Source organism: Micromonospora sp. WMMD882 (assembly GCF_027497255.1).
Classification (GTDB): domain Bacteria; phylum Actinomycetota; class Actinomycetes; order Mycobacteriales; family Micromonosporaceae; genus Micromonospora.
Genome location: NZ_CP114903.1, coordinates 3,162,523 through 3,393,208 on the forward strand (window position 1 = coordinate 3,162,523; position 230,686 = coordinate 3,393,208).

General features: G+C 73.0%; 183 protein-coding genes, 1 tRNA gene, 1 other RNA gene and 5 pseudogenes (1 of these 190 cut by a window edge). 69 read left to right on the forward strand and 121 right to left on the reverse strand.

From position 1 onward, the window contains the following. Positions 1-115: 115 nt before the first annotated feature. Complete coding sequence (locus tag O7606_RS13015) at positions 116-346, forward strand: hypothetical protein (protein ID WP_281599382.1); 231 nt, start codon at positions 116-118, stop codon at positions 344-346. A gap of 12 nt (positions 347-358) precedes the next feature. Next, positions 359-730 carry a hypothetical protein gene (locus O7606_RS13020; RefSeq protein ID WP_281599383.1) on the forward strand — a complete coding sequence of 124 codons (372 nt, stop codon included), beginning with the start codon at positions 359-361 and terminating at the stop codon, positions 728-730. On the opposite strand, the gene O7606_RS13025 is transcribed toward O7606_RS13020, so the two are convergent. Together O7606_RS13025 and O7606_RS13030 are read right to left on the reverse strand one after the other, a co-directional pair. After that, complete coding sequence (locus O7606_RS13025; protein WP_281599384.1) at positions 708-3,509, reverse strand: hypothetical protein; 2,802 nt, start codon at positions 3,507-3,509, stop codon at positions 708-710. The two genes, O7606_RS13020 and O7606_RS13025, sit on opposite strands and share 23 nt — an antisense overlap. Before the next feature lie 820 nt (positions 3,510-4,329). Beyond that, the gene (locus O7606_RS13030; RefSeq protein WP_281599385.1) at positions 4,330-4,617 is read right to left on the reverse strand and encodes an adhesin; all 288 of its coding nucleotides are present in this window, start codon (positions 4,615-4,617) and stop codon (positions 4,330-4,332) included. A 349-nt stretch (positions 4,618-4,966) separates the two neighbouring features. Between O7606_RS13030 and O7606_RS13035 the strand changes: the two genes are divergently transcribed. After that, the gene (locus tag O7606_RS13035) at positions 4,967-5,692 is read left to right on the forward strand and encodes an aquaporin (RefSeq protein WP_281599386.1); all 726 of its coding nucleotides are present in this window, start codon (positions 4,967-4,969) and stop codon (positions 5,690-5,692) included. Between the two features lie 104 nt (positions 5,693-5,796). Further along, positions 5,797-7,413 (forward strand): D-alanyl-D-alanine carboxypeptidase/D-alanyl-D-alanine-endopeptidase, encoded by a 1,617-nt coding sequence (gene dacB / locus O7606_RS13040; RefSeq protein ID WP_281599387.1) that lies wholly within the window; start codon positions 5,797-5,799, stop codon positions 7,411-7,413. Between the two features lie 52 nt (positions 7,414-7,465). Here dacB and O7606_RS13045 read toward each other — a convergent pair whose 3' ends face one another. The 3 genes from O7606_RS13045 to O7606_RS13055 form a co-directional block, all read right to left on the reverse strand. Then, a complete protein-coding gene (locus O7606_RS13045; protein WP_281599388.1) occupies positions 7,466-7,846 on the reverse strand; it encodes a hypothetical protein in 381 nt (126 codons plus the stop codon). 94 nt (positions 7,847-7,940) lie between these two features. Beyond that, positions 7,941-8,867 (reverse strand): hypothetical protein, encoded by a 927-nt coding sequence (locus O7606_RS13050; protein ID WP_281599389.1) that lies wholly within the window; start codon positions 8,865-8,867, stop codon positions 7,941-7,943. 240 nt (positions 8,868-9,107) lie between these two features. After that, positions 9,108-9,701 (reverse strand): pentapeptide repeat-containing protein, encoded by a 594-nt coding sequence (locus O7606_RS13055; protein ID WP_281599391.1) that lies wholly within the window; start codon positions 9,699-9,701, stop codon positions 9,108-9,110. Between the two features lie 65 nt (positions 9,702-9,766). On the opposite strand from O7606_RS13055, the gene O7606_RS13060 reads away from it, so the two are divergent. Together O7606_RS13060 and O7606_RS13065 are read left to right on the forward strand one after the other, a co-directional pair. Then, positions 9,767-10,999: a serine hydrolase domain-containing protein gene (locus O7606_RS13060; protein ID WP_281599393.1), complete on the forward strand. Its 1,233-nt coding sequence runs from the start codon at positions 9,767-9,769 to the stop codon at positions 10,997-10,999. A 107-nt stretch (positions 11,000-11,106) separates the two neighbouring features. Further along, positions 11,107-11,748, forward strand: coding sequence for an NAD(P)H-binding protein (locus O7606_RS13065; RefSeq protein WP_281599394.1), 642 nt, complete (start codon positions 11,107-11,109; stop codon positions 11,746-11,748). Positions 11,749-12,514: 766 nt separating this feature from the next. Here the strand turns inward: O7606_RS13065 and O7606_RS13070 are convergent. The 4 genes from O7606_RS13070 to O7606_RS13085 form a co-directional block, all read right to left on the reverse strand. After that, complete coding sequence (locus tag O7606_RS13070) at positions 12,515-12,979, reverse strand: PPOX class F420-dependent oxidoreductase (protein WP_281599395.1); 465 nt, start codon at positions 12,977-12,979, stop codon at positions 12,515-12,517. Positions 12,980-13,028: 49 nt separating this feature from the next. Next, entirely contained in the window at positions 13,029-13,664 is a 636-nt protein-coding gene (locus tag O7606_RS13075; RefSeq protein ID WP_281599396.1) for a hypothetical protein, read from the reverse strand. 142 nt (positions 13,665-13,806) lie between these two features. Next, on the reverse strand, positions 13,807-14,172 hold the full coding sequence (locus O7606_RS13080; protein WP_281599397.1) for a hypothetical protein: 366 nt from the start codon (positions 14,170-14,172) through the stop codon (positions 13,807-13,809). Between the two features lie 83 nt (positions 14,173-14,255). Continuing rightward, positions 14,256-15,680, reverse strand: a complete 1,425-nt coding sequence (locus O7606_RS13085) for a DUF234 domain-containing protein (RefSeq protein WP_281599398.1) — start codon at positions 15,678-15,680, stop codon at positions 14,256-14,258. 149 nt (positions 15,681-15,829) lie between these two features. Between O7606_RS13085 and O7606_RS13090 the strand changes: the two genes are divergently transcribed. The 5 genes from O7606_RS13090 to O7606_RS13110 all read left to right on the forward strand — a co-directional run bounded on the left by O7606_RS13090 (position 15,830) and on the right by O7606_RS13110 (position 18,396). Next, complete coding sequence (locus tag O7606_RS13090; RefSeq protein WP_281599399.1) at positions 15,830-16,231, forward strand: YbaB/EbfC family nucleoid-associated protein; 402 nt, start codon at positions 15,830-15,832, stop codon at positions 16,229-16,231. Then, a complete protein-coding gene (locus O7606_RS13095) occupies positions 16,228-16,539 on the forward strand; it encodes a type VII secretion target (protein ID WP_281599400.1) in 312 nt (103 codons plus the stop codon). The genes O7606_RS13090 and O7606_RS13095 overlap by 4 nt, the downstream gene beginning before the upstream one ends. Positions 16,540-16,570: 31 nt before the next feature. Continuing rightward, the gene (locus tag O7606_RS13100) at positions 16,571-17,758 is read left to right on the forward strand and encodes a DUF6883 domain-containing protein (RefSeq protein WP_281599401.1); all 1,188 of its coding nucleotides are present in this window, start codon (positions 16,571-16,573) and stop codon (positions 17,756-17,758) included. A gap of 3 nt (positions 17,759-17,761) precedes the next feature. Next, positions 17,762-17,953 (forward strand): DUF4926 domain-containing protein, encoded by a 192-nt coding sequence (locus O7606_RS13105; RefSeq protein ID WP_281599402.1) that lies wholly within the window; start codon positions 17,762-17,764, stop codon positions 17,951-17,953. A gap of 206 nt (positions 17,954-18,159) precedes the next feature. After that, positions 18,160-18,396 carry a winged helix-turn-helix domain-containing protein gene (locus O7606_RS13110; RefSeq protein ID WP_281599404.1) on the forward strand — a complete coding sequence of 79 codons (237 nt, stop codon included), beginning with the start codon at positions 18,160-18,162 and terminating at the stop codon, positions 18,394-18,396. Positions 18,397-18,643: 247 nt separating this feature from the next. Here O7606_RS13110 and O7606_RS13115 read toward each other — a convergent pair whose 3' ends face one another. From O7606_RS13115 to O7606_RS13125, 3 genes are read right to left on the reverse strand one after another with little or no spacing between them, the layout of a single operon-like run. Beyond that, positions 18,644-18,817 (reverse strand): hypothetical protein, encoded by a 174-nt coding sequence (locus tag O7606_RS13115; RefSeq protein WP_281599405.1) that lies wholly within the window; start codon positions 18,815-18,817, stop codon positions 18,644-18,646. A 42-nt stretch (positions 18,818-18,859) separates the two neighbouring features. Then, the gene (locus O7606_RS13120) at positions 18,860-19,627 is read right to left on the reverse strand and encodes a response regulator transcription factor (protein ID WP_281599649.1); all 768 of its coding nucleotides are present in this window, start codon (positions 19,625-19,627) and stop codon (positions 18,860-18,862) included. Further along, a complete protein-coding gene (locus O7606_RS13125; RefSeq protein ID WP_281599406.1) occupies positions 19,606-20,868 on the reverse strand; it encodes a histidine kinase in 1,263 nt (420 codons plus the stop codon). Before O7606_RS13125 ends, O7606_RS13120 begins: the two co-directional genes overlap by 22 nt. A gap of 133 nt (positions 20,869-21,001) precedes the next feature. Between O7606_RS13125 and O7606_RS13130 the strand changes: the two genes are divergently transcribed. The 4 genes from O7606_RS13130 to O7606_RS13145 all read left to right on the forward strand — a co-directional run bounded on the left by O7606_RS13130 (position 21,002) and on the right by O7606_RS13145 (position 25,038). Beyond that, entirely contained in the window at positions 21,002-21,901 is a 900-nt protein-coding gene (locus tag O7606_RS13130) for an ABC transporter ATP-binding protein (protein WP_281599408.1), read from the forward strand. Positions 21,902-21,906: 5 nt separating this feature from the next. Further along, positions 21,907-22,686 (forward strand): ABC transporter permease, encoded by a 780-nt coding sequence (locus tag O7606_RS13135; RefSeq protein ID WP_281594306.1) that lies wholly within the window; start codon positions 21,907-21,909, stop codon positions 22,684-22,686. A gap of 107 nt (positions 22,687-22,793) precedes the next feature. Beyond that, positions 22,794-23,495 (forward strand): hypothetical protein, encoded by a 702-nt coding sequence (locus tag O7606_RS13140; RefSeq protein WP_281594307.1) that lies wholly within the window; start codon positions 22,794-22,796, stop codon positions 23,493-23,495. A gap of 136 nt (positions 23,496-23,631) precedes the next feature. Continuing rightward, positions 23,632-25,038, forward strand: coding sequence for an amino acid permease (locus O7606_RS13145; protein ID WP_281594308.1), 1,407 nt, complete (start codon positions 23,632-23,634; stop codon positions 25,036-25,038). Between the two features lie 55 nt (positions 25,039-25,093). Here the strand turns inward: O7606_RS13145 and O7606_RS13150 are convergent, their stop codons facing one another. The 3 genes from O7606_RS13150 to O7606_RS13160 form a co-directional block, all read right to left on the reverse strand. Then, on the reverse strand, positions 25,094-26,584 hold the full coding sequence (locus O7606_RS13150; RefSeq protein ID WP_281594309.1) for a serine hydrolase domain-containing protein: 1,491 nt from the start codon (positions 26,582-26,584) through the stop codon (positions 25,094-25,096). Positions 26,585-26,674: 90 nt separating this feature from the next. Beyond that, positions 26,675-27,208, reverse strand: coding sequence for a helix-turn-helix domain-containing protein (locus O7606_RS13155; protein WP_281594310.1), 534 nt, complete (start codon positions 27,206-27,208; stop codon positions 26,675-26,677). A 44-nt stretch (positions 27,209-27,252) separates the two neighbouring features. Then, positions 27,253-28,866, reverse strand: coding sequence for a hypothetical protein (locus O7606_RS13160; protein ID WP_281594311.1), 1,614 nt, complete (start codon positions 28,864-28,866; stop codon positions 27,253-27,255). A gap of 194 nt (positions 28,867-29,060) precedes the next feature. Here O7606_RS13160 and O7606_RS13165 point away from each other — a divergent pair, with 194 nt between their 5' ends. From O7606_RS13165 to O7606_RS13175, 3 genes are all read left to right on the forward strand, one after another. After that, a complete protein-coding gene (locus tag O7606_RS13165; RefSeq protein WP_281594312.1) occupies positions 29,061-29,498 on the forward strand; it encodes a DUF2690 domain-containing protein in 438 nt (145 codons plus the stop codon). Positions 29,499-29,622: 124 nt separating this feature from the next. Beyond that, positions 29,623-30,822 carry an endonuclease gene (locus O7606_RS13170; protein ID WP_281594313.1) on the forward strand — a complete coding sequence of 400 codons (1,200 nt, stop codon included), beginning with the start codon at positions 29,623-29,625 and terminating at the stop codon, positions 30,820-30,822. Between the two features lie 394 nt (positions 30,823-31,216). After that, the gene (locus O7606_RS13175) at positions 31,217-32,071 is read left to right on the forward strand and encodes an aldo/keto reductase (RefSeq protein WP_281594314.1); all 855 of its coding nucleotides are present in this window, start codon (positions 31,217-31,219) and stop codon (positions 32,069-32,071) included. A gap of 65 nt (positions 32,072-32,136) precedes the next feature. Here the strand turns inward: O7606_RS13175 and O7606_RS13180 are convergent, their stop codons facing one another. Next, on the reverse strand, positions 32,137-33,045 hold the full coding sequence (locus tag O7606_RS13180) for a hypothetical protein (RefSeq protein ID WP_281594315.1): 909 nt from the start codon (positions 33,043-33,045) through the stop codon (positions 32,137-32,139). Positions 33,046-33,303: 258 nt separating this feature from the next. Here O7606_RS13180 and O7606_RS13185 point away from each other — a divergent pair, with 258 nt between their 5' ends. Further along, complete coding sequence (locus O7606_RS13185) at positions 33,304-33,825, forward strand: flavoprotein (protein WP_281594316.1); 522 nt, start codon at positions 33,304-33,306, stop codon at positions 33,823-33,825. A gap of 75 nt (positions 33,826-33,900) precedes the next feature. Here the strand turns inward: O7606_RS13185 and O7606_RS13190 are convergent, their stop codons facing one another. Both O7606_RS13190 and O7606_RS13195 read right to left on the reverse strand, forming a co-directional pair. Next, positions 33,901-34,446, reverse strand: a complete 546-nt coding sequence (locus tag O7606_RS13190) for a hypothetical protein (RefSeq protein WP_281594317.1) — start codon at positions 34,444-34,446, stop codon at positions 33,901-33,903. A gap of 89 nt (positions 34,447-34,535) precedes the next feature. Beyond that, positions 34,536-35,861 carry an AAA domain-containing protein gene (locus tag O7606_RS13195; protein ID WP_281594318.1) on the reverse strand — a complete coding sequence of 442 codons (1,326 nt, stop codon included), beginning with the start codon at positions 35,859-35,861 and terminating at the stop codon, positions 34,536-34,538. 266 nt (positions 35,862-36,127) lie between these two features. Between O7606_RS13195 and O7606_RS13200 the strand changes: the two genes are divergently transcribed. Genes O7606_RS13200 through O7606_RS13215 form a run of 4 tightly spaced genes read left to right on the forward strand, consistent with a single transcriptional unit; the run spans position 36,128 to position 41,513 of the window. Then, the gene (locus tag O7606_RS13200) at positions 36,128-36,778 is read left to right on the forward strand and encodes a DUF4433 domain-containing protein (RefSeq protein WP_281594319.1); all 651 of its coding nucleotides are present in this window, start codon (positions 36,128-36,130) and stop codon (positions 36,776-36,778) included. Then, positions 36,775-37,854 carry a macro domain-containing protein gene (locus tag O7606_RS13205; RefSeq protein ID WP_281594320.1) on the forward strand — a complete coding sequence of 360 codons (1,080 nt, stop codon included), beginning with the start codon at positions 36,775-36,777 and terminating at the stop codon, positions 37,852-37,854. The genes O7606_RS13200 and O7606_RS13205 overlap by 4 nt, the downstream gene beginning before the upstream one ends. A 46-nt stretch (positions 37,855-37,900) precedes the next feature. Next, positions 37,901-38,335: a VOC family protein gene (locus tag O7606_RS13210; protein ID WP_281594321.1), complete on the forward strand. Its 435-nt coding sequence runs from the start codon at positions 37,901-37,903 to the stop codon at positions 38,333-38,335. 43 nt (positions 38,336-38,378) lie between these two features. Next, a complete protein-coding gene (locus O7606_RS13215; RefSeq protein WP_281594322.1) occupies positions 38,379-41,513 on the forward strand; it encodes a DUF3427 domain-containing protein in 3,135 nt (1,044 codons plus the stop codon). 91 nt (positions 41,514-41,604) lie between these two features. Here O7606_RS13215 and O7606_RS13220 read toward each other — a convergent pair whose 3' ends face one another. From O7606_RS13220 to O7606_RS13270, 11 genes and pseudogenes are all read right to left on the reverse strand, one after another. After that, positions 41,605-41,826 (reverse strand): hypothetical protein, encoded by a 222-nt coding sequence (locus O7606_RS13220; protein WP_281594323.1) that lies wholly within the window; start codon positions 41,824-41,826, stop codon positions 41,605-41,607. A gap of 61 nt (positions 41,827-41,887) precedes the next feature. Continuing rightward, positions 41,888-45,121: an RHS repeat-associated core domain-containing protein gene (locus O7606_RS13225; RefSeq protein ID WP_281594324.1), complete on the reverse strand. Its 3,234-nt coding sequence runs from the start codon at positions 45,119-45,121 to the stop codon at positions 41,888-41,890. A 430-nt stretch (positions 45,122-45,551) separates the two neighbouring features. Further along, the gene (locus O7606_RS13230) at positions 45,552-46,190 is read right to left on the reverse strand and encodes a hypothetical protein (RefSeq protein ID WP_281594325.1); all 639 of its coding nucleotides are present in this window, start codon (positions 46,188-46,190) and stop codon (positions 45,552-45,554) included. Between the two features lie 137 nt (positions 46,191-46,327). Beyond that, positions 46,328-48,535, reverse strand: coding sequence for an EAL domain-containing protein (locus tag O7606_RS13235; RefSeq protein WP_281594326.1), 2,208 nt, complete (start codon positions 48,533-48,535; stop codon positions 46,328-46,330). A 279-nt stretch (positions 48,536-48,814) separates the two neighbouring features. Continuing rightward, positions 48,815-50,334, reverse strand: a pseudogene (locus tag O7606_RS13240) (hypothetical protein). Between the two features lie 200 nt (positions 50,335-50,534). Continuing rightward, positions 50,535-51,614, reverse strand: a pseudogene (locus O7606_RS13245) (hypothetical protein); the annotation flags it as partial. A 303-nt stretch (positions 51,615-51,917) separates the two neighbouring features. Beyond that, positions 51,918-52,151, reverse strand: a complete 234-nt coding sequence (locus O7606_RS13250; RefSeq protein ID WP_281594327.1) for a zinc-ribbon domain-containing protein — start codon at positions 52,149-52,151, stop codon at positions 51,918-51,920. Between the two features lie 79 nt (positions 52,152-52,230). Next, positions 52,231-53,058, reverse strand: a complete 828-nt coding sequence (locus O7606_RS13255) for an SRPBCC domain-containing protein (protein WP_281594328.1) — start codon at positions 53,056-53,058, stop codon at positions 52,231-52,233. Next, positions 53,051-53,611: a helix-turn-helix domain-containing protein gene (locus O7606_RS13260; protein WP_281594329.1), complete on the reverse strand. Its 561-nt coding sequence runs from the start codon at positions 53,609-53,611 to the stop codon at positions 53,051-53,053. The genes O7606_RS13255 and O7606_RS13260 overlap by 8 nt, the downstream gene beginning before the upstream one ends. A gap of 116 nt (positions 53,612-53,727) precedes the next feature. Then, the gene (locus O7606_RS13265; protein WP_281594330.1) at positions 53,728-55,071 is read right to left on the reverse strand and encodes a class I SAM-dependent methyltransferase; all 1,344 of its coding nucleotides are present in this window, start codon (positions 55,069-55,071) and stop codon (positions 53,728-53,730) included. After that, positions 55,068-56,519 (reverse strand): FAD-binding oxidoreductase, encoded by a 1,452-nt coding sequence (locus O7606_RS13270; RefSeq protein ID WP_281599650.1) that lies wholly within the window; start codon positions 56,517-56,519, stop codon positions 55,068-55,070. Before O7606_RS13270 ends, O7606_RS13265 begins: the two co-directional genes overlap by 4 nt. 138 nt (positions 56,520-56,657) lie before the next feature. Between O7606_RS13270 and O7606_RS13275 the strand changes: the two genes are divergently transcribed. Next, positions 56,658-56,942, forward strand: coding sequence for a DUF427 domain-containing protein (locus O7606_RS13275; protein ID WP_281594331.1), 285 nt, complete (start codon positions 56,658-56,660; stop codon positions 56,940-56,942). A gap of 62 nt (positions 56,943-57,004) precedes the next feature. Here the strand turns inward: O7606_RS13275 and O7606_RS13280 are convergent, their stop codons facing one another. Both O7606_RS13280 and O7606_RS13285 read right to left on the reverse strand, forming a co-directional pair. Next, positions 57,005-58,963 (reverse strand): VWA domain-containing protein, encoded by a 1,959-nt coding sequence (locus O7606_RS13280; RefSeq protein WP_281594332.1) that lies wholly within the window; start codon positions 58,961-58,963, stop codon positions 57,005-57,007. 124 nt (positions 58,964-59,087) lie between these two features. Further along, positions 59,088-60,617, reverse strand: a complete 1,530-nt coding sequence (locus O7606_RS13285; RefSeq protein ID WP_281594333.1) for a sigma 54-interacting transcriptional regulator — start codon at positions 60,615-60,617, stop codon at positions 59,088-59,090. Between the two features lie 99 nt (positions 60,618-60,716). Between O7606_RS13285 and mgrA the strand changes: the two genes are divergently transcribed. Beyond that, on the forward strand, positions 60,717-61,715 hold the full coding sequence (gene mgrA, locus O7606_RS13290) for an L-glyceraldehyde 3-phosphate reductase (protein ID WP_281594334.1): 999 nt from the start codon (positions 60,717-60,719) through the stop codon (positions 61,713-61,715). A gap of 14 nt (positions 61,716-61,729) precedes the next feature. Here the strand turns inward: mgrA and O7606_RS13295 are convergent, their stop codons facing one another. The 18 genes from O7606_RS13295 to O7606_RS13380 form a co-directional block, all read right to left on the reverse strand. Then, positions 61,730-62,722, reverse strand: coding sequence for a hypothetical protein (locus tag O7606_RS13295; protein WP_281594335.1), 993 nt, complete (start codon positions 62,720-62,722; stop codon positions 61,730-61,732). Beyond that, a complete protein-coding gene (locus tag O7606_RS13300) occupies positions 62,707-63,138 on the reverse strand; it encodes a peptidase inhibitor family I36 protein (protein WP_281594336.1) in 432 nt (143 codons plus the stop codon). Before O7606_RS13300 ends, O7606_RS13295 begins: the two co-directional genes overlap by 16 nt. A gap of 173 nt (positions 63,139-63,311) precedes the next feature. Beyond that, positions 63,312-64,925 (reverse strand): right-handed parallel beta-helix repeat-containing protein, encoded by a 1,614-nt coding sequence (locus tag O7606_RS13305; RefSeq protein ID WP_281594337.1) that lies wholly within the window; start codon positions 64,923-64,925, stop codon positions 63,312-63,314. Positions 64,926-64,997: 72 nt separating this feature from the next. Continuing rightward, entirely contained in the window at positions 64,998-67,484 is a 2,487-nt protein-coding gene (locus tag O7606_RS13310) for a hypothetical protein (RefSeq protein WP_281594338.1), read from the reverse strand. Continuing rightward, positions 67,481-68,956, reverse strand: a complete 1,476-nt coding sequence (locus tag O7606_RS13315) for an alkaline phosphatase family protein (protein WP_281594339.1) — start codon at positions 68,954-68,956, stop codon at positions 67,481-67,483. Before O7606_RS13315 ends, O7606_RS13310 begins: the two co-directional genes overlap by 4 nt. After that, positions 68,953-70,563, reverse strand: coding sequence for a glycosyltransferase family 39 protein (locus tag O7606_RS13320; protein WP_281594340.1), 1,611 nt, complete (start codon positions 70,561-70,563; stop codon positions 68,953-68,955). The genes O7606_RS13315 and O7606_RS13320 overlap by 4 nt, the downstream gene beginning before the upstream one ends. Next, complete coding sequence (locus tag O7606_RS13325) at positions 70,560-73,073, reverse strand: glycosyltransferase (protein WP_281594341.1); 2,514 nt, start codon at positions 73,071-73,073, stop codon at positions 70,560-70,562. The genes O7606_RS13320 and O7606_RS13325 overlap by 4 nt, the downstream gene beginning before the upstream one ends. 384 nt (positions 73,074-73,457) lie before the next feature. Continuing rightward, the gene (locus O7606_RS13330) at positions 73,458-74,978 is read right to left on the reverse strand and encodes a hypothetical protein (RefSeq protein WP_281594342.1); all 1,521 of its coding nucleotides are present in this window, start codon (positions 74,976-74,978) and stop codon (positions 73,458-73,460) included. 56 nt (positions 74,979-75,034) lie between these two features. Continuing rightward, a complete protein-coding gene (locus O7606_RS13335; RefSeq protein ID WP_281594343.1) occupies positions 75,035-75,928 on the reverse strand; it encodes a sulfotransferase domain-containing protein in 894 nt (297 codons plus the stop codon). Between the two features lie 98 nt (positions 75,929-76,026). Then, entirely contained in the window at positions 76,027-77,484 is a 1,458-nt protein-coding gene (locus O7606_RS13340) for a polysaccharide biosynthesis C-terminal domain-containing protein (RefSeq protein WP_348651168.1), read from the reverse strand. Positions 77,485-77,645: 161 nt separating this feature from the next. Beyond that, positions 77,646-79,349, reverse strand: coding sequence for an O-antigen ligase family protein (locus O7606_RS13345; RefSeq protein ID WP_281594345.1), 1,704 nt, complete (start codon positions 79,347-79,349; stop codon positions 77,646-77,648). Continuing rightward, positions 79,342-80,283: a glycosyltransferase family A protein gene (locus tag O7606_RS13350; protein ID WP_281594346.1), complete on the reverse strand. Its 942-nt coding sequence runs from the start codon at positions 80,281-80,283 to the stop codon at positions 79,342-79,344. The genes O7606_RS13345 and O7606_RS13350 overlap by 8 nt, the downstream gene beginning before the upstream one ends. Next, positions 80,276-82,117, reverse strand: coding sequence for a Wzz/FepE/Etk N-terminal domain-containing protein (locus O7606_RS13355; protein ID WP_281594347.1), 1,842 nt, complete (start codon positions 82,115-82,117; stop codon positions 80,276-80,278). The genes O7606_RS13350 and O7606_RS13355 overlap by 8 nt, the downstream gene beginning before the upstream one ends. A 221-nt stretch (positions 82,118-82,338) precedes the next feature. Further along, the gene (locus O7606_RS13360; protein ID WP_281594348.1) at positions 82,339-84,252 is read right to left on the reverse strand and encodes a delta-60 repeat domain-containing protein; all 1,914 of its coding nucleotides are present in this window, start codon (positions 84,250-84,252) and stop codon (positions 82,339-82,341) included. Between the two features lie 178 nt (positions 84,253-84,430). After that, on the reverse strand, positions 84,431-85,375 hold the full coding sequence (locus O7606_RS13365; RefSeq protein ID WP_281594349.1) for a glycosyltransferase: 945 nt from the start codon (positions 85,373-85,375) through the stop codon (positions 84,431-84,433). Then, complete coding sequence (locus O7606_RS13370; RefSeq protein WP_281594350.1) at positions 85,372-86,316, reverse strand: phosphatase PAP2 family protein; 945 nt, start codon at positions 86,314-86,316, stop codon at positions 85,372-85,374. Before O7606_RS13370 ends, O7606_RS13365 begins: the two co-directional genes overlap by 4 nt. A 379-nt stretch (positions 86,317-86,695) precedes the next feature. After that, positions 86,696-88,084, reverse strand: coding sequence for a hypothetical protein (locus O7606_RS13375; RefSeq protein WP_281594351.1), 1,389 nt, complete (start codon positions 88,082-88,084; stop codon positions 86,696-86,698). Positions 88,085-88,177: 93 nt separating this feature from the next. Beyond that, positions 88,178-89,593, reverse strand: a complete 1,416-nt coding sequence (locus O7606_RS13380; RefSeq protein WP_281594352.1) for a glycoside hydrolase family 16 protein — start codon at positions 89,591-89,593, stop codon at positions 88,178-88,180. 672 nt (positions 89,594-90,265) lie between these two features. Here O7606_RS13380 and O7606_RS13385 point away from each other — a divergent pair. From O7606_RS13385 to O7606_RS13400, 4 genes are all read left to right on the forward strand, one after another. Next, positions 90,266-90,469, forward strand: a complete 204-nt coding sequence (locus O7606_RS13385) for a hypothetical protein (RefSeq protein WP_281594353.1) — start codon at positions 90,266-90,268, stop codon at positions 90,467-90,469. Positions 90,470-90,681: 212 nt separating this feature from the next. Continuing rightward, complete coding sequence (locus O7606_RS13390) at positions 90,682-91,074, forward strand: helix-turn-helix domain-containing protein (protein WP_281594354.1); 393 nt, start codon at positions 90,682-90,684, stop codon at positions 91,072-91,074. 24 nt (positions 91,075-91,098) lie between these two features. Then, on the forward strand, positions 91,099-91,272 hold the full coding sequence (locus O7606_RS13395; RefSeq protein ID WP_281594355.1) for a hypothetical protein: 174 nt from the start codon (positions 91,099-91,101) through the stop codon (positions 91,270-91,272). A 71-nt stretch (positions 91,273-91,343) separates the two neighbouring features. Beyond that, positions 91,344-91,499 carry a hypothetical protein gene (locus O7606_RS13400; protein ID WP_281594356.1) on the forward strand — a complete coding sequence of 52 codons (156 nt, stop codon included), beginning with the start codon at positions 91,344-91,346 and terminating at the stop codon, positions 91,497-91,499. A gap of 343 nt (positions 91,500-91,842) precedes the next feature. Here the strand turns inward: O7606_RS13400 and O7606_RS13405 are convergent, their stop codons facing one another. The 14 genes from O7606_RS13405 to O7606_RS13470 form a co-directional block, all read right to left on the reverse strand. Continuing rightward, entirely contained in the window at positions 91,843-92,610 is a 768-nt protein-coding gene (locus O7606_RS13405; protein ID WP_281594357.1) for a hypothetical protein, read from the reverse strand. 1 nt (position 92,611) lies between these two features. Next, positions 92,612-94,066 (reverse strand): hypothetical protein, encoded by a 1,455-nt coding sequence (locus O7606_RS13410; protein WP_281594358.1) that lies wholly within the window; start codon positions 94,064-94,066, stop codon positions 92,612-92,614. After that, a complete protein-coding gene (locus O7606_RS13415) occupies positions 94,063-95,292 on the reverse strand; it encodes an OmpA family protein (RefSeq protein WP_281594359.1) in 1,230 nt (409 codons plus the stop codon). Before O7606_RS13415 ends, O7606_RS13410 begins: the two co-directional genes overlap by 4 nt. A gap of 810 nt (positions 95,293-96,102) precedes the next feature. Next, the gene (locus O7606_RS13420; RefSeq protein ID WP_281594360.1) at positions 96,103-96,819 is read right to left on the reverse strand and encodes a DJ-1/PfpI family protein; all 717 of its coding nucleotides are present in this window, start codon (positions 96,817-96,819) and stop codon (positions 96,103-96,105) included. Between the two features lie 160 nt (positions 96,820-96,979). Continuing rightward, positions 96,980-97,483, reverse strand: a complete 504-nt coding sequence (locus O7606_RS13425) for a pyridoxamine 5'-phosphate oxidase family protein (protein ID WP_281594361.1) — start codon at positions 97,481-97,483, stop codon at positions 96,980-96,982. A 49-nt stretch (positions 97,484-97,532) separates the two neighbouring features. Next, positions 97,533-98,642, reverse strand: a complete 1,110-nt coding sequence (locus O7606_RS13430; protein WP_281594362.1) for a histidinol-phosphate transaminase — start codon at positions 98,640-98,642, stop codon at positions 97,533-97,535. Between the two features lie 20 nt (positions 98,643-98,662). Next, the gene (locus tag O7606_RS13435; RefSeq protein ID WP_281594363.1) at positions 98,663-99,478 is read right to left on the reverse strand and encodes an SDR family NAD(P)-dependent oxidoreductase; all 816 of its coding nucleotides are present in this window, start codon (positions 99,476-99,478) and stop codon (positions 98,663-98,665) included. 49 nt (positions 99,479-99,527) lie between these two features. Continuing rightward, entirely contained in the window at positions 99,528-101,228 is a 1,701-nt protein-coding gene (tsrT, locus tag O7606_RS13440; protein ID WP_281594364.1) for a tryptophan 2-C-methyltransferase, read from the reverse strand. A gap of 61 nt (positions 101,229-101,289) precedes the next feature. Then, entirely contained in the window at positions 101,290-102,972 is a 1,683-nt protein-coding gene (locus O7606_RS13445) for a hypothetical protein (RefSeq protein WP_281594365.1), read from the reverse strand. Beyond that, positions 102,969-104,654, reverse strand: coding sequence for a hypothetical protein (locus O7606_RS13450; protein WP_281594366.1), 1,686 nt, complete (start codon positions 104,652-104,654; stop codon positions 102,969-102,971). The genes O7606_RS13445 and O7606_RS13450 overlap by 4 nt, the downstream gene beginning before the upstream one ends. Then, a complete protein-coding gene (locus O7606_RS13455) occupies positions 104,654-105,754 on the reverse strand; it encodes a lantibiotic dehydratase C-terminal domain-containing protein (protein WP_281594367.1) in 1,101 nt (366 codons plus the stop codon). The genes O7606_RS13450 and O7606_RS13455 overlap by 1 nt, the downstream gene beginning before the upstream one ends. Then, complete coding sequence (locus tag O7606_RS13460; RefSeq protein WP_281594368.1) at positions 105,751-106,755, reverse strand: lantibiotic dehydratase C-terminal domain-containing protein; 1,005 nt, start codon at positions 106,753-106,755, stop codon at positions 105,751-105,753. The genes O7606_RS13455 and O7606_RS13460 overlap by 4 nt, the downstream gene beginning before the upstream one ends. Continuing rightward, positions 106,752-110,294, reverse strand: a complete 3,543-nt coding sequence (locus O7606_RS13465) for a hypothetical protein (protein WP_281594369.1) — start codon at positions 110,292-110,294, stop codon at positions 106,752-106,754. The genes O7606_RS13460 and O7606_RS13465 overlap by 4 nt, the downstream gene beginning before the upstream one ends. 190 nt (positions 110,295-110,484) lie before the next feature. Then, positions 110,485-110,670, reverse strand: a complete 186-nt coding sequence (locus O7606_RS13470) for a thiocillin/thiostrepton family thiazolyl peptide (protein ID WP_281594370.1) — start codon at positions 110,668-110,670, stop codon at positions 110,485-110,487. A gap of 468 nt (positions 110,671-111,138) precedes the next feature. On the opposite strand from O7606_RS13470, the gene O7606_RS13475 reads away from it, so the two are divergent. The 14 genes from O7606_RS13475 (at position 111,139) to O7606_RS13540 (ending at position 129,570) form a co-directional block, all read left to right on the forward strand. Further along, complete coding sequence (locus O7606_RS13475; RefSeq protein WP_281599652.1) at positions 111,139-111,696, forward strand: DUF2867 domain-containing protein; 558 nt, start codon at positions 111,139-111,141, stop codon at positions 111,694-111,696. 59 nt (positions 111,697-111,755) lie between these two features. Then, positions 111,756-112,619, forward strand: coding sequence for an SAM-dependent methyltransferase (locus O7606_RS13480; RefSeq protein ID WP_281594371.1), 864 nt, complete (start codon positions 111,756-111,758; stop codon positions 112,617-112,619). Between the two features lie 32 nt (positions 112,620-112,651). Further along, positions 112,652-113,836, forward strand: a complete 1,185-nt coding sequence (locus O7606_RS13485; protein ID WP_281594372.1) for an acyl-CoA dehydrogenase family protein — start codon at positions 112,652-112,654, stop codon at positions 113,834-113,836. A gap of 29 nt (positions 113,837-113,865) precedes the next feature. Next, positions 113,866-114,273 carry an ester cyclase gene (locus O7606_RS13490; protein ID WP_281594373.1) on the forward strand — a complete coding sequence of 136 codons (408 nt, stop codon included), beginning with the start codon at positions 113,866-113,868 and terminating at the stop codon, positions 114,271-114,273. 68 nt (positions 114,274-114,341) lie between these two features. Further along, positions 114,342-115,910 (forward strand): hypothetical protein, encoded by a 1,569-nt coding sequence (locus tag O7606_RS13495; RefSeq protein WP_281594374.1) that lies wholly within the window; start codon positions 114,342-114,344, stop codon positions 115,908-115,910. Next, positions 115,910-117,847: a TOMM precursor leader peptide-binding protein gene (locus O7606_RS13500; protein WP_281594375.1), complete on the forward strand. Its 1,938-nt coding sequence runs from the start codon at positions 115,910-115,912 to the stop codon at positions 117,845-117,847. The genes O7606_RS13495 and O7606_RS13500 overlap by 1 nt, the downstream gene beginning before the upstream one ends. Then, on the forward strand, positions 117,825-119,147 hold the full coding sequence (locus O7606_RS13505; protein WP_281594376.1) for a hypothetical protein: 1,323 nt from the start codon (positions 117,825-117,827) through the stop codon (positions 119,145-119,147). The genes O7606_RS13500 and O7606_RS13505 overlap by 23 nt, the downstream gene beginning before the upstream one ends. Beyond that, entirely contained in the window at positions 119,123-120,421 is a 1,299-nt protein-coding gene (locus O7606_RS13510; RefSeq protein WP_281594377.1) for an AMP-binding protein, read from the forward strand. Before O7606_RS13505 ends, O7606_RS13510 begins: the two co-directional genes overlap by 25 nt. Continuing rightward, a complete protein-coding gene (locus tag O7606_RS13515; protein WP_281594378.1) occupies positions 120,418-121,617 on the forward strand; it encodes a hypothetical protein in 1,200 nt (399 codons plus the stop codon). Before O7606_RS13510 ends, O7606_RS13515 begins: the two co-directional genes overlap by 4 nt. Then, on the forward strand, positions 121,608-124,145 hold the full coding sequence (locus O7606_RS13520; protein ID WP_281594379.1) for a lantibiotic dehydratase: 2,538 nt from the start codon (positions 121,608-121,610) through the stop codon (positions 124,143-124,145). The genes O7606_RS13515 and O7606_RS13520 overlap by 10 nt, the downstream gene beginning before the upstream one ends. Beyond that, positions 124,142-125,362: a YcaO-like family protein gene (locus O7606_RS13525; protein ID WP_281594380.1), complete on the forward strand. Its 1,221-nt coding sequence runs from the start codon at positions 124,142-124,144 to the stop codon at positions 125,360-125,362. Before O7606_RS13520 ends, O7606_RS13525 begins: the two co-directional genes overlap by 4 nt. Positions 125,363-125,367: 5 nt before the next feature. Further along, the gene (locus tag O7606_RS13530) at positions 125,368-126,858 is read left to right on the forward strand and encodes a TfuA-like protein (RefSeq protein WP_281594381.1); all 1,491 of its coding nucleotides are present in this window, start codon (positions 125,368-125,370) and stop codon (positions 126,856-126,858) included. 7 nt (positions 126,859-126,865) lie between these two features. Continuing rightward, positions 126,866-128,704, forward strand: a complete 1,839-nt coding sequence (gene asnB / locus O7606_RS13535; RefSeq protein WP_281594382.1) for an asparagine synthase (glutamine-hydrolyzing) — start codon at positions 126,866-126,868, stop codon at positions 128,702-128,704. A gap of 50 nt (positions 128,705-128,754) precedes the next feature. Beyond that, positions 128,755-129,570, forward strand: coding sequence for an alpha/beta fold hydrolase (locus O7606_RS13540; RefSeq protein ID WP_281594383.1), 816 nt, complete (start codon positions 128,755-128,757; stop codon positions 129,568-129,570). Between the two features lie 11 nt (positions 129,571-129,581). On the opposite strand, the gene nshR is transcribed toward O7606_RS13540, so the two are convergent. The 4 genes from nshR to O7606_RS13560 all read right to left on the reverse strand — a co-directional run bounded on the left by nshR (position 129,582) and on the right by O7606_RS13560 (position 132,772). Next, positions 129,582-130,409: an NshR/TsnR family 23S rRNA methyltransferase gene (gene nshR / locus O7606_RS13545; RefSeq protein WP_281594384.1), complete on the reverse strand. Its 828-nt coding sequence runs from the start codon at positions 130,407-130,409 to the stop codon at positions 129,582-129,584. Positions 130,410-130,491: 82 nt separating this feature from the next. Further along, positions 130,492-131,673 (reverse strand): aminoglycoside phosphotransferase family protein, encoded by a 1,182-nt coding sequence (locus O7606_RS13550; protein ID WP_281594385.1) that lies wholly within the window; start codon positions 131,671-131,673, stop codon positions 130,492-130,494. A 261-nt stretch (positions 131,674-131,934) separates the two neighbouring features. Continuing rightward, positions 131,935-132,010, reverse strand: a tRNA-Ala gene (locus tag O7606_RS13555). Positions 132,011-132,181: 171 nt separating this feature from the next. Continuing rightward, complete coding sequence (locus tag O7606_RS13560) at positions 132,182-132,772, reverse strand: YqgE/AlgH family protein (protein ID WP_281594386.1); 591 nt, start codon at positions 132,770-132,772, stop codon at positions 132,182-132,184. Between the two features lie 180 nt (positions 132,773-132,952). Between O7606_RS13560 and O7606_RS13565 the strand changes: the two genes are divergently transcribed. Continuing rightward, complete coding sequence (locus tag O7606_RS13565; RefSeq protein WP_281594387.1) at positions 132,953-133,756, forward strand: S-methyl-5'-thioadenosine phosphorylase; 804 nt, start codon at positions 132,953-132,955, stop codon at positions 133,754-133,756. A gap of 113 nt (positions 133,757-133,869) precedes the next feature. Further along, positions 133,870-135,558, forward strand: coding sequence for a benzoylformate decarboxylase (gene mdlC, locus O7606_RS13570; RefSeq protein WP_281594388.1), 1,689 nt, complete (start codon positions 133,870-133,872; stop codon positions 135,556-135,558). A 154-nt stretch (positions 135,559-135,712) separates the two neighbouring features. On the opposite strand, the gene O7606_RS13575 is transcribed toward mdlC, so the two are convergent. The 8 genes from O7606_RS13575 to pruA form a co-directional block, all read right to left on the reverse strand. Then, entirely contained in the window at positions 135,713-136,693 is a 981-nt protein-coding gene (locus O7606_RS13575; RefSeq protein WP_281594389.1) for a hypothetical protein, read from the reverse strand. A 153-nt stretch (positions 136,694-136,846) separates the two neighbouring features. After that, positions 136,847-137,222, reverse strand: a transfer-messenger RNA (tmRNA) gene (gene ssrA, locus O7606_RS13580). Positions 137,223-137,315: 93 nt separating this feature from the next. Next, the gene (smpB, locus tag O7606_RS13585; RefSeq protein WP_281594390.1) at positions 137,316-137,795 is read right to left on the reverse strand and encodes an SsrA-binding protein SmpB; all 480 of its coding nucleotides are present in this window, start codon (positions 137,793-137,795) and stop codon (positions 137,316-137,318) included. 144 nt (positions 137,796-137,939) lie between these two features. Next, positions 137,940-138,815 carry a permease-like cell division protein FtsX gene (gene ftsX / locus O7606_RS13590; protein ID WP_281594391.1) on the reverse strand — a complete coding sequence of 292 codons (876 nt, stop codon included), beginning with the start codon at positions 138,813-138,815 and terminating at the stop codon, positions 137,940-137,942. Positions 138,816-138,912: 97 nt separating this feature from the next. Beyond that, complete coding sequence (ftsE, locus tag O7606_RS13595; RefSeq protein WP_281594392.1) at positions 138,913-139,593, reverse strand: cell division ATP-binding protein FtsE; 681 nt, start codon at positions 139,591-139,593, stop codon at positions 138,913-138,915. A 119-nt stretch (positions 139,594-139,712) separates the two neighbouring features. Further along, the gene (gene prfB, locus O7606_RS13600) at positions 139,713-140,834 is read right to left on the reverse strand and encodes a peptide chain release factor 2 (protein WP_281594393.1); all 1,122 of its coding nucleotides are present in this window, start codon (positions 140,832-140,834) and stop codon (positions 139,713-139,715) included. Positions 140,835-141,248: 414 nt separating this feature from the next. Next, the gene (locus O7606_RS13605; protein ID WP_281594394.1) at positions 141,249-141,767 is read right to left on the reverse strand and encodes a PadR family transcriptional regulator; all 519 of its coding nucleotides are present in this window, start codon (positions 141,765-141,767) and stop codon (positions 141,249-141,251) included. Between the two features lie 318 nt (positions 141,768-142,085). Then, positions 142,086-143,714, reverse strand: coding sequence for an L-glutamate gamma-semialdehyde dehydrogenase (pruA, locus tag O7606_RS13610; protein WP_281594395.1), 1,629 nt, complete (start codon positions 143,712-143,714; stop codon positions 142,086-142,088). A gap of 299 nt (positions 143,715-144,013) precedes the next feature. On the opposite strand from pruA, the gene O7606_RS13615 reads away from it, so the two are divergent. After that, on the forward strand, positions 144,014-145,141 hold the full coding sequence (locus O7606_RS13615; RefSeq protein WP_281594396.1) for a hypothetical protein: 1,128 nt from the start codon (positions 144,014-144,016) through the stop codon (positions 145,139-145,141). 147 nt (positions 145,142-145,288) lie between these two features. Here the strand turns inward: O7606_RS13615 and O7606_RS13620 are convergent, their stop codons facing one another. Next, complete coding sequence (locus O7606_RS13620; protein ID WP_281594397.1) at positions 145,289-145,798, reverse strand: hypothetical protein; 510 nt, start codon at positions 145,796-145,798, stop codon at positions 145,289-145,291. A gap of 192 nt (positions 145,799-145,990) precedes the next feature. Here O7606_RS13620 and O7606_RS13625 point away from each other — a divergent pair, with 192 nt between their 5' ends. Together O7606_RS13625 and O7606_RS13630 are read left to right on the forward strand one after the other, a co-directional pair. Further along, the gene (locus tag O7606_RS13625; RefSeq protein ID WP_281594398.1) at positions 145,991-146,221 is read left to right on the forward strand and encodes a helix-turn-helix domain-containing protein; all 231 of its coding nucleotides are present in this window, start codon (positions 145,991-145,993) and stop codon (positions 146,219-146,221) included. 97 nt (positions 146,222-146,318) lie between these two features. Further along, a complete protein-coding gene (locus O7606_RS13630; protein ID WP_281594399.1) occupies positions 146,319-146,918 on the forward strand; it encodes an Rv3235 family protein in 600 nt (199 codons plus the stop codon). Between the two features lie 203 nt (positions 146,919-147,121). Here the strand turns inward: O7606_RS13630 and secA are convergent, their stop codons facing one another. Next, entirely contained in the window at positions 147,122-150,052 is a 2,931-nt protein-coding gene (secA, locus tag O7606_RS13635) for a preprotein translocase subunit SecA (protein ID WP_281594400.1), read from the reverse strand. Between the two features lie 168 nt (positions 150,053-150,220). Here secA and O7606_RS13640 point away from each other — a divergent pair, with 168 nt between their 5' ends. Beyond that, positions 150,221-151,390, forward strand: a complete 1,170-nt coding sequence (locus O7606_RS13640) for a GNAT family N-acetyltransferase (RefSeq protein WP_281594401.1) — start codon at positions 150,221-150,223, stop codon at positions 151,388-151,390. Positions 151,391-151,410: 20 nt separating this feature from the next. Next, positions 151,411-152,601, forward strand: coding sequence for a GNAT family N-acetyltransferase (locus O7606_RS13645; RefSeq protein WP_281594402.1), 1,191 nt, complete (start codon positions 151,411-151,413; stop codon positions 152,599-152,601). A 393-nt stretch (positions 152,602-152,994) separates the two neighbouring features. Here O7606_RS13645 and raiA read toward each other — a convergent pair whose 3' ends face one another. From raiA to mtrA, 5 genes are all read right to left on the reverse strand, one after another. Then, a complete protein-coding gene (raiA, locus tag O7606_RS13650; RefSeq protein WP_281594403.1) occupies positions 152,995-153,624 on the reverse strand; it encodes a ribosome-associated translation inhibitor RaiA in 630 nt (209 codons plus the stop codon). A gap of 244 nt (positions 153,625-153,868) precedes the next feature. Next, entirely contained in the window at positions 153,869-154,534 is a 666-nt protein-coding gene (locus tag O7606_RS13655; protein WP_281599654.1) for a ComF family protein, read from the reverse strand. A 40-nt stretch (positions 154,535-154,574) separates the two neighbouring features. Continuing rightward, positions 154,575-156,392 carry an LpqB family beta-propeller domain-containing protein gene (locus O7606_RS13660; protein ID WP_281594404.1) on the reverse strand — a complete coding sequence of 606 codons (1,818 nt, stop codon included), beginning with the start codon at positions 156,390-156,392 and terminating at the stop codon, positions 154,575-154,577. Continuing rightward, entirely contained in the window at positions 156,389-158,206 is a 1,818-nt protein-coding gene (gene mtrB, locus O7606_RS13665; protein ID WP_281599656.1) for an MtrAB system histidine kinase MtrB, read from the reverse strand. The genes O7606_RS13660 and mtrB overlap by 4 nt, the downstream gene beginning before the upstream one ends. Before the next feature lie 91 nt (positions 158,207-158,297). Beyond that, complete coding sequence (mtrA, locus tag O7606_RS13670) at positions 158,298-158,987, reverse strand: MtrAB system response regulator MtrA (RefSeq protein ID WP_281594405.1); 690 nt, start codon at positions 158,985-158,987, stop codon at positions 158,298-158,300. Positions 158,988-159,150: 163 nt separating this feature from the next. Here mtrA and O7606_RS13675 point away from each other — a divergent pair, with 163 nt between their 5' ends. After that, the gene (locus O7606_RS13675; RefSeq protein WP_281594406.1) at positions 159,151-159,306 is read left to right on the forward strand and encodes a hypothetical protein; all 156 of its coding nucleotides are present in this window, start codon (positions 159,151-159,153) and stop codon (positions 159,304-159,306) included. Positions 159,307-159,508: 202 nt separating this feature from the next. Here the strand turns inward: O7606_RS13675 and ahcY are convergent, their stop codons facing one another. The 13 genes and pseudogenes from ahcY to O7606_RS13740 all read right to left on the reverse strand — a co-directional run bounded on the left by ahcY (position 159,509) and on the right by O7606_RS13740 (position 174,443). Then, positions 159,509-161,008, reverse strand: a complete 1,500-nt coding sequence (gene ahcY / locus O7606_RS13680; protein ID WP_281594407.1) for an adenosylhomocysteinase — start codon at positions 161,006-161,008, stop codon at positions 159,509-159,511. A gap of 319 nt (positions 161,009-161,327) precedes the next feature. Next, positions 161,328-162,566 carry a mannose-6-phosphate isomerase, class I gene (manA, locus tag O7606_RS13685; RefSeq protein WP_281594408.1) on the reverse strand — a complete coding sequence of 413 codons (1,239 nt, stop codon included), beginning with the start codon at positions 162,564-162,566 and terminating at the stop codon, positions 161,328-161,330. Positions 162,567-162,760: 194 nt separating this feature from the next. Then, positions 162,761-163,681: pseudogene (locus O7606_RS13690) on the reverse strand (cation diffusion facilitator family transporter); the annotation flags it as partial. Beyond that, the gene (locus O7606_RS13695; protein WP_281594409.1) at positions 163,678-163,830 is read right to left on the reverse strand and encodes a hypothetical protein; all 153 of its coding nucleotides are present in this window, start codon (positions 163,828-163,830) and stop codon (positions 163,678-163,680) included. The pseudogene O7606_RS13690 and the gene O7606_RS13695, both read right to left, overlap by 4 nt. Continuing rightward, positions 163,827-165,023: an SIS domain-containing protein gene (locus O7606_RS13700; protein WP_281594410.1), complete on the reverse strand. Its 1,197-nt coding sequence runs from the start codon at positions 165,021-165,023 to the stop codon at positions 163,827-163,829. The genes O7606_RS13695 and O7606_RS13700 overlap by 4 nt, the downstream gene beginning before the upstream one ends. Continuing rightward, entirely contained in the window at positions 165,020-165,199 is a 180-nt protein-coding gene (locus tag O7606_RS13705) for a Trm112 family protein (RefSeq protein WP_281594411.1), read from the reverse strand. Before O7606_RS13705 ends, O7606_RS13700 begins: the two co-directional genes overlap by 4 nt. Positions 165,200-165,261: 62 nt before the next feature. Further along, a complete protein-coding gene (locus O7606_RS13710; protein ID WP_281594412.1) occupies positions 165,262-166,647 on the reverse strand; it encodes a phosphomannomutase/phosphoglucomutase in 1,386 nt (461 codons plus the stop codon). Positions 166,648-166,707: 60 nt separating this feature from the next. Next, a complete protein-coding gene (locus O7606_RS13715; RefSeq protein ID WP_281594413.1) occupies positions 166,708-167,883 on the reverse strand; it encodes a hypothetical protein in 1,176 nt (391 codons plus the stop codon). A 337-nt stretch (positions 167,884-168,220) separates the two neighbouring features. Continuing rightward, the gene (locus O7606_RS13720; protein WP_281594414.1) at positions 168,221-168,412 is read right to left on the reverse strand and encodes a hypothetical protein; all 192 of its coding nucleotides are present in this window, start codon (positions 168,410-168,412) and stop codon (positions 168,221-168,223) included. Between the two features lie 343 nt (positions 168,413-168,755). Further along, positions 168,756-169,145 (reverse strand): hypothetical protein, encoded by a 390-nt coding sequence (locus tag O7606_RS13725; RefSeq protein WP_281594415.1) that lies wholly within the window; start codon positions 169,143-169,145, stop codon positions 168,756-168,758. A gap of 53 nt (positions 169,146-169,198) precedes the next feature. Beyond that, on the reverse strand, positions 169,199-173,659 hold the full coding sequence (locus tag O7606_RS13730; RefSeq protein WP_281594416.1) for a toxin glutamine deamidase domain-containing protein: 4,461 nt from the start codon (positions 173,657-173,659) through the stop codon (positions 169,199-169,201). A gap of 18 nt (positions 173,660-173,677) precedes the next feature. Continuing rightward, entirely contained in the window at positions 173,678-174,025 is a 348-nt protein-coding gene (locus tag O7606_RS13735) for a hypothetical protein (protein ID WP_281594417.1), read from the reverse strand. Beyond that, positions 174,018-174,443, reverse strand: a complete 426-nt coding sequence (locus tag O7606_RS13740) for a YbaB/EbfC family nucleoid-associated protein (protein WP_281594418.1) — start codon at positions 174,441-174,443, stop codon at positions 174,018-174,020. The genes O7606_RS13735 and O7606_RS13740 overlap by 8 nt, the downstream gene beginning before the upstream one ends. 78 nt (positions 174,444-174,521) lie before the next feature. Here O7606_RS13740 and O7606_RS13745 point away from each other — a divergent pair, with 78 nt between their 5' ends. After that, positions 174,522-175,751, forward strand: a complete 1,230-nt coding sequence (locus O7606_RS13745; protein ID WP_281594419.1) for an SUKH-3 domain-containing protein — start codon at positions 174,522-174,524, stop codon at positions 175,749-175,751. A gap of 16 nt (positions 175,752-175,767) precedes the next feature. Here the strand turns inward: O7606_RS13745 and O7606_RS13750 are convergent, their stop codons facing one another. Continuing rightward, entirely contained in the window at positions 175,768-177,207 is a 1,440-nt protein-coding gene (locus tag O7606_RS13750; protein WP_281594420.1) for an aldehyde dehydrogenase family protein, read from the reverse strand. A 152-nt stretch (positions 177,208-177,359) separates the two neighbouring features. Here O7606_RS13750 and O7606_RS13755 point away from each other — a divergent pair, with 152 nt between their 5' ends. From O7606_RS13755 to O7606_RS13765, 3 genes are all read left to right on the forward strand, one after another. Then, on the forward strand, positions 177,360-178,796 hold the full coding sequence (locus tag O7606_RS13755; RefSeq protein ID WP_281594421.1) for a gamma-aminobutyraldehyde dehydrogenase: 1,437 nt from the start codon (positions 177,360-177,362) through the stop codon (positions 178,794-178,796). 3 nt (positions 178,797-178,799) lie between these two features. Further along, positions 178,800-180,080, forward strand: coding sequence for a 4-aminobutyrate--2-oxoglutarate transaminase (gabT, locus tag O7606_RS13760; protein WP_281594422.1), 1,281 nt, complete (start codon positions 178,800-178,802; stop codon positions 180,078-180,080). Positions 180,081-180,204: 124 nt separating this feature from the next. After that, positions 180,205-181,782, forward strand: coding sequence for a S8 family peptidase (locus O7606_RS13765; RefSeq protein ID WP_281594423.1), 1,578 nt, complete (start codon positions 180,205-180,207; stop codon positions 181,780-181,782). A gap of 52 nt (positions 181,783-181,834) precedes the next feature. On the opposite strand, the gene O7606_RS13770 is transcribed toward O7606_RS13765, so the two are convergent. The 8 genes from O7606_RS13770 to O7606_RS13805 all read right to left on the reverse strand — a co-directional run bounded on the left by O7606_RS13770 (position 181,835) and on the right by O7606_RS13805 (position 190,034). Beyond that, positions 181,835-182,737: a G5 domain-containing protein gene (locus tag O7606_RS13770; protein WP_281594424.1), complete on the reverse strand. Its 903-nt coding sequence runs from the start codon at positions 182,735-182,737 to the stop codon at positions 181,835-181,837. 276 nt (positions 182,738-183,013) lie between these two features. Further along, complete coding sequence (locus O7606_RS13775) at positions 183,014-183,616, reverse strand: G5 domain-containing protein (RefSeq protein ID WP_281594425.1); 603 nt, start codon at positions 183,614-183,616, stop codon at positions 183,014-183,016. A 140-nt stretch (positions 183,617-183,756) separates the two neighbouring features. Then, positions 183,757-184,773 carry an agmatinase gene (gene speB, locus O7606_RS13780; protein ID WP_281594426.1) on the reverse strand — a complete coding sequence of 339 codons (1,017 nt, stop codon included), beginning with the start codon at positions 184,771-184,773 and terminating at the stop codon, positions 183,757-183,759. Then, entirely contained in the window at positions 184,770-185,972 is a 1,203-nt protein-coding gene (locus O7606_RS13785) for a saccharopine dehydrogenase C-terminal domain-containing protein (protein WP_281594427.1), read from the reverse strand. Before O7606_RS13785 ends, speB begins: the two co-directional genes overlap by 4 nt. 106 nt (positions 185,973-186,078) lie before the next feature. Further along, a complete protein-coding gene (locus tag O7606_RS13790) occupies positions 186,079-186,870 on the reverse strand; it encodes an ABC transporter permease (protein WP_281594428.1) in 792 nt (263 codons plus the stop codon). After that, the gene (locus O7606_RS13795; protein ID WP_281594429.1) at positions 186,871-187,719 is read right to left on the reverse strand and encodes an ABC transporter permease; all 849 of its coding nucleotides are present in this window, start codon (positions 187,717-187,719) and stop codon (positions 186,871-186,873) included. Further along, entirely contained in the window at positions 187,716-188,843 is a 1,128-nt protein-coding gene (locus O7606_RS13800; RefSeq protein WP_281594430.1) for an ABC transporter ATP-binding protein, read from the reverse strand. Before O7606_RS13800 ends, O7606_RS13795 begins: the two co-directional genes overlap by 4 nt. A 6-nt stretch (positions 188,844-188,849) precedes the next feature. Beyond that, positions 188,850-190,034: a spermidine/putrescine ABC transporter substrate-binding protein gene (locus tag O7606_RS13805; RefSeq protein WP_281594431.1), complete on the reverse strand. Its 1,185-nt coding sequence runs from the start codon at positions 190,032-190,034 to the stop codon at positions 188,850-188,852. A gap of 210 nt (positions 190,035-190,244) precedes the next feature. Between O7606_RS13805 and O7606_RS13810 the strand changes: the two genes are divergently transcribed. After that, positions 190,245-190,757, forward strand: coding sequence for an Lrp/AsnC family transcriptional regulator (locus O7606_RS13810; protein ID WP_281594432.1), 513 nt, complete (start codon positions 190,245-190,247; stop codon positions 190,755-190,757). A 259-nt stretch (positions 190,758-191,016) separates the two neighbouring features. On the opposite strand, the gene O7606_RS13815 is transcribed toward O7606_RS13810, so the two are convergent. The 3 genes from O7606_RS13815 to O7606_RS13825 form a co-directional block, all read right to left on the reverse strand. Continuing rightward, positions 191,017-191,421, reverse strand: a complete 405-nt coding sequence (locus tag O7606_RS13815; protein ID WP_281594433.1) for a hypothetical protein — start codon at positions 191,419-191,421, stop codon at positions 191,017-191,019. Between the two features lie 419 nt (positions 191,422-191,840). Further along, complete coding sequence (locus tag O7606_RS13820; RefSeq protein ID WP_281594434.1) at positions 191,841-192,029, reverse strand: DUF397 domain-containing protein; 189 nt, start codon at positions 192,027-192,029, stop codon at positions 191,841-191,843. Beyond that, entirely contained in the window at positions 192,020-192,787 is a 768-nt protein-coding gene (locus O7606_RS13825) for a DUF5753 domain-containing protein (RefSeq protein ID WP_281599658.1), read from the reverse strand. The genes O7606_RS13820 and O7606_RS13825 overlap by 10 nt, the downstream gene beginning before the upstream one ends. Before the next feature lie 249 nt (positions 192,788-193,036). Between O7606_RS13825 and O7606_RS13830 the strand changes: the two genes are divergently transcribed. Further along, the gene (locus tag O7606_RS13830; RefSeq protein ID WP_281594435.1) at positions 193,037-194,383 is read left to right on the forward strand and encodes an aspartate aminotransferase family protein; all 1,347 of its coding nucleotides are present in this window, start codon (positions 193,037-193,039) and stop codon (positions 194,381-194,383) included. Positions 194,384-194,447: 64 nt separating this feature from the next. Here the strand turns inward: O7606_RS13830 and O7606_RS13835 are convergent, their stop codons facing one another. Continuing rightward, a complete protein-coding gene (locus tag O7606_RS13835) occupies positions 194,448-194,825 on the reverse strand; it encodes a DUF3499 domain-containing protein (RefSeq protein WP_281594436.1) in 378 nt (125 codons plus the stop codon). Positions 194,826-195,046: 221 nt separating this feature from the next. Between O7606_RS13835 and O7606_RS13840 the strand changes: the two genes are divergently transcribed. Beyond that, entirely contained in the window at positions 195,047-195,490 is a 444-nt protein-coding gene (locus tag O7606_RS13840) for a metallopeptidase family protein (RefSeq protein WP_281594437.1), read from the forward strand. Positions 195,491-195,533: 43 nt separating this feature from the next. Here the strand turns inward: O7606_RS13840 and O7606_RS13845 are convergent, their stop codons facing one another. The 3 genes from O7606_RS13845 to O7606_RS13855 all read right to left on the reverse strand — a co-directional run bounded on the left by O7606_RS13845 (position 195,534) and on the right by O7606_RS13855 (position 200,518). After that, positions 195,534-195,791, reverse strand: a complete 258-nt coding sequence (locus O7606_RS13845; RefSeq protein WP_088980572.1) for a WhiB family transcriptional regulator — start codon at positions 195,789-195,791, stop codon at positions 195,534-195,536. A gap of 693 nt (positions 195,792-196,484) precedes the next feature. Next, positions 196,485-199,148, reverse strand: coding sequence for a bifunctional FO biosynthesis protein CofGH (locus tag O7606_RS13850; protein ID WP_281594438.1), 2,664 nt, complete (start codon positions 199,146-199,148; stop codon positions 196,485-196,487). Positions 199,149-199,312: 164 nt separating this feature from the next. Continuing rightward, the gene (locus O7606_RS13855) at positions 199,313-200,518 is read right to left on the reverse strand and encodes a hypothetical protein (protein WP_281594439.1); all 1,206 of its coding nucleotides are present in this window, start codon (positions 200,516-200,518) and stop codon (positions 199,313-199,315) included. A gap of 101 nt (positions 200,519-200,619) precedes the next feature. Here O7606_RS13855 and cofD point away from each other — a divergent pair, with 101 nt between their 5' ends. Together cofD and O7606_RS13865 are read left to right on the forward strand one after the other, a co-directional pair. After that, positions 200,620-201,582, forward strand: a complete 963-nt coding sequence (gene cofD / locus O7606_RS13860; RefSeq protein WP_281594440.1) for a 2-phospho-L-lactate transferase — start codon at positions 200,620-200,622, stop codon at positions 201,580-201,582. A gap of 13 nt (positions 201,583-201,595) precedes the next feature. Beyond that, positions 201,596-202,783, forward strand: a complete 1,188-nt coding sequence (locus O7606_RS13865) for a coenzyme F420-0:L-glutamate ligase (protein ID WP_281594441.1) — start codon at positions 201,596-201,598, stop codon at positions 202,781-202,783. Positions 202,784-202,885: 102 nt separating this feature from the next. Here O7606_RS13865 and O7606_RS13870 read toward each other — a convergent pair whose 3' ends face one another. Together O7606_RS13870 and O7606_RS13875 are read right to left on the reverse strand one after the other, a co-directional pair. Next, positions 202,886-203,878 (reverse strand): winged helix-turn-helix domain-containing protein, encoded by a 993-nt coding sequence (locus O7606_RS13870; protein ID WP_281594442.1) that lies wholly within the window; start codon positions 203,876-203,878, stop codon positions 202,886-202,888. A 326-nt stretch (positions 203,879-204,204) separates the two neighbouring features. After that, positions 204,205-205,257, reverse strand: a pseudogene (locus tag O7606_RS13875) (hypothetical protein); the annotation flags it as partial. A 39-nt stretch (positions 205,258-205,296) separates the two neighbouring features. Here O7606_RS13875 and O7606_RS13880 point away from each other — a divergent pair. Then, positions 205,297-205,881 (forward strand): NUDIX domain-containing protein, encoded by a 585-nt coding sequence (locus tag O7606_RS13880; RefSeq protein WP_281594443.1) that lies wholly within the window; start codon positions 205,297-205,299, stop codon positions 205,879-205,881. Here O7606_RS13880 and O7606_RS13885 read toward each other — a convergent pair. Both O7606_RS13885 and O7606_RS13890 read right to left on the reverse strand, forming a co-directional pair. Beyond that, positions 205,850-206,941, reverse strand: a complete 1,092-nt coding sequence (locus tag O7606_RS13885) for a sugar phosphate nucleotidyltransferase (RefSeq protein WP_281594444.1) — start codon at positions 206,939-206,941, stop codon at positions 205,850-205,852. The two genes, O7606_RS13880 and O7606_RS13885, sit on opposite strands and share 32 nt — an antisense overlap. A gap of 186 nt (positions 206,942-207,127) precedes the next feature. Continuing rightward, positions 207,128-208,273, reverse strand: coding sequence for a glycosyltransferase family 1 protein (locus tag O7606_RS13890; RefSeq protein ID WP_281594445.1), 1,146 nt, complete (start codon positions 208,271-208,273; stop codon positions 207,128-207,130). A gap of 26 nt (positions 208,274-208,299) precedes the next feature. Between O7606_RS13890 and O7606_RS13895 the strand changes: the two genes are divergently transcribed. Together O7606_RS13895 and O7606_RS13900 are read left to right on the forward strand one after the other, a co-directional pair. Beyond that, positions 208,300-209,220, forward strand: coding sequence for a TIGR03089 family protein (locus O7606_RS13895; RefSeq protein ID WP_348651105.1), 921 nt, complete (start codon positions 208,300-208,302; stop codon positions 209,218-209,220). A 217-nt stretch (positions 209,221-209,437) separates the two neighbouring features. After that, a pseudogene (locus O7606_RS13900) lies at positions 209,438-209,608 on the forward strand (Scr1 family TA system antitoxin-like transcriptional regulator); the annotation flags it as partial. Positions 209,609-209,726: 118 nt separating this feature from the next. On the opposite strand, the gene O7606_RS13905 reads toward O7606_RS13900, so the two are convergent. Then, positions 209,727-211,763 carry an acetoacetate--CoA ligase gene (locus tag O7606_RS13905; RefSeq protein ID WP_281594447.1) on the reverse strand — a complete coding sequence of 679 codons (2,037 nt, stop codon included), beginning with the start codon at positions 211,761-211,763 and terminating at the stop codon, positions 209,727-209,729. 156 nt (positions 211,764-211,919) lie between these two features. After that, positions 211,920-212,438 carry an acyl-CoA thioesterase gene (locus O7606_RS13910; protein WP_281594448.1) on the reverse strand — a complete coding sequence of 173 codons (519 nt, stop codon included), beginning with the start codon at positions 212,436-212,438 and terminating at the stop codon, positions 211,920-211,922. A gap of 23 nt (positions 212,439-212,461) precedes the next feature. On the opposite strand from O7606_RS13910, the gene O7606_RS13915 reads away from it, so the two are divergent. The 4 genes from O7606_RS13915 to O7606_RS13930 all read left to right on the forward strand — a co-directional run bounded on the left by O7606_RS13915 (position 212,462) and on the right by O7606_RS13930 (position 217,456). Further along, positions 212,462-213,115: a hypothetical protein gene (locus tag O7606_RS13915; protein ID WP_281594449.1), complete on the forward strand. Its 654-nt coding sequence runs from the start codon at positions 212,462-212,464 to the stop codon at positions 213,113-213,115. Between the two features lie 185 nt (positions 213,116-213,300). Then, entirely contained in the window at positions 213,301-214,230 is a 930-nt protein-coding gene (locus tag O7606_RS13920) for a hypothetical protein (RefSeq protein ID WP_281594450.1), read from the forward strand. A gap of 5 nt (positions 214,231-214,235) precedes the next feature. Continuing rightward, positions 214,236-215,168 carry a hypothetical protein gene (locus O7606_RS13925; RefSeq protein WP_281594451.1) on the forward strand — a complete coding sequence of 311 codons (933 nt, stop codon included), beginning with the start codon at positions 214,236-214,238 and terminating at the stop codon, positions 215,166-215,168. A 5-nt stretch (positions 215,169-215,173) separates the two neighbouring features. Further along, positions 215,174-217,456, forward strand: a complete 2,283-nt coding sequence (locus O7606_RS13930) for a hypothetical protein (RefSeq protein ID WP_281594452.1) — start codon at positions 215,174-215,176, stop codon at positions 217,454-217,456. 15 nt (positions 217,457-217,471) lie between these two features. Here O7606_RS13930 and O7606_RS13935 read toward each other — a convergent pair whose 3' ends face one another. The 4 genes from O7606_RS13935 to O7606_RS13950 all read right to left on the reverse strand — a co-directional run bounded on the left by O7606_RS13935 (position 217,472) and on the right by O7606_RS13950 (position 224,350). After that, positions 217,472-218,500: a hypothetical protein gene (locus O7606_RS13935; RefSeq protein ID WP_281594453.1), complete on the reverse strand. Its 1,029-nt coding sequence runs from the start codon at positions 218,498-218,500 to the stop codon at positions 217,472-217,474. A gap of 2 nt (positions 218,501-218,502) precedes the next feature. Next, entirely contained in the window at positions 218,503-222,264 is a 3,762-nt protein-coding gene (gene fxsT, locus O7606_RS13940; RefSeq protein ID WP_281594454.1) for an FxSxx-COOH system tetratricopeptide repeat protein, read from the reverse strand. 63 nt (positions 222,265-222,327) lie between these two features. After that, positions 222,328-222,549: a hypothetical protein gene (locus O7606_RS13945; RefSeq protein WP_281594455.1), complete on the reverse strand. Its 222-nt coding sequence runs from the start codon at positions 222,547-222,549 to the stop codon at positions 222,328-222,330. A 637-nt stretch (positions 222,550-223,186) separates the two neighbouring features. Next, positions 223,187-224,350, reverse strand: coding sequence for an acyl-CoA dehydrogenase family protein (locus tag O7606_RS13950; protein WP_281594456.1), 1,164 nt, complete (start codon positions 224,348-224,350; stop codon positions 223,187-223,189). Positions 224,351-224,594: 244 nt separating this feature from the next. On the opposite strand from O7606_RS13950, the gene O7606_RS13955 reads away from it, so the two are divergent. Then, positions 224,595-226,022 carry a UDP-glucose/GDP-mannose dehydrogenase family protein gene (locus O7606_RS13955; RefSeq protein ID WP_281594457.1) on the forward strand — a complete coding sequence of 476 codons (1,428 nt, stop codon included), beginning with the start codon at positions 224,595-224,597 and terminating at the stop codon, positions 226,020-226,022. Between the two features lie 108 nt (positions 226,023-226,130). Continuing rightward, a protein-coding gene (locus O7606_RS13960; RefSeq protein ID WP_281594458.1) for a permease crosses the window boundary here: on the forward strand, positions 226,131-230,686 show its 5' portion. The gene runs 376 nt beyond the window's last position; the window shows 4,556 of its 4,932 coding nt (coding positions 1-4,556); its start codon is at positions 226,131-226,133; the stop codon falls past the right edge of the window.

Below are 230,686 nucleotides of genomic sequence, written 5' to 3' on the forward strand. Positions count from 1 at the left end.
GGCGGTACCGGCTCAGGCCGGGTCGGTGGCGGCGCCGGAGCGCCCGGGGCGGCCGGCGTCGGACGGGAGCGATACGGTCGGCACCGCGGAACCGTCGACATCGGAGAGGGCGGCAATGGTCGAGGTGGGCGCCGTCGCGTTCGGCTTCGTGCTGGGCTGGTGGCTGGGCTCGCGTACCGGCCGGCTCGCCGCCACCTGGCCGGGGTTGGCGCTGCTGGTCGCGGCCGGCCTGGTGGTGCAGGCCAACACCGGCCCGTCCGGGCTGCCGTGGGCGGCGCTCGGCCTGCTCACCGGCGTCGGCGCGGTCGTGTCGTTCCGCTGGGCGGTCCGGTCCGCCGGATCCTGACGAGGGTGAGGGGTGCTCATGGTCCTGGCGCAGTGGGGAGCGCTGGCGTTCGGTGTGGTGATCGGGTGGTTCACGTACTTCGTGAACCGGCACCGGGCCGAGATACGGCTCGCCGACGTCGCCTCGATCCTGGGCGCGCTGGGCGGGGGCGTGGCGCTCACCCTCTTCCCCGAGCAGACCGACCTGTTCGCCGCGTACGGCCTGGGGCTGGCGATCGGCTTCTTCGGGTACTTCCTCCTGCTGGTCGTGCTGGTGCTGACCCAGCGGGGCTGGACGATGGCGTGGTTCCTGGACGGCCGACGGCCACCGCTGGACGGCCAGCTCGGCAGCGACGGCAGCCGCCCGATGGACGCCCCGGAGATCAACCGGCGGGCCCGGGGCTGACCCCGACCGGCCCGTCGAGCCGCAGGTTCGGCGGGGCGTACGCGACGTAGATCAGCCCGAGCGGGTTACCGGCCGCGAGCAGGGCCAGCCGGGCGGAGCGCACCGCCCGACCGATCGACTCCCGCCGGTTGACGAAGGCGTCCAGGACCAGCCGGCCGAACGTCTCGGCCAGCGACTCGTACGTGACGATCTCGGTGCCGATGACGCCGGAGGCGAGCGCCCGGGTGACGAACGCGTCCACGAAGGACATCGCGTAGCGGGGCTCGACGGCGGCCGTCCGGCAGCCGTTGAGGAACACCAGTGGCCGCCCCTCGGGCCAGTACACGTCGCCGTCGGCGATCTGCAGGTAGCTGATCCCGGACGCCTCCGGCGGACCGACCAGCAGCAGCGGCTCCCCGTCGACGATCGCCCCGTGACAGAAGAAGTAGACGAGCTGGGTCACCGGCTCCGCCGCCCGCAACGCGGCGAGCATGCCCTCCCGGTCGGCGTGCAGTTGCGACTCCGGGCTGCCCAGGCCGCGCACCCAGCTCGGGTGGGGGCCGGCGAACTCCTGCGAGATGCCCACCACGCACCGGGGCCGCCCGCCGCACCGGATGAGGTGCCCGCCGCTACCCACGTCGTGCGGCTTTCCCCGGGCCGGGTGCGCCGACAGGGCCGAACGGGGCAGGCCGAGCTCGTGCCGGAAGCCCCAGAACCCGGCCGGGCAGACCACCGACCGGTCCCCGTACGAGGGACACTCGCCCTGGAAGCACGGCTCCCGGGTGAGGTCGACGCCGGCGCGCAGGGCCGCCCCGGCGGTCGGGCACAGGGTCAACCGCAGCCCTTGGTCGAGCGGGTGGTCGTAGAAGAGGGCGGCGGGGACGACCATCCGCGCGCTCGCCCGGCTGGCCAGCTCCACCACGCCGGGCCGGCGCAGCCGGTCCCGCAGCAGCCGCAGCGGGGACACGCCGGGCTGCGCGGTCGGCCCGGCCAGCTCGCCGGCGATCGCCGTCCACAGCGCGTACCCGGTGCAGGCCAGGTCGATCAGGTCCTCGGTCGGGTCCGGTGGGGTCCGGTCGTACCGGAAGGTGAGCCCCCGCCGGTACTCGTCGTCGCTGCCCCAACTGATCCGGCGCAGCGTGCGGCGGGCGGTGGTGACCAGATCCTGCAACGCCTGCGCGTCGAGCGCGGTGTCCTGTTTGATCTCGCCGCCCGCGCCGAGGAAGCGGAAGCCGTGCGTGCCCGGCCCGTTGTCGTTGACGAAGATGGACAGGTCCAGGTCGGCCAGCCGGGACAGCTCCCGCGGGTCGAGCCGGGTGTCCACCGCGTAGTCCACCACCGCCCCGTGCGGACCGGCCGCCCCGACGACCAGGCTGACCATCCGGGACTGCAACAGCGTCCCCCGGCAGTAGATCCCGCAGCGCAGCCGGTGCCGGCCGGGCCGGTTCGGGGTGCGGATCGGGAAGTACAGCCGGGCCCCGCCGGTCGAGCGCCCGTCCGGTTGCCGGCGTACCACCAGGGCGCCGTCGGCGGCCACCACGAGCTCCCCCACGTCCGCGCCGGGCACCGGGGCGATCTCGGCGGGATAGCCGAAGACGGCGACGGTGAGCGCCGTCCCCGGCCCGGCGCCGGCCGGCATCGTCAGCGGGGCGGGCGCCGACTCGAAGGCGCCGGGCGCGGGCTCCCCCACCTCCAGCCAGAACAGGTACGCCGTCCGCGGCGACAGCGGTTCGAGGACGCCGATCGGGCGGTCCGGCTCCGCCGGCCGAGCCACCCCGGTGCTCACGTACCGGGTCCGGGCCGGCGGCCGGGCGGCCCCGGCGGGACGGCTACGGGGCCCCCGGAAGGCGCCATACGACCGGACCAGCTCCTCACCCTCCCCGAGGGTCCGCATCTGCGGATGCAAGTCGTAGGACCGCGGTGACGGTGCGACGTCATCCGGCCGACCGCCGCCCGGAAGGCTCCCCCAGGGATCGTCCCGGTCGGGAAGGTCGTCGTCAGGGGGGAGGGCGCCGGCGGCCGCTCCGGTTTCCTCGTCCGGGCTCGACCGTATGGGGGGCGTCAGCCGGACCGAGATCGATATGACCGCGTCGTCGATGACCCGGACCAGGTCCGCCACGGGCGCCGAGTCGGCGAGCCGGTCCAGGAGGGGGACGGCCGGATGGGCGGCCAGCAGCTCGGCGGCCACCGTCGGCCAGCGGGTCGCCCTCGTCGACACCGCCCGGTAGGTCGGCCGCCAGAAGGGGTGCAGCAGCCGGTCCCGGTCACGGAGCCGGTCGCGGTCGGTGGGGTCGAGGAAGGGCGCGACCCGGGCCGCGACGGCCGTCGCGTACCAGTCGGCCCCCCGGTAGGCGGCCTCCTCGACCAGGTCCAGAACCCGGCCGGCGGCCCGACCGACGACGGCCGGCGGCAGCTCCGGCAGCAGATACGCCACATCCGGGACGTGGAGCCAGCCGAGCGGAGCGGCCCAGAACGGATGCTCCGGCGGGTACGACGGCACGATCGGCCGGAACGGCGGCGGCTCGCCCGGCCGCGCGCCCAGCAACTCGGTCATCGCCTCCGGGATCACCGGCCAGGGATTGTCCGTGGCGCGGGTGTCCCCGGCGAGCATGGCTGCCAGGCGCACCATGCGGACCGAGTCCGCGCCGGCGCTGTCGAGGCGCGCCAGCCGGGACGCCATCCAGACCAGCAGCGACGCCTCGGGGGCCCCCGGTCGTTCGCCGACCGGCCGCCGGAACCGTCCGGGACGGACAGCTCGACCGGCCAACAGGTCCGCCAGGTCCTCGATCGGTGTGGCCATGGACGAACAATGGCGCAGTCGCGCCGGACGGGCCACTCTGGAGCACAGTCGGCTTTCTTACCCGCCCCACTGGTCGGCTTCAGGCCGCGCGAGCGCCGGGCCCGCCGGTCCGCCGCCCGGGCCCCGCGTGCACCGGGCCGACCGGTCCGCACTGCCCGGGCCGGACTGCCCGCGCGGGGCTGCCCGGCCCGGACTGCGGACTGCCCGCGCGGGGCTGCCCGGCCCGGACTGCGGACTGCCCGCGCGGGGCTGCCCGGCCCGGGGCGCGCCCCACCACCCCGTCCCTGCTTGACCAAACCCAGAGACCCCACGACGGTCGGGCGTGCTGCCAAAAGTCAGACGCGATCACGGAAAGTCAGATGGCCGTTCCCAGCAACATCCCTCCCGAGGCTTTGCTCTGCACCCCTAGCCGCGCCAGTAACGATGCGTGAAGAAACAGCGAGCAGGTATTTGCTATCCGGGAATACATATTCCCTGTTAGACACGCTTGTCGCGTCCGTGGGTGCAGAGCAAAGCGGACGTGAGGCTGTCGGTTGGCGGCAGCGACATCACTATCGGCAACTGCCAGCTTGAATCTGACCCTCGGCTACTCGCCGCAACCATCGGTGGGGTGCGGGTGACGACGCGGTGAGCAAGGTGTCCACGCCGACCGCGATGCCGGAACGGCTGACCCAGCCGGACCGGCCGACACGGCGGACCAGGCCGACATCGGACGACCGGCTGAAATGGCCGACTCAGCCGGCGCAGCACGCCCGCCGGGCCGGTGAGCGTGCCGGCCGGACCCGTAGGCCCGCCCGGCCGTGGACACGCGGCGGCTGCGTCAGGCGGCGGGTTTCTCGGTGAAGCCGAACTGCACGACGCCCTCGTCGTCGACGCTGGCGTCGACCGAGGTGTCGCCCAGCAGCTCGGCGGCGTCGGCGTCGAGGAAGATCCGGGCCCCCTCGGCGGCCACCACCTGGTCGCCCTGGGCGGGCTGCTCCACGAGTTCGACGGTGAGCGAGCCGGCGGTGACGTCGGCCGCGATGCGCAGCCCTCCGGCGTCGGAGACGTCCTGCTGGGCGGCGAGGTCACGGATGACGAGTACGGCGTTGTCGGTCATGGTGAGCACGGCGGAGCTCCTCACTAGATGGGCGGATTGTCGCGCTGGCGACCGGACGTCGAGGATTCGCGGTGATCGGACGTCGAGCCTGCGGACCTGGACTGGGCGGGCCGGCGACCGGCCGGAATCTGCGGACCCGGCCCGTGAGGACACTTCGCCGGGCCTGGCTCGCCGACGGGCTGACGGACGTGGCAGGCGGCCACCGCCCGGGGCCGATCGCGTGGGCCCCTCCCACCACCGTGCCCGCTGCCAGGTGATCCGTCAAATAGAGCACGATCAGCGGAAAGGGCTAAGCTACCATAGCACCATAAAAGCCGATTAAACCTTATAGCGAACCAGGCTCGCATAAGCTGCAGCCATGGGTGACTTCCGCCGGTTCGGCGCCGAGTGCCTCGGCACGCTGCTGTTGGTCTTCTTCGGCGTGGGCAGCGCGGTCGCCGCCCGCGTCCAGGGCGGCGTGGTGGTCGTCGCGCTGGCCTTCGGTTTCGTCATGCTGGCGCTCGTCTACACCATCGGCCCGCTCTCCGGCAGCCACTGCAACCCGGCGGTGACGCTCGGCGTCCTGCTCTCCGGCAAGATCTCGCCGAAAGGCGCGGTCGGGTACTGGATCGCCCAGTTCGTTGGGGCCACCCTCGCCGCCTTCATCCTGTGGGGCCTGACCCGGTGGGGGGACGTGGCCGACGAGACCGGGGTGCTCGGCAGCAACGGTTACGGCGCGCACATCAACCGGGGCGGGACGATGGTGCTGGAAACCGTCCTCACGTTCCTGTTCGTGCTGGTCGTGCTGGTGGTGACCAGCCGCACCGAACACGCCCTGATGGCCGGGCTGGCGATCGGTCTCGCGCTGGCCACCGTCCACCTGATGGGCCTCACTCTGGACGGCACCTCGGTCAACCCGGCGCGGTCCTTCGGCCCGGCGGTCTTCACCGGCGGCACGGCCCTGCGGCAACTCTGGGTTTTCATCGTCTTCCCGCTGCTCGGCGGGGCGCTGGCCGCGCTGGTGGCCCCACTGATCCTGCGGCAGAACAGCCGCTACCGGGGAGAGCCGGAGGAGAACCCCACCGGCCGTCGACGCCGCCGCTGACCGCCCGACGGAACCGCTGCCCCGAACCCGGCCACCCGAAATCCCGGCACAAATCTTCGGTCACGGTGCTGCGCCGAAAACTACCTTCATGACAGCATCGACGGATGCAACGTCGTCACTGTGTCCGGGCGCTCGCGCTGACCGTTCTCGCCACGGCGGTCGTCACCGCCACCACCAGCGGGGCCCCCACCGCCAACGCCGAGTCCCCCACCTCCGCCGAAACCCGGCTCAGCGCCACCATCGACGCCATCCTCGCCGACCCCCGACTCGACGGCGCGCAGGCCGGCGTGGTGATCGCCGACGCCGCCACCGGCGAACCGGTCTACCAGCGCAACGGCGACCGCCGGCTGATCCCGGCCTCCAACACCAAGCTGCTCACCTCGGCCGCCGCCCTGGAGCTGCTCGGCCCCGGACACCGGTTCACCACCGACGTCCTGCGCGACGGCAACCAGCGCGGCGGCGTCCTCACCGGCGACCTCCACCTGCGCGGCGGCGGCGACCCGACGATGCTCGCCGCCGACTACGACGCGCTCGCCGCCTCGGTCGCCCGAGCCGGCATCCGGGTGGTCAGCGGCAACCTGGTCGCCGACGACACCCGCTACGACGCCACCCGGCTCGGCCCGGACTGGGCCTGGGACGACGAGCCGTACTACTACGCCGCCCAGGTCTCCGCGCTGACCGTCGCGCCGGACACCGACTACGACGCCGGGACGGCGATCGTCACCGCCACCCCCGGCAGCGGCGCCGGCGCCCGGCCGGAGATCAGCGTCACCCCGTCGACCGGGTACCTGCGGATCGACAATCGGGCCACCACCGTGGCCACCGGCGGCACCGACGTCAGCTTCGAGCGGCAACACGGCACCAACACCATCGTGGTCACCGGGCAGATCGCCGCCGACGACGACGGCGTCAGCGACTGGGTGACGGTCTGGGAGCCCACCGGGTACGCCGCCGACGTGTTCCGCTCGGCGCTACGCCGGCACGGCGTACGGGTGCTCGGGCGGACCGTGCTCGGCCAGGCCACCCCCGCCGACGCCACGCGGGTGACCCACCACGACTCGATGCCGCTCGCCGAGCTGATGGTCCCGTTCCTGAAACTGTCGAACAACGGTCACGCCGAGGTGCTCACCAAGGAGATCGGCCGGGTGCTCACCGGCGCCGGCACCTGGTCGGCCGGGCTCGCCGCGATCAGCGAGTACGTCGCCGACGCCGGCATGGACACCGGCACGCTGCGTCAACGCGACGGATCCGGGCTGTCCCGGCGCAACCACGTCCCGCCCGCCGAGTTCGTCGACCTGCTGGTCGCCGTCCGCGCCGAGCCGTGGTTCGCCACCTGGTACGCGGCCCTGCCGGTGGCCGGCAACGCCGAGCGGTTCGTCGGCGGCACCCTGCGCAGCCGGATGGTCGGCACCCCGGCGGCGAACAACGTACGCGCCAAGACCGGCAGCCTGACCGGGGTGTCCGGTCTCTCCGGGTACGTCACCGACGCCGACGGCCGGGTGCTGGCCTTCTCGATCGTGCTGAACAACTACCTGGCCTCGTCGGTGAAGAGCCTGGAGGACCAGATCGCGATCACGTTGGCCTCGTACACCGGCAAGGCCACCGCCCGGACGGCGACCGGCGCCGCCGGCCGGGCCGCCGCCCCACCCGCCGCCCCGGCGCCCCCACAGGCCACCCCGGACGGGATCGAATGCTCCTGGCACAAGCCCGTCACCTGCTGAGACGACCGGAAGGGGCCCGCCCTGCGCGTCGGCGTCGGCAACGGGCCCTTCCTCACACCACGGCGGCGGGATCGCCGCGCTCGACGAGCGCGTCGATGTCGACCGGACGCAGGCCGCGCAGCGCCAGCACCCGCCGGCCCCACCGGTGCAGCCGGCACGGGTGCGGACTGGCGTCGTTACGGCAGACCGGGCCGCCGGCCCGTGGACGTGGCGCGTGCACCACCACGGCCCGGACCGCGAACTGCGCGTCCTCCCCGGTGACGTACGGCGGGAGGGGGATGTCCCGCAGCACGTCCCCGGGCGGCTCCGGGGCGGACCGCCGGGCGGCCGGACGACCGGCGCGGTCGGAACTGACGGTACGGGCGGAACTGACGGTACGGACGGTACGGGCGGGACTGACGGTACGGGCGGGACCGACGGTGCCGGTGCTCATCTGCGTGCCTCCCAGGATCGTCGAATCTTCGATACCGGAAGTTACGACCGAGTCGACCCAGGGTGACGGACAAACTGTCCCGCCGTCACGTCGGTCAACCGAGCGCCGCCGCCTGCAGGTCGACGTTGCCGCACCGGGTGTCGAACGCGTGCTCGACAGTCCAGGTCACCAGCACCTTCGCCCCACGGGGCGCACGGAACCGGATGGTGAACTCGGCGGTGCGGTTGGTGTGCGGGTCCTCCATGCGCATCGTGGTCGTCGGGCCGCCGGTGGAGAGCCGGGCCTCCAACCGGCCCCGGGCCATCCAGAGCCCCGCGTAGAGCCGTACCGTGCGCACCTCGCCGTCACCGGCGACGGCCAGCGCGAACCCGTTGCCGACCCCGCAGGTGTAGACCCCGTTCGGGGTGCCGGCGATCGAGCCCACCGGCGCGCCGTCCCGCCACCGGAACAGCTCCGGGTTGGTGTCGTGGCCGCCCCGCCCACCCGGGCCGCCCCGGTCGACGATCTCGCCGGTGCCGCCGCGTTTGCGGACGACCGAGTCCCGGCCGCGCAGCCCCCAGTGGACCCAGTCGCGCCGCCCCACCGCGCTCAGGTCGACCACCGCCGGCGCCTCCGCCCGGGAGACGGTGAGCAGCGGCGACACCGCCGGCGCCGGAGTCACGGTCACGGTCGGGGAAGGAGTCGGCGGGGCCGGTGGCGGGCTCGGCGAGCGGCGGCGGGGTTGCAGCCCCGGCGAGGGCAGCGCCGCGCCCAGGTCCACGACGGTCGGCAGGGCGGTCGGCGCGTGCGGGCGCGGCCCGCGCGCGGACAGCGGTGGGGCGGTCGGCCCCCCGTCGTCCGCCGGTGGCGTCCGGTGGGCCACCAGCCAGGGCGTCAGCACGACCACACCGGCCACGACGGCCAGCGCCGTCACCGCGAGGCGGCGACGCTGCCGGGCCCGGGCGATCCGCCGCAGGGCCACCCGGGTCCGACCCACGCGTTGGCGCGCCGGACGCCCGGACTCGTCGGAACCGACTCGCACCACGGAACCTCCGCTCCCGTCCGGGCCACGCCGGCTCGGGCCACGGCACGCGCGGGGGTCCACGTCGCCCGGCCCGGATGGCGGAACATGAGGGTACCCGTCCACATCGGCCGCCCGTCACCAACTGGCGACCCGGTCGCGGACCGCCCACCCGGGCTGGGCGGACGCGGGACCAGCGGTCCAGGCAGGAGACGGCACAGCAGGCCCGACGGCGACCGGAACCGGCGGGGCCAGCGGCGGTCAGCGGATCTGGAAGCCGAGCGCCCGGGCCAGCGCCAGCGCCTGCTCCGGGTCGATGACCGCGTCCCGGCGCTCGACCAGCGTCGGATCCAGCGCGCTCAGGTCGCTGCCGCGCAGGTCGCAGCGGACCAGCCGGGCCCCGGCGAACTGGCCGCCGGAGAGGTCCGCGCCGGTCAGGGTCGCGCCGGTCAGGTCGGCCCCGGTCAGGTCCACCTCCCGCAGCCGTACGCCGTCCAGCCGCGCGCCACGCAGGTCGGCCCGGGCCAGCGTGACGAAGGACCAGTCCCCGCCGTCGACCCGCAGCGGACGCAGCTCGCACTCGGTGAAGGCGCTGCCCACCAGCTTGCACCCGGTGAACTCGGCGTCGAAGAACACGCACCGGGTGAACACGCACCTGTCGAAGGCCGAGTCGACGTGCCGGGAGGCGTTGAACCGCACCCCGCCGAAGACGCACTCGGTGAACACCGCGCCCCGGGTGGTCGCCTCGGTCAGGTCGACGTCGTGGAACGAGCAGCGTACGAAGTGCCGGTCGACGATCTCCTCGGCGTACCAGTCGTCGCGGCGGAAGGTGGCGTCCTCGGTGAGCTCGGGCACGTGCCCACCGTAGACAAGCCGACCGACACTTTCCGTAGGGCGTACCGGCTAGTAGGTTCGGATGCGTGAACGTGTCGCGGAACATCGACCCGGACGAGATCGGCTTCGACCCGGCCCGGCTGGCCCGGCTCGACACACACTTCGGCCGGTACGTCGACGCCGGGCAACTCGCCGGCTGGCAGATCGTGGTCACCCGCCGGGGGCAGATCGCCCACTCCAGCACGTACGGGCTGCGCGACGTGGAGGCCGGGGCGCCGGTCCAGCCGGACACCCTGTGGCGGATCTACTCCATGACGAAGCCGGTCACCTCGGTCGCCGCCATGATCCTCTGGGAGGAGGGCCGCTTCGAGCTGACCGACGAGATCAGCCGCTGGCTGCCCGAGTTCGCCGACGTGCGGGTCTACTCGAAGGGTTCGAGCCTCAAGCCGTACACGGTGCCGGCTATCGAGCCGATCCGGGTCTGGCACCTGCTCACCCACACCGCCGGCCTGACGTACGGCTTCATGCAGACCTCGGTGGTCGACGGCCTCTACCGCGCCGCCGGCTACGACAACCACTGGCCGGAGGGGGTCGACCTGGCCACCGCCTCGGCGGCCCTGGCCGAGCTGCCGCTGCTCTTCCAGCCCGGCGCCGCCTGGGGGTACTCGGTCGCCACCGACCTGCTCGGCCGGCTCATCGAGGTGATCTCCGGCCAGCAGCTCGACGACTTCCTCGCCGACCGGATCTTCCGCCCGCTGGGCATGACCGACACGCAGTGGTGGGTCGAGGGGGACGACGCCGAGCGGCTCGGCGCGCTCTACGTGCCCGACCCGCGCACCGGCCGCGTCCTGCGCCACGACCAGTTCGGCGACCTCGCCCGACAGAAGCCGTCCCTGCTCGCCGGGGGCAGCGGCCTGATCTCCAGCGCGTACGACTACCACCGCTTCACCCAGATGCTGCTGCGCGGCGGCGAGCTGGACGGCGTACGCCTGCTCGGGCCGCGCACGGTGCGCTTCATGACCCGTAACCACCTGCCCGGCGGGCAGGATCTGGGCGCGCTCTCCGTCGGCGGTTTCGCCGAGACGGTCTTCGAGGGGATCGGCTTCGGCCTCGGATTCGCCGTCGTCCAGGATCCGGTGCCGTCCCGGTTGCCGAGCAGCGTCGGCGAGTACTACTGGGGTGGGGTGGCCAGCACCGCCTTCTGGGTGGACCCGGTCGAGGAGGTCACCACGATGCTGTTCACGCAGCTCATGCCGTCCAGCGTCTACCCGCTGCGGCCACAGCTCCGGCAGCTCGTCTACTCCGCCCTGGTCGACTGAGCTCAGCCGTCCGGCCGCCCCGGGCGGACTGGGCCGTTCCGCCGCCGGCCGACGGGCCAGCTCCCTAGCCTGGGAGACGAAGCACGTCGGGCGGGCGGGAGGCGGCCATGAGCAACATCGTCGTGTTCGGCGCCGGGGGCACCGCGGGCTCCCGGATCACCGCCGAGGCGGTCCGCCGGGGGCACCGGGTCACCGCCGCGGTACGGCGACCGGAGGCGACGTCGTACCTGCCGGCGGGCGTACGCGTGGTCACCGGCGACGTCACCTCGGCACGCAGCGTACGCGAGCTCGCGCCGGAGGCGGACGCCCTGGTGGTCGCGGTCGGCGGTGGTGGGCGGACGCTCTGGCCGGACGCGGCCCGCACCCTGCTGTCGACGCTGCGTGAGCTGCCCCACCCGCCCCGGGTGATCCACCTCGGTGGCGGCGCGACCCTGCTCGCCCCGGACGGTTCCCGACTCCTCGACGCGCCGGACTTCCCCGAGCGCTACCGTGACCCGGCGCTGGGTCAGGCCGAGGCTCTGGAGCTGTACCGCTCCTCGGCCGACGGGGTGCCCTGGACGTACGTGTCGCCGCCTCCGCTGGAGTTCCACCCCGGCGAGCGCACCGGGCGGTACCGCACCGGCGGCGACCACCCGGTCGCCGACGCGCAGGGCCGTTCCGCGCTGTCGTACGAGGATCTGGCCGTGGCGGTGCTCGACGAGATCGAGCAGCCCCGCCACCTGAACACGCGCTTCACCGCTGCCTACTGAACTCTGACGCGGGTCGGCGGGTCGGCGGGTCGGCGGGTCGGCGGGTCGGCGGGTCGGCGGGTCGGCGGGTCGGCGGGTCGGCGGGTCGGCGGGTCGGCGGGTCGGCGGGTCGGCGGGTCGGCGGGTCGGCGGGTCGGCAAGAGTATCGGGCAGACCTCCTGTCGAGCTGCCCCGTCTGTGCTACCGATGATCCCGCCCACCGCTCCGACCCCCGGAAAACCGCCCGTCCGCCCCGTACGACGCGCCGCCCCGTCCGCCCAGTGCAACGCCGCCCGTCCGCCCAGTGCAACGCCGCCCGTCCGCCCAGTGCAACGCCGCCCGTCCGCCCGGTGCAACGCTGCGGCTGACCGCCCAGTGCAATGCCCCGGTCGATCAGCGCTCCGGCCTTCCGCCGCCCTCCTCCGGCCACCAGGTCCGCCCAGCCGGTGTGCCCCAGATCTGGGGCAGCTCGACAGTCTCTCCGGGGCACTACCGGTCCCCCGAGCGGCGTCGCTACCGGGTCCCGTCCACCCCGGCGACACGACCCAGCGCCCGGGCCGACCCAGCGTCCCGGCCGACACGGCGCCCCGGCCGACACGAGACCGGATGACACCGGACCCGGCCGACACGAGACCCGGCCGACCCGAGAACACGGTCCGGCACGGCGCGGAGTCGACATCACAGGCCGACCCAGAGAAGCGACGTCACTGACGAAAAGGGCCGATTCGCCCCGGCGCCACGTCGGACACCGCGCGCCGCCGAGGCGTATGCGCGGACGGCCGGTCAGTCAGTCGGCCAGACGCGGCGGGAAGCCGCCGGTGGCGATCGGCCCCCAGGCGTCGATGGTGACCCGGATCAACGACTTACCCTGCCGGAGCATCGCCTGCCGGTACTCGTCCCAGTCCGGGTGCTCGCCCGAGATGCAGCGGAAGTACTCCACCAGCGGCTCCAGCGCCGCCGGCAGGTCGAGCACCTCCGCGGTGCCGTCGACCTGCACCCACGGGCCATTCCAGTCGTCGGAGAGCACGCAGGCCGAGACTCGCGCGTCCCGCCGGATGTTGCGCGCCTTGGCGCGTTCCGGGTAGGTGGAGATCACCAGTCGGCCGGCGGTGTCGACGCCGCACGACACCGGCGAGGTCTGCGGCCGGCCGTCGGCCCGCGTGGTGATCAGCACCGCCCGGTGTCGTGGGGTGAGGAAGTCGACCAGGCCCGGCCGGTCGACGCGGGTGTTGGTCGCGATGCTGCGTGCCATCGCTCCTTCCTACCAGCGCCGGGCCCCGCCCGCCGGGCAGGACGCCGCATCAGCGGGCGTCGGAGCGCTCCCCCGCCGCCTGGGCGGGCACCCGTGGCCGGACCGTCGGCCGCCACGCCCGGCCGTTGGCGTAGATCACCCGGAACCCGAGGTACGACGCGAGCGGCGCCCAGTGCGCGGAGCCCATCCGACGTTCGGCGGCGTTGTGCTGCTGACCGTTGGCCAGGACGTCGAGCAGCACCGTCTCGAAGGCGGCCGACTCCACCCAGTCGACGTCCCGGGTGAACCCGCAGACCAGGGCCGCCCCGGTGGCCGCCAGGAACTCGCGCAGCACCGCGTCGGGGGCCCGCAGCACCGAACAACTACCGAAGTAGATCCGCTTGCCGTCGCACCGGCCGGCCATCTTCGCCGCCACGTCGGTCAGCTCGACGGAGTGCCAGTCGGTCAGGTGCAGCCGGCTCGGCGTGCCGTGCATGGCGAAGAACCCCACCCGGTAGTCCGCGTACTGCTTCAGCAGCCAACGGTCGAGGAAGAAGTTCAGCTCGTCCGGGGTGGCCGCGTCCTTGTGGATGAACCGGATCCGGCCGAGTCGCTCCAGCAGCTCCAGCGTCGGCAGCACCGAACCCCGCTCGTGCAGGTCACGATGCCACTGGCCTTCCAGGCAGAAGATCCCGCCGCGTGCCATGCCACCTCCCCGTCGGCCCCGGTCCGTGAGGTTACCGCCGATCGCGCCCCGCCGTCCCGGCGCGCCCCGCCCACAGGCGAGGGCGCGGTCGGTGGACCCGGGGCGGCGACCCGGTCGGCGGAGCAGGGCGGCGGGCGGCGGATCAGCTCGCGCGGGGCCAGCGTGGGGCGACGGCGGGTGCGGTCACCGTCCGGCCGGGCGCGCCGGGTCGCGTGAACGGGAACGGGAACGGCACGTGCACGAACGGGTTGCCGTGCCGCTCCAACGCCTCCACCTGACGCGGGGAGAGACCGTGCGTCTCCAGCACCCGCCGGCCCCAGCGGTGCAGCCGGCACGGGTACGCCGCGCCGTCGTTGCGGCACCGGGGCCCGGACGGCCACTCCTCGGCGGCGTGCACCACCACCGCCCGGACGGCGATCCGGACGTCCTCGGGGGTCACCGAGGTGGGCAGCGGCAGATCGCCCAACACCCGGTCGATCGGATCCGTCGACTCCTCGCCAACTCCCACGGTAGGCCTCCCGTCGCTCGGCGGCGGTACGGCCGACGCGCCGCACCGCTCGCCCACTGGTACGGCCCGGAAGCGGCCACAGTTCAATTTCGGTACGCCGACAACAACTCGTCCGGCGACAGCACCCGTGCCCCGTCGACCGTCCCGCCGCTGCGGGACACGGCGACCGGCACGGTCTGCTCGTCCGCGCCCGGGAGCTGGTGGCGGTGCGCCAGCAGCCGCCCGAGGTCGTGCCCGTCGAACGGCCGGTTCTCCTGCCACTTGACCGACCCGACGAACGTGATCCGCCGGGCGACCGGCTCCCGGTCCGCCCCGACCAGGTCGATCTCCGGGTCGTTGGTCCGGGTCCAGTACCCGCCCACCACCGTTGTCTCCGGTGGGAGGAAGCCGTCGGGCAGGCGGCGCAGCGCCTCCCGGATCACCGGCTCGACCGCCCGCCCCCGCCAGGACGTCCAGTTCGCCCTGATCCGGGCCAGCGTCAGATCGCCCCGCCCACGTTCGATCTCCGCCAGGTACGGCCCCAGGAAGGACAGCCAGAACCGCAGGTACGGATCGACGACGCTGTACCGGGTCTCCCGGGACGGTCGGGTCGACAGCGGCGTCGCCGCCTCGACGACCCGCTTGGCGGTCAACGTGCGCAGCGCCCGGGTCAGCGACGCCTGCGGCAGGTCACCGGCGGCCCGCATGATCAGGGAGAACGTGCGTTCGCCCGAGCCGATCGCCCGGAGCACCGCCCCGGGCTGGGCGGCGGACGGGAACTCGGCGGCCAGCGCACGTTCCCCACTGACCAGCAGCGCGGAGGTCGGATCGGTCACCGCTTCGGCGAGGTAGTCGAACAGGCTCGCGCCGGCCGGCCACTCGTCCAGGATCAGCGGCAGCCCACCGGTCACCAGGTGGGCGTCGAACGCCTCGGCGGCCGGCAGGTCCAGCAGGTCCCGGGCGTCGGTCGGGCTCAACGGCGGCACGACCAGCTCGGTGGCGCGTTGGTGGAACGGCCGCCCGTAGTCGTTGAGCGCCTCCATCATCGCCAGGTCCGAGCCCACGCAGATCAGCAGCACCGGTCGCCGGGACAGCTCCCGGTCGAAGACCTTCTGCAGGGTGCCCTCGAAGCCGGGATCGGTGGCGATCAGGTACGGCATCTCGTCCAGCACGACCACGCTCGGGCGATCGATGGGGAGCGCGGTGGCGAGCAGGGTCAACGCGGCGTCCCAGGTGCGCGGCTGCTGCGCGGTGAGCAGCGCCGCGCCGGGCAGCGTCGAGGCCGCCGCCGCCTCGACGAAAAGGGCGAGGTCGGCGGCCACGGCGGGTTGGGCGGAGGCGGTGAAGAAGAGGTACGGCACGCCGGCCCGTTCGACGAACTCCTCGACCAGCCGGGACTTGCCCACCCGACGCCGACCCCGCATCAACAGGGCCCGCCCCGGCCGCCCCGCCCGGCCACCGCGGGCCACCCGCCCCAACAGCCCGTCCAGCAGCCCCAGTTCCCGGCTACGCCCCACGAAGCCGTCCATGACACACTCACCGCCGATACCCTCATAAATGAAACACTCACCGATGAGTGTACCGAACTTGAGCCTCTACCGTCCGCCAACACGGGGTCGCGGGGTGTGACCGCGCTTCGCTACCCTGACCCGGCTGTTGCGGATCGAGGAGGCGACTCGTGTTCGGGCGGGATCTGGACGACGCCGAGGCGTGGGTGGCCGACTGGTCGGCGGCGGTCTCGGCGCGGGCCGAGCAGGCCCGGCAGCTCGCCGCCCGGGTCGCTGACCTGACCGGCGCGGCCACCGGCGGACACGGCCTCATCGAGGTACGCGTCGACAGCACCGGCGCGCTGATCGCCCTGCGCCTGGACGACCGGGTCACCGGCTGGCCCGCCGCCCGGATCGAGCACGAGATCATGGCGACCCTGCGCCGGGCCCAGGCCACGCTCACCGGCCGGGTCACCGAGATCGTCGCGTCGACCGTCGGCGTCGACACCGAGACCGGCCGCGCCGTGCTCACCGGCTACGAGCGGCGCTTTCCTGCCGTACCCGGTGACGGCGACGGGGAGCGGCGACGGTGAGCGACGCTGCCGGCCTGACCGTGCCGCCCGAGGCGTTGACCCGGCACGCCCGCGACCTGGACGCCATCGCGGCCGGCGTGGGGCGGGCCGTCGCGGCCGCCGGCCAGGTCCGGCTGGGCGGCGAGGCGTACGGGCGACTGTGCGCCGGCTTCCCGACGCTCCTCGCGCCGCTGCACACCCGCGCAGAGGAGGCGCTACGCCAGGCGCGCGACGCGCTGGACGACTCCGCCCGATCGGTACGCGCGGCAGACGACCGGTACACGCAGACCGACTCCCACGCGGCCGACCGCTTCGGGTCACCCCGGTGACCGCCTGCCTCAGCCTGACCGGGCTCCACCGTTGACCGTCCCGGAGTCGCTTGTCGCCGCGCGGGTCGACAGCACCACCGCGTGGTCCGGCATCGGCCTCGCCGAGGACGTGGACGCGCTGGTCGCGGCGTTCCGCTCCGGCTCCTGGATCGACGGAACGATCGGCGGGTTCGCCGCCGGCATGGACGCCCTCGCCACCGTGGTCGACCCGCTCGGGCAGCTCGTCTCGTGGGGTGTCGCCTGGCTGGTCGAGCACGTCAAGCCGCTCTCCGACGCGCTGGACCAGCTCGCCGGGGACCCGGACCAGATCACCGCGTACGCCGCCACCTGGACCAACGTCGCCAGCGCGCTGCGCGTCTCGGCCGAGGACCTGACCACGGCGGTCCGCGCCGACCTCGCCGGCTGGCGCTCGGCGGCGGCCGACGCGTACCGGGAACAGGCCGGACGGCAACAGCGGACCCTGACCACCCTCGGCAACGGCGCGGAGGCGCTGGCCACCGTCACCACCGGCACCGGCCTGGTGGTGGCCCTGGTCCGCGAACTCGTAAGAGACCTGATCGCCGATTTCGTCTCGGTGCTGGCCGTACGCCTCTGGGAGTGGCTGGCCATCGCCGGCGGCACCCTGGGCGCGGGCATCCCCTGGGTGGTCGCCCAGGTGTCGTCCCTGGCCGCCCGCTGGGCCGCGAAGATCGCCCGCCTGCTCACCGCCCTGATCACCAGCCTCCGCCGCCTCGCCCCCCTGCTCACCCGCCTCGACGACCTCCTCCACACCCTGCACACCCGCCCACCCCACCCCACCCCCGCCGATCGACCGGGTCCGGTCCCTGAGCCAGCAAGCCAGGAACCTCGGGACGGACCGACCGGGTCGGACATCACCCCGACCCCGGACTTCTCCGCCCCAACCATCGACAGTCGGAAGATCACCCAGTATGCAATGAACCCCGACCACCCGGTGGGAAGGAACAAGTACCGCGTGATCAACGCAGCGACCGGGCTCGGTCCGCAGGACGCCGCGCTCATCGAAGAGCAGATCGCCAGCGGCGTACGGCACGGTGATCCGATCCCGGGAAGGGCCGACGAGTACGGTCGTCGGTGGAGTGTCGACGTCGAGTTGGCCGGACCCACCGGAAACATCACGGTACGGACGGCGTGGATCACCGACGCCGATGGCGTCAACCCTCGTCTGACGACGATTTCGTTCCCGCCGAGGAAGGACTGAGCGTTGAAACTCTTCGATGTCGTCGTCCTGCTGGAGTCCCTGTCGGAGGCGGACGTTCCAGCAGGCAGCACGGGAACCGTGGTCGAGATCTTCGAGGAGCCACGGCCGGCGTACGAGGTCGAGTTCGTAGACGGGGACGGGGAGACGCTGGCCGTGGCGACGGTGCGACCGGAGCAGGTCCAGCGAAGGCCGTGACCACCACGGACGCGGTCTGATCACCCTCGGGCTTCGAGAGGGATTCTGTGCGCCCGCTGGTGGGGTGGAAGGGGTTGGTTCAGCCGGACGAGGCTGGCTGGCTGGACGAAGATGACGCGTCGGGTGACGGCGTCGAACCTCTCGTCCAAGCGGTCGGCGTCACTCACCGTCGGGTCGGCCCGAAATGGCCATGGTGAGACTCTCCCGTGACCGGGTACGTGCCGACCTATCGCGTAATCCTCAACAACATCCGCAAGAGCATCGCGAGCGGCAGCCTGAAGCCTGGCGACAGGCTACCCACTCTCCCCGAGCTGGCAGAGAAGTACGAATGCTCCATCGGGACGGCACGACGAGCCGTCGAAATCCTGCTCGAAACGGAAGAGATCCACGGCCGACAGGGAGTAGGAACTTTCGTCGGTCCACGCCCGGAACGCCATTCGTAAGGGCCAAGCCGACGTAGCTCAGCTCGGCCGGCACAGCTGATGTCGTTGATCGGACTCGACCGGGCAACGCGGGGGATCTCCGGGAGCGTGTCCCATATCTGGGGCAGCTCGACAGGCAACGAACACCCATCCCTCGCCCTCGTCCGACGCGCCGGACGAGCTGGTCCGAGCGCTCAGCACCGGCAGACCTCACGCCGGTGCCCCGGAACGCCACCGACAGTCCACCCCGAGCACCGCCGGCAAGGACTTACAACTCCAGGTCGGCGCGGAGGTCGGCCAGGGAGATCGGTTCGTCACCCGCCTCGATCCGGGCCAGGGCGTCCCGGGCAGCGGCCACGTCCTCGGCGTCCTCCGCGCGCTCGATCGCCTCTGCCACCATCGCCGGCCCGACGTCCGCCATCCGCTGTCCCTTCCGTGCCACAGATGATCGTGCGACCGTAGCCGGCGGTGGCCGGACGGAAACTCAGACGAGTTCGGCGTCGTGGACGAGCAGGGCGACCTGGACGCGGTTGTTCAGCTCCAGCTTGGTCAGCAGTCGCGACACGTACGCCTTGACGGTGGCCACGCTCATGAACAGCTCGGCGGAGATCTCCGCGTTGGTCCGTCCCTGGCCCAGCGCGACGGCTACATCGCGTTCCCGTTGGCTGAGCCCGGCGAGCAGGCGCAGCGCCCGCTCCCGGCGCGGGTCGGGGCGGGCCTCGGCCGGGGTGGACGTGGTGACGTGCGCGATCAGCCGGCGGGTGACCGTCGGTGAGAGGGTGGCCTCACCGGCGGCGACCCGGCGGACCGCCTGCACGATCTCGGCGGGCGGGGTGTCCTTGAGCAGGAAGCCGCCCGCCCCGGCACGCAGCGCCCGGAGCACCTGGTCGTCGGCGTCGAAGGTGGTGAGCACCAGCACCTCCGGCGGGTCGGGGCGGGCCCGCAGGGTCTCGGTGGCGGCCAGCCCGTCCACCCGGGGCATCCGGATGTCCATCAGCACCACGTTCGGCGCGTACGCCTCGACGGCGGCGGGCACCTCGCTGCCGTCGCCGGCCTCGCCGACCACGCGCAGGTCCGGCGCGCCGCCGAGGATCATCGACAGGCCGGCCCGGACCAGCGGGTCGTCGTCCACCACGAGCACCCGCACCGGCGGCGGCGCGGCAGGACCAGGCTCGGACGCGGCGGCCCCGGCAGCCGGCCCAGGCACGCCGTCCCCGGCAGGCAGCCCGGTCACGCCGGCCACGGCAGCCAGGCGGCGAGCCGGAAGTCGCCGGCGGCGTCCCGGCCGTGGGTGAGGCGCCCGCCGGCCAGGTGGACCCGCTCGGCGATGCCGACCAGGCCGGTGCCGGCGCCCGGGATGTCCGGCGCGACGCTCTCCCCCACCGGGCGGCGGTTGCGGATCTCGACGGTCAGGCCGTCGCCGGAGCCGCCGGCCAGGTCGACGGTGACCCCCGCCCCGGGGGCGTGCTTGCGGGCGTTGGTCAGGCCTTCCTGCACGATCCGGTACGCGCTGCGGCCGACCGCCGCCGGCACCGCCTCAGCCGCGCCGACCCGGTTCCGCAGGTCGACCCGGACGCCGGCGGCCCGGGACTCCTCGACCAGCGCCGGCACGTCGGCCAGGGTGGGCTGCGGGCGTTCCGGCGCGGCCGGCGCCCCGTCCTCGGCGGTGTCGGCGCGCAACACCCCGATCACCTCGCGGAGGTCCTGGAGCGCGGCGTGCGCGCTGCCACGGATCACCCCGGCGGCGCGGGCGACCTCGTGCGGGGACGCGTCGGGGCGGAACTCCAGCGCTCCGGCGTGCAGGCTGAGCAGGGAGATCCGGTGGGCGAGCACGTCGTGCATCTCCCGGGCGATCCTGGTGCGCTCGGTCTGCCGGGCCTGGGCGACGCGGAGCTGCTGCTCGGCCTCGGCCCGGTCGGCCCGCTCGCGCAGCGAGACGATCAACTGCCGGCGGGCCCGGACGAACATCCCCCAGGCCAGCACGGCCACGGTGATCACCACACCCCAGGCGGCGGTCTGCCAGTACGACAGGTTCGGGTCGGGCCGCAGGTAGCTGAAGACCTGGTTGGCGGCGAGGCCGCCAGCGGTGATCGCCAGCGCCACGGCGGTCCGCCGGTGCACCACCACCGTGAAGTAGATGATCACCACCGGCACCGCGGTGGCCATCGAGAAGGCGCTCAGCGGCAGGGTGGCCGCCGCCAGCGCCACCGGCCAGCGCCGGCGTAGCCAGAGCAGGGCGGCGACGAGCAGGCCGAGCGCCGCGTCCACCGGGATCATCCACCGGTACGGCAGCGCGGTGGCGAACTCCGGCTCGGGGGAGGCGGCATCCAGCGTGGCCAGCAGCACCCAGCCGAGGGCGATCACGAAGCACAGGACGTCGACCAGCCAGTCCCGGGTGGTGCGGCGGGGATGCCGCCGGGCCGGGTCCGTGGGCCGGGCCAGCCCGCCGGGCAGCAGCCAGGGGTGTTCGGGTACGGCGACGGCGCTGCTCATCCCGCCATGTTACGGAGCGTCATGGGGGTGCCGGTACCGACCAAAGTCGAGATCACCACGTCGACCAAGGTCGGTGCGGGTCGACACTCTCAGCCGCAGCGGATGGCCGGGTGGCCCGGGCAGCCTCGACGGCATGATCACGGTCGAGAACCTCACCAAACGGTACGGCGGGCACACCGCCGTCGAGGACGTGTCGTTCACCTGCCAACCGGGCACGGTGACCGGCTTCCTCGGGCCGAACGGCGCCGGCAAGTCCACCACCATGCGGATGATCTGCGGTCTCACGCCCCCGACGTCCGGCAGCGCCACGGTCGACGGGGTGCCCTACCGGCGGCTGCCCAACCCGGGACGGCGGATCGGGGTGCTGTTGGACGCGTCGGCGCAGCATGCCGGCCGTACCGGACGGGAGACCCTGACCCTCGCGGCCCGGACGATGGGCGTCGACCCGGCCCGGGTGCCGGCCACGCTCGACATGGTCGGGCTGAACGCGGTGGCGGCGAAACGCCGCGTCGGGGCGTACTCGTTGGGGATGCGGCAGCGGCTCGGCCTGGCGCACGCGCTGCTGGGTGACCCACGCATCCTGATCCTCGACGAGCCGGCCAACGGCCTGGACCCGGAGGGGATCTTCTGGATGCGCGGCCTGCTGCGCGACTTCGCCGACCGGGGCGGCACGGTGCTGCTCTCGTCCCACCTGCTGCGGGAGGTGGAGGCGGTGGCCGACCGGCTGGTGGTGATCGGCGGCGGCCGGGTGGTCGCCCAGGGTGACCGGGACGAGCTGCTCGCCGGGGCCGGCACGCTGGTCCGGGCCCGTGATCCGCAGGCGCTGCGCGCCGCCCTGACCACGGCCGGTCTCGACGCCACCAGCAGCACCGACGGGGGGTTGCTGGTGGCGGCCGAGGCCGGCGCGGTCGGGCAGGCCGCCGCCGACGCTCGCGTCGCGCTCGTCGAGTTGCGGCCGGCCGGCAGCGGCGGCCTGGAGCAACTCTTCCTCACCCTCACCGCCGACCAGTCGACCCGAGAGGCCGTCCGATGAGCACGATGACCGCCGAGAAGCCCGGTACGCGTCCCGCCGCCCCGGCCGGGTCCCGCCCGTCGCTGTTCCGGTTGACCGGGGTGGAGCTGCGCAAACTCGTCGACACCCGGGCCGGCCGGTGGTTGCTGGCGGTGATCGTGGCGGCCGCCGCCGCGATCGTGGTCGTGCAGCTCTTCGTGCTGCCCGACGAGGAGCAGACCTTCCGGGTCTTCTTCGAGCCGACCCTGCTGCCGGTGGGTCTGCTGCTGCCGGTGCTGGGCATCCTCTCCGCCACCGGGGAGTGGTCGCAGCGGACCGCGTTGACGACGTTCGCGCTGGTGCCGGCGCGACACCGGGTGGTGCTGGCGAAGCTGGCGGCGGTGGTGCTGGCGGCGCTCGCCTCGGTGGTCGCCAGCGTCGTGGTGGCGGCGGCGGGCACCGTGGTCGCCGGGCTGACCGGCGGGGCCGGCACCTGGTCGGTGCCCGGCATGCTGCTGGCGCACGCCGTGGTGTTGCAGGTGGCGAACGTGCTGATCGGCATCGGCTTCGGGTTGCTGCTGCTTAACACGCCGCTGGCGATCGTGCTGTACTTCGCGCTGCCCACCGTCTGGTCGGTGCTCGGCGAGATGATCCGGGCGCTGCGGGAGCCGGCGCAGTGGCTGGACACGGCGGTGACGATGCTGCCGTTCACCACGCCGGACGCGACCGCCGGCCAGTGGGCCCGGCTCGGGGTGTCGCTGCTGGTGTGGCTGGTCGTGCCGTTGGCCGCCGGGCTGGTCCGGACGCTGCGGCGCGAGGTGTCGTGACCGGCCGTGACCCGGCCCGGCCCCACCGGGCCGGCGGACCCAGTGGGCCCGGCGGAGCCGGTGACTCCGGCGGCTCCGGCCGGAGCGGTGGGTCGGGTGGGACGCGGGTGGTCGGTGGCGACCTGGCCGAGCTGGCCCTGCTCTGGGGTGGGTTTCCGCTGCTCGGCGCGGGGGCCGGCTGGTTGCTGGCCGCCTTCGCGTCGTGGGCCGCCGAGGTGCCGTGGCGTCCGCTGCGGCGGCTGGCCCGCTGGCTGACCGAGCTGCCCGAGGCGTACGCCACGGTCGGCGCGGTCGCCGTGGGCGTGCTCGCCGGGCTGGCGCTGGCCGGCGTCGCCACCTGGGAACGTCTCGTCGTCCGGGTCGACGTCGACCGGGTGAGCCTGCGGCGCGGCGGTCGGACCCGGGAGCTGTCCCGGGAGACGGTCCGGGCCGTCCACCTGGACGGTCGGCAGCTCGTCCTGCTCGGTCCGGACGGCGGGGAGCTGGTCCGGGAGAAGTCCGACCTGAGCGGTCGACGGCTGCGGGCGGCGTTCCAGGCGCACGGGTACCCGTGGACGACCCAGGATCCGCACCGGGCGGACTGGCGGCGCTGGGTGCCGGACCTGCCCGGCCTGCCGACCGGGGCGGACGCGTTACTGCGCGCCCGGCAGGACGCGCTGGAACACCGTCGCCGCCACGACGCGTCCGACCTGCGTCGGGAGCTCGCCCTCCTCGGCCTGGTGGTCCGGGACGAGGCCGACCGCCAGTACGTCCGGGGCCGTACCGCGTACCGGGGCGTCGACCCGACTGATGGTGCCCCCCGCGACTGACCGCGTCGACCGCCTGGTGGCGGCAGGGCGGGAAACGTCTTTTTTCGCGGGGCATTGCCCACCCGGTCGGCAATTCCGTTGGATGGACGGGTATCACCACTCGATCGAGCGGGATGGATTGACGAGGGGGACGACGATGACCTCCGAACGGCGCGCCACGATCGGCCGGGGACTGCTCCGCCGCAAACCGGTGGAGGAGATCACCGAGGAGACCGACGAGGGCCTGGCCCGGTCGCTCGGGCTCTGGCAGCTCACCGCGATCGGGGTGGGCGGCATCATCGGCGCGGGCATCTTCGCGCTGGCCGGGGCGGTCGCCAACGAGACGGCCGGGCCGGCCGTGCTGCTGTCGTTCCTGATCGCGGGGGTGGCCAGCGCGGCGGCGGCGCTGTCGTACGCGGAGTTCGCCGGCATGATCCCGAAGGCCGGCTCGGCCTACACCTACGGGTACGTGGTGCTCGGCGAGGCGGTGGCCTGGTTCATCGGCTGGGACCTGCTGCTGGAGTACACCGCGATCGTGGCGGTGGTGGCGATCGGCATCTCCGGCTACTTCGGTTTCCTCGTCGGCGAGCTGGGGGTGGCGCTGCCGGAGTGGATGCTCGGCGCGCCCGGCAGCGGCGAGGGCCGGGTGGTGGACCTGTTCGCGGTGCTGCTCTGCCTGCTCATCGCGTTCCTGCTGAATCTGGGCATCAAGAGCGCGGCCCGGTTCGAGACGTTCGTGGTCGGGTTGAAGGTCGCCGTGGTGCTGCTGGTGATCGTGGTCGGCTTCTTCCACGTCCGGACGGAGAACTACTCGCCGTTCTTCCCGTTCGGGGTGGGCGGGGCGTTGACCGGCGCGGCCACCGTCTTCTTCGCCGTGTTCGGGTACGACGCGATGAGCACCGCCGCCGAGGAGTCGAAGGACGCCCGCCGGCACATGCCGAAGGCCATCATCTACTCGCTGGCCATCTCGATGGTGCTGTACGTGCTGGCCACGCTGGTGCTGACCGGCATGCAGAACTACACCGAGATCGACGCGGAGAGCGGCTTCTCCTCGGCGTTCGCCTCGGTGGGGCTCTCCGGGCTGGCCAGCGTGATCGCGGTCGGCGCGATCATCGGCATCCTGACGGTGATGTTCACCTTCATGCTCGGGGTGACCCGGGTGTGGTACTCGATGAGCCGCGACGGCCTGCTGCCCGCCTGGTTCGCCAAGCTGCACCCGGTGCGCCGGGTGCCGAGCCGGGTCACCTGGATCGTCGGGGTCGGCTCCGCGCTGATCGCCGGTTTCCTGCCGATCCGGGAGGCCGCCGAGCTGACCAACATCGGCATCCTGCTGGCGTTCGTGGTGGTCTGCGTCGCGGTGATCGTGCTGCGTTACCGCCGCCCGGACGCCCCGCGCACGTTCCGGCTGCCCGGGATGCCCGTCGTCCCCGCCCTCGGGGCGATCTTCTCGCTGTGGCTGATCACCTTCCTGGCGGCCCAGACCTGGCTGCGCTTCGCGGTCTGGTTCCTGATCGGCGCCCTCGTCTACGCCCTCTACGGCTACCGCCGCTCCCGCCTGCGGTGAGCAGGACGGACGCCGTCCGGCACGGTAGACGTCCGGACGGCGTCCGTCCGTCCGATCAGAACGCGACCAGCAGGCCCAGCACGACGAACACGACCTCGACCGTCAGCCCGGCCCAGCGCCGCCAGGGCGGCACGCCGGCCACCAGCGGCAGGCCCGGCCACCGGCGCGCCGCCGCCACCAGCGCCGCCGCGCTCGCCGCGCAGCCGAGCGCCCACACCCAGCCGGGCGCCAGCGTCCACTCCCCCAGCCGGTACGCCAACAGCAGCAGCACCGGCGCGGAGAGGGCCGTGCCGACCAGCGTCAGCCGGTCCGGGCCACGCCGGGCCACGGTGGCCAGCGACCAGCCGCCCATCAGGCTGAGCGCCAGGGCCAGGCCCACCCCGACCCAGCCGGGCAGGCCGACGCCGTCGGTCCCGGCCAGGTCCTCCTCGGGTACGTCGAGCAGCCGCAGCCCGATCGCGTCCACCCGGCGGTCGGTGTTGCCGAGCACCACCACGCCGCGCCCGGCGGCCCGGTCGACGCCGACGTACGCCCGGAAGCCGCCGGTGCCGCCGTTGTGCCAGACGACCTCGCGGTCGCCGTGCCGGGTGGTGAACCAGCCGTACCCGACGCGGTTGCGGTCGTCCTCGGTGAAGCGTGGGGTGGTGGCGTCCGCTCCCGGGGCGGCGCCGGCGAGCAGCGCGGTGACCAGCCGGCCGAGGTCACCGGCGGTGGACCAGAGACCGATACCGGCCGGCGCCCAGCCGGAACCGGTCCACGCGTCGGCCGGTCGACCGGCGGCCCGGCTGCCCTCGGCGTGCCCGGCGGGCAGGGCCGCCCCGTCCAGGTGGAAGCCGGTACGGCTGAGTCCCAGCGGGCCGAGCAGTTCCCGGTCCAGCAGCTCGGGGTAGCTGACGCCGGCCTTGGCGGCGAGCGCCTGCCCGAGCAGGGCCGCCCCGAAGTTGGAGTAGCGCACCTCGCCCCGCCCGTCGCCGGGCTCCGTGTCGGAGGCGGTCCGGACCAGCCAGTCGACGTCCTGCCCGGCGTACGGGTCGGCGGCGGCGAGGTTCGCCCACCACACCTTCGCCAGGCCGGTCGGGAACGGCATCGGCACCCGGGGCAGCCCGGAGCGGTGGCTGGCCAGCTCGGCCAGGGTCACCTCGCCGGCCGGGCCGGTGACCGCCGGCAACGCGTCGCGCAGCCGGTCGTCCGGGCGTACGACACCGTCGGCGACCTGGTCGGCGAGGAGCATGCCGGTGAGCGCCTTGCCGACCGAGCCGATCTCGAAGGCGGTGTCCGCCTCGACGGGCGCGCCGCCCGTGTCCCGCGCGCCGAGCCCGGCGACCCGGACGCGGCCGGGCTCGACCAGGGCCACCGAGAGCCCGCGCAGCCCCTCGGTGTCCCCGGCGGCGTCCCGGACGGCGGCGGCGAGTTCGGCGTCGCCGGTGGTGGCTGCGGGCAGGCGCGGCGGTCGGGGCATCCCGACCAGGCCGATCACGCCGACGACGAGTCCGACGACGGTGGCGGTGGCGGTGGCGGTGGCGGTGGCGGCGCTCAGCTTGCGCACGGCGAACTCCTTCCGGCCGCGCCCGTCCTGCCCGACCCGACGGGCGGGCGGGCGGTGGACCGGGGGGCCGCGGATCGGTGGCGGACGGGGTCAGCGGCGGGCGGCGGTGAGGATGGCGAGCAGGGGGACCACCCGGTCCGGGGGGACGGCCCAGCGACCGCGGGCGGCGCTGCGCAGCCAACCGGCGGCGGTGAGCTGCCGCAGGTGGTGGTGGAGCTGGCCGGTGGTGCCGAGCTCCTCGATCTCGGCCAGCTCGGCGGTGCCGCGCCGGCCGCCGAGGATCTCGCGCAGCAGGCGCAGCCGGACGGGGTGGGCCAGGGCGGTCAGCACGGCGGCGGAGTCGGCCCAGTCACCGGCGAGCACGTCGTCGACGGGCAGGCCGTACTGCCAGTCGTACCGCTCACCGTCGAGGTCGACGGCGCCGGTGTAGAGGACGGCGCCGGGGTGCCCGGCCGGGAGCCGCTGCTTGAGGCCGTTCAGCGCCCAGAACACGTCGTCGGCGTCCGGCGCGGTGGTGGGCGCGGTGGCGGCGGGCACGGTCGCGGCCGGGTCGGCTGTGACCTGCTCACGCAGCTCGGCGACCTGCGCCTCCAGCGCGGCCACCCGGTCCTCCAGTGATGCCATGACCCTGATACTACGAAGATACGTAACTTCGTACAAGTCGGCGATCAGTGGGTGACGCTGACCCGTACGTGCTCCGGGATGTCGAGCCACCAGGTCGCCGCCCGCCGGGCCGGGTCGGGCAGCCCCGGGGCGTCCCGCAGCCGCCGCAGGTACCCCTGCTGGCCGGAGACGCCGAGGCTGTAGACGAGGCCGGTGACGGCGGTGAACGCGGCGGCGTCCCGAGTGCGCCTCCAGGCGTCCACGTGCCGACGCAGCGCCGCGCCCCAGAACCGGCGATCACTGACGCCCCCCAGATGTCCGATAGCGAAGCACGCCGCGGCGCTCAACTCCGACGGCAGACGCGGCGCAGTGACGATGCCCTCGACGACGGGGCGCTGCTCCGCCCCACCGAGCACCCGCAGAGCCGTGACGAGCCGGACGTTCCGCGTCAGCCGCTCGGTCCGCGCCGGGTCGAGCTCGTCCGCGAGCACCCGCGCCAGCGGAACCCCGAACGGGGTCGCGGCGACGAGCATCGTCGCGTACATCCGGGTGTCGCTGAGCGGATCGAAGAGGAGCTCCGCCACCAACCCGACAAACACTGCGAACAGCGCCGGGGCAGGCTCGTCGCCCAGTAGCGCCACGGTGGCCCGAGCAACCCGGGTGGCGGTGGCCGCGTCGGCCGGTGACAGCGGCCGCCCGCCGTGACCGGTCACCGGTGGGCCCGATAGACCCGACAGGCCCGCCCCCGGCCGGGGCGGCAGATGCCCCCGACCCACCCCGGGGAAACGGTAGCCCCGGCGGCTCAGGAGCGAGGCCAGGACTCGGGCGTCGTCAGCGTGCGCCGGATCCGTCAGGAGATCCCGCACCACATCGGCGATCACGTCGAGCTGCTCCGGGGCGAAGTGGACGAAGCGAATCTTCCGCTCACAGGCCAGGAGCGCGCCGCACAGCGCCCGATCGTTGGTGGGGTCGGTCAGTTGCGCCAGGACCACGCGCCCGGCGTCCGGGTGACGACTGGCGTCCAACACGCTGATCGTCTCGATGAAGATCTGGTTCTCCCGGTCCGCGCCCAGACTGGCGAGCGCCGCCACCGCCGCCGGGCCGCAGGAGGGATGGCCGAGCAGGCGGTTCAGCGCCTCGAACCGCTGCCGCCACGACAGGTCGTGCGAGATGATCGTCTCGCGGACGAGACGCTCCATCACTCGGGAACGGTAGGACCGGGGGAACACCATCAGGCCCGGCCGCGCCACCACGAGCCGGGACAGCTCGGTCCACTGTGGTCCGGACATCGACGCGGTGGAGGCGGCCCGTTCCAGCAGGTCCTCCAACCGCTCCTCGCCAGCCGTCGGGTCCGCTCCCACCGGCGGTGGGACGCGCGGGGCGGCGGCCCAGCGCACCGCCTCTCCCCGGCCTGCCGAGTATCTCCACAGGAGATCGACGGTGCTGGTCAGGGTGCCCGGCCGCAGAGCGAGCAGTTCCTCGTAGCGGGCGATCGCCGCCGTGGGCGGCCTGACGACGCCGGTCTCCCACCGGGAGATCCGACTCTCGCTCGCCGCCGTGGGCCAGGACCCGCCCCGGAACGCGGCCGCGAATCGTCCGGCTCGGCTCCAGCTCCGGTCGCCGCCGAGCAACCGGTTGGTACGCAGCAGCCACGCGATCCGGTCGACCGTGTCTCCCACCACACCCCACCCCAGCGTCCGGAGTTCGCGCCGCCCGACCGGAAGCACGAAAGGTAGATCGACACAACCCCCGTTGCGGCACGTTTGTCCCGCTGCGATGGATCTCGCACGACGAGGGTCGATGCGTACCGTCAGTCTGGCGCGCGCGACGAACCGGCCGGTGTCAGATCTCCGCCAGCGTCCGAGGAGTTCCTGTGACCAGACGTTCATTTTCGACCGTGGTGGCGACGGCCCTGTTCGCCATCACCGCCTTCCTCCTGCCGGTCAACCCGGCCGTCGCCGCCACGATCGGCGACGCGCCGGTCGGCGCGCCCGCCGTGCAGGCCGGCTGTTACGGCGACTGGTGCTCCGGCCAGGACCCCGAGGCCATGGGATGCAGCGCCGGCGCCTACACGGTCGCCTCGGCCTGGGCCGGGAGCTACCTGGTGGAGTTGCGCTGGTCCCCGTCCTGCCAGACCAACTGGGCTCGGATCGGCGGCAGCTGGACCGGGCCGCTCTGGGTGGTCCAGAGCACCGGGTACAAGCACAGCTACAGCGGCTCCAACGGTTCCTACCGGTGGACGGCGATGATCTACAGCCCGTCGCTCGCCTGTCGGGCCGAAGCCGGTTCCACGTACACCGCCTGGGTCTGACCACCACAGGCTCTGGCCAGTCAGATCGAACCGGCCGTCCGAGGGGCGCCTCGGACGGCCGGGCGTCGTGGATTCACCGGTGGATCTCCCGCCGTTAACACCGCCACCTATAACATCGCTGAGTATGAATATCCGGAGTATCGTCCGCTCGCGATCCGGGCGGCTGGTCACCGCGTTCACCCTGGTCGTCGTCGTGGCAGCGCCCGTCGTGGCGACCTCGGCGTCGGCCGCGACCACGCTCACCGTCGCCCAGGCGCTCGCCGCCCAGGACGGCCGCGCCGCCACCGTCACCGGCTACGTGATCGGCCAGCCGACGGCGAGCAGCACGGTGCTCACCTCCGGCTTCACCGCCGACACGGCGCTCGCCATCGCCGACTCGGCCACCGAGACCAGCACCGGCCGGATGCTCTACGTCCAGGTCACCGCCGCGTACCGGAGCCAGTTCGGGCTGCTCACCAACCCGGGCCTGCGCGGTAGGGCGGTCACCACGACGGGGGCGCTCACCGCGTACTTCAGCCACGGCGGGCTGAAGAACCCGACCGCGATGAGCCTCGGCGGCGCCACCACGCCGCCCCCCACGTCGAGCCCGACGCCCACGCCGGGCCCGACCGGCACACCCGTCCCCGGTGGCGACTACGACTCGACGTACTACGCCGCCGCGATCGGCAAGACCGGCGCCGCGCTGCGCGGCTCGCTGCACACGATCATCAAGGCGCACACCCGGCTCTCGTACGACCAGGCGTGGGAGGCGCTCAAGGACACCGACCAGGACCCGGCGAACCCGAACAACGTCGTCCTGCTCTACACCGGACGCTCGCAGAGCAAGAGCAGCAACGGCGGCGGCGCGAACGACTGGAACCGTGAGCACGTCTGGGCCAAGTCGCACGGCGACTTCGGCACCGCCACCGGCCCCGGCACCGACGTGCACCACCTGCGCCCGACCGACGTGTCGGTCAACTCCACCCGCGGCAACAAGGACTTCGACCTGGGCGGCAGCCCGATCGCGGAGGCCCCCGGCAACTACACCGACGCCGACTCGTTCGAGCCGCGCGACGCGGTCAAGGGCGACGTCGCGCGCATGCTCATGTACATGACGATCCGGTACGAGGGCAACGACGGCTGGCCGAACCTGGAGCTGAACAACTCGGTCAACAACGGGACCGCCCCGTACCACGGCAAGATGTCGGTGCTGCTCCAATGGCACCGGGCCGACCCGCCGGACAGCTTCGAGCAGCGGCGCAACCAGCGGATCTTCGAACGCTGGCAGGGCAACCGCAACCCGTTCGTCGACCACCCGGAGTGGGCCGCCTCGATCTGGGGCTGACCGCCACCGGACCGCTGCGGCCACGGCCGGTCACCGGCGCTGCCCCGGGCACGCCGGTGACCGCCGTTCGCTGCCCCTGCCCGTGCCCCCGGCCGGGCCGGTGGCGACCCACCTCCGCCGGGCGCGCCCGCGAGCGGCGTCGCCCTGGGCGCGCCGACGGTCAGGCATGCGTTGCCGAGACGCTGTCGAGCTGCCCCATATCCGGGGCAGCTCGACAGGCAACCGGAACCTACCTGCCACCGGGCCGCGGCCACCGCCGGCCGGGCCACGCCGGGCCACGCCGGGACGACCAGCGGCGCGAGGTGGCCGGGAGGGTATGTGGCCGTGGCAGGTGAGCCACTCCGCCGTCGGGGTACGACAGGCCAGGACACCGACGAGGCGCAGAAGGAGTGGCATGGCCACCAACCCGATTCCGGACATCACGCTCAACGACGGCAACACCATCCCGCAGCTCGGCTTCGGGGTGTTCCAGATCGCGCCGCGCGACACCGTCGCCGCCGTACGGGAGGCGCTGGGGGTCGGCTACCGACACATCGACACCGCCCAGATGTACGGCAACGAGGCCGAGGTGGGGCAGGCGATCCGCACCTCCGGGCTGGAACGGGAGGAGGTCTTCGTCACCAGCAAGCTCAGCAACGCCTTCCACCGCCCGGAGGACGCCCGCGGGGCGTTCCAGTCGACGCTCGACGAACTCAAAGTCAACTACATCGACCTGTTCCTGATCCACTGGCCGTTGCCCACCCGCTACGACGGTGACTTCGTCTCCACCTGGAAGGTGTTGGAGGAGTTCAAGGCCGACGGGCGGGCCCGGTCGATCGGGGTGTCGAACTTCCAGGTGCCGCACCTGGAGCGGCTGGCTGCCGAGACGTCGACCGTGCCGGCGGTGAACCAGGTCGAGGCGCACCCGTACCTCGGCAACGAGCAGGTCCGCGCGTACGGGCGGGCGCACGGCATCGTCACCGAGGCGTGGTCGCCGATCGCCCAGGGCAAGGTCCTGCCCGACCCGGTGATCACCGAGATCGCCGAGCGGTCCGGGCGCACCCCGGCCCAGGTGGTGCTCCGCTGGCACATCCAACGCGGCGACATCGTCTTTCCCAAGTCGGTGACGCCGGCCCGGATCGCGGAGAACTTCCAACTCTTCGACTTCAGCCTGGACGAGACCGACATGGACCGCATCACCGCTCTCGACCAGGGCGAATCCGGCCGTCAGGGCGCCCACCCGGACACCTTCGACTACCTTCCCGCCTGAGTCGCGCGTAAGGAAGGGACCCTTCCCGCACGCCTGGCGTGCGGGAAGGGTCCCTTCCTCGCATCTCAGCGGTTGGCGCAGATGGCGTAGGCGGTGTTCGTCCAGCTTCCGGCGAACGCGTCCTCCTCGTACGCGCCGACCGTGATCGCCGTCGGGGCGACCAGCGTGCTGCCGTTGGGGCGGAAGTCGTCGACCACCCCCTCACCGGTCACGCCGTTGAGCTGGTAGCCGGCCCCGACCATCACCTTGTTGACGGGGCAGACCGCGGTGGTGGAGTGGAAGTCGTTCGAGTTGGCAGGACCGACCACGGTGGCCCGGGCCAGCCCCGCCAGCGGGTTCGCGCAGATCCCGTACGCGATGACCAACCAGTTGCCGAAGAAGGTGTCCGCCTCGTACGCGCCCACGGTGACCGCGGTCGGGGCGACGACCGTGCTGCCGTTGGGCACGAAGTCGTCCACCAGCGCCTCACCGGTCGCGCCGACGATCTCGAACCCGGTGCCGGTCAGCACCTTCCCCCGGGGGCAGGCGGCCGTGACGCTGTGGAAGTCGTTCGAGTCGATGGCGCTTGTCGCGCTGACCCGCACCAGCCCGGCGACCGGGTTGGCGCAGACCGCGTAGGCGGTCAGCGTCCAGACGCCGGTGAAGGCGTCCGCTTCGTACGCCCCGACCGTCACGGCGGTGGGGGCGGTGGCCGGGCCGCCGTTGGGCCGGAGGTCGTCCACCACCACCTCGCCGAGCGCCCCGTTGATCTCGTACCCGGTGCCGGTCAGCACCTTGCCCACCGGGCAGGTGGCGGTGACGCTCCGGAAGTCGGTGGAGTTGGCGGGGCTGGTGACGGCGACCCGCACCAGGCCGGGCACGGCCGCCGAGGCCGGGGTGGCCGGCGCGACGACCACCACGCCCGTGACGGCGAGGCCGAGCACGAGGACGAGCCCGCGGGCCCCGAGTCGTCGGGGCCCTGTCTGACGTGACATGTGTTGCTCCTGTTCCGCTGTCCCCGACCGCGACACCGGCGTGCCGCCTTGATCGAGGACTGTCGCTCTGACGCGTTGACGCTAGGTAATCGAGCGAACAGGCATTATCCAAGATCTGACTACCTTCAGTTACCGAGCAGGGGGCGCAAATTCTGGCATATCGGACTCATCTTGCCTTCGGCGGAAACGGCCGGCCGCCGCGTCGGGCTCGACCGACACGACAGGCGGCGGCGCGGACCCGCCCGTACGGTGGGCGGCATGACCAGTCAGCCAGTGCTCCACCTGGTGGTGTCCGCCGCCGGCCCGGCGCAGCACGTCGACGACCTCGTCCGGCTGCTGATGGCGGACGGCTGGACGGTCTGCCTGATCCTCACCCCGACGGCGGCCACCTGGCTCGACCGGGACGCCCTCGCCGCCCGCACCGGCCATCCGGTGCGGGTCGAGCCGCGCCGGCCCGGCGACCCCGAGCCGCACCCGGAGCCCGACGCCGTGGCGGTCGCGCCGGCCACCTTCAACGTCGTCAACAAGTGGGCGACCGGCGTCAACGACAGCGTCGCGCTGGGCCAGCTCAACGAGGCGATCGGTACGGGCGTCCCGGCGCACGCCTTCCCCCGCGTCGGCGACCTCGGCAAGCACCCCGCGTACGCCGGTCACCTGCGACTGCTACGCGACGCCGGCGTCCTCGTCACCGACCTGCCCGACGTGGCCCGCGCCGGCTGGCAGCCGGTCGTCGACGCCCTCCACCCGACCCTGAAACGAATCACCACCCCACCCAAGTGAGCCACACCCCCCACCCCCCACCCTCACCCACCCCGCCTCGTCGATCTAGGGAAGATTGCTGTTGGTGGAGATCAACTAACGACAATCTGCCCTAGATCGACGAGGCGAATCCGGATGGCGGAGCAGGCGGGCGGCGGTGAGGGGCAGAACGTGCAGCACGACGACTAGGGTGCCGGCCAGCGGGGCGACCTGGCCGACGGAGAGGCCCTGGGTCGCCAGCGCCAACGCCGCGCACCCGCCGGTGACCAGCGCGTGGAACGCGAGCCGCAGCGCGACTCTCCAGCCCGACGGGTCCGCGCCGGACGAGTCGGGCCCGTCCGCGCGGGACCGGAGCGCCGGGACCGCCGCCGTGATCGCGACGAGGGCGGCGAACAGGGCCGCCCAGAGGGCGGTCCGGCCGATCCCGGCGCCGCTGGTCACCGAGGGCGCCACCACGGTGCTGACCGCGAAGACGACGAACGCCGGCAGGCCGGTGAAGACGAACGCGGTGAGCGCCGCCCGCACGCTCCGGCCCACCGGGCTGACCTGCGGCTGCACCTGCTGTTCGAGGCCGGCGATCACGTCGGCCGGGGCCCACACCAGGTTCCCGGCCGGACGGGTCTCGGACGTCGGTTGCGACATGCCCGAAGGGTAGCCACCCCGTGCCCATGCCGTGCCCGGCCCGTACCCGTGCCCGTGCCCGTGCCCGGCCCGAGGCCGCGCCGCCGGCGCTACCGGCGCGCGTCCCGCCGGTACGGTTGGAGCGCGGCGAGGATCCCCTGGTTCGCCTCCCAGCCGTCCGGGAACCTGACCGGGACGTCCAGGTGGACCGGCTCGCTCGACGGGTACGCGTCCAGCAGCTCCGCGATGCCGGCCCGGGCCACCACTACGCAGGCGTGCCGGTGCCGGGACGTCAGCACGCACAGCCGCCCCGACTCCAGGTGGAACGCGGTCGCGTCGCGTCGCCCGGAGAGCGGGTGCAGGACGATCGTCACGTCGTACTCGCGGCCCTGGAGGCGGTTGGCGGTGTCGACGGTGACGCCCTCGCCGGCCGCGCCCAACTGCGCGCGGATGGCCGCGACCTGGTCGCGGTGCGCGGCCCCGACGGCGATCCGGGACGCGTCGACAGGCGAGCTCTCACCCGAGGAGTACGCGACCGCGCCGCGTTCCAGCACCCGCCGGGCCAGGGCGGCGCAGGCGGCTGCCGCCTCGGCGTCGGTGCGCAGGGTGTGCCGGGCCGGCAGCTCGTACAGCGCCCAGCCGGTCGACGCGGCCAGCTCCACCGCCGCGTCGACGGCGTCCCCCGGCCCGGGCCCGGTGAACGTCAACGCCCGGTCGTCCGGCCCGGTGCCGGCCCGGAACCCGGTGAACGGGTAGAACGCCCGCGCCACCACCGGAGCCGCCGACGCGGGCAACCGCCACGACACCGGCAGCCGGCGCACCGGCAACTCCGGGTTGTGGCGCAGCAGCACCGCCACCGCCGACTGCATCGGATCCCAGGTCAGGCCGGTCCAGCGGGCCACGTCGACGGTCGAGAACGGGTCGAGCTGCCCGGGGTCCCCCACGAACAGCGCCCGCTCGAACCTACCGGCCACGCGCAGCAGGGCATCGGACCGCATCTGGTACGCCTCGTCCACGATCGCCCACGGCCAGCAGCCCTCGGTCACCGTGGCCCACTTGGCCGCCGTACCGATGATGACGGCCGGACCACCGAGGTCGCCGACCTTCGCCGCGACCCGGACCGTCTCGTGCGCGGTGATCCGCTCCGACGGCCGGTAGTCCCCGGCGGAGAGCCGGCCGATGCGCAGCCCGGGGGCCTTCCGGGCGAGCCTGTCGACCAGGTCGTCCACCTGCTCGTTGGTCTGCGCGACGATGATCAGCGGTTCACCGGCCCCGGCCAGCTCGACGGCGGCCCGGACGACGAGGGTGGACTTGCCGGCCCCGGGCGGCGAGTCGACCACCACGCCCCGGTGCGCGCCGGAGCGCAGGTCGGCCAGCACGGCGGTGACGACCCGCTCCGCCGCCACGGACGGCGGCAGGTCCAACGCGACCCCCATCGACTCCACCTCCAAGGCGATTCCGGCGACCCTATCCGGCCGCCCGCCGATTGGACCCGGCAGACAGCCCGAGTCTCCGTCATCGAATGTCAACCATCCGACACCCACCAGGTGCCTGTAGCGGGCTGTGTCCCTTGTGGCGACTCAACACCCCGACAGGCACCGGATACTGTGACGGGTCCTTCACTTTCGGGAGTCGGGCTGGACGGAGAGATCGGGGCCGCGTAGTGATCATGCACCCAAACCAGCCCGGGCAAGTTTCGATCATGCACTTCACCCATATCGACAACCTGCCGTCGATCCTGGCCACCGGAGCGCTCGTCGCTGACAACCTGGTGGATGGGCACCTGCTGACTGATGTTGGTTCGATCAGCATCAAGGCGAGCCGCCGGAAGCGGGAGGTGCCCTGCGCGCCCGGCGGGGTGGTCGCCGATTACGTGCCGTTCTACTACGCACCGCAGTCGCCCATGATGTACCGCATCGCGTGTGACCATCGGGACGGGAAGGCAGGCTGCTACCCGGGGGGCGACGATCCGCTCGTCTACCTGGTCAGCACCGTTGCCCGGGTACACGCCGCCGGCCTGGGCTGGGTCGCCAGCGACGGCAACTGCGCGGCGGAGCTCACCTGCTTCTCCAATTCGCTCCACGACATGGGCGAGCTGGTCGACTGGGCGTTGATGCGGGAGAAGGTCTGGCGGAACACGGAGGAGGACGGCGACCGGATGCGCCGCCGGATGGCAGAGTTCCTGGTGCATCGGGAGTTCCCGCTCCGCCTGATGGCCGGGTACGTCGTCCGGACGCCGGCTCGGGAGCGGCAGGTGAGGCGGCTCCTGCGGGAAGCTGACATCATCAACCCGGACGTCCGTGTCATACGAGACTGGTACTACGGCTTCCAACGGAGGGAGGTGCGCGCATGATCGTCGTGAGCCGTGGCAACCTGCTCACCGCAGAGGCCGAAGCACTGGTCAACACGGTCAACACGGTGGGCGTGATGGGCAAAGGTATCGCTCTCCAGTTCAAGCGCGCATACCCAGCCAACTACACCGCCTACCGGTCAGCCTGCACGGCGAAAGATGTCGAACTGGGGAAGATGTTCGTTTTTGACTCCGGTCGGATCGGCTCTCGCCGCTACGTGATCAACTTCCCGACCAAGGGCCACTGGCGCGCCAACTCCAGGCTGTCCGACATCCGCGCCGGGCTCGCGGATCTGGTACAGGTGGTACGCGAACGGCAGATCAGGTCGGTCGCGGTACCGGCGCTCGGCTGCGGCAACGGCGGCCTGGCGTGGGAAGAAGTCCGCCCGTTGATCGAGCGCGCCTTCGCCGAGATCCCCGAGGTCACGGTTCTGCTCTTCCCGCCCGAGGGCGCGCCCGACCCGGTGGACATGCCCGTCGCGACCGAAAAGCCGCCGATGACGCCGGGACGTGCTGTCCTGATTCGTGCGATCGAACGCTACCTTGACCGGGCGGAGGCCGTGGAGCCGCGCGGGGGCGTGACCACGCTGGAGATCCAGAAGATCGCGTATTTTCTCCAGATCCTCGGGGAGCCACTACGACTCTCGTTCACGCGGGGCCGTTACGGTCCGTACGCGGACAGCCTCAACCACGTGCTCGATCTGCTGGAAGGCCATTATCTGGTGGGATTCGGCGACCGCTCGGCGAAAACGGACGAGCTTCGGCCCATCCATCTGATCGAGGGGGCGACGGACGCCGTGTCCGCCTGGCTGGACGCGCACGGCACGTCCTCGCACACGACGGACCGTCTGGTCGAACTGGTGGACGGTTTCGCTGCTCCGTACAGCATGGAACTTCTTGCCACCGTCCATTTCGCCGCAGAGGTCCCACCGACCACCAATGAACTCGACGAACTGATCACGCGGGTCCAGGGGTGGAGCGGTCGTAAGTCCAGGCTCTTCACGCCCGACCACATCAAGGCAGCTCACCGGCGGCTGAGCTCCGCCGGACTGCTGCCGAGCCTGGTGCCGTCTTCCTGATGCTCCGAGCGGCCTGGCACCGCCAGGTTGGCGGTACGGTGCGGTGATGGAACAGCGGATCAGTCTGGTCACCCTCGGGGTGGCCGACCTGGCGCGGGCCCGCTCCTTCTACGAGCGGCTCGGCTGGCGCGGCCAGGAGGTCGAGCAGACCGTCTTCTTCCAGGCCGGCGGGCTCGTCGTCGTGCTGTGGGGCCGGGACAGGCTCGCCGAGGACGCCGGCGTCACCGGGTTGGGCGGCGACGGGTTCGGCGGGATCACGTTGGCGCACAACGTCCGTACCCGGGAGGAGGTCGACGCGGTGCTGGCCGTCGCCGCCGACGCCGGGGCCACCATCACCCGGCCGGCCCGGGAGACCTTCTACGGCGGGTACGCCGGCTGCTTCGCCGACCCGGACGGGCACGTCTGGGAGATCGCCCACAACCCCGGCTTCACCCTGGCGCCCGACGGCACGATCACCGTCCCCGACTTCGGTTCGAGCTGACCCGGCGACGCCACGATCCGTCCACACTCGATAGCGTGCGGCGGTGAGCGTACCGGGGCGGGGTGTCTACGAGCATCTGATCACGCGGGAGTTGGCCGAGCGGCTGCGGCACGTCGACCCGGCGCTGGTCGCGCACGGCGCGCTGGAGCCGGCCGACGCGCCGGACGTGCTGGCCCGGCACCTCGCCACGCTCGCCCGACGGGCGCTGCGGGCCGTGCCCGGTGGGGCGGACCAGCTCGTCCGGCAGGTGGAGGTGGCGAACCGGATCGCCGCGGGCATCGCCGCGCTCGCGCCGGCCGCGACCGGCGTCGAGGACGAGATCACCGACGCGCGGCGGCTGCTGCACGCCATCGCGGCCCCGCCGACGTCGCCGGCCGTCGCCGCCGGTTTTCCGGTACGCCCCAGCGCCCCGCTGACCACCGGCACGCTTCTGGTGAACGGGCGCGGCCAGCCGCGGATCGGGCACGAGGTGGTCCGGGAGATGGCCTCCGCCGAGCAGGTGGACCTGCTCTGCGCGTTCGTGAAGTGGCACGGGCTGCGGATCGTCGAGCCGGCGATCCGGGAGTTGATCGCCCGGGGCGGCGCCCTGCGGGTGATCACCACGACCTATCTGGGGGCGACCGAGCAGCGGGCGCTGGACCGGCTTGTCGAGTTGGGGGCGCAGGTGCGGGTCTCGTACGAGACGCGCACCACCCGGTTGCACGCCAAGGCCTGGCTGTTCCGTCGGGGCAACGGCCTGAGCAGCGCGTACGTCGGCTCGTCGAATCTGTCGAAGGCGGCGCTGGTCGACGGGGTGGAGTGGAACGTCCGGGTCGCCGAGCCGGAGCAGCCGCACGTCATCGGGACGTTCGCGGCCACCTTCACCGACTACTGGACGGATCAGGCGTTCGAGTCGTACGACCCGGAGCGGGACGGTGACCGGCTGGGGCGGGCGTTGCGTGGTGAGCGGGCGAGCGGCCCCGGCGGCCCGGACGCCGGCCCGGGCAGCGAGATCGTCGGGCTGGACGTGCGGCCGTACCCGTACCAGGCGCAGGTGTTGGCCGACCTGGACGCCGAGCGGGTGGTGCACGGTCGCTGGCGGAACCTGGTGGTGATGGCGACCGGCACCGGCAAGACGGTGGTGGCCGCGCTGGACTACCGCCGGCTGGCCCGCGACCGGCGGGTGGACTCGCTGCTGTTCGTCGCGCACCAGGAGCAGATCCTGCGGCAGAGCCGGTCGACGTTCCGGCAGGTGCTGGGGGACGGCAGCTTCGGTGAGCTGCTGGTCGGCGGCGAGCGGCCGGGCAGGGGGCAGGGGCGGCACGTCTTCGCGTCGATCCAGTCGCTGCACCGGCGCGACGACCTCCACCCCGAGGCGTACGACATGGTGATCGTGGACGAGTTCCACCACGCGGAGGCGCCGACGTACACGCGGCTGTTGGAGCTGCTGAGGCCGCGGGTGCTGCTGGGGTTGACGGCGACGCCGGACCGGGCCGACGGCGGTGACGTACGGCGGTGGTTCGACGGCCGGGCGGCGGTGGAGCTGCACCTGTGGGAGGCGCTGGAGCGGCAGTTGCTCGCGCCGTTCCAGTATTTCGGCCTGCACGACGACACGGACCTGTCGGCGGTGCGTTGGCGGCGTGGCCAGGGCTACGACCGGGACGAGCTGGCCGGGGTCTACACCGGCAACCACGCCCGTGCCCGGATCATCCTGCACAACGTACGGGAGAAGATCGACGTCGGGCGGATGCGGGCGCTCGGTTTCTGCGTGAGCATCGGGCACGCCGAGTTCATGGCGGAGTGGTTCACCAGCCACAACGTGCCGTCGGCGGCGGTCACCTCGGCGCTGGACGGGCCGGCGCGGCACGCTCTGCTGCGCGACTTCCGGGCCGGGAAGCTGCGGGCGTTGTTCACGGTGGACCTGTTCAACGAGGGCGTCGACCTGCCGATGGTGGACACGATCCTGCTGTTGCGCCCCACCGAGAGCGCGACGGTCTTCCTCCAGCAGCTCGGTCGGGGCCTGCGCCTGGACGACGACAAGGCGTGCCTGACGGTGCTGGACTTCATCGGCGCGCAGCACGCCGACTTCCGGTTCGACAGGCGGTGGCGGGCGTTGACCGGGCTGGGCCGCCGGGCCGTCACCGACGCGGTCCGCGACGATTTCCCGTCGTTGCCGAGCGGCTGCCACATCGAGTTGGACCGGGTGGCGAAGGACGTGGTGCTGCGCAACCTGGAACGGGCGCTGCCCACCTCCCGTACCGGCCTGGTGACGGAGTTGCGGCGGCTGGGGGACGTGTCGCTGGCGGAGTTCCTCCGCGACACCGGCCTGGAGATAGAGGACGTGTACCGGTCGGCGGGCCTGGGCGGCTGGGCGGGGTTGCGGCGGCTGGCCGGGCTGGACGCTCCGGCTCCCGGCCCGGACGACCGGGAGTTGGGGCGGGCGATCGGCCGGCTGCTGCATCTGGACGACCCGGACCGGTTGGACCTGCTGACCCGGATGGCCGACGGGGAGCCGGCGGGCGACGGCACCCCAGAGGACGACGGGACGGCGCGCGAGCGGCTGCGGGCGATGCTGCACGTCTCGTTGTGGCATCGGCTGCCGATGGACCGGACGGCCGAGGGACTGACCCGGCTCCGTGCCGAGCCGGCCCGCCGGGCCGAGCTGCGGCAGGTGGCCGAGGTGCTGCGGGACCGGATCCACCGGGTCACGGCGCCGTCGCCGTCGCCCCGGCTGCCGCTACGGGTGCACGCCCGGTACAGCCGCAACGAGGCGTGCGCGGCGTTCGGCATGCCGAACCCGACGTCGCTGCGGGAGGGGGTGAAGTGGCTGGAGGCCGAGCGGGCCGACCTGTTCTTCGTGACGCTGGTGAAGTCCGAGCGGCACTACTCCCCCACCACGATGTACGCGGACCGGGCGGTCACCGGGACGCTGTTCCAGTGGGAGTCGCAGAGCACCACGTCGACCCGTTCACCCACCGGCCAACGGTACGTGCGCCACGTCGCCCGGGGCTCGACGGTGCACCTGTTCGTCCGGCGGAGCCGGGTGCCCGACGGTGACCTGGGCGCGCCGCCGTACCTGTACGCGGGGCCGATGACGTACCGGGAGCACCACGGGGACCGGCCGATGCGGATCCTGTGGGAGCTGGCGCATCCCCTGCCCGCCGACGTGTACGCCGCCGCCCGCACCATCGCCGCGTGAGCCCTGCGAGCGCCACGATCGGCCGGAGGGGGAGGCGGTCGGCCGTGCGGGTGGCGCCGGGAACCGCTGGCGCCACCCGCACGGTCACGTCCTACCGGCGACGCCGCAGAGCGGTGACCAGCCGGAGAGCCAGCACCACCAGCACCGCCGCGCCGAGACCGAAGCCCAGGAGCTGGGCCGGGCCCAGCTCGCCGGCGTCCCGGCTGCTCTGGACGACCGCGACGATCGCGACGACCGCGACGGTCAGGCCGATCGCGGCGGCGGTCTCACCGCCGGTGGGGTTGCCCACCCATCCGCGCATCCGTTGTCTCATGGTCCTCTCCTACCCGGGGAGCGTCACGGGCACGCCGATCTGAGCGGAATCACGTCGGAGCTCAGCAGAGCAACGACTCGCCGACCCAGAGCGCCGCGTCGATCACCAGTCCCACGGCCAGGGACGTGCCACCGGAGAGCGGGGCGAAGTAGAGCCCCACGGCGGTCGCGGCTCCGGCGGCGAAGAACCCGGCGCTGCACCAACTGAAGTCGTTCCCGGTGGGGTCGACGTAGTTCACCGGGTTGCAGCCGGCGTAGGCGTACCGGTTGCCGTGTTGCGGGTTGCCGAGGAAGCTGAGGTTGTCCTGCTGGGTGAAGCGCCCCTGGACGGGGTTGTACCAGCGCTGTCCGAACTTGGTGAGCGTGCTGGTCTGGTCGTACGTGCCGCCGGCGTAGCGGATCAGGTTGGTGTGCGGCAGGTTGTACTCGTCGCTGGTGAGCAGCTTGCCGTACGGCTCGTAGGTGTACCGGGCCGACACCGTGCCGTCGGCCTTGACGATCGCCACCACCGAGCCGAGCCCGTCGAGCACGTACGCGTGGTCGGTGTTGGCGATCCGCAGCCCCAGCGGGGTGCCGAGACCGTCGCGCTCGGCGTAGACCGGGGTGCCGTTCGGGTTCCACGACTGCAACCAGGGCATGCCGTGCTGGTCCTCGATGCCGTACCGGAGGGTGGTGGTCCCGGCGGCGGTCAGCTCGACCTGGTCGGTGCCGGCGTAGCTGTAGTTCGCCGAGCCGCCGCCACCGGACGTGGAGGTGAGCTGCTTGGCGGCGTTGTAGTTAAGCGTGCCGATGGACGGGGCGCTGGCCTTGGTCTGGTTGCCCCGGCCGTCGTAGGTGTTGTTGCTGGTGGTGACCTGGTTGGCGGTGTTGAAGGTCAGCGTCTGGGTGGTGACGCCGTCGACCTTGACGCTGGTCCGGTTGCCGTTGGTGTCGTACCCGTACTCGTAGGTCTTGCCGTGGTGGTTGGTGGCCTTGGTGAGCCGGTTGCCGTCGTCGTAGCTGAACTGGGTGACGGCGCCGGTGGTCTCGTCCTTCTGCCACTGCCGCAGCCCGGTGTCGTCCTCCTCGTCGGTGGAGCAGCCCTGTCCGGCGACGTACTTCGCGTGGCAGTAGGAGACGTCGAAGACCGTGGCCGGGCTGGCCGAGTTGCGGGTGGCGGTGATCCGGGTGGGCCGGTCCGACCGGTCGTAGACGGTCTTGACCCGCAGCGCGTACGCGCTGTTGCCCTCGTTGGTGGCGAACCAGGTGTTCTCCCGGTTGCCGTCCTTGTCGTACGAGAAGTTGTAGCGGGTGCCGCCGGCGGTGTCCATCCGGACCAACCAGTTACGGGTGTTGTAGTAGTACTTCGTGCTGCCCCGGCCGTCGGTCAGCTCGGTCAGGTTGCCGACCGCGTCGTACCGGTAGTCCAGCGTGCCGCCGGCGTCGGTGCGCTGCCGGGTCCGGTTGAGGTTGTCGTGGACCCAGGTGGTGGTGCCGGTGGCGTCGGTCCGGCTGATCACGTTGCCGGCCCGGCCGTAGGAGAAGGTGACGCCGGCTGTGGGCGCGCAGCCGGAGTAGCTGATGCTGGTGATCCGGTCGTCGTTGCTGTAGTCGTACGTGGTGACGCAGCCGTCGGTGACGGTCTTCAGTCGACCCAGGTTGTCGTAGGTGAAGGTCTTCTCGGCCAGGCCGTTGCCGGTCGGCGGGGTCACCTTGGTCACCTGCTTGTTGCTGTCGTACGTGTAGGTGGTGGGGTTGCCGGTGTTGCCCGGGTCGGTGGAGTTCTTCACCGTGCCGTTGGTGTTGTACTCGACCTCGGCCTCGGCGGCGAGCGCGTCGGCGGTGGCGGTGCGGTTACCGGCCCCGTTGTAGGTGTACGTCGAGCTGTTGCCCTGCGTGTCGATCGACGACGAGGGCTGGAAGTTCGCCGTGGGGTTGGTCGAGGTCGCCGCGTTCGCGTACGCGGCCTCGGCGCTGGCCCCGGTCGGTGACACCGACTTGGTGATCGACTCGCCGGCGTTCGCTCCGAAGGTGTTGGTGATCTCCGCGCCTTCCGGCGACACCGACGACAGGACGTCCTGGTACGGCGTGTACTGCTTGCTGCGGCTGTTGCCGGCCGGGTCGGTGACGCCGGTGACCCGCTTGTCGGCGTTGTGGTCGTAGACGGTGTGCGGCACCGCCGAGACCGGCTGGGAGAGGTCCTGCCGGGCGTCGGCGACCAGGGTCCGCGACGACGTCGGGTAGGCGAAACGGGTGGTGACGCCGTCCCCGGTGAGGTGGTTGAGGACCTGCTTCACCGAGGTCACCCGGTGCTGTCCGTCGTAGGTGATGGTGACGTACGCGTCGTCCTTGGGCCAGATCTTCACCAGGTCACCGTTGGTGTCGTACTCGAAGGTGACCCGGCGGGACGAGGCCGCGCTCTGGATCGCGCTGAGCCGGTTGCCGCTGTCGTACTCGTAGCTGACCTCACGGAGGGTGCCGTACCCGTCGGACTGCCGGTAGCGGACCAGCCGGTCACCGGTGTAGCTGACGGTGGCGGTGCGGGCGCTGGTCACGCCCCGGTCCGAGGTGACCGTGGTCATCTTCCCCGCGCTGTACGCGAAGTCGGTGACGTTGCCGTTGCGGTCCTCGGTCCTGTCGAGCAGGCCGGCGGAGGTGAAGAAGAGCTTCCGGCCGTCGCCGTGTTCGGTGAGCTTCCACCCGGCGCCGTCGTCGGCGAGGGTGGCCTTGAACTCGCCGGGGGACGTGTAGCCGGAGCCGGACGCGGTGAACTTCCCGATCACGCCGTCGGCGGCGGCGTAGGTGACCGAGCCGTCGTCGGCCGGGTACAGCTTCACGTCCACACCGGAGCGGGTACGCCAGCCGGGGCCGTGCGCCCCGACCTCGAGGTCGCTGCCGAGCAGCAGGCTGTTGAAGGACGCCCCGACCGTCAGGTTCTGCGCGACGCCGGGCAGGGTCAGTTCGGTGCTGGTGAGCAGCAGGTTGCCGGAGGCCACGTTGACCTTGGTCGTCAGCCGGTCGGTCAGCGAGAACGAGATCTCGGTGCCGTTGCGTACCGGTCCGGTTCCCTTCGGCACGGACGGCGCGGCCCCGGCTGTCGACGGGCTGGTGACGCGTTTCGGTGAGTCGAAGAGCCACGTCTTCGACCCGGATCGTGGTGAGAACTCGGATTCGACGGCCGGTGACGGCTTGTTCGACGCGACGCCAACCCGGTTGCCGCCCGGCGCGGCCTCCGCCCGGCTGCCGGTCGGCGCGACCAGCGCCGACGCGACGGCCACCGCGACCGCCACCCCCACCACTGCACTACGTTGCCTCATTACTCTCCCTATGCGCACTCCGGTGGACGGTTCCACCGGGTCGATGCCATGCATGAGTCACCGGCCACCACGTCACGGCACGACGGGTGGTCGGTTCGTTCGGAAAGATGGCAGGTGTCCGCCGCGGCACGGCGTTTCACGACCGCTGCCAGTGGTACGGCGCCACGGAGCGGCGCCTCTCCCGGCTCGGGCGGCGTGCTGCCGGCCGGCGGGGCGCAGCGGTCAGGATTCGATGGACGTCACAGCGCGCGATTTCATGAAGAGCCCCCGTGTGATGATTGCCGGACGACAATCTTCACTGAAAACTATCGATCAGCATGATCGATGTCAACGCCTCGACCCGGTGGAACGGATCCCGTAGCACGCCGACGCCCCCGGTTCCCCGCCGTGGCGGGGAACCGGGGGCGTGCCGGGAGAAGCTCCGTCGGTGTCAGACGGCGCTGCGGTCCCGGGCGGGCGCGGCGGCGGCGAACGTCTCGGTCACCGGGGTACGGGCGGCGTGCGCGAAACCCGCCAGGGAGAGCAGGAACAGCAGGCCGGCGCCGAGGTACATGGCCAGCGCGCCCTGCTGGGCCTTCACCCCGAACTCGCTGAAGCCGTACGAGGTGAGCAGCAGGCCGCGCAGCGTCTCACCCTTGAAGACGGTGTCCCGCTGGCCCTTGACCTGGGCGAGCTGCTTCTCCAGCTCCGGCAGGGCCGGGTCGTTCGTCTGCCGCGCCGCCGCCACCTTCCCCTGGAGCTCCCGCTCCGGGCCACCAAGGGAGGCGTACGTGTCGCCGCCGGCGATCGACTTGAGGTGCAGCCCGATGTACTCGTTGGCGTAGCACTCGGCCTGCTTGCCGGTGGTCATCAGTTGGCCGGCGTTCTCGACCAGGCAGTCGGCCTGCTTCTCCTCGTCGCTGAGGTTCTCCGCCGGGGTGAACCGGATGTTCTGCTCGCTCAACTGGTCGCGTACGTAGTCGTTGGCGAAGTTGGCGTTGGCGGTGAGCACGAGGCCGACGGCCAACAGCAGGACGGCCAGCCCGAGGCCACCGATGCTGAAGAGGATGTCGAGGGTCCGGCGCTTCATGTCGTTCTCCCGGGGGTGTGGGGGTTCGTCGACCATTTATCGGTGCGAATCCATGGTCGGTCGACGCCCCCGGCGGCGGGCAGGGCCGGAACTCCCGTACCGGCCCGGGACCTTCGGCCCCCGGCCCGGGACCTCGGTCAGGAGCCGGTGAGGGACGAGCCCAGGTCGGCGAGGCTGCCCGGCCTGCCGTAGAGGTAGCCCTGGCCATGCGCGCAGCCGATCGCGGCCACCGCGTCGTGCTGCCGGTCGGTCTCCACGCCTTCGGCCACCACCCGCAGGTCGAAGGCGTCGGCGAGGGTGCTGACCATGTTCACCGTGGCGTACGCGCGGGCGTCCTCGCCGAGCCGGGCCACGAACGACCTGTCGATCTTCAGCTCGGTGGCCGGGATGCGGTGCAGGTAGCTCAGCGACGAGTAGCCGGTGCCGAAGTCGTCGATGGCGATGCGGATGCCCAGCTCCCGGAGCTGGCGGAGCCGGTCCAGCACCGCCTCGCTCCCCTCGATCAGGGCGGACTCGGTCAGCTCCAGGGTCAACGCGCGCGGAGCCAGACCGGCCGCCGCGGTCGCGCCGGTGACCGTGGCGATCAGGTCGGGCCGGCGCAGGTGCGCGGCGGCGATGTTCACCGCGATGGTCGCCTCCGGCGCGCCGCGTCGCCAGATGGCGGCGGCCCGGCACGCCTCGTGGATCACCCAGCGGTCGATCGGCAGGATCAGGCCGGTCTCCTCGGCCAGTGGCAGGAACCGGCCCGGCGACAGCGTGCCCAGCCGGGGGTGCCGCCAGCGCACCAGCGCCTCCGCGCTGCTCACCTGACCGGTCTCCAGGTCGATGATCGGCTGGAACTGCAACTCCAACTGCCGCTCGTCGACCGCCCGGCGCAGGTCGGCGATCAGCTCGGCCCGGCTCACCGCCGACTCGCGCAGCTCCGGCGTGCAGGTCCGGTACGCGGACTTGCCGGCCGCCTTGGCCGCGTACATCGCGATGTCGGCGTCGCGCAGCAGGTCGCTGTGGGTGGCGTGCTGGGGGCCGTACTCGGCGATGCCGATGCTGGCGGACGGGTGGGTGCCGACGTCCTCCTCGTCGTCGGCGGGTCTGAGCGCGGTCAGCAACCGCTCGGCGAGCCGTTCCGGCGGCACCGGACGGTCGCCGTCGACCAGGACGGCGAACTCGTCGCCGCCGAGCCGGGCCACCGTGCCGTCCCCGTCGACCGCCTCGCACATCTTGTCGGCGATGCTGACCAGCAGGGCGTCCCCGGTGGCGTGCCCGAACCGGTCGTTGACCTGCTTGAACCCGTCCAGGTCGAGCAGCAGCACCGCGACCGGCTCCTCCTGGCGGATGGCCCGGCGCAGCCGGCGGGTGAACATCAGCCGGTTCGGCAGCCCGGTGAGCTGGTCGGCGTAGGCGAGCTGACGCAGCCGGGCGACCAGGCGGAGGTTCTCGTTGGCGGCCAGCCCCTGCCGCAGCGCCAGTACCGCCAGCAGCGCCAACACGCAGAGCATGATCAGCGTCGGGGTCTGCCCGGTGGGTTGGCGGGCCAGCAGCACCGCCACGATCGCGCCACCGACCGGCAGGTACGGCAGCGCCACCCGCCACCATGGCGGCACCGGCGGGACGACCGTCTCGTCCAGGTCGGCGACCTCGGGCGGCGGGTAGCGGGTGGCGAGCCCGACCAGCAGGCAGGTCAGCGGCCAGCCCAGGTCGACCGGGTGCCCGGCGACGTAGCTGTCGTGGGCGAGCAGCCAGACGTAACCGACGTCGGCGGCGGCCCGGACGGTGAGGCTGGCCCCGAGCACGGTCATCGGCCGCCAGCGCGGGCGGGCCGGCCCGGCCACCGCGACCAGGATGGTGAGCTGCACCAGGTCCAGCATCGGATAGACCAGGGCGAGGGTGTGCTCCGGCTCGGTGAGCTGGTCGGCGGCGACGTCCTGGAAGACCGCCACCCAGCCGATCGGCACCAGCGACAGCCCGACGATCACCCCGTCGAGCACCGTGCGGCCCCGGCCGACGGTGCTGTGCGGCGCGGTGGGGCTGAGCAGGAACGCGGTGGTGCCGAGGACGATGCCGGTGATGAAGACCAGACCGACCAGGCGGGTGTGCGGCACGTCGCCGCTGCTGGCCCGGTGCATCGCCCAGAGCGCCCGGGAGACCGCGGACAGCGCCATGGTGGCGGAGAGCAGGCTCCAGAACGGACGCAACGCGGACGGGTGCCGGCGGGCCACGACCGCGCAGGCCACGGCCGCCCAGGCGGCCACGACGATCGCGCCCAGGTCGGCGACGAGGGCCGAGGCGGGCAGCCGGGCGGCGAGCCAGACCGCCTCGACGCCGATCACGGCAAGGACGACGAGCACGCCGACGCGCCCGGGGTGGGATCGGCCGGTCGAAACGACGGCGTCCCGGTTCACCTCCTGCGGCGGCACGGCGATCGCTCCGACTCTCTCTCCTGAGTCCACGCTGGACGGCACGTACCGGTCACGGGTGGCGAACGTGCAAAGCCTAACCAGGCTCCGCGTCCACCGCTACCACTGAGCTGATTCCCTGCTCAGTGGTAGCGGCACGGAGCTGCCTGGTCACCCTTTCCCGAAACAAACCTGTCATGTCGGCCGAACCCGGATCCCCCGGTCGGGGTGTCACGTCCACGCCTCGGCGGCGTCCCCCGTGGACCCGTCGGCGTCGCCGGTGACCCCGTCGGCGGTGGGCGGCGGGCCACCGTGCGTCCACGGGGTCTCCTCCACCGGCGGGAACGCCCCGGCCGGCAGGTACGCCTCCGACAGGGTGGTCCAGCACAGCCGCTCCCCCACCTCCGGCACGCTGCCCGGCGGCGGGGTCAACCCCCGGCCCATCCCGCCGGAGAGCTCCAGCACCACCTCGGTCCGCGCGCCGGCCACCGGGGTCACGAAGACCACCTTCGCCTTCTGGGTGGGCCGGGCCGGCGAGTACACGGTCGCGCCGACCGGCGGCGTCGGCTCGTCGGTGACCACCTGGATCCGGGGACGCAACACCGGCCGTTTCCCGGTGTCGTCCACCCGGGTCGGATCGGCCAGGGTCACGTCCGCCACGAACGCCTCGCCGGTCAGCCGGTGCTCCGCCATCACCAGCGGATCGTCGTAGGCGCGCTGGACGGCGTACGAGGTGAGCGCCCGTTCCAGCCGGTGCAGCTTCTGGGCGGCGGCCACCGCCCCGTCCCGGCGGGGCTGCGGCGCGCCACCGGCGTCGACGTGCTCGGCGAAAGCGGTGAAAGCGTCCCGGTCACCGGCCCAGCGCCCGGCCACCCGCGCCCCCGCCGGCAGACCACGCAGCAACGCCACCCCGCGCCACATCAGCTCCCAGGTCGGCGCGAGCTGGTCGCGCAGCAGACCGGTCAGCTCCGCGTACGCCGCGCGCCGGGCGACCGGGTCGTCACCGGCCGCGGCGTGCGCCTCGATCGCCGGGAACAGGCGGGCGTTGTCGAACTCCGGGTCGGTGGCCGGACCGGCCGGCGGACAACGCGCCGGGTCCTCGGCCAGCAGGGCGGCCTGCGCGCCGGTCAGCCCGACGGCGGGTCGATCCAGCCGAGCAGGGCCGGCAGGTGCAGGTCCTCCACGACGCTCTGGCCGGTCGCCCAGTGCAGGCTGAGCGCCTCGGTCAGGGCCAGCAGCGCCGACGACCCGGGGTGCTCGGCCCGGTCGGCGAAGAAGGTCAGCCAACGACCGAGCACCGGCACCGACGGGTGCACCGGATACTCGCCGTCGGCGCGGCGGAACCGGGTCGACCGGCCGAACAACCGCAGGAACGTCACCCCCGCCGGGTTCGGCACCAGCACCTGCGGCGCGTCCACGTACCGTTGCCGTACGTCCCGGCCCCGGTCCACCGGCACCGACTCGGTCACCTGGCGGTGCGCGTCGATCCAGGGCAGCACGATCCCGGCCAGCTCGGCGGCGAAGGCGAACCGCTGGTCCCGGTTGCGCGGCTGCGGCACCACCAGCAGCGTCGGCGTCTCCTCGGCGACCCCGACCAGCGCCGCGAGCGGGGCGTTGGCCTCGCCGGCCAGCGCCAACGGCACCAGCACCAGCGGCCGATCGGTCAGGTGCACGTGCCGCACCGTGGCGACCGGCGCGGCACGTCCGTCGGCGAACGCGCGGGCCCGGGCGAGGGCGCGCAGCGTACTCATGCCGGCAGGCCGACCCGGCCGCTCCCGGCGGCCCCCGACGCCGCCGCCCCGCCGGCAGCCGTCACCCTGCCGGCCGACCCTGCCCCGCCGGCCGATGCCAGCTCGCCGGCAGACGCGGCCCTGCCGGCCGGGACGGCGGTGGGCGCTCCGGCGCCGGTCGGGGCCGAGGGGGACGCTCCGGCGCCGGTCGGGGCCGGGGTGAGCGTCTCGGCGCGCAGGCGGGCGGCGGCGCGCAGCAGCGCGGCGGCCTCCGCCTGCTCCGGGGCCGGCTCGCGCGCGCCGTCGGCCAGCGCCAGCACGTCGGCCACCGTCGCCACCCCGCCGAGCGCCTCCCGGACCGGGCGGCCCAGCGCGCCGGTCTGGCCACGTGCCTCGTTGCGGCAGAAGAAGGCCAGCTCGCAGGCGGCCAGACAGTCCGGGGCGTAGCGCGCCTCGACGGCGCTCAGCGCCGCGACCAGGGTCGCCGGATCGGCGGTCGGATCGGCGGTGAAGCCCTCGGGCAGACCGGCCACCAGATCGTCGACGCGGGCCATCCGGGCCAGTTGCCGGCGCAGCACCAGCAACTGCCGGCGGACGTCGACCAGACTCGCCACCGGCTGGTTGGCGAAGTCGCGCGGGCAGACCAGCACCACGTCCGCCGAGACCAGCTCCGGGTCGTGCCCGGCGGCGGCGAGCAGCTCACGCAACGCCAGCACGTAGACGGCCGACTGGATCGCGGCGGCGGCCACCTTGGCCGGGTCGGCCCGCCCGTCGATCACCGGGAACGACTTGATCTCGACGACGTGCCAGCGACCGGCGAGCCGGGCGGCCACCAGGTCCGGCTCCAGGCTCACCCGTTGCCCGGCCACCTCCAGACTGAGCAGCGGGTGGTCGAACAGGGCCGGCGGGTCGTCGCGGTCGGCGGCGGCGGCCAGCAGGTCCCGGGAGCGGTCGTGCCGGCCGGTCAGGTCGGCGGCGTTCAGGTCGGTCCAGGTGGCCGGCCGCTCCTGCGGGTCGACGCCGAGCCGCTCGGCGACCAGCCGCCACAGCGCGGCCCCGCCGTCCGCCTTGACCTGGGCCTCGAACGCGTTCCCCCGGCCGATCGCGAACCGGGACTGCCCGAAGCGGGCCGGAAAGCCGATCCGCTCGGCGAGTTTCGGCTTGTCCACCCCGGCGCTGTCCAGCACGGCCCGCCGGGCGCAGCCCGGGTTGCCGGTCAGCGCGGCGATCGTCCGGGCGTTGTGCCGGCGGGCCGGCCCGTCGCCCCGGATGGCGGCCAGTCGCTGCTCGGTGCTCGTCACGACAGGCCACGATAGGCGGTCCGGCCCTGACCTGCCCGCAGCGGCACCCCGACGCCGCTCCCGCCGGCGTCGCCCGGCCGGGCCGGCGGGGGTCCGCCCCGACCGGTCGGGGCGGGACGGGGCCGCCGGCGTCAGCGGCCGGTGGAGCGGTTCCAGGGCGCGCGTGGCAGGCGGGCTCCGGCACGGGGACGCGGACGGCGGCGCAGCCGACGGCCGGGGGCGCAGGGCTGCCGGGGCGTCGGGTGGGTGGGGGTCGGCTCGGTCGGGGCCCGGCCGATCAGCCAGCAGAGGAAGCGGGTCACCTCAACCCACCGGTAGGCGACGTGCCTGCTCCTTGGAGACGCCGTACTCGACGCCGCAGAACGAGCACTGCTGCACGTACCGGGTGCGGATCGGGATCAACGGCACGAAGAACAGACTGAGCCGGGTCGCCCGTCTGGTGATCACCTGGGCGGCGTGGTTGCCGCAGTTACGGCAGACCGCGCTGACCACGCCCGACCGGCTGACCGACGTACGGAGCCCGAAGATGAGGAACATCGCCCCGTACTACCCACCTGCGCCCGTTGTCGAACAGCCGCCCGGGCGTCCCTGTCCCCGCGTTCCGGCGGACGGGATCTCAGCGCCAGATGGGACGCCAGTCGGGGAGCTCGTGGAAGCGGCGCAGCTCGCCGAGGCCGGAGACGATGCCGCCCCAGGCCGCGTACGGCGGGCGCCGCTCGTCGAAGCCGCTCTGCACGAGGGTGAGCCGGGTCCGGCCGGCCGACTCGGCCAGCTCCCAGGTGCTGACCCCGGCGGGCCCCCAGTCGACGGAGAGTTTCCGGTCCTGCTCCAGGTCGAGGATCTTCGCCGGGTCCGGGGCGTCCAGACCGCCCATGGCGTACCGGCCGCCGACCCGGGGCTCGATCCCGATCGGGAACCCGAACCAGGCGCTGGCCTGCTCCGAGTCGATGAGCGAGGTGAACACGGTGGCGGCCGGCGCGTCGATGGTCAGCTCGGCGCTCAGGTCGACGGAGGTGAAGTCGACCCTGGGCAGCGTGGGGCGTCCCTCCAGGTGCGCGGCGAGGTTGGTCACCGCCAGCGCCCACCAGGTCTGGAGCACGCCCCGGACGGCCCCGCTGATCACGTCGGCGAAGTCGAAGTGGGTCTGGGTGAGGGTGAGCAGGGTGGCGTCCGGCCCCTCCTCGTCGAGGGTGATCGTGGTGGTGGTCTCCGCGCCGTCGAGCAGCCAGGTGAACCGCAGGCCGTGGTCGTCGACGTGCAGCAGCCGCTGGTGCGGGGCGTCCCCCTCGGGGGTGCTCGGGCCCCAGAAACCGTACCGGTGGGGCAGCTCGACCTCGGCGTGCTCGGTCAGCCAGGCGCGCAGCTCGGCCGGGTCGGTCAGGGCGTGGTGGACGGCCTTGAGCGGGGCCGGCAGGCAGACCCGCAGCGTCATCGGCTCAGTCATCGTCGTTGTCTCCCTTGGGATAGCAGGCCACGGCGAGCTTGAAGGCGTCTCCCTCGGCGCCCCCGTAGCGGGTGAACAGGTCCTGGAGGGCCCCCTGCAGGTCGCGCAGGAACTCGGCCCGACGGTCGGGTGGCACCCGGATCTCGCCGGAGATGCCGATCGAGGGCAGCTCGGGCGCGCCGCGGTCGAGCGCGGCGACGTCGGCCTGGACCTCCTCCATCAGGTCCAGCAGGCGCCCCAGGCTCAGCTCGTCGCGGGCCCGGCGCAGGCCGAGCCGGCCGACCAGGCGGGGCGAGAGCCAGTACGACCGGGCGACGGCCTGGTAGATGCCCTCGTTGACCCCCCGCACCCGGCGTTCGGCGACCTGCTCGACCAGGCCGGCGCCGACGAGTTGCCTGACGTGGTAGTAGACCCGCTGCGGGGTCTGCTCCAGCCGGGCCGCGACCTCGGTGCAGGTGCGCGGCTCGGCGAGGTGCCGCAGGACCTCGACCCGCTGGGGTTTCAGCAGCGTCTCGGCCTGGGTGAGCTCTTCGAGGTACAGGACGTCTCTCATGGCAAAATCAGTTTTTACGTTCAAAGAGTTTTTGTCAACAGGCCGCGCGACGACCACCCGGGATGACGGGAGCGGGACGGCCACCCGGCCGTCCCGCTCCCGTCGACGCCTCCGGGTCAGGGGGTCCAGTCAGGCCGGTACGGGAAGTCGCCCACCCCGTCCGGGGTGAGCCGGGTGGCGAGCACCTGGTGCAACTGGATGCCGTTGCGCTCGAAGGCCAACCGGGAACCGGCCATGTACAGGCCCCACACCCGGGCGGTGCCCCCGCCGACCTCACCGACGCAGAAATCCCAGTTGGCGACCAGGTTGCGGCACCACGCGGCCAGGGTCAGCGCGTAGTGCCGGCGCAGGTTCTCCTCGTGCTGCACCTCGAACCCGGCGTCGTGGATCTCACCGATCAGCCGGCCCGGCCCGGCCAGCTCGCCGTCCGGGAAGACGTACCTGTCGATGAACGCCCCGGACCGGTGCGGGGCGCGGTTGTCCGCCCGGGTGATGCAGTGGTTGAGCAGCCGCCCGCCGGGGGCGAGCCGGTCCCGCAGCGCGCCGAAGTACGCCGGGTAGTGGCGCACCCCCACGTGCTCGGTCAGCCCGATCGAGGAGACCGCGTCGAACGGCCCGGACGGGGCGTCCCGGTAGTCCAGGTGCCGCACCTCGGCCAGCTCACCCAGGCCCTCCCGCTCAATGGCCGCCTGCGCCCACCGCGCCTGGGCCCTCGACAGGGTCACCCCCACCGCCCGGACGCCGTACTCGCGGGCGGCGTGCCGCACCATGCCGCCCCAACCGCAGCCGACGTCCAGCAGCCGCATCCCCGGCTTCAGCGCCAGCTTGCCGGCGACCAGGTCGTACTTGGTGGCCTGGGCCTGTTCCAGGGAGTCGTCCGGGCCCCGGTAGACCGCGCAGGTGTACGTCATGGACGGGCCCAGCACCCTCTCGTAGAAGGCGTTGGAGACGTCGTAGTGGTGTGAGATGGCGGTGCTGTCGCGCACCCGGGAGTGCCGCAGCCCGGCCATCAGCCGACGCCACCTCGGGACGGCCTCCTGCGGCGGGGGCGGCGGCGGACGCAACCGCTCCCAGCCCAACCCGCGGACCAGCTCCAGCGCCTCCGCCAACGGCGGCACCCGCAGCCGCAGCTCGTCCTTGAGCAGCGCCAACGCCTCGTACGGGTCACCCGGATGCACCCCGGCCAACGCCAGGTCACCGCTGACGTAGGCGCGCGCCATGCCCAGGTCACCAGGCGCGGTGAGCAGGTAGGACAGCCCTCGCGCGGTCCGGACCTCCAGGGTGATGCCGGAGTCGGCCGGGCCGGTGGCGCTGCCGTCGTACCCGGTGATCCGCACCGGTGGGCCCCCGTCGGTGACGGCACGGACCACCTCCGCCACCGACGGCGGTCGACGCCGGCCCCCGGCCGGCGGGCCGGCGGGAGCGACGCCGCCCCCGCGCTCACGGTCGATCAGGCTCATTGTCGCGCCACCGCCTTTTCGTACAGTCCGGTCAGCCGGTGCTCCGGGTCGTAGCGGGCCTTCACGGCGCGGTAGGCGTCCGCGCCGTACAGTCGATCGAACTCCGCGCGGTCGTAGTAGGCGTCGGAGTAGAGGGACTTGTGCCCGCCCGCGGCGGCCACCGCCCGCTCCACCGCCCGGTTCACGTCACCGTCGGACGCGCCGTCGACGATCGGCGCCGTGCCCCAGAACCCGACGTTGACGTAGGTCTCGCCGGGACGCATCGGGTAGAGCGGCCAGACCCGGGCCGAGCCGGGGCCGGACGGCTCCCGCAGCCGCAGCGGGCAGAGCCAGACCGGCGACATCCGCACCTCGCGGGCGAACCAGCGCAGGAACCCGGCCGTGTCGCCCAGCGGGATCTCGACGTCCTGCACGACCCGCTCCCGGGGCGGTCGGCCGCGCCAACGGTCCACCCGGGCGGCCACGCCGTACCGGTGCTCCAGCCGGACCAGGCGGTGATAGACGTCGCTGCGCCGCCAGCGCGCCGGCCAGAGCCGGCGGACCAGCGGATGCTGCGCGCCGAACGCCCGGGAGCACCAGAACCAGTCGGTGTCCCAACGCCACAGGTAGTCGTGGCCGGTCAGCAGGTCACGCTCCCGGCGGGGCAGGGAACGGTAGTAGATGCCCTGGCCGGTGTAGTCGCTGGGCCCGCCCCGGCCGCCGGCCGGTCGGCCGTCGTCGGGGGCGTCGGCCGGGTCGTCGGTGAAGGCGGCGAGGACCAGGTACGACTCGTCCGGGCTGAACATCACGCCGTCCATCGCGTCCACCGGCCGCCCCGCCCAGGCGCCGGTGGCGACCACCTGCCCGATCGCGGCGACCAGCGCGTCCAGGTCGGCGAAGCGGACGTTGCGCAGGGCGACGTGACGACCCACCGGTTGCAGCTCGATGCGCAGCCGGGTGGCGTAACCGAGGCTGCCCAGCGAGTTCGGGAACGCCGCGAACAGGTCGGCGTGCTCGCCCTCCGGGCGGACCGTCAACAGCTCGCCCGCGCCGGTGAGGACGTCCATCTCGACCACCGACTCGTGCGGCAGGCCGTTGCGGAACGACGTGGACTCGATGCCCAGGCCGGTCACCGCGCCGCCCAGCGTGATGGTGCGCAACTGCGGCACCACCAGCGGCATCAGCCCGTACGGCAGGGTCGCCGCGACCAGGTCCTCGTAGGAGCACATGCCCTGCGCCTCGGCGGTGCGGGTGACCGGGTCGACGCCGAGCACCCCGGTCAGGCCGCTGACGTCCAGCCCCGGCGAGGTGACCGGGGCCCGGGGACGGAACAGGTTGGAGGTGCGCTTGGCCAGCCGGACCGGCTCCCCCCGGGGCACCGCCGCGTACGACCGGCGGAGCAGCCCGACCGCCCGGTCGTGGCGGTCGCCCGCCGGTTCGTGCGGTTCCCCCACCCGTTCCACACGCAGCGCACACACGCGATCACTTTACGCCGTCCACGCTGGCACGGAAGCCCCGACGCGGCCCGGTCTCCCGTCGACGGAACGCCCGACGGTCCGGCCGGCGGCAGGCGGCTGCCCCGGCCGACCCGGGCTAGCCTGGACGTCATGCCGAGAGCACTCTGGAACGACCTGGTCATCGCCGAGAGCGACGACACGGTGGTGGTCGAGGGCAACCACTACTTCCCGCGCTCCGCGCTCCGCCAGGACGTGCTGCGCGAGTCGTCCACGCACACCTTCTGCCCGTGGAAGGGCACCGCCTCGTACCACACCCTGGAACACGACGGCCGGACCAGCGCGGACGCGGTCTGGTACTACCCGGACCCGTCGCCGGAGGCCGAGCTGGTCCGCGACCGGGTCGCCTTCTGGAAGGACGTCCGGGTCGAGGAGTGACCGCCGGCCCGCCGGGCACGGCCGGACCGGCGACGGTCAGGCGGCCCGGCGGCCGACTCCGGTCAGGCGGCCCGGCGGCCCTGCCGGGCGCGCAGGTAGTCGGAGACGACGTACTCGCCGAGGTCGTCGGCGTCCGGGGTGAACACCCGCCCCCGGGACCGGCGGGCCACGCCGCCCATGAAGCTGCGCAACCCCTCGTCCTCGCCCAGCATGAAGATGTTCAGCGTCGCCCCGTACCGGGTGAGCCGGTCCACCTCCCGCACGGTCACCTCGACCGTCTCCGGCAGCGGCGGCCAGTGGAACACCGGCCGGCCGCTGTCCGGGTCCAGGTGCGCGGTCGGCTCGCCGTCGGTCACCACCAGCACGATCGGCTCCGCCCCCGGATGGCGGCGCAGATGCCGCCCGGCCAGCTTCAGCGCGTGCTGGAGGTTGGTGCCCTGGACCAGGTCCGGCTCGACCGCGGCCAGCTCCTGCTGGGTCAGCGGCGACGCCGCCGCGGCGAAGCCGACGATCTGCAACGCGTCCTGCGGGAACCGGGTCGCCATCAGGTGGGACAGGGCGAGCGCGGTCTGCTTCATCGCGCCCCACCTGCCGTCGGCGAACATCGAGAAGGACAGGTCGACGCAGAGCGCCACCGCGGCCGACGCCCGCCCCTCGGTCTCGGTCACCTCGAAGTCGTCGGCGGTGAGCCGCACCGGCACGGTCGGCCCGGCCCGACGGACCGCCCGGGTCAGCGTCCGGACCACGTCCAGGGGCTGCTCGTCGCCGTACCGCCAGGGGCGCGACGCCCCGCTCACCTCGCCGGCCGCGCCGGCCGCGCGCAGCTCGTGCTGGCCGCGCGGACCGGCGGTCAGGTCGGCGAACACCTGCCGCAACGCGGTGCCGGCGAGCCGGCGCAACGCCTTCGGGCTCAACGTCAGGCCGTCCGCGTCCCGGGTCACCCAGCCCTGCCGGCGCAGCTCCCGCTCCAGCTCCCGCAGCCGGCGCACGTCGTCGGCGGCGTCCCGGCCCAGGGCGCGGGCCACCGTCTCCACGTCGACGTCGTCCAACGTCGCGCCCGGGTGCTCCTGGCCGAGCTGGTCGAGCAGGTCGTCCAGCTCCGCGATCTCACCCAGGGCGGCGGTCGCCTCGCCGTACCCCAACGGCTGGTCACCGCGTACCCGGTCACCGCGCCCCCAGTTCAGGTCGGGACGCAACGCGCGCAGGTTGGCGTCCAGCGCGGCCAGCTCGCCGGTCAGCCGGTCGCCGAGCGACTGCCGCATCAGCCCGGCCAGCTCCTCCCGCTGCCGGTCGGACAGCGACCGCATCAGCCGTTCCCCCGCCGCCGACCGGCGGGCCAGCACGTCGACCAGCTCGTCGACGTCGCGCGGCTGCTCCGGGAAGAACTCGCCGTGCCGGCGCATGAAGTCGGCGAACGCGTCGGTGGTGTCCTCCGCGCGGGCGTGCCGGGCCAGCAGGTCGTTGAGGTCCCGCATCATCTCGCCGAGCTGCCGCTGCGCCTGCGGATCGCCGACCGCCCGCGCCGCGTCCCGCAGCCCGGCGAACCGCTGCTCCAGCACGTCGCCGCGGAGCCCGTCGAGGATCCGCCGGTACGTCTGCCGCGCCTCGTCGCTGACCCAGTCGTACCCGGTCAGCTCCTGCACCGCCCGCGCCGTCGACCGGGGCAGGTCGTCCAGCACCGCCTCGGCGAACCGGGCGTCGTCGCCGTCGCGGCCACGCAACTCGTCCCGCTCGGCGGCGAGCGCCTGGTCGAGCAGCGCCCGGGCCCGGGTCACCGCGCCGTCCAGGTCACCCCGGCGCAGCGCGTCCCGCCGCAACCGGCGGGCCCGGGCCGCCAGGTCGTCCAGGCCGCGCCGCCCCTGCGGGCCCTGCCGCAGCAGCCGGCGCAACGCGTCGCGCAGGCTTCCGCCCGCCAGCACCTCCGCGCCGACCTGGTCGACGGCGGAGCGCACGTCGTAGGGGGGCGTCAGCGGATCGGGGCCGCCCCGCCACTGCCCGTACCGGAACCGGTTGCCGGTCATGCTCCCACCCGCCTTCCTCGCGGTGGCCCGGCCGCCCGGCCGGGCCGTTCCTCGCTGCCCGCCGCGTCGGCCGCCGGCGGGTCGACCGGCCGCGCCGGCCACCGGCCGCGCCGACCGGGCCGGCTCAGCCCCTGCCGCCGTAGCGGGCGCGGCCGTCCTCGGTGACGTCCTTGCCGAGCCGGCGGCCCAGGTGCAGGCCCTCCAGCACGAACTCGACGCCGGCGGCGGCCTCGTCCGCGGTGGGCGCGTCGCCCATGCCCAGCCGGTCCAGCGCCTTCGCCAGGCCGGGCACCGTGCCCACCTGGCCCAGCAGGTCGGCGGAGCTGACCAACTCGCCGGTCTCGACCGTGCCGCCCTCGGCGACCAGCGTGGTGAAACCGGACAGGTCGAGCCCGCCCAGCCGGGCCCGGAACGCCTCGGCGGTGGCCAGCCGCAGCAGGTGACCGAGGATCTCGCTCTCCTGACCCTCCTGACCGCTCTCGAACTCCACCTTGCCGCGCAGGGTGCTCACCACCGACGCCGCGTCCCCCACCCGCGCCACCGCCGCCCCGGCGGCCCGAGCCCCCGCCTCCGTCCCGACGTCGGTCCGCACGTCGGTCCCGGCCTCGGTCCCGGCGTCGGTCCCGGCCTCGGTCCCGGCGTCGGTTCGCGCGGCGGCGAGCAGACTCGTGCGGCGCAGCGCCGCCGCGGCCACCGTCTCGGCGGCGGCCACCGCGAACCGCGCGGAGACCCCGGAACGCTGGTCGACCTCCGGCGACGCGCGCACCAGCCGGGCGAACCGCGCCAACACCTCCAGCACGTGCTCCGGCACCTCGGCGACCAGGTCCGCCTCCTGCCGGATCAGCGCCAGCTCCAGGTCGAGATCACGCGGATAGTGGGTACGGATCTCCGCGCCGAACCGGTCCTTCAACGGGGTGATGATCCGACCCCGGTTGGTGTAGTCCTCCGGGTTGGCGCTGGCCACCAGGAGCAGGTCCAGCGGCAGCCGCAACTGGTAGCCACGGACCTGGATGTCCCGCTCCTCCAGCACGTTGAGCAGCGCCACCTGGATCCGCTCGGCCAGGTCGGGCAGCTCGTTGACGGCGAAGATGCCCCGGTTGGTGCGCGGCACCAGCCCGAAGTGGATGGTCTCCGGGTCGCCGAGCGTCCGCCCCTCGGCGATCCGGATCGGGTCCACGTCCCCGATCAGGTCGCCGACGCTGGTGTCCGGGGTGGCCAGCTTCTCGCCGTACCGCATGGACCGGTGCAGCCAGCCCACCCGCAGGTCGTCGCCGGCCTCGGCCACCGCCGCCCGGGACGCCGGGGTGAGCGGGCGCATCGGGTGCTCGTTGAGCACCGAGCCCGGCAGCACCGGCGTCCACTCGTCGAGCAGGCCCGCCAGGGCCCGGATCAGCCGGGTCTTGCCCTGGCCGCGCTCGCCGAGCAGCACCATGTCGTGCCCGGCCAGCAGGGCCCGCTCCACCTCGGGCAGCACCGTCTGGTCGTACCCGACGATGCCGGGGAACCGGGGCCGACCGGTCCGCAGCCCGGCCAGGAGGTTGTCGCGGAGCTCCTGCTTGACCGTGCGGTAGTGGTGTCCGGCCGCGCGCAGCTCACCGAGCGTGCCGGGCAGTTCGGCCGGGGGGACTGGGAAAACCTGGGAAGGCGCAGTCACCCGACCAAAGCTATCGCACCCCGGGGCGGGATCCGCAGGACAATTCGTGCGGTCCCGGCCCCGGCGGCGGCCCGGCCGGCAGGAGGCTAGGGTCGCCACATGGCGTATGTGGCGGCAGAGGAACGGTACGAGTCGATCACGTATCGGCGCTGTGGGCGCAGTGGGCTGCTGCTGCCGCCGATCTCGCTCGGCCTGTGGCACAACTTCGGCCACGACCGGCCGTGGGAGCGGCAGCGGGACATCGTCCGGCGGGCCTTCGACCTCGGGGTCACCCACTTCGACCTGGCGAACAACTACGGACCCCCGCCCGGGTCGGCGGAGGAGAACTTCGGCCGGCTGCTCGCCGCCGACCTGGCGCCGTACCGGGACGAGCTGGTCGTCTCCACCAAGGCCGGCTACCGGATGTGGCCCGGCCCGTACGGCGAGTGGGGCTCCCGGAAGTACCTGATCTCCTCGCTGGACCGGTCGCTGCGCCGCCTCGGCCTGGACCACGTCGACGTCTTCTACGCGCACCGGTTCGACCCGGACACGCCGCTGGAGGAGACGATGGGCGCCCTCGACGCCGTCGTCCGCTCGGGCCGGGCCCGGTACGTCGGCGTCTCCAACTACGACTCGGCGCAGACCGCGCGCGCCGCCGAGCTCCTCCGTGACCTGGGTACGCCGTTGCTGGTCAACCAGCCGTCGTACTCGATGTTCAACAGGTGGACCGAGTCCGACGGCCTGCTGGACACGCTGGAGCGGGTCGGGGCCGGCTGTGTCGCGTTCAGCCCGCTGGCCCAGGGCCTGCTCACCGACCGTTACCTGGGCGGGGTGCCGGCGGACTCCCGGGTCCGCACCAGCGACTTCCTCTCCGAGAGCGCCCTGGACGACTCGACCATGTCGACCGTACGGGCGCTGCACCAGGTCGCCGAACGGCGCGGGGCGTCCCTGGCCCAGCTCGCGCTGACCTGGGCGCTGCGGGACCCCAGGATGACCAGCCTGATCATCGGGGCGAGCAGCGTGGGGCAACTGGAGGCGAACCTCGCGGCGGTGGCCCAGCCGGCGCTGTCCGCCGACGAGTTGGCCGAGATCGACCAGATCCTCGTGGACGGCCGGTAGGCCACCGCCCCGGGTCAACCCGGTCCGCCACCGCCGACGACGCCCCGGGCGCGGCGCGTCGCCGCGCTCCGCAGGTGGGCGGCGCGGTCGAGGTCCGCCCGCTGCCCGGCGGGCAGCGCCGTGGCGTGCCGGCGGCCCTCCCGGTCCACCGCGTCGGGCAGACCGGCGGCCAGCGCGCACTCCCCGTCGGCGACGGCTATCCGGATCTCGGCCTGCCTGGCGACGTGCACGTCGACTACCGACGCCCGTTTGCGGTGCGCGTCGGCACGGGCCTCCAACATCGATTCGTACGCGTACCCCCGGCCATTCATGCAATTCTTCCAGGACGTTTCCGTTACCCGCACGGCAGCGCTTTCGGCTATTTGTCGACGCAGGGTGTTGTGGATTTCCTGCGGCACGTAGAAAACGCGGGCCGCGTCGAGGATGTCGCCGTACAGTTCCGTCCTGCTCTCGGCGACGCAGCCGGTGACGCCGATCGTGAACTCGAGCCCACCGGCCAACCGCAGCACGGCCCGTCGTCCGGGGTCGCCGGTGAGCGCCCGGACGTAGTCGTCCCGCCGCGCGGGCGGCAGACCGGGCGGGTAGTCGCCGTCCGGCGCGGGTGGGGAGACGCCGAGACCGTAGCCCCACTGGCGACGGACCGCCAGGTTCGGCTGCCAGGGATCGTCGTCGCCCGCCGTGCCGCCGCCCTCGCCCGGAGTCGGCTGACCGAACCCCCGGGCGGCCATGCAGCGCCTGGTCAGCTCGCGCTCGGCCCGCTGGAGCAGCCGTTCGTCGTCCCAGTAGGGCCCGGCGCGCACGGCCAGGTCCAGCGCCGCGCCGCTGAGCGGCGTCGCCGCGCCCGGGGCCGAGGTGTCGCCGCGCGACCCCGGCGGCGGGCCGGCCGGGCCTGCCGGCCGCGCGTGAACGCAGCCGGCAAGCGCCGTGACCAGCAGGGCGGCCGCGACCCCGACGGCGACGTGTCGCCCGCTCGGTCGCATCCCCGGGTCGCCTACCCGCAGAACCACTTGTTGGAGCTGATGACGTTGTTCCAGTTGCCCCCGCTCGGCCGCTTCCAGTCGGCGAGGTTCGCCGCCCCGGTGTCCCGCTTGATGACCCAGGGGTCGCCCCCGTAGTTGGCGGCCGAGTGGACCACCGCGTCGCAGCTCAGCCCCTCGTTCCAGATGGACGAGGCGCAGTCGTTCCAGGTGCCGGACGGGCAGCCGGACCGCGGGAAGGCGGTCCAGTTCGTGTTCGCCCCGGAGAGCTTCCCCGGCGTGCCCGCGTAGTTGGTGCCGTCCCAGAAGCACAGGTAGCCGCTCTCCTGCGGACAGTCGGCGTGGGCGGCCTGGGCGGCCGGCGCGAGAGCGACGGCTCCGGCCCCGGCGGCCAGGACGACCCCGACCGCGGCCGCAGCCGTCCGACGCCACGATTTCGATGCCATGGACAACCTCCCCGTGAATGGTGAAGCGCGATTTCGCGCATTTCCAGGATTGCCGGCGGGGAGATCGAAGACAATTGGCGGGCCATGTCCGATCGAGGACAGGCTGCGTGCGCCGCCGACGCTTTCCGGGCCGGCGCAGGGGTCCGTCCGGCCGGGCCCCTGCGCCGGTTCGGTCACTGGTAGAGGGTGCCGGTGCCGACGTCCCGGATCGCGCCGGAGAGGTTGCCGGCGAAGTCGTTGCCCGGCCCGACCACCGTCGCCCGGCAGCCGCTGGCGACGATGTGCAGCCCGTACCGTTGGGTCCTGGCGCTCTGGTCGTCGGTGGCGATGTTGCCGGCGACGATGTTGTCCTGGCAGGGGATCCCGCTGGGCGTGGTGATCCGGATGCCGTCCCGGCCGGACGTGTCGTCGGAGCTGTTGGTGATGTGGTTGTTCATGATCTGGTTGGCCTCTCCCCCGTCGACGCTGACGCCGTCCTGACCGGCCTGGTCGATGCGGTTGCCGGTGAGCACGTTGCGGTCGGAGGTCTTGTTCGGCTGGTCGGCGCCGCTGGAGGAGCGGTTGACCTGGATGCCGTGCCCGCCGACGTGGCTGATCCGGCAGCCGGTGACCGTGGTCCGGCTCGCCGCCAGCAACTCGATCCCGTCGCTGGCCACACCGGTGACCACGCAGTCCCGCACGGTGTTGCCGGTGGAGCTCCACCCCTGGTTCTTGCCGTCGAAGACGATGCCGCGGCCCCGGGCGGCGTTCACCCGGACCCGTTCCACCAGCACGTCGACGCCGTCGTCGAAGTCCAGGGCGTCGCTGGTGGAGCGGGTCGGGCCGCCGGCCGAGACGGTCAGGTCCCGGATCGTCATCCGTACCGCCCCCTTGGTGTTGAACGGCTCGGTGTCGGCGCTGGCGCTGCTGGAGTTGCGGATGACCGTCAGGTCCATGCCGGCCCCGACGAACTCGACGTCCGCCACCTCCACGATCTTGAAGTAGTCGGTGCCGAGGTCGAACGTGCCCGCGCCGAACCGGATGGTGCCGCCGCCGCGGCCGTCCAGCTCGGTGACCGCGCTCTCCACCACCGTCTTCAACCGGCCGGTGTAGGTGTGGCCGGTGGTCTCGGAGACCGCCTGGTAGGTGCTCGACCCGATCTTGGTCACCAGGTACGGCGACGGGCTCGGCGGCGCCGGCACGATCAGCTCCGGCTTCTCCGTCCCCTCCCGGCTGGTGATCCGGACGCCGGTGTCGTTGCCGGTGGTCAGGGCGAAGGTGACCGGGCCGTTCCCGGTGACCAGCTCCGAGACGTCCACCGACACCCAGGTGCCCGCCTCGACCGGGCCGCTGCTGCCGACCACGGGCCCGACCGGCGGGGCGTTGTGGTACGTCAGCGTGGTCTCGCCCCACGGCTCGTCACCGACGTCGCGGACCTCCACGCCGGTGCTGCTGCCCGTCTCCACGTGGAAGCGGAGCACCCCGGTGGAGTCGGCGTCCGCCCCCCGGACGTCGAACCGCAGGTAGGCGACCACGACGGGCACCCCGTCCACTTTCAGGTAGGAGCCGGCGCCCTGGTTCCTCGTCGGATTCATGCTGTCCGCCCAGGCGTCGGCGACCGGGTTCAGCGCCGCCCGGGTGGCCGGGCCGCCCGCCCCGGCGGCCCGCGCCGTCAGGTGGTCGGACGTGGCCGCGTGGGCGGTCGTGGCGGTCGTCGGGGCGACGGCGAGCACGGCGTACGCCGCCACCGCCCCCAACCCCAGCGCCGCCGCCGGTCGGACGAGCCGACCGCGTGTCGTTCGGGTCATTTCTTCTCTCCCTCCCCGGCCCCCGGGCGGCCCCGTCCCCGGGCGTCGACGGCGACGCCCGGGGACGGGGCCTCAGAGGTCCACTGGGTCCACCTGCGGGGCGGCGCCCCGCTGGGTCGGTGGGGTGACCGCGGACCGGGCCCGGCGGCGGCGGTACACCAGCCACAGCGGCAGCAGCGCCCCGACGGCGGCGGTGGCGACCAGCGCCGCCCAGGCGGGCAGCCCCCAGGGCCGCTCGTCGGAGGTGGCGTGACTGTCCATCAGCACGTCGTGGTCGACGCTGCGGCCGAGCAGATCGGCGAGGACGTCCAGGTACGTCTCGCCGTACTGCCTGCTCGGCTCGATGTGGGTGTTCTCGCTGAACTCGTTCCAACTGATCACGCCGAGCGCGTCCGGTGACGAGCCCCGGGCGGCGGCGAACGAGGCCCGCAACGTCTCGCCGTCGCGGCGGTCGACGTCCCGCCGGCCGCCGAGCATCCGGGCGTCGAAGCCGGGCGCGACCGGGGCGATCCACAGTCCGCCGGTACGTTTCACGGCCTCGGACATCGCGGCGAGTTTCCGGTCCGCCTTCTCCTTGAGCGGGTCGGCGGAGGACCAGTAGTACGCCTGACCGTCCAGCGCGACGCGGGTCGCCGCCACCGCGTCGACGTTCTTGGCGTTGCCGAGGACGAGCAGCCGGCGGCGGGCCTGCCCGACGGTGGCGTCGATCTGCTCGGCGGTGAACTTCTCGCTGCCCGTCCAGACCACCACCGGTTTGTCGAAGATGCCGAAGACCGGCTCGTCGGCGTACCGGTCGGCGAAGTGGTCGAGGTCGGCGCGGACCGTCTCGAACGGCAACGGCTCGCGGGCGAAGTCCAGCCCCTGGTAGACGATGCCGAGCTTGAAGTCCTCCTGCCGGCTGACCTCGACCAGCGTGGCGAGGCGGGCGTCGAGCTGCGGGGTGCGCTTCCAGGAGACCAGGAAGCCGTGGATGCCGGCGGCCTTGGCCATCCGCACGTGCCGCCGCATGATCTCCGTGTCGTCGCTGGAGTACCGCCCGACCAGCGGATAGTCGGTCTTGGCCCGGTTCCAGGAGGACGGGTTGAACCAGATGTAGTAGTAGGCCAGCACCGGCACCGCCGCCGCGCCGCCGACCGGCGCGCCCGCCCCCGACCCGGCGGCCGACGCCACGGCAGGGCCGTCGGCCGGCGCTGTGGCCGGGGTCGCTGCCGGCGGGGCGGCCGTTGCGGCCCGCGCGCCGGGGTCGGCGACCGGGATCGGGGACAGCAGACCCAGCAGGGCCGCGACCGCCACGACCGCGCCGTGCCGGCCCACCGGACTGCCCTGCCGCGACGTCTCGACCGCCGGCCCGCCGGGCAGCGGCCCGGTCGCGTCCCGGGCCGCCGGTACCGCCGGGACCGGAGCCTCGGACGGCTGCCCTGCCCGGACGGGAGCGTCGGCCGGAACGGGAGCCTCGGGCGCCTCGCCTGCCGGAACGGGAACGTCGGGTGTCCGGGCGGCCGGGGTGGGCGTCGGGCGCCGACGGGACCGGCCCGGGCGGCCGAGCCGGAGCGGGACGGCCCGGATCCGGACGGCGGGACGGAGCAGGGCACGGGCCAGGTGCGGACGGCCGACCAGGATCAGGCCGACCGCCACGGTCAGCAGCCCGAGCACCACCAGGGCCAGGTCGAGCGGGCTGATCACGCTGAGCATCACCTGCTGGTCCCGGCTGATGCTGACCGGCCGGGCGAAGGAGACCCCGCCCCCGAGCGGCTTCACCTCGTACGTGCCCCGGGGCAGGTCGGGAACGAGGACGCTGCCGTCGACGCCGAACCGCAGCCGCTCGACCCGACCGTCGGCCCGGGTCAGCGCCACGCCCTCGGCGGCCTGCCGACTGAAGAGCATGTCGGTGGCGGCGAAGGAGACCTTGAAGAACAGCAGTTGGATCACCCACGCCTGCGTCTCCCAGGGCACGAAGCGCTGCGCGCCCCGGTTCACCACCGACGTGCCGTCCACCACCACGCTGTCCACCACGTAGTAGAGCTGCTTCGAGGCGAGCCCACGTGGTCCCTGCTGGGTACGGCTCTCGGCCACCCAGCGGGGTCGGGTCAGCTCCGCCCCGCTCATCTGGTGGATCTCACCGGTGCTGCTGCGCAGCCGCAGCTCGGTGATCCGGTCGGCCGGCACCGGGACGCCGAACCGCTCGACGAAGCTCCACGACACCTGCCGTACGGTGCGCAGCCCGACCTCGACGACCCGTTTCACGCCGGCGTCCGGGCTGCCCCGGAAGCGGTCGAAGATCACCCGCCGGTCCGGGGCGACGGTCGTCTCCGGGATGTCGAGCCGGCTCTCCAGGCCGAGGAAGTTGCGCACCGGCACGGCGATGCGCCCGTGCCGGTCGGATCGGGCGGTGCTGCCGTCGACGGTGACCCGCACGCCGGCCAGGGGCGGCACGGTCTGCAGGCGCAGCACGCCGGGTCGGGTGGCCCGGGAACCGTCGGCGGCGGCGTTGCCCGGGGTCAGCGCCAGCAGGGTCACCGTCACCAGCAACGGCAGCAGGCGGCGGGTGGGTCCGGTCATCGTGACCTCCGTCCGTCCGGTCCACGACCACGACGCAGGGCCGCCGCCGTGACGAGCGCGCCGACCAGGGCCACCGCCATCGCGTACGAGGCGTAGACCGGCGCCGGCTCCGGTCGGGCGACCGGCGCCGGGTTGCGTTCGCCGTTGAGCAGGTGACCGGGTCGGGGTGGGGACTCGAAGTCGAACGCGCCGAGGAAGGTCTCCGCTTTCCGGTCCCGGTCGGCCAGCGGCGCGACTCCCCAGTTGACCTGGATGAACTTGAGCACGGAGGTGAAGTCGAGGGTGGTCGAGTCCACGTGCCCGCGCCGGGCGTACGGGCTGACCAGCACCGCCGGCACCCGGAAGCCGTACCCGTACCGGTCGACCTGCGGCGGGGTGACGTGGTCGTACCAGCCGCCCCAGTCGTCGTAGGACCAGAAGAACGCCGAGGAGTCCCACAGTGGGGAGCGCATGAGCTGGGTCAGCAGCGACCGGACCAGGGTCTGCCCGGCCCGGATGTTGCCCGGCGGGTGCTCGCTGTTGCCGGCCGGGGCGACGAAGGCCACCGCCGGCAGGTCGCCCTCGGCGGCGTCCTCGTAGTACTCGTCCAGGTCGACGATCTTGCCGAACAGCTTCGGGTCGTCGATGTAGCGGGCGTACGCCAGCAGCGGCACCCAGATCACCTGCGCGCCCCGGTCGATCTCCTCCTCGGCGGTCCGGGTCCGGTAGGTGATCGTCGGGTCGTAGTTCTGCACGTAGAACTTCCAACTGATCCCGGCGGCCTCCAGCCGGTCGAAGATCGTCGGGATGTCGCCCCAGCCGGTCGGCGGGATGAGCTCGGCGGGTCCGGCCGCGCCCGGCCCCCCGGTGACCCGGAACATGTGGTTGCGGATGCTGCCCGAGTTCGACGAGCTGAAGAACCGGTCGAAGATGGCGTACTCGTCGGCGACGTTCCAGTAGTAGGGCAGGTCCCGGTCGTCGTAGTAGGCCATCGCCATGGTGCCGTCCTTGCCCTGTTTGCTCACCCCCTCGACGAAGCCGTCCATCTTGCCGCCGTGGTACTGGGTGCGGAACGCCTCGGCCGAGTGGTCCAGGTCGATCGCGCCCCGGTCGCCGATGTGGAACGGCTCGACGCAGGGTTTCGACTCGCCCCGTTTCAGCGGCATGCAGACCCCGGCCGGGATGCCGTCGACGCCGGGGCGGGTGCCGAAGTAGTTGTCGAAGGTGTGGTTCTCCTGCATCAGGTAGACGAAATGCTTGATCGGGGTACTGGTGTCCGGCTTCCCGGCAGCGACCGCGCCCGGCCGGGCGGCAGCGGCCTCCGGCAGGGCGGCGGCCTCGGGCAGGGCGGCGGCCGGTCGGGCCGCGGCGGGAGCCGGGGCGGCGGTCAGCGGCACGGCGACGGCGAACAGCAGGGCCAGGCCCCCACCGAACGACCGCCGTACGCCGCTTCGGAGGCGCCGGACGCCGGGGACACGGAAGGAGTGGGTCATGGACGTACCTCGTAAATGATGATCACGGGGACCGGGGCCGCCCCGTCGGAGCCGTCGACGTACTCGGTGTGCACGACCCGGCCGTGGTAGCGGCGGACCAGGGTCAGCAGCCGCTCGGAGAAGTACTCCGAGCGACCGGCGGAGAACGAGTCCCAGACCACGTAGTGCACGTCGTTGGCGCGCAGCGACGCGTCCGGGTTGACCAGCGGCGTGTAGGACGGGTTGCGGTGCAGCGGGTTCGGACTCACCGACAGGCCGTAGCTCTGCCGGCTGCCGTAGTAGCGCACGATGTTCGCCATGGACGGGCCGACGGTCAGCACGACCGAGCCCTCCGGGGTGTGCGCGGCCAGCCAGCGGCCGGCCTCCCGCCCGCCGGGCACCCCGCCGGAGCCGGCCAGGAACGTCGTCCGGCCGGCGTGGTTCACCGCGTTCCAGGCGGGGACCAGGAGGCTGACCGCGACCACCGCGACCAGGGCCAGCCGCAGCGCCGACGCCCGCCGGGCCAGCGCGGGCAGCCGGCCGGGCGCCGGCAGCGTCACCAGGCCACGGGCGGCCAGCACCACCAGCGGCACGGCGACCGGCAGCAGGTACTGGAAGCCCTTGACCGGCCAGAGCTGGAAGAACACCACCGGCACGGCGATCCAGGACAGCAGCAGGGTCTCCCGCCAGGACCGCCGCCGATGGGCCCACCACAGGCCGCCGAGCGCCACCGCCACCACCAGCAGGCCGGCCGCGGTGGGGACGTTCTCCAGGTAGAAGCCCATCGGGTGGTTCGGTCGGCGGAACAACTGCCACACCAGGTAGTTGCGGCCGGTGCTGCTGCGCCCGGCGAGCGCCTGCGAGACGGGGTGGACCGCGAAGACCGCCACCACCACCGGCAGCGTGGCCAGGGTGAGCCGCACCGGCCGGCGCACCATCGGGGTGAGCGCGAGGAACGCGTAGACGCTGCCCGCGAGGACGACGCTGGTCTCCTTGGTCAGCATGGTCAGGCCGAGCATGCCGCCGGTCGCCAGGTACCAGCCGAGCCGCTGACCCTGCACGAACCGCGCCAGGCAGTACAGGGTCAGCGTCGCGAAGAACACCATCGGCCCGTCCAGCAGGACCTGCCGGGTCACCAGCACGTGGTACGGCATGACGGCCAGCAGCAGCGCGGCGACCAGCCCGACCCGCCGGTCGTACAGGCGGGCGCCCAGCGGGTAGACCGCGAGCACCGTGGCGACGCCGAACGCCACCACCACGACCCGACCGGCCAGGTCCACCTCACCGGTCCGGAAGAACGGCGACAGCAGGGCCTGGAAGAGCATCGGGTGCGCCCGGAACACCGGGAACAGCTCCGCGTAGCGGGGGTTGCCGGCCAGCGAGGCGGCCTGACCGGCGTACACCGCCTCGTCGCTGTTGAAGCCGAGGGCGTCGAGCTGCCAGGCCCGGACCACGGTCGCCAGCGCGGCGATCGCGGCCAGCACGCCCAGCGCCGTCCACCGGCGGCGGGCCGCGTCCGGTCGGGTCGCCGCGTCGGCCGGTACGGCGTCGACGTCGGACGGCGGCAGCGGCCGGGTCGCGCCCCGCTGCTCCGGGGGCGTGGCCGAGGGGGCTCCGGTGACGCTCACCCGGCGCCCCCGGCGGCCCGGACGGGCAGCGGCGCGCCGTCCACACCGGTCAGCGGGCTGCCGTCGGCGTGGGTCAGCGGGGTGTCCCAGCGCGGCCACACCGGGGACGGCAGGGTGACCCGGTCGGCCGCCTCGCCCCGTTCGGCGCGCAGCAGCCGGGGGATGTCGTCGGCCCAGCCGAAGCGGTCCGACGAGATCACCCGGGAGCGCACGGTGGACAGGAACGACGACAGGATCTCCCGTTCCCGGGCGCGCAACTGGTGGTAGCCCTGCCCGTCGATGGTGATCGAGGGGGCGAGGTACCGGAACGGCGGGAACCCGTACGCGTCGTCGGTGTTGTCGATCATCCGCTGGACGGTCTCGGCGTGGTCGAGGTCGCCGATGCCCGGCGCGCCGCGCTCGATGACGAACAGCTCCTCGACCCGGGTGCTGGTGCCCATCCGGCACGGCACCAGCCGGTCCACGCTGTACTTCGGCGGCGGCACGAGCAACTGGGTGACCGCGTTGATCCCCATGATCGGCAGGTTGAACCGGGCCAGCGTCAACGCCAGCGACCGGCCGCCCTTGGAGTGCAGCCGGCTCTGGAGCTGGAGCCGACGCCACTCCTGCGGGGTGAGGTCCTGGGCCTGCACCGCCCGCAGGGTGTGCGCGCTGATGGTCAGCGGCTTGGGGAAGCAGAACGCCATGCCGTCCGGCCGGACGATGGTCATGTCGTCGGAGAGGAACAGCCCGCCGTGGTCGCGCAGCAGCCGCAGCACGGTGGCGGTCTTGCCGGTGTCGGTGAGCGCCGACAGCATCACCCCGACGCCGTCGAGGGTGACGCAGGCCGAGTGCAGCAGCATGTGGCCCCGGGACACCATCACGAACCGCAGCAGCGCCTCGACGATGTTGGTGTAGACCACGTGCGGGGATCGGGCCAGCAGCGGGCCGACCTGGATGTCGACGGTCTGCCCGAGCTGGATCCGGAAGTTCGCCCCGAGCCGGCCCAACTGCTCCTCGTACCGCAGCACCGACTGGCTGGCGTACTGGGTCAACGCGGCACGGCGCTGCGGGCCGCGTCCACCGACGTCGGCGACCCGGACGGCGATGTCGACGTCCGCCCCGGCCACCCACTGCGCCCGGAAGAACTCCAGCTCGGGCAGGCGGATCTGGGAGCCGATGGTGACCACCCCGGCGATGTCGTACCGGTACTTGAGGTACTGGTAGCGGCGGCGTGACGGGGCGGCCACCGCCTCGGTGCCGGCGACGCTGACCAGTAGCCGCACCGGGTCCCGCCGGACCCGGTCGGCCTGGGTGTAGATGACCCGGTCGTTGATCAGGAAACGGAGCAGGAAGAGCGCGACCAGGGTGACCGCGTTGGCGGCCAGCACGCCGACGCCCGCCCAGACCAGCGCCTGGAGCACCGGCAGGCGCAACAGCAGCAGCGCGTTGTTGAGCAGGAAGAACCGGCTGGCCCGGGCGGCCAGGCCGGTCTGCCGCTGGCGGCGGTAGATGAGGTTGTCCACCAGCAGGAAGTTCCAGGTGGTGGAGAGCTGGGTGGCCAGCGCCGCGCCGAGCAGGTGGTGCAGTTGGGCGGGCTCGTAGAAGAACCAGAGCGCCGCGGTGTTCACCGCCATGCCGGAGAGGCCCACCAGGCCGAAGGCGACCAGTCGGGCCAGCTCGTGCAGCCGTTCCCGGGCGGTACGGGGCCGGGCGCGGATCTGGCCGACCAGCCGCTGGCCGCGCAGCCGGCACAGGTGCCGGAGGAAGGTCACCCCCTCCCGCAGCGACGCCTTGGAACGACCGGCGTGCCGGGCCGCCATCTCGTACGCGACCTCGGCGACCCGGGCCCCCGGGTGGCGGACCAGCAGCTCCAGCAGCACCTTGAAGCCGACCGGGTTCATCCGGTCCAGCCGGACGGCGCAGCGACGGAAGGCGAACAGCCCGCTCATCGGGTCGCTGACCGTGGCCAGCCGGCCCGGGAACATGCCCTTGACCAGCCTGGTGGCCCAGGAGGAGGTGGCTTCGCGGAGCGCGCCGTCCAGCCCGTCGGAGGAGCCGTTGCCGGCGTACCGGGTGCCGACGACCACGTCCACGTCGTGCCGCATGGCGACCGCGGCGAGCATCGCGGCGGTCTCCGGCGGATGCTGGAGGTCGGCGTCCATCACCAGGATCCAGTCGCCGCGGGCGTGTTCGGCGCCGAGCAGCACCGCGCCGCTGAGGCCGCCGGCGCGGGCGTGCGCCGGCCGGTGCAGCAGACGCACCGGCAGCGGGGCGTCGACGGCGGCCCGGGACAGCGCGGCGGGAGTGTCGTCGTCACTGTCGTCGACCACCAGGATCTCCGCGCCGAGCGGGACGACGAGCGGGGCGAGCCGGGCGATCAGCAGCGGAATGTTCTCCGCCTCGTTGCGGGTGGGCAGGACGACGCTCAGCCGTGGTGGCTGGGCGTCGTCGGGCTTCCCCAGGTTCTGCGGGCCGGCCGTCGTCGGTGACGGGTGTCTCGTGGACGGTCCGAGTACGGCTCTGGTCATGCACACCCCTCAGGTCGGGACCGAACGCTTCCCGAGCCTCCTTCGCGTTGCCACCAGCGGGCAGGAAGCGAGGAACTCTCCATTGCGGGGAATCCCGTCACCCTCGACGAACACACGTCGACGCCGCCAGTTAAATGGCTCGGGTAGCGGAAGCGTATGGAGGGTTAACCGCACCCGTCCATTACGAAAACGGTCGAGAACGCGACAGCCCTGAGGGCGCTTTCCGTCGCGGCACGTTCACGTTCCTGTGGTGAGTTTTACCAGCTCAAGCGCTACGAAGATCAGCAACACGCGGGGCATGAAACAATTCCGCCACCAATGTCGCACAGCACGGTCGGTGGAATTTCCATATCCGAATGGTATTCTGTTTCCCTCATCCGCCGTTCAGTGCGACGCGTCGCCACCGGAGGCCACGCAGAACGGTCCGGGCACAGCCGGGAAACGGCCGGACGTGGCCGCCTGGTCGAGAATCGGCTCACGGATTCCGTACGACGGATCCTTGCGTTCCCCCTGCTCCGGACGTACATTGCCGCGCCGGCCGCCGCCGGCCGGGGACCCGGCGGCCGGCGCGGGCAGCACGCCCGGCGGTGGAAGCGCCCGCAGGTCGGCGACGAAGTCGGAGTGCCCGGCGCCGCCCCAGTCGCAGAGCGTCCCGGCCGGGGCGGCGGCGCGGCACCCGAAGGAGGACTCGATCGCGGTGCCCTCACCCCACTCGTTCCAGGTGGTCACCAGTTGCCAGGACGCGCCCGAGGCGTTCATGCGGGCCAGCCCGGAGCGCCACCGGTCCCGGTTCCGGGAGAGGAAGGGCGCCCGCCCGTACGGCAGGCCGGCCTTCCAGAAGCCGGGTGAGACGGTGTACGACCCGGAGCCCGGCGCGGTGGCGAAGTCGGCCTCGGCGTGGGCCGGGCCGTACTGGTGCCAGCCGTCGACGCGGGCGGTCCCCGCGCAGCTCCAGTAGCGGGGAAAGACCTTGAGGACCACGTGGACGGTCTCCCCGTGCTCGGCGGCGAGGCGGTCCCGGGCGGCGTTCCACCGGTCCACCGTGGCGCAACCCGCGGCGGTGGTCAGGTCGGTCGCGTTGTAGACGAAGACCAGCATCGCGCCGCCGGGCAGCACGGCGAGCGGCGAACGCGGCCCGCCGAAGCTGGCGCGCAGGTAGTGCAGGTCGTCGACGATGCGGGCGACGCTCGGGTTACCGGTGCCCTCCGGCTCGTAGTAGGGGGCCCAGGCGAAGCCGGTGGCCCGCGCGCCGGCCATCAGCGCCGGCCACCGCCGGTCGGTGGTGGTGCCCCGGCCGAACCAGGCGGCGATACCGAGGGTGATCCAGCCCTCGCGCATCTCGGCCACCTGTCGACGTACGGTCGCCTCGTCCACCGTGTAGCGGCCCCGGGTCGGCCGGTAGTTGGTGAACGGGTCGAGCCCCTGCTGCCGCCACGCCTCCGGGAACCACGGATAGTAGAAGGCGGCCCGGATCGCCGACGGCGTCCGCACGACCAGGGTCACCGTCACCCGACGGGTCACCGCCGCGCCGACGCCCTCGACGACCAGCCGGAAGGTGCCCGCCCGGGTCGAGACGGAGGTGTGCACGGTCAGTCGCGTCCGCTCGCCCGAGGAGACGGCGTCCGGGGTGAAGACGGCGTCCGTCCCGTAGGGCAGGTTGACGAGCCGGAACGCGACCGACTGCGAGGATCCCGAGGTCACCGTGCTGACGACGGCGAACCGGGCCGGTTGCCCGGCGGTCACCGTCGCCGAGCCGGGGTGGGCGACGAGCGAGAAGTCGTCCCCCCGGCGCTGAACGGTCGACGCGGACGGCCCGGGGGTGACCGCCCGCGACGGCGACGGCAGGACCACGGGCAGCGCCATGGTCAACAGGACGGTGAGCAGGACGACCAGACGACGGAGCATTGCCCAAATTTATAGGCTTATGTCCGTTTAGTCGAGCTTGCTCCTTTTCGAGTTGCTCACGGGCGCGACCAGTCGAAGCCCATCCCCAGCCGCTGCGCCAACGCCTCGTTGTACGGCGCGAAGTAGCTGGTCAACTCGGCCCGGACCGCCTCGTCCATGGCGCTGCTGCGCCGGTCGTTGAACACCTCGTACCGCGCCAACTGGTGCGGCGGCAGACCGACGAACTCCAGCACCCGGGCATACGTGGCGGCGGGCTCCCGGTAGAGCGTCTCGCTCGGCAGGACGAGCAGTTGCTCCCGGTCGAAACGCGCCAACCACGGCTCCAGATGCTCCAGGTAACGCCCCCGGGCCCGGTACGTGTACCAGTCGTACGCCTCGCTGACGTACGTCGGGTCGGCGACCAGCCGCTCCCGCTCCCCGGCCGTACGTTCCTCCTCGCGGGCCAGCGCCTCGGCGAACTCCAGCGGCTCCTTCCCCTCGGTCCGCCGCTCCTTCCAGTGCGAGTACGCCCGTTCCACCGGGTCGCGGAGCAGGAAGATCAGCCGCACGTCGGGGAGCAGGTCGGCGACCCGCTGCGGGGCGAGCGGGTGGAACATGTAGAGCGGCGCGGCCTCCCCCACCCGGGTCGGGCCGCCGTGACGCCGCTCCAACGCCCGCCGCTGCCGCTGGGTCGGGAAGTGCGAGCGGTACCACGTCTCGCCCCGGCTGAAGGTGTCCTCGAAGTAGTGCGAGGTCTTGGTGTTCCACGCCGGAAAGAGCCGGGGCACCAACGGGTGCTCCAGCAGGTACCGCCAGAGCGAGGTGGTGCCGCCCCGCTTGGTGCCGGCGATCAGGAAGTCCGGCAGCGGACGCTGCTCGCTGGTCCACTCGCCGTACCGCACCAGCGAGCCACGGACCCGCGTCCGTACGCCGGTCGGCAGCACGCTCTTGGCCCGGTCCCGGATCGTCATGTGCCTGTCTCCCTCGTCGTCACGCCGGTCTCCCGGCCGCAGCCCCGCAGCCGGTCCCGGCTCTGGTGTTCGTCACGCCGGTTTCGGCACTGTCGTCGTCACGCCGGTTTCGGGCGCAGGGTGGCCAGGGCGGACCGGACCAGCCGCCGGACCCGGCGGTCCAGCAGCAGGAGCAGGCCGCCGGCCAGCAGCAGGCCCAGGGTCAGCGCCAGCCCGGCCACGCCACGCCCGGCCACCGCCGCGCCGAGGGTGGCGAGCACCGCCGTGCTCCCGCCGGCCAGCGCCCCCGCCCCGAGCAGCCCCCGGGTGAGCAACGGCTCGCCCACCACGGCCCGGGCGGCCCGGGCCGCCAGCAGGTTCTCGGCGACGATGCCGATCGTCCAGGCGACCGCCGCGCCCAGCACACCGTGCCGGGGCACCAGGACGACGGCCAGCCCCACGTTCAGCGCCAACCCGGTGACGGCGGCCAGCAGGTGCCGTCCGCTGTTGCCGCTCATCAACAGCAGCGTCTGCACGATGCCGACCCCGGAGTTCACCAGCATCGCGCCGCACAGCACCGCCATCGCCGTCGCGCCCGCGCCGAACTCGGGCCCGAACAGGCTCAGGAAACCCGGGGCGAAGAAGCCGAGCAGCAGGTAACCGGGCCAGGACAAAATGATGATCATGATGGTGGTCCGGCGGTAGACCAGCACGGCGTCCCCGATGCGTCGCTCCCCGAGCAGCCGGGAGAGCTGCGGCGCGACCGCCACCCGCAGGCCCTGCATCACCAGCAGGCCGGCCAGCACGTACCGGCCGACCGCGCCGACCACACCGGCCGCCGCCTGCCCGGCCAGCGCCGAGGTGAGCAGCACGCTCAGCCACATGCTGCTCGCGTCGATGGTGGCCGACGCCGCGCGGGGCAACGCGAAACCCCAGAAGGTACGCCAGTCCTCCGGCCCCGGCCGCAGGCGCGCGCCCGCCGTCAACCCGAGCGGGCGGACCAGCATCGCCAGACAGACCAGCACGGCCAGAGCGACCGGCAGCAGCCAGCCACCGAACGCCGCCACCACCCCGGCGCCCGTGGCCACCGCCGCCAGCACGAACAGCGGACGGGCCAGCGGCACCAGCCCGTACTGGACGGCGACCACGCCGGTCACCGGGCGGACCGCCCGGACCGCGGCGAGCAGCACGGTCATCGCCACGGTCAGCGGCAGGGTGGCGAAGGCCAACCGCAGCAACGCCGGACCGTCCCCGCCCGGCCGGTCGAACAGCACCGGCGCGAGCGGCCCGGCGAGCGCCACCCCCACCACGCCGACCAGCCCGGCGCAGAGCACAGCGGGGCCCAGCGCCACCGGCAGCAGGCGCGCCGCGTCACCCTGCGCGCCGGCCCGCCGCCGGGGCAGCGCCCAGACCAACGCGGTGTCCGAGCCCAGGCAGCAGAGCACCGCCACGATCGTGACCACGCCGATCGCGGTGAAGATCGCGCCCGAGCCGGTCGGGCCGAAGCCCCGGACGATCACCACGGTGAGGACGAAACCGAGCACCCCGTTGACCGCCGCGCCGGCGAGACCGACCATGCCGCTGCGGGTGCTCCGACGTACCTCCCCGGGCCCGCGACCGGCGTCCGTCCGGTGGCTCGTGGTGGCGATCGGCCCCTCCGGGGGCCCTTCGCCACCACGATCGACGGCGGACGCGGTCGACACCGCCGGCCCGGCCCCCGGGGCGTCGTCCCGGGCGGTCACGACCGACGCTCCGGCTCGGCCCGGACCGGTCGGCCCGGCTCGACGCCCGGGGCGCCCTCCGGCGCAGGTACGTCCGGCGGCACTGCCACACCCTGCACCGGCACCGCCGCCGACGCCGCCGCTCCCTGCGCCGACGCGCCCCTCGTGGGCACGACCGGCGCGGACCCCGACGCGCCGACCGACGAAGCCACGCCCTTCACGGGCACGGTCGCTGACGCCACACCCTTCACCGGCACGGTCGCTGACGCCACGCCTTTCACCGGCACGGTCGGCGCGGGATCGGACCGGATGTCCGGCAGGGCCACGCCCATCGGCCGGCCGGAGTCGATCGCGGCCGGGGTGACCAGGGTGGGCGCCGCGCCGAGCGTCGGCGGATCCCACCGGGGGCGGTCGACCAACGGGACCGGTCGGCCCGTGCCGGCGGGCAGCGTCGGGGCCCGGTTGACCGGGCCGGCGATCGCGGCCAGCGCCGCCCCGATGGCGAAGAAGAGCACCGACATGTTCGGGTCGATGTAGGCGTAGACCGGGATGACGACCAGGGCGATCACCGGGAGCACCCCCAGCCACTGCCCGGCCGGGGAGACCGCCGCCGCCAACCGCCGCGCGATCATGACCAGCCAGAACAGGAAGAGGAGCAGCGCCGGGATGCCGTGGCTGTAGAGCACCTGCCAGAACATGCCCTGGGTGCCCAGCGGCTCCACGACCTTGATGGTGTCGACGCTGCTCGGTTGCCCGTACCCGAGCAGCGGCGACCGGGTGACCGCCTCCCAGGTGCGGATGTAGAGATCCATCCGGTCGGTGTTGGTGTCGGTGCTGCTCACCCGCGCGTCGATCATGTCCTGGACCGGGACCACCAGACTGACCACCCAGACCAGCAGGAGCAACACCCCGATCGACGCGATCAGCTTGGCGTTGCCCCGGATCAGCGCCCGCACGCCGAGGTAGGTGAGACCGATGCCGAGGCCGAGGAACATCCCCCGGTTCAACGTCATGAACGCCGGCACCAACGACAGCGGCAACGACACGATCAGCACCACCCGGAACGCCCCGCCACGCACCGAGGCGAGGTACGCGATCACGCACGGCACCAGCAGCGCGTACGCCGTACCCCAGTTGTTGGTGTAGGGGTACGGGGCGGCGGTGCGGTAGATCGGCGCCGGGGAGAGCGGGTTGAACTCGTTGGCCCGGACGTGGGTCAACGCCTGGATGTAGCGCTCACCGGCGATGTTGCCGGGCAGCAGCACCTCCACCGGCGTGGTGAGGGCCAGGGTGGGCATCAGCACGCCCAGCCACCCCAGCGCGACCACCCCGAGCCAGAAGAGCCCGAGCGGGCGCAGCAGCCGGTGCCAGGCGACACCCTCCCGGGCCAGGTTGTAGACGTAGACGCAGACCACCAGCGCGGTGGCCATGAAGCCCAGGCGCAGGCCGAAGGTGAGGTAGGCGGTCACCCGGTCCAACCGGGTCGCGCTGAGCAGCACCAGCAGCAGGAAGACCAGCCAGGTGACGGTGCCGAACGGCAACTCGACCCGTCCCCGGGTCACCAGCAGGGCCAGCAGCACCAGCCCGAAGACCGACCACCCGAGGTAGAACCCGCCGAGCGCCCACTGGAGCGGCATCAGGCCGAACATCACCGTCAGCGGCCACAGCGGCAGCGGGGCCGCCGGCGCGTCGGCCGGGGCCGGAGCGGACTGCTCAGACACCGCGCCCCCGCCGCTGCGCCAGACTCAGCACGCGTTCCCCGGAGAGCAGGCCGAGGGCCACCGGCAGGGTCACCAGCACCCGCTTCTCGGTCGGGTTCAGCCGGACCACCCGGGCCAGCTCGCGCAGCGCCTCCCGGCGACGGTGCCCGGAGGCCAGCGCGAAGGCGATCTGGCCGTGGATGCGGGCCAGACCCGTGCGGCTGTCGGCCAGCTCCGGGTGCTTGGCGAGGAGGTAGCGGGAGGCGTCGACGATGGTCGCCCAGCGCCCGAAGAAGAACGAGCCGCCGTGCCAGTCCACCACCACCAGCACCTCGGGCGCGATGACCACCGGGCCGTGCGCGGCGACCCGCAGCAGCCACTCGTAGTCCTCGCCGTACCCGCCGGGGATCTCCTCGTCGACCGGGCCGATCGCGTCCCAGGTGGTCCGCCGGACCAGCATGGTGCTGGAGTGCACCTCCATCACCCGGTCGGCGAGGAAGTCGGCGAGGGTGACCTCGGCCCGGTCGAGCTGGCGTTCCTTGGCGATGCCCGGGCCCTGCAACCGGATGCCGCAGCTCGCCGCCGCCGCGTCCGGCCGGGCCCGGAGCAGCTCGACCTGCCGGCGCAGCCGGGCCGGCAGCCACAGGTCGTCGTCGTCGCAGAAGGCGATCAGCTCACCGGTCGCCACGTCCGCGCCGGTGTTCCGGCCGCCCGGCAGCCCCTGCCGGTGGGTGTTGTTGACGTAGGTCAGGGAGCGGCCCCGCTCGGGCACCCGGACCTCCAGCGGACGGATGTCGCAGTGGTCGTAGACCACCACGCACTCGACCTCACCCGGGTAGTCCTGGTCCAGGACCGCCTGGACGGCCCGCTCCAGCAGGCCGGGACGGTCCCGGGTGGCGACCACCGCGGTCACCTTCGGGTACGTCTCGTCGGTCGGCGGCATCTGGTCAGTCACGTCCGTCCCCTGTCAACACGAAGCCGACCGGGTTCACCCCGGCGACGCGCAGCCGCTCGACGAGCCGACTGAGCCGAGCCGTCCGGGTGTGGTCCCGGGCGGCGACCAGGACGGCGTAACCGTCCCGGGCGATACGTACGCCCCGGTCGTCCCGGGTGGCCGCCGGCGCGTCCAGCAGCACGAGCCCGCGGTCGTCACCGGAGTCCAGCTCGCGGATCAACCGGACCACGCCGCTGCCGATCCGGATCGTCCGGTCGTCGGCCTCGACCACCGGGTCGAGCGGGGCCGCCGGGGTGGCCGGGGCGCCCGCCGGGGCAGCCGGCACGCTCGCCTTGCCGGCCGACGTCGGCGCGCTGGCCGGCTTGGGCTGGTCGACGGCGGTGCCCGACCGGTAGACCGCGCCGTTCTTGGCGTCCGGCCCGGGGCTGGGCCGGGGCTTGCGGACCGGCGTGATCTGGACGGTGTCGTCCGGTGAGCCGCCACCGACGGGGCCCGGACGACGTACCGGCGTGATCTGGATGGTGTCGTCGGGTGAGCCGCCGCCCGCCGGGCCGGGACGACGCACCGGCGTGATCTGGACGGTGTCCTCGATGGACCGGGCGGGCACGACGACGCCACCGACCGGGCGGGCCCCCGACGTGGGCTCGGCCGGCGGTTTGGCCACCGGCGTCGGGGTGTCGACCCGGGGTCGGACCGCCGGCACGGCGGTCGGTGGGACACGCCGCTGGGCGGCCAGCAGCACCGGCCGGATCTGCTCCAGGCTCTCCGGCGAGCTGCCCAGCCGCACCTCGTGACCGGCTTCGGCGAGGACGGCGGCGAGCCCGGCGCTGACCTGCGCGCGTCCCTCGTTCTCGTCGCTGGAGAGCAGCACCAGCGGCACCGACCGGGGGCGTTCCACCCACTGGCTCAGGGCCAGGGCGAGATATCGCAGGTCGGACAGGGCGGAGTCGCCCTTGCCGCTGCGGTGCACCGTGCCGAGCAACGGCGCGCCGACCAGCTCGCCCACCTCGTGACCGGAGCGGATCCGGCGGTCCATCGCCTCGCGGACGAACGCCACGAGCGCGCCGAGCAGCAGGCCGCCGAGGAGCGCGGCGACGACGAGGAGCAGGGCGGTGTCCCGGTTCGAGGGGACCGGCGCCCGGGCGGCGCTGGTGATCGAACCGGGGCTCAGGTCCGCCGACGCGATCTTGGAGCGCTGCTCGGCGAGCTGGGCCAACTGGTCGTTGAGCGCCCGGATCTGGTCGAGCAACGCGCTGGTACGGGGCGAGGAGCCGCCGGTGGACTGGTTCGGCAGGGCCTTCTGGGTGGTGGTCCGCTGCGTGGTGACCAGCGCGATCGTGTCGTCGTACGACTTGAGCACGGCGGCGCGCTGGTCCTCGTACATCCCCTTGCGCAGGTCGAGGTAGGTCTCGGCGGCGCCGTTCGCGCCGGCGACCGCCCCCTCGTCGGTCACGCCCTTGTAGTTGAACCGCATGAGCTGGCCGCCGACCGGGGTCTCGACCTCCAGCGCGTCCTCCACGTCCTCCGGGTCGCGGCCGGTGATCACCGCCACCCGGTCGATGACGTCGTTGCTGGTGGCGATGCCGCTCTCGGCGGTCATGTTGACGGCCCGGTCGGCGCCCCCGGCGGGCAGCGAGAACGGGTCGGTCACCACCGGCCGGACCACGACCACGGTGGTCGCGGTGTAGACGGGGGGCACGAACACCAGGTAGGCCACGACCAGGAGCAGCAGGACCCCCGTCGAGACGAGCACGGTGCGCCAGCGGCGCAACGGGATGCGGGCGAGATCGGCCAGGCCGACCGGGCGCTGCCGGGCGACGTCGGTCGCGTCCATCAATCAGGTCCTCTGGGGGTGCGGAGGGGCGTACGGAATGCCGGGGGTCAACGGGCACTCACGGACGGTCGTTCCTCCTATTGTCATCGACGGTTGGTGCCGAGTCCTCCCCCCGGTCGCCGGAGGTGTATCGGACAAACTACGGATACCCGGCCGGCCATCCGCGTGGTGGCCGGCCGGGTCCCCGGACGTCGTCCCGCCGGCACGCCGGCGGGAAACGGTCAGGAGGTGGCGTAGAACAGCGTCGCGTTGGACCAGTCCGTGCCGCTCGCGCCCTGGGCGATCCTGACCGCGGCCGAGCCGTCCACCGCCGTCTCGTCGAACGGTACCGCCCACAGGTCGCCGTTGGTGAGGCCGAGCAGCGGCCGGTTGCCGTAGACGATCCGGCCGTCGACGAACGTCAGCCCGCGCGCCCGGCTCCAGTCGACGCCCTGGCTGGGGACGGTGAACTCGGTGCAGCCGATGGTCGAGCCGTCCGGCTCCAGGTAGCGGAAGAAGAGCTTGTTCTGCCCGGACCGGGTGTAGTACATCCGGCCGTTGAGGTAGAACGCGCCGGTCATCGTGGCCGGGGCGAACCAACTGTTGAAACCGCTGCTGAGCCACGGCGCGCCCACCGTGCCACCGGTGAACATCGACACCTGGAGGGTGCTGCCGCTCGGCGCGGCGGCGTCGGTCTTCGACCAGAACAGCTTGTTGCTCAGGGCGAACGCCGCGCCCGCCGAGGTGAGGTTCGGCTGGCTGACCACGCTCGGCGTGCCCAGCGTCGACGCGCCGTCGAAGGACACCCGGGTGAGCTGACCGCTCGTGCCACCGAGGTAGAGGTAGCCGGGGGTGGTCAGCGGCGCGTTCACCGCCGGCACGACCCGTCCGCCGGCCAGCGGGAAGACCGCCTGCCGACCGTGGTACTCGCCGCCGGTGCCGTCGTTGTCGAAGCCGGCGTGGATGCCGGTGCTGCCCCGCCACAGCTCCCAGACGATCGGACCCCAGTTCGTGGTGCCCGACGGGGCGCCGGAGCGGCCCGGGTTCCAGGACAGCGGCATCCCGTTGATCGGGTCGAGCGCGCCGTAGCCGTACCTGTCGATCGCGCCCGGACCGGCCTTGTCGTTGCCGTTGGCGTTGTTCAGCCAGCGGAAGTGCCCGGCGACGTAGACCACGTCGTCGGCCACCTCGACCGAGGTCACCGAGTCGTGGCCGGTGTAGTTGACCCAGGTGCCGTCGATCGCGCTGCCCCGGCTGTCGGTCTCGAAGCGGGCGATCGAGTCGCAGTACGCCCCGCTCGCCAGGCCGCCGTCGGCCACGATCACGAAGTGGCTGCCGTCGTCGGAGAAGTCGACGTCCCGGGCGTAGAACGGGAAGGAGGCGCTGCTGCACGGGTGCACGTAGCGCTGGGTGCTCCAGTTCGCGACCGTCGGGGTGCCGGCCAGCTCGACCAGCACGACCTGGTTGCGCGCCAGACCGTTGACCTCGGTGAAGTTGCCCACCGCGACGAGCGTCCCGTTGTCCGGCGTGACGTCCAGGCCCCACACCAGCTCGCTGCTGGTCCGGGCCACCGCCGCGTCGATCTGGAAGGTCGGGTCGATCGCGCCGGTGGTGGCGTTCAGCCGGGCCAGGAGCGAGTGGTACGTGCCGTTGACCCAGTGGAACGCGCCGGCGATGTAGAGCTGGTTGCCGCGCACGATGGCGCGCCGCACCAGGCCGCCGTCAGCGCGGCCGACGAAGGCGCCCACCGTCGCGCCGGTCGCCGGGTCGAGGGCGACCAGGCCCAGCCGGGCGACCCCGTTGACGTTCTTGAAGGCGCCGCCGACGACCAGCTTGCCGTCCGGGTTGACCGCCAGCGAGTGCACCGCGCCGTCCAGATCCGGGGTGAACCCGGTCTTCAGCGCGCCGGTCGCCCGGTCGTACGCGAACAGGTAGCTCTGCGCCGTCCAGCTCGCCCCGCCGGCCGGCTTGACCCCGGTGAAGCTGCCGCCGACGTAGACCGTGTTGCCGATCTCGGCGAACGCCTTGACGTCGCCGTTCTGCGCGTGCGGCGTGGTGTCGACCGGGTTGGGCGAGGTGAGGGTGCTGGCCACCGGGGTCAGCGGGGCGGCGGCGGCCGGGGTCGCCACCAGCAGCGTGGCGAGGAGCGTCGGCACGGACAGCACGGCGAGCCAACGGACCGCCGTGCTCCGCGCCGGTCGAGCGGACGTTCTTTCTGACACTGGGCCCCCAAGGGTTAAGTGGGACAGGCGTAGCTTCCTGCGCCGGTGACCGGCGCGCATCAACCGACCGGTCCGGGCGGGCCGCAGCTCGGCTCGCCCGGACCGCCAGGGATCAGTTCGGGCTCGTCCATCGGAACGGTGTCACCTCCGAACGGATGCCGACCGTCCACCGCGACGCGGTGACCAGGTCCGCCTCGGTGACCTGGTCGGCCTCCCGGGCCAGGACGAGCTGTCTGCGGTCGAGCTCCCGGGCCATCTCGACCTGGTGGTCGTCGACGTGTTCGCCGTGGCGGCGGCGACGCGGGACGTAGACCGCCCGCTGGCCGGCGCGCAACGCGGTGAGCGCCGAGCCGACCCCGGCGTGGGTCACCACCACGTCCGCCTCCCGCATCGCCTGCCGCAGCTCGGCGAACGGCACCTGCCGGCGGGCGTCGGCCGGCATCCGGGGAATCCGGGTGGCGCCCACCTGCCACAGCACCTCCGCCGAGCGGGGAACGACGCGTACCAGCCGTTCCAGCAGGCGGGGGAAGCCGTACCGTTGGGTGCCGAGCGTGACCACGACCCGGGACACCGGTCGTTGCGCCGGCAGTTCCCGCGCGTCGTACACGTCGAAGATCGAGCCACCGTACCGCCACCGCCCGTCGGCCCAGGAAGGGTACTGGGTGTAGAGGTCGGTGCGGGGCAGCCGGGCGACCATCCGGCCGGTCAGCGACGGCCCGGCGGTGCGGGTGGCGCTCTCGATGTAGTGGCAGGGCAGGCCGGCGCGGACGGCCGGCAGGAAGAACGACGCGGCGACGCTCGCGCCGGTGCTGACCACCCGGGTGAACCGTCCACCGCGCAGCACCCGACGGGCGGCGACCAGGTCCCGTACCGCGCCGACCAGGTCCCGGCTGCTCGCCGGCGGCACGTGGATGACCTCGGCGCCGTCGAGCAGGGACCGGCTCTGCGGGGAGTCGAAGGTCACCCAGACGCAGTCGTCGCGCACCCCGAGCCGGGGCGCCAGGTCGTGCAGCTCGGCGAGGTGTCCGCCGTCCGAGGCGACCAGCAGGGTGGTCACGGCCGCCGGGCCCCGCCGGCCGCCGGCTCCCATCCCGGGTACGGCTGCTCCCCCGCGGCCGACCGCGCGCCGGGGTACGGGGTGGACCGCCCCGGGTACGGCTGCGACCGGTCCCCCGGGTACGGCTGCCCGCCCGCGGTCGGGGTCGGGGCCGGTGGCGTGGGTCGGGCCGTGCGGCCGGTCAGCGTCCAGAGGGCGAACGCCCAGGCGGCGATCAGCAGGGCGCCGAAGACGTACCCGCCGATGACGTCGGTGAGCCAGTGCTTCTCCGAGTACATCCGGGTGTAGCCCTCCAGCGAGACGCCCAGCGCCAGCACGGTCGCCATGGCGACCCGGCCGGTCCGGGGGATCCGCCAGGTCAGGTCGGCCAGCAGGAAGATCGTGCCGAAGGTCAGCATCACCCGGGCGCAGCCGCCGGACGGGTAGGTGCCGAGGTCGGTGGGCGGGTGCCCCCGGTCCACCACGGTGGCGAGGATCTGCTGGGTGTACTGCTCCAGCAGGTACTGACCGAGCATCGCGACGACCGGGATCCACCAGCGGCGCTTCCAGAACGGCGCGAAGACGACCGCGAAGGCCACGCTGACCACCTTGAGCGGGTCCCGGTCGCCGATGGCGGTGTAGAACGAGTTGATCGCGGCCCAGGTGTCGTGCCGCCGCGCGTGGATGTACTCGAAGACCGGCACGTCCACGCTCGGCTCCAGGCGGGACAGCGCCTCGCCCAGCGGCCAGCAGATCGTGATGACGGCGGCCGAGCCGGCGAGCAGCACGATCACCGCCGCGGTCTTCGCGCCGAAGATGGCGACCAGCGCGTTCGCCGCGTCCCGCAGTTTGCCGCCGATCCGGCCGTGGGCCGCCGCCGGCGCCCAACGGGTCGCGGCCAGCGGCACGAGCACCACTGGCACGAGCACGGCGAGCACGGCAAAGAAATAGATCAGCGCCACTGGCGTCCTTTCTGGCCGGTACGACGTTCATCCGCTCCTGGCCCGGCAGGACCCCAGGTGGCGACGTGACGGCCCACCGTCACGCGACCCGTGCCCACCTGCCCGGACGTCACCGCCTCGGGCAGCACACGTGCCGGCTCCGGCCGCCGGCCGGAGCGCCCCTGGCCATCCCGTGCCCCCACCGGATGCCCGTCGATCTGGTCACCACGTGGCGCCACCGGAACCACGACTCATGGAAACCACGACCGAGCGGTGAAACAGTAAAGGAATACGCCCGGGACCGGTAGGGACGATCAGACGTTTACTCGCGATACGCGTGGTCCGGTCGGGTCGGCTTCCGGACAGTCGCTTCCCGTCGCAGCTCAGCCGACATCCGCCCCTACCGCAGCCGCTCGGCCAGCACCTTCGGCAGGGCCGGATACAGCTTCGGGCTCCAACCCCCACCACCGGCGGCGAGCTCGGCGGTGCGCAGCCACAACTCGACCAGGTACGCGTCACCGACCAGCCGACGCCGGTCGGCGTCCAGCCCGAGGGCCGCGCCGTGCCGGTCGAGCAGCGCCACCATCTGCTCCGCGGCCTCGGCCGCCGGCCGCCCGCCCAGCGACAACGCGCTCTGGAACCCCTGATGGGCCAGATCGAACCCGACCGGCCGGTCGGACCCGCTGTTCTCCCAGTCCCAGGCGATCAGGCGACCCCGGTGGTCGCCCAGGTTCCACGGCACCCAGTCGCCGTGCCAGTCGCCGAACTCCAGCGACACCTCGCCGTACCGTTCGGCCAGCGCCACCACCACGTCCCGGAACGTGCCGCCGGGCCACTGGGCGCCGTCGGCCGGACCCGACCGCGCCCCACCGGCGGACAGGTCGCCCTGTTCCGCGCGGGCGGACAGGTCGGCCTGTTCGGCGCGGGCGGACAGGTCGGCCCGTTCCGTGCGGGCGGACAGGTCGGCCCGTTCCGCGCGGGCGGACAGGTCGGCCCGTTCCGCGCGGGCGGACAGGTCGGCCAGGAAGGGCGAGCCGCGCAGCGGGCGCGCCGGCGTCGGCGGGCCACCCCGGCGGGCCACCGCCAGCATCGCGGCGAGCTGCGGCTCCGCCGGGCGGCGCAGGCCACGCACCCCCGACGGCATCGGCTCGACCACGGTCACCGCCAGCTCACCCCACTCGGTCTCGCCGAGCAGCCGGGGCGCGTCCGGCAGGTCCGCGCCGCCCCGGGCCAGGTTCCGCAGCGCGTCCGCCTCGGCCCGCACCATCGCCCGGGTCGCGTCGTTCCAACCGATCTTGGCGTACCCGCGGGGGCGGCCCCGGTCGTCGAAGAGCTGGAGGGTCGGCTTGTGGTGCGGGTCCGGCGGACGGATCCCGATGGCGGCGTGCAGCCGGTCGCCGAGGACCGCCGCGAGGTGGTCGACCAGCAGCACCTCCGCCCGGTCCACTTCGGCCGGCACCGCCACGGTCAGCACCGGCATGCCGGCCGCCCTGGTCGCCCCCACCCCGGCGAGCAGGCCGACCGCGAGCCGGTTGAGCCGGACCCGGGACGGGCGGAGGGCGTTGTACGCCCAGGTCGAAGCCGCGCCGACCCGGCGGGACGCGAGCGGCAGCAGGAACCGGGCCCGGTCCACCGACGGCACCACCGCGTACCGTACGCGCGCCCCGTCGGCGCCCGCCGGGCCGCTGTCGCCCCGGCCCACCGACAGTCGCAGCCGCGGATCCGGGAACACCGCCCGGGTCACCCAGCCGATGCCGTCCGCCCTCTCCCGAGGATCACCCTCCCACACGCCGGCCCACTCTAGGGGAAAGGAAGGGTCCCTTCCTAACGCCCACGGAGCGCGCCTGCCGCCCGGGAGGGCGGCCCCGGGAACGCGCGCCGCCTACCGCTGCCAGACCCGGACGTAGTCGACCTGGAAGTCGGCCGGGAACGCCGTGCTGCCGTCCGGGTCACCGAGCCAGCCGCCGACCTGGAAGTTCAACCGCAGGTTGTACGGCTTGTGGAACACCTCGTCGAACCAGGGCGTGGTGGACCGGTTGCGTTCCCACACCTTCCGACCGTCGATGTACCAGCGGATCGAGTCCCGTTCCCACTCGGTGGTGTACGTGTGGAAGCCGTCCCCCGGGTAACCGGACGGGAGGTTGTGCCGCGCGTCCTGCTTCGTCGGCTTGTAGTCGTAGAAGATCGCCGAGGTGGCGGCCCGGTGCCAGTCCTTGCCGCCGGGCAGCTCGACCACGTCGATCTCGCCGTTGCCGCCGTCCTCCGGGCGCAGCCAGAACGCCGGCCAGAGTCCCTTGGAGTTGTTCGGCCCGTTCGGCGACTTGGCCCGCACCTCGAACCGCCCGTACGTCCACGAGTGGCGGCCGATGGTGTCGAGGTAGCTCTGGGTGTACTGGCGGGTCTCGGAGCCGCACACCGTGGTCTCCCGCAGCGCCCGCAGGGTCAACATGCCGCCGGAGACGAAGGTGTTCTTCGGGCTGTTGGTGTTGCAGCCCTTGTCCATGTCGCGGGCCTCGTTGGTGCGGAGGTTCCACTTGGCCCGGTCGACGGCGGCGCCGTTGAAGTCGTCGGACCAGACCAGCCGCCAGCCGGGCACGGTGACGCCGGGCGGCGGGGTGGTCGCCGCGGGCGGCGTCGGGCGTGGCGCGGGAGGGCTGGGCGTCGCGCTCGGGGTGGGCTTGACGGTGGTGGGCGCGACCGTCGGCCGGGCCGTCGTCGGCGCCGGCGAGGGCTTCGGCGGGACGGTCGTCCGGCTCGGGGACGGGGCCGGTCGCCCACCGCTCTTGTAGGTCACCACCAGTTGCGGGCGCAGCTCCGGCCGGGAGTTGTCGCGCGACGCCCAGTAGATCCGGGTGGCCCGGTCCTGCTGGGTGAGGGCGAAGGTGTACGAGCCGTTGCCGGTGACCGCCCCGGAGACGTCCCACTCGTTGTGGCCCTTGTCGACCTGGTTCACCCCGTCCAGGGCCGGCCCGAGCGGCGGCCGTTCGGCCCAGGTGCCGACGAAGTTCGCCGGGCCGGCGGCGAAGTGGGCGAAGACCCGGGCGGCGAACGGCTCCCAGGCGTGCACCCGCAGGGTGGCCCGGACGTCCCGGGCGCCGGCGGGCAGCGACTTCACGGTGAACTCCAGCAGCGCGTCCCGCCGCCCGTTGGGGTTGCGGTCGCAGAGCCGGGGACAGCTCGCCAGGGTCGTCTTGACGCTGTTGTCTCCGTCCTGGACGACCTGGGTGGCCGTGGTGTCCGCGATCGGGTCGAGCGTGACCGACGTGTCGTCGTCGGCGAAGAGGGGCAGCACGGACACGGCCAACATCACCGTGGTGCCGGCCGCCACGAGCGCGATCGCTGAGCCTCGTCGTAACATCAAGATCCCCTGCTTGAGGTCGCCTCGGTCCTGGGGAAGAAAGTATCGACCACCGGGTGCCCGAGGGCCGGACTTCATCCGCACCGAACCGCAACTTAAGCGTCCGCTAAGGTCGGCGCCATCCCGGAACGGTACGCGGGCGGTGACGCAGCCGACACCGACGCCGTTCACCTGATCAGGCTCCGCAGGTCACCGGCTTCCGCCCGGCCGGCGCGCCGTCGCGCGCCAGCTTCCCCCAGCGGTACGCCACGCGCCGTACGCCCACAGCCGGGCCACCTCGTCGCCCGCTGGCCGGCGATGTGGCCACTAGCCGCTGCCCTGACGACAGCCCCGCATGGAGGAACGCACCGGTGGTCCGAGCCGGATGACCCTGGCCACCCACGCCCTCGGACGGTCCGCCGGTCCGACCCGGCCCCCCGGGCCGCCCACCGCCGAATCGCCGGCGCCCGGCCAACTCGTCACCGTGCGCAACCGGCGTTGGGTCGTCGCCGACGTGGTGCGCAGTGAGGTCACCAGCGGCGACCCGCACGTCCTGACCGGCCGCACCCCCACCTGGTCACCCTGGTCACCCTGGTCAGCGTCGAGGACGACGCCCGCGACGAGGAGCTGCGGGTGGTCTGGGAGCTGGAGCCGGGCCGACTGGTGCACGACAGCGCCACCCTGCCCGATCCGCGTGACGGCTTCGACGATCCGGGCGAGCTGGCCGCGTTCCTCGACGCGGTGCGGTGGGGCGCGATCCCCTCCCTCCTCCCGACGCCTTGTTCTAGCCACGCCACGCCGGCAAGCCTGCTAGACTTACTCCGTCTAGCGAACTAGACATGGCAAGGTGAAGCGGGTCGACCTCATCAACAAGATCAGTAAGGCTGCCGCCGAGGAGGGCGTGATGTTCACCCTCGCCCGAGAAGGCGGCAGCCACAGCATCTACCAGTACGGATCGCAGAAAGTGACAATCCCTCGACATCGAGAGATAAACGAGATGACGGCACGCGGTATTCTGCGATCGCTGGGACTTAGGTAGGGGGCTCTCAGTGAAGTACACGGTCGAATGCGCACGCTCCGGCTCCTGGTGGGCGATAACTGTTCCCGAACTCAAGGGTGTGTTCTCCCAGGCTCGCCGGCTCGATCAAGTGGAAAGCATGGCGCGCGAAGCCATCGGCCTCATGCTGGAGGTCGCACCCGATAGCTTCGATGTCGAGATCAAGCCGGTGCTGCCCGATCAGGTAGTGCGAGCACGTGAGGCGCGGGTCGCTCTCCGTCAGGCCGAGCGTTCGGCTGAGGAGACAACTCGATACGCGGCCGTAGAGCTTATCCGTGCCGGGTACACCGTCCGTGATATCGGCGAACTGCTGGGCATCTCACCACAGCGGGTCTCCCAAATCACACAAGCAGCCAAAACCGAAGGCAAACAGCAAGCGGCCTGAGTTACGGTCAGACCCTTCTCCTCGTTGCTCCGCGAGAAGCACGGAAAAGGGCACAGGACTGAAGATGATGGTCGACAGCAACTCGAACCGCTGGTCAGAGACAGCATCCACGCCGCGGCGATCCGTGACTTCCCCATGCTGGAGGAGCAATTCCAGAGCTTCCCGGACGAGGAGTCGATCCGCAAGCGGTCGAGCTGACTCTCGCCTTGGTCTACTTCCTCATGGTCGACATCCACGAGGGTAAGCCCAGCGACGCTGAGGTCCGGGGTGTGGCGGCCGAGATCGCCAAGGCGGAAACATGGGCCGAGCCGACCGAGGCGGAGGTCACCACGTTCCTGGTCAGGCTGATGAACGGCGAGCAGTTCACCGGAACCGTCCCGCCCGGGAACCTCGACCGGGCAGAGGCCGGTCTGGAAGCCGCATAGACGAGGGGACTCCGAAGCCGGGCAGGGCCCCCTCCTACCGCAGCCTGGTCGCCGCCCGGCGACGTGACCGTCCGGAGACCCCGCTGGACGAGGCGGTCGTCGACGCCGACCAGCCGGTCAACCACCGCTGGCGGCCGTTCCAGTTGGCATTCGTCCTGCTCAACCTGCCCGGCCTCGCCGACCCCCAGCACCCGGAAGCGGGTCATCGCCGCCTGGAAGGCTTTTGGTCCACTCCGTTTCGGCGATGTGGCGGCCTCGGGGCGAGTTGTCACCGCGATATCGGTGAGCTGGTGTGGATCATGCCGGCGTGGGCCATGCGCGGAGTCGGCGGGGTGGGGTGGGGTCAGGCGGGGCGTTGCTCCAGGCGCTGGCCGGTCACCGCGGCCACCGCCTCGCCCAGGGTCAGCGCCGTCTCGTCGGCGTCGTTGCCGTCGAACCGGATCGGCGCGGCCGACGGGAAGGCGACCGTCCACCGGTCGTCCACCTCCACCTCCTCCCCGGGCACCAGCAGGTGGATGCCGTGCACGTCGGTGTCGGCGAGAATCCGCCGTCCCGCGTCGGCGTCGCCGGGCAGGTCGTTGATCTGCGCGTCGGAGATGAACATCAGCTCGGTGTCGCAGGTGGTCGGTCCGAGCCGCCGGACCTGGTCCAGGGCCGGGCGCACCAGGGTGTCGCGCCCGTCCTTCGCCCCGGTGGGGCCGGTCAGCCGCGCCGTCCGGTAGTCGGTCGCCGGGACCCGGGTGGCCGCCTCCGCGGCGAAGTCGACGACCGCCACCTCGTCGCCGTCCCGCAGGTTGTCGCCCAGCCAGGAGAACAGCCGGTCGAGGGCCCGGTCCCGGGGGGCGGCGAAGTCCGCCATGGACCCGGAGATGTCCACCACCATGACCATCCGGAGGCAGGCCGGACCACGCGGCCCCACCAGCACGGTCCGTTCGAGCTGCCGTTCCCCGAGCTGGGCCGGGACGACCCGGGTCACCAGCCAGGCGAGCAGCGCCACGAGCACCAGCACGAGCAGCAGCAGCGGAACCAACGTACGGGCGGGTCGCCGTCTCGGGGCCAGCCCGGCCCCCCGCGACAGCGACGGGCCGGACCGCAGGGCTGCCGACGCCATGTCACCGACCCCCGGTCGCCGGGGAGCCCGGCTTGTCCGGGCCGACCCGACCGGACGGCTCGCCCGTCACGCCGTAAAGCTGGCGGCGCAGCTCGGTGACGATCCGGTCCACCTCGCCGCCGGTCATCGGCCGCCAGTAGTCGAGCGAGTTGATCGCGTCCTCGACCGCGCGCAGCGGCACCGACGCCAGCGGGTCACCGAAGATCCCCAGCGGCGTCGGATCGGGAAGGGCGAGCGGGGCGTCGGGCCCGACGTCCAGGCGTCCGCTGGCCGGGGCCCGGTGGGCGGGCCGGTCCCGGCCGACCCCGGCGGGCGCGGCGCCGCGTCCGCCCAGCGCCCGCTCGTCCAGCAGCAGCAGTCCGCCGACCGCCGTGATCCGCTCCATCCGGCTCAGGTGCGCCTGCGTCGCGCTGCGCAGCGCGAGCCAGGCCCGCTCGTGCGCGGTGTTCGTCTTGACCAGGCGTGTGGTGAGCGTGTCGAGTCGCCTGGCCCGACGGTCGGTCTGCGTCCGGATCTCGGAGGTCAGGAATGCCCGCGCGACCGCGTCGACGACCAGGACGGCGCCGAAGACGAGGGCCATCGGCGCGGCCGGGACCTCCGTCGTCTGGAAACCCTGGTCCGAGAAGCGGACCAGGACCAGCCAGCAGACCGCGACCAGCACCACCAGGCTGACCAGGCCACTGGCGACGAGGCCGGTCAGCGAGATGCGACGTACCCCCGGGTACCGGTAGAGCCAGCGGTGCCCGAGCTTGCCGACCGCGCGGGCCGCCCAGACGCCGACCGCCGGGATGAGCAGGGCGAGCAGGATCGCGCCGACCCGGGTCGGGTCGAACAGGCCGGCCTCCTCGGTCACCTCGTCGTCGAAGACCCCGTACCAGAAGTAGACCTCGACCACGATGAAGAGGAACTCGATGACCCCGAGCACCCGTTCGTGCGACAGGGGTTGATGCGGGTCGAAGTCCTCCCGGAACCGTGCCATCTGGTCCCGCCGTCCCCACCGGCGTTCCGGCACGTCGTCCGGCCCGGCCGACCGACCGTCCGGCGCGTCGTCGCCAGGCGGTGGCGGCGGGGCGTGACTGTCCGGACCCGACGCCGGGGCGTGACCGTCCGGACCAGACGCCGGGGCGGTCGGGGTCGACGGGGCACGGACGTGCCCGACCCACCGGGGATCCGTCCGGGTCGCCTCCAGCCGCTGCCGGGCGAGTCGACTCGCCGCCGCCGCCGAGACGAGCGCCTGCTGCGCGCGGAGCAGACCGGACGCGCTCCGCACGTCGTGGTACGCCAGCGTGGAGCCCGTCTCGACGACGACGGCCTGCTCGCCGGCGCTCCACTCGTCCGGTGGCAGCGCGGCGGCCGAGGCCCGCTCGGCGCGCAGGACGAAGGCCCGCTCCCGCTCGACCGCGCCGAACGGGACGACCAGGTCGGCGAGCCGGCGGATCCACCGTGGCATGGTCACGACGCGCATCCCTTCCGGTCGAGGTCGATCTCGACCCGCCGGTTCCGGGCCGCCCGGCGCTCGTCGTGCACGCCCCCGGGAAACTCGTCGACGCGGGGCCGCGTCGAGCCGTAGCCGACGGCGCTCACCCGGGCCGGATCGACGCCCAGGGAGACCAGGGCCTGCCGGACGGCCTTGGCCCGCCGCTCCGACAGCCGCTGCCGGTAGGTGGTGGACTGGTAGGCGGCCGTGTGCCCGGCGACCGTCACCAGCAGGGACGGGTCCTGGGCCAGCCGGTCGGCGACCGGCCGGAGCACGTCGGCGCTCCCGGCGCGCAGGGTGGCGCTGCCCGGCCGGAACAGGACCGCGTCCGGGGCGACGAACCGCTCCCCGCAGGTGGACGCGGCCGGAAGCACCCGCAGGGCGACCTCGTCGGGCGGCAGCCCTTCGCGGGCCTCCCCCGCCGCCCGCGGCCGGTCCTCGAAGCGGACCTTCGCGCCGGCCTGCGCGAAGATCGCCGCCCACAGCTCACGCAGCGCGTTCCGGCTGCTCTCCGGCAGCGGCTCGGCGGTGTCACCGAGCCCGGCCCAGACGACGGACACGCCCTTGAGCGGGGTGGTCTCCCTGGCGAGCCGGCGGGCCACCTGGGCCGGGTCGTCGTGCAGGGCGGCGTTCACGTCCAACGCGCCGGCGTTGGCGACCCCGTCGGAGACGACGAGCACCTCCTCGGCCCCGAGCCGGCTCGCGTACGTGACGGCGGCGAGCACCTCGCTCCCCTCACCCTGCGACGCCACCTCGGACGCCCACCGGAGCACGCAGGCCACCGTGGCGGCCCGGGCGTTGCGCGCCTTCTCGCTGGTGCCGCCGACCGGGTCGAGCGCGACGCGGCGCGCCTCCCGGGGCCGCCGACCGTCGCCGTCGACGCCGACGATCACCACCTGACCGGGGGCCTTCTGCTGCTGCGCGCGTTGCTGCGCGGCGGTGAGCTGCTCGTGCACGGCCGGGGGCAGGGCCCCACGGGCGGCCGAGGCGGTGTTGTCGACCACCAGCGCCAGGTTGACCAGGTCGGGGGACGGGGCGACCCCGGCCACTTTCGCGCAGTCCTCGGGGTCGACCGACGGCGGCGGGCCAGCGGTTTCGGTCCCGCCGCCGCAGCCGGCGAGCAGGACGACGGCGACGACGGCGAGCAGACCGGCGCGCCCGTGGCGGCGCGTCCGGACGGTCTGCTGATCGGGCTCGAATCTCATCGGGACTCCCACTCGATCGAAGGAGACAGAAATATCCCGGCAGGGCCGGCACAGGAGGAGAAGACGATGGACGGGAATGTCCCAACCGTAGGTTCGCCGTCGCCGACGCCTGAACTGAATTCGTATTACTACGTAGCGGCGGACGCCGGGCGGGACGCGCTTGCGGCGCGGCCGGATCCGTGCCAGGTATCCCATGACCGGGAGTCATGCCATTGCCGGTGACTGCTTGGGGGAGGCCCGGTGCCACAGGCTGACAGGACTCGACGCCTGCTGCGAGGGTCGCCTGGTCCGCACGATCGAGTTCGTGCTCACCACGCACCACCCGGATCCGGACGGTGACCTCGACGGGGAGGACGGCATCGCGCCCGACGCGGCGGCGCGGCTCGGCCTGGACGCCGACACGGTCCGTCGGCGGTGGGCCGCCGCCGGGCTGGTCCCGATGGTTCGCCGCGCCCCGGCCGGCGTCCGAGTTCGAAACGCCGCTGCGCGGGTCGTTGCAGGTCCACGAGGCGCACCAGCGTCCGGTCCCGGTACGAGCCGGGTCGTGCGCGCTGCCCGCCACCCCGTTTCCCTGATGTGGCGGTTTCATCGCGGGGCGACGCCGCCGGATCAGGGAAACGGGGTGGGGCATCAGGTCAGGCCCGACGGGACGGGTGGGTCAGCGGCGGGTCCAGCGTTGGTTGGCGGCGCCGGTGCAGTCGCGCACGCTGTTAGCGCGAACATCGTCGCGGGCGCGGCACCGGCCGGGCGGGCGGCAGGCGCGTCAGCCCGAGCCCCTCGCGGTGGCCCGGCCGCCGACGGCCGCCAGGGTCAACGACGCCAGACGGCGCCGCGCCGCTCGTACTCCAGCACCTGCTCGACCTGGAGGGCGAGATCGACGCCGAGGAACCGCTCGACGAGCCAGAGCGCCAGGTCGAGCCCGGAGGTGACGCCACCGGCGGTGACCAGGTCCCCGTCGTCGACCACCCGTGCCTGGGTGACGAGGCCGCCCTGGGCACGCAGGTCCTCCACCGCCCGGTGGTGGGTGATGCACGGCCGACCGGCGGTCAGCCCGGCCGCCGACAGGAGCATGGTGCCGGTGCAGACGCCCGCGATGGTCAGGCCACGCCGTCGGGCGGCGGCGATCGCGGCCGGCACGACCCCCCGCTGGATCTCGTACAGCACTCCCGGCGCGTCGGCCCGCCGGTAACCACCACCGGGTACGAGCAGTACGTCGGCCTCGCGCGGCGCCCACCGCCCGACCGGCCCGATCCTGCTGCCGTGGAAGGCGGCGACCGGGTCGTCGCCGTCCACCGTCACCATGCTGGTGCTGACCGTGCCGCCCCCGATCCCCTTCGCCAGGCCGAACACGTCGATCGGGGCGACGAAGTCCAGCTCCTCGACACCGTCGAACGTGACGATCTGCACCCGCAGCGGCCGGGCGGGAGTGAACCGTGGCGCGGCGGACGCGCTTCCCGACATCAGTACCGCGCCACTCGCGACCGCTCCGGCGGCGACCGTGGCCCGAAGGGCATCCCGGCGATCCATCGGCTACTCCTCATCGTGGGACGACTACGTGGACTCGCAGAGATAGTCGTCAGCCGATGGCAGGAGGTTCCCGACAGGGTGCGACGGAGCGCGGTGGGGCGGCGGCGCGCCGACGACAGCGACCGGCCGCCCATCGGCCGCTGGACGGTTCGGGCGCGGGTCAGCCGGCGGCGTCGGCCTCCGCCGCCACCGATGAGCGGGACAACAGCACCCCACCGTCGTCGTCGAAGGTCCAGCGCGACGAGGCCAGGGCCGCACCGGCCCGCCAACTACGCACGACCGTCGGCCGTACGGCGCAGACGGCCATTCCCATCCGGTGGGCGGCGACGAGATCGTAGGCGCCCCCGGTCGACGCGCCGTACTTCGCCGTGAAGCTCTCCCCGATCTCGACCAGCGCATCCCGTTCGGTGATCTCCACAGCGTGACCGTCCAGGATCACCACGTCGCTCGCGCTCTCCAGGTGCGCCGTCACCCGGTCGTCGCGTCGGAGGTTGCGCACCTTGACGCTGACGCCCACCGAGGAGAACGCCAGGGTCCCCCGCCACCACACGCCCCAGACAGGTGCCGCGTGCGGTCGCAGGTCCGCGCGTACGGTGCACACCCAGTAGTTGACGGCGTCGGCCAACTGCCGCTCGACCTCCCGCCACTCGCCAGCGTTCGTCATGATGTCCCTCCTGCTCGTCCGGTCCGTGGTGGGAGCGCTCCGGCGCCCGTCACGCCCGTGATCCCGACGGCTCCCGCGCCCCGGTGACCGGCCGCCGCCGGTAGGTCCGCGCCGCGGCGACGAAGGCGTCGTTCTCGGTCGCGGTGCCGATGGTCACCCGCACGCCGTCGTCACCGAACACCCGCACGGCGATTCCGTTGTCGCGGCAGTGGGCGGCGAAGTCGGCGGAGCGGTCACCGAACGGCAGCCACAGGAAGTTCCCCTGGCTCGGCGGCACCCGGTGGCCGGCGTCGTGGAGCAGTCGACGTACCCGGGTCCGCTCGCGGACGATCGTCCGGCACCGCTCGACGACGTCGTCCTCGGCGTCGAGCGAGGCGAGCGCGGCGGCCTGGGCCACGCTGCTCACCCCGAACGGGACCTGGACCTTACCGAGGGCTTCGGTGACCGTTCCGGGACCGATCAGGTAGCCGAGCCGGAGGCCGGCCAGGCCGTGTGCCTTGGAGAAGGTTCGCAGGACCGCCACGTTGTCCCGTCCCTGACGCCACTGTTCCCGGGCCAGGGACACCCCGTCGAAGGCGTCCGGCCCGACGACGAACTCCCGGTACGCCTCGTCGAGGATCACCAGGACCGTGGGCGGGACGGCCGCCAGGAACTCCCGCAGGGCGGCGGCCCGCGGCTGCGCGCCGGTCGGGTTGTTGGGGGTGCACAGGAAGACGACCCGGGTCGCCGGCCCGACGGCGGCCAGCATCCCCGGCAGGTCGGGCGACCAGTCGTCGGCCAACGGCACCGACCGGGGGGTGGCCCCGACGACGCGGGCGATGACCGGGTACGCCTCGAACGACACCCGGGGGAACAGCACCTCCTCGCCGGCGGCGCAGGTGGCCTGCACCGCCTGGTGGCAGAGCGTCACCGACCCGCAGCCGACGACGACGTTCCGGGTGTCGACGTCCAGTCGTCGCGCCAGCCGGGCCACCAGGGCGGACGCCGTCGGGTCGGGGTACCGGCCGCTGCGCGCCGCCGCGTCGTTGATCGCGTCGCGGACGCTCCCGGGCAGCTCGGTGGGCACCTCGTTGCCGGCTAGGTTGATCTCGACGGGTGGCATCGTGCCGGGCGCGTAGGACGGCAGGGCCGCCAGGTCGGGTCGAAGGCGAACAGGCAAGGAGAACCTCCGGGTGAGCGTCAGGCCAGCGGATCGCCGGCGCCGTAGGGAAGCAGGCGCAGCGTCCGGGCGCCGTCCGGGAGACCGGCGCGGGCGCGCGCGACCAGTTCGGTGAGGTCGTCGGCCCCGACGTGCAGGTATCTGCCACTCACCGGATCGAGTTCGCCGCGGGCCGTCCGGACGACGGCGTCGACGACGAGGTCGACGCTCACCCACTGGTCACGTTCCAGGCACGCGGTCATCCGTTCGGACATGTCGGTACGGACCATGCCCGGACTGATGTCGAAGATCGACACGCCGTGCGCGCGGAGCGGCCCGGCGAGGGCGTCAGAGAGCGCCAGCAGAGCTGCCTTGGACGTGCCGTAGGCCGTGTACCGGATGTCCCGCTTCGTGGCCACGTTCGAGTTGATGTTGACGATCCGACCCGCGCCGGCGGCGACCATCGACGGCAGCACCGCCCGGCAGAGGTTGAACGAGCCCCGCAGGTTCGTCTCCAGCACCTCCCACCACCGGTCGGCGTCGACCTGCCACGGCGGGCTCTCGTCGTGGTCGGCGATACCGGCGTTGTTGACCAGCAGGTCGACCGCGCCCAGCCTGCCCAAGACGTCGTCGACCACGGCCCGGACCGCAGCGGGTCGCCGGACGTCGACCGGGTGGGTGAGGGCCTCCACCCCGAACCGGACGCACTCCGAGGCGGTGTCGTCCAGTCCCGCCGGCCGCCGGCCGAGCAGAGCCACGTTCATGCCCGCCCGGGCCAGACCGAGCGCCAGGTGCCGCCCGATTCCACGGCCGGCGCCGCTGATCAGCGCGGACCGTCCACTCAGGGCCCCGCCCACCACGCCACCTCCCTCATGTCAGCGCCTCCACGCGGCCGGTCACCCGGCGTCAGCCGGTCACCGTCTCGAGCACGCCCCGGTCGTGGGCCTCCCGGAGGATCGAGTGGCGCTGACGCCAGTGCGACCAGAACGCTCCGGAGTAGCCCAGGCGGCACAGGCTGAGCAGAAAGGGGTTGTCGGCGTAGTTGTTGTCGTGCTCGCTCATGCCCGCCACGGTGGGCAGCATGACCCGGTAGTGCTCCCGGGCAGGGATGTGGTCCCAGAGGAACTGCACCGACTGCCGCCACCGTCCCGCCGGGTCGGAGACCCGGGCGGGGTCCTCCGGCAGGTCCGGCGAGAAGTAGCAGACCAGACGGAAGCCACCGTCGTCGTCGAACATGAACTGCCGCTCGTACTCGACCGGGCTGGCGCACATGGCGAGCGGTTTGAGCACGATCGGCTCCCGGGCGGTGTTCGACTGCAGCCCGGGCACCGTCCGCACCCCCGCGCACCGCTCGGCCATCCGGATGCCGAGATCGGTGTACGGGAAGAGCCGCAGCCCGAGGCTGAACCCGGTGACGGTCGCGTCGAGCGCCATGAACTCGTCCACGCACCGCCGCATCGTCTCGCGGGTCTCGCCCGGCATGCCGAAGAGCGCCTCGACCATAGTCTGCATGCCGTGGCGGTGGCTGAGCTCCACCAGGCGGGCGGTGTCCTCGAAGGTGTAGAACTGCGAGCCACCGGTGGTGACCTTCCAGCCGTCGAGGAGGTCGCGGCGGACGTGGTCGGCGCCGACGTTCACCCCGGCGCAGCCGGCGCCGGCCAGCAGCTCGGCGAACTCCTCGTCGAACGGGGCCGGCTGGCAGTAGATCCACAGCCGCAGGTCGTGCAGCGGCCCGGAGTGATCGGTGTTCCTGCGGCGGATGATCTCCCTGAGCAGCGTCTTGCTGTTGCCGATGGCGAGATTGAACTCGCTGTCGGTGGAGTGCAGGTCGTGCACCCCCTGGGCGACCAGGGACTCCATCTCGTCCACCACCGCCGGGATGCTCCGCCGGGCGAACCGGGTGCCCTTCGCGTCCGGCTCCACGCAGTGTGAGCAGCGGTAGACGCACCCGTTCTTGGTCAGGATGCTGCCGATCCCGCTCCACCGGTAGTAGGCGAGGTTGTCCACCTTGGACGGGTCACCCGAGCGGCGGTGGTAGCTGTCGAGGCGGTTGACCTGCCAGAGGCGACTCTGGTTGTAGCCGGCCAACGCCAGCGGCCCGGTGCCGGCGGCCGGCGTCCGGGCCGGGACGGACACGACCCGCCCGTCGCCCTCGTTGACGAGCAGGCCGGCGACCGACCGCGGGTCGCGCCCCTCGACCAGCGCGTCGGCGAGATCGCAGATGATCACCTCGCCCGGCCCCTTGACGCCGAAGTCGACCCCGAAGTAGTCGACCAGGGCGAACGGCATGGTCGAGAAGCCGATCCCGCCGGCCACGAGCGGAGCGGTCGTCCGCTGCCGGATCGCGAGGATGATCTCCTTGTGCTCGTCGACGAAGGGACGCTGCTCCAACGCGTACGTGGTGTCGGTGTTCCGTACCGTCACCCCCACGAGCAGGGGTTGCCGCAGGGAGAAGTACTCGGTGACGACCACCTGCCAGTCGTCGCGACGGAAGGTCAGATCTACCACCTCCACCGTGTAGCCGGCCTGCTCCAACGCGGTGGTGAGCACGTCCAGGGCGTACGGCGCGATCGGTGGATGCACCTTGTTCGGGTTAACCAGAGTCACCAGGCCCCTGCTCACGGGCGCACCATCCATCCTTCGGTCCGCTGATCGGGTGTTGCGCCGGTCATGTCTCCGCCGGCGGGTCCGGCGTGACCGTGACGCCGACCAGGTGCGGCGCCGCCAGCGGCGGCAGCGTCACCTCCTGCCAGCACAGGCCGAGCCGCTCCGCGCGGTCCCGCACGGACCGGTCCTCGACGAACCGGTCACCTGCCGCCGGAACGATCGCGTCCGGGTCGACGGACGGCAACTGACGGCGCGCCCGCGCCGCCAACCGCGCCCGCTCGACGACGTCGTCGCGATCCGTCCCGACCACCCACCGGCCGTCGTCGTCGACCAGGGCACGCCACAGTCCACTGGGATGCCGCTGACACCGGACGCCGCCGAGCGGGTCGTCGTCGGACGCCGGCCCGTCGGCCCCGACGCCCGGGGCCGCCGACGACCACCCGTCGGGCAGCCGGTCGGCAGCCCAGCGGCACAGCGCCCGACCCAGCGCCACCATGGCGGTCGGGCCGACCCCGAGCACCGCCCGGGCGGGCACCGGCACCGTCGTCTCCACCGCCAGCAGAGCGGCCTCCTCACGCGCCGACTGCCCGGTCGAGGCGACCACCACGCCACGCTCCTCGCCGACAGCGGCCGGCGCCGGCCGACCGGGTGGGTTGACCCGCAGCCGCAGCGCCACCAGCGGCCCCTGTTCCAGCCCGCGCGGGGAACTGCTGACCAGCGGCCCGAAGCAACGGGCGGCGGAGACCACCGCCGGGAACCGCCCCCGGCGGGCCGACGTCACCGGCGTCACCGGGTCGGTCGCGTGCGACCCGCCCGGGCAGGACGGGTCGGGATCCACGGCGGTGCGCCAGATGCTGAGCCGGGTCAGGTCGACCACCACCCCCTCGGTCAGCCGGGCGGGGTGGTCGGCGCCGACGTGCTGGAAGAGCTCCTGGGCGAGCACCGCCGCGCCGACCGCGGTGGGCACGTGCCCGAGGCTCGCGTCCTCGGGCAACCCGACGGCCGGATGCACCAGCCGACGCCAGGCGCACCGGACACAGGCCACCCCGGCGCCGGGCACCTGACCCTTCAGCAGCATCGCCTGCCCGCGTACGACGCCGGCCCAGACCGGGGTTCCCGCCCGGTCGAGCAGGCGCCACGCGTCGTCGAGTTCCGAGGCGGCGAACAGGCCCACCAGGCGGGCGCCGTCGACCGGCGGGTCGGCCGGCCCCCGCAACCGGACCGACAACCCGGCCCCCCGGTGGTCGTCGACCAGTTCCCGCAGCTCCTCGGTGGGCTCGGCGTCCCGCAGGACGACGTCACCGAAGCCCGTCTCGACCAGGGTGGCGGCGATCAGCGAGGCGCGTTCCGACGGCCCGACGACGGACACCGGGCAGGTACGGACCCGGGCCAGCGCGGCCGCCGGATCCGCGGCGAAGTGCCGCAGGTACTCGATCTGCTGACCGAACGCCCGGGTCACGGGTGAGTCTTCGGTCAACTCGTCGACGCGGTGCCGCCGCACCACCTGCCGCTGCTCCAGGATGCCGATCAGGCCACGGACATACTTGGCCTGCTCGGGCCGGAGCGCGGCGAGCAGGCGCTTGTCGGATATCCCACGGTCCAGCAGCGGAGCGATCCGTTCCACCCACCGGGCCACCGCCGAGCCGCGCAGCGTGAAGGAGCCGTCGGTGGTGCGGATCCACACCCCGTCGGGCACCGGGACGTAGTAGGCGTCCGCCCGCAGGCGGAGCAGGGTCTCCGTCACGAGCCACCTCCGCCGCCGGTTGCCACCGGGTGCGCGCTGCTCTCCAGGTAGAGCGCCCGCCGGTACCGGCTGATCCCGACCAGCAGCAGGGCGGTCAGCCCTCGCCCCGCCAGACCCAGCTCGTCGTCCAGCGGAGCGGAGACGAAGCCGAGCACCGGGTGCGCCGACAGCCCGTCGCGGGCCGCGGCCACCGACAGCCGTTGGGCGAGCAACCCGCCGAGCAGGTGCTGGGCGCGGTAGGCGAGGGCGCCGCCCGGACCGTCGTGGACGTCGGCCGCGCCGACCATGACGGCGATCAGGGGCGCCTGCGCGAAGTTCATGTAGGAACCGAACAGGCACCGCTGCACGAGGGGGCCGAAGTCGCCCCCGGCGGTACGGGTGAGCCCGCGACCGTCATCGTGCAGCAGGTAGGCGCCGGCCGGCAGGCCGGTCACCGAACGGGCTATCAGCAGGCACCGGGGGTGGCAGGCAACGTCGGCAGGGCCGGTGGGAACCGACCCGTCCAGCGGGGCGAGGAGCTCCGCGCTCCAGGTCGCCACGTCGTCCATGCCCACCGGGGTCCCCCGGTACTGCTCACCGAGAGCGGTACGGGCCCACGCGTCGCCGACCGTGGGAGGTTCGCCCGCCACAGCGGGCAGCCGAGCGTCGACCGGCAGCCCGTCCAGCGGGATCGGGGGTAGGTCGACCGGGTTTCCGGCCGTGGCCAGACAGGCGGCGTGCATCCGCCGGGCCCCCGAGGAGCGGTCCGGCATCTCCATCGCGCCACGCCACGGCACGTCCGGGACGGCCGCTGTCCGAATACCGTCGCCCGACGCGGAGCCGTCGCCCGACGCGCCGCCGGTCGGCGCGGGTCGGACGTCGAGCACGACCGGCGCCGCCTCGACGGACGGATCCAGGCCCAGCCCACGCAGCAGGGGCAGCTCGCCGCCGACGAGCGAGACGCGGCAGGTCCAACCCCAGCGCCGGGCGGTCAGCGCGAACTGGCCCACCACGGTGCCGCTGTCCAACGCGGCCAGCCGGTAGGAGAAGTCCCCGTACTTGAAGTAGTTCTTCCACAGCGGGATCGTGAGCACGATCCGGACACCGCCGTCAGGTGACGCCAGTTCGTCCGGTGGACGACCGGACGCCAGACGGGCCAGCGAATGCCGGACGGCGTTGTAGTGGTAGACGCCGGCGGCCAGCCCCGCGTCCCCGTCGGTGCAGACGTAACACTCGGCCGGGTACGTGACCCCGCCGGACGGCACCGCCCGACGTAGCTGGTAGTGGGCGTCACGGTGCACCGGGGCAGGTTGCTCGGGACTGCTCTTGGCGGTTCCCTCCGGGTACCAACGGATCCCGGTCACCCCGTAGCTGGCCTGGAGCAACGCGCCGAGCCAGGACAGCTGTCCCCGCTGTGCCACGGTCACCGCCTGCTGCGCCCTACCTCGGACGAGCCGGCGCGGCATGGGCGGCAGATCGACCTGTCGCGCCGTCTCGTACCAGCGGAACGGGCTGGGGATGTTCTGCCAGTCGATCTGCCACGAGCCCGGGTAGATGTCGTCGAAGCTGCCGCGCAGCCGGTGGACGAAGGCCGACACCTCGGCCCGGTCGAAGGGCCGCACATCCGTCTCCCGCGCCGCGCCGCCGGGCTGGTGGGGCTGCTCCGGGCCCTGCCGGTGTCGCGTGGCCGCGTCGGTCAGCATCAGCCGACCTCGGCCTCTGGCTTGACCGATCGGATCAGCTCCGCCGCGTCCAGCCCGAACTCCTCCTCGAAGGCACGCGCCAGGAGGTAGCACAACGTGTAGCGGTCGGACAGCAGGAAGCCGAGCCGGTACAGGTGCCAGTGGCCGTACGCCTGGGCGACCCGGGACGCCTGGAACCGACGGTCGTGCCTGATCATCCCCTGGTAGTAGGGGTTGTCGGCGATGGCCCGGTGGATTCCGGCCACCGGCGGCTCGGGGGCGTCGGCGAGCCACGGCAGGTCGGGCCGGCGGTACAACCCGTCCGGCGCCGGGGTCAGCTTGGCGAAGTCGTCCCTGCGCGGGGTCGCGTAGAGGTAGAACCTGCCCTCGTCGAAGCCCCGCTGGATGGCGGGCAGGTGCGACCGCAGGCTGTTCAGGTACCGCAACGTGGGTTCGGGCAGACCGTCCAGGTCACCGTCCGGATCCTGCATGATCTCCACGAGCCGGCGCATCCGCGGGCGCAACGCGTCCCGGTTCAGTTCGTACCGCCTGGCGTGCCGCGCGCGGGCCGCCTCGGGTTCGCGGATCAGCAGCATGTACCCCTCGAACGTGGCCAGGTACGACAGGTAACCGGCCCGGTAGCCGAACCGGCTCAGGCTCTCCGGCAGCCGGGAGGCCAGGAAGACGCCGGTGCACGCCAACATGTCCAGAGCCAGGGCCAGACGCAGCGCCCGGTTGCCCCGGGTCGCCCGCAGCGACTCCAACGCCAGCGGGGTGGTCTCGGTCCAGAACGACTCGGCGATGCCCAGCGCCGCGCCGCCGCCGAGCCAGTCGTGTTCCTTGTTGTACGGGCGGTACTCGAACAGGTTGTTCCGGCCCGCCTCCCCCACGGCCTCGCTGACCCGGGACCTCAGCCGCGCCTCCACCGACGGGCTCGCGGTCCGGAACTTCAACCGGAGGTAGGAGCTGCCGTCCCTGGTCTCGCGCAGGTAGAACCAGGATTCCGTCTCGCCCCGTTCGACGGACTCGTCGAGGGTGGGGGCGGCGACGTCGAGCAGGATCTCCTCCTGGCTGGACCAGGGGACGTTGACGGTGACGTCGCCGGACTTGTCTGTGGTCATGGTTGCTCAGCTCCTGTTCCCGCCGCCAGCCCGGACAGCTCGGGGAGATCGGCGCCGCGGTCCACAGCTGCGCAGTGCGCCAGATATGCCACGAAGCACTCCCCCTGGGGGCGTACGTTCATGCGGTTGTTCGTCGTGTGCAGGTACTGGCTGACCAGGGCGGCCAGGGCCACGAACGGCGGCGCGGCGGGCTCGACCTCGGCCGGCCACACCTCCCGCCGTTCGACGAGCGGACGGAGCCGACCGACGGCTTCCGTGATCAGGTCCTCCCACCGCCGGCCCAGGCCCCGGCCGAGAGGCCGACCGTCTGCCAGGTCGTCGAGCATGCGTCGGTACGTGTCGCGCTGGGCGGCGTACTGATGCGCCCAGGCGTCGATCAGGGCCGCGTCCGGCACGTACGGCCGCCACCGTTCGTGGTAGTGCCGGAAGAAGACCGTCCGTTGCGCCTCGGTCAGTCCCAGGGCTCGGGCGGCCAGCAGCAGGAACTGCAACGCCACGCCGAGCCGTACCCGACCCTGGCCCACCCGCTGGACCACCTCACCGGCCAACCGGGTGCTGGTGTCGAAGACGTCCTCGGCGACCGCGACCCCCTGCGGGCCGCCGTACTTGGCCAGCTCGGGTCGGTAGTCGATCCACCGCAGGGAGTTGGGCGGCTCGGCGTCCGACACGGCGGCGTCCGTGCCGTTCTCCAACTCGTTCAGCCGTCGCAGGGCGGTCGTCAGCCGGCCCGGGTCGGTGTCCGTGCTCCCCGGGTGCTTCGCCAGGTAGCCGGTGACGCGTCGTCCGATCTCCTCGCGGGCCTCGGCCCGGTGCGCCGGGAGGGTCTGGACCCGCACCCGCACGTGCGGGCCCCGTTCCCAGTGGCGCAGGTAGAACTGGCGTCGCGTCAGCCCCCGCTGCCGCAGCTCGGTGAGCATCGGCAGCAGCAGCTCCGTCAACAGTCGGTCCGCGTCGTCGTGGTAGAAGACGTGACACGACAACCACACCGGTGCGGTACTCACCCTGCCTCCGCGGTCGTCTCGATGGTGAACTCGGTGACGTGCCCGCCCGGGTCGCCCGGCCGGTCGGGCCCCACCTCGGGCAGGCACTCCTGGAAGGTCAGGTCGGCGGCGCCGCGGCGGAGCGTCCGGAACCAGGAACTCACGCTGGTGACGCTGGTGAAGTCGACGAGCGCGGGCTTGCGCTCGGCGGAGGAGGGGAACTGTTGCAGCCGCCGGCTCCAGCTCTCCTGCTCGTCGATGGTCCGCGGCACGAGCGGGTCGGGCACCGTCAGGCTGCGGCAGAACACCTGCTCCGGCAGGCCGACGTCAGCTCGCCAGCGGCGTACGGCCCGGTGCGCGTCGAGCCGGCTGAGGCCGTCCACGACGGGCAGCTCGGACGACGAGACCTTCCAGGCACGCCGCGCCAGCACCACGTCGTCCAGCCGTACCCGCGGATAGCGTCGGATGCCGGGCCGGTCCGGCCGCCGCTGGTCCACCCGGTCCCACCACCCGATGTTCGCCAGTGTCCCGGCGCCGAAGAAGTTCAGGAAGCGGTAGAACTGCGGGGCGAGGTCGTTGAGCAGGAAGTTCAACGGGACCAGCCGCAGCACCGGACCGGTGCGGCCGTGCCGCAGGCGCAACCGGCAGGCGGTCGTGTCGACCTCGGCCCAGCAGTCCTCCAGCGAGATGCCGCTGTCTGCGCCCCACTCTCCCGGGGTGCCGCAGGGGTAGCGCAGATGACGGCCGAGCAGCGGCGGATGGACGTTGGAGTTGATGCCCAGCACCGCGCACAGGTCGGTCAACGGAGCGTCCGGGTCGTCGTGTCGCGCGATGTCGGCACGCACCCGGGCGGTGAAGTCGGCCGACCCCTCGTCCGCCATCTCGTACGCCGCGCAGAACCGGGAGATGGGCCGCGCGTAGCCCAGCGAGACGTCGTTGACCACCAGGAGCGGGTCGGCTGCCCGCGTCCGTTGCACCTGCCAGCCCACCCGTTCCCAGCGGGCCACCCAAGCCGGCAGCTCCGCCACCACCTCCGTGAGCCGCCGCCGGTCGAGCGTGGTCTCGACCCCGTCGTGCGGCGCCGCCTGAGCCAGGACCGCGTCCTGCAGCCGGCGCAGCTCGGTCGGCACCGGCGCGGACAACTCACGCAGCCGCCGCGTCAGCAGGGCACGCGCCCTGGGTGTGGAGAGCGCCGAGTAGAGGGGCAGCAGGCGATGCGGTCCCGGCCCGAACGTCTGGCCGACGACGTCGGCGACGATGGCCCGTACGTGCGCGTCGTCGTCGAACAGCGGCGCCAGGTCGTGCAGGGTGGACAGGGCGGGCAGGTGACGCTGCCAGTCCGCCCGGCTCTCCGTACGCGGGCGGGTCGTCACCAGGTCCTCGTAGATCAGGCTCCGGGCCGCCTCCAGCGGCGGGAGCGGCGCGTCGCACAGCTCCGCCAGCTCGGTGACGCAACGGCGTACGTCGGCGAGGGCCGCCTCCCGCTGCTCGGGGCCCATCGGACCGAAACCGGCCTCGATGTCGGACAGCCGGGCGACCACCCCGCGCAGCCGGGGATCACCGTCCGGCGGCAGCAGGCGGGCGAGTCGGAGCATCGGCGTCGGCTCCTGCTCGTCGACGCCGAGATCCCATCCGAGCACGCCCGACGTGACCAGTTCCTCGACGCCGGCCCGCAGGGCGGCGGGGTCGACGTCGAACCGCTCGGCGCAACGCCTGCGCAGTTCGGGCAGGCTGACCGGCTGGTCGGCGGGCAGGTCGAGGAGGACGGCGAGCAGGTCGTCCTCCTCGGCCCGCACGACCCGTTCGGCGCTGGCTGGTTGGTCGGTGCCGTCGCGCCCCCGAACGAGCAGCGCGACGCCGCCCTTGGCGCGGGCCACGATCGGGGCGCGGCGCAGCACCAGCGCCGGTCGCAGATCGGAATGCCGGCACAGGGTGCGCTCGACCCATTCGACGAGCTGGCGGGGCAGCCGGCACACCGACCGCGGTGAGCCGGGCTCCGTCGTCGCCGGCTGGCCGGCCACGTCGGTTTCCGCGTCGTCGGTGAACAGCACGGGCCGGGTGTGCACCAACCGGCTGAACGGGGAGGGCTTCAGCGCGCTCCGCGCGACCAGGTTGACGAGGGTGGCCTCGGTGGTCCGGGACCGCTTGTCACCGGCCTGGCCGGCCGCGACGTCCCGGGCGAAGCGACGGAGGTTCTGCGCCACGTTCGCCCCGGTGAGCTGGGCGCTCATCAGGATCTCCGGCCGCAGACCGAGCTCGGCGAGGACCGCCTGCTCGGCGCGCCGCGCCTGCTCGTACGCCTCGGCCAGGCCGCCGGTCACCTCGGTCCGGCGCCGACGCAGGGCCCGTAGTCGGGGCAGCCGGTCGGCTTCCCCCACCTCGGGGATCTCGGCCAGGTCGGCGAAGTGGTCGTCGGTCAGCTCGCCGCCCCGGTGCAGCAGGCGGCGGATGTCGAGGATGCGTCTGCGCTGCCCCCGGTCGGTCAGGCGGGGCACCACCGGGGTGAGGGTCTCGGCGACCCGCCGGGACTCGGCGTGCCACCGGGCGTCCAGCGCGTCGGCCTCGTCCACCAGGTCCGCCAGCCGGCGCGACGACAGGCCGGCGATCTCGTCCAGCGACAGCGAGCACACCCGGGCGATCCCGTAGCCGGCGAGTCCGTGCCCGGCGGTGACCCGGGGCGGCGCGGGCTCCTTCCGGGGCGAAGTGGCGGCCGTTCTCCCGGCGACGACGGGCGGGGCCGCCGGCGTCGGCTCCGTGGCCGGGTTCGTCGATGACGGGTGGGCGTCGGTGGGCACGGCGTCCGGCGCCGGGTCGGGGACTGTCGGGGCGCCGGCCGGAGCGGTCGCGGCGGTGGACGACTCCGGCACGCCCGAGCGACGGCGTTCGTGGAAGACCGTACGTCGCTGGTCGATCCGGGCGCTGAACTCCTCGACGGCGGCGACGAACGAACGGGGGCAGTCCCGGGGGACGAGATGTCCCGCGCCGGCGACGACCGCGACGTCGGCCCCGGACTGCGCCGCCGGCTGGACGGCGAGCCGCTCGGCCTCCAGCAACGCCCCGTTGACCAGCAGCGCGGGCAGGTCGAGGCGCTCGAGGTCGGTCCGGTCCGGGATACGCAGCAGGCCCCGCCGCAGTTCCTCGGCCGTGGCGCTGATCAGCCGGGGCCACCTGTCGCCGTGCAACCGGGCGAAGTACTCCCGGCTCGGTTGCTGCTCGCGCGCCATCCGGGTGAAGGCGGTCAACCAGCGGTCGAGCCCGTCGGGCCGCATGGTGAAGGAGAAACCCGACATCACCAGCCCGTGTACGGAGCCGACCGCCTTCTCGGCGGCCCGGAACGCGACGGCGGCGCCCAGGTAGGAGATCCCCACCAGCAGCGGTCGCTCCGGCTGGGCGTGGACGAGTTCGCAGAGCTCGTCGACCGCGACGGCGGTCTGGTCGCCCGGCGTCTCCTGGCGCGGTCCGTGCCCAGGGAGGTTGAACGGCGTCACGGGGTGCCCCCACCATGGGGCACAGGCGCCGAAGTGCGCCTCGGGCGTGCCGAGCAGCCCATGTACCAGCACGACAGGTCGCATCGGGATGTCCTCCCAGAACACCGGATTGACAGCTCAGGTACGGGGGACCGGTTCGTCCGTTCGGACGGACGCCGACGCCCGGACCACCTCGCGAGGGCGCCGAGCCCGCCCACGCCCGGACAGCGGCACGGCCGTTGCCGGACCGGAGCGGCGGGCGGGCTCGGCCTCAGTGACTAGGTCACGAGGAGCAGCTGCAGGTGCAGATGCAGGTGGTGCAGGACGACGAGGCGACGAGGGTCTCGGTCAGGTCGTGCGTGTCGAGCATCGACTCGTCCAGGTAGTCGCTGATCTCCAGGGTGTCGATGTCCAGACCGGTCAGCTCCTCGACGCCGAGCTCGACCTGGGTTTGCGCGGAAATGCTCACGGCATTAACCCCTTCGGTAATGTGGACTTCGCCGGAAGTCCTCGACTGATACTGTCCCCGACTCTGCAGAGATGCCAGTCGGCCTGACGGGTGAGATGACGCCTCATCAGGCGTCCTACGTCGACTGGGGTACCGGCCAACCTACGGCCACCCGAGGACGCGATCGACGTTACATGCCGTTCACGGTGCGTGTCTACACCGTCTCTCGTGGCTTCTTCGGCGAACCCTGAAGATCACCTGATAAATCATCGAGACCTTTGACTCGAATCAATGCTGTGCTAGGCTTCGCATAACGATCAAGTTGCTTCCGGCAGCCGTATCAGAACGATCATCGGGGCTCCCGGCCCCAAGAATCGGCCCACTTGTCGAAGTTGGCGGCCGGTTCCGCGCAAGCCGGCGCAGCGACACCCCCACCCCTCGACGCCGGGGTCGGGAGACCCTTTTCGCACTTATGGGGGAACGGTGCAGATGCGTGCTCACGAAATCTCGATTCCGGCCGGATCGGCGTTGGCCGCCTTCCGGGACGAAGCTCCCCACGCCAATGCCCAAGCGGTGGCGGTGGACCTTCCGGTGGGCCTGACGGTCGACCCCCGAGAGGTGGCCAGGGTCGCGATGACCCGCCCGAGTGACACCACGGACGCACTGTTGCCGCTGGTAGACGCCTGGATCAAGGTGCAGCGGGTCATCCTGCGCCCCCTCGGGGTCAGCCCGAACACCATGAACCGCAAGAAGCCCCAGGCACGCCCGGTGGTGGGCAACCGCCTCGGACCCTACCGGGTGATCGCGATCGACGAGCGCGAGGTGATGATCGGGGATCGCGACCGCTTCCTGCACCACCGGATGTCTTTCATGGTGATGGAATCAACGGCGATCCTCGGAGTTGTGCTGCGCACCTTGAACAGGGGCGGGGATCTTTACTGGTCGCTGGTCCGCAAACACCAGATCCGGATTCTGGAGCAAACACTTCTCCGCAGTTTGAATCGAATTCTCGACGGCCAGACCGAGCAGCGTCCGAATACCCGCTGACGCCAGCGAACAATCCGCATCGAGTAGACCTCTTTCGGGGAACGATGAAGCAGACAAGTATGACCGCGCACTGGATAGCGGTCGCCCGTGCCGCCGAGACACTCCGCGCCGATCCGCTGTTTCTTGATTCTTTGGCGGTCGAGTTCGTCGCCCGTACCGATCCCGTGCTCCTGGCCGACCTCCGCGACAATCCGACACCGCGTTTCGACGTGCTCGCGGTGCGGACGAAGTTCTTCGACGATTTCCTGTCCACCGCCGTTCGTGACGGACTGCGACAGGTGGTGATCGTCGCCGCGGGAATGGACAGCCGGGCCTACCGGCTCGACCTTCCCGCCGAGTTGCGGCTGTTCGAGATCGACCTGCCCGACCTCCAGGCCGGCAAGGAGGCGCTCCTGGCGGAACTCGGCCTGACCAACGCCCGCTGCCGGCGACGCGCCGTCGCCGCGAACATGGTCGGGGACTGGTCCGCCCGTCTGCGTGCCGCCGGCTTCGACCCCGGCGAGCGGACGGCGTGGCTGATCGAAGGCTTTCTCTACTACCTCACCGACGAGCAGGTCGAGGCGGTGCTCGACACGGTTTCGCGGCTGTCCGCAGAGGGCAGCGTCCTGGGCCTCGAGCACGTCAACACGGACCTCTACCGGGCCCCGTGGATGCAGCAGTGGCTGGCGGACATGCGCCGGGAGGGCCGGCCGTGGCAGTCCGGGGTGGACGAACCCGAGGCCTGGTTGGCTCGGCACGGCTTCCGGTCCCAGGTCCGCGAACCGGCCGATCTGCCGGAGGCGACCGGACGACGCGTCCCGAAAACCCCGCCGAGACCGACGCCGGGCGCGGCCCGAACGTGGTTGATAACGGCGGAACGTGCCGGAGAAGGGCCGCCGGGAAACCGAGTCGCCGACCCCCGGCCGAAGGGAACCTTACGATGAGTGCCAATCCTGCTTCTCTCCGTGAAGAAAAAGTGAGAATCGCCCAGGAGCTCTCCCGGTCGTGTGAGCGACGCGCCGCCAAGTACGACGAGTCCGCCGAGTTCCCCTACGAGAACTTCGACGCCCTGAGGAAATCCGGCTATCTCGGTCTGACGGTGCCCGAGGAGTTGGGCGGACTGGGCGGGGACCTACGGGACATGGTGGTCACCCAGGAACGGCTGGCGGCCGGCTGCGCCTCCACCGCCCTCACCGTGAACATGCACCTGTCCATGGCGGGGCAGATGGCGCGCAACTGGCGTACCGCGCCGAACGAGGCCACCGAACGGACGCTGCGCGACATCGTCGACGGCACCGTCATCCTGGGCGGAGCCACGGCTGAGCCGGGTCATCCGCTGGTCCGCAGCACGGGCAGCCGGGCGCGGCGGGTCGACGGCGGCTTCGTGGTCTCCGGCCTCAAGACCTTCGGCACCGGCTCGGCGGTGATGACCCACCTGACCTCGATGGCCGTGTACGAGGAACATCCCGAGGGGCCGCGGCTGCTGGTCTTCCGGATCCCCGTCGACGCGCCCGGCGTGGAGATCCTCGCCGGCACCTGGCACACCTCAGGCATGCGGGCCACCCGCAGCGAGAACATCGCCCTACGGGACGTCCACGTCCCCGACGAGGCGATCTTCCTGACCTTCCCCGTCGGCGCCCTGGACGGAAGCCTGTTGCAGACCCTGTGGGGTTGGGCGATGCCGACGTTCGGCGCGGTCTACCTCGGGGTCGCCGTGGGCGCCTTCGAGCACTGCCTCGCCGACGTCCACAAGCGCGGCTGGGAGTCCCGACCGTTCGTCCAGACCACGATCACCGAGTGCGCGCTGCTCATCGAGTCGGCCCGGGCGGTCCTGCGGCAGACCGCCGAAGAGGTGATGGGCAACGACCTGTGGACCAGGATGACAATCCAACAGGGAATGTCGCGGGTGGTCCTGGCCAAGGTGCTCGCCACCAACAACGCCGTGACCGTCGTCGACCGGGTGGTCCAGCTCGTCGGCTCCGCCGCGCTACGCGCCGGCTCCGTCTACGACCGCGCCCTGCGTGACGTCCGGGCCGGAACGATGCACCCCTACAGCAACGCGGACGCCCACGAGCTGATCAGCGCGACCTGCCTCGGCATCCAGGTCGCCGAGGAGCACCCGCCGCGCCGGCCGGAGCTGGCCGGCATCCCGACCCCCTGACGCCCACCTGAGAAAGTAGGACGCGCAACATGGACAGGGCCACCATCACCGAGCTCGTCGGCCACGTACTGGCGGCGTTCAACGAGCGGGACCTCAGCCACCTGGACCGCTGCATCGCACCGGACTACCAGCACCCGAACCCGGCGCGCGCCCGAGGTCGGCAGGGCATGCGCGACGCGGTTGCCGACTGGCTGGCCGCCGTCGAGGACACCCGCCTGGAGCTCGACGACCTGCTCGTCGACGGGAACCGGGTCACGGCCCGGATGACGTTCAGCGGCCGGCAGGTCGGCGAGGTGCTCGGCATCCCGGCCAGCGGCCGGACGTTCTCGATAAGCGTGCTGGACATCTTCGTGGTCCGCGACGACATGCTCGTCGCGCACTGGGACCTGATGGACCGCTACGCCCTGCAGCAGCAGCTCAGCGCGGCCACCGTGTAGCCGATGCGGAACACCGCACGCCATCGGCGTACCTGTGACCGACCGTCCCGGCCAAGGGGAGGCACGAGTTGACCGGAACCCCGCTGCTCCTCAGCGACGACGTCTACTACCTGCCGGTGCGCGACGGGGTGTGGCTCCGGACCGCCGAGGGCTCGTTCGTGCTGCGGGGGCGCGACGTCGCCGCCTGGCTGGCCCGGCTGGGGCCGCTGTTCGACCGGGGGGTGACACCGGAGCAACTGTTCGACTCGCTGGCCCCGGCGCAGGCCCGGTACCTCCGTGGTCTGGTCGACCTGCTGCGGCAGCGGCAGGTGCTACGCCGGGATCCGTCCGACGCGCGGACCGGGGAAGCCGACCCCACAGGTGGGAACGGCCGGAACGACGGACGCCCCGCGCAGCGGGCGGGGATGGTGGTGGCCGGCCCGGCCGGCTACGCGGCCCTGGCGGCGGACGCGTTGGCGCAGGCCGGGTTCCGCGACATCGTGGTACCTGCCGACCCGGACGGCCCCACCGCCACCGAACTCGCCGGCCGCCACCTGGTCGGGTTCTTCCCCGCCGGTCAGGCGGACGCGGCGTTGGCCCTGGCGGACCGCGTGGCCGCCGACGGCGCCGGCACCTGGCTGGGGCTGGTCCGGGGTCGCGCTTTGCTGCTCAAGGGCCACCTGGCGGGCCACCCGTCGGCGTGCCCCCGGTGTGCCTGGCGACGACTGAACCACCGGTCGGTCGCGCTACCGACCGGCGACGGGATCGGCGCGGCCGCGCAACTGGCCGCAGGAGTGCTGAGCCAGGAGGTGGCCCGGGTGCTGGTCGACGGCGACCGCCGCCCGCTGGGCGAGGCGGCGGTGATCGACCTGGACACGCTCCAGATCTGGCGGTCGGCCGTCGACGTCGACCCCACCTGCCCGACGGTCGGCCGGCACGACCGTGCCGGTGTCCCCACGCCGCGTACCGCCTCCTTCCCGAACCTGGTCCTGGGCGCCCGCTGTTTCGGGCCGCTCGCCTCCTGCTCCCCCGAGGGGCTGCCGCAACTGCCGCTGACCATGCTCCGGTTGGTGCTCAACCCGGTGGGACGGGCAGAGCCGGCCACGCTTCGGGACGGACCGCTCGTGGTGGCGGAGACGATGACGCACGCCCGGACCGAGTCCCTGTCGCTGTCCGTGGAGCGGTACCTGCCCACCGGTTCGGGCGCCGCGGTCGGCGTCGCGGTGGACACCACCGTGGCGACCGCCCGTGCCCTCACCCACTGGGCCGACACCTGGCTGACCGACGGCTGGTCCGACCGGGTGGTGGACCAGCCGACAGCCGCGCGGCACCGGCTCGGCGGCCTCGCCGGTCACCTGCCGCCGGTACGCCACCAGGCGCACCCCAGCGGAATGTGGCGCGCCTGGACCGCCGGTGGGGCGCCCCTGACCGGCCTCGGTCCCGAGCAGGCCGAGCAGCGGGCGCTGCTGGCGGCGCTCGCCGGCCGGCAGCATCCCGGGTGGTCCGGTGAGGTGACGCCCGCCACCCCGCCGTACGCCGGTGAGCTTCCCCAGAGGCACACGGCGGCGCTCGGCCTGCGGGCCCGGCCGGCGCCGCTGCCGGCGCTGGTGTCCGCGCACCTGGTAGGCGTCGAGATCGGACAGGACGGCGGGCGGTGATGAGCACGGTGGCGGAACATCCCAGCCGGGGCAGGGCCACGGACCTGAGGTCCTCGATCGCCCTTCTCGCCGGTGATCTCGTACGGCTGGTCGGTCCGGACGCGGCGCCGCAGCCCGGGGCGGACATCCGGCTCGCGGTGCTGGTCGACCTCTCCTGGGACGCCGACCTGCGGGCGCTGCCCAGGCAGCAGGCGCCGCTACTGCCGGTGTACGGCTGCCGGGGACGGCTGGTGGTGGGCCCGCTGGTGGAACCCGACCGGCCGAACTGCCCGCACTGCCTCGCGTTGCGGGTCCGGGTCACCAACCAGCCGGAGGGGGCGGTGACCGACGCGGAGACCGCCTGGCGTCCACTGTCCGGCCGGCCGGACGAACCGGCCTGGCCGGTCGCTGCCGGCTACGTCGTCGCCGCCCTGCTGCGGGCGGAGGCGCAACGGCTGGCCGCTGGCGAGCCGCCGCGCAGCCGCGACGCGGCCTTCGTGCTCGACGACGGCGGCCTGGCCGGTGACTGGCACCCGGCCATCGCCCACACCCTGTGCCGGGCGCCGCACTGCACGGCGACGGCGACTCCGGTGCCACCGCCGCTGCCGGACCTCGACGCGGCGCTGCCCGCCACCGGTCCGGCCTCGACCCGGCGGTTCCCGGTCACCGAGTTCGCCGACCGGCTGGAGTCCGAGTACGTCGACTCGTGGTCGGGCGTCACCCGCACCCCGATCCTCGCCGGTGATGCCGCCCTACCGTCCGTGCAGGTCAAGGTGCCCACCCGATGGGGGTTCGAGGAGATCGCCATCGGGCGGGCGGACGACTACGTCACGGCGCGGGCCGGCGCGGTGCTGGAGGGATTGGAACGCTACGCGGGATGGCACTGCGGCGGACGGGATCCCGTCCGGTTCGCCGCCTTCGCCGACCTCGCCGACGGCGTCGACCCCCGCTCCCTGCTGCTGCACGAGGACGACGCCTACGACCAGCCCGGCTTCGAGTACACCCGGTTCGACCCGCACACCCCGACCGGCTGGGCGCTGGCCCACTCCGTGCTGACGGGCCGGGCCGTCCACCTGCCCTTCCACGTCGCCTACTACGGGGCGACCCAGCGGCCCGGGACGGGGCCGGCGTTCGTGTACGAGAACTCCAACGGCTGCGCGCTGGGCGCCGGCGTGGAGGAGGCGCTGCTCGCGGCGCTCCTGGAGGTCGCCGAGCGGGACGCCTTCCTGACCGCCTGGTACTCGCGTACCCCCCTGCCGGAGATCGACCTCGACCGGGTGACCGGCGCCGACGCCGCCGCGCTGCGCGGCCTACGCCACCGCACCGGTCGGGAGCTGCGCGCCTTTCAGGTCGTCGGTCCGTTCGGGGTGCCGGTGGTGCTGCTCGTCTCGCTGGCCGACGATCCCGCCGTGCCGGCCACCCTGGTCACGGCGGGCTGCGCCCTGACCGTGTCCCGCGCGCTGCGCGGCGCCGTGCAGGAGATGGCGGCGGCGGCGCCGGCGATCACCATGATGTACCGGCAGCAGCGCCCCTCCGGGCAGGCCCTGGCCCGTCCGGCGCTGGTCCGGCACATGACCGACCACGCGCTGGTGGCCGGCCTTCCGGAGGCACGCGGCAGGTTCGACTTCCTGCTGGCCCCCGCCGGCCGCCCCGCTCCGGTGCCGGCGACGCACGTGCCCCGCGGGGACGTCGCCGCGGACCTCGCGGCGATGCTCGACGTGGCCCGCGCCGACGGCCAGGAGGTGTTCGTCGTCGACCACACGACCAGCGAGCTCCACCGGCTGGGCCTGCGGTGCGTGAAGGCGGTCGTCCCGGGGACCACGCCGATGACGTTCGGGCATTCACACCGCCGGATGCCGACGAGCGCGGCCATCGCACGCTTCCGGCTCCGCAACGGGGTCGGTCCCACCGTCACGGCGGGCGAGGAGGTCCGGCATGAGCCACATCCGTTCCCCTGAACCGGCGACCCGGTCGGCGGTCACCCCCCTGCCCGGCGGCCTCGGCTGGGTGGTCGCGGACCGGGAGGCCGCGGTCCGCCTGCTCAGCGACGACCGGTTGGGGGTGGTGGAGTCCACCGCGGTGATGGCGTCGCTGATCCACGGGCTGGCCGACGGGGCACGGCCGTCGGCGGAGGAGCTGGCGGCGTTCGCCGAGCGGATCATGCTTCAGGCGTCACCGGAGCGGCACGCCAGTCTCCGTCGCGCCTTCGGGCGTTTCTTCACCGCGGACGCCGTCGACGCCATGACGCCGGCCCTACGCGCCCTGGCCGACCAGGTGGTCGGGAGGTTCGCCGCCGCGGGCGGTGGCGAGTTCATGACCGGGGTCGCCTTCCGGTACGCCGTGGAGTGCGGCGCCCACCTGCTGGGCCTGCCGCCCGGGGAGTTCCACCGCCTCCACAAGTTGAGCCAGCGGCTCGCGCTGGTCGCCTACGCGGCCCGGCTGCCGGATCCGGCGACGGCGGTCGTCGAGGGCCACGCCGCGCTGACGGAGATCCGCCGATCGATCCGCCAGGCCCGGGCCCGGGCGTCCACCGGCAGCGTGTTGGGCGCATGGCACGCGGGGTGGACCGGCGGGATCTCCGAGGAGGACTTCGAGGCCAACATCGTCATGCTGGTCCAGGCCTCGCTGGAGACCGTGGCCGGCATGCTCGGCAACGCGGCGGCGCTCATCCTCGGCTCCGCCGGAGCGGCCGACCCGGCGCGGCGGGAAACCCTGCTCGACGAGGCGCTGCGCAGCGAACCGCCGCTGAAGACCCTGGAGCGGGTCGCCCACGCGCCGATCACGCTCGGCGACCTGCAGGTCCGGGCGGGCCAGATCATCAGCGTCCAGGTGGCGGAGGCGAACCAGCCCGCCGAGGGGATAGCGGGTCGGGCGGTGTTGTCCTTCGGCTGGGGCGCCTACCGGTGCCTGGGCGCCCGACTGGCCCGACGCCAGGCCGTCGAGCTGTTCGACGCGATGTGCCGGGCGGCCCCCGGCGCCGTGCTCGTCGACGCCGAGATCGAACGCATCAGGCACATCAGGTTCAACATGCCACGGCGGTTGACGGTGCGCTGCCCGGCTGCCGAGCCCCGGCAGGATCTGGCCCGGATGCTCACGGAGAGCCTGGAGGAGCACGATCTCGACCGCCCGCTCAGCTCCGTCGAACGGGTCATGGCGGCGGCGACCCTGGAGCAGAACGGACACACCGTTCCGGACCACGCCACCGCCCCGACCACGATCAGGGGGTGGTTGGCATGGGCGTCGACGCCCCGTGGCTGACCCCCACCGTCGAGCTGCTCGCCCGGTCCGACCGTGGGGTGGTGGACGGGAACGGACGCGTTCCGTGGCGGGAGATCCTCGGGGAGGCGACGGACCTCGCCGCCGCGCTGCCCCGGACGTCACACGGCTGGGTGGTGCCCGCCGAATGCTCGGTCCGCTCCCTGGTCGGGCTGCTGGCGGTCGGGCTGGCCGCGTCCACTCCACGATGGGTGCTCGGTGACCCGGCCCGGTGGGGCGCCGGGCGGGTGTTCCGCGGCCTCGTCCGGGAGGCGGGGGCTCGGTCGGCGCCGCCCACCGAGGTCGAGGGGCCGACGTACGCCACGGCCACCTCGGGCAGCACCGGTGCGCCCCGGTTGCTCTTCGGCCGACCACACGCCCTGCCCGAGGCGGTCCGCCTGTACACCGGGGGGATGCCCGAGTACGAGGAGGCGGAGGTGTTCGCCGCCTGTTCCGATCTGGACTTCGCGGCGGCCTTCTACGTCGTCGTGCTGCCGGCGCTGTTGCTGGGCCGGGACCTGCTGCTGTTCCGACCGCACCAGTGGACGGTGGCCGCGCGGCACCTCGCCGACCGGCCCGGCGTCTGCCTGGCCGCGCCGGCGCTCGGCACCTTGGCGGCCGGCGCCGCCCCGGCCCAGGCGCGCTACGACCGGACCTCGTTCGTCCCGGCGGGGGGTGGCCTGACCCCCGACCGGGCCCGGCGGATCGCGGCTGGGCTGCCCGGCTGCCGGTTCCTGACGATGCTGGGCTCGACGGAGACCGGCCTGCTCACCGTCCGTCGGGAGGTGGACGACACCGGCAACGTCGGGCTGCCGCTGCCAGGCAAACAGGTCTGGCTGGAGGACGTCGGGCACGACGGGGTCGGCATGCTCTGGACCCGGGGGCCCGACACCCGGTTCGCCGCCCTCGGGGGCGCGCTGCGGGCCCGCCCCGACGGCTCGGTGAGCGCCGGGGATCTGGCGCGTCCCGCTCCGGACGGCACCGGCTACCTGCTGGCGGGACGGGTCGACGACCTGATCAAGGTCGACGGGGTGACCGTGTACCCGGCGACCGTCGCCGCCGCGGTGCGGGCCCTGCCGGGCGTCACCGACGCCCGGGTCTCGGTGGACCGTTCCGGCCCGGTCGACCGCGTCACGGTGCTCGTCGTCGGCGAGGTGACCGAAGGCGAGATCCGCCTGGCCTGCGCCGGACTGCCGAGTCCGGTGGTGCCGGCGCGGGTGCTGATCCGGGCCTCGACCGAGGCCGCCTTCGACGAGCGAGGAAAGGCACTGCGGTGACCCCAGCGACCGAACACACGGCGCAGGCCCGGAAACGGGCGGCGGTGGCGGGCCATCTGCTACGCCGGCCGGCGGTGCTCTACGAACAACTGCGTCGACAGGGCAGCCTGGTGTGGAGCGGGTCCGGCGGGTGCTGGCTCGTCGTCGGGCACGAGGCCGCCCGGATGGTGCTGCGGGACGAGCGGTTCCGGATGCCCGGGGCCGACCAGAACTCCGAATGGGGCGACGGCGCGGGGCACGGCGAGTTCGTCCGGAGCCTGCTGCTGTCCGCGGAAGGCGCCGATCACGACCGGATGCGCCGCACCCTCGGCCCGGCCTTCTCACCCCGGGCCGTACGCGCCCGGAGGGCGGCGGTCGAGACGACGATCGGCAGGCTGCTCGCCGACATCGGTCCGGACGGCCGCTTCGACGGCGTGACGGCGATCAGCGGCCGGCTGCCCGTCTCCGTCGTCGGCGAGCTGGTCGGCGTGCCGGAGCCGGAGCGGGCCGACGTCAGCGAGCTGTGCCGGACGATCAGTCAGGGCGGCGGCCTGGCCAGCGGCCGGGCCGGCGACGACGCCGTCCGGGACGCGATCGCGGCGCTGGACGACCTGACGGTCCTGGTGCGGCGATGGCTCGCCGATCCCGTCCCGGACTCGGTGCTCGCGGCCATCCGGGCCGCTGCGGGCACCCCGCAGGCGCTCTCCGAGGTCGAGGCGGTGGCCAACGTCTTCAGCCTCTACCTCGCCGGGCACGACACCTCGCGCAACATGATCAGCGGTCTGTTGCTGCGCCTGGCCACCGTGCCGGAGCTGCTGGACGATCTGCACGAGGGACGCCGCGCCGCCGAGGCGGAGGTGGAGCGGGTCCTGCTCACCGAGTCCCCCCTGACCTTCACCGCCCGGCTGGCGATGACCGACGTCGAGGTGGCCGGCCAGCTGATCAGGCGGGGTGACCGGCTACGGGTCATGCTGGGCGCGGCCAACCACGAACTGGTCACCACCGGTCAGTCGGCTGGGCCGCTCGCCGGCGTCGCGTTCGGGGAGGGACGGCACGTCTGCCTGGGCGCGCACGTCGCCCGGCTGGAGGGGATCGCGCTGCTCACCGTCGTGGCCCGCCGATGCGCCGCGGTGCGCCTCGTCGGCGATCCACGCTGGACGGCGCACTTCCTGCACCGTGGTCTGGAGACGCTGCCGCTGGAGGCGACATGGCGTTAGGGCGGGCGCCCGCGGCGACGCGCAGGGTGCGGGTCGGGCCGGTGGTGGTCCGCCGCCGCTGCGGATCGGGCCCACAGGTCCTGCGGGACCTCTCCGGCGACCGGGTGTGGGCGGCAGCCGGGCGGGTCGCCGAGGCCGAGAAGACCTGCCGTACGCGGGGCGCGGCGGCGGCGGACGTCATCAGCGCCCTCGTGCCGCTGGCGACGCCGGCCGAGCGGCGTCGGCTGCTCCGCGCCCGGCGGGACGCCTACAACGGCCGCGTGCTGACCACCGTCGCCGGGGAACTGCTCGACGTCGGGCCGGTCGCCGCGTACGAGCGGGCGCGCTCGGAACTCGACCGACGGTGGACCGAGCTGCGGACGGCCCTGACGGAACTCGACCGTGCCACCCGGGCGACCGTCCACGACCGCCTCACCGATCCGGACTTCGCCGCTTCGGTGGAGCTCTCGGTGCCGGGTCTGCTGGCGGAGATCCGTCGGAGCGGACGGCACCGCCCGGGGTCGGCCCGTGACCGGCGGCGTCTGCTCACCGTGTTCCGGCTGCTCCAGCGCAGCGCCACCAAGCCGTCACCGTTCGCCCGGCTCGCCGAGGCCACGCTGCTCGTCCCGGGGGCCGGTCGACGGCCGCCGCACCGGCGCGTCCGGGTGGATCGACAGGCGCTCGACTGGGTGCAGCACTGGGTACGTGGCCGGGGCCTGCGGTCGGTGACGCCGGAGCAGGTGTGGGTGACGACGAATCCCACCGCCACCGTCGGCGAGCCCGCCGAGGGCCGGGTGAGCTGGCTGGTCACCGGCGGACCGGTGGACGACCTGCGCACCGCCGCCTGCCCCGACCGGCTGGCCGGCCTGCTGCGCCGGCTGCGCTCCCCGCGCCGGCTCCGCGACCTCTCTCCCGACGGCACGGTCCCGGACCAGCTCGCCGCGCTCCTGCGCTGTGGTCTGCTCGAGGTGGGGCTGCGCCCGCCGGGACACGGCCGGCAGGTCCTCGACGGCGTCCTGGCGGCGCTGCCCGCCACGACCGGCGAGGACGACGCCGACGACCTGCGCGCCGCCCTGCGCCTGCTACGCGACATCGAGGCGGATCCCTCGCCCGTGCCGGGCGCCCTGACCGCGCCCGCCCGGGCCGGGCTCGAACGACTCGCCACCGCCTGCGGGGTCAGCACGGCGGGAACCGATCGTCTGCTGGTCACCGACGATCTCGTAGGGGTCGTCGACGAACCAGCTCCGGCGCTCGACGGGGAGGTCCTGGCAGACCTCGGACGGGTCAAGCTGATCGCGCCGCTGCTCGCTCCCGAGCTGCCCTTCCAACTCGCCGGGACGTTGGCTTTCCGGGACCGCTTCGGCACCGACGCGGTCCCGCTGCTGACCGCGTACCGATGGTTCGTCGGTTCCGGACGCGCCGCGGCGGACGCGATGGTCGCCGAGTCGAGCCGTCCGTTGCTGCGGCGGACCCTGGAGTTGCGTGCCGGCCTGACCGACCTGCTCCGGGCGCTCGCGGCCGGCTCGCCGGGCGCCCACGAGGTCCGGCTGGACGGCGCGGAGCTGGACCGACTCGCCGACGCCCTGCCCGACGAGGTGCCGGAGTGGGCCTGCGCGGCCTGGCCCGTGCAGTTCGCTGGCGACCGCGTCGTGCTCAACGGCCTCGGTTGCGGGTACGGCCGGTTCGCCGCCCGGGTCGCCGCCGGTCTGGGCGGGGCGCCGGTCGGGCTGCTGCGGGAGTGGGCCGGCGCGGCGGATGTCGGCGAGCCGGACGCGCTGGCGGTGGACGTCACGGCGCGGTTCGGCGCGACCGCCAACGAGCGGCCCCGACTGCTGCCGTACAGCCTGGCTTTTCCCGGCCATGCCCTGGAGTGCGACCCGGAGGCCCGGATCGACCCGGGCGACTGCACGGTTCGGGTCGACCCGGCGCGTGGCCGGCTGTTGCTGCACAGCAGCGCGCTGCCGGGAAGACCGCTGGTCCCGGTCCCCCAGAACGCCACGCTGACGCAGTTGGCGCCACCGTTCTTCCGGTGGCTGCGCAGACTTGGCCCGGCGACGGGCAGCACGCTGGCGTTCTGGGACCAGGTCGACGGCGACGTCGCGGCGGGCTCCCGCGGTGTCCGCCACTATCCACGGCTGGTCCTCGGTCGGCTGGTGCTCGCCCGCCGGACGTGGAAGGTGCCGCCGACTGCGCTGCCCGCGGGCGCCGACGACGCCGCCAGGACGGTGGGGTGGCACCGGTGGTGCGCCGGGACCGGGGTGCCCCGACAGTTCTTCGTCCGGGCGGTCACCCTCCCCGAGCCGTGGGACGTCGTCCGGGGGCGGGCCTCCGACGAGTGGGTGGGGCAGGCTCGCTCGCGGTCCGGCAGCGCCGTCCGCAAGCCCGTGTACGTGGATCTCTCCCAGCCGAGGTGCTGGCCGGAGGGGACCGCCGGCGCGTTGACCCTCACCGAGCCGTTGCCCGACCCGGCGGCGCTGGCCCTCCGGACGCACGCGGCGGAGTACGTGATCGAAACGTCCCAACCCCCTCGGCGGAGGAGCAGGGTATGAGTGAATCGTCCATCCTCGACGCGACACCGGCCACCGCGGGCCGGAACGTGAAGCGGTACTTCGCCGGCACGCACCGCACCCGGCATCCGGCGGAGACGTGGCAGCTCGCCGAGCGGCTCTTCGCGCGCTGCGGTCTGACCCGCGTCGCGGACGTCACCGGCCTCGACGTGCTCGGCATCCCGGTGTGGGTCGCCGTCCGGCCGATGGCCCGCACGCTGAGCGTCAGCCAGGGCAAGGGCGCCACGGACGTGGCCGCGAAGGTCTCGGCGTCGATGGAGGCCATCGAGCTGTGGTACGCCGAGGAGCTTCCGGCGACGCCGCCGGGGCCGGTGGGCGTGCCCGCCTCGGCCCTGCGCCTGCCGTACGACGTCATGTCCCTGCAGCGCGCCGCCCGGAGCCTGCTGACGGCGGACACGCCGCTGGACTGGGTGCCGGCCCGGGTGGCCGGCACGGAGCGGGACACGCTGGTGCCGCGCGCCAGCGTGGCCATCTCCTCGCTCGCCGCGCCGGTCTGGTCGGTGCCGCTGCTGCGGGTCTCCAGCAACGGCCTGGCCAGCGGGAACTGCCCGGCGGAGGCGGCCCTGCACGGGTTGTTCGAGCTCATCGAGCGGGACTGTACGTTCGACCTCGGGGACCGGCCGGTGTCCACCCGGACCCACATCGCCCCCGAGACGGTGACGGACCCCGGCTGCCGCCGCCTGATCGAGCAGATCACGTCCGCCGGGGCCTGGCTGGAACTCGTCGACAACACCCGCGACCCCGCGTTCCCCTGCTTCGTCGCCTACCTCTGGTCGCCCGAGGATCCGTCGATCTACTCGGGGTCCGGCTGCCACACCGACCCCGCGACGGCCCTCTCACGTGCCGTGACCGAGGCCGCGCAGAGCAGGTTGACGGTCATCAACGGCACCCGGGACGACGTCCGGGGCGCCCTCTACCGCTCCCACCGCTGGGACGCCCGACGGCCGGTCACCCCACCCGGCGGGATCCGCTCGTGGCGCCAGACCCTGGCCGCTTTGCGGACCCGGCGTTTCGACTCCGTCGACGAGGAGTACCGGTGGTGCCTGCGGCAGGTCGGCCGGCGGACCGGCCGACCCGTGCTGGAGGTGCGGTTGTCCACGGACGACGAGCCGCTGTCGGTGATCCGGGTGATCGCTCCCGGGCTGCGCTTCGGCACCGGCGACGAATGCCCGCGGCCCGTTCGACCGGAGGAGTCCTGATCACGATGGCGACCCATGTCTTCGCCGGCCCCACCATCGGCGCCGACGACATCCGCCGGGTCGTCCCCGACGCCGTGACGCATCCGCCGGTGCGCCACGGCGACCTGCTGCGACTCCGGCCCGCAGCGGCGGACACCGTCCTCATCCTCGACGGGCTCTTCTTCCAGGCGCCCGCTGTCCGTCACAAGGAGATCCTGCACCTGGTCCGCAGGGGGGTCCGGGTCGTCGGGGCCAGCAGTATGGGCGCGCTGCGCGCCGCCGAACTGCACCCCTACGGCGTCGTCGGCGTCGGCCAGGTCTTCCAGTGGTACGCGGACGGCACGGTCACCGCCGACGACGAGGTCGCCGTCGTCCACCTCGACGACGACGGGCACGCGCAGCTTTCCGACGCCCTGGTCTCGATCCGGTACGGCCTGCGGGCGGCCACCGGCGAGGCGCTCGCCCCGGACGAGGCCAACGGCCTCCTCGCGCTGGTCCGCGACCTGCCGTTTCCCCGTCGAAGCTGGTCGGCCCTGTGGCGGATGGCGGAACAGCACGGCCTGGCGGATGCCGCCCGCCGGGCGCGCGGGTGGCTCGATGTCCACCCCGACCAGCGGGACGTCAAGCGGCTCGACGCGCTGCGGGCGCTGCGCCTGGTACGCGACGGGCGCCCGGTGGAGGTGACGCCGGTCGACGTCTCGAAGCACGCCAACCTGGACACCGTGTACCTCGCGGACTGGCGCTGGGAGAACGAGGGCGTCGAACTCGGCGGCCGGCTGGTGACCGACCAGCACACGCTCGCGTTCCTCCAGCTCTTCCTGCCGGCGTACCCGTCGCTGCACCGCCGGGTGACGCTCGACGCGATCGCGCGGGACGGGACGCCGGAAGGCGACGACGACGCCGGGGCGACGCTCGTCGAGCGGGCGCTCGGGGCGGCCCGGGCCCGCCGGCTGCTCGGTCCCGACGGCGGGCCGACGGCCGGCATGCGTGAATGGTTGTCGTCGGCGGAACAGGCCGCCCTCCCCGATCGGGAAATCGTCGTCCGGGCCCTGGTGCGGTCCTTCCGGACCGAACCCGGCATCCGCGCCGGGCACCGCGTCCCGTCCCTGCTGACGGGGCAACGGGCCCTGCTGCGGCTGGCCCGGACCTGTGCCGCGGCCGCGGGCGCCGTCAACGAGACGGCGACGCGGCGCAACGGCGAGTTCCGGGTCGAGCACATCCGACACGACCTGGTGGAGACCTTCTTCCGGAACCGTTGGGGCTGCGCCGACCTGGAGGTCGCCTGCTGGGACCGGGGGCTGACCGGGCTTGCGCAGCTGCACGAGCTCGGCCGGTACTTCCTGCTCCTGGCGCGCTCCGGCAAGTTGCCGGAGGAGACGCTGAACGCGGTGCCGACCTGGCCGGACGGGCAGCCGGGTCGGCCGGACGAGCACCGCACGGCGGACGGCCCGGCCGGTCCTCCCGCTGCGGGCTCCGGCCCGACCGACCTTTCCCGACCCGCCACGAACGGACGCTGAGATCACCATGTGTGGAATCACCGGATGGATCGACTTCGGGCGCGACCTGCGCGCGGAACGCGCCGTCATCTCGTCGATGACTGCCACGATGTCCTGCCGAGGGCCGGACGCCGAGGGCGCCTGGATCGGCCGGCACGCCGCCCTCGGGCACCGACGGCTCGCCGTCATCGACCTGGCGGGCGGCGCGCAGCCCATGGCCGACGACCCGGACCGCGAGCCGGCGGCGGTCGTCAGCTACAGCGGCGAGGTCTACAACTTCCGGGAGCTGCGCGACGAGCTCACCGCCCGTGGGCACCGGTTCCGTACCCGCAGCGACACCGAGGTCGTCCTCCGGGGCTACCTGGAGTGGGGCGAGGGGCTGGCGGCCCGGCTGGTCGGCATGTTCGCGTTCGCCGTCTGGGACGACCGCGACCAGCGGCTGGTCCTCGTCCGGGACCGGCTGGGGGTCAAGCCGCTCTACTATCATCCCACCGCCCAGGGTCTGCTCTTCGGCTCCGAGCCGAAGGCCATCCTCGCCCACCCCGCGGTCCGCGCCCGGCTCGGCGCCCTCGGGCTGCGGGAACTCATGACCTGGGCGAACACGCCCGGCCAGGCGATCTTCGAGGGGATGCGGTCGGTCCTGCCCGGGCACGTGCTGCGGTTCGACCGGACGGGCACGGTGGAGACCGCCTACTGGCGTCTGCCCGCGACGGCGCACCGCGACGACCGGGCGACCACCGTCGAGACGGTGCGGGAGTTGCTGAGGCGGGCCGTCGCGGGGCAGACGGTGGCGGACGTGCCGCTCTGTTCGCTGCTGTCCGGCGGACTCGACTCCAGCGCCGTCACCGCGTACGCGGCGGAGGCGCTGGCCGAGCGCGCCGAGGGCCCGCTGCGCTCCTTCGCCGTCGGTTTCGCCCAGCCCGGTCGGCCGGGCCAGGACCCCGCCGAGGATGCGTCGTTCGCCGCCAAGCTGGCCGCCTCCGTCGGAACCGCCCACGAGACGATCACCCTCAACGCCGCCGACCTGACCGACCCGGCGACCCGGCTCGCCGTGCTCCGCGCCCGCGACCTGCCGCTCGGGCTGGCCGACATGGACACCTCGCTCTACCTGCTGTTCCGGGCGGTACGCGGGCATTCGACCGTCGCCCTGTCCGGTGAGGGCTCGGACGAGCTCTTCGGCGGCTACCCGTGGTTCCACGACCCCGGCGCCACGACCGCGGAGACGTTCCCCTGGATGTACCACAGCACGCCCACCACCGTGAGCGGCCCGTCGTTCCTCGACCCCGACCTGCCCCGCCGGCTGGCGCTCGACACCTACCGGGCCGACCGGTACGCCGAGGCGGTACGCGAGGCGCCGGTGCTCGACGACGAGGACGAGGTCGACGCGCGCATGCGCCGGGTGTCCTACCTGTTCCTCACCCGGTTCCTGCCCATGCTGCTGGAGCGCAAGGACCGGATGAGCATGGCGGTCGGCCTGGAGGTCCGGGTGCCGTTCTGCGACCATCGGCTCGTCGAGTACGTGTTCAACGTGCCCTGGTCGACGAAGTCCTTCGACGGGCGGGAGAAGAGCCTGCTCCGGGCCGCGGTGGCCGCAACGGTGCCGAGCTTCGTGCTGGAACGCCGGAAGACCCCGTACCCGGCGATCGTGGATCCGGCCTACGACCGGGCGATGCGGCAGAAGCTCGGTGACCTGATGGCGGATCCGAACGCGCCGGTCCGGTCCCTGATGGAGGAGACCAGCGCCCGAGCGGCCTACGCCCTGGTCGAGCAGGCGGATCCGAGCGAGCTCCAGTTCCTCCGCCTGGGCTTCGAGTCCCTGCTGCGGATCAACGACTGGATGCGCGAATACCGCGTCGAGCTGCTCTGAGGCATCTGCCGGCAACAAGCCCTCAGCGGACCTGACCGAAGGAGGACGACATGACCCGGGCCCGGTTCTGGAAGTTCGACGGCACGCAGGCGACGATCTCGGTGCGGACGTGGGACCACGAGGATCCGCGTTACGTGGCCATCGTGGCGCACGGCTATCCGGAGCACGCCGGCCGCTACGGCGAGGTCGCCGACCGGCTCGTCGCGCACGGTGCCGCGGTGTACGCCCCCGACCATCTGGGTTTCGGGCTCTCCGAGGGTGAGCGGGCGTGTGTCAAGGACCTTGAGGACATCGTCACGGACGTCCGGACCGTGGCCGGGCGGGCGCTCGCCGAGCACCCCGGAAAGCCGCAGATCGTCATCGGCCACTCGGTGGGTGGCCTGATCGCCACCCGGTACGCCCAGCGTTTCCCGGACGCCCTGGCGGCTCTCGTGCTCGTGGCGCCGGTGCTCGGCACCTGGCAGACCGCGACGATGCTGCTCTCGTTCGACGAGCTCCCGACGCAGGCGTACGACATCGGGCCGATGCTGTCCCGGGACAACCAGGTGGGTGAGGACTTCAACGACGACCTGCTGGTGTGGCACGGGCCGTTCCTTCGGGCGACGCTGGAGGCCATCGCCCGGGCGTTGACGACGGCCAACGACGCGGGCGACCTCGGCGCGCTGCCGACGCTGTGGTTGCACGGTGACGCGGACAGCCTGACCCGCCTGGAGGACACCCGGACGGGCATCGAGCTGATCGGCGGCGAGGAACTGCACCAGCGGCGCTACCGCGGGGCCTACCACGACCTGTTCCACGAGACGAACCGGGAGCAGGTCTTTCGCGACGTGACCGGCTTCATCGACCAGGCCGTTCCCCGGGGCTGACGGATCGGGCGCTACCGCACGCCACTTCGACCGTCGGGAAGATTCCAGTGGATCCGCTCGTAGAGCGCGATCCCGGCGGAAACCGAGACGTTCAGCGATTCGGCCGAAGGGTTGAGGGGAATCCGCACCGACCCGGCGGCGACGTCCTCCAGACCGCGTGACGCGCCGACCTTCTCACTGCCGAACATCAGCGCGAGCCGCTCGTCGACGGTATTGAGGTAGTCGACACCGGTCGCGCCGTCGGCGCCGAACGACACCAGGGGCATGTCGTTGTCCCGGAAATACCGGACGGCCTGCTCGCGCGACGCGAGGACCACCGGCAGCGAGAAGACGTAGCCACGGCTCGCCCTGACCAGGCGACGATCCGCGATGCCGGCGAGATCGCTCTCCACCAGGACGATACCGGCGGCGCCGAGGCCGAAGGACGTCCGCACGATGGCGCCGATGTTGCCGACGATCTTCACCCCGTCGAGGACCACCAGGTCACCGGTCAGCCGGTCCAGGTCACGGAAATCGCACGGCCGCGGAACCCGGGCGATACCGAACACCTTCGGTCGTTTCTCCGCCGCCGCCTTGAAGATCTGGTTGACGATCGACGGCTCGATCAGACGGATCGTGATTCCGCGCTTCCCGCATTCTTCCAGAAGATCAGTCGGCAACGGACTGCCCTCGATGCCGTACACCTCGATGAATTCCAGCCCCGAACGAATGCACTGCACCAGCGGCTCCGGGTCTTCGATCAACGCCGTACGCACGACCGACCTTGAATTCTTGGCCACGTCGACAATTCGCTGAACGGCGGGATCGGACCGCTCGGAAATGACATCAAGGTCAGTCATATCAAAATCCTAACACGGGCATATCGGCGTCGAATTCGACGCCTGACCTTTCCGGCGGGCCGCGACGCTCCGGCGGTCGGTGTCACGCCGGCCCGGTCGCGACCCCGGCCGCCCGCCTGAGACAGCCGTCGACGTCCGTCGCGTGGTACACCCGCTCGCTGGCGGCGATCCCGTCGAGGAACATCGCGTACCCGGCGGCCATCCGCAGGGCCGTCACCGGCCGCAGCAGCTCGACGGCGCGCTCCGGAGCGCACCCCGGCACGGCGGCCCGCCACCGCGCGCACCACTGCTCGAGGACCGGCCGCGCCGACGCCGCGTCGAGCCCCTCGGTCAGTCGCAGCACGTCGAACGCCGGGTGCCCCACGAAAGAGTCACCCCAGTCGATGAACACGTTGCGTCCCGCGTGGGCGCGCACGTTGCCGGGGTGCAGATCCCCGTGCGCCAGGGTGTCCGGCAGCCCGCACGCGCGTACCCCGTCGAGCCGCCGCGTCAGCCCCGCCAACAGCTCCCCCGCCACCGAGGTGTCGTACCCGGCCAGCCGGGAACGGATCCACCCGGTGAGCGTTTGCCCCCGCAGGTCCGGCACACCCGCCGCGACCAGCTCCGCCACGTCCGGGACCGCTCGCTCCTGTACCGGATGGAAGTCGGCCGCCATCGTCAGCCGCTCCTCGACGGGAGCCCCGTAGCGGTCCTCGCCCGGCACGTGGTCGAGCAGCATCCGACCGTCGCCGTCCTCGGCGAGCAGCGTCGGGGTCCTCCCCGGCGTCACCCGGTCGAGCCAGCGCAGCACGGCGGCCTCGTGCCGGAAGAACACCGGCACCTGCTTCAACCAGGCCGTCCCGCCCGGTCCGTCGAGCCGCCACACCGCCGACAGGTTCCAGGTGCGCTGCTGGGTGACGGTCTCGATCGGCCGGCCGATCCGTCGCAGCTCCTCCGCCGCCCAGGCGAGGCTGCGCGCCGGGCCGCCGGGCTCGGCGTAGGGGGCGCGCAGCGGATCCGCCGACAGGTCCACCCGCGCCGGGACGAGCCGCGTCGCGGGCAGCTCGTCGACCTGTCCCAGGTACGTCACCGTACCGCCGACAGCGCCGGGCCCGTCCCCGCCGACCAGCCGCAGGACCGTGACATCGACGCCGTACCGTCGACGGGCCCCGGCCACGACGGGGGCGACCTCCTGCCACCAGGGTGACGGCACGTCGAACGGCGGCAACGCGCCCAGCGGCGCGCCGACGGCGTCGACCAGGGCGAGGATCACGGTGCGGGACACCTGGGGCACGTTACGGGCGCCCACCGGGTCGGGGCGACCGGGTAAAAGCCGCGTCGCGCCGCCGCCGGCGGCGTCCCTCCGGGCACGGGAGGCTCCGCCGGTCAGGGGACCGCGCCGAGACCGGGTAGCCGTGGCCAACCGGCCCGGCGGGGAGGCTCCCCGGCCTCCGCGGCCCGACCTCAGAAAACAGACAAGGGCTGGCTTCAAAGCCAGCCCTTGATCGACCACCAGGCGACGGTACGGTTCGCGTACCGCCGCATCTGGTGGAGCCGAGGGGACTCGAACCCCTGACCCCCACACTGCCAGTGTGGTGCGCTACCAGCTGCGCCACGGCCCCTTGCCTGTGTTCCCGGTTCCCCCGGGCACGCAGGAAACTATACACACCCCGCCCCCCATGGTCATATCGCGGGGGCCCGGCCCCGCGGCGTCGGCGCGGACGCCTGCCCGGGGCCCACCCGAGCGGCAGGTCAGACCCGCGCCGGGTCTCAGTCCAGAGCCCGCGCCGGGGTCAGTTCAGGGCTACGTCCGGCGGGAAGTGGGCGACCGCGGCCATCATCCCGCCCTGCCGACGCAGCACCATCGGCCACAGATCGTCGGGACGGTCGACGAACGCGTCCCCCGGCAGGGCGTCCAGGACGAACCAGGAGCCCTCCTCGATCTCCCGCTCCAACTGACCCGCGCCCCAGCCCGAGTAGCCGGCGAAGACCCGGATACCGGAGATGCTCTCCCGCAGCCGTTCCGGGTCCACCGAGAGGTCGATCGTGCCGACCGCGCCGAGGACCTGGTGGAAGCCCCGCAGGCGGCGCACCGGTTGCCGCATCCGGGCCAGGCAGATCGCCGAGTCGGGCTGCACCGGGCCACCCTCGAAGAGCACGGCCGGATCCCGGGCCAGGGCGCTCCAGTCTCCGAGCACGTCGGCGACGGGCACCTCGGTGGCCCGGTTCAGCACCACGCCGAGCGCGCCACCCGGCTCGTGGGCCACCAGCAGCACGACCGTACGGTCGAAGTTGGGATCCTTCAGCGCCGGGGTCGCGACCAACAGTTGCCCGGTCATCGAGGCCATCGCACGACCGCCGATCGCCTGTCCCTCTCCCTGCATGTCGCCCATCCCCTAACCACGCGCCGCCTGGCGGCAGCACCCCTGCGGAGCCCGCGCCGGACGGGACCGGCGACCCGGGCGCGTCCGCGTTCTCAACGCCATGCCTGGCACCATAGCTTGCACTTTGCACCCTGGCTAAGGTCTGACCGACGGGTAGTCGACAGAGTTCGGGGAAAATCAATGGATTCGACGGCGGAGATCGCGGTCATCGGCGGATCGGGCCTGTACGCCTTGCTGGACAACGCCGTCGAGCACCAGGTGGACACTCCGTACGGACCACCATCGGACCCGATCACGGTCGCCGAGGTGGGAGACCGCCGGGTGGCGTTCCTGCCCCGGCACGGCAAGACCCACCAGCACCCGCCACACCGGATCCCCTACCGGGCCAACCTGTGGGCGCTGCGGTCGCTCGGCGTACGACGGATCCTGGCGCCCTGCGCGGTCGGTGGGCTCCGCCCCGACCTGGGCCCGGGCACCTTCGTGGTGCCCGACCAGTTGATCGACCGGACCAGCGGCCGGGAGCAGACCTACTACGACCGGGGCGCGGTGCACGTCTCCTTCGCCGACCCGTACTGCCCCGCCGGTCGACGTACCCTGTTGGACGCGGCGGCCGGCCGGGGCGTCCCGGCGGTGGACGGCGGCACGGTCGTGGTGGTCGAGGGCCCGCGCTTCTCCACCCGGGCCGAGTCCCGCTGGTTCACCACGATCGGCGGGACGGTGGTCAACATGACCGGCCACCCGGAGGCCGTCCTCGCCCGCGAGCTGGCCCTGTGCTACAGCCCGATCGCGCTCGTCACCGACCTGGACGCCGGCGTCGACGGCGGGCACGCCGTCACCCAGGACGAGGTCTTCCGGGTCTTCGCGGAGAACACCAACCTGCTGCGGGCCATCCTGCTGGACGCGCTGGCGGCGCTGCCGGCCGAGCGGGACTGCCCCTGCGGCAGCGCCCTGGACGGCATCTCGCTCCCCGTCCCCCTCCCCTGAGCGGTTGTCGCCGGTTGTCCGGATGACGACGGCCCCGACCCGCTAGATTCGGCCTGGTCGGGGCACCCGCCACGGGCGACGGGCCGACCGGACGAGGGCACGGAGGCCGACCGATGGCGACGGTCCGCGACACCACCTACGACCTGCTCCGTGCCCTGGGCATGACCACCGTCTTCGGCAACCCCGGCTCCACCGAGCAGCCCTTCCTCCAGGACTTCCCGGCGGACTTCCACTACGTGCACGCCCTCCAGGAGGCGTCCGCGGTGGCGATGGCCGACGGGTACGCCCAGGCCACCGGCCGCCCGGCGCACGTCAACCTGCACACCGCGCCCGGGACCGGCAACGGCATGGGCAACCTGGTCACCGCCTGGCACAACCGCACCCCGCTGGTCGTCACCGCCGGTCAGCAGACCCGCCGGATGCTGCTGCTGGAAGCCCGCCTGGCCAGCCCCCGGGCGGTGGAGCTGGTGCGGCCGTACGTCAAGTGGGGCCACGAGCCGGTCCGCGCGCAGGACGTCCCGGCGGCGCTGATGCGGGCGTACGCCACGGCGGTGCAGCCGCCGGCCGGGCCGGTCTTCCTCTCCCTGCCGCTGGACGACTGGCACCAGCCGGCCGACCCGCCGCCGCCGGTGCGGACGGTGGCCACCCGCGTCGCCCCCGATCCGGCCCGGCTACGGGAGTTCGCCACGATCCTCGCCGCCGGCACGTCACCGGCGCTGGTGTTCGGCCCGGCGGTGGACCGGTCGGACGGCTGGCCGGCGGCGGTCGCCCTGGCCGAACGGCTGGGCTGCCCGGTGTGGTCCGCCCCCGCTCCGGAGCGGATCGGCTTCCCCGAGGACCACCCGCAGTTCCAGGGGGTGCTGCCGTACGCCATCGGCCCGCTCGCCGAGAAGTTGCGCGGTCACGACGTGGTGCTGGTGGTGGGCGCGCCGGTGTTCCGCTACTACCCGTACGTGCCGGGCGAGTACCTGCCGCCGGGCACCCGGCTGCTGCACGTCACCGAGGACCCGGACGAGGCGGCCCGCGCGCCGGTCGGCGACAGTCTGCTCGGCGACGTCCGGCTCGCCGCCGAGGCGCTGGAGACCCAGCTCCGGCGCCTGCCGCCCGCCCAGCCCACGCGGCCGGATCAGGCCGCACCGTCGGATCAGGCCGCACCGCCGGGGCAGGGACTACCGCCGGAGCAGGCCGCGCCGCCGGAGCAGGGGTTTCGGTCGGGGCGACCGGAGCCGCCGCCGGAGGTCGGCAGGCCGTTGAGCCCGGACGCGTTCTTCGCCGCGATCGCCGCCCACTGGCCGCCCGACGGGGTGCTCGTGCAGGAGTCCCCGTCCAATCTGCCCGCCCTGCGCCGCCGGTTCCGGATCCGCCGCCCGGCCTCGTACTTCACCATGGCCAGCGGCGGGTTGGGTTTCGGGCTGCCCGCCGCGGTCGGCATCGCCCTCGCCGAGCGGCACACCGGGCGGGGCCGGCCGGTGGTCGCGGTGATCGGCGACGGGTCGTTCCACTACTCCGTCCAGGCCCTGTGGACGGCCGCGCAGTGGCGGCTGCCGCTGGTGGTGCTGGTGCCGGTGAACCAGCAGTACGCCATCCTCAAGGCGTTCGCCGAGCACAAGCGGACCCCGGGAGTGCCGGGGCTGGACCTGCCCGGGGTGGATCTCACCGCCATCGCCGTCGGCTACGGCTGTGCGGCGGTGGTGGCCGACACCCCGGACGAGATCGGCGCGGCGCTCGCCGCCGGTCTGGCCGCCGACCGTCCCACAGTCGTCCCGGTGCCGATCAGCACCGACGTCCCGCCCCTGCTCTGAGCCCAGCCCCGGGTCCGTCCCGCCCGACTTCATTTTCCTGAAACGGGGGTGTCCGGCTGACCGGACACCCCCGTTTCGTGGATCTGGAGTGGATCACGACGCGACGCGGCGTGGGCGTGGGGTGGCGTGGGCGTGGGCGTGGGGTGGGGGCGTGTCACTCGCCGAGCAACGACACCGGCGAGCCGGTCACCACGTCCAGGATGGCCCGGGCGCCCAGCGGCGCCTTGAGGGTCGCCTCCACCGGCTTGAGGACCAACTGATCGGTGCAGACGCCGGTGCTCCGGACCACCCCGCCGCCGATCACCACCACGTCGTCGAACTCGGCCACCAGCGGCTCGAAACCGCTGTCGCAGGCCCCGACACCGATCCGCCACTTCAGGTCGGCGCCGTCGATGGAGATCACGTTCTGCGCGGCGGCCAGCTCGGGAACGGGCGGGGCGCTCGGCCCGTCCCCGGCCGGCACGGCGTCGACGGCGCTCTCCGCCACCGCCAACCGGGCCACCGGGGCGGCCAGCTCGTCCACGGTGAACAGCCAGGCCGGCACGGTGGCCAGCCCGCGGCTGGTGCGGATCTCCGCGGCGCCGAGCTGCACGCCGGTGACGGTCAGCGGCACGCAGGCCACCGCGCCCGGCGTGCTGCTCACCGACCCGTCCGGGCCCGCGGTCGACCCGCCCGCCCCGGGGCTCGGTCCGTCCGCGCCCGGCTCGATGGTCGGGCCGGGCAGCTTCGGTCGGCCCGGGCACGGCGGCGGATCACCCAGGTCGATCTGACGGTACGCCTCGGCGGCGCTGACCAGCGGCACGGCGAGCGGACCGTCGGGGAACCGGATGGTCCCGTCCTTCGGCACGGCGGTCGGCAGGTCGGCCTGGTCCCGGTACCAGCCGGCCTGGAACGCCTGCTCGGTCTCCGGGGTGAACTTCGGATCACCGATGAGCATGGTGGCCGCCTGCAACGGGACGTACCCGGTCTTCCACACCTCGCCGGGCTGCCACGCCTCGACGACCCGGGCGGCCCGGTCGTGGAAGCTGTCCCAACGGTTCTCCGGGTCCACCGCCTGGGTGGTCCCGTCCTGGGCGCAGCCGGTCATGGCCAGCACGATCGGCAGGCCTAGCAGCAGGATCACTCGTCGACGCATGCCTCTTCGACGCAGGTCACCACCGTTCCGGTTCCGTCGGACCTCGCGCTGCTCGTTCGGCCTCCCACCACCACGCGCCAACGGCGGAGACGGACCCGGGGGACGGAGACGGCGAGACGCCCCGGTCCGTGGGGACCGGGGCGTCTCGTCTGTCGGTGGAGGTGCCGGGAATCGAACCCGGGTCCTTCGCCGCCTTGTCAGGGCTTCTCCGAGCGCAGCTCGCTGTGCCTCTACTCGGCCCCTCCGATCACGCGAGCGAGTCGGTGTGACGGGCCCAGTCGCTGATTGATCTCGCCGTACGGACCCCGCGACCGGGTCCGCTTGGCCAGCCTCCTAGCTGATGCCGGCTAACTGGGTCGAAGGCACTCCCAGGCCGACAGACTTGCTACCCGCCTCAGGCGGCGAGAGCGAAGTCAGCGCGATTCTGCTTGGCGCTTATTGTTTTCCGACGAACGATTCACGAGACGACGTCGGCTTCCTCGGCTCGCTTCCCCTGCCGCAACGTACGAAGTCGAAACCAGTCACCCCCTCGGTCGCTGCCCCTGTCGGCAGCACCACCAAGCCTAACGCCTTCCGCAACAGCTTTCATCCCGGACCCCCGGGGCCGGACAGACGGGACGAATCAGTCGTCCCGCCCCTTGCCTCGCCGACCCACCGCCCGGGCGATCTCCCGGTCCGCGTCCCGCTTGGCCAGATCCTGGCGCTTGTCGTACGCCTTCTTGCCCTTGGCCAGGCCGATCTCCACCTTGGCCCAGCCGTCGGAGAAGTACACCTGCAACGGCACCATGGTGAGCCCGCTCTCCCGGGTCTTGCCGATCAGCCGGTCGATCTCCAGCCGCTTGAGCAGCAGCTTCCTGGTGCGCCGGGGCTCGTGGTTGGTCCAGGTGCCCTGGACGTACTCCGGGATGTGCATCCCGTGCAGGTAGAGCTCGCCGTCGCGTTCCTGGGCGAACGCGTCGACCAGCGACGCCCGGCCGGCGCGCAACGACTTGACCTCGGTGCCGGTCAACGCCATGCCCGCCTCGTACGTGTCGAGGATGGCGTAGTCGTGCCGCGCCCGGCGGTTGGAGGCGACGACCTTGCGCCCCTTCTCCCGTGGCATCGACGCCACTCCCCTCTGCTCCCGACCGTCGACCGATCCGGCGGACAGCCCGCCATGCTACCCGAACGGAAAGGGCCCTCCGACACCATTTGTTCCCGGTGCCGGAGGGCCCTCACGTGCCGGAGGGGTGACCCGTACCCGTGACTAGACCCGCAGGTAGAAGCGGAGGGTGACCCAGGCGGTGATCGCGCTGACGAGCGCGCCGACGCCGGCCATCAGCGGGAACAGCACCAGGATGTCGCCCCAGGTGACCGGGGAGAGCAGGCCCTGGAGATCCTGCAACGACCCGTCGAAGAGGAACTGTTTCGCGCCGACCAGGGCCAGCAGGCCGAGGATCGAGCCGATCAGACCGGCGACCACCGCCTCCAGCACGAACGGCGCCTGGATGAACCAGTTGGACGCGCCGACCAGCTTCATGACCGCGACCTCACGCCGCTTGCTGTACGCGGCGACCTGGATCGTGTTCGCGACCAGCAGCAGGGCGGCGATCGCCATCACCGCGGCGGCGGCCAGCGCGATGTTCTGGATCGCGGTCAGGATGTTGAAGATCTTGTCGAGCAGGGCGCTCTGGTCGACGATCTCGTCGACACCCTCGGTGTCCTTGTACTGGTCGTAGATCGTCCGGTACTGCTCGGGGTCGTTCAGCGTGAGCCGGAACGACTCGGGCAGCACGTCGGCCTGGACCGCCTTCACCAGGTCCGGCGCGTCGGCGTACATCCGCTGGAAGCGCTCGTACGCCTCCTGCTTGTCGACGTAGACGACCTCCTTGACCAGCGGGTCGCCGTCCAGCTTGGCCTGGAGCGACTCCCGCTGCTCGGCGGGCACGTCGGTCTTGAGGAAGATCGAGACCTCGATGTTCTCGTAGTAGAGGTCCTTCATGTCGGCGACCTGGCGGTACATCAGACCGCTGGCGCCGAGCATGGTCAGTGAGACCGCCATCGTGATGATCATCGCGATGGTCATGGTCACGTTGCGCCACAGTCCGACCAGTACTTCGGACAGCACGTACTTCACGCGCATCGGGAATTCCTCCGGGTCTCCGGCAAGTGTTCGTCGTCAGATCGGGCGGTGGGCCCGGGCCGTCGGGGTGGGCGGCGCCTCCCCGGGTACGGCAGGCTCAGCCGTAGACGCCGCGGGCCTGGTCTCGCACGATGCGGCCACTCTCGATCTCGACGACGCGGCGGCGCATCTGGTTGACGATGTTGGAGTCGTGCGTGACCATCACGACGGTGGTGCCGGTGCGGTTGATCCGGTCCAGCAGGCGCATGATCTCGATGGAGGTGTCCGGGTCCAGGTTTCCGGTCGGCTCGTCCGCCAGCAGGATCAGCGGCCGGTTCACGAACGCCCGGGCCACGGCGACCCGCTGCTGCTCACCGCCGGAGAGCTCGTGCGGGTACCGGTGCTCCTTGCCGCCGAGACCGACCAGCTCCAGCACCTCGGGCACGACCCGGCGGGCCACCGCCTTGGTCTTGCCGATCACTTCCAGCGCGAACGCCACGTTCTCGTACGCGGTGCGGTTGGGCAGCAGCCGGAAGTCCTGGAACACGCAGCCGATGGAACGCCGGAAGTGCGGTCGCTTCCAGGACCGCATCGACGTGACGTCCTTGCTGTTCACGATGACCCGCCCCTTGCTCGGCGTGACCTCGTGCAGCAGAAGCTTGATGATGGTGGACTTGCCGGAGCCGGAAGGCCCGATGAAGAAGACGAACTCGCCCTTCTCGATCGAGACGGACACGTTGTCGAGCGACGGGCGGGACGCCTTCGGGTACGTCTTCGTCACTTGCTCAAGCTGAATCACGGGAGGGGAGTCTACGCCGTGTGACGGGCGGAGCATCCGCCCCGCCCCGCCTCACGCGCGGGTGTCGTCGATTTAACACCTTACGCGAAGATCGACAGACGCGCTCCGCCCAGATCCGGTCACGCAGCGTCAGCGGAGAGTTGCTGCTGCTTGCGCCAACGGATACCGGCTTCGATGAACGAGTCCAGTTCGCCGTCGAAAACGGCGCTCGGATTGCCCGTCTCCTGCTCGGTACGCAGATCCTTCACCATCTGATACGGGTGCAGGACGTACGAGCGCATCTGGTCGCCCCACGAGCCGGCCGCGTCGGTCTTCAGACCGGCCATCTTGGCCTGCTCCTCCTGCCGCTTGCGCTCCAGCAACCGGGCCTGGAGCACCCGCAGCGCGGAGGCCTTGTTCTGCAACTGGGACTTCTCGTTCTGACAGGTGACCACGATGCCGGTCGGGATGTGGGTGATCCGGACCGCCGAGTCGGTGGTGTTGACGCTCTGCCCACCCGGCCCGGAGGACCGGTAGACGTCGATGCGCATCTCGTTCTCGGGGATGTCGATGTGGTCGGTCTGCTCCACCACCGGCAGCACCTCGACCCCGGCGAAGCTGGTCTGCCGACGCCCCTGGTTGTCGAACGGGCTGATCCGCACCAGCCGGTGGGTGCCGGACTCCACGCTGAGCGTGCCGTAGGCGTACGGGACCTTCACCGTGAAGGTCGCCGACTTCAGGCCGGCCTCCTCCGCGTAGGAGGTCTCGTAGACCTCGGTCGGGTAGCCGCGCCGCTCCGCCCAGCGCAGGTACATCCGCAGCAGCATCTCGGCGAAGTCCGCCGCGTCCACCCCGCCGGCCCCGGCCCGGATCGCCACCAACGCCTCCCGGGAGTCGTACTCGCCGGAGAGCAGGGTGCGGACCTCCATCTCCTCGATGGCCTTGGCCAGCCCGGTGATCTCGGTCTCGACCTCGGCCAGCACCCCGGAGTCCGACTCGGCCTCGGCCAGCTCCAGCAGCACGTGGGCGTCGTCGAGCCGGGAGCGCAGGCTGCCCAGCTTGGTGATCTCGCCGTTGACGTACGACAGCTGGGAGGTCACCTGCTGGGCCTTGGCCTGGTCGTCCCAGAGGTCCGGCGCGGAAGCCTCCTGCTCGAGCCGGGCCTTGTCCTCCCGCAACCGGTCGAGGTCGAGAACGGCCTCGATGTTGCGCAGGGTCGCGTCGAGTTCCTTGAGCTGTTCGGCGTAATCAGCAGCGGTCACGACAGCCAAGCGTACCGGCGCACACCGGGAACGACCGTCCGAGGCCCGCGGTCGACGGTGAAAAGCCGCACCGTACGGCCCGGATCGGCGACAACGGCGGGTCCGCCGGCCGGGCCACCGGCGGTCGCGCCCCACCAGGCGGACGGTCGCGCACGCGGGCGGGCGGAGTGGCGTCACGCGGGCGGGCAGCGGGTCGCGCCACGCGGGCGGGCGGGGACTGCGCCGGGCGGGCGGGTCGGGGCGAGGTGGCGTCCCGTGGACGGGACCCGGCGGCCGGCGCGGGGGCGCGGGCCGGCGAAGGCGGCGAAAAAGCCGCGCGTACGGCCGGGAGAGCGGCCGTACGGTCCTCGTCGGTGAGCGCGGGCGCCGGGAAGGTCCGCCCGGAGTCGGGCGGGAGGGGTGGCGGATCGGCGCTCAGCCGGGGACCGGTGCGTTCTTCAGCCAGGTGAGGGCGGCCTTGTGGTACGCGACCGCGAACTCCAGGGCGCTCGCGTCGTACGCCGCGCCCTCCTTCTTCGCGTTCCTGACCTGCTCGCGCACGTTCGCCAGCGCCTCGGTGTGGTACTCGTTCGCGGAGGTGTAGAGGTTGCGCAGTTGGCTCGCCGAGTGCAGCTCACCGAAGGCGATCCGCAGCGCGACCGGGTTACGGATGGTGTCCCGGCCAGGCCCCTCGGCGAGCCAGCGGGAGAATGTCCGTTTTCCGGACGGGGTGATCGCGTACGGCTGACTGGAGCGAGGGCCGGGTTTGCCCATCCGCACCAGTCCGCGTTCGGCCAGCACCGGCAACTCTCGGTAGACCTGACTGCGGGTCATTGACCAGTACGGCGCCAGCCGGCGCTCGGCGGCGGCCATCAGTTGGCCGCCTGTCATGGGACCCTCGTGGAGCAACCCGAGGAGGGCTGCCGCTGTGGGGTTGATTCCGGAATCCGCCATGCCTATTACGCTGCCACTTTGCGGACCAGACGTCCAGGATTTGCCACAATCGCCACTCCCGGTGACGTCCTGAGTGCACTGTCGGCGCTCGACAGTCGGTTGAGGATGATCGATGAATTGTGGGCCCGTCCCCGACCGCCGCCAATGATCATCTCGTCACCGAAAGTATGGGAAGCGCTGAGAGCGGTGTCCGTTTCCAACGGGAATCCGACGCGGCGCGCCGTACCGCGCACATGCCGAAGGGCCTCCGCGCGCCGGAAGACCGGCGGGCGGAGGCCCGGGGACGGAGCGGATACGGCGCCGGTGGCGCCCCACCACTCAACCCATGTGCGGGTAGGTGTGGTCGGTAGGTGCGACGAAGGTCTCCTTGATCGTCCGCGGTGACATCCAGCGCACCAGGTTGTGCCAGGAGCCGGCCTTGTCGTTGGTGCCGCTGGCCCGCGCGCCACCGAACGGCTGCTGCCCGACCACCGCCCCGGTCGGCTTGTCGTTGACGTAGAAGTTGCCGGCCGCGTACCGCATCTTCTCCGCCACCGACTCCACCACCCGGCGGTCGGTGGCGAAGATCGACCCGGTCAGCGCGTACGGCGCGACCGACTCGGCCTGGGCCACCACGTCGTCGAAGCGGGCGTCGTCGAAGACGTGCACCCCGAGGATCGGCCCGAAGTACTCGGTGGTGAAGGTCTCGTGGGCGCCGTCGGCACACTCGAACAGCGTCGGCCTGACGAACCAGCCGACCGAGTCGTCGGCGGTGCCGCCGGCCAGCACCCGGCAGGCGTCGTCCGAGTTGACCAGCTCCAGCGCGGCGGCGTGCCGGTCGAACGCCTTCGCGTCGATCACCGCGCCGCCGAAGTTGGCGAAGTCCGTCACGTCGCCGTACGTCAGCGACTCGACGGTGGCGGCCAGCCGGTCCCGCAGCCCACCCGCCCAGAGCGACCGCGGCACGTACGCCCGGGACGCCGCCGAGCACTTCTGCCCCTGGTACTCGTACGCGCCCCGGACCAGCGCGGTGTGCAGCGCGTCCACGTCGGCGCTGGGATGCGCCACCACGAAGTCCTTGCCGCCGGTCTCGCCGACCAGCCGCGGGTAGCCCCGGTAGCGGGCGATGTTCTCCCCCACCGTCCGCCACAGGTGCTGGAACACCTTCGTCGAGCCGGTGAAGTGGATGCCGGCCAGGTCGGGGTCGGCCAGGACCACCTCGGAGACCTCCTCACCCCGCCCGGTCACCATGTTGATCACGCCCGGGGGCAGCCCGGCCGCCTCGAACAGCCGCATGGTGAAGTGCGCCGCGAGCTGCTGCGTCGGCGCGGGCTTCCAGACCACGGTGTTGCCCAGCAGGGCCGGCGCCGAGGGCAGGTTGCCGGCGATCGCGGTGAAGTTGAACGGGGTGATCGCGTAGACGAAGCCCTCCAGCGGCCGGTGGTCGAACCGGTTCCACACCCCCGGCGACGACATCGGCTGCTCCGCCAGCAGCTTCCGGGCGAAGTGCACGTTGAACCTGAGGAAGTCGATCAGCTCACAGGCCGAGTCGATCTCCGCCTGGACCGCCGTCTTGGACTGGCCGAGCATGGTGGCCGCGTTGAGCGTGTCCCGCCAGGGGCCGGCCAGCAGCTCCGCCGCGCGCAGGAAGACCGCCGCCCGCTCCTCGAACGGCAGCGCCCGCCACATCGGGGCGGCGTCCAGCGCGGCCTTCACCGCGGCCTGCGCGTCGGCCCGGTCGGCGTGCCCGGTCACCCCGAGCACGTGGGCGTGCCGGTGCGGCTGCACCACGTCGATCCGGTCGCCGCCGGCCATCCGCTGTTCGCCGGCGATCGTCATGGTCAGGTCGAGCCGCTCGGCAGCCAGCTCGGCGAGCCGCCGCTGGAGCCGCTCCCGGTCGGCGCTGCCCGGCTCGTAGGCACGGACCGGCTCGTTACGGGGGTCGGGTACGGAGAACACGGCGTCCATCACAGCTCCTGGCGATCTCGACGGCGGTGGCGAAACCGGCCCCGCGGCCACCGACTGCGACAGCCGGTCGCCGGGTCGTACGCCTCACCGGATCGCGGCGACGGGACCTGCGGCGATTCTTCCACGCCCGCCCCGCCCCCGCCCCACCCCAGGCGGGGCGGGGACAGCGGCGGCCGGCGTCGACCGTACGGGCGCGTACCCTGGTTGGCCGGTGACCTGCGCGCCCGGCCCGGTGTCCCCGGTACGGCCCGGTGTGCCGACGGCGTGGCCCGGCGCACGCCCGCCTCGAAGGGGAGACGATGACCCAGCAGCCCGGCAGTTCCACGGCCGCGCACCCGCCCCACCCGGTGGAACACGCCCTGGCCGACGGCGCACCGGCCGCCGCAGCTCCGGACGACCACGCTCCGGCCGACACCGTCGCGGGCGCCGGCACCGGGCGGGACGACGGCGCCGGGCGGGACGACGACGCCGGGCGGGACGACGACGCCGGGCGGGACGACGACGGCGCGTCGGCAGCGGAAGGCGCGCCGGGCGCGCCGGTGCTGGCGGTGCTCGCCCTCGGCTGGCTCGCCGCGATGCTCTGGTCCACCCGGGCCGCGATCACCTCCACCCAGGCCGGGGTGACGGCGGTCAGCCTCTCGGCGTACGCCCTCCCCGGGGTCATCTCGGCGGCGCTGGTCGCCGGGGCCGGCGCCGCGCTCGCGGTGACCAACCTGCTCGCCCGGCGGGGCGTCGACCGGGCCACCCTGCGGTTCGTCGTGGCCACCGGCGGCGGTCTGCTGGTCGGCCTGGTCAGCGCGGTCGCCATCAACCTGGTCTACAGCGACAACGCCACCACCAACGTGATCGCCGGCACCACTGCTGCCGCGGCGGTGGTCGGCGGGGCGGTGGCCGGGGCCCGCAACGCCCCGGCGGTCGGGGCCGTGGTCACCGCCACCCTCGCCATCGGGATCTTCGTGGTGGCGTTCAGCCAGCTCCGCGACCCGCTCTTCGTGCTGTACGGCGGGGAGGGCGGCCAGGAGGCGATGGTCGGCGCGGCGAAATGGGTGTCCCGCACCGAGTCGGTCGTCGCCGGGCTGCTCGCCGGGCTGCTCGCCTTCGGCTACCTGCGCCTGGCCCGCCGTCGGGCACTGCGCCGTGACCCGGACGCGCCGCCCGTACGCTGGCCGGCGTACCTGCTCGCCGGCGCCGGCCCCGGCCTGCTCCTGCTGCTCACCGAGGTGATCATCCGGATCGGCGGACGGTCGTTGCTCGACCTGGCCGGCGCGCTCAGCGAGGCGGACGCGGTGGCGCAGACCGCCCTCGGCACGTCCCGGATCGACAACGCCGTCTGGGTGCTCTTCGTGGGGGCGCTGACCACGCTGATCGCCTTCGGCCGCACCCTCGGGCCGGCGACCGACGACGAGGAGGAGACGCCGGCGGTCTGACCCGACGACCGAAGGCCGACTCCCGGTCCGGAGGCCCGCCGTCCGGACGCTCAGCTCGACGACAGGACGCCCGGCGTCCGCGCCCGGGTGGAACGCCCGCCGCCCGGCCCGCCGGGGTGGGCGGCCCGCCCGGGGCCCGGCGCAAGCTCAGGAGACCGTGCGGAGCAACAACTCCAGCTCGGTCACGTCGTACCACTCCAGCTCGTGGTCCTCCACGCCGTCGACGGTGAACCGGGCGTCCTCGTCTCCGGCCGACGCGGCGATTGCCACCGCGGCGGCGGCGGCCACGTCGTCGGTCGCCTCGTCCCCGTCGACGTGCACGGCGGCCACGGCCCGCAGCGGGACGGGTTGCGTCAGACGTACCGTGCTGGAGCCGAGCTCCCCGTCGCCGCGCCCCACCTCGTGGGCCGGCAGATCCACCGACACCACCACCCGGCGGCGCGGCGCGGACGGGTCGTCGTGCAGCAGACCCAGCGCGTCCTGGGCGGCCCGGGTGAACGCGACGTACTCCAGCTCCTCCTCGTCGCCCTCGGCGTACCACTCCCGCAGGCCGGGGGTCACCGCGTGGGCCGCCCCGGCGGGCAGGCCCTGCTCGGGCAGGCGGGCCAGCATCGGCACGGTGGCCGGCACGTACACCCGCACAAGATCGTCGCTCACCGTTGGTCTCCTGCGCTCGGAACTGCCCCGGGCGGGACGGACCGCCGTCGGGGGACGCCGGCCGTGCCGGACGCCGTGACCGTAGTACACCCGGCGGCGACGCCGGAGCAGCCACCCCGCCGGCCGCCTGCTGGTTGCCCGCCGCGACCGGTGGCAAACTGAGCCGAACGCCGTCAACCCGGGGGAACTGACATGGAGCCGAGGTTCCTACTGCTGTCCGACGTGGCGGCCGAGCTGAACGTCTCCGACTCGCAGGTCTACCACATGGTGCGCAGCGGTGAGCTGCCCGCCATCAAGATCGGTGGACGCGGCCAGTGGCGTGTCGAGCGCTCCCGGCTGGAGGAGTACATCGAGCGCAAGTACGCCGAGACCGCCGAATGGGTCCAGGCCAACCCGTTGGCCGAACGTGACGCCACGGAGTGACCGCCACGCAACAAATCGACGTTGACCTCATCCTTGTCGTGCCGGATTATGGAGGCTGTCGGACGCAAACGAAGGCAAACGAAGGGAACGGGCATCCATGCGCGACTCCCGGCGGCCCCCGCCACCACGCCCCCCGGTGCGGGTACGCCCCGCCCCGCAGGTCGACCCGCCCGTGGCCGACGACCCGCTCACCGGCCTGTGGCCCCGGGTGTCCGCCGTCCAACTCGCGCTCGACCTGACCACCGCGGCGGACCGTCCCCGGCCGGGTCGGCCGTCGCCGGCGCCGACCCGCCGAGCGGTCGCTCCCCGGTCGGCGCGCCCTCCCGCCCCGACCGTCGACGTGCCCGTCACCGCCACCTCCGAGGCGGCCCGGGCGGCGCACCGCTTCGTCGCCACCTGTCTGGAGATCCTCAACGGTCACCGGCCGCCGGCGCAGTTGCGCCCGCTGACCGACCCGACCCGCACCACCGCCGTGCTGGAACAGCTCGCCGCCGCCACCTCCCGGCTCGGGCCGCTGCGGCGACGCAGCACCCGTCCCGTGGTACGGCTGCTCCGGCTCCGGGTCTGCCAGCCGCAGCCCGCCGTGGTCGAGGCCGCCGCGGTGCTCGCCGCCCCGAACGGGCGGAGTTGGGCGATGGCGGTACGCCTGGAACGGCGCGCGCCAGGCTGGATCTGCCTCGTCCTCCAGATCCTCTGACCCGCCCGGGCGAGACTGGCTCAGACCCCGTTCGGCGAAATGGCGGTGACCGGGCGCGCGGAAGGCACCACTTCCACGAGACGGAGAGTCCCCACGCGGGACACACACACGCGGGACACACACACGCGGGGAACACGAACGCGCGGGGCGTCCACCGGTGGGTGGACGCCCCGCGCACGGGTCGTTCGGGTTACCCCGGCGGATCAGTTCCCGCCGTTGGGCGCGCCGTGGCAGCGCTTGTACTTACGGCCGGAGCCGCACGGGCACGGCGCGTTCCGGGACGGGCCGTTGTTGGCCTCGGCCTGACCGGCCGCCCGTCGGGCCGCGCTCGGCATCGGGGCCGGCCCCCGCAGGCCGGGCGCCGGACGGTTCGGGGCCGGACGCTGCGGACCCGGGTGCTGCGGCGCGCCGGCGGCCGGACCGCCGAGGCCAAGCGCCGGAGCGGACTGCCGGGGCGGCTCCTGCTGCGGCCGTTCCACCGCCACCGCGCCCTGACCGGCCTCACCGTCGATGGTCGGGGCGGAGTACTGGAGCCCCTGCGGCTGCGGGGCGCGGTTGAGGCCCTTGGCGCGGATCTCGACCGGCTTCTCCAGGAGCGCGACCTGCTCCGGCTCCGGCTCGGGCTCCTCGACCTGGACCTCCAGGTTGTAGAGGAAGCCGACCGTCTCCTCCTTGATGCCGTCCATCATGGTGGCGAACATGTCGAAGCCCTCACGCTGGTACTCCACCACCGGGTCACGCTGGGCGTACGCCCGCAGGCTGATGCCCTCCTGGAGGTAGTCCATCTCGTAGAGGTGCTCGCGCCACTTCCGGTCGATGACCTGGAGCAGGACCATGCGTTCGAGCTGACGTACCGCCTCGGTGCCGAGGGTCTCCTCCCGGCGGTCGTACGCGGCGTTCGCGTCCTCCTTGAGCCGGCTGACGAGGAAGTCCTGGTCGAGGCTGGCCCGGGAGCCGCCGGCCTCGTCCTCCAGATCCTCGATGGTGACCCCGACCGGGTAGAGCTGCTTGAGGTTCGTCCAGAGCTGTTCGAGATCCCAGTCCTCGGCGTAACCGTCGCTGGTGGCGCCCACCACGTACGCGCCCACCACGTCGTCGATCATGTTGCGGACCTGGTCGGAGAGGTCCTCGCCGTTGAGCACCCGCAGCCGCTCGGCGTAGACCACCTGACGCTGCTTGTCCATCACCTCGTCGTACTTGAGGACGTTCTTGCGGATCTCGGCGTTCTGGCCCTCGATCTGGGCCTGCGCGCTCTTGATCTGGCGGGTGACCATCTTCGACTCGATGGGCACGTCCTCGGGGATGTTGAAGCGCTCCATGACCGCCTCGACCGCGCCCGCCCGGAACCGCCGCATGAGCTCGTCCTGGAGGGAGAGGTAGAAGCGGGACTCGCCCGGGTCACCCTGCCGGCCCGACCGACCGCGGAGCTGGTTGTCGATCCGCCGCGACTCGTGCCGCTCGGTGCCCAGCACGTAGAGCCCACCGGCGGCGGCGACCTCCTCGGCCTCGGCGTCACAGGCCTGCTTCCACTGCGGCAGGACCTCCTCCAGCGCCTTGGCCCACTCCTCCGGCTGCTCGGCCGGGTCGAGACCGCGCTGGCGCAGCTCGTTGGCGGCGAGGAACTCGGGGTTGCCGCCGAGCAGGATGTCGGTGCCCCGACCGGCCATGTTGGTCGCGACGGTGACCGCGCCCTTACGGCCGGCCTGGGCCACGATCTCCGCTTCGCGGGCGTGGAACTTGGCGTTCAGCACCGCGTGCGGGATGCCGCGCCGACGCAGCAACTGGGAGAGGATCTCGGAATTCTCCACCGAGACCGTGCCGACCAGCACCGGCTGACCGGCCTGGTGCCGCTCGGCGATGTCCTCGATCACCGCGTTGAACTTGGCCTTCTCGGTCTTGTAGATCACGTCGGCCCGGTCCGCGCGGACCATCGGCCGGTGCGTCGGGATGCTGACCACGCCGACCTTGTAGACCTTGTTGAACTCGCCCGCCTCGGTCTGCGCCGTACCGGTCATGCCGGACAGCTTGGTGTAGAGGCGGAAGTAGTTCTGGAGGGTGATGGTGGCCAGGGTCTGGTTCTCCTGCTTGATCTCCACCCCCTCCTTGGCCTCGATCGCCTGGTGCATGCCCTCGTTGTAGCGGCGGCCGTGCAGGATGCGGCCGGTGAACTCGTCGACGATCAGGACCTCGCCGTCGCTGACGATGTAGTCCTTGTCGCGCTTGTAGAGCTCCTTGGCCTTGATCGCGTTGTTGAGGTAGCCGACCAGCGGAGTGTTCACCGACTCGTAGAGGTTGTCGATGCCCAGCCGGTCCTCGACCTTGGCCACGCCCCGCTCGGTGACCGCGATGGTGCGCTTGGAGTGGTCGACCTCGTAGTCGCCCTCGCCGTCCTTGCCGGCCTGGAGGCGGGCCACCACGGCGGCGAACTCGCCGTACCAGCGGGCGGAGTGCTCGGCCGGGCCGGAGATGATCAGCGGGGTCCGGGCCTCGTCGATGAGGATCGAGTCGACCTCGTCGACCACCGCGAAGTTGTGGCCCCGCTGCACCAGCTCGTCCTTCGACCAGGCCATGTTGTCGCGCAGGTAGTCGAAGCCGAACTCGTTGTTGGTGCCGTAGGTGATGTCGCACTCGTACGCGGCGCGGTGCTCGGTGGCGGGACGGTTCGGCAGGACCACGCCGACGGTCAGGCCGAGGAACTCGTGCACCCGGCCCATCCACTCGGCGTCCCGCTGGGCGAGGTAGTCGTTGACCGTGACCACGTGCACGCCGAGGCCGGAGAGGGCGTTGAGGTAGACCGGCATGACCGAGGTCAGCGTCTTGCCCTCACCGGTCTTCATCTCGGCGATGTTGCCGAAGTGCAGCGCCGCGCCGCCCATCACCTGGACGTCGTACGGCCGCTGGCCGAGCACCCGGGCGGCGGCCTCCCGGCACACCGCGAACGCCTCCGGCAGCAGGTCGTCGAGGGACTCACCGTCGGCGATCCGCTCCTTGAACTGGTCGGTCATGTCGCGCAGCTCGTCGTCGGTGAGGTTGACGTAGTCGTCCTCGATCGAGTTGACGGCGGCGGCGATGGCCTTCAGCCGGCGCAGCATGCGGCCCTCGCCAGCACGGAGGACCTTTTCCAGAATCGACACGGATCAACGCTCCCCTAGACAGTCTCGAACCATCGTAGGCGCTCCATCGGCCGGATGGTCACTGGTGGCGTACGTCAGCTTCACGGAACCCGACATAAGACGCGTGCCGCACGCAGGGGCCCGGATATGCGGTTACGCCTACGGCGAACGGTCGGGCACGATGACTCCGTGGAGCCTGTGGAGATCATCGAGGACGGCCTTCTGCTGCGTCCGTGGCGTGCCACGGACGCGGACGACGTGCATCGGGCCTGCCAGGACCCGGACATCCAGCGCTGGACCACCGTACCGCGCCCGTACCTGCCGGAGCACGCCCTCGGTTTCGTGACCGGGCTGGCCCCGACGGGCTGGGCCGGGGGTACCTCGGCGCCGTTCGCGGTCTGCGCCGCCGACACCGGCGCGCTGCTCGGCTCCTGCGGGCTGGTCGCCATCGACCACGGGCTGCGCTCCGCCGAGATCGGCTACTGGACCGCCTCGTGGGCCCGGGGCGGGAGCGTCGCCAGCCGGGCCACCCGGGCGGTGGCCCGCTGGGGGTTCGGGACGCTGGGCCTGCGCCGGATCATCTGGCAGGCCGAGCTGGGCAACCACGCCTCCCGGCTGGCCGCGCTGCGGGCCGGGTTCCGGGTCGAGGGGCAGCTCCGACTGGCCGACCCGCCCGCCGGGGGCCAGCGGGACGGCTGGATCGGCACCCTCCAGCCCGGCGAGGTGCCCGAGCCCGGCGCGGTCGGCCCCGCCGGTCCGGGCAGCCTGGCGGCCCGCCGCGCGGCCGTCTTCGGCCGCCCGCACCCCGAGCTGTTCGCCACCGTCGGCGGGGTCGAGCTGCGGCTGCGGGCGATGGACGAACGCGACCTGGCCGCACTCGTCGACACCTGCCGGGACCCGGAGACCGTACGCTGGACCAGCGTCCCGGACCCGTACCAGCACACCGACGCCGAGACCTACCTGGCGTACCACCGGGCCACCTGGGCCGGGGGGCGGGCCGCCTGCTTCGCCGTCGCCGACCCCGACGACGCGTACGTCGCCAGCATCGACCTGCGCATCTCCCCGGTGGATCCGGGGGTGGCCGACGTCGGTTTCCTGACCGCGCCGCACGCCCGCGGGCGGGGCTACCTGCCGGCGGCGCTGGCCGCGCTCACCACCTGGGGCTTCACCACCCTCGGGTTGGCGCGGATCGAGTGGCGGGCCAACGTCGGCAACACCGCCTCGCGGCGGGCCGCGGAGAAGGCCGGCTTCCGGATGGAGGGCACCGCCCGCGCCGCCATCACCTACCGCGACACCCGGGTGGACGGCTGGGTGGGCGCGGTGCTCGCCGAGGACCTGACCACCGGCCGACCGGCCTGAACACGACGGGGAGGAACGAGATGGAGCCGCAGGTGATCGAGGGGGACGGGGTGCGGCTGCGGCCGTACCGGGACGGTGACGCCGCCGACGTGGCCGCCGCCTGCGCCGACCCGCTCATCCAGCGTTTCCTCGACGGGCTGCCGTCGCCGTACACCGAGGCGCACGCCCGCTGGTGGCTCACCGAGGGCGACCCGGCGACCTGGGCGCGGGGCGGCGCCGCGTACGCCGTGGTCGACCCCGGGACGGACCGGCTCCTCGGCGCGGTGGGCCTGGACCGGGTGGTCGCCCCGCGCGACCAGGCCGAGATCGGCTACTGGGTGGCGCCGTGGGCCCGCCGTCGGGGCGTGGCCGCCGCCGCCACCCGGGCGCTGACCGCGTACGCCTTCGCCGCCGGCTTCGCCCGGCTGGAGTTGCTCACCCGCCCGGAGAACACGGCCAGCCAGCGGGTGGCGCTCGCCGCCGGCTACCGCCACGAAGGCGTACGCCGATCCGCCGGTCGGACCGCCACCGACCGGACCGCCACCGTCGGTCCCGCCACCGACGGTCCCGCCACCGACGGCTCGTCGTCCGACGGAGGTGGACGGCACGACCTGATCGCCTGGGTACGGCTGGCCGACGACCCGGCCGACCCGACGCCCCGGCTCCTGCCGGACCTGCCCGCCGGCGGCCTCACCGACGGAGTGGTGACCCTGCGTCCGACCGGCCCCGACGACGTGGACGTCATGTACCGACTGCACACACTGCCCGAGGTGGTCGCCAACCGGGTGCCGCCGGCGCCGCCGAGCCGGGCCGACATCGCCCGTCGCTGCCGCCTGGCGGAGAGCAACTGGCTGATCGGCGCCGGAGCCGACCTGCTGGTCGTCGACACGGCCACCGGCGAGGTGGGCGGCGGGCTGGCCCTGCGCTACGACGAGCCGGCCACCGGGCAGGCCATGCTCGGCGCGAGCATGCTGCCCGAGTGGCGGGGCCGTGGTCTGCTCACCCGGGGCGTGCGCCTGCTGGCCGACTGGGCGTTCGACGTGGCCGGCATCGCCCGCCTGTGGGCCGGCACCCGACCCGAGAACGTCTCCGCGCAGTGGGTGCTGGAGAAGGCCGGCTTCCGCCCCGAGGGGGTGCAGGTGGGTCGGCTGCCCGGCCCGGACGGCGTCCGGGTCGACTCCGCGGTCTACGGCCTCCTCCCCGAGATGATCTCCCGGCCTCCCGCTACCTGAGCTGTCGCCTCAGCCAGCCGGCCGCGCCGGGCGACCTGACTGGCACGGGTCGGTCGATTACCGGAAGTGGCCTGAGGCTCGGAGACCGGTGTGGGATCTCGACGCTTTGCTCTGCCGCCACAGACGCACCAGCGGCTTGACCTGCCGTTCGAGGCTGACAACGGTCGGCGTCGACCCCGGGAGAGCGGGCACGGGGTGCGACCGGCGCGTCGCCGGGCGCAGAGCAAAGCGACCGAAGGAGCGTCGGGTGCCGAACACCAAGGTCACGTTCGGTGAGACGGTGCCGCGAGGCGACCGGGTCACGGCGCCGAGGGTGGGAGCAAGAGCGAGAGTGAGCTGGGCGGGACGCCCCCGGGCGCGACGCGCTCGGAAGGCCCCGCCCAGCTCAGGGGCTCAGAGATCGAGGGAGATGACCCCGTAGTCGTAGGCGTGGCGTCGGTAGACGACGCACGGCCGGCCGGACTCCTTGTTCTGGAAGAGGTAGAAGTCGTGGCCGACCAGCTCCATCTCGAACAGGGCGTCGTCGATGGTCATCGGCTGCGCGGGGTGGACCTTCTCCCGCGCGATGTGCCAGGGCTGGTCGTCGTGCTCGTCGGCGCGCTCGGCCACCGCGGTCGCCGCGCCGGACGTCCCCTCGGTGGCGAAGGCCGGCTGGCCGAGATCGGCGACCGGCAGCCCGGCGGTGGCGGCGGCGACGGAGATGGGGGCGTGCCGTCCGCGGTGGACACGCCGGCGGTCGGCGGCCCGACGGAACCGGGTGTCCAGCTTGGCGATGGCGGCGTCGAGCGCGCTGTAGAAGTCGCTTGTGCAGGCCTCGGCCCTGATCACCGGCCCGCGCGAGACACAGGTGATCTCGACGCGCTGGCAGTGGTCCGCCTGGCGGGGGTTGCGCTCGTGAAACAGCTCGACGTCCACCCGGATGAGCTTGTGATCGTAGCGCTCGATCTTGGCGAGCTTCTCTGCTACGTGCACCCGGTAATGGTCCGGCACTTCGACGTTACGGCCCTTGACCACGATGTCCACGTGACCTCCCTCGATCGGATGGTCCTGAAAATCCTGACCCGGTCGACCCTGGGAGCACCCGTTCGGCGTCGACCGGCTTCCGTACGGCTACGCCTCCTTCCGTCGGGAGCGGATGGTGGCACTCCTCCTACCCCCGACACCGAAACGCTAACTCTTCACCGCCCACCAGTCACCCCCCGTTGTCGGGGGCGACAAGAAAATTTCACAGCTCCCCCACCATCGGGTGAAACGGAATCACGCTGCGTCACGACAGGTGGCGTCGGCGGGTGGCGGCCAGCACCGCCGCGACCGTGGGAGGTGATCCACCCGCGGTGAGCGCCCGGCTCACCGCCGCCAACGTGGCCCCGGTGGTGAGGATGTCGTCCAGCACCACGAGCGCGGCGCCCGGGTCGCCCACCGTGCCACGTCGCGTCGCGCGCAGCCGGAAGGCCGACGACGCGACGGCGGCCCGGCCCGCCCGGTCCAGGGCCACCGAGTCGGGACGGGGCGACGCCCGCAGCGGCCGGCGGACCACGACCGGCCAGCCGGCGGCACGCAGCCGGACCGCCGTGTGCCGGGCCAGCCGTCCGAGGTGGTCGCCGTAGCGGGCGCGGGCCGCCGCGGCGGTGTCCGGCACCGGCACCAGCACCACCGGCCGGACCTCGCCCACCGCCACCGCCACCACCTCGGCCAGCAGGGCGCCGAGCGGCCGGGCCAGCCCGTGCCGACCCCGTTCCTTGTACGCCAGGAGCACCTCGCGGAGCACCCCGCCGTACCCGCCGAGGGCCACGCAGGGCGGCAGGCCCGCCGGCGCCGGCACCGGCCGGCTCGGCGCCGGAGACAGCGCCGCCAGGGTCGCCGCGCAGTCGACGCAGACGCCCTGCCGCAGTGGGACCTGTGCCCGGCAGCCGGCGCACTCCACCGGCAGCACCAGGTCGGCGAGGTCCGCCCAGAGGCCACCCGGCATCGGATCAGAAGAGGAAGAACGGGGCGAGCGGGCCACCCGACGCGGCGTCCGTCGGGGCGGCCACGTCCTGGACGTCCTCCCGCAGGAGCTGGTTGAACGACGGGCCGACCGAGGCGACCTTGTTCGCCTCGTACATCGTCCGGCTGCGGTCGAACCGGTCGACCGGGTTCTTCGGGTAGACGGCCAGGTGGGTGACCGGCGCGCCGATCCCGGTCTCCAGCGGGGACTCCGCCGCGCCGTCGACACCGACCTCGTAGATCGCCGCCTGCCCCTTCGCGCCCGCCACGGCCAGGCGGTTCTCGTTGGCCCAGTCCACGGCGGACAGTTTGGTCAACGAGGTGGGCACCTCCCGGGTCGGGCCGACGGCGACGCCGCCCGTCCGGCTCACCGCGGCCACGTAGAGACGGTCGTCGACGATCAGGGCGATCCGGTGCCCGTCCAGCGCGGCGGCCACCGCGGTGACCTTCCCGGACAGGTTCAACGGCACCGGGGCGAGTTGACCCCTGCGGTCGAACCGGTGGAGCTTGTCGTCGATGACCACCAGCCCGTACGCGTCCTGGAGCCGTTCGGTCTTCAGCCAGACCGGTCGGCCGATCGACGTGTGCGTCGTGCTGTGGGCGGAGATCGGCACCGGGGCCGCGCCGACGCCCACCGCCAGTTGCTGGCGTCTGCCGTTCGTCACGACCAGCGCGGCGAGGACGTCGCCGCGGATCCGGCTGAGGCCGGCGGAGACGACGTTGCGGTTGGCCGCCGGGTCGACCGGGTCGGGGCCGGTGGGGTCACCGGCGAGGGTCACCCGCCGGATCGCGCCCTCGTACACGCAGAACCGCTGCGGGCCACCGTCGACCAGGTAGGCGGCGTTGCGCAGCCGGTGCTCGGCCGCGCTGCCGATGCTCCGGCGGGTCTGGTTGCGGACCTTCAGCTCCAGCGGGCCGTCGACCTCCGACAGCGACCAGGCGAGCTGGGTGACCAGCCGGTCGAGCTGTTCATCGTCCTCACCCGACATGGTCATGTTGATCTCCCACCGGCCGTCCGTCTCGGTGGCGTTGTTGATCAGGCGCGCGTCGTCGGGCAGCCGGGTGACCGTCGGGGTGAGCCACTCCGCCGGGCCGTCGGTCAGCCAGCCGACCGCCTCGGTCACCCACCGCTGGCTCGGCACCGCGCTGGGCAGGTACCGCTGGTCCGGGACGAGCTGGGTCTGGTCGGAGTTCCAGAAGTAGATCGCGTTCGGGCGGTAGTACTGCTGCAGGGCCTCGTCGCTGAGCAGCAGCACGCTGGGCGGGTCGATCACGTAGTAGCCGGCGTCCTTGTCCCCCGAGCCGGCCGGGGCGGCGCCCCGCAGCTTGATCTCGTACGACGCCTCGGTCGCCACCGGCGGCGCGAGGGTGCCGTTGGCCCGCAGCAGCCCGATCTGCTGGACGTCGATCGAGACCGAGTAGGTGGCCTCCTCACCCGGGATGCCCTGCGGGTTGACCCGGGTGACCGGGTCCCCGGTCACCCGCACCACGTTCACCGCGAAGTCGGCGCCCTGTTTCTCCTGGAGCTGGTCCCGGTCCTCCGGCGCGATGAACTGGCGGACCCGCGCGTACGCCCGGTTCGCCTCCCCGGCCGCGGCGGAGAGGAAGTTGTTGACGAAGGCGATCTCGTCGCTGCCGCTGGCGCCCCGCGTCGGCGGCTGGCTCGTCCCGCCGTTCACCGACCCGGCCTCGCCGACCGGACCCGGCCCGTCCACCCGCACTTCGGAGGACTTGGGGATGCCGCACCCGGCCGCCCCGACGACCAGCACGCCGACCAGCACCGGGCCGAGCAGCCGACGGATCACCGGGTCACCTCCGCCCGTTCGCCGTCACCGCCGGTCGCCGGCCCGGCCGTCGACGCGCCACCCGCGGCCGGGTCGACCTCACGGACGCCCCCGCCCGTCCCGACCGACCGGCCACTCGCGCCCGACCCGGCCGCCGGACCGCCGGGGCCGATCGCCAGGCCGCCGTCACCGCCGGGGCCGATCGCCAGGCCGGTACCGCCGCCCGGGCCGATCGCCAGCAGCTCACCGGGGCGGGGACCGCCGAAGGGCAGCGTGGCGTCGACGGGGACCAGCCGCAGCGGTGAGGCGGTCAGCCGGTCACCGGCCCGGGCCGGCAGGGTGAGCCGGAACTGGGCGCCCTGGCCGGGCGCGCCCCACGCCTCCAGCCAACCGCCGTGCAGCCGGGCGTCCTCCAGGCTGATGGAGAGGCCGAGCCCGGTGCCGCCGGTCTGCCGGGCGCGGGACGGGTCGGCCCGCCAGAACCGGTTGAACACCAGCTTCTCCTCCCCCGGTTTGAGCCCGACCCCATGGTCCCGGACCGTGACCGCCACCGCCGTCTCGTCCACGGCGAGGGTGATCCGGACCGGTCGGCCCTCACCGTGCTCGACCGCGTTGCCGACCAGGTTGCGCAGCACCCGCTCCACCCGGCGGGGATCCACCTCGGCGATCACCGGGGTGGCCGGCACGTCGAGCTCCAGGGGGACCCCGACCCGCTCGGCCAGGCAGCCCAGCCGGTCGGCGACCCGGTGCACCACCGGCACCAGGTCGGTCGGCTCGGCGTCGAGCATCGCGAACCCGGCGTCGAAGCGGCTGATCTCCAACAGGTCGGTGAGGAGCTCCTCGAAGCGGTCCAGCTCGGCCTGGAGCAGCTCGGCGCTGCGCGCCACGGCCGGATCGAACTCGTCCCGCTCGGCGAAGATCAGGTCGGCCGCCATCCGGACCGTGGTCAACGGGGTACGCAGCTCGTGCGAGACGTCGGAGGTGAACCGGCGTTGGATCCGGGACATCTCCTCCAACCGCAGGATCTGCCGTTGGAGGTTGGTGGCCATCTGGTTGAACGAGGCGGCGAGCAGCGCGAGATCGTCCTCGCCGTCGACGGTCATCCGCTGGTCCAGCAGCCCCGCGGAGAGCCGCTGGGCGGTCCGGGCCGCCGCCCGGACCGGGCTGACCACCAACCGGGTGACCAGGCCGGCCAGCAGACCGAGCAGCAGCACCAGCGCGCCACCGGTGGCGAGCACGGTGGCCTGCGCGTCACCGGCCGTCTCGGCCTGCCGGGTCAGCGGTACGAAGTAGTAGAGCTCGACCTGGCCGAACCGGGTCGGCACCGGTGACCCGTACACCAGGTAGGTGGCCTGCTCGCCGGTGAGCCGTCCGGTGCGGATCTGGTTGGCGACCTGGCCGTCGGCGACGGCGGCCCGCAACTCGTCGCTGAGCAGGGGGCGCACGTCCGCCTCCGGCGAGGTGCGCGGCCGGAGCACGCCGGAGTGCTGTTCGGCGGTGATGGCGACCACCACACCACCGGTCTGCGCCGGGTCGCCCCCGCCGGCGAGGTAGTTCACCGTGCCGTCGAGGGTCTCCTGGAGCTTCGCCTCCTGCGGCTGGCCGAACACCCGGAACTGCTTCTCGGAGTACTCCCGGCCGCTGGTCAGCCGGACCAGCACGTCGGCCTGCGCGTTCTCCAGCAGGATACCGGTGATCTTGTCGGCGATGAGGTACGCGAACCCGCCGACCAGCAGACTGGAGGTGACCAGTGTGATGGTCACCACACGGAGCTGGAGCGAGCGCCGCCAGGTCTGCCGGGTGCCGGCCGTCACCTGCCCGAACCAGGTCAGCAGGGCGAGCCGGAGCTCCCGCCCGACCCGGGGCCGGTGGGTGGAGGTCGCCTGGTCGGCGGGTTCAGGGGAGTCACGCACAGTGGCCCCCAGGCTATCCCGTACCCGCCTTGTAGCCCACGCCCCGCACGGTGAGAATGATTTCCGGGCGCTCGGGGTCCGGTTCGATCTTGGCCCGCAGCCGCTGGACGTGCACGTTCACCAGCCGGGTGTCGGCCGCGTGCCGGTAACCCCAGACCTGCTCCAGCAGCACCTCGCGGGTGAACACCTGGCGGGGCTTGCGGGCCAGCGCGACCAGCAGGTCGAACTCCAGCGGGGTGAGCTTGACCTCCTCGCCGTTGCGACTCACCGTGTGCGCGGGCACGTCGATGGCGATCTGGTTGTCGGGCGGCCCGATGCTGAGCATCTCCGGCGCGGCGTCCTCACCCCGACGCAGCCGGGCCCGCATCCGGGCGACCAGCTCCTTGGGCTTGAACGGCTTGACCACGTAGTCGTCGGCGCCCGACTCCAGCCCGAGCACGACGTCGACGGTGTCGCTCTTGGCGGTCAGCATGACGATCGGCACGCCCGACTCGCCCCGGATCGCACGGGCCACGTCGATGCCGCTCATCCCGGGCAGCATCAGGTCGAGCAGGACGATGTCCGGTCGGTTCTCCCGGAAGGCGGCGAGGGCGCGCTCCCCGTCGGCGACGAAGGAGGGTTGGAACCCCTCGCTGCGCAGCACGATGCCGAGCATCTCGGCCAGGGCAGGATCGTCGTCGACCACCAGTACCCGTGCTCTCATGGGACTAATATTTCCATCCCCGTTCGTCATCGTGGGATCGGTGCCACCGGCGCGGCGCCCGCGCCGGCTAGCTTGCCACAGAAATGCCCTGTTCAGCACCGCCTGACCGACTACTCCGGCGGGCGCGAACCGGCCGTCCGGCCGAGCTACCGAGAGGACCGGCATGAGGACCTTCGGCCCGTGGTTGGCCGTGCTCGCCGTCGTGCTGTTGCTCAGCGCGCTGCGCCTGCGGGCGCTGGCCGCGGCGGTGTCGGTCGGCTGGCTGCTCTGGTGCGTCTGGACCTGGGTCCGGGCGGCCCTGCGCCGCGACTCCCGCTGACCGGGCGGGCCGTGCTCCGCTCCGAGCCGTCCGGCGGGGCTGGCCCACTCCGAGATCGCGGAAATGGCGGTGGCCCCGCGCCACGACACCCCGTGCTCCGGGATCTGGCGGCGGAATGAGGACGGGCCGGGTCGGCTGGAAGACCAGCCGACCCGGCCCGGGACCGCCCGTCAGCGAGGTGCCCGCCGACGGAGGTGGGCGCTCAGTAGCGGTAGTGCTCCGGCTTGAACGGGCCCTCCGGCGAGACGCCCAGGTAGGCCGCCTGCTCGTCGGTGAGGGTGCTCAGCTTCGCGCCGAGCGCCCCCAGGTGCAGCCGGGCGACCTTCTCGTCCAGGTGCTTCGGAAGCACGTACACGCCGATCGGGTACTCGTCGGTCTTGGTGAACAGCTCGATCTGGGCGATCGTCTGGTTGGCGAACGAGTTCGACATGACGAAGCTCGGGTGCCCGGTGGCGTTGCCCAGGTTCAGCAGGCGACCCTCGGAGAGCACGATGATCGCGTGCCCGTCGTCGAAGCGCCAGACGTCGACCTGCGGCTTGATGTTCTCCCGCGTGACGTCCGACCGCTTGGCCAGGCCGGCCATGTCGATCTCGTTGTCGAAGTGACCGATGTTGCCCACGATGGCCTGGTGCTTCATCCGGGCCATGTGCTCGTTGGTGATCACGTCGAAGCAGCCGGTGGCGGTGATGAAGATGTCCGCCTGCTCCACCACGTCGTCGAGGGTCGCGACCTGGTAGCCGTCCATCGCCGCCTGGAGGGCGCAGATCGGGTCGACCTCGGTCACCACGACCCGGGCGCCCTGGCCGCGCAGCGACTCGGCGCAGCCCTTGCCCACGTCGCCGTAGCCGAGCACGACCGCCATCTTGCCGCCGATCAGCACGTCGGTGGCCCGGTTGATGCCGTCGATGAGCGAGTGCCGGCAGCCGTACTTGTTGTCGAACTTGCTCTTGGTCACCGAGTCGTTGACGTTGATGGCCGGGAAGAGCAGGGTGCCGGCGCGGTGCATCTCGTAGAGCCGGTGCACGCCGGTGGTGGTCTCCTCGGTCACGCCCTTGATGCCGGCCGCGATCCGGGTCCAGCGCTGGCCGTCCTCCGCCAGCGAGCGGTGCAGCACCTCCAGGATGACCGCGAACTCCTCGGAGTCGGCGGACTCGACCGGCGGCACGGCGCCGGCGGACTCGAACTCGGCGCCCTTGTGGACCAGCAGGGTGGCGTCCCCGCCGTCGTCGAGGATCATGTTCGGCCCGTGGTCGCCCGGCCAGTTGAGCACCTGCTCGGTGCACCACCAGTACTCCTGGAGGGTCTCACCCTTCCAGGCGTAGACCGGGACGCCGGCCGGGGCCTCCGGGGTGCCCTCCGGGCCGACCACGACGGCCGCGGCGGCGTGGTCCTGGGTGGAGAAGATGTTGCAGGAGGCCCAGCGGACCTCCGCGCCCAGCGCGACCAGCGTCTCGATCAGCACGGCCGTCTGGATGGTCATGTGCAGCGAACCGGTGATCCGGGCCCCCCGCAGGGGCTGCGCGTCGGCGAACTCCCGGCGGATGGCCATCAGGCCGGGCATCTCGTGCTCGGCGAGCCGGATCTCCTTGCGTCCGAACTCGGCGAGCGACAGATCCGCCACCTTGAAGTCGCCCTCCGCGAGGGTGCGCGGCCGGGTCTCGGACGACGCGCTGCTCGCGGACGCCGGGAGGGTGCTGGTCATGAAAGCTCCTGTCGGAACGAGAAATCCTAAGCGACTCTCCACCTTACGCGAGACAGCGCGCGGGGCGGTCGAGCCCGGACGGAGTACCCGTCCAGCATCGGCCGCCCCGCGCATCCCCCCGGTTTGGTTCCCCGCCCGCCCCCGGACCTGCGTCGCGACAACGGTGCGTACTCACAGGTTCACACTGCGGGATGGGCAAGTCAAGCATTTCAGGAATATCGGTAATGCGTGTTGCGCCCGATTATCTGTGGTTTTTCTGAGGTAGAAGGTGGTCGGGAACACCCCGGTCGATGGTCGTCGACGACCGTCGGAACGGACGTCAGCGCAGACCAGCGGCGGCCACGTACGCCTGACCCGCGCCGTCGACGAGCAACGGGCCGACGCCCGCCGCGCCGACGGCGGCCTGCCCCCGGCCCAGCGTGACCGAACCGGTGTCGTCGCTCACCGTGATCGCGCCCGCCCCGCACAGCACCACCCGGGGGCCGGGCAGCGGCAGCGCCACCGGCGAGCCGCCCTCCGACACGGTCACCTGATAGAGCACGAAATCATCAACCGGCACCGGCCAGGTCAGCACGCCGGGCGCGACCCGCTCCGGGACGAGCACCGGATCGTCGAGCACCTCGAAACGCAGGACCCGGAGCACCTCGGCGGCGTCCACGTGCTTCGGGGTCAACCCGCACCGCAGCACGTTGTCGCTGGCCGCCATCAGTTCCACCCCGGTGCCCCGCAGGTAGGCGTGCAGGTTGCCGGCGGGCATCCAGATCGCCTCGCCGGGCGCGAGCCGGACGTGGTGCAGCAGCACCGCGACCAGCACCCCCGGATCGTCCGGATAGCGGGCGGCCAGCGCGCCGACCAGGTCCGCGTCCGGGCCGGCGACCTCCGCCGCCAGCACCGCGCCGACCAGCCCGGCCCGCTCCGCCGTCGGCCAGCCGAGCAGCAGACGTACGGCCTCACGCAGCCCGCAACGGCCGGAGCGCAACGCGGCCACCACCGGCGTCAGCGCGGGTACGCCGAACCCGGCCAACGCCTCCGCCGAGGCCCCCGGGTCCCGGAACCCGCACAACGCCTCGAACGGGGTGAGCGCGACCAGCAACTCCGGCTTGTGGTGCGGATCGACGTAGTTGCGGGGCCGCCCCCCGGCGGCGTCACCGGACTGCCCCGGCCCGCCGACACCGGCCCGCCCCCCGGCGGCGCGGGCCTGCTCGGCGGCGGCGCGGGCCTGCTCGGCGGCGTGACCGGCGCGGGCCTGCTCGGCGTCCGGGTGGACCTGAAGGCTCAGCGGCGCGTCGGCGGCCAGCACCTTGAGCAGGAAGGGCAGTCGCGGGCCGAACCGGTCGAGCACCTGCTTGCCGAGCCAGCCGTCCGGGTCGGCGGTCAACAGGTCGAGCAGGCTCACCCGTGCCCCGTCGCGGTCGACACTGGCCGGCGCGCCCGGGTGGGCGCCCAGCCACAGCTCCGCCTCCGGGCCGACGCTGGGCACGGGCCGGCCCTGGAACTCGGCCAGGGCCGACCGGGACCCCCACGCGTAGTCCCGGACCGGCCCGTGCAGCAGCTCCATGATCAGTGCCCGGGCGACCCGTCGCCGGTCGTGGACCCCGAGGCGACGCCGTTGCCCGCCGGAACGGCCCCGGCGCGCTCCGGCTGCCCGGCCACGTCCCCGGCCCGAGCCGTGTCCTCCCCGGCCTGACCTGCGGCGTCCCCGGCGGGGTCGGCGGCGTCCCCGGCGGGGTCGGCGGTCTTCCCGGCCTGTCGGGCGGCGGCGGCCGAGTAGATGTCCGGCTCCAGGTAGATGACCCGGGCGACCGGCAGCGCCGCCCGGATCCGCGCCTCCACCGCGTTGATGCCCCTGGCCAGATCGTCGGCCGTCTCCCACGGCGGTACGGCGATCTTGGCGGCGACGAGCAGCTCCTCCGGGCCCAGGTAGAGCGTCTTCATGTGGATGATCCGCTCGACCTCGGGACCGTCGCAGACGGCCCTCTCGATCGCCGTCACGTCCTGCTGCTCCGCGCCCTCACCCAGCAGCAGGCTCTTCGTCTCGATCGCCAGCACGATCGCGATGATCACCAGCAGGACACCGATCGCCGCGGTGCCGGCCGCGTCCCACATGCCGTCCCCGGTGATCAGCGTCATTCCGACACCGATCAACGCGAGCACCAGCCCGACCAGCGCGCCGAGGTCCTCCAGCAGCACCACCGGCAGCTCCGGGGCCTTGGCCCGCCGGACGAACTGCACCCAGGTCGCCTTGCCCCGGACGTGGTTGGACTCCACGATGGCCGTCCGGAACGAGAACGACTCCATCACGATCGCGGCCACCAGCACCGTCACCGGCACCCAGTGCCAGCTCGTGATCGGCTCCGGGTGCTGCGCCTTGTGGTACGCCTCGTAGAGCGCGAAGAGCCCACCGACGCTGAACAGCACGATCGACACGATGAACGCGTAGACGTAGCGCTCCCGGCCGTACCCGAAGGGGTGCTGCGGGGTGGCCGCCCGTCGGGCCCGGCGGCCACCCAGCAGCAGCAGGCCCTGGTTGCCGGAGTCCGCGACCGAGTGGATCGACTCGGCGAGCATCGACGACGACCCGGTCAACAGGAACGCGACGAACTTGGTCACCGCGATGCCGGCGTTGGCCAGCAGCGCGGCCACGATCGCCCTGGTGCCGCCGCCGGCGCTCACGCCGCCGCTCCGGCCGGCGTCGAGGGGATGACGTACGGCGGCGGCACGCCGACCGACGTCGGGACGGCGTACGGCGCTGTCGCGCCGCGCCGGTAGGTAGTGGCGGCGGGCGGCGGTGTGCCGCCGCGCCGGGGGGTCCACTCGGTCACTGGTTCGCCAGCTCCTTCATCTCGGTGACGGCGGGCACCGCCATCGGGTCCAGACCGTGTGCCAGGGCCAGGTAGACCGAGGCGAAGTCCGGGACGGCCACCAGGGACGCCAACCGCTCCAACGCGGAACCGCCCTCGGCGGTCACCACGTCACAGCGCACCCCGCGTCGCTCGGCGAGGGTCTGCACCGCGTCGGCCCGACGCTCCTCGACCGCGAGCGGCTCGTCGGAGTCGTCGTCGGCGTTGAGGCCGCCGTCGCGCAGCAGCACCACCCGCAGCCGGGTCGCGCCGTCGGTCTCGTCGTCCGGGTCGGCGAAGATGTCCCGACTCGACTCGACCAGACCGCCGAAGACCCCGTCGAGCAGACCGACCCGGCCCCGGCCGGCCTCGCCGAGCGCGCCGGCCACCACCGGGTAGCGGGCGTTCGCCGACAGGGTGTCGCCGAAGCGCCGGGCCGCCACGGTGGCCAGCGGGGACGAACCCCAGACGATCGGGATCGAGCCTGCCAGCCCGAGCGCGAGGGACTTCGCCGGATTGACGAACGACTCGGCGGTCGGCCGGCAACGGTCGGCGTCGGCGTCGAGCCGGGCGGCCGTCTCGGCCAGGTCGGCCTCGTTCACCTTCACCAGCCCGAGCGTACGGGCGGCGAGCAGGACCGGCACGGTGAGCGCCCAGAGGCTGGCGCGGGCCGGCGCCCGGCGCGGCACCGGGATGAACGGGGCCCGGGCGCGCTCGGCCACCGACTGGAGCCGGGAGTCCGGCGCCCCGACCGCGACCAGGCGGGCCCCCCGGCGGTGCGCGGCCTCGGCCGCGCCCAACGCCTCGGGGCTACGCCCGGACGCGCTGACCGCGATCACCACGTCCGCCGCGCCCACCCAACCGGGCACCCCGGCGCTGCGGTGCGGGATGACCGGCACCGGGCAGCGCGGCCCGGCGACAGTGGCCAGGACGTCCCCGGTACGCCCGGCGGTGCCGATGCCGGCGATCACCACGGCACGGGGCCGGCCCTCGTCGGCGAGCACCTGGAGGTTCGCCTCGGCGGCCAGGGCGGCCGTCTCACGGACCTGGGACCCGGCGGAGGCGGTGTGCCGGAGCATGCCGCCCGGATCCTGCTCGGCGAGCGCGTCCGCGTTGTCGAGTGACGCCTCGTCGGCGTCGCGGTGGCCGCTGACCCCGGCCGTGCCCTCCATCACGACGAACGCCCCGGGCGGGCCTCGTCCAGCAGCAGCACCGGCACGTCGTCACGTACCTCGAAGATCCGGTGGCACTCGGTGCAGGTCAGGGTCTGCTCCTGCGGGTCGTAGTCGAGGGGGGCGTGGTGCGTGTCCGGGCAGGCGAGGATCTCCAGCAACTGCGGGTCCAGGGCCATGGCGCGGCTCCTTCCACGTATGTGGTCTCACCGATCGGTCCGACCGACCGGCGCACGCGATCTTAACGGCGAACCCGGTCCAGCACCTCGTCACGGAGCGAGGCCATCCGTTCCGGGGTGGGCCCCTCGACGTTCAGCCGCAGCAGCGGCTCGGTGTTCGAGGCACGCAGGTTGAACCAGGCGCCGTCGGCGAAGCGCAGGGTCAGGCCGTCCATCGTGTCGACCTCCGCCTCCGGGTACGCGGCACGCACCTCGGCGACCTTCGCGGCCTGGTCGGCGACCGTAGAGTTGATCTCGCCGGAGGCGACGTACCGCTCGTACCCGGCGGCCAGCTCGGACAGCGGGCGCTCCTGCCCACCGAGGGCGGCCAGCAGGTGCATGGCGGCCAGCATGCCGGTGTCGGCGAACCAGAAGTCCCGGAAGTAGTAGTGCGCGGAGTGCTCCCCGCCGAACACCGCGTTGGTGCGGGCCATCTCGGCCTTGATGAAGGAGTGCCCGACCCGGGCCACCACCGGCACGCCGCCCTGCTCGCGGATGATCTCCGGCACCGCGCGGGAGGTGATCAGGCCGTGGATCACCGTCGAGCCCGGGTGCCGCGCCAGCTCCCGGGCGGCCACCAGGGCGGTGATCGCGGACGGCGAGACCGGCTCGCCCCGCTCGTCCACGGCGAAACAGCGGTCGGCGTCCCCGTCGAAGGCCAGCCCGACGTCCGCGCCGTGCGCGCGGACCGCCCGCTGGAGGTCGACCAGGTTCGCCGGGTCGAGCGGGTTCGCCTCGTGGTTCGGGAAGCTGCCGTCCAACTCGAAGTAGAGCGGCACGATCTCCAACGGCAGGGCCGGCAGCACGGCGTCGCCGAGCACGCTGGGCACGGTGTGCCCGCCCATTCCGTTGCCGGCGTCGACCACCACCCTCAGCGGCCGGATGCCGGACAGATCGACAAGTCCACGCAGGTGGGCGGCGTACTCGGGACGCAGGTCACGCGGCACGACCGGCCCGGTCGGCTCCCCGACGGGCGCGGCCTCGCCCTTGTCCAGCAGCGCCTGGGCACGGTCGCGGATCTCGGCCAGGCCGGTGTCCTGCCCGATCGGCCGCGCCCCGGCCCGGCACATCTTGATGCCGTTGTAACGAGCCGGATTGTGACTCGCGGTGAACATCGCGCCGGGCAGGCCGAGCGCCCCCGAGGCGTAGTAGAGCATGTCGGTGGACGCCAGCCCGATCTCGATCACCGTACGGCCCTCGGCGCGCACCCCGGCGGCGAAGGCGGCGGCCAGGCCGGGCGAGGTGGCCCGCATGTCGTACCCCACGACCACCTGATCGCCGGGCTCACCGGTGGTGTTCAGCAGATGGGTGAAGGATGCGCCAAGGGCTTCGGCGACCCGTTCGTCCCACTGGTCCGGCACCGTCCCTCGGACGTCGTACGCCTTCACGATCTGGGACAGATCAGACACCGGTTTCGCTCCCTTGTCGCTGGTCGTCAACGACACAGAGCGTATCGGAGGGTTCGCCTTTTACTCGGGTAGGCGAGGCATCACGCTCGTCGAGTCCCCGCCGCCGGAGGGCTCCGGGGGCGGCGACGTACCCGGACGACCGGCGTTCGAGGCCGGATAGACCGTACCCGGCGACGATTTCGGAGCCGGGGGCCCCTGGCCCGCCCCACCCGACGGGTAGACCGTGCCCCGGGCCGGCCCAACCTGATGACCGCCCGACGGCGACGGGCTGCCCGGGTAGCCCGCGGGTTGCGGGGCAGCGCCCGGGTAGCCCGCGGGTTGCGGGGCAGCGCCCGGGTAGCCGCCGCCCGAACGGTAGGTGGTGCCGCCCGGGTTGCGGGGCAGCGGAATGTCCGGCGCGCCGGGTACCGGTACCGTCCCGTCGCCCCGTAGGTCCGCGCCGTCCGGACGGCCCCCGCTGTCGCCGCGGTCCGCGCTGTTCCGACGGTCGGCGCGGGAGCGGCGGATCAGCAGGACGATCAGCCCGACCCCGACCACCACCATGCCCACACCGAAAACCATCACCAGGGACAGGCCACCCGAACCGCCTCCTTCGGCGGCCTGCCCACCGCGGGAGCCCACCGCCGCCGCGAGCGTCGACTGGGCCGCCGGCTGCCCGCTCGCGGGATCCTCGGTGGGGTCCGGACTCGGCGTCGGCGTGGGCGTCGGCTTCTCCGTGGGGGTCGGGCTGGGGCTCGCGTTCCGACCGCCCTTGACATTGGCGGTGTCGGCGTCACGCCCGATCAGTTGCCCGCTGGAGGCCACCGCGTCCCCCGCGACGGTCAGCCGGCCCCCCGGGGCGCCGGGCAGGAAGGTCACCCGGTACTTGACGGTGACCTTCTTACCCTTGCAGAGCCTCGGGTCGCCCGGTGCGGTCCGGCCGGTGGTCAACAAGCCGGCGCCGGAGACGGGCACCGGCGACCACTGGCCGCCCGTGGCCACCTGCACCTCGACCTGGTCGGAGCGCACCCCGTCCAGCCGCATCCGCAGCCCGGTGCGCACCAGGACACAGCCCTCACTGCGCTTACGGACCTCCACCGACACGGAACCGGCCGAGCCGCCGGCGGTGAAGCTGCCGGACGACCGCACCCGGACCGAGTCGTCATCGGCCAGCGCCGGCGTCGCGCCGACCACCAACACGCCGCCCAGCAGCGCGCAGGCCACCGCCAGTCGCGCCACTCCCCGACGTACCGCCATGATCACCTCGCCGTTTCTCCCCGGGTGGGGTCCGGCCGTCAGGCTACTACCGGACGCTGATCCGCTCTCGTCATCGAGCGCTCCACATGTGTCGAGGGTTACCCGCTTCATTAGTCCGGGCAGCTCAGCGGCTCAGCCGCGCGCCACCCCGCCGCCGCGCCGCGCATGATCGACTCGCCTTCCGCGAAGTCTGGCCGGCGACGCGACACCGCGCCCCGGCCCCGCCCCGCATGATCAACTCGTCTTCCATGAAATCGGGGTGTCCCGTCGCCGCCCACACCGCGATATCAGGGATCTCGAGTCGGTCGTGGCTCATCCGTCGGCCGTATTCCGGCGGCTACTCCCGAAACTCCGGGGAACGGGCGGTCGGGGCGTTGTCCTGCGGCAGCTCGCCGCCGAGGTGGCAACGCTGATGCTGGCGTACCTGCTCCTCCCAGACCACCTGGTCGTAGTCCGGGTCCGGCGGAATCCACCGGTGCGAGCCGTCGCTGTAGTGGTACTTCTCGTCACCTGGGCGCAGAACGCTCATCACCACCCGCCCTTCCGACCGCCTCGCCGCCTGTCCACTCCGGCGACGCGCACGGCTGCCCGGGAAACGCCGGACCCCTGCCGTGCGGCGTCCACCGCTCCCCGACCAGAGCGGCTGATACCGGACGAAGGTCAACGCTACGGCCGACCGGGTGCCGTGGGCGGATGCCCGTCCGGGCGTGTCGACGGGGGTTCTGGCTGGCCACCGGCGTCTCGGACGGCCGCGAGGCCGGATCTGCACGGCTTCACCGACCCGGCAGCAACGCTTGGTCCTCACGCTGGAGCCACCGCCCGCTCGGGCGAGACGACGATGCCGCCCGGGGCGCGAGCGCAGAGGCGACGGCTCACTCCTGCGGCTGCGCCACGGACGGGTCGGCGCCCGGGTCGCCCTGGCGCTGAAGCTGCTCCTCGAACATGACGAACGTCTTACGGCGGATCCCGTGCACCAAGGCCAACTCGTCGTCGTTCAGGTACCGCTTCTCCCGGTCCTCGGCCTGCGTGATCACCGCGTCGACCGTCTCGTAGAGCGCGAAGACAGGCCCCTCACCGGAAAGGTAATATGCCCGATAACGCTCGACTTCCTGCACGAACTCCTCACGGGGAAGCACGAAGATCTCCCCACCGACCGCGAAGAGGATCTCGTCGATGATGTCGTTCGCGGCCTCCCAGCCCCCGTGACGCGAGGAGAGCTTCCACGCGCGCATCCCGCCCGTCTCCGTCTCCACAATTTTCACCGGGGCCCCATAGTATTCATAATAGTTTGGCAGGAACAGGCCACGGGCACCGGTCACGCCTTTACTCCCCTCGACGCATCTGACAGGGCTTGCCAGAAAAGTCCTTGCTCACGCCGAAGGATACTGTCACGGACAGCCCTCTCGGCAACTGACAACTCTCTCGTCGCCTCCCGGGCGACTGCGTCAAGGTCCCTCCGCACCTCATAGAGAGCATGTTCCCATTTCGCCACCTCGTCGAGGGCTGCCAGATGAAGTCGAAATTCCGCGATATGCCCGTTGGACATTTGCAACTGAAGTTGGATGTCCCGGTAGCCGCTGTCCTGCGGATTTCGAAAGCGATCACGAAGATGGATGATTTCAACTTCCGGCTCCTCCCGCAGGGCAGCCAGCGCCCGATAGACGTCACCGAGTGAACTGAACTCAATCTTGGCTGCCGCGAGGTCGAGTAGACGGGACACCTCGCCGCCGTACTTGGCGATCTTGTCCTCGGCCCGCTGGCGGTCCTTGGGTTCCCTGCGCCAATCGGCCTCGCCCACTTTCCGCTCTCCCTCGCCAGCGAGCCGAAGAGCTAGCCCGGTCAGTTCTTGCTGGGCATGGGCCGCAGCCAGGTACAAATCGTCCAGATAACGTCGCCGGTAGTCCGGGTCCTCACGTCGCCGCACGTCGAAACCGGGCTGCCGAACATTCTTCTTGGAGATCCTTGCGGAGTCGCTGATGGCCACCTGGTCGGGGGTCAGTGGGGTCGGCTCCGGAGGGAGCACCGGCTCGGCGGCGACGACTTCCGCGCCGCGTACCGCGATGTCGTCGAGCACCGAACCGAGGACGTCGATGGCTTCCGGATAGCTGGCCAGATGGTGCAACGTGAGCGGACGGGCGGTGAGCGAGACCAGCAGCTCCGGCGTGGCGAGGATCATCCGCACCAGGTCCGGCCGCTGCGTCAACTGCCGGACCAGCGTCTCGGCCAGCAACGGCTTGTCGTCCGGCGGCGTCCGCCAGGTGTCCTGGAGCATCTGCCGTACGCGCGGCTCGGCGAACAGCCGGGTCAGATCGTGTGCCGCCCGCTCGTCCAGCTGCGGGACGAGTCGCCGCAGCGCCGTCGGGTCCAGCTCGGCCGCAAGGTCAGCGGGCTGGACGCCGGTGGTGAACAGCGTGTCAAGATCGGTCGCTGATCCGATGACCGTGGCGACCGGCAGCCCGGCGGCGATCCGATCCTGGTGTGCCTGGTCACGCGCTGCGCGTACCTCCTCGGGGGTGGGTTCGGCCGGCTCGGAGGTCGGACCGGGAGGACCGGCCGGGGCGTGCCGGTCGGGGTTGCCACCGGGAGTGCGTAGCGGGTCGGTCCCCGGAGGCGCCGCGTTCGGGCCCGGAGCTACCTGCCGCTCGCTGTACTCGCCCGGCCCACGACCCGGCAGTGGCATCGGCCGGCCGTCCGGACCGACGACCAGCGCCTCCAACCCGACCACGTTGGCCGGGTTCGGCACCCCCCGGTGCCCGTACGGCGGACGGTCCGACACCACGCCCACCTGCGGATCGAGGTACAGGACGGTGCCGTTCTGGTTCAACGCCACCCAGGCGTGCGCGCCACCGGCCTCCCAGGTGTTGACGATGAACGCGAAACTCCCGTGGCCGCCGGAGAGCAGTTGCCGGCGCAGATCGGCGTACCCCTGCAACACCTGCTGGCGGGCGGCGGCCGGCGTCCCGCTCGACGCCACCACCTGCTGGTACGTGCCGCCCGTGGCGCGCTCGACCCGCCCCGGCCCGCCCGTCTCACCGTTGACCGGCCGGTTGACGTCGCCGTTCAGGTAGCCGTCGAAGGTACGCGGCGCGGAAACCCGGGGGCGCCCGTGCACCCAGGTCTCGTAGAGGGACAGGGTGCAGTCGAGGCAGTTGATCGAACGAGTCGAGTCGGCGCTCGGCCCACCGTCGTTGACCAGGTAGAACCACTTGCCCTGCCGAGGGTCGGCGGTCCGGGTCACGGTCCCGTCAGGTTCCCGGGGCACCGCCCGTTCCAGGTCCGTCTGGTGCAGGGCCAGCGGCGGACGCAGCCCGCCCCGCTGCCCGTACGGGCGGAACTGGTCGCTCGACGGCGGGTCGTCGTCCCCGGTCAGCGCAGACCGGTCACCGGTCTCCACCCCACCGGCCGCCAACTCCGCCACATCGTCGTTGATCCGCTCAAAATGAGCCTCGTTCTCGACGTAGGTGACCTCGGGCTTAATGCGGCCCTCGAGTATTGCCTCTACAAGGTCCTGTTCACGGAACGAGTCACGAAGTTCTCGGTTGGACACCCGCAGGCACCATCTGGCCATCTCTTGATTGCCCGCGCGGTCAAACTCGTTCGCCTTTATAGCCCATCGCCGCGCTCTTGTTTCGTGTGCTTGGGCCGCCTGCCTCAGTCGCGCAATTTCATCGATTCGCCTGTTCTCCTCGAACCAGGCGCGTTGGTCGTTGAAGTAGCCCTGGTAGCGACGGCGTTCGAGCGCTTCGCGGTCGGCCGCCCACCGGGCCTCGTACCACTCGCGGCTCCTGATAACGGGCTCGGTCGTCGGACCCGGGGTGGGCGGCGGAGTCGGCTCCGGGTCGGCCTGCGCTCGGGAGGTCTTCGGGGCCAGCACCTCCAGCAGGGACAGGTCGTTGAGCGGTGGGGTGTCCGGCCGGCCCGGGGCCGTGCCTGCGGTGCCGCCCTGCTGAGGGTGCGGTGAGATGGGCGCCCCGGTCGTCGGCGGATGGGTGCGCGGCCCGGGCGGGTTCGAGGTGACCGTAGGTGTCGACAGACCGGTCGTCACCGGCGCGGATGCGCTGGTCAGGCTGGATGTCGTGGCCACCACCGGGGCGGGGGCGGGCACGCTTGGGCCCGGACCGGGGGTGGTCGTCGGAGCAGGGCCGGGCGGCATGTTCGGCGCGGGGCCCGGGGCAGTCGGCGGCGCAGTGGTAACGGTCGGTGCGCTCGCGGTGGTGACGCTCGGGGCGCTTGTGGTAGCGGCGGTCGGGGCGCTCGTGGTGGTCACGGCCGAGGTGGTGGACGGCGTGGTCCCGCTGTTCGTCCCGGGCGGCTCGACCGGCGCAGCGGTGATCGTCGGGGACGCGGACAGCGTCGGCTCGACGGTGACAGCCGACAGTGTCGGTGCCGAGGTCACCGGAGCCGGCGCGGGACCGTTGGTCACCGGGTCGACGGTGCGGGGCGTGACGGTCGTCGGCTCGGGCGCTACCGATCGGGAGACGGGCTCGGAAAGATGCTGGGTCGGGTCGGGCAGATCGATCGGAACGTAACTCGTGCCCCTGGTCTCCACCGGTGCCGGGGCGGGTGCCGGGTCCGTCATGACGGTCCGCGTCATCACCGGGTCCGCGCTGCCCTGCGCGCCACCCAGGTCGGACGGGCCACGCTGGCTCGGGAGAGCCGACGAGAACGATTCCGACATCGGGACGGTCGGGACCGTAGGCGGTCCTGTGTGGCTCGGCAGGTTCGGAGCGGTCGACGGACCAGCCGACGGACCGGCGAGCGCGCTCAGCCGGCCGTCCAACCGGGCCTGGAGGGCGGCGTCGGCCTGGCCGACGGAGGAGCCGGTGGCGCCCGACGCGGCGGCGCGGGCCGCGTCCTCCAGGCCGATGAACCCGCCCCCGGTCGCCAGGCTCGCGGCCTGCTCGGCGATCACCTCGCCGCCCATCTCGCGCCCGAAGTGCTCGGCGATCCGCCCGCCCCGGCTGGTGGCGTGCCGACCGAGGCCGGCGAGCGGCGCGGCGGCCCCGCCCGCGAAGCCACCCACCGTGGACGTGCCCAGATCGGCGAGATCCAGGCCGTCCCGTCGGCCGGTCGAGTTCTGGTAGCCCTGGACGGCGAGGTTCACGCCGCCCTCTTCGGCTGCTTCGAACAACCCGCCCCGGAGCGCGTTGCGGCCCAGCCCACGCAGCCCGTCCCTGGTGACCTGCTTGGCGGCCCGCTCGGTGGCTTCCTTCATCCCCTTCTTGAGGGTCTTGCGGGCGAGTTGGGCGATGAGCTTCTTGAAGATCTGCTGGACGACGAAGCGGGTCGCGGTGATCGCCGCGGCGGCGGCCGGGGACGCGGCGCCGGCGGTGAGCACCACCGCCACCGCCATCCCGAGCAGCTCGACCACCAGGATGCCCAGCTCGATCCAGACTTCGAGCTTGGCTCCCTCGATGTCGCAGCCGCACTCCTCGACCAGGCGACCGAGGTCGGTGCTGACCGCGAGCAGCAGCGGCAGTGGGGCTTCGTCCCCGTCGGCCACCTTCTTCCAGGCGGTGTCGAAAGCCTCCGCGACCGCGCCGACCGCACCGTACCCGCTGCGCACCTCGTTGGCGGCGGTGATCGCGTCGGCACGTGGGCCGGCCAGGGTCGCGGCCACGCCGTACCACTTGTCGGCGAGGTCCCAGACGGCCTTCTCGTTACCCTCCGGCCACTCGACGCCGACCACCCAGTCGAGGGCTTCGTAGACCCAGCCCGGCAACTGCCAGGGGCAGAAGTCGAGGGGGTGCGGGATGGGGCTCGGCAGTACGGTCACACCGGCTCCCCTGACCGGTCAGGGCACATCGTGCCGACGCTGGTTGCTCACCCGGTTGAGGCGGCCCGCGTTGGCCGCGTCGGTCTCCACGTTGGCCCGTACCGACTCGACCACGGCCGCGCCGAGGCCGTCGATGTGCCGACCGAGGCCGTCCCAGGCACGCAGCAGCGTCGCCTCGAATCCCCGGTACGTCTTCTCGAACGCCGCGCCGATGTCGTCCCCACCCCAGGGCTGCCGGGCGCTGGCGGTCGCGATCTCCGCGCCCGGGCCGTCCCGTTTGGCCTTGACCGCGCGACCGGCGAGGGAGAGATCCGTGCCGCCCCGTCGAGCCCGCTCCGGGTCGAGCCAGAGCTGCCCGTCAGTCACGCCGCTCACCACCGTGCCCCATGACCGCGTCCGCCCGGCTGAGCAGAGCGCCGAAGTCGCCGGTCCGCACGAAGTCCATCGAGCCCGAATCAGCGGGCAGGTAGCCGGCGACGAGCTTCTGGGTGGCGGCCATCGCCGCCTCGGTGGCCTTCTGGATCGTCCTGGTGGTCTTCCGACTCAACGCCTGGGCGTCCCGACTCTGGAACACCGACGGAGCCATCTCGACGGAGATCAGTTGCCCGCGGGCACCCACAGTGGCCGTAACCTGGCCGTCGTCGGAACGCTCCGTCACCCGCAGCTCGGCCAGCCGGGCCTGAAGCTCGTCCAGACCGGACCGCAACTGCTGGTACTGGCCGTACACCTCGTCGAACCGCGCCCGTAGCCCGCGGTTGGCGTCCCGGTCCGCGCTCTCCGTCAACGCCGCCTCCCGTCACCTTGGGTAGGGCAGACCATACCGGGACACCGCGACTCCGTGGGGGTCCGGTAACTTCAGCGCGTGATCGACCGTCAGCAGGCCGAGCAGCTCGCCTCCGTCTGGGCGCGACGCGACTCGCAGCGCCTCGGCCACGAGTGCGTCCCCGTGGTCGAGGAGTTCGACGTCGGCTACGTCATCTCGTCCACGGTGGCGGGTGGCGTCCCGACCGTTCCGGGCGACCTGCCGACCACGGTGGTCGACCGGGAGACCGGCGAGGTCAGCCACTGGCCACGACTGCCGGCGGAGATCGTCGCACAGACGTACCGGCAGCGTCGGCCCAGCCAGCGCGCGCCGCGTACCGTCGACCCGGCCGCCCAACTGCTGCGGGAGATCCACCGCCTGCCGACGCCCGGTACGGCCGCGCACCTCACCGTCGACGGCCGGACTTACGTCGCCCAGGGCGCGAAGGGCGACGTCGAGGTGAACCACCACCCGATGATCCAGGGCTACCTGAGCAGCGTGCCCACCGGACACCTGGTCCGGGGCGGCGATCGGCACGCCGAGCTGGTCGTCGTCTCCGACGTGCTGCACGAGTACGACCACCAACGCGCGCTCGCCGGTCAGCCGCCGCTGGACTTCGAGGAGTACCTCGCGCTGCTGGAGACCGCCCGGTTGGAGATCTTCCGGGTACGTGAGCCGGGTGATCCGGCCGGCGGCCCGGCGGACCGTCCCTGCGACTCGTGTCTGACCGCGCTGGTCCACCTGCGCCTACGGCCGTGGGCCGACCTGGCCTACGTCGAGCCGTGGCGGCCCGACCCCCAGCCCCTCCCCGACCCGAACCGCTTCCCAGCCGAGGTCGCCCACTCCCTCGCCGCCGCCGGCTGGCGACCGGAATTCGGTGACGAGTTGCTGGCAGAAGCGGCCATCGACGAGACCTGCGAGGCAGTGGTCGGCTCCGCTCAGCTCCCTCGGTTCCCTGCCGCTCTCCAGGCTCTGACCGCTTTCCCGAGCCTTTCCAGCGGACGTCGCGGTCCGGGTGAAGCGGTTTGGATCTCCCGCTTCCAGGTGGATCCGTTGCCGGTCGCGCACAGTGTGGCCAGTCTGGTGGATTTTGGGCGGGTGTTGGGCGTACGGCTGTTTCCGATCGGTACGGAGCGGCAGGACAGCATCCTCGCGGTCGACGAGCGGGGTCGGATCTTCGCCCTCGACCAGGCCGGTGAGTGGTTCCTCGGTCCGGACGTCGACGCCGCCCTCACCACGCTCCTGCTCGGGCGAGCCCCCGCCCGGGTGCACGACGACGGCACCTGGTAGCCCTCGGACGAGGGCGCTACACCTGCACGCCGGTGAGCACCAGCACCCGGGGTTCGGTGTAGTCGTCCATGGCGCTGCGGACGCCCTCGCGGCCCACCCCGCTGCCCTTGGTCCCGCCGTACGGCATCTGGTCGGCCCGGTACGACGGCACGTCGCCGACGATCACGCCGCCGACATCCAGGGCGCGGGCGGCGGCGAAGGCGACGTCGACGCGGTGGGTGAAGACGCCGGCCTGGAGCCCGTACGCGGAGTCGTTGACGGCGGCGAAGGCGGCCCGGTCGTGGGCGACCCGGGTGACCACCAGCACCGGCCCGAACACCTCCTCGGTGTTGACCTTGGCGTCGGCCGGCGCCCCGGTGAGCACGGTCGGCGGGTAGCTGCTGCCGTCCCGGCGTCCGCCGACCTCGATGGTGGCGCCGGCGACGGCCGCCTCGTCCACCCAGGACTCGACCCGCTCGGCGGCCTGGACGGAGATCAGCGGGCCGACGTCGGTCGTCTCGTCGGCCGGGTCTCCGAGGCGTAGCTGCTCGACGGCGGCGACCAGTCTGGGCAGGAACGCGTCGTAGAGCCATTCGTGCACGTAGACCCGTTGCACGGCGATGCACGACTGCCCGGCCTGGTAGTTGGCGAAGGTGGCGATCCGGTGCGCGGCGTAGGTGAGGTCCTCGTCGGTGTTCCAGTCCTCGCAGATCACCGCCGCCGCGTTGCCGCCGAGTTCGAGGGTGACGTGTTTCTCGGGCGCGGCCCGGCGGACGGCCGCGCCGACCGGCCCGGAGCCGGTGAACGACACCACCGGCAGTCTCGGGTCGGCGACCAGCCCGGCGGCGCGTTCGTTGGGCAGTGGCAGCACCGAGAAGACGCCTTCCGGCAGCCCGGTCTCGGCGAGGAGCTCGCCGAGCAGCAGCGCGGTCAGCGGGGTGGCCGGGGCGGGTTTGACCACGATCGGCGCGCCGACGGCCAGCGCCGGCGCGACCTTGTGGGCGACGAGGTTGAGCGGGAAGTTGAACGGGGTGATGCCGAGCACCGGGCCCCGGGGCACCCGCCGGACCAGGGCGATCCGCCCGGTGGCGGTGGGGTCGGTGTCGAGGCGTTGCAGGTCGCCGGTGAACCGGCGGGCTTCTTCGGCGGCCCAGCGGAAGGTGGAGACGGCCCGCCCCACCTCGGCCCGCGCCCACTTGAGTGGCTTGCCGTTCTCGGCGGTGATCAGCCGGGCGGTCTCGTCGGCCCGTTCGGCGAGCCGGCGGGAGACGTGGTCCAGGGCCGCCGCGCGGACGTGCGCGGGCAGGGCCGCGGCCTCCGTGGCCACGGCGGCGGCTGCCGCGACTGCCGCTTCGACCTGCTCGGGCGTGGCGTGCGTGGTACGCCCGACCGCCCGCCCGTCGTACGGGTGGTGGACGGTCAGCTCGCCGTCGCCGTGGACGGGTCGCCCGGCGACGAAGAAGGGACGCGACTGCACCCGCCAAGCGTAGAGGACCACGAAATTCCCGGTGGACCCACCGACTTCACGGAAACGGTCGTGCCTGCCCTTGTCTGCCTCGGATTCGGTGGCCAAGATGGCAGGACGGCCGCGATTACCGCCGCAGAAGCCCGACCACCCCGGAGACTTCCATGAGTGATCTGCAGAGGCTGCGCAACTTCGTCGACGGCGGCTACGTCGACCCGGTCGACGGCGGGTACGCCGACCTGGTCGACCCGTGCACGGGTGAGGTGTTCGCGCAGGCCCCGGTCTCGGGCGCGGCGGACGTGGACCGGGCGGCCTCCGCCGCCGCGACCGCTTTCGAGAGCTGGCGGGACACCACGCCCGCGGAACGTCAGCGGGCCCTGCTGAAGCTTGCCGACGCGGTGGAGTCGCGGGCGGCGGAGCTGGTCGACGCCGAGGTCCGCAACACCGGCAAGCCCCGCCAGTTGACCGCCGACGAGGAGCTGCCCCCGGCGGTCGACCAGCTCCGGTTCTTCGCCGGGGCGGCCCGGCTGCTGGAGGGCCGGTCGGCCGGCGAGTACCTTGCCGGTCACACCTCCTACGTGCGGCGCGAGCCGGTCGGGGTGTGCGCCCAGGTGACCCCGTGGAACTACCCGCTGATGATGGCGGTGTGGAAGGTCGCCCCGGCGTTGGCGGCCGGGAACACGGTGGTGCTGAAACCGTCGGACACCACCCCGGTCTCCACGTTGCTGCTGGCCGAGATCGCCGCCGAGTTCCTGCCGCCGGGCGTGCTCAACGTGGTCTGTGGGGATCGGGACACCGGTCGGGCCCTGGTCGCCCACCCGACGCCCCGGCTGGTGTCGATCACCGGCTCGACCCGGGCCGGCCGGGAGGTGGCGGCGGCAGCCGCGACGGACCTGAAACGTACCCATCTGGAGTTGGGTGGGAAGGCGCCGGTGGTGGTGTTCGACGACGCGGACGTGGCGGCGGCGGCCGAGGCGATCGCGGCGGCCGGTTACTTCAACGCCGGGCAGGACTGCACGGCGGCGACCCGGGTGCTGGCCGGGCCGGGTGTGCACGACGATTTCGTGGCCGCGTTGACCGAGCAGGCGAGGGGCATCCGGACGGGCGGCCCGGACGACGCGGACGTGCTCTACGGGCCGCTGAACAACGCCGCCCAGTTGGCCCGGGTGCGGGGTTTCGTGGACCGGCTGCCCGATCACGCGAGCGTGCGGGCCGGTGGCACGCCGGTCGGCGAGCGGGGCTTCTTCTACGCGCCGACGGTGGTCTCCGGGGTGCGTCAGCCGGACGAGATCATCCAGGAGGAGGTGTTCGGGCCGGTGATCACCGTGCAGCGTTTCGACGACGAGGACACGGCGGTGCGCTGGGCGAACGGCGTGCCGTACGGGCTGGCCGCCTCGGTCTGGACCCGGGACCACGGGCGGGCGATGCGGATGACCCGGCGGCTGGATTTCGGCTGCGTCTGGGTGAACACGCACATCCCGCTGGTCGCGGAGATGCCGCACGGCGGGTTCAAGCACTCCGGGCACGGCAAGGACCTCTCCGCGTACGGGCTGGAGGACTACACCCGGGTCAAGCACGTCATGCACCACATCGAGGGCTGAGCCGTGACCTTCTCCGAGGAGCTGCGTCGGCGGCGTACGGCGGCGGTGGCCCGGGGCGTGGGCAGCGTGCTCGGCTCGTACGTGGACCACGCGGTCGGGGCCACGATCACCGACGTGGACGGCAGGCGGTGGCTGGACTTCGCCTCGGGCATCGCCGTGACCAACGTCGGGCACGCCGCTCCGGCCGTGGTCGAGGCGGTCCGCGCGCAGGTGGAGCGGTTCACCCACACCTGCTTCATGGTCGCCCCGTACGAGTCGTACGTGGCGGTCTGCGAGGAGCTGAACGCGCTCACCCCCGGCGGTTTCGAGAAACGTTCGCTGCTGGTCAACTCGGGCGCGGAGGCGGTGGAGAACGCGATCAAGATCGCCCGGCACGCCACCGGACGCCCGGCGGTGGTGGCGTTCGAGCACGCCTACCACGGCCGGACGAATCTGACCATGGCGTTGACCGCGAAGAACATGCCGTACAAGCACCGGTTCGGGCCGTTCGCCGGTGAGGTGCACCGGGCGCCGATGTCGTATCCGCTGCGCGACGGCGGGTTGTCCGGCCCGGACGCGGCGGCCCGGGTGGTCGACCTGGTCGAGAAGCAGGTCGGCGCGGAGAACGTGGCCGCGCTGCTGGTCGAGCCGATCCAGGGCGAGGGCGGTTTCGTCGTACCGGCCGGGGGTTTCCTGCCGGCGCTGCGGGAGTGGGCGACGGCGGCCGGGGTGGTGTTCGTCGCCGACGAGATCCAGACCGGGTTCTGCCGGACGGGGGACTGGTTCGCCTGCGCGCACGAGGACGTCGTGCCGGATCTGGTCGCCACGGCGAAGGGCATCGCCGGTGGCCTGCCGTTGGCCGGGGTGACCGGTCGGGCCGAGCTGATGGACGCGGCGCACGTCGGCGGCCTCGGCGGCACGTACGGCGGCAACCCGGTGGCCTGCGCGGCGGCGCTGGCCAGCATCGGGATCATGCGGGAGCGCGAGCTGGACGCGGCGGCCCGGCGGATCTGGGCGACGGCCTGGCCCCGACTGCACGCCGTCGCGGCCCGGGATCCGCGGGTGGCTGAGGTGCGCGGTCGGGGCGCGATGCTCGCCGTCGAGCTGGTCCGGCCGGGCACCCTCACGCCCGATCCGGCCGGCGCGGCGGCGGTGTCGGCGGCCTGTCACGCCGCCGGTCTGCTCACCCTGACCTGCGGCACGTACGGCAACGTGCTGCGCCTGCTGCCCCCGCTGGTGATCACCGACGCCGAGCTGGCCCGTGGGCTGGACGTCCTCGACGCCGCGTTCGCCCGGACCTCTTGATCACGAATAGGTCAAGACATCGTCGAATTTGACTTCGGGTGCCATACGATCCCCGTCACTCGATCAGCCTTGATCGATTGGCGCGCCACAAGCGCGCTGCTCAAGGGAAGGAACACCCCGAGGGATGACAGACTCCCCCGCCACAGGACGCCGCTGGCGTCTCGCCGTGGCCACCACCGCCGCCGCAGCCACCGTGGCGATCGGCGCCCCCGCGACCGCCGCGCCGGCCGAGGGCCGGATCCTGCTCGCCGGTGGCGCGACCGCCGTCGACAACTCGTACATCGTCGTCTTCGAGGACAGCGCGGTCGGCCGCCCCGAGGTCGGCGCGAAGGCGCGTGGCCTCGCCGGCCGGCACGGCGGCGCGATCGGCCGGACGTACTCGAACGCGTTGCGCGGCTTCGAGGCCCGGATGTCGGAGACGGCCGCCAAGCGGCTCGCCGCCGACCCGGCCGTCCGGTACGTGCAGCAGAACCACACCGTCCGGATCTCCGCCACGCAGTCCCCCACCCCCTCCTGGGGCCTGGACCGGATCGACCAGCGCTCCCTTCCCCTGAACAGCTCCTACACGTACGCGAACAACGGCGCGGGCGTGAAGGCGTACATCATCGACACCGGCATCCGTACCACGCACAGCGACTTCGGCGGCCGGGCGGTCTCCGGGTACGACGCGGTCGACGGCGGCGCGGCCGACGACTGCAACGGCCACGGCACGCACGTCGCCGGCACGGTCGGCGGCACCGCGTACGGGGTGGCCAAGGGCGTCACCCTGGTCGCCGTCCGGGTGCTCGACTGCGCCGGCAGCGGCACCAACGCCGGGGTCATCGCCGGTGTCGACTGGGTGACCGGAAACCACGCCGCCGGCGAGAAGGCGGTCGCCAACATGAGTCTCGGCGGCGGCTTCAACCAGGCCATCAACGACGCGGTGGCCCGGTCCATCGCCGACGGCGTCACCTACGGCCTGGCCGCCGGCAACGACTACGGCGCGAACGCCTGCAACAGCTCGCCGGCCAGCACCCCGGCCGGCATCACGGTGGGCGCCACCCAGTCCAACGACGCCCGGGCCAACTACTCCAACATCGGCTCCTGCCTGGACATCTTCGCCCCGGGCTCGTCGATCACCTCGGCCTGGCACACCAGCAACACCGCCACGAACAGCATCTCCGGCACGTCCATGGCGACCCCGCACGTGGTCGGCGCCGCCGCCCTGGTGCTCGCCGCCAACCCGTCGTACACCCCGCAGCAGGTACGCGACAAACTGGTCGCCGACGCCACCAGCAACGTGGTGACCAGCCCGGGCAGCGGCTCGCCCAACCGGCTGCTGTACCTCGGCGGCGGCGCCAGCGAGCCCCCGCCGCCGTCGGGCTGCACCGGCGCCAACAGCGCCAACGTGACCATCCGCGACTACACCACCGTGGAGAGCGGCGTCACCGTCGCCGGCTGCTCCGGCCTCGCCTCGTCGAGCAGCAAGGTGGCGGTGTCCATCGTGCACACGTACATCGGTGACCTGGTGGTCAGCCTGGTCGCCCCGGACGGCAGCACCTACACGCTGCACAACCGCTCCGGCGGCAGCGCCGACAACATCAACACCACCTACACCGTCAACCTCTCCTCGGAGACCCGCAACGGCACCTGGAAGCTGCGCGTCCGGGACGCCGCCGCCGGTGACACCGGCTACATCGACAACGTCACCCTCACCCTCTAGTCGCGCCGAAGGGCGCCGTCCCACCTGCGGAACGGCGCCCTTCCGGGCAGCCTCAGTCCTCGCAGGCCCAGCCGTCCTTGTCCCGGTCGAGGCGGTAGACGTCGCTGCCGATCACCCGGACCGGGCCGCTCACGTACGCCGGGCCGTCGCCACCGCCGCCCGCGCAGTCGACGTCGCTGGCGATCGGCACGCAGCCGCTGTAGTTCGGGTCGCACTCCCGGGCGACCTTGGTGCCCACCGCCACCACCTCGGTCACCGGCTGGCGGGTCACCACCGACTTCACCAGTTTCCGGCCGGTCTGCACGCCGTCGGTCACCGTCACCTGGTAGGTCAGCGTCCGCACCCCGTCCACGCCCCGGGTACGCACCTTCCGGGTGCCCTTGGCGAGCGAGGAGTCCTTGACGGTCCGGCTGCCGTGCCGGATCGTCTCCGTGCTGGTGACGGTCCGCGTCCGCACCACCGGCGACGGCGACAGTGACGGCGTGGGCGTCGGGGACGCCGACGGGGATGGGGACGGGGCCGGGGCGCCCGTCGCCGGGGCGGACTCCGTTGCCGGTGGCGCGGAGGTGACCGCCGGGACCGGGAGGCCCTGGTCCCGGACCCCGCCGGCGGCGGCCGGCTTCGGCTCCTTCGGCGGATCGGCCGTCGCGCCGATGACGGTGAGCCCGCCGCAGCAGAGCAGCACCAGGGTCAGCGCCCCGCCGCCGACCAGCAGCCCGACGCGCTGCCCGCCGGTGAGCCGACCGAACCAGCCCGTACCAGTTCCGGCGCCCGCGCCGGCCCCATTGCCCGTGCCCGCACCGGCCTCGATGCCCGTGCTGAAACCCGCGCCGGCCCCGATGCCGATGCCGGTGCCGGTGCCGGCGTGCCAGGGCGGGCCGTCGGCGGGTGGCGGGACCATCCCGGGCGGGAACGTGAACCTGGGCGGCGGCTGGTGCGGGTGTCGATCGCTCACGGCGACGAGTGTCGCCAGCGGTGACGCCCACCGGTAACCACCGTGCCGCCGATCATCCCCGTCGACAGGACGGCCCGGTCAGCGCCTCGGCCCGCCCCACCCACCGTTCCGCCCCGGCCCCGCCACCATTTCGCGTCAGCCCCGCCGCCGTTCCGCGTCAGCCCCGCCACCATTTCGCGGATACCGGGGCATCCTCCACTCAGGACACAGCCAGATCGGTGATACGAACGGTCGTACGGCCGCGGGAGAGTCCGGAGCGGGGTGGGTGGGAACGGGTCAGGGTTTTTCGTCGCAGGCTATGTCGTTGCCGTTGCGGTCGAGGCGGTAGACGTCCTCGCCGGTGACCTTGACGGTGCCGGTGAGCCAGACCGGGCCGTCGCCCCGGCCGGCGCAGTCGACGTCCTCGGCGACCGGGACGCAGCCGCTGTAGTTCGGGTCGCACTCGGCGGTACGGGAGGTGCCGACCGCGACGATCTGGGTGACCGGGACCTTGGTGACCTCCGAGCGGAGCAGCCGTTTCCCGGTCGGCTCGCCGTCGACGTAGGTGACCTCGTAGAACAGCGTCTTCAGCCCGGTCACGCCCTTCGTCCGGACCGCCTGCTGGCCGTCGGGCAGCCCGGCGTCCTCCACGGTCTGCACCGGGAACGGTATCCGGGCCGTCTCCCGGACCTGCCGGATCTCCACCTCGCCGGACGGGCTCGGGGTGGGGGTCGGGCGCGCCGACGGCGACGGCGACGGCTCGGTCGGGGTCGCCCACTCCGCCAGCCCGCTCATCGTCGCCCCGCCGCCGGGACGGAACCCGAACAGCGCACCGACCACGGTCAGCTCCGCGCCGCACGCCAGCGCGAAGGTGAGCGCCCCGGCGAGCAGGGCCACCATGGTCCGCCCACCCCCGCCGGGCTTGGGCGCGCTTGCAGCACGGGACGACCGACGAGACGCCATGCAGGAAGTTTCGATCTCATTCCGCCTGCTGGCAAGGTGCAGGGAGGGGCGCCTGGCAGATATTCCTGACGCCCAGCTCAGCCGAGCAGGGGGCGGCGGGGGTCCCAGGGCGGGGAGTCGCCGGTGGCGTCGCGGCGGCGGCGGGCGATCGCGGACAGCGCCTCCAGCACCACCCGGTTACCCAGGTACGCGGTGATGTCCGCGTGGTCGTACGGCGGGGCGACCTCGACCACGTCCACCCCGACCACCGGCAGCTCGTAGCAGCAGCGGCGGACCGCGTCGAGCAGTTGCCGGCTGGTCAGCCCGCCCGGCTCCGGGGTGCCGGTGCCCGGGGCCATGCCCGGGTCGACCACGTCCACGTCCACCGACAGGAACACCCCGTCGCAGTCGTCGACGGCGAGGGCGTACGCCTCGGTGAGGCACTCGTCCAGGCCGCGCGCCACCAGCTCGGTCATCTCGTACGAGCGCATCCGCTGCTCGGCCATCCAGGCCAGGGTGGCCGGGCCGGGCCAGTAGCCGCGCAGCCCGATCTGGAGGAACCGGTCGCCGCGTACCGCCCCGGACTCGATGAGCCTGCGCATCGGCTGACCGTGGCCGTACAGGGAGCCGAACTCGATCTCCCCGGTGTCGGCGTGCGCGTCGAAGTGCACGAGCGACACCCGGCCCAGGCCGTGCCGCCGGGCCACCGCGGTGGCGTCGGGCAGGGCGATGGAGTGGTCACCGCCCAGCACGATCGGGATCGCCCCGGCGGCGGTGACCGCGTGCACCGCGTCCTCCAGGGCGGCCAGGGAGCGTTCGATGTCCCCGGCGAACATCTCCACGTCACCGGCGTCGTAGACGCGCAGGTCGCGCAGCGCGTCGACGCCCAGGGCCAGGGACGGTCGGGAGCCGTCGTGCGGAAGGTAGCAGGCCTGCCGGATGGCGGACGGGCCGAACCGGGTGCCCGGCCGGTGCGAGGTGCCACCGTCGAACGGCGCGCCGATGATCACCACGTCGGCGTCGAAGTACGACGCGGGCTCACCGACCGTGCAGGGCGGCACCCCGAGGAACGTCAGGTCCGGCCCGTACATGGCGCCGTAGCGGTTGGCGGTCATCTCTCCTCGATCCCCCAGGGTGAGCCGTACGCGGTGAGCAGGTCGAGGAACGGTTTCGGCGGCATCGCCTCCGGGCCGAGCACCCCGACGCCCTGCCACGCCCCGGTGGCGAGCAGCTCCAGGGCGACGACCGGGTTGATCGCGGTCTGCCAGACCACCGCCTGGTGGCCGTACTCGTTCATCGACCATTCGTTGTCGACCACGTGGTGCAGGTACACCCGGCGGGGCCGGCCGTCGACGCCGGTGCCGGTGACGTACGTGCCGGCGCAGGTCCGGCCGCTCATCCGGCGGCCGAGGGTGGCCGGGTCGGGCAGGCAGGCGGCGACCACGTCCCGGGGCGAGACGTGCTGGCCGCGCACCGGCACCGGGGACGTCGAGTCGAGGCCGAGCTTGTGCAGGGTCTTGAGCACCTCGATGAACTCGGCGCCGAGGCCGTACTTGAAGGTGACCCGCCGCGCCGGCACCCAGCGTGGCACGAGCAGCACCTCCTCGTGTTCGACGTTGACGCACTCGACCGGGCCGATGCCGCCGGGGAAATCGAAGACCTCCGGCTCGCTGAACGGCTCGGTGGTGAACCAGCCTCGCCCGCGTTCCCAGATCACCGGCGGGTTCAGGCACTCCTCGATGGTGGTCCAGATGGAGAACGACGGCGCGAAGTGGTACCCCTCGACGATCAGGTTCGAGCCGTCCCGTACCCCGATCTCGTCGATCTCGGCGAACAGCTCGTCGGCGGCGTACCTGGCGAAGACGTCGGCCAGGCCGGGTTCGACGCCGATGCCGACCAGCGCGAGCCGGCCGGCGTCGGCCCACTGGCCGGCGGCGGCGAACTGGCCGTCGCCGAGCTTGACCCCGGGCAGCTCGTACGGGCGCTCCGGGTGCGGGCGGGACAGCGACATGGCCATGTCGAGGTAGTTCGCGCCGGCCGCGAACGCCCCGTCGAAGATCGGCATGACGAAACGCGGGTCGACCGCGTTGAGCACGTGGGTGATCCGGTGCTCGCGGCAGAGCGCGGCCACCGCCGCCGCCGACGAGGCGTCGACGGTGGTGGCGCTGAACCGGTCGCCGTGGTCGGCGACGGCCTGCCGGGCGCGCTCGGGCTCCCGGTCGGCGACGACCATGGCGTCGAAGAACGAACGCCGGGCGGCGACGGCCACCGCGGCCGAGCCGACCCCACCGGCTCCGACGACGAGAATCCTCATCAGGCATCACTCCCGTAAGGGCGCTTTGCTGGCAGACGACGTTGCTGTGGCGGGCCTGGCTCCCTTCCGTCACCCGAGGTGTTGACAGGGTGCCCCCACCTGCGCCTCAACGGGAACGGGGCGTGCGGATGGTGTGGAACAGGACGAGCAGCAGCGCGATCGCGAACATGGCGGTGCCGACGACGTTGACCTGCGGCGGGATGCCCCGCTGGGCGGCGCCCCAGACGTACATCGGGAACGTGACGGTCGCCCCGGCGTTGAAGTTGGTCACGATGAAGTCGTCGAACGACAGCGAGAACGACAGCAGCGCGGCGGCGACGATGCCGGGCCACGCCAACGGCAGGGTGATCCGGCGGAACGTCTGCCACGGCGAGGCGTACAGGTCCATCGCCGCCTCCTCCAGCCGCCGGTCCATGCCGGTCAACCGGGCTTTCACCGTCACCACCACGAACGACAGGCAGAACATGACGTGCGCGACGACGACGGTCCAGAAGCCCTGCGGCACCCCGGCGGAGACGAACAGGGCGAGCAGGGATGTGCCCATCACCAGCTCCGGGGTGGCCAGCGGCAGGAAGACCAGCACGTCGACGGCGGCCCGGCCACGGAACCGGTGCCGGGTCAGCGCGAACGCCGTCAGCGTGCCCAGCGTGGTGGCGACGACCGTGGCGAGGAACCCGATCTGCACGCTGCGGACCACCGCGTCGCACAGGTCCGCGCTGGCGCACGGGTTCCGCCAGTTGTCCAGGGTGAACTCGTGGAAGTCGTACGACAGCCGGCTGGCCGGACGGTTCAGCGACAGCGCGGCCACCACGGCAACCGGCAGCAGCAGGTAACCGAGGACGAGCAGGGCCACCCCGACCACCCACCGGTCGGCCAGCCAGCGCGCCGCCCGCGACACTCAGATCACCTCCGCGCGGTCGCCCCGGCGCAGGTAGGCGAAGACCATCGCGAGGACCGCCGCCATCAGCAGGAACGACAGCGCCGCGCCCTGCGGGTAGTCCAACCGCACCAGGAACGCCGAGTCGATGACGTTGCCGACCATGTACTCGTTCGGCGTGCCCAGCAGCTCGGCGTTGATGTAGTCGCCGCTGGCCGGGATGAAGAACAGCAGCGTCCCGGCGACCAGACCCGGCATCGACAGCGGCAGCACCACCCTGCGGAACGCCTGCGCCGGGCCCGCGTACAGGTCGCCGGCCGCCTCCAGCAGCCGGACGTCGAGCCGTTCCAGGCTCGCGTACAGCGGCAGCACCAGGAACGGCAGGAAGTTGTACGTCAACCCGAGCACCACCGCGAACGGGGTGGCCAGCAGCCGCCCGTCGGCGTCCAGCAGGTGCGTCGCGCGGAGCAGCCCGACCAGAGCGCCGTGGTCCGACAGGATGGTCTTCCAGGCCAGGGTACGGACCAGGAAACTGGTGAACATCGGGGCGACCACGCACACCAGCAGCAGGTTCTTCCAGCGGCCGGCCTTCAGGGCGATCGCGTACGCCAGCGGGTAGCCGAGCAGCAGCGCCACCACCAGCGCCGCCCCGGCGTAGCCGAACGAGCGCGCCAACTGCGGCCAGTACGCCTGCACCGCGTCCGGGTAGTTGCCGAACGCCCAGGTCATCGCGTAGCCGGTGGCCAGCGAGCCGGCCGGGTCGTAGAGGCTGGTGGCGGCGAGCTGGAGCAGCGGCCCGACGAAGAAGACCGCCAGCCAGGCCACCCCCGGCAGGAGCAGCAGGTACGGCAGCAGCCGCCGCCTGCTCACCGGCGCGCCCCGGCCGGGTCGCGGGGCAGCAGGAAGGCGTGTTCGGGCGCCCAGTGCGCCAGCACCCGCGCGCCGACCGGGTGCCGCCCCTCGGCGTCGGTGTTGGCCGCGAAGACCGTCAGCTCGTCGCCCCAGCCGGTACGGACCAGGTACTGCGTGCTCACCCCCACGTAGGCGGCGTCGCTGACCACCCCGGGGACGTGCTGGTGTCCTTGCGGCAGCTCGGCGGCGGAGCCGACGAGTCGCAGCTTCTCCGGGCGTACCCCCAGGTGGACCGGACCCCGGTCGACGCGGGCACGGCCGACGGGCACCGGGAAGCGCGAGCCGTGCGCGGTGACCACGACCTCCTCGCCGCCCGGACCGCCGACGGACCTGCCGGCGGCGTCGGCGGCGATCAGGTTGCACTGGCCGAGGAAGGTCGCCACGAAGGCGGTGGCCGGGAACTCGTACAGCTCGACCGGTGGGCCGAGCTGTTCGATCCGGCCGGCGTCGAGCACCGCGACCGTGTCGGCCATCGTCATGGCCTCCTCCTGGTCGTGGGTGACGTGCACGAAGGTGGTGCCGACCTCGGTCTGGATCCGCTTCAGCTCGGTCTGCATCTGCCGGCGCAGTTTCAGGTCGAGCGCGCCGAGCGGCTCGTCGAGCAGCAGCACCTGCGGGTGGTTGACCAGGGCGCGGGCCAGCGCGACCCGCTGCTGCTGCCCGCCGGAGAGCTGGGCGGGGCGACGCTTGCCGTACCCGGCGAGCTGCACCAGGGCCAGCATCTCCTCGACCTGCCCGCGGGGCGACCGGATGCCCCGGCGGCGCAGCCCGAACGCGACGTTCTCGGCGACGTCCAGGTGCGGGAAGAGCGCGTAGCTCTGGAAGACGGTGTTGACCGGCCGCCGGTACGGCCGCAGCCCGGTGATGTCCCGGTCGCCGAGGAGCACCCGCCCGGCGGTGGGCTCCTCCAGACCGGCGACCATGCGCAGCGTGCTGGTCTTGCCCGAGCCGGAGGCGCCGAGCAGGGCGAAGAACGACCCCTGCGGCACGGTCAGGGTGAGGTCGTCGACGGCGGTGACCGGGCCGAACCGTTTGGTCAGGCCGACCAGCCGCAGGTCACCGCCGGACGCGTCGCTCGCCATCGCGCCTCACGCTCCGATGATCTGCTGGAACTTCGACTCGTACGTGCGCTCGGCCGTTTCGTCGAGGGCCATGAACACCGTCGACTTCGCCAGCAACGCCTCGTCGGGGAAGATCAGCGGGTTCGCGGCCAGCTCGGGGTCGATCTTCTCCAGCTCGGCCTGCGCGCCCTGCACCGGGCAGATGTAGTTGACGTACGCGGCGAGTTTCGCGGCGACCGCCGGGTCGTAGTAGTGGTCGATCAGCGCTTCGGCGTTGGCCCGGTGGGTGGCCCGGTTGGGCACCAGCAGGTTGTCGGAGAAGAGCAGCACGCCGGAGTCCGGCGCGACGAACCTGATCTTCTCGTTGTCGAAACCGAGCTGCACGATGTCGCCGGACCAGCCTACGCACGCGGCGATGTCGCCCTTCGCCAGCTCGGGGGCGTAGTCGTTGCCGGTGAACCGGCGGATCTGGCCGCTGTCCACGGCCCGTTTCAGCTTGGCCAGCGCGTCGTCGAACTGGGCTTCGGTGAAGTTCGCCGGGTCGTGCCCGTTGGACTGGAGCAGCAGACCCATGGTGTCGCGCATCTCGGCCAGCGCGGTGACCCTGCCCTTGAGGTCGGGCCGGGTCAGCAGCTCGTCGACGGTACGGATCTCCCGGGTGACGCTGCCGTTGTAGGCGAGACCGGCCAGCCCGGACTGCCAGGGCACGGCGATCCGGTTCTCCGGGTCGAACGAGCGCCCCTTCAGCGAGGGCAGCAGGTTGGCCTGGACGTTCGGCAGTTTCGCCGGATCCAGTTTCTGGATCCAGCCGAGCCGGATCATCCGGGCGGCCATCCAGTCGGTCAGGACGATCAGGTCCCGCTCGGTCGACTGGCAGGCGGCGAGCTGGTTGCGCACCTTCCCGAAGAACTCGTTGTTGTCGTTGATGTCCTCGGTGTAGGTGACCTGGATGCCGGTCGCCGTCTGGAAAGCGTCCAGGGTGGGACGTTTCGCCCCGTCCGCCTCGTCGACGTCCATGTACTGCGGCCAGTTCGAGAAAGTCAGCTTCCGCTCGTCGGCGGAGCGGTCCTCGCTGACGCAGTCCTCCTCGCTCCGAGTGGCCGCTTCGGTGCCACAGCCGGCCACCGCGCCACCCGTGGCGAGCAGCGCCGCCGAGCCGAGCGCGCCGGACAACAGGCCACGCCGGGAGACCGTCCGGAGGGGACGACGCATGTGACGGCTCCTTGGGGGTGTGCGTCGACGAGGGGCACGGGGCCGCCGCCGGCGGGAGGGCCAGTGCGATCGGTCGAACGATACTGACATGAGGGAATCTTGCGAACAAGGGATTCCGTCGCGACGTTGGTTCTGAGCGACTAAATGCGCCAGACTCCCTGATGATCGCCGCGCAACGGTAACCGCCGCTTGATGTGAAGGAAATCCGCGATGTCCCAGCCCCAGCCGGAGAGCCCCGGACTCGCCCGCCGGGTCACCGTACGCCAGGGGGCCCACCACGCCCTGCTCGACGACGTGGCGAAGCGGATCATCGAACAGCTCCAGGAGGACGGCCGGCGGCCGTACGCCACCATCGGCAGGGCGGTCGGGCTCTCCGAGGCGGCGGTGCGGCAACGGGTGCAGCGGCTACTCGACGCCGGGGTGATGCAGATCGTCGCGGTCACCGACCCGCTGCAGCTCGGCTTCCCCCGCCAGGCCATGATCGGCCTACGCACCGACGGCGACCTGGAGTCGGTCGCCGACCGGCTCGCCGAGCTGCCCGAGGTCGACTACGTGGTGATCACCGCCGGATCGTTCGACCTGCTCACCGAGGTGGTCTGCCGCAACGACGACCACCTGCTGGAGATCCTGCAACGGCTGCGCGCCGTGCCGGGCGTCGTCTCCACCGAGGCGTTCGTCTACCTCAAGCTGCGCAAACAGACCTACACCTGGGGTACGCCCTGAGCGCCTTCCCGCCCCACCGCCGTTCCCGCCGGACCTTGACGCCATTTTCGGGGAAACAGGGGTGTCGACGCCCGATGAGGCCACTATTTTTCCGATGTTGCGTGAACCTGGATGCGGCTCCGCCGACACCAGTGCATGGTGCCGGCGGAGCCGGACCGACGACAACGATGTTCCGACCCTACGGGTGGGGTGAATCCGCTGAATCGGTCGCAGTCGCAGCACTTTTCGGAAAATTGCCGTGACGGGCGATCCCGCGGAATCAGGCCCCTGGAACTTCCACACGACCGCAGTCCTGCGGATTCCCGGTTGAGCCGTTCTGACGACAGGCAACGATCTTCACCCTGGCGCCTTCCCTGTTGACGTCGACGTTGTTCCCCTCACAAGCGCCGGCACCTCCACCGACGTAGACCTCGCGGAACTTGTTCCAGGAACCGTCTTCCTGCTTGATCTCGATCCAGCCGACCGCGCCCATGGAGTCGGCGTCCCGGTCGCAGACCGTGTAGATGTCGCCGTCGTCCTTGTACTGCGTTCTCGCTCCGGCGACTCCGGCATCGGTGCTTTCCGCCGTGCCATCGGCAGCCAGGGCCGGCGAGGAGATTCCGACCCCGGCAAGCATGATTCCGCAGGTAAGAACGACACCGGCAAGCAACCTACGAGCTCCCATTGATTAACCTCCGCAAAGCCCGAGGAACTTGGATGCAACAACCAAGCTCCATGCGAATGGATCAATTAGTTTCGGAGTCTATGCCACCTTCCGAAACCGTGCAACACGACCATTTTTGATCTTCGTGCTTAAGGTCGCCAGCAGGGTCGAAACGCGAACCGCAGCCCCTTAACGGCAATGAGCTGCGACAACAGGTATTTGTCGGCGTACGCGTGAGGGCGGCTACGCCCCTGGCCGCCGAACCATCCACGGCACGCGATCCGGTGAATCCCCAGGCTAGGGGCCGCCAATGGAAAGAATGCCTCGAAAAGTTCGGCACCAGATTGCCTATGTGGTGATCGCCCCTGGAGGGAGGCACGCCAGGGGCACGCTTCTGACCCGTCCGCGACCGGGGTCGGGGTCGGGCGGCCCGGGAGACGTCAGCGTGTGCCGGCGTAGGCGACGAACGAGCGCCAGGCGGCCGGGGTGAAGGTCAGCGTGCCGCCGTCGCGGTCCTTGCTGTCGCGCACCAGGACCCGGCCGGGCAGGTTGTCCGCCACCTCGACGCAGTCGCCGCCGTTGTTGCTGCTGCGGGTCGCGGTCCGCCACCGGGCGGGGGTCATGTCCATGTCTGCGCCACTTCCCTGATCAGCTCGACCGACCGGCGACGCGGGAACGCCTCGCCGGTGATGCTCTCCCACCTTCGGCTCAGCGTAGCGACGTCGTCCGGATCCGTCACCACCTCACCCCGGAGCTGATTGTCCAGATAGGCCACTTCCCGCGCGTCCGGCATCCGGGCCAGCACGAACGGCCCGGCCAGGCCGGTGTGCCAGGGGCCATCGGCCGGGATCAACCGGACCTGGACGTGCGGCTCCTCGGCGGCGTCCGCCAGGCGCAGGAGCTGCTCGCGCATCACCGCGCGGTCGCCGACCCGCCGACGCAGCACCGCCTCGTCGAGCACCGCCACGAGCTGCGGGGGCGGCTCCCGCCGCAGCACGCACTGCCGGGCCAGCCGGCTCGCCACGATCTGCTCCACCTCGTCGGGCGGCAGCAGGTTGCCGGTCCGCAGCATCGCCCGGGCGTACGCCTCGGTCTGGAGCAGGCCGGGCACCAGCAACGGTTGGTAGGACCGGAGGTCGGTGGCCTCCTGCTCCAGGTCGGCCCAGGGGCGGAACCAGGGCAGGTCCCGACGACGGTACGGCTCGGGCCACAACTCGGCCGCCGCGTGGCCGAGCACGGCCGCCACCGCGACCCGGGTACGGGGGTGCGGGATGCGCCCGAGGGCCACCCAGCGCCCCACCGTCTTCGGGTCGACGTCGACCTTGGCGGCGAGGGAGTCGGCGGTCTCGCCGGCCGTCGCCATCGCCACCCGTAACGCCTCGTTCATGACCAGCTTCTTCGTCCACATGCTCACGCACCGCACATTATCGACTACGCAACGCGGAGGGGTACCGCACGTCCCGGACATCTTCGGGACCTTTCGACCGTCCCGGGGGCGTGGCGCGTTCCACGGAATCCGTCGCGTCCAGCCAGTTAGACTTCTGATTCCTTGCGCTATCGTGGGGAACTGTGCGATAACCGGGGCAGTGAGGCCGGCTCACCCCTCTCGCCGGCCCGTGACCCGATGGGGCCCGCCATGGCTGACGTCACCGACCACCTCTGGCTGCACTTCACCCGGATGGCGAGCTACCCCGGCGGGGAGGTGCCGACCATCGTGCGGGGCGACGGGGCGTACGTCTGGGACGACCGGGGGCGGCGCTACCTGGACGGGCTGGCCGGGCTGTTCGTGGTCAACGCCGGTCACGGGCGGGTCGAGCTGGCCGAGGCAGCCGCCCGGCAGGGCGCGGAGCTGGGTTACTTTCCGCTCTGGTCGTACGCCCATCCGAGAGCGATCGAGCTGGCCGAGAAGATCGCCTCCCTGACGCCGGGCGACCTGAACCGGGTCTTCTTCACCAGCGGCGGCTCCGAGGCGGTGGAGTCGGCATGGAAGTTGGCCCGCGCGTACTTCAAGCGGGTCGGCAAACCGACCAAGCACAAGGTGGTCAGCCGGCATCTGGCGTACCACGGCACCTCCATGGGGGCGCTGTCGATCACCGGGCTGCCCGGGTTGAAGGTGGACTTCGAGCCGCTGGTGCCCGGCGGGATCAAGGTGCCGAACACCAACTTCTTCCGGGCCCCGGAGCACGGCGACTCGCCCGAGGCGTTCGGCCGGTGGGCCGCCGACGAGATCCGGCGGGCGATCGAACGGGAGGGCCCGGACACCGTCGCCGCGGTCTTCCTGGAGCCGGTGCAGAACGCCGGCGGGTGCATCCCGCCCCCGCCCGGCTACTTCGACCGGGTACGGGAGATCTGCGACGCGTACGACGTGCTGCTCGTCTCGGACGAGGTGATCTGCGCCTGGGGCCGGCTCGGCGAGTACTTCGGCGCGACCCGGTACGGCTACCAGCCGGACATCGTCACCACCGCCAAGGGGCTCACCTCCGGCTACTCCCCGCTCGGCGCGATGATCGCCAGTGACCGGCTGATCGAGCCGTTCCTCACCGCGACCGGCATGTTCGCCCACGGGGTGACCTTCGGCGGGCACCCGGTGTCCTGCGCGGTGGCCCTGGCGAACCTGGAGATCTTCGCCCGGGAGGACCTCAACGGTCAGGTCCGCGCCCGCGAGGCGGCGTTCCGCGCCACCCTGGAGAAGCTGCGTGACCTGCCGATCGTGGGGGACGTCCGGGGCGACGGCTTCTTCTACGGCATCGAGCTGGTCAAGGACCAGGCGACCCGGGCGGCGTTCGACGAGGCGGACTCGGAGCGGTTGCTGCGCGGTTTCCTCTCGCACGCCCTGTTCGAGGCGGGTCTCTACTGCCGGGCCGACGACCGGGGCGACCCGGTGGTGCAGCTCTCCCCGCCACTGGTCTGCGACCAGCGGCAGTTCGACGAGATGGAGCAGACCCTGCGCGCCGTGCTCACCGAGGCGTGGTCCCTGCTCTGACCGCGCCGCCCGGCCAGGCGGGCCCGTCAGTGGGTGGGCGGGGCGTCAGTGGGTGGGCGGGGCGTCAGTGGGTGGGCGGGATGACGCGGAGGTGGCCGCGGCGACCGGTCTGCGGAGACTGGTTGGGGTGCTCGGAGCGCTGCTCCGGGTCCTGCGGGGGGCGGGGGGCCGGGCGGGCGGCCTCGCGGACCGCCTCGGCGAGCGCCACCAGGTCGTCGGTGGTGGGCGGCGGCGGCTCGAACTCACCCTCGTGCCGGACGACGTCCCAGCCCCGGGGGGCGGTCAGGTTACGGGCGTGCGGCTCACACAGGTCGTACGTGTGCGGCTCCGCGAAGGCCGCAAGTGGACCGACGACGGCGGTCGACTCGTTGTAGACATAGGTCAATGTGGCGACCGCTTGCCGGGGGCAGCCGTTTCTGGAGCAGCGCCGTGATGACCTCACGTGCGGCAGGGTATCTCCATTACCGGGTCCGCCGCACCGGTTCACGGTGCGACACGCGCGTCAGCGAGATCACAATTCGGCGGCTGGTGGGCGATTCGTCGGTTGCGGGAGCTGCGGCCGGCCGGGCGGCACGCCGGGCAGCGGGGCGGCCGGGTCCAGCCGGCACGCCGGGCAGCGGGTCGTCGCGGCAGGCCAGCGGGGACGGGGGCTACCCTGTGCCCATGACCAGTCCGGAACACCGACGCCCCGGCCGACGGGTTCGCCGCGACCGGCACGGCCGCGGTCTGCGTGGGCGGCTGGTGCCGGCGACGGTCCCCCTGGCACGGACGAAGGCGGAGGTCTTCGACGATCTCGTGCTGGACACGGTCGAGACCCTGGAGCGCCGGTTCGCCACCGAGCTGGCCGGGGTCGAGTTCGCGGTCGAGGACGTGCCACCGGATCTGAACGTCTACGACTCCGACGTGCTGGAGGACGGCGAGGTCCCGTTGGCCCGGCTGTTGCCGGGGCGGCCCGGCCGGCAGGAGGTCCCGCCCCGGATCGTGCTCTACCGGCGGCCGTTGGAGTTCCGCGCGATGGACCGGGAGGATCTCGCCGATCTGGTCCACGATGTCATCATCGAGCAGGTCGCGAACCTGCTCGGGATCGATCCCGACGAGTTGACCTGACCGGCCCGGACCGGGCGGCCCCCTCCGCCCGGCACGGTGCGCGTCAGGCCACCCGCCGCTTGAGCTTGCGACGCTCCCGCTCGGAGAGGCCGCCCCAGATCCCGAAACGCTCGTCATGGCCGAGCGCGTACTCCAGGCACTCCGTCTTCACCTCGCAGCGGGAGCAGATCCGCTTCGCCTCGCGGGTCGAGCCGCCCTTCTCGGGAAAGAACGCCTCCGGGTCGGTCTGCGAGCAGAGCGCCCGCTCCTGCCACTCCGGCGCGTTTCCGAGCAGGTCGGCCACTTCAAGCTGGCCGTCCATCAGATGCCTCCTTGTCGTGCACCGGCGTCATCGCCGCTGCAACCCCCACGCGGAAAGGCGCGTTTGTCCCTCCGGTGCCGATTTGATGCGTTCCGTGTAGACAACCCCATTCAAATTACACGTGTGTAATACGTGCGCCGTCAAGCCGGACTTGATAATGGAGTCGCCCTCCCGACACGCCCCGGGCCGCCATCCGGGCCACCCGGCCCTCGCAACCTGCCCTATCGATTCAGACCCCTGAGGAGTAACGCCCCCTCCGGCGAGTCGCCGAGATTTCTCCCGTGGCGCTCCACCGTCCGACCCGCGGCGCGCCGTCCGGGAGGACGGTCGGAGAGCCGGTACGCCAAGATCAAAGATCTTGGTGGGGCACAGGTTAACGCGGCGGACGCGCGACCGCCCACCGAGCCCCGGCCGGCGGCCACCCACCGCCCACCATGTGGACAAAACAGCACAGCGCTCGCGCCGGCCACTGCGAATTGGACCGAGACCGCGCTGCTCGGCAGGGCACAGTCGACCTTCCGACAGTCCACGACGCAGACTTGTCCATCGACACACGCTGTCCCACCAAACGGTACGGAGACACCACGCCGGACAGCTACCCGACAGAACGCCGAGCCCCCGTTTCCGCCACCCGGCACCGACCGTGGGAATTCCACGGCTGACATTCGCGTACGGCGGGAACTGCGCGGCCGGTCAGTCCCGCCGACCGTAAGCCGTGGTGCGTCGACGGGCCGGTCGACCGGCCGCCACCGCGATCGCCCGCAACTGCTCCTCGGTACGCGCCGAACCGTTTCCGGAGCCGGCCATTCGGGAGATCGTCTCCTCCATCAGGGTGCCGCCCAGGTCGTTACAGCCGCCCCGCAACATCGCCACCGTGCCCTCGTCACCCAGTTTCACCCAGGAACACTGGATATTGTCGATCCGGCCGTGCAGCAGCAGCCGCGCCATCGCGTGCACCACCCGGTTCTCCCGCCAGGTCGGCCCGGAACGGGCGATCCCCGCCAGGTAGATCGGCGCGTTGGTGTGCACGAACGGCAACGCCACGAACTCGGTGAACCCGCCGGTGCGGTCCTGCACGCCGGCCAGCACCCGGAAGTGCGCCAGCCAGTGCGCCGGATGGTCGACATGCCCGTACATCATCGTGGAGCTGGACCGGATGCCCAGCTCGTGGGCGGTGGTGACCACCTCGACCCAGGCGGACGTCGGCAGTTTGCCCTTGGTCAGCACCCAGCGCACCTCGTCGTCGAGGATCTCGGCGGCGGTGCCCGGGATGGTGTCCAGCCCGGCCTCGCGCAGCCGCGTCAGCCAGTCCCGGACGCTCACCCCGGCCTTCGCCGCCGCCGTCACCACCTCCATCGGCGAGAACGCGTGCACGTGCATCCCCGGCACCCGCGCCTTGATCGCGCGGACCAGGTCGGCGTACACGGTGACCGGCAGTTTCGGGTCGATGCCGCCCTGCATGCACACCTCGGTCGCGCCGGCCGCCCACGCCTCCTCGGCCCGGTCCGCGACCTGCTCGACGGAGAGCCGGAACGCGTCGGCGTCCCGCTCCCGCTGGGCGAACGCGCAGAACCGGCAACCCACGTAGCAGACGTTCGAGAAGTTGATGTTGCGGTTCACCACGTAGGTGACGTCGTCGCCGACGGTGTCGCGGCGCACGTCGTCGGCGAGCCGGCACAGCGCGTCCAGCGCCGCGCCGTCCGCGCCGAACAACGCCAGCGCCGCGTCGGCGTGCCGGGGGTCGAGCAGCGCCGCCGGATCGTCGGCGGCCAACCGCAACCCGGTACGGAGCTCCGCGTCGCCCCCGCCTGCGGCGGCTGCCGCCCCGACCGACCGGGTCGCTTCCGTCGGCGTCCCCTCCGGCCCCGGCGCCCACGGGCTCTCCGTCGGACCGCCTGCGACGGCTGCCGCCCCGGCCACCTCGGACCAGTCACCGTAGACGCTGTCGAAGTCGCCCCGCCGGTCCCCGGTCCGGCCGGTGGTGTCGATGCTGGCGTGCAGATCCGTCCGGCCGCCGTGCGTCTCCTCCGGCTCCTGCCAGGGGCGCCCCACCGGCCGGGCCGACTCGACGGCCAGCCCGGTCTCCGGGTCGGCCAGCGCGGTCACGTGCGGCAGCAGCCGAGGATCCAGCCACGGATCACCGGCCCGGACGTACTCGGGATAGATGGTCAGCCGCTCGCGCAGGGTGAACCCGGCGGCGGCGGTGTGCTTCGCCAGCTCGTCGAGCTGCGGCCAGGGCCGCTCCGGGTTGACGTGGTCCGGGGTCAGCGGCGACACCCCGCCCCAGTCGTCGATGCCGGCGCGCAGCAGCAGGTCGTACTCGCCGGCGATGAGGTTCGGCGGGGCCTGGATGCGGGCCTTCGGGCCGAGCAGGACCCGGGCCACCGCCACCGTCGCCGCCAGATCGCGCAGCTCGGCGTCGGGCATGCCGCGCATCGCCGTGTCCGGCTTGGCGCGGAAGTTCTGGACGATGACCTCCTGGAGGTGGCCGTACTCCCGCTGCGCCCGACGGATCGCGAAGATCCCGTCCACCCGCTCGGCGGGAGTCTCGCCGATGCCGATCAGCAGGCCGGTGGTGAACGGCACGCCCACCCGGCCGGCGTCGGCCAGCACCCGCAGCCGGACGGTCGGCTCCTTGTCCGGCGAGCCGAAGTGCGGGCCGCCCGGCTCCGACCAGAGCCGGGTGGCGGTGGTCTCCAGCATCATGCCCATGCTCGGCGCGACCGGCTTGAGCCGCTGCAACTCCGACCAGGACAGCACCCCCGGGTTGAGGTGCGGCAGCAGGCCGGTCTCCTCCAGCACCGCCACCGCGCAGGCGCGCAGGTAGTCGACAGTGGAGTCGTACCCCCGTTCGTCCAGCCACCGCCTGGCGGCCGGCCACCGCTCCTCCGGACGGTCACCGAGGGTGAACAGCGCTTCCTTGCAGCCCTGCGCGGCGCCCTCCCGGGCGATCGCCAGCACCTCGTCCCGGTCGAGGAAGGCGGCCGGGAGACGGTGCGGCACGGTGGCGAAGGTGCAGTAGTGGCAGCGGTCCCGGCAGAGCCGGGTCAACGGGATGAAGACCTTCTTGGAGAACGTGACCACGCCGGGGCGACCCGCCGCGCGCAGCCCCGCGTCCCGGACCGCGCCGGCGATCCGGAACAGCTCGTCCAGTTCGTCACCCCGGGCGGCGAGCAGCGTGGCCGCCTCGTCGACGTCGAGGGAACGCCCGGTGGCCGCCCGGCGCAACGCCCGCCGCACCCCCGCCCCACCCGAACTCCCCGCCCCACCCGCCCCGCCCGGGTTCCCCGCCCGGCCCGAGCCCTCGACCCCGCTCGTCCCGGCCGTACCCGTTACCGCCTCGGCACTCTCCCGCATCCCGCCACCCTATGCCGCCCCACCCCACCCCAACCCGTTCCCCCACACCCCGCTCCCCACCCCACCCCCGCCCGCCGAGCCAGGGAAGACCGTCGTTCGCAGAGATCAACTAACGACGGTCTTCCCTGGATCGAGACAGTGGTGGGGGTGGGACGGGTGGAGGGTCAGGGGTTGAGGGGGTGGGTGCGGTCGGAGTCGGGGTGGGGGTCGCGGGGGACGGGCTGGGTGCGGTCGCCTTCGTCGTTCGAGGTCGGGGCGTCGGGCGCGGCGGGGACGGCCTGGGTGGCGTCGTCGGACTGCTGACCCGGGACGGCCTGGGTGGCGTCGTCGGACTGCTGGCGCGGAATGGCCTGGGTCGGATCAGCCGACGGCGGCTGACCGAACGGCGGCGCGGACGGCGGCGCGCCGAACGACGGGCCGGACGGCGGCGCGCCGAACGACGGGCCGGACGGCGGCGCGCCGAACGGCGGGGCCGACTGCGGCGCGCCGAACGACGGACCGGACGACGGCGCGCCGAACGGCGGGGCCGACTGCGGAGCCGACTCGCCGAACGACGGAGCCGCCTGCGGGGGCGACTGCGGGGCGGGCTGCCCGAAGGGCGGGGCCGAGGACGGGGCCCCGAACGACGGCCCGGACCGGGCGGCCGGCTGACCGTACGGCGGGGCGGACTGGGGAGCGCCGTACGGCGGGGCCGACTGCGGCGCGCCGAACGGGGTCGACTGCTGGCCCGGCTGGCCGTACGGCGGGGCCGGGTAACCGGGCTGCTGGCCGTACGGGCCGGACTGCGGCTGGCCGGGCTGACCCGGGTAGCCGGGGTAGCCCTGCTGCTGCGGCCAGCCCGGCTGGGGCTGCCCGTAGACGCCGGGCTGCGGCTTCGGCTTCGGCACGTGGTAGAGCTTGCGCCAGACCTGGTACACCACGAGCGTGGCGACCCCGAGCACGGCCAGCGCGGCGGCGGAGCCGAGCAGGAAGAGGAAGGAGTTGCCGACCTCCCCCTCGGCGACGTTGCCGATCAGGGCGATCAGGAAGGTCAGCCCGCCGAACAGCACACCGGCCGCCAACTCGAGCAGGGCCACCTGGGTGATCAGCTTGGCCTTCGGCAGCGCCGGCTGGATGTGCGTGGCGAGCAGGAACGCCAGCACCGGCAGGGCGACCGCCTCGATGCCGGCGAAGTAGCCGAAGGCGGTGCCGGCCCGGCCGGTGAAGGTGCTGAACGACGACATCGGCACCAGCAGTCGGATCAGGCCCACGAAGAGCAGTACCGCGTTCGCGCCGAGGAGCACGAGGGCGACGAGTTCCCGGAGTGGCTTGGTGTGCTGGGCGGCCGTCGGCGCGTCGGGCGTCGACGCCGGCTCGGCGGGGCTGGTCAAGGGGCTCCCCCTCTTCGGGCGATGTCGGACAGGTGCGACGTGAGCCTAGTCTCCCCGGTCGATGGCGGAACGCCGACGCCGCGTACGCGAGGATGGTCGGCATGCGCATCGTGGTTCTGGCCGGCGGCATCGGGGGCGCCCGCTTCCTGCTCGGCGTCCGGGCGTACGCCCGTCGGGTGGGCGCCGAGGTGACCGCCGTGGTGAACGTCGGCGACGACCTCTACCTGCACGGTCTGAAGATCTGCCCGGATCTGGACAGCGTCATGTACACCCTGGGCGGCGGCGCCGACCCGGAACGCGGCTGGGGTCGGGCCGACGAGACCTGGACGGTCAAGGCGGAGCTCGCCGCGTACGGGGCGGAGCCGACCTGGTTCGGGCTGGGCGACCGGGACGTCGCCACCCACCTGGTCCGCACGAGCATGATCGAGGGCGGGTACCCGCTGTCGGCGGTCACCGGGGCGCTGGCCACCCGCTGGCAGCCGGGCGTACGGCTGCTGCCGGCGACCGACGACCGCCTGGAGACCCACGCGATCGTCAGCGGCGGCGGGCCGGCGGGCGCGGACGGCCAGCGTGCGATCCACTTCCAGGAGTGGTGGGTACGGCACCGGGCCGACATCCCCACCCACCGGTTCGTCTTCGTCGGCGCGGACGCGGCCAAGCCGGCCCCCGGCGTCGTCGAGGCGCTCGGCACGGCCGACCTGGTGCTGGTCGCGCCGAGCAACCCGGTGGTGAGCATCGCGCCGATCCTGGCCGTGCCGGGGCTGCGGGAGGCGGTGGCCGCCGGCCCGGGGCGGGTGGTGGGGGTGTCGCCGATCATCGGTGGCGCGCCGGTACGCGGGATGGCCGACCGGTGCCTGGCCGTGCTCGGGGTGGAGTGCAGCGCCGAGGGGGTGGGCCGGATGTACGGCGGGCGGCGCTCGGGCGGCCTGTTGGACGGCTGGCTGGTCGCCCCGGAGGACGGGACGGTCACCGTGCCGGCCGTGACGGTCCGGGCGACGCCGTTGTGGATGACCGACGAGACGGCGACGGCCGACATGGTCCGGGCCGCGGTGGAGCTGGTGTGAGGGTGGAGCTGGGATGAGGTTGGAGATCCTGCCGGTGCTCGGCATCGGCGACGTGACCGCCGGTGACGACCTGGCCGCGCTGATCGCGACCGCCGCGCCCTGGCTGCGCGACGGGGACGTGCTGGTGGTGACCAGCAAGATCGTGTCGAAGGCGGAGGGTCGGCTGGTCGACGTGCCGGCCGACGGGCCGGAACGGGTCGCCGCGCGGGACGCGGCGCTGACCGCCGAGACCGCCCGGGTGGTGGCGACCCGGGGGACGACCCGGATCGTGCAGACCCGGCACGGGTTCGTGCTGGCCTCGGCCGGCATCGACGCCTCGAACGTGGAGAAGACCCGGCTGGTGCTGCTGCCGGAGGACCCGGACGCCTCGGCCCGCCGGTTGCGCGCCGCGCTGCGGGACCGGTACGCCGTGGACGTCGCGGTGATCGTCAGCGACACCATGGGCCGGCCGTGGCGTAACGGCCTGACCGACGTCGCGCTCGGGGTGGCCGGGTTGCCGGCGATCCGGGACCACCGGGGGGAGATCGACCCGTACGGCAACGAGCTGCACGTCACCCAGATGGCCGTGGTGGACGAGCTGGCCGGCGCGGGCGAGCTGATCAAGGGCAAGTGCGACCAGGTGCCGGTGGCGGTGGTCCGGGGCTACCTGAGCGGGCCGGGCGCGGACGACGGCCCGGGGGCACGGGCGCTGGTCCGGGACGCGGCGCAGGATCTCTTCTCGCTGGGCACCGCCGAGGCGAGGGTCGCCGGGATGCTCGCCGCCGCCACCCTGCCCGACGATCCCGACGCCCTGCCGGAGAAAGTCACGGACGGGACGACCGCCCAACCGACGGACGGGCCGGTGTCCCCACCGACCGACGGGACGACGGGCGGGACGGCGGGCGGGTCGTTGACAGCCGACCCGGCGGCGGTCCGGCGGGCGCTGGACGTGGTGGCCGGCGTGGTCGCGGCCGGCACGGTGTTCACGCTGGTCACCGACGAGGAGAGCCGGGCGGTCATGGTGGCGGCCCTGCCGGGGTGGCCGGCGCGGGCGACCGGGCTGATCCTGGGTCAGCCGCCGGCGCCGGTGGGCCCGGCCGACCTGGTGCGGTTCGGGGCCGACCTGCACCGGTTGCGGACCGCGCTCGCCGCGCACGGGGTCGCGTCGACGCTGCTGCCGCCCCCGCCCGGGAGCACCGCCAGCGCCGCCCTCGCCATCTGATCCGGCGCCCGACGTTCCGCGACCCCGTCGACCGGCGAGGTCCGGGTGGCGGGCCGGCGGTCGACCGTCGAGGACAGCAGGGCCCGGACGGCGGACCGGCGGTCAGCCGTTGAGGACGGCGCGGCCCAGCGGGGTCAGCGTGTGCAGCACGTTGTTGCGGTCCCGGTGGCTGACCAGCAGGCCGGCGTTACGCAGCACGCTGGTGTGCTGGCTCACCGCCGCCGGCGAGATGGCCAGCCGGCGGGCCACCTCGCCGGTGGTCAGCCCGTCGTCGCTCGCCTCCAGCACCGCCGCCCTGGTCCGGCCGAGCAGCGCCGCCACGGCCCCCCGGTCACCGTCGGCGGGCGGCCGGCCGGTGGTCGGGACCAGCGCGCCGAGCCGGTCCACCGGGTAGACCAGCACCGGCGGCAGGGTCGGGTCGAACAGCGCCACCGGCGTCCGGGCGCAGAAGAAGGACGGCACCAGCAGCAGGCCGCGCCCGTCGAGGTGCAGCTCCCGGCTGGTGGGGTAACCGGGGATCGTCAGCACCCCGGACTCCCAGCGCATCACCGGACGCAGGCTCTCCAACAGGCCCTCCGCCCCGCCGTCGAGCATGGCCCGGGCCCGGCGGGCCCGGTCGGCCTCCACCGCGGTCTGGATCCGGTGCCAGTACGGGCCCAACGCCAGCGTCCGGTACCGCTGCAACGATTCGGTGAGGTGGGACAGCGCGGCCGGCTCCCCCCGGGCCAGCGCGGCGGCCGGCGCGGGCAGCTCCCGCCCGCCGGCCAAGGTGGTCAGGTCCCGCCGCAGCAGCGCCGGCGAGGTGCTGCGGATCGCGTCCAGGCCGGCTTCGACCCCGTCCACGCTCTGGTAGGGGGTGAGGAAGTCGGGGAAGTAGCCCCGGGGCGGGATCAGGGTGAGCAGCAGTCGCAGCGGGTCCCCCTCCGGTTCCCGCCGCAGCCGGCCGGCGGTGGCCCGCCGCCAGCCGCCGATCAGCGGGTCCGGCCCGCGTTCCTGCAACAGGTGCAGGCTGAGCACCAGCTCCCACAGTGGATCCGCCGACGGCGCCATCCTGGTCCGCAGGACGTCCTCGCGTGAGAAGTGGACAGTCAGCATGAGCGCTCCCGTGGCGGCGGCGGTGGGGATGCCCGGCAACCGTTTGCACTGTACCTGGCAGTTATCTCCACTTTTAAGGCTGAGCTGAAAAGCATCGACTGCCCCGGCCGACCTTCGGCATGCTGATCCGTGCGGCCGGGCGGCAGCACGAGGGTCTGCGGCCATGACACACATCCGCAGGGATGTCGCCCGGTCGCTCAACCAACCGGCCACCCCGGACCGACCGGCCCGGCCACCGCCGCTGTTGCCGCCACCCCTGTCGGCTCCGTCGCCGTCGGCTCCACAGGTGTCGCTTCCGCCGCTGTGGGCTCCGCCGCCTCTGCCTGCCAGAGCGCCACCCGGTGGTCCTCGTCGGTGACGTACCAGCACCCGTCGTCCGTCTCGACGACCCCCTCCACGTGGTGGAACGGAGCCAGGTCGCCGACCAGCACGGCCGGGAGCCGCCCGTACGCCCCGGCGGGCCGGCCGCCCGCCGCGGCCGGCATCCGGAACCGGACGTGCCGGGAGGTCACCCCGCCACCGTGCGGGTGGTCGTCGAGCAGCACCGAGCCCTTGCCGAGGGCGTCGATCGAGCCGACCACCGCCGCGTACCCGCCGTCGGGGGTCGGCGTGATCGCCCGGAAGCCGGTCAACGTGCCGGGCGGGGTCACCCCGGTGAGCGCGTACGCGCCGACGGCCCGCGGCCAGCCGCGCGGGTCGGCGAACATCCCGTCCAGACCGGCCACCTCGACCAGGATCGGCTCGCCGTCGGCGGTGACCGGGAAACGCAGCCCGAGCAGCGCCGACCCGGACGGGGTGAAGGCCACGCCCTCGACGTTGAGCGGCAGGTCACCCTCGGCCAGCCGGGTCACCCAGCGTTTGGCCCGCGCGTTGCCCCGGGCCAGGGTATCCACGATGAACCGGGCCCGGACCGTCTCCCCCGCCGCCAGGATGGCGAAGTCGGCGGCGGCGAGCGCGTCGTTGAGCACCCGGTGCAGCCGGAACGAGTTACGGACCACGTGCACCGGCAGCGGCCGGGCGGCTGCCGCGTCGTCCTCCCGGAACCGGGCCACGAACGCCCGGCGAGGCCGCAGCGGGCCGCCCTTGGAGCCGAAGTGCGAGCCGAGGACGTACACCCAGCCGTCGTGGTGGGCGAGCGCCTCACCGTCCTCGGTACGGCCGTTCTCCGCTCCCGCGTCCGCGGCGACGTGCACGGCGGTCCATCCGCCGTCGTCCCGTTCCAGCAGCAGGGCCAGGCACTGCTCGACCGGCCCCTCGTCGAGGACGGTCCAGAAGCCCCGGCGGGCGTGGTGGCGGCGCAGCAGCGCAGCCGAGCGGACGGGCAGCAGGTCGCTCGCCTCGTTGCCGGCGACGACGAATTCCAGCAGGCGCAGGGTCACCGGGCCAGGGTATGCAGCCGGTGCTCGTAGAGTGTCCGGATGCCCGAGACCCCCACCAGCCTGACGGCGCTGCACGCCGACGCGATCGACGTCCTGACCCGCTGGCAGCCGACGAGCCCGGCCGCCGCGCACGCCCGCGACCGTACGTTGACGCTGCTCGCCGACGGGCCGGTGGCGATGACCCGGGCCCACCGGCCGGGCCACGTCACCGCGAGCGTGCTGGTCGTCGACGCCACCGGCGAGCGGCTGCTGCTCTGCCTGCACGGGAAGTTCCACAAGTGGGCGCAGCTCGGCGGGCACTGCGAGCCGACCGACCGGACGCTCGCCGACGCCGCCCTGCGGGAGGCGACCGAGGAGTCCGGCATCACCGGGCTGCGGATCGACCCCGTCCCGATCGACCTGGACGTCCACGCCGTGCCCTGTCAGGGCGGCTCGTTCCACCACGACGTACGGTTCGCGGTCCTCGCCCCGGCCGGCGCGGTGGAGCGGGTCAGCGACGAGTCCGAGGCGCTGGGCTGGTTCCCGCCGGACGGCCTGCCCACCCCGCGGCTGGGCGGGGTGGACCAGCTCGTCGCGCCGGGGCTGGCGGCGGTCAGACGTAGCCTTCCTCGCCTCGCTCCTTGAGCTCGTCGACGAGTTTCTTGACGTCCTGGGCGCGGTCACGTGGGCAGACCAGCACCGCGTCGTGGGTGTCCACCACGATCAGGTCCCGCACGCCCAGCGTGGCGACCAGCCGGCCGGACTGGGCGACCACCACCAGGTCGGCGCTGTCGCGCAGCAGCACCCCGGGCTTGCCGTCGCCGCCGAGCACCACGTTGCCGTGCTCGTCGGCGGGGAGCACGTCGCCGAGGGTGTGGAAGTCACCGACGTCGTTCCAGCCGAAGTCACCGGGTACGGTGGCGACCCGGCCGGCGGTGGCCGCGCCCTCCATCACCGCGTAGTCCACAGAGATCTTCGGCAGGGTCGGCCAGACCGCGCCGAGCACGTCGTCCTGTTCCGGGGTGCCCCAGGCGGCGGCGATGGCGGTGATGCCGGCGTGCAGCGCCGGCTGCTGCCGGGCCAGCTCGGCGAGGAACACGTCGACCCGCCAGACGAACATGCTGGCGTTCCAGAGGTGCCGGCCGGAGCGCAGGTACGCCTCGGCCACCGTGGCCTCGGGCTTCTCCTTGAACTCGGCGACCGGGCGCAGCGGCCCGCCGTCGACCGGGTCGCCGGTCTCCAGGTAGCCGTAGCCGGTCTCCGGGTGGGTGGGGGTGATGCCGACGGTCATCAGCAGGCCGCGCTCCGCGCCCCGGACGGCCTCCCGGACCGTCTCCGCCCAGCGGTCCGGCGCGCCGATCAGGTGGTCGGCCGCGAACGAGCCCATCACCGCGTCCGGTTCGCGTTCCGCGATGACCGCGGCGGCCAGCGCGATCGCCGCGCACGAGTCCCGGGGGGACGGCTCCACCAGGATGTTCTCCTCCGGCAGCCCGGCGAGTTGCCGGGCCACCGCCGCGACGTGCGCCGCCCCGGTGACCACGAGGGTCCGCTCGGGGGTGGTCAGCGGCGCGAGCCGGTCCACCGTGGCCTGGAGCAGCGACCGGGTGGAGCCGGTGAGCGGGTGGAGGAACTTGGGATGCCCGGCCCGGGACAACGGCCACAACCTCGTGCCGCTGCCACCTGCCGGGATGACGGCGTAGAGCATGGGGCACATCATGCCCGAAGCGCGCGGTACGCACGCTTTGCCGCACCGGGACGGCCTGGCCGGGCAGCTTCCCGCCGGCCCCTGCCGACGGGCGGCGGCTTGACCGGACAGCTTCCCGCCGGCTTCATTACGGCCGGCGGCGGCCCGATCGGACGGCAGCCTGCCGGCGGGCGGCGGGCTGGCCGGTCAGGCGCGGGCCCGGCTCCACGCCGCGATGTGCACCTCGGCGCTGGACTCCCAGGTGAACTCCTTGGCCCGGTCGAAACCGGCCTTCGCCAGCGTCAGCCGGCGGGTCTCGTCGTCGAGCAGAGCCGTCAGATCGGTGGCGATCTGGTCCGGGTCCTCGCTGGTGTAGGCGACCGCGTCGCCGCCCACCTCGGGCAGCGACAGGCGGGGCGTGGTCAGCACCGGGGCGGCGCAGGCCATCGCCTCCAGGATCGGCAGACCGAACCCCTCGCCGTACGACGGGTAGGCGGCGACCAGCGCGCCACCGAGGAAGCCGGGCAGGTCGGCGTAGCGCAGGTAACCCGGGCGCAGCAGGCGCAGGTGCGACGGCACCTCGGCCACCGCTCGGTCGATGTCGTCGTCGTGCCCCTGACCACCGGCCACCACCAGGGCCGGCGGGTCGGGCCGCTCGGCGACCGCCCGCGCCCAGCCCCGGATCAGGTTCGGCACGTTCTTGCGCGGCTCCTTCGCCCCGAGGAAGGCCACGTAGCTGGTGTCGCCCAGCCCGAGCCGGGCGCGGACCCGGGCTTTCTCCTCGTCGCCCGGGGCGTGGAAGGCGGCCTGGTCGACCCCGTGGTAGGCGACGTCTATCCGGGTCGGGTCGGCGTCGAGCAGGCGGATCAGCTCGTCCCGGGTGGCCTTGCTCGGCACGATCACCCGGCCGGCCCGGCGCAGCGAGGTCTTGATCGCGCTACGGAAGAAGGTGCGGCGGGACTTGTCGTAGTGCTCGGGCTCGGTGAAGAACGTCGCGTCGTGCACGGTGACCGTCACCGGACAACCCGCGCGCAGCGGGCAGGTGTAGAAAGGCGAGTGCAGCACCTGCGCGCCGACCTGCTGGGCGAGCAGCGGCAGGCCGGTCTGCTCCCAGGCCAGCCGGGCCGGCCGGTGCGCCACCGCCGCCGGAGCCGGGACGACCTCGGCGCCGGGCAGCATCCGGGCGTACCGCTCCTGGTCGGTGCGCAGGCTCACCACGGCCAGGTCGACGCCGGTGCCGGTGACCTTGCCGAGCGCGCCGAGCAGGCCATCGACGTATCTACCGACGCCGCCACGGTCGGCGGGGACGCTGGTGGCGTCGATGAGCACGCGGGGCGGGCGACCGGCGGTCACGGGGCAACTCCTCAGTACTGGCGAATGTGGGGTACGACACTCGGTGCAAGCCTACGCCGAGTGCCACCCGCTGCGGTGACTGCGACCCGACGGTACGCCGTCTTCGAGTCGTCATCGAGCACGATGGGCGAAGGCGTATCGTCCACCCGGTGGCCGACGACATTGCCCGGGTCTTCGCCGACGCCATCGCGTCCGACCCGACCCGCCCCCTGCTGACCTGGTACGACGACGCCACCGGCGAGCGCACCGAGCTGTCCGGGGCGACCCTGGCGAACTGGGTGGCCAAGACCGGCAACCTGCTCGTCGACGACGTCGCGGCCGGCCCGGGAAGCGTCGCCGGCGTGTTGCTCCCGCCGCACTGGCAGACCGCCGCCGTGCTGCTCGGCTGCTGGTCGGCCGGGCTGACCGTGGCCGGCACGCCCGGGCCGGCGGGCGCGATGGCCGGCACGCCCGGGCCGGCGGGCGCGATGGCCGGCACGCCCGGGCCGGCGGGCGCGATGGCCGGCACGCCCCGGCCGGCGGGCGCGGTGGCCGGCGCCCCGGGCCCGGTGGACGTGCTCTTCGCCGCCGCCGACCGGGTCGGCGAGGCGGACGCCTGGTCGGCCGGGGAACGCTACGCGCTGGCGCTCGCCCCGTTCGCCGCCCCGCTGCGTGAGCTGCCCGCCGGCTGGGCGGACTACGTGATCGAGGTGCGCGGGCACGGTGACCACTTCACCCCGTACCCGGGTGGCAGGGAGCTGGTGGGGGTCGCGGCGGAACGCGCGGCGACGCTCGGCCTGACCGGCGGCGACCGCGTGCTTGTCGACGCGGCCCGCCATCCGGACCCGGTGGACTGGCTGCTCGCCCCGCTGACCGTGGGCGCGAGCGTCGTCCTCTGCGGCAACCTGGACCCGACCCGCGTCGAGTCCCGCCGCTCCGCCGAAAAGATCACCCGCCCCCTGACCTGACCCACCACCCAGGCCGGGCGCGGCCGGGCTGGGCTGGGCGCGCGGGCTGGGCGCGCCATTTCCTGGAAATAGGGCCATCGCAGGCAGCGGACACCCCCATTTCCGTGATACGTAGGGCGGGCGGCGGTCGGAAAGCGCGGTCACCGTCACCAGCCGCGAGAAGGTACCGCCGGCCGCCCACTGGGACCGGGTCGCCCGCCGAGGCTGGGCGCGTCCGATGGTCAGCGAAGCAGTGCTACGGAGAGTGGTAGGCAGCCCGGCGATCATGGCCGAGCAGGTTCGCGAGATGATCAAGGCCGCACAGTTGCCGAACGTGACCCTCAGAGTCGTTCCCTTCTCCGCCGGCCTGCATGCCGGCGCCGTGTCCGGAGCGTTCTCGATCTTGGACTTGCCCGGTGCGCGTTGACCGGGGCCGCATCGAGGTTGCTTGCTGGGCGACCTTCGTGCAGGGGATCAAGAGCGGCGAGCTCCGCCCCTGACCCGTTTCGTCGCGTTACCGCGGGGGCTCAGCCGACGGAGGTGTCCTCGTCCCGGGCGCGGCGTTGGGCGAAGGCGGTGAAGGCGGTCAGCGACTCCGGGTTGGCCAGCGCGCCGGTTGCCGCCGCCCGGTCCACCGGGACGCCGGTGAGGATCTTCTTCACCGGCACCTCCAGCTTCTTGGCCGAGAGGGTACGCGGGACCGCCCGCACCTGGTGGATCTCGTCGGGCACGTGCCGGGGCGACAGGGCGGTCCGCAGCTCCCGGGCGACCTTCTTCCGCAGCTCGTCGTCGAGCGTCAGGCCCTCGGCGAGCACCACGAACAGCAGCAGCTCCCCCGCGCCGCCCTCGTCGTCCTCCAGGTGCACCACCACCGAGTCGACGACCTCGTCCAGCGACTCGACCACCGAGTAGAACTCGGCGGTGCCCAGTCGTACGCCGCCCCGGTTCAGGGTGGCGTCGGAACGGCCGGTGATCACGCAGCCGCCGCGCTCGTTGATGGTGATCCAGTCGCCGTGCCGCCACACGCCCGGGTAGACGTCGAAGTACGCCTCCCGGTAGCGCGCGCCGTCCGGGTCGTTCCAGAAGCCCACCGGCATGCTCGGCATCGGCGCGGTGATCACCAGCTCGCCCAGCTCGCCGACGACCGGCGTGCCGTCCGCCGAGCGGGCCTCGACCTTCGCGCCCAACGCGCGGCAGGCGATCTCCCCGGCGTGCACCGGCAGGGTCGGCACCCCGCCGACGAAGCCGGTGCAGACGTCCGTGCCGCCGGAGAGCGACTGGAGCTGGAGGCGGTCGCCGACGTTCGCGTACACCCAGGCGAAGCCCTCGGCCGGCAGCGGCGCGCCGGTCGAGCCGACCCCGCGCAGCGCGGACAGGTCGGCGACGTCCTTCGGGACCAACCCGGCCTTACGGCAGGCCAGCAGGTACGGCGCGGAGGCGCCGAAGTACGTGGTGCCGCTGGCCTCGGCCAGTCGCCACAGCTCGCCCAGGTCGGGGTGGCCCGGGTTGCCGTCGAACAGCACGATCGCCGCGCCGACCGCCGGCCCGGAGACCAGGAAGTTCCACATCATCCAGCCGGTGGTGGTGAACCAGAAGAACCGGTCCCCCGGCCCGAGGTCGTGGTGCAGGGCCAGCATCTTGAGGTGCTCCAGCAGGATGCCGCCGTGGCCGTGCACGATCGGTTTGGGCAGCCCGGTGGTGCCGGAGGAGTAGAGCACGTAGAGCGGATGGTCGAACGGCACCGGGGTGAAGGTCAGCGGCTCGTCGGTGGCGGCGGCCAGCTCGGCCCAGCCGATCGCGCCGTCGGCGGCCGGGCCCGGAGCGACGCCGGACGGCGCGGCCACCGGACCGGGGGCGTCAGGGCTGGCCGGGTCGAGGTACGGGATGGTCACGGTGTGCCGCAGCGACGGCAGGGCGGCCCGGATCGCGGCCACCTCGGCACGCCGGTCCACCGGCTTGTCGCCGTACCGGTAGCCGTCCACCGCGACCAGCACGGTCGGCTCGATCTGCTGCCAGCGGTCGGTGACGCTGCGGGTGCCGAACTCGGGCGCGCAGGAGGAGAAGACCGCGCCGAGGCTGGTGGTCGCGAGCATCAGCACGTACGTCTCGGGGATGTTCGGGGCGTACCCGGCGACCCGGTCACCGGCGGTGACGCCGAGCCGGCGCAGTCCGGCGGCCACCCGACGGACCTGCTCGCGCAGTTGCGCGGCGGTCAGCGTCTGCGGCGCGCGGGTCTGCCCGTACGCGAGCACCACCGGGTCGTCGTCGGCGAGGCCGGGCATCCGCAGCACGTGCTCGGCGTAGTTGAGGGTGGCCCCGGGGAACCAGCGGGCCCCCGGCATGGTGGCGTCGGCCAGCACCCCGGTGGGCGGGGTGTGGGCGATCACGTCGAAGTGTTCCCAGACGGAGCCCCAGAAGGCGGGCAGGTCGGTCACCGACCACTGCCACAGCCCGGCGTAGTTGCGGAACTCCAGCCCCCGACGCGGGCGCAGCCAGCGCAGGTAGTCGCCGATGCGGGACCGCTGGAGCACGTCGGCCGGCGGCGTCCAGAGCACGTCACCCACGGTTCCACTCCTCCCCTGCGGCCCGGCACGACGTTGTGCGTGGGCCGTGTCGACATCTTGCCCTACCTCGACCCGTCATTCTGCGCACCCGTCACCCCGGACCGACGTGTGCCCGACCCACACAAACCGCCGCCCCGAGTGTGGTGGGTCCGCCGTCTACGCTTCGCGGTGGGCCTGGATGGCCCGGCGGCGGGCCAGGCGGTGGGCCCGGCGGATCTCGGCCTCCCGGTATCGGCGCTTGTCCTCCGGGGTCTCCGGCAGCACCGGGCGGACCGGGCGCGGGCCGCCGTCCGCGTCGACCCCGACGAAGACCAGGTACGCGGTGGCCACCGGCACCGGCTCGGTCTCGGCCGAGTCCCACCGCTCGGCGACCACCCGGACGCCGACCTCCATGGAGCTGTGCCCGGTCCAGTTGACCTGGGCGTGCGCGTGCACCAGGTCACCCACCCGGACCGGCTCGGCGAAGACGATCTCGTCGATCGCGGCGGTGACCGCGGTGCCGCCGCTGTGCCGGGCCGCCGCCGCGCCCGCCACGTCGTCGACGAACTTCATCAGCACCCCGCCGTGCACGGTCCCGTACAGGTTGACGTCGACGGCGGTCATGATCCGGCTGAGGGTGACCCGGGAGTAGGAGGTCGGCTTGCCGGCCGGTGTGGCGCAGGGGTGCTCGGTCATGCCGGAAACGGTACGGTGCGCGGATGCGACATCTCTGGAGCTTCCTCGCCGGGCTGGTGGTGGCACCGGTCACCTGGGTGCTGGTCGCCCTCGGTCAGGACGGATCGGGCCGCACGATCGACCGTTGGGTGGAGTTGGGCACGTTCAACACGGCGAACCTGATCGAGCCGGCGGTCTACCTCGGGGTCGCCGGCCTGCTGCTCGGCCTGGTCGGCATGCTGCGCGTCTCGCCGCTCGGTCCGCTGGTCGCCGGGCTGCTGCTGGTCGCCCCGTACGTGGGGATGTTCGTCGCCCCGTTCGAGGTGCGGGATCTGGTGCCGGACGGCTGGCAGGTCTTCGGCGACCCGCTGCCGCTGCTGCTGCCGGTGCGCAACGGCACGTTGTTCCTGATCGGTGTGGCCCTGCTGGTGGCCGTGTTCAGCGGGCAGCGCTGGCGACGCTGGCCCCGTCCGCTCGCCCCGAGCCCGGAGCCGCCGCCGTCGGCGGCGAACGAGGAGCCCACGTACGCGTTGACTGATTTCTCCTCGCGGGGCCCGGACGACCGGGACAGTCCCCCGCTGAGCCTCGGTTACCCGGACGAGACGCCCACCGAGCCGCTGCCCCGGCGCACCGCCGGTGAGTCGCCCTGGTCGCAGCCGCCCCGGGCGAGCGCCCCGCGGGACGGCACGCCCGGCTGACCTCCGTCCCGGCCCGACCACCGGAGCTGACCGCCGCGCCGCCGGAGCCGACCGCCGCGCCGCCGGAGCCGACCTTCGTGCCGGTGGGTCACCGGATCGGCACGGCCGACACCGCCGTCCGGTCGTATCCACTACCGGACGGAAGGGTTTCGGTACGTGGGTTTTCTTCACTACAGTCAGCGTCTATGCGGGTGCCATCCGTCACGGTGCGACGCGGCGTCGTCACGGCGGCCGTCCTCGTGCTGGTCGGGCTGGTCGTCGTGGTCGTGGTCGCGCTGCGGCGCGGCGGGGACGTCAACGACGCCGCCACCGTCTGGTGCCTCGCCGACACGCGGCGCCCCGAGCTGGTGGCCGCCGCCCGCGACCTCACCGTGGTGACTCCGGCGTCCACCGTCGACAAGGTCGGCTGGCCCGGCGGCAGCGGCGACCTCGCGGGGTGGCGGGCCGCCCGGGGGGCCGACTTCGCCCGGACCTGCCGGGCGCTGATCGGGGCGCAGCAGCAGGGCAAGGCGGGCGGCGACCAGTCGCCCTGGTCCACGTTCGCGCCGTCGCTCGCGCTCGCGGTGGCCAGCGCCGTGCTCGCCGCCTGGTTCAGTCGCCGGTTGGCCACGGCGGGGGTCCGCCGCACCGAGGCGGACGGGCTGCGCACGGCGGTCCGGGCGTACCGGGTCGCCGCCGAACGGCTGCTGCGTGATCTGGAGCAGCCCCGGCCGGGGATCGCCCCGACCGACGGCGAGGCGCAGGACCGCCGGTTGGAGCTGGCCACCCGGCTGAACGGGGTGGCGGCGGGGCGTCGCCGCTGGGCGCTGCCCCGCCGGCTCAGCGAGCGTCTCGACGAGGATCCGTTCGGCACGCCGCTGGCCACGGTGTGGGGCGCGCTGTCACCGGCCGGGCGTCCGGCGTGGATCGCGCGGACCCGGGTGGCGCTGGGTCGACTGGAGGCGGAGGTGGAAGAGGTGGCGCGGATGGTCCAGGAGCCGGGGCTGTTCCGGGGGTGGGCGACCGACGGCCCCGGGGGCGGCGTCGGCGGTGGACGCCGGCAGCCGGTCGAGCCCGGCGGGTCCGGGCCGACAGAGGGCGGCCCGGTGGGAGGCGGCCCGGTGGGAGCCCGATGACGACCGTGACCAGACCTGTCCAGGAACCGGCGGAGGCGGTGCCGGCGAACCCGTTCAAGGTGCCGGGGCTGATGCGGGACGACGACCCGCTCAACCCGGTCAAGCACGGCCGGCACGAGTCCTTCTACGTGCCGGTGGACAACAGCGAGGCCGCCTTCGAGCAGTGCGTGCGGGCGTTCCAGGATCCGTCCCACCTGGACGACATGGGTCGGCTGGTGCTGGTCGCCGGGCACCGGGGTTGCGGAAAGTCGGCGCTGGTCAACAGGTGTGCTCACTGGCTACGGGGGCAGTTGGCGAAGGCCGGCCTGCACGGCGAGGTGATCGACGCCACGAAGGAGCGGCGCGAGCCCGAGCCGATGGCCGATCGGCGGGCCCGGGTCTGCGCGGCGCTGATGGAGCACCTCTACGCCAACCAGTTGCTCGTCTCCGACGGGGCCTACCAGGCCCGGACGGATCCGGACGCCGCGTACCGGACGCTGGCGAGCTGCCTGACGCCGAACCTGGTGCCGATCGTGCTTCTTCCACCGGCGACGGACGTCCCCGACGAGCTGGTCACCTACGCCGCCGACGCCCGCAAGAAGATCATCTTTCTGGCCGAGACCTCGTACGAGGTGCCGCAGCGCCAGATCGACCGGGCCGGGCCGGCTCCGGCGGTGCACCTGGCGGTGGGCCCCCTCGGCGAGCGGGACGCGGGCCGGTTCGCCGAAGCCCGCCTCCAGGACGTGCCCGCGGGGCTGCTGCCCCGGGTGGCCGCCACGACGCTCGACGAGTACACCCGCAGTCGTGGACGTATATCGATCGGCGAGGTGCAACGGTTACTCTACGGATTGTACGAAAAGCTCCGCGTACAGCCTGAGCGGCCGGACGAGGTGACCCTGCACCACATCAGTCTCTACATCCTGAGTATCCTCCCGCCCTCGACCCTGCTGGAGAGTTGACCGTGATGGACGCATTCGGCCGCTCCGATCTCCGCGGCGAGGTGAACCCGTACCCGTCGAGCGCGGTCGCCCAGATCGCGGACGCCGGGTCGACCTCGTTCACCATCCCCACGGTCGCCGTCCGGCGGGCCAACAACACCATGGACGCCTACCTCGCCGCCGTCCGGGCCGACCCGCGGCGGGCCTCCGGCCAGGTGCTCGCCATCGTCGGCGAGTACGGCACCGGCAAGACCCACCTCGCCGCCCACCTGATCCGGCACGCCGGCACGACGCTCGACGGCGCGCTCCAGTCGGTGCACCTCAACGCCCCGCCGGACACCTTCGTCTCGCTCTACCTGGCCTTCGCGGAGAAGCTCGACCAGCGCCGGGAGATCGTCCACGAGCAGGTCCGCAGCCTCTACGCGGAGATCGTCGCCGAGGATCTGCGCAGCTCGGCGGCGACCGCGCCGCTCGCCGACTCGCTGCGGGCCGGGGCGCTCGACCCGGTCGCGCTGGTGGAGGGCTTCGGGCTGATGGAGACGGAGTTCCTCCGCCGCCTCCAGGAGCACCTGCGGGAGATCACCGACAACGTCGGGTTCAGTCGGGCGCTCACCCTGCTGCTGCGGGGCGGTTTCGAGGCCGCGGTGTGGGAGTGGTTCAGCGGCCGTCCCCCGTCCGAGGTGCTCCGGGAACGCGGCATCACCTGGTCGATCACCGGCAGCGAGACCACCGCCCTACAGGCCATGGGCGTCTTCGCCCTGTTGATCGGGCACGGCGCGCACCCGTTCGTGATGGTGATCGACGAGTTGGACCAGTTGCTCACCGCCGCCGGCCGGCCCGACGAGGCGATCGACGCCTTCAAGGAGATGCTCCGGGTCTTCGCCGCCTCGAACACCTTCCTGATCCTCGCCGGCCTGCCCGACCTGCTGACCTCGATGCGCAAGGACGTCCGCGACCGGATCTCCGAGCAGATCACGATGACCGGACTGACCAGCGCCGAGGTGCAGGACTACATCGTCGCCCGGCAACGCGGCCACCTGGAGCCGTTCACCGAGCAGACCGTGGCGCACCTGGTCGACCTGACCAACGGGGTGCCCCGGGCGGTGATCTCGTTGTGCCACCGGCTCTGGCGGCACGCCCGCGACCACCACACGGTGGTGACCACCGACCTGGTCCGGCGGATGGCGCGGGAGTACTACAACGACAACACCGGCATCCAGAACGTACGCGCCGAGATCCGCCAGGTGCTGGTCGACGCCGGGTACGACACGTACATCCCGGAGCACTTCCTCGACGCCGGGTCCGACAGCCGGGTGGACTACTGGGTGCCGGTCGGCCCGGAGGACGCCGGCTGCGCCGTCATCCTGGCCGAGCCGCTGCTGGACGAGACCGACATCGCCGCGGTGGAGCGGCGCGCCCAGTCGATCCGCGCCCACCGTGACTGCGAGCTGCTGCTCGTCGTGTTGGAGCCGCCACCGGCCCGGTTCCGGCAACGGCTCCGGGAGGCCGTGGGCCGCGAGCCGATCACCTACCACCGGCGGGCCTTCCTGGACCAGTTCGCGCTGGAGTTCAAGGCGGTGGCGACCCGGCTGGCGGACCGTTACCCCCTGGAGGGGTCGGTCGCCCTGGTCACCCCGCACCTGATGCGGCTGGCCCGGCGGCAGACGACCACCCAGCAAATGCTGACCATGCTCGTCGAATCGGTGGACGAGCTGCGTGGCCGCAGCGACCAGCGGCTCGCCGCGATACACCGGGAGCTGCACGAGATCCAGCGCGAGGTCTCCACCTCCGTCGGGGAGCAGCAGGGCGGGCACCTGGCGGTGGTGGCCGCGCTGCCCCAGGCGGTGATCGACCTCTTCGACGCCGCCTTCACCCAGGTCGACCTCCTGACACCGACAGGTGAGCTGCTGCGTCAGGCGTTCCAGGAGGACGACGCCGGGCGGCACGCCCAACAGTCGGTGCGCGCCCGGATTCCCAGCGCCGAGATCCATCAGGCCATCGGGGTCACCACGTTGCTGGTCTCGCTCATCGAGGCGTACGGCTACACCCTCGCCGAGTGGTACCGGAGCGTCACCCAGGTGCCGACCGCCCGCCTCACGGTCCGTCACCGGGAGCGCCTGGAGACGGTCTGCAACGTCTTCGACGCGGTCTTCGACTACCTTCCCCTCTACCAGCTCCGCCGGCTGCGGGAGCTGGTCGGCGCCACCGGTCCGGGCCGGCAGCAGCGGGAGGCGGAGGACCTGCTCCGGGACTTCACCAACCGGGTACGTCACGAGTTGCTGACCGCGCTCGCCCCGCTGCAGACCTGAGCGGGGCGAGCACCGTCAGCCGCCGAGCTGACGGGCGAGCAGGGCGGCCTTGTCGTCCGCCGCCCACATCCGCTGCTGGTCGACGGTGACCCCGAGCAGGTAGCGGTCCCGCCCGACGGGATAGCAGTACAGCGCGCCCTGTTCGACGTCGAGCACCAGCCGGCGCACCCGGGAGCCGAGCGCCAGGTGCGCGGCCCGGACCAGGATCCGCACGTACGAGTCGATCCGCTGCCCCAGCCACGCGTAGAAGTGCCGCCGCCGCTCCGGGGTGATGCCGTCGAAGAGCCGGGCCAGTCGGGGGTCGTCGAGGATGTCGGCGGTCGCCTCGACGCGGCCGGCGTGGCAGACCGCCGCGTAGTGCAGGTCGTCGACGTCGAGGTACCGCCGGCAGACGGCCGCGGTGGTGGCGGCCCGGGTGCCCGGGACGGCGGCCTGGAACCCCACCTCGGCGGCGGCCACGGCGTCGGGCGGGGGCGGGGTGGGGCGGCTGTCCCGCAGACCGGCCCGCAGGTCCGGGCCGCTCGGGCCGAGCCAGCCGCCGTAGTCGGCGGGCCCCTGGTTGACCGTCTCACGCAGCCGGTTCGCGAGCCGGGACAGCTCCGCGTCGATGGTGTGCACGGCCGGGTCGCGGCTGGCGCGGGTCCCGGCGTCACCTCCCGTGCCACCGAATGCCACCAGGAACTGCTCCCGCAGGACGGAGAGGGCGAAGAGGCCACCCCGCTCGGTGTGCAGCAGCATCCGAATGAGGTCTCCGGTGCGGGCCGCGCGCAGGTACCGGTCGAGGTCGGTCATCACGTGCACGGCGTCCCGGCCGATGATCTGCCGTTCCTCGGCGGTGAGCCCGGGTGGGTCGTCACCGTTAGTCACGTCCAGCGCGAAGTCGCAGGCGCCGGTGCTGTACCAGGACAGATGGGTGATGCTGGACACCCGGTCGACGAGCGCCTCGCCCAGGGCGAGCGCCTCCAGTCGATGGTCCTCGAACCGCCCGCCCAGCATCCGGTCGACCCGTCGGCTCCCCTCGTCGGCCGGCGTTTGCGCAAACATGTCTACTGCACCTCCAGGTCGACGAAGTCGAAGGGAACCGCGCCTGGTCGAGGCGCCCCGCTCACCTCGCCCTGGCTCACCACCGCCGCCAGCAGCCGCCGGGCGGTACGCAGGCAGGGGTGCTCCGGACCGAGGAAGTCCCGCCCCTGGTCGACCACGGCGCGCAGCATCTGTTCGGCGCTGCCGGCCTCGCCGACCTCCGCAAGGTTCCCGGCCTGGTTGACCAGCGCGCCGAGCGCCCATGGATGGGGTTGACCGAGCGTCTCCGCCAGGGCGGTGGCCGCCTGCTCGCCGTGCGCGACCGCTTCCTCCCGTTGCCCCAGCTCGCGCAGCAGCACCGACCGCACGCTCCAGCCGAGCCGGGTGTACGGGTGGTCCAGGCCGAGGTCGCGCTCGTAGCCGGCGATGCTCTCCTCGGCCAGCGGCAACGCGGCTCCGGTCTCCCCGCCCAGGTGGTAGTCGATGGCGACGCTGAGCCGGCAGGACCGGGTGGCGGGGCTGTCCGCGCCCAGCAACCGGCTCAACGTCGGGTACGCCCAGCCGTTGAGGTCCCGGGCCCGGTGCGGGCGGCCGGTGCGGCGCTCGGTCACCGCCAGGTTGCGGACGATCCGCACCAGCAGCAGGTCCTCGTCGCCGCGGGCCCGGCCGCCGCGTCGCTGGCGGGCCTCGTTCAGCAGGCGGCCCGCCTCTGTCAGCTCACCCAGCTCGCACAGGAAGCTGCCGATGTTGGCGACCAGCCAGAGGGTGTCGGGGTGGTCCGCGGGGAAGAGCCGCAGTCGGCGTCGACGGGTCCGCTGCGCCATCTCCAGCGCCTCGTCCGACCGCCCGGCCAGGTGGAACGAGTAGGCCAGGTTGTGCGCGGCGATCAGGGTCTCCGGGTGGTCGTTGCCGAACTGGTCCCGGAAGCCCCGCCAGGTGGCCTGGTCCTCCACCAGGGCGGCCCGGAACTGCCCCAGCCCACGTAGGTCACCCGCCAGACCCCGACGGGTCACCAGCACCGAGGGATGGTCCGGGCCGAGCAGCGCCGCCCCCTCCCGCAGCGCGACCCGGCTCAGCTCCAACGCCTCGGCGCTGCGACCGAGCAGTCGGGTGACGTCGGCGAGCCGGGTGGCCAGCCGCAGGGTGAGCCGGTCCCAGCCGTACCGGGCCAGCCAGCGGTCCAGCGTCACCCGCCACGGGGGCAGCGCCTCGGCCGCCTCGGTCTCCCCGCGTTTGATGAGGTTCTCAAGCTGTTCGACCAGCCAGCGGCGGACCTCGTCCGGCTCGTCGACGGTCAACGCCTGGGAGCTGACCAGGTGCCGGTACAGCTCCCGGTTGATCGGCGAGTCGGCGGCGGCGCTGCTGGGGGCGGTGTCGGCCAGACCGCGCAGGAACTGCGCCCGCCGGCTGGCGCGTTCTGACTCGGTCATCGCCGCGAGCACGGTCGCCTGGACGGCCGGATGCATCCGGACCGTCCCGTCCCGTCCCCACACCACGTGCAGCAGCCGGAACCGCACCGCCGTGGCGAGCGCGCGGTCCAGCTCCCAGCCGTCAGCGTGCAGAACAGCGCCGTCGGCGTGCGTGGCCGTACCGTCGACCTCGGACAGTCCACGGGCGATCTGGGCTCGCATCGACCGGGACTGCAGGATCGACAGGGACAACCCCAGTGGAGAGGCGAAGGCGCACATCTGGGCCACCGCCACGGCGGCCCTGCCGCTGCGCCGCTCCCGCATCAGCGCCAGCGCGACCCGCAGCACCCGGACCGACGGCGGCTCGTCGCCCGGTTCGGCGACCGCCGCGCAGAAGGTCGGCACGGCGGTGTCCGCGGCCCGGGACTCGGCCACCGCCCGCCGGGTGGTCAGCAGGACACCGGCCTGGGCGAGCAGGCCGGAGGCGAGCCGCAGATCGAGCGGGAGCGCGCCGACCGCCGCGACGACGTCCGCCGCCGGGCCGGCCGAGAGCCCGGCGACCCCTTCGGTGAGCAGGCGCACCGCGTCCGATCTGTTCAGCTCGGCCACGGACACCGCCGGGCCGCCGTCGGGAGCTTCCCGCCGGGTCACGATCAGGTGCCCGGCGCCGGCGGTCGGCAGCAGGCCGGCCAGGTCCCCGCCGTCCGCGCCGTCGTAGACCACCAGCCACTGACCGGAACGGTGGCCCAGGTCGCCCAGCATCTCCTGGGCCGGGTTGCCCCGTGGCTCGACGCCGAGCTCGTGCGCCACGTCGGCCAGGATCCAGCGGACGTCCCGCGGGTCGGCTGCGGGGATCCAGACGATCAGATCGTAGTCCCACCAGAACCGGGCGACGTACTCCCGGACGGTGCTGGTCTTACCAGCGGCGGCGGGCCCGTGCACCACGACCGGCTGCCCGGGTCCGGCCAGCAGCAGGTCCCGCAGCTCGTCGATCTCCCGGTCCCGACCGACGAACGAACGAGCCCGCTCCGGCAGGTTGAACACCTGGGGCGGTTTGTCCCGGCCGCCGGGGAAACCGACCTGCCAGGCGCCTTCGAGCGGCAACGGTTGGCAGTCGGCGAGCCCGAGCGCGCCACGCAACCGTTGCCGGGCCTGGTCGTCGGAGCAGGCGGTCAGGTCGATCGGCCGCCCGTCCAACGGATGGTCGATGGCGGTCGAACCCGTGCGGACGACGAACGGCTCGGTCTCGCCCGCGGCCCGGGCCGTGTCGAGCACGTCGGTCAGCCAGTCCTCCTCGGAGCCGTCCGCCGGGACCACCGCCAGCAGGGTGGCCGCGCCCACCCGGACCCGGTGTGCCCTGCCGGGGCACCATGGCCGGACGCGCACCCCGACCGTCGCGAGCTCCGCGGCGAGCCAGTCCGCCCAGGCCCGCTGCCCGGCGGGGTGGGCTAGGAGCAGCTCGTGGTCGTCGGCGGGCTGCCGGCCGAGGCCGTACAGGTAGCGCAGCCGCACGGCCTCCGGCTCCGGCCGGGCGATCGACGTGTCGTCGTCGGTGAGCAGCAGGGCCAGCTCGTCGTACGCGGCGAGCAGGCGGTCACGGTACGGCGACTCCTCCGCCAGGGGGGCGAGGGGCTGCCCGTTCGGCCCGCCCGGCACCTCCACCAGAGCCAGGTCGCTCTCGGCGGCGTGCGTGTCGAGCGCGGCCCGGAATGCCCGCCGGACGTGTTCCCGGTGCTGGGCGACGCGGCCGGCGTCAGGCTCGTCCATGCCGGTCCCCACCGCGACGAGCCGGACCCAGACGGGCGCGGCCCGACGCACCTTCCGGCCCAGCTCCACCGCCTCGGGCAACCGTGGACGGCGGTACGGGTAGCAGATCGCCACGACCTCGCAGAGCACCGCCGCCCAGTACGCCACCGTCTCGTCCGAGTCGATCGGGTCGAGCAGGACGACGTCGTACTCGGTCGCGCGGAGTTGCCGACGCAGCTCGTTGCGGGCGGCGTCCCCCGGCTCGTCGGTGGGGATCCAGCCGACGGGTTCGGGGATCCAGACCACGTCGAGACGTCCGGGTGCGGCGGCGTACCGGCGTAGCAGCGGCTGACGGGCGGGGCGGGACGGGACGGGAAGGAGAGCGGCCAGCGGGGCGGGCAGCTTCTCCGCGACCGGCCACTCGTCGGTGCGGAACATCCGCAGGTGCTCGTCGACCCGCGCGGCGCCCCGCCCGGCGTCGACCACCAGCACCCGGCGTCCGGCCCGGGCCAGCATCCAGGCCAGGTTGCTGACGAGCTGGGTCCGTCCGGTCAGGCCGGTCGGGGCCAGGAAGGCGACCAACCTCGTCCCGGTCGGGTCGTCCGACCAGGGAGGTTTCGGCCCGATCATCACCACGCCATCCTTTCCGGACGGTGACCGGCCATCTCCGTCCCTTGTCGTCTCGGCGGCCCGTCACCGGGCGGGACCGAGGTCTCCGGGGTCGCCGAACTTTCTAGGGTCGTTGAGAAACCAGAGGAAACCCCCTTGGGGCTCGCCGGCCTCGTCGACGAGTCGCCGCAACGACTGCCGCAGCAATTGTCGGGGCAGCGCGTCCCGGTCCGTCGGATCGGATTCGGTCAGGTCGAGAAGGTCAGCGATCAGGGGGCGATCGGAACCGTCCGTTCCCTCCGGCATGGTTGCCCACCTTCACGCTGTCCAGACCGGCACCGATTTCGGCACAGCCAGCACCCTGCCAGGAACATATCGTAGCCTTCATCGATATTCACCGGTCACTTCGTGCATCGACGTACGGCCACCGTTCCGGCCTACCGGTCCGACCACCGAAGCCGGCGAGCCTGATCTTCCGGTCCGGGGCCGGCCGGTGCCGCCGGACCGGCGTCGCGCGTCCACTTCCGACTTGGACGGCAGCGGCAGCGGACAGTGACGGTGGGTGAGGCGTCGGGGCGACACGCCCGCGCCGACCGACCAGAGCGCCGACCGAGCAGCGCCCCGCCGAGCAGGGCACGTCCGGCGACGGCGGGCCGTGGCCGGGCCTACCGTCCGCGGATCGGGCCGGCCGGCGGGAGGTTTCCGAGGGTGATCGGCCCCATCCAGCGGGCGTGGTCCGCGCGCCGGGCGACGCGCCCCACGACGGCTGGCCGGTCGACGGTAGGGCGGTCGGGGCAGTGACCCCGACCGCCCTACGGCCGTCGGCGGTCGACTTTCCGACACCGCCCGGCGGGTACGTCCCGGCGCACAACCCCGAGCCCCCGGGCCCTCAACCGGCCGGCCCACCGACCACCGGGCCCGGGGGGCGGACCGGAGGCGGGCCTCAGTCGCGCAGGAGCTGGCGGGCCATGACGATCCGCTGTACCTGGTTGGTGCCCTCGTAGATCTGGGTGATCTTGGCGTCCCGCATCATCCGCTCGACCGGGTAGTCCCGGGTGTAGCCGTAGCCGCCGAGGAGCTGCACCGCGTCCGTGGTGATCTCCATGGCGGCGTCCGAGGCGAAACACTTCGCCGCCGCGCCGAAGTACGTCAGGTCGGCGTCACCCCGCTCGGACTTCCCGGCCGCGGCGTACGTCAACTGCCGGGCCGCCTCCAGCTTCATGCCCATGTCGGCGAGCATGAACTGGATGCCCTGGAACTCGGCCACCGGTTTGCCGAACTGCCGACGCTCCTTGACGTACCCCTTGGCGTAGTCGAGCGCGCCCTGGGCGATGCCGATGGCCTGCGCGGCGATGGTGACCCGGGTGTGGTCCAGGGTCTTCATCGCGGTGCCGAAGCCGGTGCCCTCGGCCCCGATGATCCGGTCGGCCGGGATGCGGACGTCGTCGAAGTAGACCTCGCGGGTCGGCGAGCCCTTGATGCCGAGTTTCTTCTCCGGCGCGCCGAAGCTCACCCCCCGGTCGGACTTCTCGACCACGAAGGCGGAGATGCCCCGGGACCGCGCTGTGGGGTCGGTCACGGCGAACACCGTGTAGAACTCCGAGACGCCCGCGTTGGTGATCCACCGCTTGACCCCGTTGAGCACCCAGTGGTCGCCGTCGCGCACCGCGCGGGTGGCCATCGAGGCCGCGTCGCTGCCGGCCTCCGGCTCGGAGAGGCAGTACGAGAACATCGCCTCGCCGGCGGCGACCGGGGTCAGGTAGCGCCGCTTGAGCTCCGCCGAGCCGGCCAGCAGCAGCGGCATCGTGCCCAGCTTGTTCACCGCCGGGATCAGCGAGGACGCCGCGCAGGCCCGGGCGACCTCCTCGATCACGATGGCGGTGGCCAGGGCGTCCGCGCCCGCGCCGCCGTACTCGGCGGGGATGTGCGGGGCGTGGAAGTCGGCGGACCGCAACGCGTCGTAGGACGCCTTCGGGAACTCCCCCGTCTCGTCCGCCTCCGCGGCGTGCGGGGCGACCTTCGCCGTGCAGACCTCCCGGACCGCCTCCCGGACGGCCTCGTGCTCCTCGGGCAACCGGTAGACGTCGAACGACTGCTCTGCAGCCATGCTGGCCCCTCCCCTTCACCGCTATCATGCCCGGACTGTGGCTTCTGGCGGCCCCGGACCGCGCAGACTGAAGGATAGCGACCAGGGTTCAGGTGATCCTTACCGCCGCGTAGGCTTTCGCCGCGACGGCACCTCCTACCGGCAACCCACCACAAGACGACAAAATGTCCTTCGGTGCCCGGCCAGGCGCCGCAGCCGATTGCGACGCGACGAAGCGCCGCCAGCGCGAGCGGAGAAGACAGGCGTGACCATCCCGTACCCGAACACCCAGCCGATGCCGGCCATCCCGGCGGTGACCCCGCCGTCCGGCGCGCCCCGGCCCCGGGTGACCTTCCTGGGCACCGGTTACCTCGGTGCGACGTACGCCATCTGCTACGCGGAGCTCGGCTACGAGGTGCTCGGCTACGACGTCGACGCGGACAAGATCGCGAAGCTGAACGCCGGTGAGGTGCCGATCCACGAGCCCGGCCTGGACGAGCTGCTCAAACGCAACCTCGCCGCCGGCCGGCTGCGGTTCAGCACCGACATCGGCGAGACCGCCGACTTCGGCGACGTGCACTTCATCTGCGTCGGCACCCCGCAACGCGCCGACGGGCTCGGCGCCGACCTGTCCTTCGTCGAGGCGTCCGTCACCAGCCTGGCCCAGCACCTGACCCGCAAGGCGCTGATCGTCGGCAAGTCCACCGTCCCGGTCGGCACCGCCGAATGGGTCGAGCAGCTCGTCGACAAACACAGCGCCCCCGACCTGGACGCCGAGGTCGCCTGGAGCCCCGAGTTCCTCCAGGAGGGCTTCGCCGTCGACGACGTGCTGCGCCCCAACCGCATCGTCGTCGGCGTCAAGAGCGAGTGGGCCAACGGCATGCTCTACGCCGCCCACAAGGGCGTCTTCGACCTGGCCGCCACCGAGGACCGCGAGGTCCCCCTCGTGGTCACCGACTTCGCCACCGCCGAGCTGGTCAAGGTCGCCGCGAACGCCTTCCTCGCCACCAAGATCAGCTTCATCAACGCGATGGCCGAGGTCTGTGAGGTCGCCGGCGGCGACGTCACCCAACTCGCCCGCGCCATCGGCTACGACCCCCGCATCGGCAACCGCTTCCTCCAGGCCGGCCTCGGCTTCGGCGGCGCCTGCCTGCCCAAGGACATCCGCGCCTTCCAGGCCCGCGCCCAGGAGCTCGGCGCCGGCGAGGCCCTCCGCTTCCTGCACGAGGTCGACCTGATCAACCTGCGCCGCCGTACCCGCGTCGTCCAGGTCGCCGCCGACCTGCTCGGCCGCCGCTCCGGCCCCGCCGGCCCCGACCTCACCGGCACCCGCGTCGCCGTCCTCGGGGCGACCTTCAAACCCAACACCGACGACGTCCGCGACGCCCCCGCCCTCGCCGTCGCCGCCCTGCTCACCAAAGCCGGCGCCGACGTGCACGTCTACGACCCGCAGGGCATGGACAACGCCCGCCGAGCCATGCCCGAGCTCAGCTACGAGCAGAGCATCACCGACGCCGTCACCGGCGCCGACCTGGTCTGCGTCCTCACCGAATGGGCCGACTTCCGCAACGCCGACCCCGTCGCCCTCGGTGAGCTCGTCGCCGGACGACGCGTCGTCGACGGCCGCAACTGCCTCGACTCCGCTCTCTGGACCCAGGCCGGCTGGGAATACCGCGGCATGGGCCGCCCCTGAGTTTCTTCGCCGCGACGCGGCGACGGCTATCGAAATCCGTGCCGGGTCAGGGCATGCTGCCACAGTGGGATTCCACAGTGCGGCCCGACCCGGGCGGAGGGGTGTGCGGTGAGTGGCTTCCAGTGTGTCTCGTGCGGCAACCAGATCAAACCGGCCCGTCGCTGCCCACACTGCGGGGCCGGGCAGCCGCAGTGGGCGGCCCACGTGGCCCAGGTCGAGCGGTCCATCGCCGAACTGAAGGCCCGGGAGGCTGAGATCTCCCGCGAGCAGCGCCAACTCGCCCAGAAGATGCAGGCGGCCATGTTCCAACGGGACGTGCTGGCGCACGCCGGTGAGGAACGCCTCAGACAGGCGACCAGACCCCGCAAGGTACGGCTGCGCCGCCCCGGCCGCCGGACGCCCGTCGCGCCGCCCGGCGGCGTCCCCACCGCCCCGACCGGCGGCGTCGGGCCCCGGGTGCCCCGGCAGAGCGCCCCGCCGCCGGCCGGGCCGACCGCCACCGCCACCTGGCTCGACGCGGACGACCCGGAGCACCCGCCGGAGGCGTCCTCGCGGGAGGTGCAGAACATCCCGCTCGGGCTGGGCGCCCTGCTGATCGGCGTCGCCGCCGTGGTCTTCGCGGCGGTCGCCACCAGCTCGATGGACGCGCTGGCCCGCCTGCTGATCCTGCTCGCCGCCACCGCGCTGACGCTGCTCGCCCCGCCGCTGGTGGCCCGCCGGGGGCTGCTGTCGACGGCCGAGACCATCGCCGCGGTGGGGCTGCTCCTGGTGCCCCTGGACGGCTACGCCCTGCACGCGGTCGGGCTGCCCGGCTCGTCGGCGGTGCCCGGCCCGGTCTACGCCGGGCTGGTCTTCGCGGTCACCGCCGGGATCGGCTACGGCTACGCCCGGGCCACCGGGCTGCGGGTGCCCCGGTTCGCCGCCGTCCTGGCCGCTCAGCCGGTGCTGCCGCTGCTCGCGTCCGGCCTGGTCGGCGGCCCGGCCGGCTGGGCGTTGGCGTTCACCGTGGTCGCCGCGATCGACCTGGCGCTGGTCCGTTCACCGCTGACCACGGAGCCGGTGGCCGACGCCACGGACGGGCGGCCCACCCCGGACCGGTCGACGCCGCGCCGCCCCGAGGGAGCGCCCGAGGAGGACGGCGAGGTCTTCACCGACCCGTCCACGACGACCACCCGACCGGCCCGGGCCACCGCCGGCCCCCGGGCCGCCGTCCCGGCCCGGCGGGTGCCGGGGCTGACCGAGCTCGGCTGGACGCTGTTCGGGGCGGCGGTCGCGCTCGCCCTGGCGTACGCGGTCGTCGCGCTGCTGCGCGCCACCACCGTGCCGGCCGCCCTGGGCGCCGGCGCGGCGCTGCTGCTGGCCGCCGCGGTGACCCTGGCCGGCACGGTGTCGCTGCGCCGGCCGCCGCTGCCCGACCTCGGCGCGGGCATCGCCACCCTCGCCGTGATCGGCGCGCTCGGCCGGGTCGCCGCCGTGGCCCTGCCCGGCCGGGCCCTGCTGCTGATCTCCGTCGTCATCGCCCTGACCAGCGTCGCCGTCCGGGCCGTGCCGGAACGCGCCAGGCGTGGGCCGCAGCTCGCCTCGGCGGTGGCGCTGACCGTCACCGGCCTGCTCGTCGCGGCCGGCGCGGTACGGGCCGGGGTGGCCACGGTCCGCGCGGCCCTGCCCGCCTGGGCGGCCGACCTGGACCGCTACCCGGCCGTGCTCGCCGAGGCCGCCGGCCCGGCCGGCTGGCAGCTCGTGCTGAGCGCCCTGCTGCTGACCGTCGCGGCGGTCCTCGCCCTGCCGGCGGAGATCCGCCGCGAGTTCGCGGTGGCCGGCGCGGCCGTGACGGCCCTCGCGGCGCCCGCCTCGGTCGGGCTGGGCTGGGCCACCGCGCCGTGGCCGATGGCGCTCACCGCGATCGGCGTCGGCCTGGCCGGGCTCACCGCCCGGACCCGTCGGGCCGCGCTGGCGCACGCCCTCGCCGCCGGCGCGGTCGGGCTGGTCGGCGCGGGCGCGGCGCTGGCCCGCCCGGCGTCGACGGCCGCCGTGCTGCTCGCGCTCTTCGTCGGCGGTGTCCTGGTGGTCCTCGCCCCCCGGGTCCGCCTCACCCCGGCGGCAGCCGCCGACACGCTCACCGCCTGGGCCGCCGGTGGCGCGGCGTTCGCCCTGCCGGGCGCGGTGGCCGGGTTCGTCGCCGCGCTCGTCCCGGCCGGGCCGGTGCTCACCCCGGCCACGCAACGGGAGGTCACCGTCCCGATCCTGGCGGCCAGCTTCCTGGCGGTCTGCGTCACCGTCGGCTACGCCGCGATCGTCCAGGTGTCCCAGCGGAAGATCAGCATGCCGCTGGCGGTCGGGGCCGGGCTGGGCGCGCTGGCGGTCGCCGCCGCCGCGTTCGCCGCGCCCGGGGCCACCAGCGCCGACGCCTGGGTGGCCGCGCTGCTGGCGGTCGCCGCGCTGCTGCTGTTCGCCGCGCCCTCGATCGACGCGCGCAACCGCACCGACCTGCCCCTCGACGGCTCCGATTTCGCCGCCGCCGCGGCCACCGTCGCGCTGGTCGCCACCCTGCTGCGGATCGCCGCGGTGCTGGTGCCCGGCGCGCAGCTCCTGGTCGCGGCGGCGCTGGTGCTGGTGGTCGCGGTCGCGGCCCGGGCGATGCCGGACGAGTGGCGGCGCGGCCCGATCCTGGGGATGGCCCTGGCCGGGGCGGTGATCGGGGCGCTGGCCGGCTGGACGGCGTTGCGCGGCGGCTTCGGGGTGATCGCCGTCCCCGGGCCGATCTGGGCGGGTGACCTGACCGGCTGGCCGGCCGCGCCGGTCGGCGGCGTCACCGCCCAGGCCCCGGTCGCGCTGGTCCTGCTGGGGGTGGCCGCCGCGATCCTGCTCCCCGAGCCGTGGAAGCACGACGTCTCCGGCGCGGCGGCGGTGCTCGCCACCATCGGCGCGCCGGCCGCCCTCGACCTGCCGTGGTGGTCGCCGGTGCTGGTCAGCGGGACCGTCGCCACCATCTTCGGGATGGCCGCGGTGGCCGCCACCGACCCCCGGGCCGGGCTGTCCCGGATCACCGTCGCCGCGCTCGTCGCGCTGCACGCGGCCGGGGCCGGGCTGGTACGCCCCTGGACGACCGCCCTGGCGTTGAGCATCGTCGTGCTGGTCGGCGTCACCGTCGCCACGCTGGGCCGGTCCTTCGCCGGGCCGGAGGACCTGGTCGAGGCCGAGGGGATGCCGCCGCACCTGGTGACCATCGGCGGTCTCGCCACCGCAGCCGCCCTGTTCGCCCTGCCCGGCGTGGTGGCCGCGCTGGCCGCCCAAGCCGGGCACCCGCCCGAGGTGCTGATCACCGGCGCGTTGGCCGCCTCCAGCATCGGGCTCGCGGTGGTCGCGGCAGTCCGGCGACGGGCGCCGCAGTACCTGCCGTACGCGAGTCTCGGCATCGCCGCCGGCGCGACGGTCAGCGCGTTCGCGGCGATCCCCGCCGGCCTGGCCGTCGGGGTGTTCGCGGCGGCGGTCGCCCTGCTCGGCGTCCTCGCCGAGCTGGTCCGGGCGGCGACCGTGCCGCCGGCCGCCGCTGCCGCCGCGCCCGTCGGACGGTGGACGATGCTGCTGGACGGCGCGCTGCGCCGGATGCCGGCCCGGCTGACCGACCGGCGCTGGCGGATCAGCCCGGCGGCCGGCGCGCTCGCCGCCGCCGCCCTGCCCATCGCGCTGGCGGTGGTCACTCTCACCCCGGCCCTGGTGGTCACGCTGGTCGAGCCGTACGCGGCGCTGTCCCGGATCTGGGCGGGGCCGCCGCCGGAGCTGCTCACCGTGCCGGCCGACGCGGGGAACCCGACCCACGTGCTCACCGCGCTGCTGCTCACCGTCACCGCCGCGCTGGCCGCCGTCGCGTTCACCGGCGGGGTGTACTTCCGGGCGGTGCCGGTGGTGCTGCCCGGTCTCGCGGTCACCGTGCTGATCACCCCGACCGCCCTGGGACAGGGCTGGCCGCACACCACCCTCGCCGCGCTGGCCGTGTTCACCCTGGCCATGCTCGGGTTGGCGCTGACCCCGCCACCGCCGCTGGTCGAGCCGGCCCGGTCGCTGCGCTGGACCAGGGTGCTGGTGTTCGGCATCGGCCTGGCCGCCGGGAGCGCCGGCCTGGCCGGCGCGCTGGCCACCCGGGACCTCACCGTCTTCACCCTGGCCGGGGCGGTCGCGGTCGGCGCGGTCGCGGCGCTGTTCGGCAGCACCGAGCGGGCCCGCATCCTGGGCTGGCTGTTCGCCTCGCTGACGGCCCAGCTTCTGGTGCTCACCATCGGGCTGGTCGCCGGGTTCGCGCCGGTCTGGTCGGCGTTCGGGGTGCTGGCGGTCGGGGCGGCGCTCCAGGTGTTCGCCGCCCGGCTGCCGCGCCTGCGCCGCCCCGAGGCGCAGCGCGAGGCGGCCACGGTGCAGTGGAGCGGGTACGCCGCCGCGCTGATCGCCCTGGCCCTGGCGTTCGACTCGCCCCGGCACGTCGCCGCCCTGCTGGCCGGCTGGGGCGCGGTGCTCGGGGTGGCCGCCACCCGGCCGGGTCGTGGCCCGACCGAACGGCGCATCCTGTTCTGGTCGGTGGTGGGCTGCGAGATCGTCGCCTGGTGGATCCTGATGCGGGTCGCCGACGTGGCGCTGCCCGAGGCGTACACGCTGCCGTTCGCGGCGCTCGC

Bases quoted from the DNA above. Each gene is read 5' to 3' on its own strand.
- mgrA (WP_281594334.1), top strand. From the start codon at position 60,717: ATGGCGTATGTGGCGGCAGAGGAACGGTACGAGTCGATCACGTATCGG.
- ftsX (WP_281594391.1), bottom strand. From the start codon at position 138,815: ATGCGCGTGAAGTACGTGCTGTCCGAAGTACTGGTCGGACTGTGGCGC.
- O7606_RS13935 (WP_281594453.1), bottom strand. From the start codon at position 218,500: ATGTTTGCGCAAACGCCGGCCGACGAGGGGAGCCGACGGGTCGACCGG.
- O7606_RS13255 (WP_281594328.1), bottom strand. From the start codon at position 53,058: ATGACTGAGCCGATGACGCTGCGGGTCTGCCTGCCGGCCCCGCTCAAG.
- O7606_RS13785 (WP_281594427.1), bottom strand. From the start codon at position 185,972: ATGAGGATTCTCGTCGTCGGAGCCGGTGGGGTCGGCTCGGCCGCGGTG.
- O7606_RS13195 (WP_281594318.1), bottom strand. From the start codon at position 35,861: ATGGGGGTCGCGTTGGACCTGCCGCCGTCCGTGGCGGCGGAGCGGGTC.
- O7606_RS13800 (WP_281594430.1), bottom strand. From the start codon at position 188,843: ATGGCGAGCGACGCGTCCGGCGGTGACCTGCGGCTGGTCGGCCTGACC.
- O7606_RS13720 (WP_281594414.1), bottom strand. From the start codon at position 168,412: ATGAGCGTTCTGCGCCCAGGTGACGAGAAGTACCACTACAGCGACGGC.
- O7606_RS13850 (WP_281594438.1), bottom strand. From the start codon at position 199,148: ATGCGGGAGAGTGCCGAGGCGGTAACGGGTACGGCCGGGACGAGCGGG.
- O7606_RS13335 (WP_281594343.1), bottom strand. From the start codon at position 75,928: ATGACGATCCGGGACCGGGCCAAGAGCGTGCTGCCGACCGGCGTACGG.
- O7606_RS13930 (WP_281594452.1), top strand. From the start codon at position 215,174: ATGGACGCATTCGGCCGCTCCGATCTCCGCGGCGAGGTGAACCCGTAC.
- O7606_RS13605 (WP_281594394.1), bottom strand. From the start codon at position 141,767: ATGGCGGATTCCGGAATCAACCCCACAGCGGCAGCCCTCCTCGGGTTG.
- O7606_RS13885 (WP_281594444.1), bottom strand. From the start codon at position 206,941: ATGCTCTACGCCGTCATCCCGGCAGGTGGCAGCGGCACGAGGTTGTGG.
- O7606_RS13865 (WP_281594441.1), top strand. From the start codon at position 201,596: ATGAGGTTGGAGATCCTGCCGGTGCTCGGCATCGGCGACGTGACCGCC.
- O7606_RS13015 (WP_281599382.1), top strand. From the start codon at position 116: ATGGTCGAGGTGGGCGCCGTCGCGTTCGGCTTCGTGCTGGGCTGGTGG.
- O7606_RS13630 (WP_281594399.1), top strand. From the start codon at position 146,319: ATGCGCGACTCCCGGCGGCCCCCGCCACCACGCCCCCCGGTGCGGGTA.
- O7606_RS13765 (WP_281594423.1), top strand. From the start codon at position 180,205: ATGACAGACTCCCCCGCCACAGGACGCCGCTGGCGTCTCGCCGTGGCC.
- O7606_RS13035 (WP_281599386.1), top strand. From the start codon at position 4,967: ATGGGTGACTTCCGCCGGTTCGGCGCCGAGTGCCTCGGCACGCTGCTG.
- nshR (WP_281594384.1), bottom strand. From the start codon at position 130,409: ATGACTGACCTTGATGTCATTTCCGAGCGGTCCGATCCCGCCGTTCAG.
- smpB (WP_281594390.1), bottom strand. From the start codon at position 137,795: ATGCCACGGGAGAAGGGGCGCAAGGTCGTCGCCTCCAACCGCCGGGCG.
- cofD (WP_281594440.1), top strand. From the start codon at position 200,620: ATGCGCATCGTGGTTCTGGCCGGCGGCATCGGGGGCGCCCGCTTCCTG.
- O7606_RS13475 (WP_281599652.1), top strand. From the start codon at position 111,139: ATGCGTGCTCACGAAATCTCGATTCCGGCCGGATCGGCGTTGGCCGCC.
- O7606_RS13915 (WP_281594449.1), top strand. From the start codon at position 212,462: ATGCGACATCTCTGGAGCTTCCTCGCCGGGCTGGTGGTGGCACCGGTC.
- O7606_RS13615 (WP_281594396.1), top strand. From the start codon at position 144,014: ATGACCCAGCAGCCCGGCAGTTCCACGGCCGCGCACCCGCCCCACCCG.
- O7606_RS13085 (WP_281599398.1), bottom strand. From the start codon at position 15,680: ATGGACGGCTTCGTGGGGCGTAGCCGGGAACTGGGGCTGCTGGACGGG.
- O7606_RS13260 (WP_281594329.1), bottom strand. From the start codon at position 53,611: ATGAGAGACGTCCTGTACCTCGAAGAGCTCACCCAGGCCGAGACGCTG.
- O7606_RS13425 (WP_281594361.1), bottom strand. From the start codon at position 97,483: ATGACGAACGCTGGCGAGTGGCGGGAGGTCGAGCGGCAGTTGGCCGAC.
- O7606_RS13045 (WP_281599388.1), bottom strand. From the start codon at position 7,846: ATGAGCACCGGCACCGTCGGTCCCGCCCGTACCGTCAGTCCCGCCCGT.
- O7606_RS13220 (WP_281594323.1), bottom strand. From the start codon at position 41,826: ATGAGACAACGGATGCGCGGATGGGTGGGCAACCCCACCGGCGGTGAG.
- O7606_RS13560 (WP_281594386.1), bottom strand. From the start codon at position 132,772: ATGCAGGGAGAGGGACAGGCGATCGGCGGTCGTGCGATGGCCTCGATG.
- O7606_RS13825 (WP_281599658.1), bottom strand. From the start codon at position 192,787: ATGAACGAGGCGTTACGGGTGGCGATGGCGACGGCCGGCGAGACCGCC.
- O7606_RS13565 (WP_281594387.1), top strand. From the start codon at position 132,953: ATGGATTCGACGGCGGAGATCGCGGTCATCGGCGGATCGGGCCTGTAC.
- O7606_RS13645 (WP_281594402.1), top strand. From the start codon at position 151,411: ATGGAGCCGCAGGTGATCGAGGGGGACGGGGTGCGGCTGCGGCCGTAC.
- O7606_RS13920 (WP_281594450.1), top strand. From the start codon at position 213,301: ATGCGGGTGCCATCCGTCACGGTGCGACGCGGCGTCGTCACGGCGGCC.
- mdlC (WP_281594388.1), top strand. From the start codon at position 133,870: ATGGCGACGGTCCGCGACACCACCTACGACCTGCTCCGTGCCCTGGGC.
- pruA (WP_281594395.1), bottom strand. From the start codon at position 143,714: ATGGACGCCGTGTTCTCCGTACCCGACCCCCGTAACGAGCCGGTCCGT.
- O7606_RS13675 (WP_281594406.1), top strand. From the start codon at position 159,151: ATGAGGACCTTCGGCCCGTGGTTGGCCGTGCTCGCCGTCGTGCTGTTG.
- O7606_RS13225 (WP_281594324.1), bottom strand. From the start codon at position 45,121: ATGAGGCAACGTAGTGCAGTGGTGGGGGTGGCGGTCGCGGTGGCCGTC.
- O7606_RS13315 (WP_281594339.1), bottom strand. From the start codon at position 68,956: ATGACCCACTCCTTCCGTGTCCCCGGCGTCCGGCGCCTCCGAAGCGGC.
- O7606_RS13705 (WP_281594411.1), bottom strand. From the start codon at position 165,199: ATGGCCCTGGACCCGCAGTTGCTGGAGATCCTCGCCTGCCCGGACACG.
- O7606_RS13170 (WP_281594313.1), top strand. From the start codon at position 29,623: ATGAATATCCGGAGTATCGTCCGCTCGCGATCCGGGCGGCTGGTCACC.
- O7606_RS13305 (WP_281594337.1), bottom strand. From the start codon at position 64,925: ATGACCCGAACGACACGCGGTCGGCTCGTCCGACCGGCGGCGGCGCTG.
- O7606_RS13210 (WP_281594321.1), top strand. From the start codon at position 37,901: ATGGAACAGCGGATCAGTCTGGTCACCCTCGGGGTGGCCGACCTGGCG.
- O7606_RS13280 (WP_281594332.1), bottom strand. From the start codon at position 58,963: ATGACCGGCAACCGGTTCCGGTACGGGCAGTGGCGGGGCGGCCCCGAT.
- O7606_RS13250 (WP_281594327.1), bottom strand. From the start codon at position 52,151: ATGTTCCTCATCTTCGGGCTCCGTACGTCGGTCAGCCGGTCGGGCGTG.
- O7606_RS13575 (WP_281594389.1), bottom strand. From the start codon at position 136,693: ATGCGTCGACGAGTGATCCTGCTGCTAGGCCTGCCGATCGTGCTGGCC.
- O7606_RS13950 (WP_281594456.1), bottom strand. From the start codon at position 224,350: ATGGCTGCAGAGCAGTCGTTCGACGTCTACCGGTTGCCCGAGGAGCAC.
- O7606_RS13845 (WP_088980572.1), bottom strand. From the start codon at position 195,791: ATGGACGGCCAGCTTGAAGTGGCCGACCTGCTCGGAAACGCGCCGGAG.
- O7606_RS13775 (WP_281594425.1), bottom strand. From the start codon at position 183,616: ATGGTGGCCCTGCTCGCCGGGGCGCTCACCTTCGCGCTGGCGTGCGGC.
- O7606_RS13340 (WP_348651168.1), bottom strand. From the start codon at position 77,484: ATGGTCGGTCTCGCCGGCGCGGCGGTCAACGGGGTGCTCGGTTTCGTC.
- O7606_RS13155 (WP_281594310.1), bottom strand. From the start codon at position 27,208: ATGGCATCACTGGAGGACCGGGTGGCCGCGCTGGAGGCGCAGGTCGCC.
- O7606_RS13805 (WP_281594431.1), bottom strand. From the start codon at position 190,034: ATGCGTCGTCCCCTCCGGACGGTCTCCCGGCGTGGCCTGTTGTCCGGC.
- O7606_RS13420 (WP_281594360.1), bottom strand. From the start codon at position 96,819: ATGGATCGCCGGGATGCCCTTCGGGCCACGGTCGCCGCCGGAGCGGTC.
- O7606_RS13300 (WP_281594336.1), bottom strand. From the start codon at position 63,138: ATGGCATCGAAATCGTGGCGTCGGACGGCTGCGGCCGCGGTCGGGGTC.
- O7606_RS13910 (WP_281594448.1), bottom strand. From the start codon at position 212,438: ATGACCGAGCACCCCTGCGCCACACCGGCCGGCAAGCCGACCTCCTAC.
- O7606_RS13450 (WP_281594366.1), bottom strand. From the start codon at position 104,654: ATGCTGACCGACGCGGCCACGCGACACCGGCAGGGCCCGGAGCAGCCC.
- O7606_RS13310 (WP_281594338.1), bottom strand. From the start codon at position 67,484: ATGACCGGACCCACCCGCCGCCTGCTGCCGTTGCTGGTGACGGTGACC.
- O7606_RS13520 (WP_281594379.1), top strand. From the start codon at position 121,608: ATGGCGTTAGGGCGGGCGCCCGCGGCGACGCGCAGGGTGCGGGTCGGG.
- O7606_RS13325 (WP_281594341.1), bottom strand. From the start codon at position 73,073: ATGACCAGAGCCGTACTCGGACCGTCCACGAGACACCCGTCACCGACG.
- O7606_RS13070 (WP_281599395.1), bottom strand. From the start codon at position 12,979: ATGGCACGCAGCATCGCGACCAACACCCGCGTCGACCGGCCGGGCCTG.
- O7606_RS13715 (WP_281594413.1), bottom strand. From the start codon at position 167,883: ATGGCGGTACGTCGGGGAGTGGCGCGACTGGCGGTGGCCTGCGCGCTG.
- O7606_RS13230 (WP_281594325.1), bottom strand. From the start codon at position 46,190: ATGAAGCGCCGGACCCTCGACATCCTCTTCAGCATCGGTGGCCTCGGG.
- O7606_RS13330 (WP_281594342.1), bottom strand. From the start codon at position 74,978: ATGCTCCGTCGTCTGGTCGTCCTGCTCACCGTCCTGTTGACCATGGCG.
- O7606_RS13815 (WP_281594433.1), bottom strand. From the start codon at position 191,421: ATGGGAGCTCGTAGGTTGCTTGCCGGTGTCGTTCTTACCTGCGGAATC.
- O7606_RS13180 (WP_281594315.1), bottom strand. From the start codon at position 33,045: ATGTCACGTCAGACAGGGCCCCGACGACTCGGGGCCCGCGGGCTCGTC.
- O7606_RS13500 (WP_281594375.1), top strand. From the start codon at position 115,910: ATGAGCACGGTGGCGGAACATCCCAGCCGGGGCAGGGCCACGGACCTG.
- O7606_RS13490 (WP_281594373.1), top strand. From the start codon at position 113,866: ATGGACAGGGCCACCATCACCGAGCTCGTCGGCCACGTACTGGCGGCG.
- O7606_RS13265 (WP_281594330.1), bottom strand. From the start codon at position 55,071: ATGAGCCTGATCGACCGTGAGCGCGGGGGCGGCGTCGCTCCCGCCGGC.
- O7606_RS13625 (WP_281594398.1), top strand. From the start codon at position 145,991: ATGGAGCCGAGGTTCCTACTGCTGTCCGACGTGGCGGCCGAGCTGAAC.
- O7606_RS13870 (WP_281594442.1), bottom strand. From the start codon at position 203,878: ATGCTGACTGTCCACTTCTCACGCGAGGACGTCCTGCGGACCAGGATG.
- O7606_RS13510 (WP_281594377.1), top strand. From the start codon at position 119,123: ATGGGCGTCGACGCCCCGTGGCTGACCCCCACCGTCGAGCTGCTCGCC.
- O7606_RS13145 (WP_281594308.1), top strand. From the start codon at position 23,632: ATGACCTCCGAACGGCGCGCCACGATCGGCCGGGGACTGCTCCGCCGC.
- O7606_RS13355 (WP_281594347.1), bottom strand. From the start codon at position 82,117: ATGGACGCGACCGACGTCGCCCGGCAGCGCCCGGTCGGCCTGGCCGAT.
- mtrA (WP_281594405.1), bottom strand. From the start codon at position 158,987: ATGAGAGCACGGGTACTGGTGGTCGACGACGATCCTGCCCTGGCCGAG.
- O7606_RS13755 (WP_281594421.1), top strand. From the start codon at position 177,360: ATGAGTGATCTGCAGAGGCTGCGCAACTTCGTCGACGGCGGCTACGTC.
- O7606_RS13275 (WP_281594331.1), top strand. From the start codon at position 56,658: ATGCCGAGAGCACTCTGGAACGACCTGGTCATCGCCGAGAGCGACGAC.
- O7606_RS13185 (WP_281594316.1), top strand. From the start codon at position 33,304: ATGACCAGTCAGCCAGTGCTCCACCTGGTGGTGTCCGCCGCCGGCCCG.
- O7606_RS13175 (WP_281594314.1), top strand. From the start codon at position 31,217: ATGGCCACCAACCCGATTCCGGACATCACGCTCAACGACGGCAACACC.
- O7606_RS13525 (WP_281594380.1), top strand. From the start codon at position 124,142: ATGAGTGAATCGTCCATCCTCGACGCGACACCGGCCACCGCGGGCCGG.
- dacB (WP_281599387.1), top strand. From the start codon at position 5,797: ATGCAACGTCGTCACTGTGTCCGGGCGCTCGCGCTGACCGTTCTCGCC.
- O7606_RS13810 (WP_281594432.1), top strand. From the start codon at position 190,245: ATGTCCCAGCCCCAGCCGGAGAGCCCCGGACTCGCCCGCCGGGTCACC.
- O7606_RS13945 (WP_281594455.1), bottom strand. From the start codon at position 222,549: ATGCCGGAGGGAACGGACGGTTCCGATCGCCCCCTGATCGCTGACCTT.
- O7606_RS13065 (WP_281599394.1), top strand. From the start codon at position 11,107: ATGAGCAACATCGTCGTGTTCGGCGCCGGGGGCACCGCGGGCTCCCGG.
- O7606_RS13135 (WP_281594306.1), top strand. From the start codon at position 21,907: ATGACCGCCGAGAAGCCCGGTACGCGTCCCGCCGCCCCGGCCGGGTCC.
- O7606_RS13405 (WP_281594357.1), bottom strand. From the start codon at position 92,610: ATGGCGTCGGCAGCCCTGCGGTCCGGCCCGTCGCTGTCGCGGGGGGCC.
- O7606_RS13205 (WP_281594320.1), top strand. From the start codon at position 36,775: ATGATCGTCGTGAGCCGTGGCAACCTGCTCACCGCAGAGGCCGAAGCA.
- O7606_RS13025 (WP_281599384.1), bottom strand. From the start codon at position 3,509: ATGGCCACACCGATCGAGGACCTGGCGGACCTGTTGGCCGGTCGAGCT.
- O7606_RS13130 (WP_281599408.1), top strand. From the start codon at position 21,002: ATGATCACGGTCGAGAACCTCACCAAACGGTACGGCGGGCACACCGCC.
- O7606_RS13190 (WP_281594317.1), bottom strand. From the start codon at position 34,446: ATGTCGCAACCGACGTCCGAGACCCGTCCGGCCGGGAACCTGGTGTGG.
- O7606_RS13880 (WP_281594443.1), top strand. From the start codon at position 205,297: ATGCCCGAGACCCCCACCAGCCTGACGGCGCTGCACGCCGACGCGATC.
- O7606_RS13075 (WP_281599396.1), bottom strand. From the start codon at position 13,664: ATGGCACGCGGCGGGATCTTCTGCCTGGAAGGCCAGTGGCATCGTGAC.
- O7606_RS13455 (WP_281594367.1), bottom strand. From the start codon at position 105,754: ATGACCACAGACAAGTCCGGCGACGTCACCGTCAACGTCCCCTGGTCC.
- manA (WP_281594408.1), bottom strand. From the start codon at position 162,566: ATGGAGCTGCTGCACGGGCCGGTCCGGGACTACGCGTGGGGGTCCCGG.
- speB (WP_281594426.1), bottom strand. From the start codon at position 184,773: ATGACCGCCAACCGCTACGGCGCCATGTACGGGCCGGACCTGACGTTC.
- O7606_RS13505 (WP_281594376.1), top strand. From the start codon at position 117,825: ATGAGCCACATCCGTTCCCCTGAACCGGCGACCCGGTCGGCGGTCACC.
- O7606_RS13480 (WP_281594371.1), top strand. From the start codon at position 111,756: ATGACCGCGCACTGGATAGCGGTCGCCCGTGCCGCCGAGACACTCCGC.
- O7606_RS13840 (WP_281594437.1), top strand. From the start codon at position 195,047: ATGACCAGTCCGGAACACCGACGCCCCGGCCGACGGGTTCGCCGCGAC.
- asnB (WP_281594382.1), top strand. From the start codon at position 126,866: ATGTGTGGAATCACCGGATGGATCGACTTCGGGCGCGACCTGCGCGCG.
- O7606_RS13125 (WP_281599406.1), bottom strand. From the start codon at position 20,868: ATGAGCAGCGCCGTCGCCGTACCCGAACACCCCTGGCTGCTGCCCGGC.
- O7606_RS13530 (WP_281594381.1), top strand. From the start codon at position 125,368: ATGGCGACCCATGTCTTCGCCGGCCCCACCATCGGCGCCGACGACATC.
- O7606_RS13540 (WP_281594383.1), top strand. From the start codon at position 128,755: ATGACCCGGGCCCGGTTCTGGAAGTTCGACGGCACGCAGGCGACGATC.
- O7606_RS13820 (WP_281594434.1), bottom strand. From the start codon at position 192,029: ATGGACATGACCCCCGCCCGGTGGCGGACCGCGACCCGCAGCAGCAAC.
- fxsT (WP_281594454.1), bottom strand. From the start codon at position 222,264: ATGATCGGGCCGAAACCTCCCTGGTCGGACGACCCGACCGGGACGAGG.
- ahcY (WP_281594407.1), bottom strand. From the start codon at position 161,008: ATGACCAGCACCCTCCCGGCGTCCGCGAGCAGCGCGTCGTCCGAGACC.
- O7606_RS13830 (WP_281594435.1), top strand. From the start codon at position 193,037: ATGGCTGACGTCACCGACCACCTCTGGCTGCACTTCACCCGGATGGCG.
- O7606_RS13415 (WP_281594359.1), bottom strand. From the start codon at position 95,292: ATGAGATTCGAGCCCGATCAGCAGACCGTCCGGACGCGCCGCCACGGG.
- O7606_RS13200 (WP_281594319.1), top strand. From the start codon at position 36,128: ATGCACTTCACCCATATCGACAACCTGCCGTCGATCCTGGCCACCGGA.